This is a genomic window from Chitinophaga hostae (assembly GCF_018224885.1).
GTDB lineage: Bacteria > Bacteroidota > Bacteroidia > Chitinophagales > Chitinophagaceae > Chitinophaga > Chitinophaga hostae.
On record NZ_JAGTXB010000007.1, the window covers coordinates 57,672 to 288,357 of the forward strand.

The 230,686-nt window shown below is 46.7% G+C and carries 172 protein-coding genes and 1 tRNA gene (2 of these 173 only partly in view); 59 read left to right on the forward strand and 114 right to left on the reverse strand.

All coding sequences use genetic code 11. The features are described from left to right. Positions 1-428, reverse strand: the start of a protein-coding gene (locus KE626_RS15990; RefSeq protein WP_211973928.1) for a terpene synthase family protein. 547 nt of this gene lie to the left of the window's left edge; the window shows 428 of its 975 coding nt (coding positions 1-428); the start codon lies at positions 426-428; its stop codon lies off the left edge, out of view. Between the two features lie 190 nt (positions 429-618). Beyond that, positions 619-1,158 carry an isopentenyl-diphosphate Delta-isomerase gene (idi, locus tag KE626_RS15995; RefSeq protein WP_211973929.1) on the reverse strand — a complete coding sequence of 180 codons (540 nt, stop codon included), beginning with the start codon at positions 1,156-1,158 and terminating at the stop codon, positions 619-621. Positions 1,159-1,333: 175 nt separating this feature from the next. On the opposite strand from idi, the gene KE626_RS16000 reads away from it, so the two are divergent. Continuing rightward, a complete protein-coding gene (locus KE626_RS16000) occupies positions 1,334-1,807 on the forward strand; it encodes a GAF domain-containing protein (protein ID WP_211973930.1) in 474 nt (157 codons plus the stop codon). A 40-nt stretch (positions 1,808-1,847) separates the two neighbouring features. Further along, entirely contained in the window at positions 1,848-2,588 is a 741-nt protein-coding gene (locus KE626_RS16005) for a tyrosine-protein phosphatase (RefSeq protein WP_211973931.1), read from the forward strand. A 1-nt stretch (position 2,589) separates the two neighbouring features. Here the strand turns inward: KE626_RS16005 and KE626_RS16010 are convergent, their stop codons facing one another. The 27 genes from KE626_RS16010 to KE626_RS16140 form a co-directional block, all read right to left on the reverse strand. Then, on the reverse strand, positions 2,590-4,206 hold the full coding sequence (locus tag KE626_RS16010) for a T9SS type B sorting domain-containing protein (protein WP_211973932.1): 1,617 nt from the start codon (positions 4,204-4,206) through the stop codon (positions 2,590-2,592). Between the two features lie 413 nt (positions 4,207-4,619). Then, positions 4,620-5,168 (reverse strand): PglD-related sugar-binding protein, encoded by a 549-nt coding sequence (locus KE626_RS16015; protein WP_211973933.1) that lies wholly within the window; start codon positions 5,166-5,168, stop codon positions 4,620-4,622. Then, entirely contained in the window at positions 5,168-6,118 is a 951-nt protein-coding gene (locus KE626_RS16020) for an MraY family glycosyltransferase (protein WP_211973934.1), read from the reverse strand. The genes KE626_RS16015 and KE626_RS16020 overlap by 1 nt, the downstream gene beginning before the upstream one ends. Next, positions 6,115-7,035 (reverse strand): NAD-dependent epimerase/dehydratase family protein, encoded by a 921-nt coding sequence (locus KE626_RS16025; protein ID WP_211973935.1) that lies wholly within the window; start codon positions 7,033-7,035, stop codon positions 6,115-6,117. The genes KE626_RS16020 and KE626_RS16025 overlap by 4 nt, the downstream gene beginning before the upstream one ends. Then, entirely contained in the window at positions 7,025-8,248 is a 1,224-nt protein-coding gene (locus KE626_RS16030) for a glycosyltransferase family 4 protein (RefSeq protein WP_211973936.1), read from the reverse strand. Before KE626_RS16030 ends, KE626_RS16025 begins: the two co-directional genes overlap by 11 nt. A gap of 2 nt (positions 8,249-8,250) precedes the next feature. Beyond that, complete coding sequence (gene wecB / locus KE626_RS16035) at positions 8,251-9,399, reverse strand: non-hydrolyzing UDP-N-acetylglucosamine 2-epimerase (protein WP_211973937.1); 1,149 nt, start codon at positions 9,397-9,399, stop codon at positions 8,251-8,253. Positions 9,400-9,423: 24 nt separating this feature from the next. Further along, positions 9,424-10,542: a polysaccharide biosynthesis C-terminal domain-containing protein gene (locus KE626_RS16040; protein ID WP_211973938.1), complete on the reverse strand. Its 1,119-nt coding sequence runs from the start codon at positions 10,540-10,542 to the stop codon at positions 9,424-9,426. A gap of 1 nt (position 10,543) precedes the next feature. After that, the gene (locus KE626_RS16045) at positions 10,544-10,978 is read right to left on the reverse strand and encodes a cupin domain-containing protein (protein ID WP_211973939.1); all 435 of its coding nucleotides are present in this window, start codon (positions 10,976-10,978) and stop codon (positions 10,544-10,546) included. Next, positions 10,978-11,982 carry a polysaccharide biosynthesis protein gene (locus KE626_RS16050; RefSeq protein ID WP_211973940.1) on the reverse strand — a complete coding sequence of 335 codons (1,005 nt, stop codon included), beginning with the start codon at positions 11,980-11,982 and terminating at the stop codon, positions 10,978-10,980. Before KE626_RS16050 ends, KE626_RS16045 begins: the two co-directional genes overlap by 1 nt. Positions 11,983-11,984: 2 nt before the next feature. Then, positions 11,985-13,070 (reverse strand): non-hydrolyzing UDP-N-acetylglucosamine 2-epimerase, encoded by a 1,086-nt coding sequence (wecB, locus tag KE626_RS16055; protein ID WP_211973941.1) that lies wholly within the window; start codon positions 13,068-13,070, stop codon positions 11,985-11,987. 3 nt (positions 13,071-13,073) lie between these two features. Further along, positions 13,074-13,748 (reverse strand): CatB-related O-acetyltransferase, encoded by a 675-nt coding sequence (locus tag KE626_RS34710; RefSeq protein WP_249207500.1) that lies wholly within the window; start codon positions 13,746-13,748, stop codon positions 13,074-13,076. Further along, entirely contained in the window at positions 13,741-14,814 is a 1,074-nt protein-coding gene (locus KE626_RS16065) for a glycosyltransferase family 4 protein (protein WP_211973942.1), read from the reverse strand. The genes KE626_RS34710 and KE626_RS16065 overlap by 8 nt, the downstream gene beginning before the upstream one ends. A 20-nt stretch (positions 14,815-14,834) precedes the next feature. After that, positions 14,835-15,770: a hypothetical protein gene (locus KE626_RS16070; protein ID WP_211973943.1), complete on the reverse strand. Its 936-nt coding sequence runs from the start codon at positions 15,768-15,770 to the stop codon at positions 14,835-14,837. 7 nt (positions 15,771-15,777) lie between these two features. Continuing rightward, the gene (locus KE626_RS16075) at positions 15,778-17,076 is read right to left on the reverse strand and encodes an O-antigen ligase family protein (RefSeq protein ID WP_211973944.1); all 1,299 of its coding nucleotides are present in this window, start codon (positions 17,074-17,076) and stop codon (positions 15,778-15,780) included. Between the two features lie 26 nt (positions 17,077-17,102). Then, positions 17,103-18,248: a glycosyltransferase family 4 protein gene (locus KE626_RS16080; protein WP_211973945.1), complete on the reverse strand. Its 1,146-nt coding sequence runs from the start codon at positions 18,246-18,248 to the stop codon at positions 17,103-17,105. Positions 18,249-18,263: 15 nt separating this feature from the next. After that, the gene (locus KE626_RS16085; protein ID WP_211973946.1) at positions 18,264-19,403 is read right to left on the reverse strand and encodes a polysaccharide pyruvyl transferase family protein; all 1,140 of its coding nucleotides are present in this window, start codon (positions 19,401-19,403) and stop codon (positions 18,264-18,266) included. A 68-nt stretch (positions 19,404-19,471) separates the two neighbouring features. Beyond that, complete coding sequence (locus KE626_RS16090; RefSeq protein WP_249207502.1) at positions 19,472-20,023, reverse strand: acyltransferase; 552 nt, start codon at positions 20,021-20,023, stop codon at positions 19,472-19,474. Next, positions 20,004-21,494, reverse strand: coding sequence for an oligosaccharide flippase family protein (locus KE626_RS16095; RefSeq protein WP_211973947.1), 1,491 nt, complete (start codon positions 21,492-21,494; stop codon positions 20,004-20,006). Before KE626_RS16095 ends, KE626_RS16090 begins: the two co-directional genes overlap by 20 nt. Positions 21,495-21,574: 80 nt before the next feature. Further along, positions 21,575-22,741, reverse strand: a complete 1,167-nt coding sequence (gene wecB, locus KE626_RS16100) for a non-hydrolyzing UDP-N-acetylglucosamine 2-epimerase (protein WP_211973948.1) — start codon at positions 22,739-22,741, stop codon at positions 21,575-21,577. Between the two features lie 133 nt (positions 22,742-22,874). Continuing rightward, complete coding sequence (locus tag KE626_RS16105) at positions 22,875-24,164, reverse strand: nucleotide sugar dehydrogenase (protein ID WP_211973949.1); 1,290 nt, start codon at positions 24,162-24,164, stop codon at positions 22,875-22,877. A gap of 39 nt (positions 24,165-24,203) precedes the next feature. Then, positions 24,204-26,597 carry a GumC family protein gene (locus KE626_RS16110; RefSeq protein ID WP_211973950.1) on the reverse strand — a complete coding sequence of 798 codons (2,394 nt, stop codon included), beginning with the start codon at positions 26,595-26,597 and terminating at the stop codon, positions 24,204-24,206. A gap of 11 nt (positions 26,598-26,608) precedes the next feature. Further along, positions 26,609-27,448, reverse strand: coding sequence for a polysaccharide biosynthesis/export family protein (locus KE626_RS16115; protein WP_211973951.1), 840 nt, complete (start codon positions 27,446-27,448; stop codon positions 26,609-26,611). Positions 27,449-27,526: 78 nt separating this feature from the next. Next, positions 27,527-29,353 (reverse strand): polysaccharide biosynthesis protein, encoded by a 1,827-nt coding sequence (locus KE626_RS16120; RefSeq protein ID WP_346344425.1) that lies wholly within the window; start codon positions 29,351-29,353, stop codon positions 27,527-27,529. Between the two features lie 983 nt (positions 29,354-30,336). Continuing rightward, on the reverse strand, positions 30,337-30,915 hold the full coding sequence (locus KE626_RS16125) for a LutC/YkgG family protein (protein ID WP_211973952.1): 579 nt from the start codon (positions 30,913-30,915) through the stop codon (positions 30,337-30,339). Further along, positions 30,912-32,291 (reverse strand): lactate utilization protein B, encoded by a 1,380-nt coding sequence (locus tag KE626_RS16130; protein ID WP_211973953.1) that lies wholly within the window; start codon positions 32,289-32,291, stop codon positions 30,912-30,914. Before KE626_RS16130 ends, KE626_RS16125 begins: the two co-directional genes overlap by 4 nt. Continuing rightward, entirely contained in the window at positions 32,272-33,027 is a 756-nt protein-coding gene (locus tag KE626_RS16135; protein ID WP_211973954.1) for a (Fe-S)-binding protein, read from the reverse strand. Before KE626_RS16135 ends, KE626_RS16130 begins: the two co-directional genes overlap by 20 nt. Positions 33,028-33,437: 410 nt before the next feature. After that, the gene (locus KE626_RS16140) at positions 33,438-35,678 is read right to left on the reverse strand and encodes a helix-turn-helix domain-containing protein (RefSeq protein WP_211973955.1); all 2,241 of its coding nucleotides are present in this window, start codon (positions 35,676-35,678) and stop codon (positions 33,438-33,440) included. 117 nt (positions 35,679-35,795) lie between these two features. On the opposite strand from KE626_RS16140, the gene KE626_RS16145 reads away from it, so the two are divergent. Beyond that, the gene (locus tag KE626_RS16145) at positions 35,796-36,746 is read left to right on the forward strand and encodes a nitrilase family protein (protein ID WP_211973956.1); all 951 of its coding nucleotides are present in this window, start codon (positions 35,796-35,798) and stop codon (positions 36,744-36,746) included. 166 nt (positions 36,747-36,912) lie between these two features. Here KE626_RS16145 and KE626_RS16150 read toward each other — a convergent pair whose 3' ends face one another. Continuing rightward, positions 36,913-37,104, reverse strand: coding sequence for a cold-shock protein (locus KE626_RS16150; RefSeq protein WP_079472790.1), 192 nt, complete (start codon positions 37,102-37,104; stop codon positions 36,913-36,915). 258 nt (positions 37,105-37,362) lie between these two features. On the opposite strand from KE626_RS16150, the gene KE626_RS16155 reads away from it, so the two are divergent. Then, entirely contained in the window at positions 37,363-38,646 is a 1,284-nt protein-coding gene (locus KE626_RS16155) for an MFS transporter (protein ID WP_211973957.1), read from the forward strand. Here KE626_RS16155 and rpiA read toward each other — a convergent pair. From rpiA to KE626_RS16180, 5 genes are all read right to left on the reverse strand, one after another. Then, complete coding sequence (gene rpiA / locus KE626_RS16160; protein ID WP_211973958.1) at positions 38,612-39,313, reverse strand: ribose-5-phosphate isomerase RpiA; 702 nt, start codon at positions 39,311-39,313, stop codon at positions 38,612-38,614. The genes KE626_RS16155 and rpiA overlap by 35 nt on opposite strands. Before the next feature lie 217 nt (positions 39,314-39,530). Continuing rightward, positions 39,531-40,793, reverse strand: a complete 1,263-nt coding sequence (locus tag KE626_RS16165; protein WP_211973959.1) for an NAD(P)/FAD-dependent oxidoreductase — start codon at positions 40,791-40,793, stop codon at positions 39,531-39,533. Positions 40,794-40,804: 11 nt separating this feature from the next. Continuing rightward, a complete protein-coding gene (locus tag KE626_RS16170; protein ID WP_211973960.1) occupies positions 40,805-41,806 on the reverse strand; it encodes a 4-hydroxyproline epimerase in 1,002 nt (333 codons plus the stop codon). Between the two features lie 12 nt (positions 41,807-41,818). After that, positions 41,819-43,408 carry an aldehyde dehydrogenase (NADP(+)) gene (locus KE626_RS16175; protein ID WP_211973961.1) on the reverse strand — a complete coding sequence of 530 codons (1,590 nt, stop codon included), beginning with the start codon at positions 43,406-43,408 and terminating at the stop codon, positions 41,819-41,821. Then, positions 43,405-44,328, reverse strand: coding sequence for a dihydrodipicolinate synthase family protein (locus KE626_RS16180; protein WP_211973962.1), 924 nt, complete (start codon positions 44,326-44,328; stop codon positions 43,405-43,407). The genes KE626_RS16175 and KE626_RS16180 overlap by 4 nt, the downstream gene beginning before the upstream one ends. A gap of 198 nt (positions 44,329-44,526) precedes the next feature. On the opposite strand from KE626_RS16180, the gene KE626_RS16185 reads away from it, so the two are divergent. The 3 genes from KE626_RS16185 to KE626_RS16195 are packed head-to-tail and all read left to right on the forward strand — an operon-like array spanning position 44,527 to position 49,695. Next, positions 44,527-47,223, forward strand: coding sequence for a PKD domain-containing protein (locus KE626_RS16185; RefSeq protein ID WP_211973963.1), 2,697 nt, complete (start codon positions 44,527-44,529; stop codon positions 47,221-47,223). Positions 47,224-47,283: 60 nt separating this feature from the next. Further along, positions 47,284-48,903: a M28 family metallopeptidase gene (locus KE626_RS16190; RefSeq protein WP_249207504.1), complete on the forward strand. Its 1,620-nt coding sequence runs from the start codon at positions 47,284-47,286 to the stop codon at positions 48,901-48,903. Between the two features lie 27 nt (positions 48,904-48,930). Further along, entirely contained in the window at positions 48,931-49,695 is a 765-nt protein-coding gene (locus KE626_RS16195) for a M90 family metallopeptidase (protein WP_249207505.1), read from the forward strand. 38 nt (positions 49,696-49,733) lie between these two features. Here the strand turns inward: KE626_RS16195 and KE626_RS16200 are convergent, their stop codons facing one another. The 15 genes from KE626_RS16200 to KE626_RS16270 all read right to left on the reverse strand — a co-directional run bounded on the left by KE626_RS16200 (position 49,734) and on the right by KE626_RS16270 (position 75,960). Further along, the gene (locus tag KE626_RS16200) at positions 49,734-49,916 is read right to left on the reverse strand and encodes a hypothetical protein (protein WP_211973965.1); all 183 of its coding nucleotides are present in this window, start codon (positions 49,914-49,916) and stop codon (positions 49,734-49,736) included. A 621-nt stretch (positions 49,917-50,537) separates the two neighbouring features. After that, complete coding sequence (locus KE626_RS16205) at positions 50,538-51,047, reverse strand: DUF6843 domain-containing protein (protein WP_211973966.1); 510 nt, start codon at positions 51,045-51,047, stop codon at positions 50,538-50,540. Between the two features lie 62 nt (positions 51,048-51,109). Beyond that, positions 51,110-52,048, reverse strand: a complete 939-nt coding sequence (locus tag KE626_RS16210; RefSeq protein WP_211973967.1) for an RHS repeat domain-containing protein — start codon at positions 52,046-52,048, stop codon at positions 51,110-51,112. Between the two features lie 488 nt (positions 52,049-52,536). Then, positions 52,537-53,025 (reverse strand): hypothetical protein, encoded by a 489-nt coding sequence (locus KE626_RS16215; protein WP_211973968.1) that lies wholly within the window; start codon positions 53,023-53,025, stop codon positions 52,537-52,539. After that, entirely contained in the window at positions 52,973-53,464 is a 492-nt protein-coding gene (locus tag KE626_RS16220) for an RHS repeat domain-containing protein (protein WP_249207506.1), read from the reverse strand. Before KE626_RS16220 ends, KE626_RS16215 begins: the two co-directional genes overlap by 53 nt. Before the next feature lie 123 nt (positions 53,465-53,587). Further along, a complete protein-coding gene (locus KE626_RS16225) occupies positions 53,588-54,175 on the reverse strand; it encodes a hypothetical protein (RefSeq protein WP_211973970.1) in 588 nt (195 codons plus the stop codon). Beyond that, the gene (locus KE626_RS16230) at positions 54,175-55,239 is read right to left on the reverse strand and encodes an RHS repeat-associated core domain-containing protein (RefSeq protein ID WP_211973971.1); all 1,065 of its coding nucleotides are present in this window, start codon (positions 55,237-55,239) and stop codon (positions 54,175-54,177) included. Before KE626_RS16230 ends, KE626_RS16225 begins: the two co-directional genes overlap by 1 nt. A gap of 192 nt (positions 55,240-55,431) precedes the next feature. Continuing rightward, a complete protein-coding gene (locus tag KE626_RS16235; RefSeq protein ID WP_211973972.1) occupies positions 55,432-55,848 on the reverse strand; it encodes a hypothetical protein in 417 nt (138 codons plus the stop codon). 5 nt (positions 55,849-55,853) lie between these two features. Continuing rightward, complete coding sequence (locus tag KE626_RS16240) at positions 55,854-60,215, reverse strand: DUF6443 domain-containing protein (protein ID WP_211973973.1); 4,362 nt, start codon at positions 60,213-60,215, stop codon at positions 55,854-55,856. A 24-nt stretch (positions 60,216-60,239) separates the two neighbouring features. Beyond that, entirely contained in the window at positions 60,240-63,173 is a 2,934-nt protein-coding gene (locus KE626_RS16245; RefSeq protein ID WP_211973974.1) for a hypothetical protein, read from the reverse strand. A 331-nt stretch (positions 63,174-63,504) separates the two neighbouring features. After that, a complete protein-coding gene (locus KE626_RS16250; RefSeq protein ID WP_211973975.1) occupies positions 63,505-64,716 on the reverse strand; it encodes a hypothetical protein in 1,212 nt (403 codons plus the stop codon). A gap of 801 nt (positions 64,717-65,517) precedes the next feature. Further along, positions 65,518-70,005 (reverse strand): DUF6443 domain-containing protein, encoded by a 4,488-nt coding sequence (locus KE626_RS16255; protein ID WP_211973976.1) that lies wholly within the window; start codon positions 70,003-70,005, stop codon positions 65,518-65,520. Between the two features lie 24 nt (positions 70,006-70,029). Then, positions 70,030-73,494, reverse strand: coding sequence for an RHS repeat domain-containing protein (locus KE626_RS16260; protein ID WP_211973977.1), 3,465 nt, complete (start codon positions 73,492-73,494; stop codon positions 70,030-70,032). 107 nt (positions 73,495-73,601) lie between these two features. Beyond that, positions 73,602-75,023: a hypothetical protein gene (locus KE626_RS16265; protein WP_211973978.1), complete on the reverse strand. Its 1,422-nt coding sequence runs from the start codon at positions 75,021-75,023 to the stop codon at positions 73,602-73,604. A gap of 10 nt (positions 75,024-75,033) precedes the next feature. After that, complete coding sequence (locus KE626_RS16270; RefSeq protein ID WP_211973979.1) at positions 75,034-75,960, reverse strand: hypothetical protein; 927 nt, start codon at positions 75,958-75,960, stop codon at positions 75,034-75,036. A 701-nt stretch (positions 75,961-76,661) separates the two neighbouring features. Between KE626_RS16270 and KE626_RS16275 the strand changes: the two genes are divergently transcribed. Further along, on the forward strand, positions 76,662-77,006 hold the full coding sequence (locus KE626_RS16275; RefSeq protein WP_211973980.1) for a VOC family protein: 345 nt from the start codon (positions 76,662-76,664) through the stop codon (positions 77,004-77,006). 52 nt (positions 77,007-77,058) lie between these two features. Here KE626_RS16275 and KE626_RS16280 read toward each other — a convergent pair whose 3' ends face one another. The 7 genes from KE626_RS16280 to KE626_RS16310 form a co-directional block, all read right to left on the reverse strand. Then, the gene (locus KE626_RS16280; protein ID WP_211973981.1) at positions 77,059-80,421 is read right to left on the reverse strand and encodes a DUF1080 domain-containing protein; all 3,363 of its coding nucleotides are present in this window, start codon (positions 80,419-80,421) and stop codon (positions 77,059-77,061) included. A gap of 35 nt (positions 80,422-80,456) precedes the next feature. After that, positions 80,457-81,734: a Gfo/Idh/MocA family oxidoreductase gene (locus KE626_RS16285; protein WP_211973982.1), complete on the reverse strand. Its 1,278-nt coding sequence runs from the start codon at positions 81,732-81,734 to the stop codon at positions 80,457-80,459. A 187-nt stretch (positions 81,735-81,921) separates the two neighbouring features. Beyond that, positions 81,922-83,520 carry a RagB/SusD family nutrient uptake outer membrane protein gene (locus tag KE626_RS16290; protein ID WP_211973983.1) on the reverse strand — a complete coding sequence of 533 codons (1,599 nt, stop codon included), beginning with the start codon at positions 83,518-83,520 and terminating at the stop codon, positions 81,922-81,924. Between the two features lie 17 nt (positions 83,521-83,537). After that, positions 83,538-86,813: a TonB-dependent receptor gene (locus KE626_RS16295; protein ID WP_211973984.1), complete on the reverse strand. Its 3,276-nt coding sequence runs from the start codon at positions 86,811-86,813 to the stop codon at positions 83,538-83,540. A gap of 117 nt (positions 86,814-86,930) precedes the next feature. Further along, complete coding sequence (locus KE626_RS16300; protein ID WP_211973985.1) at positions 86,931-88,064, reverse strand: FecR family protein; 1,134 nt, start codon at positions 88,062-88,064, stop codon at positions 86,931-86,933. Between the two features lie 63 nt (positions 88,065-88,127). After that, positions 88,128-88,745 carry an RNA polymerase sigma factor gene (locus tag KE626_RS16305; RefSeq protein ID WP_211973986.1) on the reverse strand — a complete coding sequence of 206 codons (618 nt, stop codon included), beginning with the start codon at positions 88,743-88,745 and terminating at the stop codon, positions 88,128-88,130. 302 nt (positions 88,746-89,047) lie between these two features. After that, on the reverse strand, positions 89,048-89,926 hold the full coding sequence (locus tag KE626_RS16310; RefSeq protein ID WP_211973987.1) for an ROK family protein: 879 nt from the start codon (positions 89,924-89,926) through the stop codon (positions 89,048-89,050). Positions 89,927-90,340: 414 nt separating this feature from the next. Between KE626_RS16310 and KE626_RS16315 the strand changes: the two genes are divergently transcribed. Continuing rightward, positions 90,341-92,251, forward strand: a complete 1,911-nt coding sequence (locus tag KE626_RS16315; protein ID WP_211973988.1) for an SPFH domain-containing protein — start codon at positions 90,341-90,343, stop codon at positions 92,249-92,251. A gap of 316 nt (positions 92,252-92,567) precedes the next feature. On the opposite strand, the gene KE626_RS16320 is transcribed toward KE626_RS16315, so the two are convergent. Next, positions 92,568-92,957 carry a DoxX family protein gene (locus KE626_RS16320; protein WP_211973989.1) on the reverse strand — a complete coding sequence of 130 codons (390 nt, stop codon included), beginning with the start codon at positions 92,955-92,957 and terminating at the stop codon, positions 92,568-92,570. Positions 92,958-93,093: 136 nt separating this feature from the next. On the opposite strand from KE626_RS16320, the gene KE626_RS16325 reads away from it, so the two are divergent. Next, a complete protein-coding gene (locus KE626_RS16325; RefSeq protein ID WP_211973990.1) occupies positions 93,094-93,498 on the forward strand; it encodes a winged helix-turn-helix transcriptional regulator in 405 nt (134 codons plus the stop codon). A gap of 6 nt (positions 93,499-93,504) precedes the next feature. On the opposite strand, the gene KE626_RS16330 is transcribed toward KE626_RS16325, so the two are convergent. Further along, positions 93,505-94,425, reverse strand: coding sequence for an NAD(P)-dependent oxidoreductase (locus KE626_RS16330; protein ID WP_283093159.1), 921 nt, complete (start codon positions 94,423-94,425; stop codon positions 93,505-93,507). Between the two features lie 133 nt (positions 94,426-94,558). Between KE626_RS16330 and KE626_RS16335 the strand changes: the two genes are divergently transcribed. The 3 genes from KE626_RS16335 to KE626_RS16345 all read left to right on the forward strand — a co-directional run bounded on the left by KE626_RS16335 (position 94,559) and on the right by KE626_RS16345 (position 103,821). Beyond that, the gene (locus KE626_RS16335; RefSeq protein WP_211973992.1) at positions 94,559-100,312 is read left to right on the forward strand and encodes an alpha-2-macroglobulin family protein; all 5,754 of its coding nucleotides are present in this window, start codon (positions 94,559-94,561) and stop codon (positions 100,310-100,312) included. Positions 100,313-100,398: 86 nt separating this feature from the next. Then, positions 100,399-100,863 carry an Mpo1 family 2-hydroxy fatty acid dioxygenase gene (locus KE626_RS16340; protein ID WP_211973993.1) on the forward strand — a complete coding sequence of 155 codons (465 nt, stop codon included), beginning with the start codon at positions 100,399-100,401 and terminating at the stop codon, positions 100,861-100,863. Between the two features lie 93 nt (positions 100,864-100,956). Beyond that, complete coding sequence (locus tag KE626_RS16345) at positions 100,957-103,821, forward strand: TonB-dependent receptor (RefSeq protein WP_211973994.1); 2,865 nt, start codon at positions 100,957-100,959, stop codon at positions 103,819-103,821. 113 nt (positions 103,822-103,934) lie between these two features. Here the strand turns inward: KE626_RS16345 and KE626_RS16350 are convergent, their stop codons facing one another. From KE626_RS16350 to KE626_RS16365, 4 genes are all read right to left on the reverse strand, one after another. Continuing rightward, positions 103,935-105,512: a DHA2 family efflux MFS transporter permease subunit gene (locus KE626_RS16350; protein ID WP_211973995.1), complete on the reverse strand. Its 1,578-nt coding sequence runs from the start codon at positions 105,510-105,512 to the stop codon at positions 103,935-103,937. Between the two features lie 175 nt (positions 105,513-105,687). Continuing rightward, positions 105,688-106,818 (reverse strand): HlyD family secretion protein, encoded by a 1,131-nt coding sequence (locus KE626_RS16355; protein ID WP_346344426.1) that lies wholly within the window; start codon positions 106,816-106,818, stop codon positions 105,688-105,690. Between the two features lie 27 nt (positions 106,819-106,845). Next, positions 106,846-108,204: a TolC family protein gene (locus KE626_RS16360; RefSeq protein WP_211973996.1), complete on the reverse strand. Its 1,359-nt coding sequence runs from the start codon at positions 108,202-108,204 to the stop codon at positions 106,846-106,848. After that, entirely contained in the window at positions 108,194-108,826 is a 633-nt protein-coding gene (locus KE626_RS16365; protein ID WP_211973997.1) for a TetR/AcrR family transcriptional regulator, read from the reverse strand. The genes KE626_RS16360 and KE626_RS16365 overlap by 11 nt, the downstream gene beginning before the upstream one ends. Before the next feature lie 273 nt (positions 108,827-109,099). On the opposite strand from KE626_RS16365, the gene KE626_RS16370 reads away from it, so the two are divergent. From KE626_RS16370 to KE626_RS16390, 5 genes are all read left to right on the forward strand, one after another. Further along, positions 109,100-109,576: a hypothetical protein gene (locus KE626_RS16370; protein WP_211973998.1), complete on the forward strand. Its 477-nt coding sequence runs from the start codon at positions 109,100-109,102 to the stop codon at positions 109,574-109,576. 314 nt (positions 109,577-109,890) lie between these two features. Further along, positions 109,891-111,321: a sensor histidine kinase gene (locus KE626_RS16375; protein ID WP_211973999.1), complete on the forward strand. Its 1,431-nt coding sequence runs from the start codon at positions 109,891-109,893 to the stop codon at positions 111,319-111,321. Positions 111,322-111,325: 4 nt separating this feature from the next. Further along, on the forward strand, positions 111,326-112,024 hold the full coding sequence (locus KE626_RS16380) for a response regulator transcription factor (protein ID WP_211974000.1): 699 nt from the start codon (positions 111,326-111,328) through the stop codon (positions 112,022-112,024). Positions 112,025-112,273: 249 nt separating this feature from the next. Further along, positions 112,274-113,113: a helix-turn-helix domain-containing protein gene (locus tag KE626_RS16385; RefSeq protein WP_211974001.1), complete on the forward strand. Its 840-nt coding sequence runs from the start codon at positions 112,274-112,276 to the stop codon at positions 113,111-113,113. Positions 113,114-113,344: 231 nt separating this feature from the next. After that, entirely contained in the window at positions 113,345-114,613 is a 1,269-nt protein-coding gene (locus KE626_RS16390; protein ID WP_211974002.1) for an aminopeptidase P family protein, read from the forward strand. A gap of 262 nt (positions 114,614-114,875) precedes the next feature. Here the strand turns inward: KE626_RS16390 and KE626_RS16395 are convergent, their stop codons facing one another. From KE626_RS16395 to KE626_RS16405, 3 genes are all read right to left on the reverse strand, one after another. After that, entirely contained in the window at positions 114,876-116,819 is a 1,944-nt protein-coding gene (locus tag KE626_RS16395) for a c-type cytochrome (protein ID WP_211974003.1), read from the reverse strand. Between the two features lie 21 nt (positions 116,820-116,840). Further along, positions 116,841-118,700 carry a 3-keto-alpha-glucoside-1,2-lyase-like domain-containing protein gene (locus KE626_RS16400; RefSeq protein WP_211974004.1) on the reverse strand — a complete coding sequence of 620 codons (1,860 nt, stop codon included), beginning with the start codon at positions 118,698-118,700 and terminating at the stop codon, positions 116,841-116,843. Between the two features lie 527 nt (positions 118,701-119,227). After that, on the reverse strand, positions 119,228-119,848 hold the full coding sequence (locus KE626_RS16405) for an HAD family hydrolase (protein WP_211974005.1): 621 nt from the start codon (positions 119,846-119,848) through the stop codon (positions 119,228-119,230). Positions 119,849-119,906: 58 nt separating this feature from the next. Here KE626_RS16405 and KE626_RS16410 point away from each other — a divergent pair, with 58 nt between their 5' ends. Next, the gene (locus KE626_RS16410; RefSeq protein WP_211974006.1) at positions 119,907-120,371 is read left to right on the forward strand and encodes a GNAT family N-acetyltransferase; all 465 of its coding nucleotides are present in this window, start codon (positions 119,907-119,909) and stop codon (positions 120,369-120,371) included. A gap of 185 nt (positions 120,372-120,556) precedes the next feature. Here KE626_RS16410 and KE626_RS16415 read toward each other — a convergent pair whose 3' ends face one another. Further along, the gene (locus tag KE626_RS16415) at positions 120,557-121,075 is read right to left on the reverse strand and encodes a DUF4251 domain-containing protein (RefSeq protein WP_211974007.1); all 519 of its coding nucleotides are present in this window, start codon (positions 121,073-121,075) and stop codon (positions 120,557-120,559) included. Positions 121,076-121,207: 132 nt separating this feature from the next. Here KE626_RS16415 and KE626_RS16420 point away from each other — a divergent pair, with 132 nt between their 5' ends. Then, positions 121,208-122,968, forward strand: coding sequence for an ABC transporter ATP-binding protein (locus tag KE626_RS16420; RefSeq protein WP_211974008.1), 1,761 nt, complete (start codon positions 121,208-121,210; stop codon positions 122,966-122,968). Between the two features lie 54 nt (positions 122,969-123,022). Here the strand turns inward: KE626_RS16420 and KE626_RS16425 are convergent, their stop codons facing one another. After that, positions 123,023-125,263 (reverse strand): GDSL-type esterase/lipase family protein, encoded by a 2,241-nt coding sequence (locus KE626_RS16425; protein WP_211974009.1) that lies wholly within the window; start codon positions 125,261-125,263, stop codon positions 123,023-123,025. Between the two features lie 285 nt (positions 125,264-125,548). On the opposite strand from KE626_RS16425, the gene KE626_RS16430 reads away from it, so the two are divergent. Continuing rightward, entirely contained in the window at positions 125,549-126,391 is an 843-nt protein-coding gene (locus tag KE626_RS16430) for an ankyrin repeat domain-containing protein (RefSeq protein ID WP_211974010.1), read from the forward strand. Between the two features lie 90 nt (positions 126,392-126,481). Beyond that, on the forward strand, positions 126,482-126,793 hold the full coding sequence (locus KE626_RS16435) for a hypothetical protein (protein WP_211974011.1): 312 nt from the start codon (positions 126,482-126,484) through the stop codon (positions 126,791-126,793). 71 nt (positions 126,794-126,864) lie between these two features. Here the strand turns inward: KE626_RS16435 and KE626_RS16440 are convergent, their stop codons facing one another. After that, complete coding sequence (locus KE626_RS16440) at positions 126,865-127,938, reverse strand: alkaline phosphatase (protein ID WP_211974012.1); 1,074 nt, start codon at positions 127,936-127,938, stop codon at positions 126,865-126,867. 419 nt (positions 127,939-128,357) lie between these two features. Here KE626_RS16440 and KE626_RS16445 point away from each other — a divergent pair, with 419 nt between their 5' ends. After that, positions 128,358-128,762 carry a contact-dependent growth inhibition system immunity protein gene (locus KE626_RS16445; RefSeq protein ID WP_211974013.1) on the forward strand — a complete coding sequence of 135 codons (405 nt, stop codon included), beginning with the start codon at positions 128,358-128,360 and terminating at the stop codon, positions 128,760-128,762. 392 nt (positions 128,763-129,154) lie between these two features. Here KE626_RS16445 and dinB read toward each other — a convergent pair whose 3' ends face one another. Further along, complete coding sequence (gene dinB / locus KE626_RS16450) at positions 129,155-130,273, reverse strand: DNA polymerase IV (protein WP_211974014.1); 1,119 nt, start codon at positions 130,271-130,273, stop codon at positions 129,155-129,157. A gap of 137 nt (positions 130,274-130,410) precedes the next feature. Here dinB and KE626_RS35075 point away from each other — a divergent pair, with 137 nt between their 5' ends. Continuing rightward, positions 130,411-131,025 carry a pentapeptide repeat-containing protein gene (locus KE626_RS35075; RefSeq protein ID WP_211974015.1) on the forward strand — a complete coding sequence of 205 codons (615 nt, stop codon included), beginning with the start codon at positions 130,411-130,413 and terminating at the stop codon, positions 131,023-131,025. 97 nt (positions 131,026-131,122) lie between these two features. Here KE626_RS35075 and lacZ read toward each other — a convergent pair whose 3' ends face one another. Beyond that, a complete protein-coding gene (lacZ, locus tag KE626_RS16460) occupies positions 131,123-134,284 on the reverse strand; it encodes a beta-galactosidase, LacZ type (RefSeq protein WP_211974016.1) in 3,162 nt (1,053 codons plus the stop codon). Between the two features lie 143 nt (positions 134,285-134,427). Between lacZ and KE626_RS16465 the strand changes: the two genes are divergently transcribed. From KE626_RS16465 to KE626_RS16490, 6 genes are all read left to right on the forward strand, one after another. Continuing rightward, the gene (locus KE626_RS16465) at positions 134,428-135,876 is read left to right on the forward strand and encodes a serine hydrolase domain-containing protein (protein ID WP_211974017.1); all 1,449 of its coding nucleotides are present in this window, start codon (positions 134,428-134,430) and stop codon (positions 135,874-135,876) included. A gap of 38 nt (positions 135,877-135,914) precedes the next feature. Beyond that, entirely contained in the window at positions 135,915-136,796 is an 882-nt protein-coding gene (locus tag KE626_RS16470) for an AraC family transcriptional regulator (RefSeq protein WP_211974018.1), read from the forward strand. A gap of 88 nt (positions 136,797-136,884) precedes the next feature. Next, a complete protein-coding gene (locus KE626_RS16475) occupies positions 136,885-139,611 on the forward strand; it encodes a DUF1553 domain-containing protein (RefSeq protein ID WP_249207507.1) in 2,727 nt (908 codons plus the stop codon). A 5-nt stretch (positions 139,612-139,616) separates the two neighbouring features. After that, positions 139,617-141,107, forward strand: coding sequence for a DUF1501 domain-containing protein (locus KE626_RS16480; RefSeq protein WP_211974019.1), 1,491 nt, complete (start codon positions 139,617-139,619; stop codon positions 141,105-141,107). A 44-nt stretch (positions 141,108-141,151) separates the two neighbouring features. Continuing rightward, positions 141,152-142,042, forward strand: a complete 891-nt coding sequence (locus tag KE626_RS16485; RefSeq protein WP_249207508.1) for a sugar phosphate isomerase/epimerase family protein — start codon at positions 141,152-141,154, stop codon at positions 142,040-142,042. Continuing rightward, positions 142,039-143,478 carry a c-type cytochrome domain-containing protein gene (locus KE626_RS16490; RefSeq protein ID WP_211974021.1) on the forward strand — a complete coding sequence of 480 codons (1,440 nt, stop codon included), beginning with the start codon at positions 142,039-142,041 and terminating at the stop codon, positions 143,476-143,478. The genes KE626_RS16485 and KE626_RS16490 overlap by 4 nt, the downstream gene beginning before the upstream one ends. Positions 143,479-143,493: 15 nt before the next feature. On the opposite strand, the gene KE626_RS16495 is transcribed toward KE626_RS16490, so the two are convergent. Beyond that, a complete protein-coding gene (locus tag KE626_RS16495; RefSeq protein ID WP_211974022.1) occupies positions 143,494-144,504 on the reverse strand; it encodes a helix-turn-helix transcriptional regulator in 1,011 nt (336 codons plus the stop codon). Between the two features lie 244 nt (positions 144,505-144,748). Here KE626_RS16495 and KE626_RS16500 point away from each other — a divergent pair. The 4 genes from KE626_RS16500 to KE626_RS16515 all read left to right on the forward strand — a co-directional run bounded on the left by KE626_RS16500 (position 144,749) and on the right by KE626_RS16515 (position 149,385). Further along, a tRNA-OTHER gene (locus KE626_RS16500) sits at positions 144,749-144,870 on the forward strand. 84 nt (positions 144,871-144,954) lie between these two features. Further along, positions 144,955-147,180, forward strand: coding sequence for a hypothetical protein (locus KE626_RS16505; protein ID WP_211974023.1), 2,226 nt, complete (start codon positions 144,955-144,957; stop codon positions 147,178-147,180). Positions 147,181-147,305: 125 nt separating this feature from the next. After that, entirely contained in the window at positions 147,306-148,460 is a 1,155-nt protein-coding gene (locus KE626_RS16510; RefSeq protein ID WP_211974024.1) for a BamA/TamA family outer membrane protein, read from the forward strand. Between the two features lie 154 nt (positions 148,461-148,614). Further along, positions 148,615-149,385 carry a carboxypeptidase-like regulatory domain-containing protein gene (locus KE626_RS16515; RefSeq protein ID WP_211974025.1) on the forward strand — a complete coding sequence of 257 codons (771 nt, stop codon included), beginning with the start codon at positions 148,615-148,617 and terminating at the stop codon, positions 149,383-149,385. 3 nt (positions 149,386-149,388) lie between these two features. Here the strand turns inward: KE626_RS16515 and xseB are convergent, their stop codons facing one another. After that, complete coding sequence (gene xseB / locus KE626_RS16520; RefSeq protein ID WP_211974026.1) at positions 149,389-149,604, reverse strand: exodeoxyribonuclease VII small subunit; 216 nt, start codon at positions 149,602-149,604, stop codon at positions 149,389-149,391. Continuing rightward, entirely contained in the window at positions 149,582-151,021 is a 1,440-nt protein-coding gene (gene xseA, locus KE626_RS16525) for an exodeoxyribonuclease VII large subunit (RefSeq protein ID WP_211974027.1), read from the reverse strand. The genes xseB and xseA overlap by 23 nt, the downstream gene beginning before the upstream one ends. Positions 151,022-151,195: 174 nt before the next feature. Here xseA and KE626_RS16530 point away from each other — a divergent pair, with 174 nt between their 5' ends. From KE626_RS16530 to KE626_RS16550, 5 genes are all read left to right on the forward strand, one after another. Then, complete coding sequence (locus tag KE626_RS16530; RefSeq protein ID WP_211974028.1) at positions 151,196-151,789, forward strand: RNA polymerase sigma-70 factor; 594 nt, start codon at positions 151,196-151,198, stop codon at positions 151,787-151,789. 108 nt (positions 151,790-151,897) lie between these two features. Continuing rightward, the gene (locus tag KE626_RS16535; RefSeq protein ID WP_211974029.1) at positions 151,898-152,947 is read left to right on the forward strand and encodes a FecR family protein; all 1,050 of its coding nucleotides are present in this window, start codon (positions 151,898-151,900) and stop codon (positions 152,945-152,947) included. Between the two features lie 181 nt (positions 152,948-153,128). After that, the gene (locus tag KE626_RS16540) at positions 153,129-156,665 is read left to right on the forward strand and encodes a SusC/RagA family TonB-linked outer membrane protein (RefSeq protein ID WP_211974030.1); all 3,537 of its coding nucleotides are present in this window, start codon (positions 153,129-153,131) and stop codon (positions 156,663-156,665) included. A 25-nt stretch (positions 156,666-156,690) separates the two neighbouring features. Beyond that, positions 156,691-158,502 carry a RagB/SusD family nutrient uptake outer membrane protein gene (locus KE626_RS16545; protein WP_211974031.1) on the forward strand — a complete coding sequence of 604 codons (1,812 nt, stop codon included), beginning with the start codon at positions 156,691-156,693 and terminating at the stop codon, positions 158,500-158,502. Between the two features lie 8 nt (positions 158,503-158,510). Next, positions 158,511-159,404: a metallophosphoesterase family protein gene (locus tag KE626_RS16550; protein WP_211974032.1), complete on the forward strand. Its 894-nt coding sequence runs from the start codon at positions 158,511-158,513 to the stop codon at positions 159,402-159,404. A 108-nt stretch (positions 159,405-159,512) separates the two neighbouring features. Here KE626_RS16550 and KE626_RS16555 read toward each other — a convergent pair whose 3' ends face one another. Together KE626_RS16555 and KE626_RS16560 are read right to left on the reverse strand one after the other, a co-directional pair. Continuing rightward, positions 159,513-160,316: a DUF4846 domain-containing protein gene (locus tag KE626_RS16555; RefSeq protein ID WP_211974033.1), complete on the reverse strand. Its 804-nt coding sequence runs from the start codon at positions 160,314-160,316 to the stop codon at positions 159,513-159,515. 72 nt (positions 160,317-160,388) lie between these two features. Next, positions 160,389-161,141, reverse strand: a complete 753-nt coding sequence (locus KE626_RS16560) for an SDR family NAD(P)-dependent oxidoreductase (RefSeq protein WP_211974034.1) — start codon at positions 161,139-161,141, stop codon at positions 160,389-160,391. Between the two features lie 131 nt (positions 161,142-161,272). Between KE626_RS16560 and KE626_RS16565 the strand changes: the two genes are divergently transcribed. From KE626_RS16565 to KE626_RS16595, 7 genes are all read left to right on the forward strand, one after another. Next, positions 161,273-161,635: a winged helix-turn-helix transcriptional regulator gene (locus KE626_RS16565; RefSeq protein ID WP_211974035.1), complete on the forward strand. Its 363-nt coding sequence runs from the start codon at positions 161,273-161,275 to the stop codon at positions 161,633-161,635. Positions 161,636-161,750: 115 nt separating this feature from the next. After that, positions 161,751-162,536, forward strand: a complete 786-nt coding sequence (locus KE626_RS16570; RefSeq protein WP_211974036.1) for a carbonic anhydrase family protein — start codon at positions 161,751-161,753, stop codon at positions 162,534-162,536. A 175-nt stretch (positions 162,537-162,711) separates the two neighbouring features. Next, positions 162,712-163,266: an RNA polymerase sigma factor gene (locus tag KE626_RS16575; RefSeq protein ID WP_211974037.1), complete on the forward strand. Its 555-nt coding sequence runs from the start codon at positions 162,712-162,714 to the stop codon at positions 163,264-163,266. A gap of 67 nt (positions 163,267-163,333) precedes the next feature. Then, positions 163,334-164,413: a FecR family protein gene (locus KE626_RS16580; RefSeq protein ID WP_211974038.1), complete on the forward strand. Its 1,080-nt coding sequence runs from the start codon at positions 163,334-163,336 to the stop codon at positions 164,411-164,413. 144 nt (positions 164,414-164,557) lie between these two features. Next, complete coding sequence (locus KE626_RS16585) at positions 164,558-167,968, forward strand: SusC/RagA family TonB-linked outer membrane protein (protein ID WP_211974039.1); 3,411 nt, start codon at positions 164,558-164,560, stop codon at positions 167,966-167,968. Between the two features lie 10 nt (positions 167,969-167,978). Next, positions 167,979-169,928: a RagB/SusD family nutrient uptake outer membrane protein gene (locus KE626_RS16590; protein ID WP_211974040.1), complete on the forward strand. Its 1,950-nt coding sequence runs from the start codon at positions 167,979-167,981 to the stop codon at positions 169,926-169,928. 21 nt (positions 169,929-169,949) lie between these two features. After that, positions 169,950-171,110 (forward strand): DUF1735 domain-containing protein, encoded by a 1,161-nt coding sequence (locus tag KE626_RS16595; RefSeq protein ID WP_211974041.1) that lies wholly within the window; start codon positions 169,950-169,952, stop codon positions 171,108-171,110. 142 nt (positions 171,111-171,252) lie between these two features. Here KE626_RS16595 and KE626_RS16600 read toward each other — a convergent pair whose 3' ends face one another. The 9 genes from KE626_RS16600 to KE626_RS16640 form a co-directional block, all read right to left on the reverse strand. After that, positions 171,253-173,178 (reverse strand): beta-N-acetylhexosaminidase, encoded by a 1,926-nt coding sequence (locus KE626_RS16600; protein WP_211974042.1) that lies wholly within the window; start codon positions 173,176-173,178, stop codon positions 171,253-171,255. Beyond that, the gene (locus KE626_RS16605; RefSeq protein ID WP_211974043.1) at positions 173,178-174,230 is read right to left on the reverse strand and encodes a DUF6528 family protein; all 1,053 of its coding nucleotides are present in this window, start codon (positions 174,228-174,230) and stop codon (positions 173,178-173,180) included. The genes KE626_RS16600 and KE626_RS16605 overlap by 1 nt, the downstream gene beginning before the upstream one ends. Before the next feature lie 4 nt (positions 174,231-174,234). Further along, positions 174,235-175,353 carry a DUF6528 family protein gene (locus tag KE626_RS16610; RefSeq protein ID WP_211974044.1) on the reverse strand — a complete coding sequence of 373 codons (1,119 nt, stop codon included), beginning with the start codon at positions 175,351-175,353 and terminating at the stop codon, positions 174,235-174,237. 16 nt (positions 175,354-175,369) lie between these two features. Next, a complete protein-coding gene (locus KE626_RS16615) occupies positions 175,370-176,926 on the reverse strand; it encodes a RagB/SusD family nutrient uptake outer membrane protein (RefSeq protein ID WP_211974045.1) in 1,557 nt (518 codons plus the stop codon). Positions 176,927-176,938: 12 nt separating this feature from the next. Next, complete coding sequence (locus tag KE626_RS16620; protein WP_211974046.1) at positions 176,939-180,370, reverse strand: TonB-dependent receptor; 3,432 nt, start codon at positions 180,368-180,370, stop codon at positions 176,939-176,941. Positions 180,371-180,507: 137 nt separating this feature from the next. After that, positions 180,508-181,668: a FecR family protein gene (locus KE626_RS16625; RefSeq protein WP_211974047.1), complete on the reverse strand. Its 1,161-nt coding sequence runs from the start codon at positions 181,666-181,668 to the stop codon at positions 180,508-180,510. A gap of 82 nt (positions 181,669-181,750) precedes the next feature. Next, positions 181,751-182,332, reverse strand: coding sequence for an RNA polymerase sigma-70 factor (locus KE626_RS16630; RefSeq protein ID WP_211974048.1), 582 nt, complete (start codon positions 182,330-182,332; stop codon positions 181,751-181,753). 166 nt (positions 182,333-182,498) lie between these two features. Then, positions 182,499-183,086, reverse strand: a complete 588-nt coding sequence (locus tag KE626_RS16635) for an RNA polymerase sigma-70 factor (protein WP_211974049.1) — start codon at positions 183,084-183,086, stop codon at positions 182,499-182,501. 98 nt (positions 183,087-183,184) lie between these two features. Next, on the reverse strand, positions 183,185-183,631 hold the full coding sequence (locus KE626_RS16640) for a DinB family protein (protein ID WP_211974050.1): 447 nt from the start codon (positions 183,629-183,631) through the stop codon (positions 183,185-183,187). Positions 183,632-183,788: 157 nt separating this feature from the next. Here KE626_RS16640 and KE626_RS16645 point away from each other — a divergent pair, with 157 nt between their 5' ends. Together KE626_RS16645 and KE626_RS16650 are read left to right on the forward strand one after the other, a co-directional pair. After that, the gene (locus tag KE626_RS16645; RefSeq protein ID WP_249207509.1) at positions 183,789-184,064 is read left to right on the forward strand and encodes an ArsR/SmtB family transcription factor; all 276 of its coding nucleotides are present in this window, start codon (positions 183,789-183,791) and stop codon (positions 184,062-184,064) included. 75 nt (positions 184,065-184,139) lie between these two features. Beyond that, positions 184,140-185,327 carry an MFS transporter gene (locus KE626_RS16650; protein ID WP_211974052.1) on the forward strand — a complete coding sequence of 396 codons (1,188 nt, stop codon included), beginning with the start codon at positions 184,140-184,142 and terminating at the stop codon, positions 185,325-185,327. A gap of 24 nt (positions 185,328-185,351) precedes the next feature. On the opposite strand, the gene KE626_RS16655 is transcribed toward KE626_RS16650, so the two are convergent. The 6 genes from KE626_RS16655 to lgt all read right to left on the reverse strand — a co-directional run bounded on the left by KE626_RS16655 (position 185,352) and on the right by lgt (position 191,225). Further along, the gene (locus KE626_RS16655; protein ID WP_211974053.1) at positions 185,352-186,302 is read right to left on the reverse strand and encodes a 2-dehydro-3-deoxygalactonokinase; all 951 of its coding nucleotides are present in this window, start codon (positions 186,300-186,302) and stop codon (positions 185,352-185,354) included. After that, positions 186,295-187,584: an MFS transporter gene (locus KE626_RS16660; protein ID WP_211974054.1), complete on the reverse strand. Its 1,290-nt coding sequence runs from the start codon at positions 187,582-187,584 to the stop codon at positions 186,295-186,297. Before KE626_RS16660 ends, KE626_RS16655 begins: the two co-directional genes overlap by 8 nt. Positions 187,585-187,605: 21 nt before the next feature. Further along, on the reverse strand, positions 187,606-188,754 hold the full coding sequence (gene dgoD / locus KE626_RS16665; RefSeq protein WP_211974055.1) for a galactonate dehydratase: 1,149 nt from the start codon (positions 188,752-188,754) through the stop codon (positions 187,606-187,608). A gap of 10 nt (positions 188,755-188,764) precedes the next feature. Then, the gene (locus KE626_RS16670; protein WP_211974056.1) at positions 188,765-189,388 is read right to left on the reverse strand and encodes a bifunctional 4-hydroxy-2-oxoglutarate aldolase/2-dehydro-3-deoxy-phosphogluconate aldolase; all 624 of its coding nucleotides are present in this window, start codon (positions 189,386-189,388) and stop codon (positions 188,765-188,767) included. Positions 189,389-189,478: 90 nt separating this feature from the next. Next, entirely contained in the window at positions 189,479-190,420 is a 942-nt protein-coding gene (locus KE626_RS16675) for a CobW family GTP-binding protein (RefSeq protein WP_211974057.1), read from the reverse strand. Continuing rightward, entirely contained in the window at positions 190,404-191,225 is an 822-nt protein-coding gene (gene lgt, locus KE626_RS16680; protein WP_211974058.1) for a prolipoprotein diacylglyceryl transferase, read from the reverse strand. The genes KE626_RS16675 and lgt overlap by 17 nt, the downstream gene beginning before the upstream one ends. 131 nt (positions 191,226-191,356) lie before the next feature. Here lgt and KE626_RS16685 point away from each other — a divergent pair, with 131 nt between their 5' ends. Further along, positions 191,357-192,199 carry an MBL fold metallo-hydrolase gene (locus tag KE626_RS16685; protein ID WP_211974059.1) on the forward strand — a complete coding sequence of 281 codons (843 nt, stop codon included), beginning with the start codon at positions 191,357-191,359 and terminating at the stop codon, positions 192,197-192,199. Here KE626_RS16685 and KE626_RS16690 read toward each other — a convergent pair. Further along, positions 192,120-192,686 (reverse strand): hypothetical protein, encoded by a 567-nt coding sequence (locus tag KE626_RS16690; protein WP_211974060.1) that lies wholly within the window; start codon positions 192,684-192,686, stop codon positions 192,120-192,122. The two genes, KE626_RS16685 and KE626_RS16690, sit on opposite strands and share 80 nt — an antisense overlap. A gap of 91 nt (positions 192,687-192,777) precedes the next feature. On the opposite strand from KE626_RS16690, the gene KE626_RS16695 reads away from it, so the two are divergent. From KE626_RS16695 to KE626_RS16705, 3 genes are all read left to right on the forward strand, one after another. After that, a complete protein-coding gene (locus KE626_RS16695) occupies positions 192,778-193,239 on the forward strand; it encodes a PA2169 family four-helix-bundle protein (protein ID WP_211974061.1) in 462 nt (153 codons plus the stop codon). Between the two features lie 249 nt (positions 193,240-193,488). Beyond that, a complete protein-coding gene (locus KE626_RS16700) occupies positions 193,489-194,088 on the forward strand; it encodes a Crp/Fnr family transcriptional regulator (RefSeq protein ID WP_211974062.1) in 600 nt (199 codons plus the stop codon). Positions 194,089-194,138: 50 nt separating this feature from the next. Beyond that, the gene (locus KE626_RS16705; protein ID WP_211974063.1) at positions 194,139-194,840 is read left to right on the forward strand and encodes an alpha/beta fold hydrolase; all 702 of its coding nucleotides are present in this window, start codon (positions 194,139-194,141) and stop codon (positions 194,838-194,840) included. Here KE626_RS16705 and KE626_RS16710 read toward each other — a convergent pair. From KE626_RS16710 to KE626_RS16720, 3 genes are all read right to left on the reverse strand, one after another. After that, positions 194,837-195,718 carry a DUF4349 domain-containing protein gene (locus KE626_RS16710; protein WP_211974064.1) on the reverse strand — a complete coding sequence of 294 codons (882 nt, stop codon included), beginning with the start codon at positions 195,716-195,718 and terminating at the stop codon, positions 194,837-194,839. The two genes, KE626_RS16705 and KE626_RS16710, sit on opposite strands and share 4 nt — an antisense overlap. Positions 195,719-195,812: 94 nt before the next feature. After that, on the reverse strand, positions 195,813-196,307 hold the full coding sequence (locus tag KE626_RS16715; protein ID WP_211974065.1) for a hypothetical protein: 495 nt from the start codon (positions 196,305-196,307) through the stop codon (positions 195,813-195,815). Between the two features lie 302 nt (positions 196,308-196,609). Further along, positions 196,610-197,407 (reverse strand): hypothetical protein, encoded by a 798-nt coding sequence (locus KE626_RS16720; RefSeq protein WP_211974066.1) that lies wholly within the window; start codon positions 197,405-197,407, stop codon positions 196,610-196,612. A gap of 151 nt (positions 197,408-197,558) precedes the next feature. On the opposite strand from KE626_RS16720, the gene KE626_RS16725 reads away from it, so the two are divergent. From KE626_RS16725 to KE626_RS16740, 4 genes are all read left to right on the forward strand, one after another. Then, entirely contained in the window at positions 197,559-198,152 is a 594-nt protein-coding gene (locus KE626_RS16725; RefSeq protein ID WP_211974067.1) for a TetR/AcrR family transcriptional regulator, read from the forward strand. A 158-nt stretch (positions 198,153-198,310) separates the two neighbouring features. Continuing rightward, entirely contained in the window at positions 198,311-199,378 is a 1,068-nt protein-coding gene (locus tag KE626_RS16730; protein WP_211974068.1) for an HlyD family secretion protein, read from the forward strand. Positions 199,379-199,380: 2 nt separating this feature from the next. Continuing rightward, positions 199,381-200,961, forward strand: coding sequence for a DHA2 family efflux MFS transporter permease subunit (locus KE626_RS16735; protein ID WP_211974069.1), 1,581 nt, complete (start codon positions 199,381-199,383; stop codon positions 200,959-200,961). A 54-nt stretch (positions 200,962-201,015) separates the two neighbouring features. Then, complete coding sequence (locus tag KE626_RS16740; protein WP_211974070.1) at positions 201,016-202,329, forward strand: TolC family protein; 1,314 nt, start codon at positions 201,016-201,018, stop codon at positions 202,327-202,329. Positions 202,330-202,407: 78 nt separating this feature from the next. On the opposite strand, the gene KE626_RS16745 is transcribed toward KE626_RS16740, so the two are convergent. The 9 genes from KE626_RS16745 to KE626_RS16785 form a co-directional block, all read right to left on the reverse strand. Continuing rightward, a complete protein-coding gene (locus KE626_RS16745) occupies positions 202,408-203,442 on the reverse strand; it encodes a Gfo/Idh/MocA family protein (protein ID WP_249207510.1) in 1,035 nt (344 codons plus the stop codon). Positions 203,443-203,533: 91 nt separating this feature from the next. After that, positions 203,534-204,535: a c-type cytochrome gene (locus tag KE626_RS16750; protein ID WP_211974072.1), complete on the reverse strand. Its 1,002-nt coding sequence runs from the start codon at positions 204,533-204,535 to the stop codon at positions 203,534-203,536. A 28-nt stretch (positions 204,536-204,563) separates the two neighbouring features. Then, complete coding sequence (locus tag KE626_RS16755) at positions 204,564-205,697, reverse strand: aryl-sulfate sulfotransferase (RefSeq protein ID WP_211974073.1); 1,134 nt, start codon at positions 205,695-205,697, stop codon at positions 204,564-204,566. Between the two features lie 191 nt (positions 205,698-205,888). Next, entirely contained in the window at positions 205,889-207,529 is a 1,641-nt protein-coding gene (locus KE626_RS16760; protein ID WP_211974074.1) for a RagB/SusD family nutrient uptake outer membrane protein, read from the reverse strand. 20 nt (positions 207,530-207,549) lie between these two features. Beyond that, positions 207,550-210,810, reverse strand: coding sequence for a TonB-dependent receptor (locus tag KE626_RS16765; RefSeq protein ID WP_211974075.1), 3,261 nt, complete (start codon positions 210,808-210,810; stop codon positions 207,550-207,552). 228 nt (positions 210,811-211,038) lie between these two features. Beyond that, positions 211,039-212,238, reverse strand: coding sequence for a FecR family protein (locus KE626_RS16770; RefSeq protein ID WP_211974076.1), 1,200 nt, complete (start codon positions 212,236-212,238; stop codon positions 211,039-211,041). A gap of 80 nt (positions 212,239-212,318) precedes the next feature. After that, positions 212,319-212,948 (reverse strand): RNA polymerase sigma factor, encoded by a 630-nt coding sequence (locus KE626_RS16775; protein ID WP_211974077.1) that lies wholly within the window; start codon positions 212,946-212,948, stop codon positions 212,319-212,321. A gap of 93 nt (positions 212,949-213,041) precedes the next feature. Then, positions 213,042-213,497, reverse strand: a complete 456-nt coding sequence (locus KE626_RS16780) for a NanQ anomerase/TabA/YiaL family protein (protein ID WP_211974078.1) — start codon at positions 213,495-213,497, stop codon at positions 213,042-213,044. 173 nt (positions 213,498-213,670) lie between these two features. Further along, complete coding sequence (locus KE626_RS16785; protein ID WP_211974079.1) at positions 213,671-214,336, reverse strand: GDSL-type esterase/lipase family protein; 666 nt, start codon at positions 214,334-214,336, stop codon at positions 213,671-213,673. 67 nt (positions 214,337-214,403) lie between these two features. Here KE626_RS16785 and KE626_RS16790 point away from each other — a divergent pair, with 67 nt between their 5' ends. Next, complete coding sequence (locus KE626_RS16790; protein WP_211974080.1) at positions 214,404-214,790, forward strand: YrdB family protein; 387 nt, start codon at positions 214,404-214,406, stop codon at positions 214,788-214,790. Between the two features lie 18 nt (positions 214,791-214,808). Here the strand turns inward: KE626_RS16790 and KE626_RS16795 are convergent, their stop codons facing one another. From KE626_RS16795 to KE626_RS16830, 8 genes are all read right to left on the reverse strand, one after another. Continuing rightward, positions 214,809-215,792, reverse strand: a complete 984-nt coding sequence (locus tag KE626_RS16795) for an ABC transporter ATP-binding protein (protein ID WP_211974081.1) — start codon at positions 215,790-215,792, stop codon at positions 214,809-214,811. A gap of 227 nt (positions 215,793-216,019) precedes the next feature. Continuing rightward, positions 216,020-217,093: a dipeptidase gene (locus KE626_RS16800; RefSeq protein ID WP_211974082.1), complete on the reverse strand. Its 1,074-nt coding sequence runs from the start codon at positions 217,091-217,093 to the stop codon at positions 216,020-216,022. Between the two features lie 14 nt (positions 217,094-217,107). Next, positions 217,108-218,148, reverse strand: coding sequence for a sugar kinase (locus tag KE626_RS16805; RefSeq protein ID WP_249207511.1), 1,041 nt, complete (start codon positions 218,146-218,148; stop codon positions 217,108-217,110). 100 nt (positions 218,149-218,248) lie between these two features. Further along, positions 218,249-218,719: a RidA family protein gene (locus tag KE626_RS16810; RefSeq protein WP_211974083.1), complete on the reverse strand. Its 471-nt coding sequence runs from the start codon at positions 218,717-218,719 to the stop codon at positions 218,249-218,251. Between the two features lie 71 nt (positions 218,720-218,790). Continuing rightward, positions 218,791-220,107: a gluconate:H+ symporter gene (locus KE626_RS16815; protein ID WP_211974084.1), complete on the reverse strand. Its 1,317-nt coding sequence runs from the start codon at positions 220,105-220,107 to the stop codon at positions 218,791-218,793. Positions 220,108-220,372: 265 nt separating this feature from the next. After that, positions 220,373-222,676: a glycoside hydrolase family 20 protein gene (locus KE626_RS16820; RefSeq protein ID WP_211974085.1), complete on the reverse strand. Its 2,304-nt coding sequence runs from the start codon at positions 222,674-222,676 to the stop codon at positions 220,373-220,375. A gap of 2 nt (positions 222,677-222,678) precedes the next feature. Beyond that, the gene (locus KE626_RS16825) at positions 222,679-224,244 is read right to left on the reverse strand and encodes a SusD/RagB family nutrient-binding outer membrane lipoprotein (RefSeq protein WP_211974086.1); all 1,566 of its coding nucleotides are present in this window, start codon (positions 224,242-224,244) and stop codon (positions 222,679-222,681) included. A gap of 22 nt (positions 224,245-224,266) precedes the next feature. Continuing rightward, entirely contained in the window at positions 224,267-227,440 is a 3,174-nt protein-coding gene (locus KE626_RS16830; protein ID WP_211974087.1) for a SusC/RagA family TonB-linked outer membrane protein, read from the reverse strand. 315 nt (positions 227,441-227,755) lie between these two features. On the opposite strand from KE626_RS16830, the gene KE626_RS16835 reads away from it, so the two are divergent. Beyond that, positions 227,756-228,541, forward strand: a complete 786-nt coding sequence (locus tag KE626_RS16835; protein ID WP_211974088.1) for a DeoR/GlpR family DNA-binding transcription regulator — start codon at positions 227,756-227,758, stop codon at positions 228,539-228,541. A 116-nt stretch (positions 228,542-228,657) separates the two neighbouring features. After that, the gene (locus KE626_RS16840; RefSeq protein WP_211974089.1) at positions 228,658-229,641 is read left to right on the forward strand and encodes a YXWGXW repeat-containing protein; all 984 of its coding nucleotides are present in this window, start codon (positions 228,658-228,660) and stop codon (positions 229,639-229,641) included. A gap of 76 nt (positions 229,642-229,717) precedes the next feature. Here KE626_RS16840 and KE626_RS16845 read toward each other — a convergent pair whose 3' ends face one another. Together KE626_RS16845 and KE626_RS16850 are read right to left on the reverse strand one after the other, a co-directional pair. Beyond that, the gene (locus KE626_RS16845) at positions 229,718-230,515 is read right to left on the reverse strand and encodes an SDR family NAD(P)-dependent oxidoreductase (RefSeq protein ID WP_211974090.1); all 798 of its coding nucleotides are present in this window, start codon (positions 230,513-230,515) and stop codon (positions 229,718-229,720) included. A 6-nt stretch (positions 230,516-230,521) separates the two neighbouring features. Continuing rightward, on the reverse strand, positions 230,522-230,686 hold the final stretch of the coding sequence (locus KE626_RS16850) for a mandelate racemase/muconate lactonizing enzyme family protein (RefSeq protein ID WP_211974091.1). Its footprint extends 1,002 nt past the window's final position; 165 of the gene's 1,167 nt are visible here — the last part of the coding sequence; the start codon falls outside the window, past its right edge; it ends in the stop codon at positions 230,522-230,524.

Sequence of the window (230,686 nt, forward strand, 5' to 3'; positions counted from 1 at the left end):
AAACGCCAGGCCGGGCTGCCAATAGCGCGCATACGGTCCCAGATACTGCACAGGGCTGCGGCCAGCGGCCCGCCATTTTCCATCGTTACTTCGCGGTTGTGCTGGAGGATGTCCATCAAACCAGCCATGATGCTTTTCAGATAGTCTGCTTTACGACCAGCTGTTGCCTCATCGCATTGGTCGTCTAAAATAAACAGCCAGGTGTTAAAGTCGGCAATGATGCAGAGTTCATGCAGGGCCGCATCCGGGAAAGCGCGGGCTGCCAGCCATGCAAAACGCGCTTTGTCGAAACGCTGCCATGCTTTTTCAGTAGTCAGCAGGCGATAGGATTTTACCCAGGATCTGATATGGAGCTGGGCTTCATCTGCATGTTGATTAATTCCAGAAGGGAAGGGATACCTGATAACAGGCAATTGAATGGTTGTCATGTCCTTTGGGTTTAATAGTTAAATATTGAGGGCAGTAAATAGCATAGGTGTACCAGGCTTGTCCTGGCAGGAGACTAATTGGCACAAGAAATCAGGGCCGCACAAAGCGGTGAAAGCAAAAAGGTGCTGTAGATTTTATTTCATTAATACAACCAGGTTATCGGTCAACTGGCATAGCTAAACAAAAAAGTTACCGACCGGTGGCGCCGGCATTGACAGTTATATATTGCAATACCAATGGTAAGGCACGATGAAACCATATGGTATAGGCAGCTGGCTCCTCCTTCATTAATTCATTGATACGGGCGGCAGACAGGTAATGATAATCACATACTTCAGAAGGATTAGGGTGAATGTTACCATTATAGGTACCCAGCAACACGTGGTCAAACTCATGCTCGGTTAACCCATTGTCAAATTCTGCCCGGTAAGTGAACGTAAAAATTTCCTGTAGTTCGCAGTCAAATCCCATTTCCTCCTGCAACCTGCGATGTGCCGCGGCGGCAATGGTTTCACCGGGAAACGGATGACTGCAACAGGCGTTTGTCCATAAACCGGCGGAATGATATTTTTCCAGGGCCCGGCGCTGTAATAGCATTTCACCTGCATCATTAATGACAAACACGGAAAAAGCGCGATGGAGTAAGCCTTTATGATGAGCTTCCATCTTCTCCATGGTACCAATGGCTTCGTCTTGTTCGTTCACTAAAATTACGTCTGGTGATTTCATAGTGTGACAAAGATATTTTAATTAACCTTTCAGCGGAAAAAAATAGGATAAACCACCAAAAAAGAACGCTTTACACAGGCAAATATTGGTTGAATGGTTAACTACAATTACTTTAACGGTTATAACACTAAATATATATAAATTTCCGGACTTTTGCATTAGAACAACAACAATTATGGCAGAAGACTTACATATCATTGAGGGCGATAAAACCGCACAATACACTGCGCTGATCCCGCAGATAAAGGCATTGCTGGAAGGAGAACCGGACCTGGTAGCTAACCTGGCCAATGTAGCGGCTGCGCTTAAAGAGCAGTTCGGATGGTTTTGGGTTGGATTTTATCTTGTAAAGGGAGATGAACTGGTACTGGGACCATTCCAGGGACCTGTGGCGTGTACCCGTATCCGTAAGAACAGGGGGGTTTGCGGCAGTAGCTGGGCACAGGCAGCCACGCTGATTGTTCCTGACGTCGAAGCCTTTCCGGGGCATATTGCCTGCAGCAGTCTTTCCAGGTCGGAGATCGTAGTGCCGCTGATCCGGGACAATGAAGTAAAAGCAGTACTGGATGTAGACAGTGAACAGCTCTCCCATTTCGACGCCACAGATCAGCAGTACCTGGAAGAAATTGTGGCACTGATTATGTTGTAAGACAGCGATTTTTTGTGTCCTTGATTTATTGGAGAACCATATGCTATTTTTCAAAAGACGAAATACGGAAACATCGCCACCGGCAGACCTGCTGGCATTCATGGGAACAGATATACATTCGCATCTGCTTCCGGGTATCGATGATGGCGTACCCGATGTGGGTACTTCGGTACAGTTTATAGAACAACTGCAACAGATGGGGATCAGAAAGATCATCACCACGCCGCATGTAATGATGGACCGCTATCCCAATTCGGCAGATACGATGGCTGCACCATATAATAGTGTAGTTACCGCGGTGGTGCAGAAAAATATCCCGGTATCGTTTCATCATGCCGCAGAATATTACCTCGATGAACAATTTATTCCCCTGTTACAGCAGCCGTTGTTAACGCTGACGGGTAAAATGGTTTTGGTGGAGATTTCTTTTATGTCGCCGCCACCGCAGTTACCTCAGTGGTTGTTTGACATACAGGCAGCGGGTTACCTTCCCGTGCTGGCGCATCCTGAACGCTATTCCTATTATCATAAGGATATGCAGCAATATGAACGGTTAAAGCAACAGGGCTGTACCTTGCAGGTTAACCTGTTATCGCTTACGGGGTATTATGGCAAACATATTCAGCAGGCGGCCGAAAAACTGATGGCAGCCGGCCTGATAGAGCTGATCGGTACTGATCTGCATCACGAAAAGCACCTTAAAGCCATCGCTGGTATTGCGCAACATAAAAAGTTAAGACGGACCCTGGATACTTATGGGTTCAGGAATAATACCCTCTGATTTATCGCAGCAGCGTTACCACGCCCGTTTGTTTACGCGCCTGTTGTTGACTATCAGTGTAGGTGAGCACCCACACGTAAGTGGCAACAGCCTGCTGTTTCCCCTGTAATTCCCCGTTCCAGGCGCCTTCCGGATTGGTGGTACTGAATACCAGCTGTCCCCAGCGACTGAATACTTCGAACCGGAAATCATGGACATCGTCGTGTAATTTAACACGGAAAAGATCGTTTAGCCCATCGCCATTGGGCGAAAAGGCGGTAGGTACAAATACCGCGCATTCCCGGTCATTTTTGATGACTTCGGCCCTGCCATCTACCCGGCAGTTATTTTTGTCTTTTACCTGGTAGTAATAGAACCCGGCACTGAGGCGGCTCAGCACATTATCTGCCTGCCATTCGTTTGTTTCCAGGCGATAGGCGTATGGCTGCGTCCCCCCGGAAACATTCAGTGCAATCTTGCCATCGATGGTACTGCTGCAACTGGTGCCGGTGGTATTAACATCTGCAATCTGCAATCGCATGGGTTCCCTCAGTTGTATGTTATCTTTCCGATCTACGCAGCTATGTTCATCCTGTACTTTTACCCGGTAGTTGCCGGGTCTTAATTCTTTAAATACCGGGTTGTAACTGGCATGCTGGTCGTCGTTCAGGTAATAGCGGTAAGGAGGTATCCCTCCGGTTGCCTTGATCACTATCTGGTTTTTATTTTCCCCGTTACAATCAGATATAATGGTACTGACTTCGCTTTTCAGATCAGTATCGAGGATAGTGGCGCTGGCGGTGGCGGTTGTTCCATTGGCGGCCGTAACGGTTAACCAGTAGGTTCCTTTGGCAAGATTGGCAATACTGCTGCTGGTTTCGCCCCCTGGTTTCCACAGGTAGGTACATGATTGTGCAATACCGGTTATAGCGGCTGAAATACGGCCGTTACTAACGCCCACGCACGTATGTTCTATATTGAAACTGATTTGAGGCACCTCCCGGATCGTTGCCGATAAATTATCGATCAGCAGGGACGAGCTGTAAATACTTTTATCACATGTTCCGGAAACATATGCCATCAGTATAATGTACCTGAAGTTCCGGGATGTTTTGAATACTGCATCATATCTTTTCCAGTCGGTATGATAGAACTTGCCGGACTTCCACAACAGCTCGGCCATATCTGTTCCGGAGTCACTTCCATAAACAGCCAGCTCTCCATAGCATGCCCTGAAAATATATAACGGCGCATAGGCCAGGTCAAAAGAAAAGATGTAAGTGTGCTGTCCTTTTAAAAATACTTCCTGCGAAATACCCTCCGGTATGGTGTCTGCGCTGTGCAGGCCCGCATAGGTAGCACCCTGCGAAGCGGGCATATCAATACCCAGCACGCCGGGCTGTATGTCGGGGGTATTAAAAGCAATGTTCCATGAAGGAGGGGCTTTAGTTTGCCCTCTCACTCCTTCCAGCGAGGGATTCCTGACGACAATATCCTGCGCAGATAACTGCTGCAGTGACATCAGGAAAATAAAAAGAAGGACACATACCCACTCTTTTAACCGTAACAGATATAGTAAAAATGTAGGTACATAACTCCTCCTGCGCATAAAATACAATGCAGAAGATATGGTCATCATAGGATATTCACATTTCAAGAAAACAAGGTATTCTCTGGTTACCCTGCTATGCACGTTCCGAACGTTACAACGTTTACACGCCAAGCCAGGTCAGCAAAACATTCCACAAATATAAATTATTTATATGTATAGATGATATGGTTATTTTAGTAAATAATTTAAGTATCCAAAAAGCTGCTAAAGAAAAGAATTAAAAAATGTTCATTGAGTTTAATAATCGGTTACTAAAAGGTTCATTAGGTTCATTACATTCATTAGGTTCATAAGGTTCATCTCATATTCATATATTCGGGATAACGGCTGGTTGCCGTAAAATATTATTCCATTTTGTAAATGTAACAAGGAATTCAATATAACAATTGAAAAAAAATTTTGGCTGATAAAAGGTAAGGGTATTAATATGCGGCTGGCAGTTAGGCTACCAGCGTAAGCGGAGGCACAACGGTGCCTTGTTTTACAACAGCGTTTCTTTGGATAATGGCTCCCGGCCCTATCACCACACCTTTTTCAATAATAGCTCCGCCACCGATATAAGCATTGGGGGAGATATGAACAAAATCACCAATCACCGCATCATGATCAATCACGGCGCCTGCGTTAATGATCACATGATTCCCGATGCGGCTGTTAGCCTGCACCACGGCGTTTGCCAGCACTACGGTTCCATTTCCTATTATGGCGTCAGCAGCCACATAGGCTGTGGTATGCGACAATACGGTAAAGGAATGTGTTACCTTCCCGGCAATCATCTCCCGTACACTATTATTTCCAATACCCAATATCAACGGCAATTCCGGAAAAAGCAACGGATCGTAAGAACGGATCACCCTGTTATTTCGCTGGCCATGATGCAGCGTGTCATCGGAAAACATTACTGGAATATCTGCACCGGCCAATGCACCAAGATCTGCCAGCACATTGGCATGCCCTCCGGCGCCGTAAATAAGAAATGACATGGACATTATGCGGCTATTTTATGCATTAACTGCGGTTTAAAAATTACGTATATCAGTATCAGTGGTACACATACCAGCCCGATATTTAACGGCAAACTGTGCTGGTTACCCACCACAAATACATCGATAACTCCCTGTACAAAGGCATATAAAGAGGCTACCATCAAATGTGGCACCTTTCTCTCATTGGCCATTATCTGGTAAAAATGCAAACGATGCGCTTTAAAAATATTTTGTTTCAACGATAACCGATGGAGGATGGTCAGTACGGCATCCACCCCATACACCGACAATAACAGCAGGTACTTCCATTCACCTGTAAACAAAATAAGTTTCAGCAATAAAGTAACGATCCAGAAAGCGATGGTAACGCTTCCCACATCCCCGGCAAAACAGGCCGCCTTTTTACGGAAATTATAAAACAGGAAAACAACGCAGGCCAGCACCGGCAGCCAGATCATGTCTTCATTGATAAAAGGGACTCGTTCCATATTTACGTACTGCAGTGCACATAAGGTAACAAGGCTGTATAAACCGGTGATGCCATTGATCCCATCCATAAAGTTGTAGGCGTTAATAATACCTATCACCAATATGTAAAAGGCGGCAATGACATAAACAGGCAGGGTGGTAAAAACGGCCAGGTAATAAAACATCAGCGATACAGCGGCTATATGAAACAGCAACCTCACTTTATTGGGCAGCGAATAAATATCATCGAGGAAACTGATGGTACCGATAATAATAACGCCTATCGCAGGAATACCAAATGCCTGGAAATCCAGGCACAAAGCAACCAAAGCGGCTATTACAAATACGATACCGCCTCCCCTGATGGTAATACTGGTATGAGAGCTCCGCTCATTGGGTTTATCAATGATATTATAATGAGCGGCCAGTTTAAAATAAATGTTGATCAGCAAAAAAAATGCTGCTGTCAATGCCAGGTACATCATACTATAAATCGTATTTTCTCGGTAACAACCGATGGCTTCCAGTTAAGTGTTTCCTTTGCTTTAACGTCACTGAACGTTAATGTTGTCGTTATTTTTTTGAGTTTACTGCTGTTCACCGGGAATTTATCACCCAGCAAATCGCCTGTGAGGGCCAGCAGTTTAGCCACAGCAAAAGGGATCCGGAAGGGATCCTTTTTGCCCATTCCCCGGGCAATATAATGTTCCAGCTCCCGGAAACTGGGATGATTGCCATCCGTTAAATTATAGGTTCCCCCGGTTTCTGCGGCTGCGGGTATTATACCTGCAATATCCTTTGCCCACACGATACTTTTCTTCGCATTACCGTTGCCGATGCCTAAATATTTCCCGCTTTTAATACCTTTGATCATTGCCCGGAGATTTCCCGGCGGATTGTTACCGGCGATCAGCGGCAAACGCAGGATACTCAGTTTAACGTTATGTTTCCGGCACCAATCTTCCAGGTATTGTTCCGCCATGATCTTACTCCTGGCATATGGCGTGTCGCCCGCCAGCGGGTGATCTTCGGCGATCAGTACTCCCTCCTCTTTTCCATATACAGCTACCGTACTTATAAAAACGAATGCCTCCGGAAGTGCTGCCGCTTTTTCCAGCGACTGGCAAAGATTCACCGTACCCTGAAAATTTACTTTAAAGAACTCTTCTTTTTCTGCTGCATTGCCGGGAATGCTATGCGCTTTACCCGCGCAATGAATCACATACTTTACGGCCGGCAGGTTGATGATGATCCCGCTGCCCAGGTCCGCTGCTATATGCCGCCCTCCCAAAACAGGTGATTGCCTTCCCAGCGTCACAAAATGGTACCTGCCATCGAGGATGTCCATAATTTCTCCACCCAGGAAGCCAGAGGCGCCGGTTAACAAAATATCAATTTTCACTTGTTGTCATTTTTAAATACTTGTCGAGGATGATCTCCCTGGTATATTTTGTAACGGCCAATGATCTCGCCTTCTCTCCTTTATCCTTGAGATACAGCACATCTTCCGGAGACAGGTTATTAAAAAACTCCAGCAGGCTGCGGGTATCTTTCAGATCATAACACCAGCCAACATCATGCTCATCGATCATCCGGGCAATTTCACTTTCCCGGTCACCGATAAAGAGAATAGGTTTTCCTGCTGCCAGGATATTATAGGATTTTGAAGGCACGCCTAAACCTGCCATCCCTTCCTGCAGCGAAACAATACCTACATCTCCGGCATTTAAAAATTCCCGTTGCTGATTACGGGAAAAGGAATCCAGCATAGATACATTTCTCAGGTGATGCACGGCTACAAAATCCTTCATTTCCTGTTTCACAGCTCCTTCCCCGATAAACATAAAATGCACCAGCGGATTCCGGATCTGTTTTATAACATTGCACAGCTCCATCAGTCCCTGTACACGTCCCAGGTTACCGGCAAACTGGAAAACAATTTTATCCGTTACTCCCAGTTGTTGTACAATCCTGTTTTCATTTTTACCCATAGGGAAGATACCGGTGGTATCCGCCCAGTTTTCCACCACGTATATGGCAGGTTTCTTCCGGTAACTGCTTAACTTTTTCTCAAAAACCTCCTTCATATCCCTTCCCAGCACAAACAGCACCGACATTTTGCTATAAGCCTTGTTGAAAATCCATTTTAAAATTTTGTAGCCTAAGCTGCCGGAGCTCATGAGTCTTGCTGCTACCAGGTTCTCCGGGAACACATCATGTACGATCGTAAAACATTTCAGCCCCTTTAAGCGGCTGATCAGTGATACCAGCAACACAATGGGAGCAGGATTGGTTACAATCAGCACCCGGTCGCCCTTCCGGGATTTTGCCAGCAGTTTAAAAGACAGCTGAACGCTTAGCAACAGCATTCGGAGCGAGCGTTGCAGCAGCTTGTCCTTATTTAACGGCAATGCCTTCACCCGATGGATCGTTACGCTTTCATTGGCGAAAGCAGCATTGGATACTATGTTTGACTTCTGATAGGAAGAAGGTCCGCATATGACATGTACGTCAGCATTCTGTGCGATGTGCGCGCTGACTTCCGTCATGATGTAAGCGGTTGACGTTTCTTCCGGAAAGAATAATTCCGTTACAATCCACAATTTGTTCTCCATAATTATTCATAGTTTTTCCAAACTGTTCTTTTTACGTAATCAGTATAGGAAATAATAATCCTTACCACTTTATCTGCTACATTGGGCATACTGTAATCGGCTACCTCCCTGAAGTTGCGGGTATCTTTCTGCTGGTATTGCAACTGAGTTAATCCCTGTAATATTCTTTCCGGGTTCAGGCCCACCATCATTACCGATGCTTCCTCCATGGCTTCCGGGCGCTCATGCGCCTCCCTGATATTCAGTGCCGGGAAATTAAGTATGGATGACTCCTCTGAAATGGTACCGCTATCGGATAATACTGCTTTCGCCTGCATCTGCAATGCGATATAATCGCTCAACCCATAGGGCTTCATCAGCTTTACCAGCGGATCAAACGTCACACCTTTAGCCTCAATCATTTTACGCGTACGGGGATGTGCACTCACAATCACCGGGAGCCCGTATACCGCAGCGATCTGGTTCAGTGATTTTACCAGGTTATCGAAATTTCTTTCGGAGTTTATATTTTCTTCGCGGTGCGCTGATACCACGAAATATTGCTGCGGTTTCAGTTGCAGCTCTTCTAACACTGCCGATTGCTTCACTTTTGGCAGGTAGTGATGCAGCACCTCATACATAGGGCTGCCTGTTTTTATAATCCTGTCCGCCGGCAATCCTTCGCGTAACAGGTATTCCCTTGCGATATCTGAATAGGTCAGGTTAATATCAGCGGTATGGTCAACTATTTTCCGGTTGGTTTCTTCGGGCACCCGTTGGTCAAAACAACGGTTCCCTGCTTCCATATGGAAGATGGGGATCTTTCTTTTTTTGGCCGGTATCGCACACAAACAGCTATTGGTGTCGCCCAGTACCAGGAAAGCATCCGGTTGTATGGCTTCCAGCAGCGGATCAATCTTTATCAGGATCTGACCGATGGTTTCTGTGGCCGTTTTGCCGGCAGCCTCCAGGAAATGATCCGGTTTGCGTAAACCCAGGTCTTCAAAAAAGATCTGGTTCAGCTCATAATCGTAATTTTGCCCGGTATGCACCAGTACATGCTCTATCGCTTCCGACTCATCCAGTTTAGCCAGTACCCTTGATAATCTTATGATTTCCGGTCTTGTGCCCACTACTGTCAGCACCTTTAATTTCTTTACAGCTGTACTCATGATTAGTATTGTTAAAAAAGCTTCTTAAACAGTTTCAAAGTAGGTGTCGGGGTCCTGCGGATCGAAAAATTCATTAATCCAGAATACGGTGTATAATTCCTCTTCTCCTATATTTTTGATATTGTGGGTGTACCAAACCGGCATATCCACATAAGACGGTTCATTACCATCCAGTTCAAAATTTAATACCTCAGATGTATTATATTTTCTTAATTGGATCAGGGCTTTACCTTTAATTACCAGGAACCTTTCGATTTTTCTCGTATGAAAGTGATTTCCGCGGGTAATACCGGCATGGGTAGTAGAAAAAGATACCTGCCCGCCTACCTGCAATTTAACCATCTCTACAAATACGCCCCTGTTATCTGCATGTTGTTTCAGTTTAAAAGGGAAATAGCTTTTATGATCGATATAACTCCTGAAAGTATTAAACAGGTGAATGCTGAACTTATCCGGCAGTGCAGGAATGATCCCCTGCTCCAGGTAAAGTTCTTTGAAGGCAGTTAGTTTCGACAGGATCTCCGAAACATACAATTCCGCGGTAGGCGTAATGGGGAAGTCCTGCTGATTGTTACCGGTCCGGATAGCGTCGATCACCAGGGTGGCCAGTTCATCTACATGGATCAGCTTCAGAAAGCCATCCTGGTCAATTTTAGGCGTTTGACCATTACAGAGTTGATGGCAGAAAGTAGCCACTACCGAATTGTAGAATGGTTTACCGAAAGGTCCGAACACATTCGGGATGACCATACCGGTAAAATTCGCGCCGTGGTCTGCCGCCCATTTCAGCAGCAATTCGCGGCCACCTTTCTTGGATTTACCATAAAGATTATCCCGCTCCTCCTGTGTAGAAGAAGAGAAGATAACATGCGGATGATTCCCTGCTTTGGACAGCGCATTTACCAGTTGTTGTACCAGCCCAAGATTGGTATCATGGATGAGCTGCGGATCGGGATCACGGTTCATAGCCGCAAGATGTACAATTACATCGCATTGTTTCACCCAGTCCGTTAACTGCGCTTCCGAGTCAAAATAAGACCTGCTGAAAGGGATCAGGGTAAACTCCTCGCTCAGCAAACTTATGCTGTTAAACAGGTAAGATCCTACAAAGCCGTTCTGGCCGGTAATTCCAATTTTTTTCATTTTATATTTTGTTCCAGTCTAACCATAATCCAGCATCAAAAGACCAGCGGTCTTCTCCTGATTGCTGCAAATCCAGGTCTGAGTATACCATTAAAACAGACCCCGGCTCCAATGCTTTGATGCCATTGGCATATCCCGGAGGGATACTCAGCACAGCCGGCTCCTCTTCCTTCAATATAACATATTCCGCCTTCAGATCCGCCCTGGGCTGATCCCAGTTGTCGATGGCTACCCACGCGAGTGCAAACTTTCCTTTGGGCACATAGAAGTATTTCTGTTCTACTTTGTGTCCCTGCCAGGCGCGTACCACACTCACATCCGGATGCACGATCTGGTAGAAGCGTTTCACACCGGGGAATGTAAACTCGTTGACAAACCCCAGTGTTCCTCTTGTATCTGTAAAAGAGCCGCCTTTTATTAGTTTTACTGACTCCATTAATTCTTCAGTTGCTCTTGAACATAGTCCAGCTTGAGTAATAACGTTTCCAGTTCCTGGTCGCTCAGGCGGTAGGTATTATGAGAATGATAGTCCTGTGCTTCTGCTATTTTACTGTCTCCTTCGGAGAAATATTTCGCGTAGTTCAGATCCCTGTCGTCCGCCGCAATACGGTAGTAATCGCCCAGATCTTCTGCCTTACCAAACTCTTCGCGCGTGAGCAGTGTTTCATAGAGTTTCTCTCCGTGGCGGGTGCCTATTATTTTAATTTCGTTCTTCGCGTTGAAGATCTTGCAGAGCGTTTCGGCCACCTGCCTGATAGTAGCAGCGGGCGCCTTTTGTACAAAGATATCACCCGGATTGGCATTTTCATATGCAAATAACACCAGTTCTACCGCGTTATCAAGCGACATCATAAAGCGGGTCATTTCCGGATCGGTGATAGTGAGCGGTTTACCTGCCTTGATCTGGGAAATGAACAGCGGAATAACGGAGCCTCTGCTCGCCATTACGTTACCATAGCGGGTGCAGGTGATCAGCGGATCGGTGCGTAAACGGGCTTTCGAAATCGCCACTTTTTCCATCATTGCTTTTGAAATACCCATGGCATTGATCGGATATACGGCCTTATCGGTGCCGAGGCAAATGATTTTATTTACTTTGTTTTTGATGGCGGCTTCCAATACATTTTCTGTTCCCTGCACATTGGTTCTTACGGCCTCCATAGGATAAAATTCGCAGGAAGGCACCTGTTTCAGCGCAGCGGCATGAAATACATAGTCTACACCTTCCATAGCGCTGTCGATACTGCGGAAATCACGTACATCCCCCATATAGAACTTTACTTTTTCGCTGCGGAGCAGGTTGCGCATATCATCCTGCTTTTTTTCATCGCGGCTGAAGATGCGGATTTCCCTGATATCGGTATGTAAAAAACGATTCAGTACTGCGTTACCAAAAGATCCGGTACCACCGGTTATCAATAAAGATTTACCTTCAAACATAATTATTTCAATTTTAATAAAACGTCAACGATTCTTTCTGCAGTTTTTCCATCCCATAATGGCGGGATGCCTCCCTTTTTCCAGTTACCCGAAAACAGTTTTTCAAAAGCGGGAGGAATTGCTGCAGGACTTACACCCAGTAATTCATTTGTTCCGATCTCGCAGGTCTCCGGTCTTTCTGTATTGGCACGCAATGTCATACATGGTATATGCATTACCGTAGTTTCTTCAGTAATACCACCCGAGTCCGTAATAACCGCCCTGGCATGTTGCACGAGGTAGTTAAATTCCAGGTATCCGAGCGGCTCAATCATGTGCAGGTTGGGCGCTTCAATACCGATATTGGCCAGCATTTTTGCCGTGCGCGGGTGCACGGGAAATATCAGCGGAAGTCCTTTTGAGGAGGTGATGATACCATCCATCAGGAGCTTTAGATTCTGTTCCTGGTCCACGTTTCCGGGGCGGTGCAGCGTCATTACAATGTAGCCGCCCTTTTTCAGACCGAGTGTATCCCAGATCTCCGGTTGTTTGAAATTGGGCTGCTGCGTGAGCAGGGTATCGATCATGGTGTTCCCTACCAGGAAAAGCCTTTCTTCTGTTACACCGGATTTCCGGAGATTTTCATTGGCGGTTTCCGTGGTGGTGAAAAAATAATCAGTGATGGCGTCTGTGAGCAAACGGTTTATTTCTTCGGGCATGGTCCAGTCTCCGCTGCGGATACCGGCTTCCACGTGTGCCACCTTAATATTGTTCAGTTTTTTTGCTGCCAGGGCGCAGGCGATGGAAGAGGTAACGTCGCCTACCACCAGTACCAGGTCGGGGCGGTTATCCATCAGTACTTTTTCATATCGTACCATGATCGCCGCCGTTTGTTCGGCTTGTGTGCCCCCCCCGGCTTCCAGGTTGATATCCGGTTCAGGAATGCCCAGCTGTTCAAAAAAGTCGGCGCTCATTTTTTTATCGTAGTGCTGACCAGTGTGGATCAGCCGGTAGCGAATCCCTTCTTCCTTTCTTTTCTTTATAGCATCGATGATGGGCGCTATCTTCATAAAGTTTGGTCTGGCCCCGGCTATAATATCTATCAACATAACTTAACTTTTATATTGTTTAAAATCCTGCATGATATTTTCTATTTCCTCCGGACGGAGTGTGGACTGAAAATGACTGATATTCCTTTTAAGCGCATCCTCCGGCATATCCCACCATTTCAACGCTTCCATCCGGCTGATCACTTCTTCCGAAAATCTGTATTTAATAATCTTCGCAGGCACTCCCCCTACTATGGCATATGGCGGAACATCTTTGGTTACAACAGAATGAGCGGCGATGATCGCTCCATTCCCGATAGTTACCCCTCCCATCACAGAAGAATTCAATCCTATCCACACATCATTCCCGATGGTCACAGGCGCAGGTGTATCATCAAATTTATCTTCCGCAATCCAGGTATGCCCGGTACCGTTTTTCACTGCGAAAAACAAGGGGGAAGTAGACATAAAATCCGTTGGATGCGTACCTATTCCGATCACGATATTCTTTGAAAAGGAACAGTACTTACCGATCGCAGCGTTATTGATATTGGTGTTGTAGCCAATATATGAATACTTATCAATGGTGCTTTTTCTTATTACTACAGACCTTTGTATGCGGCATTTTTCAGAAATAACAGTTGCTTTATCATAAAATACAAAGAAGGACAGATGGCGGTTTTTCCACCATTCTTTCAGGTGCTTTATGCTAAAATGATGAATGAGCAGTTCAAGCATGCTTCTTCTTTTTCAGAGCATATTCTACTGCTCCCATGATCGAATCCGCCATTTGTTCCGGTGTTCTGTTATTCTTATAATGTTCCCTTGCACTTTTACCCATGCGGATCACCTCTTCCTTGTTGTCAATGATCCATGACATTTGTGCGGTAAGCTCCGCGGTGCCGCCTTCATAGATAATCCCATTTTCCATGTTGGTGATGTTCAGCACTTCTCCACCAGTGATCGCATTTTTCTCTGTTACGAAAATAGTGGCATACCCCATACTGGTCAGCACCGACAAGCCCGCCTGGTTAGGGGAGATACAAGCCAATGCTTTGGTGTAATATGTTTTGAGGATTTCGCTGTCGTAGATAGCGCCATGCAGGAAAACTTTGTCTTCCAGACCCTGCTCCTGCACCCATTTTTCAATGGCCGGGCGTTCCGGACCATCACCGATGATATTCAACACCGGCAGTTGCGCCCGGGGAATATCGATATTATTATAGGCTTCCAGCAGGATATTGATTCCTTTCTCTTTATACAACGTTCCTACAAACAGGAAGGTATTTCTTTCCGCCACCTGGCCATTGACCGGGCTTACATAAGTAGTGTTGTTGGCAACAAAAATTTTATCGGCGCTAAAGCCTGCCTGTACAAATTTTGTTTTGGGGTAGTCGCTGTAGAAGATCAAAGATTCAGCGCGTTTACCAAAGAAATTTCTTACAAAATCCCATTGCTTTTTATCATCGAATTTATTGCTGTAGGAAGCTGATACGCCTATTCCCCAGAAAGACATACTGTATTTCCTCCACGGATTCAGCATCAGGGCCATCAGCCGCAACCAGCGCAGTTCATACAAACCGATTACCGCATCGTACTGCGCGCACAATTTGTGCAACGAGTCCTTATGAAAGAAAAATGGTCCTACCTGCTTACCGGGGGTGAACACGGTTTTATACGGATATTTTTTGTTCAAAAATTTGGGGTCTGTATAGGCTACCGTTAAGTCATACTTCTCATTGATAATTTCAAATATTTTTTCCCGGTAAGGCCATACTTTGTTATACACAATCAACAGTTTCATCTCTTTTATTTTAATAAGGGTTATCTTTTTAATGTTTTAAGTATCTGATCGCTGTACATCATCACCAGGCTATCGTGCCGCTGTACAAAACTTTCCAGGCTGGAAGCTTCTCTCAACATCTGCGGCTGTTTCTGCTTATAGTAATAAACTTCTCCGTCCCAGAATACTACGCCTGCCGGCCTGTTGCCATTTACTTCCGCGCCCATGATCTTTTTAACATAGGCGGAAAAGGCTTCCATAGGCACCAGTGTCATAAACGAAGGACCTTTACCCTGCCAGCGCGGCCATACAAAAGGCAGTACAGGCTTATCCAGTTCTTTCCCCAGTTCCAGCGCTATCCGCAGGTTATTTTCTATGTACTTTTCGTTATAACTTCTGCTGACCACCCGCTCGGAATAAATCATATACAGCGATGGACAAATAATGTCCACATATTTTAACAGGTCTCTCAGCTGATAGCACTGTTGCTGCCATTTCTCATTGGCAGAAACCGTTCTGAACGGCAATCCGTAAATTCCCCATTGTACGTTGGGGCGTTCCTGTTTGGCAATGGTTACCGCTTTTCTAAATTCAGCAGCAATTTTCCGATAGTCGGCACTGCCGGAATGATCATTGGTTAAGATATCCAGCGCTTCTCCTTCCCAATCCAGTATACATACACCCGCAGCGTTTTTGTCGGGATATATTTTGCGGATCATGCTTACCAGCGAACTACTGTCTACATTCAAACTATTCTTCGCTACAATGCTGCTCTGGCCAATGATTTTAGCGATAGAAATATTTTGCTGCCCCTGTATGTAGGAATTCGCCTTGTTTCCCAAACCACTGATAGCGATGTATAACCTGGGATTGCTGCTGGCAGGTTTTCCTGTTTGCGCTTCCGCAGCAGGCAGCATACTGGCCAACCCGGCCAGCAGGATACCTGTAAAAATTCTATACATTTTCAACCAAGACATATTCACTTCAGTTTAAAGATTCATTGAATGATGTATGCTTTATCTCAAAAAACAATGCCAGCAGTATCCATAACCCGGGTGTGATAAACACGCCTCCTGACGTCATCGACAGCAGGAAATACCCCAGTAATATGAGCAGCAGGGCAATATGCCGGTGCAGGCGGTGCCTGCTTGCATACCCGGCTTTCACGGCCACCTCGAATAAAATCAGCAGGAACAATATGCCGCCTACCACGCCCAGCGACATCAGTAATTCAAGAAACACGTTATGCGGATAGATATGACTGTGATCCGTTACATATTTATCGCCTATAACGGGATGATTGCTGAATTGATCCCAGGCGCTGGCATATTCATAATCGCGGTCTTCCTTTTCTCCGTTGGCCACATTATCAAAAAAGTGGGTCAAACGGTAAAACAGGAATACATCGTCCGAAAATATTTTTGAGCCTACTCCACTGATCAGCATAGCACCCAGCAGCAGGAACACTACCAGACCGGATTTGAGTACCATGCTAACCGTGTTGCGGGACATCCTCAGTTTAAAATAAAAGAGAATAAATACTGATAATATTAAAGACAGGAACGGGCCTCTCGATGCACCGAGCAATACGTTGGCCACACCAATCATAACACAGATAAACATGCCGAGCTTTCCTTTCATGCTGGCCGGTGCGTCAAACAACAGTTTACTCAACGCCAGCACTGCCAGCAACATACCATAGAAGCTGATGGTGATCGGGTTGATCATGGCTTCGCTGGGATCGTCATCACCGAGTGCTCCCCTGGTAGACATCAGGGCCATGGTAATACCATTGGTAGTGAAGAAGGAAACAAAGATGATGATGTTACTGACAAACGCGAAAATAAACGCCCATTTCAGGAACTGCTTTATCTGGATATAAGGCGCCGCTGCCGCCACTGCGATCACCGGCAGAAAGCAGTTGGCAAATGCCATGGAGTACATAAAGAATGTACTGTAACGGCCGTTACCAAACTCTATTCCGCGCAGACTTACATCTACAAAAAGCCGGCAGGAATAGATGAACCACAACAACAGCAAAAGAAAAGTTCCTTTGGAAACTTTCTTTAGTGAAAACGGCAAACGCGCAATCACCACCAACGACGATAAGGCAATCAATACCCTAAAGGCTGCATTCACCGGGGTAGAGCTTACCTTAAGGAACAACGGCACTGCACACTGAATTGGATAACCCAGCGCAAGAAACAACACGATAGCGCTGCCAAAAGTATTGGCGATCTTACTATAACGGTTATATGTTGCGTCGAGCGTTATATAATTCATGTTTATATCTTTGAATACCACTTGTATCATGCCTGCTTATTCACTTTTCGTACTACTTCCTTCCAGGAATCAGCCCATCTTTCTGCGTTAAAACTGTATTTTATGGTGTCGATGGCATTCGTTGCCACCCTTTTTCTTTCTTCAGGATTGTTAATAAGGTATTCCACTGCACCCCTGATATTTTCAGCAAATGGCATGGTCAGCATACCGTTGTAGTTGTTCAGGAGAATATTAGTGATTCCCCCGATATTGCTGGCTACCACTGCACATCCCGCACCCATTGCTTCCAGCAGCGAGAGAGAAGTTCCTTCTGAAGCCAGGGTAGGTACTACTGCAATATGGAAATCGCCGTGAAACCGCAGCGAGTCATTGAAGTCATAACGGGTGATATGCACGTTAGGCATATCCTTGAAGCGGTTGGCCAACAAGGGTTCCAGCTCTCCTTCTCCCGCAAATGTGAAACTCAGATTTTTATATCGTTTGTTCAGGTCTTCAACGATGTCGGCCATTACCGCAATCCCCCTTATTTTTGTAAACCGGCGGGCTACAAGTATTTTAATGGTTTCGTCTGCAGTTTCCGAAAAGTTGACATTGGTGGTTTTGCTTACACTGGCAAAATTCGGGATCACAAAAATCCGCTCCTCTCCTTCCCTGTCGGAAAAAGTGCGGTACCAGGACAAGTAATTATAATCTACACAAACTTTGTATTCAGATCTGGTGAAGAAACTATAAGCTTTGAAAGATTGCATTAATTTGGCCACCACATTTAACTGGAGCTGTGCCATTAACTTTCTCATACCCGTATTTGGTTCGAGGTAATCGAAATACACGCCATGTTGTATACTGATAGCCTTATAAGAAGGAATCTTTTCTGACAGCGTATCTGCGCCCCAGATCACCAGGTCCTTCTGCCGGTCGATCTGCGAAGCATGACGCTCAAACAATGATTTCATCTGGCGTTTTGCAAGATTGTATCCAACCAGGTTTACGTTATTTTCAATTTTCCTGCTGAAATCCTTGTTGCCAAACTGTATAATAGATACGTCCAGTTGCTCGCCTGTCAGCACTGCTGCCAACGTTAACAGGTAGGTTTGTACGCCTCCCACCGTTACGGCAGCGCCATCGTAATCGTAGACCCTTGGATAAAATATATGTACTTTAAACTTGCTCATAATGTTGAAATTTGTCTACAGTTGCTGAATAGCTTGTCTGAATAACGCAAACATTTTATCTCCCCGGCTGATCTCCCTGTCCAGGTCCGCCTGGAAAAGGCTTACTCTCTTTGCATAATCCGTTCTGATTTGTTCTACATAATTCACCACCTGGTTCACGTCAAAAGGATATTTCCAGCAGTCGAAGGATTTGAAATTATCGCTGACAATTTTCAATTTCTGTTCTACTTCAATACATACCGCAGGTTTATTTAGCAGTGCCGCAAAAATGGCCCCATGAAAACGGGCGGTAACAAAAATGTCTATCTTGGCCAGTTGCTGTATAAATGCTTTGAAAGTATATTTCTTCGCGTCCCATATCATGGCTTCGATATTTTCCCGTTTAATGATATCGAGCCACTCCGGATCCCGTTCTTCTGAAAACAGGATATACTTTACCTCGTAGCCTTTGTTTTGCCAGATGCGGGTAGCTTCCAGGAGTTTCCCATAATAAGCATGACCTTCATCGGTATGTTTCCAGTCGCGCACAATGATACCGATCACCCGCGGGTTGATAGCAGGTATTGTTTTGGTAAAGTAGTTATTGACAAAAGAAGAGTTAAGACACAGGTCGCTGCCCAGGAACAGTCCTTTCGAATCCCAGGATTTGCAGGTATCATAACTCACCACATCCCGTACCAGTGCCTGGTCGAGCTGCTGGAAAGTTTGCATCGCTACTTTCTCTTCCACTGAATCTTTTACGAAAGGTCCAACGCCTATTCCGATGGCCACTGTTTTGGCGGCTTTTACGCCAGTTACTTTTTTGAACCCTCTTAAACGTGGCAGCACCACTGATTTAAGCGTTTTATAGTCAAAGAAGTACTTCAGTTTTGCCAGGTTCATTTTCGGGATATATTTGACCTTTGTGTTAGGGAAGGAAAAAAACTGGGTTCCTCCTCCATACACCAGCATATCTACTTCCAGCTTACTAAAAAGATCTTCGGAAGAAATAATCTTTGCTGCGGGGAGTAACTCCCTGAAATAATCTGCTTTGGTACAATAAAAGCCAAACTCATCTTCCTTCAATACCTCCTTGATATGATCATACATGGTGATCATCAGTGCATCATCGCCAAAATTATTCAGTCCGTATCCACCCCTTACCAATACTTTCATGTTATCTGCTTATTATATGGTTTTTCATATGGTTATCAAATAGTTTCCGGCTTAGCCTTCGCTGCTGTTTACAGCGTACCCAGCTGTTTGGCCCTGAAGTATATTTTATCTTCCTGTTTAAGCCTGGTATAATGCGCCGCATCACGGCTTCCAATTACTTTTGCGGGGTTCCCTGCCACAATAGAGAAAGGGGCGATGCTGCCTGTTACCACGCTGCCCGCGCCAACGATACAGCCTTCGCCGATATTGGTGCCGGGAACGATGATGACGTTACCGCCAATCCACACATTTTCGCTGATAGTTACCGGCTTTACTTCCACGCGCTGGTCGTAAGGAATATAGTTCGCCTCCCTGAATACATGGTTGGCGGAATATATTGTTACATCCGGGCCGATGATGGTTCCTTTGCCGATATGGATGCCTCCTACGCCGTATAATTTGGCGCCAGGACCAATGTATACATACTCACCAATGGAGATATTGCCTTCACCACTGCAGTGAAAGGGCCTGCCTATGGATACCCCGGTACCCAGCTGCCGGAACTTCAGCCGTTTGATGCCTGCTTTGTGGAAGCTGTTGGCGACCACATTGGCTATTTTATTAAGAAACAGACCTGACATGTTTATAAACTCTATAAAAGATCCATAAAATGATGGCACATGCCACGAGTAACAGCAATATCCGTACGTAGATACTCAGATGGAACATCAGCATCACTATAAATGATACAAAGATGATTCCCCAGATAGCCAGTGATTCCGGCGATATCAGGAAGTAGGCATCTGCGAGTTGCTTTTTAATATAGAAGGGTACAAATACCACGGTGCTGATAAAGTAGGCAAATGCATACGCTCCTGCCCGTCCTTCCGAACCGCCCTGTTTAAGTCCGATCATATAAAAAATTGCCAGCAACCCCCATATACCATTACTGAGCATGCTCCACCACATAAAATTACCTGCTGCAAAGTTTCTCGCGATCCCTTGCCGATGGGCAATTACAATGGTGCCTATCATTACAATCACTACCGTTCCGTTTAAGTTGCCGGAAGTAAAGTCCTTACCAAAGGCAACACCCGCTATTTCCGGCACCAGTATAAACGGCATGGATAAAAATATACCTATGCCCCAGGGCACGAAGTTGTTGATGGCTTCCAGCTTGGCATTCTTCTGTTTAAAATTGCGGATCACCTGTGGCAGCAAAGCCTGACCCAACGTGGTATTGATAACGCTGATGATAAGTGATATACTGAGTGCCGCATTATATACCCCGAGGTAAGCATAACCGGATGGTTCCTTAGCCAGGAGTACATTACAGTACCAGTTCACCGGTAATACCAGCAAACCGCTCAGCACCGCAGGCAGACTGAAAGTGTATAATACTTTCATCTCTTTCAGGTAATCCTTTTCATTTACATTAATACCAAACTTCTTTGTTTCCCTTCTAACCTCTATACCACCTAAAACGGCAATTAACAGGGCATTGATGGTTAAACCGATAATGGCGCCGTTTACGCCTAAAAACCAGGTGAGTCCGATAGCAATCGGCAAGTTGACGACGCCTGCCACCAAATTAACTTTTGCTATTTTCTTAAACGCCTCCAAACCGGCCAGGATCCCGGTTTGCACCCCGTTGATCGCATAAAAAAGAATGGCCCAGGAGCCATATCTCAACCCGGTTCCCAGGTCGGCATTATCGAGCGAATGTTTTGCCAGCGGCCCTGATGAAAAGAACAAGGATACACTGATCAACAGGCCCATGATAACAGACATATGCAATGCCATCCTCGCCACCCGTCCCGCTTTCTCCTTGTCGGTATCACGATACTCTGCCACAAATTTGGTGGTGGTAATGCCGAGTCCGAATATGGAAAAAACGATAAACATATCAATGGTAGAACGGATCATCCCCAACTCTCCAAAACCTTCCTTTTTCAGCAAACGGGCGATGACGATAGACGATAAAAAAATCAATCCTCTGAAGACTACCGTTCCCAGGAATGACCAGAAAACGCCGTGTACAATCTTCTTACCGACTTCCGATTTATTTATTTTTCGTTTAAGGGCAAATATCACATCTGCAACCTGCGGCATATACTTCTGGATAATTATCATCTTATTATCTTATTCGGAAAATGTTAATTCCTGTTCCCGGTAATAATTCCGTTTAACTTTTAATTGACTACCGCTGTTTTTTCCAGTATAGCATCGATGATCCTGGCACTTGCATTACCGTCTCCGTAAGGATTATGTAACATGCTCATAGCCGCATATCTTTCGCTATCCAGTATCAACCACTCTGTTTCATGAAAAATTTTCTCTGCGGAAGTACCTACCAAAATCACGGTACCGGCATCTACTGCCTCCGGACGTTCGGTGGTATCTCTCATTACCAGCACGGGTTTGCCCAAACTTGGTGCTTCTTCCTGTATACCGCCGCTGTCTGTCAATACCAGGTAACAGTGTTTCATCAGGTAAATAAATGGCAGATAATCGAGCGGCTTGGTCAGGTACACATTGTCAATTCCTCCGAGCCTGCTATATACCGGCTCCTGTACATTCGGATTCAGATGAACCGGGTAAACGATATCTACATCCGGAAAGCGGGTAGCGATGTTTTTTAATGCATCACAGATATTGAGGAACCCGTCTCCAAAACTTTCCCTTCTATGTCCTGTTACGAGGATAAACTGCCGGCCTTTTGAAATATCATATCCGCTCTCCGCCAGAATTTTCTCCAGGGATAATTTGAGCGAACTATCTTTTTCTATTTTATCCAATGCCAGCAGCAGCGTATCTATCACGGTATTACCTGTAATAAATATTTTAGACTTCGGCATTTTTTCTTCCAGCAAATTAGCCTTTGATTTTTCGGTAGGCACAAAGCAGAGGTCTGCGATTTTGTCTACCACCTGGCGGTTGAACTCTTCCGGCCAGGGTGAGTGAATGTTAAAAGTTCTCAGTCCTGCCTCCACATGCCCTATCTGGATCTTCTCATAAAAAGCCGCCAGTGAAACCACAAAAGCGGTGGTAGTATCGCCGTGCACCAGTATCAGATCGGGTCTGAATTCCTTTAGCACTACTTTCATTTTCGCCAGTATATTAATGGTGATATCATAAAGATCCTGGGATTGTTGCATGATATCCAGGTCAAAATCCGGCGTAATATTGAAAGTTTCCAATACGCTGTCCAACATATGTCTGTGCTGGCCTGTTACGCAGGTTCTTGCATCAATAAGGTCGCTATGCCTGGCCAGTTCCATGACAACAGGAACCATTTTTATAGCTTCCGGCCTGGTGCCAAAAACTACCATTACTTTTTTCTTTTTGATATGGTTCATCCTCGCTCTGTTTATGGGTCTTCAAAAGGTTTATTCAACTATGGCTTTTCCGTTATGGTTTATAAGCTATGGTTTCCGTTATGGTTTCTCAACAATACTATATGGTTCAACAGCGGGTACTCTACCTGCCTTATTATAATCTTCCGTCTACCAGTTCACGGTCTAAAATGGCTTTCGCGTCGAACACCACTGCATCATGACCATTTTTCAGCGCTTTAAAGTCGATAGCCTGGAATTCGTTGTGCGCTACCGCCACCAGGATAGCATCGTATTGTTTGGATACGCTGTCTACCAGTTCCAGTCCATATTCTTCTTTCACTTCTTCTTTGTCGGCATGCGGATCGTACATATCCACCTTCATACCGAATTCCGTTAATTCCCTGTAAATATCCACCACTTTGGAGTTGCGGATATCGGGGCAGTTTTCTTTGAAGGTAACTCCAAGGATCAGCGCTTTTCCACCTTCTACCCTGCGTCCTTTTTTCACCATCAGCTTAATGATTTTGTTAGCGATAAATACCGCCATCATATCATTTACGCGTCTTCCGCTCAGGATCACCTGCGGGTGATAGCCCAGCGCTTCAGCTTTATGTGCCAGGTAATAAGGGTCTACGCTGATGCAGTGACCACCCACTAATCCTGGCTTGAATTTCAGGAAGTTCCATTTTGTACCGGCGGCATCCAATACATCATTGGTGTCAATACCAATGCGATCAAAGATCAATGCCAGTTCGTTTACAAAGGAGATGTTTACATCGCGTTGCGCATTTTCAATGGCTTTGGCAGCTTCCGCTACTTTTATGCTCGGCGCTTTATGCGTGCCGGCTTTGATAATGCTTTTATACAGCTGGTCTACTTTTTCCGCCACCGCAGGGGTAGAGCCGGAAGTGATTTTTTTGATGGAAGTCAGTGTATTCACTTTATCTCCGGGCACAATACGCTCGGGCGAATATCCTGCGAAGAAGTCTGTATTAAATTTCAGACCCGATTTTTTCTCCAGTAATGGAATACAATCCTCTTCCGTACATCCGGGGAATACAGTAGATTCATAAATGATGGTATCTCCTTTTTTCAGGATGGTCCCCAGCATTTCCGTTGCCTTAAGCAGCGGTGTTAAATCAGGTGCGTTAAAGCGATCAATCGGCGTAGGTACGGTAACGATAAAAGTATTGTAATCTTTAAGCGCTTCTTTCTTATCAGAAAAGCTTAAGCCGGCTCCCTTTCCTTCTTTCTTTTTCTCTATTGCTGCCTTCATTCCTTCCAGATCTGCCTCCAGTGTGTGATCGTGGCCGCTTTTCAGCTCCTCCACCCTGTTGGTGTTGATATCAAATCCCAATGTATTATACAGCTTCCCAAACTCAATAGCCAGTGGTAAACCAACATACCCCAGTCCGATGATAGCAATTTTTGATTCCTGATTCATTTTATTGATGATTTAATTAATATGGTTTCGCTTATAGTATTATTTACCGAACATTACCTTAATTCTCTTCGACAGCCCTTTTTTGGTGTTGCTATTATAGCCGTAACCATATCCGTAGCTGTAGCTGTATCCATATCCCTGTCCTGCCTTTACATCATTTACAATGAGATTCATTTTTGGCATTTTATGGAAGATGAAAAGCTCTTTCGATATCTGAAGCTGTTGCTTGAAAGTATATCCCTGCCTTACCAGGTAGAGGGTCGCATCTGCAAAGGTGCCGAGCAACTGCGCGTCTGTTACCAGTCCTACCGGTGGCGCATCAATAACGATATAATCGAAATGAGCGCGGAGATGGGTAAACAGTTCTTTTGTTGATTCTGTCAACAGCAGCTCTGCCGGGTTTGGCGGAATAGGACCGGAACTGATAAGCCAGCAGTTGTCATTTATGCCGGATGGCCTTACAAGTTCATTCAACGGTGTTTTTCCTATGGCCCAGGTACTGAATCCTGTGCGATTATCCAGGCCCAGTTTTTCAGATACTTTCGGTTTGCGGAGATCCATTTCCATCAGCAGTACTTTTTTCCCGGATAAGGATAAAACTGCTGCCAGGTTAGTGGCGATAAAGGTTTTCCCTTCTCCACTCATGCTGGAAGTAAGCAGGATAACTTTTTCCTTCGGTTCTCTCAGCACAAACTGCAGATTGGTACGCAGGGCCCTGAATTGTTCTGCCACCGGCGTTACTGAATCTTTTGATATGATCACCGCTGCTTTGGCATCGGTATGCCCTACTTCAGCGAGTATAGGCGCCGGTGTATTTTCGGTGATATCCAGTTTGTTTACCACACGGCGACTTAATACATCACGCAGGTATAAACCAACAGAAGGCAGGATTACACCCAGTATCATTCCCAGCAGGTAAATCAATGCCCGCTTAGGCATGTAGGGGAAAGCCTCGCTTTTTGCCAGGTCAATAATTCTTGCACCTGCCAGGTTGGAAGATTTTGAAATAGCTGACTCCTCACGTTTTTTGAGTAAAAACAGGTACAGTTCCTGCTTCACCGCCTGTTGACGGGAGTAATCGAGGAATACTCTTTCCTTGGCGGGTACCTGCTGGATCTTTTTATCGATAGCGCCGGACCGCTGTTGTAATTGCGCGATGCTCGTCTGAATACCGGTTTTAAAAGAAGTGAGATTACTTTTCAGATCTCCCCGGAGACTAACCAGTTGCTCATCGATATTTCTCACCACAGGATTAGAGGCGGTATTTGACATCAGCAAACGCTCTCTTTCCAGTTCCAGGCCATTATATTTCCCGATAATAGATACGAAGTTGGGATCCTCCAGTACCAGTGAAGAAGGAACAATACGTTTATTGTTTGCTTCGTCATTGATATATTTCTCCAGCGATTCCACCACACTTAGCTTCACCTGTTGTTCTGTCAGCTGCCGGGAGAAATCGCCGGTGCTGGCAATTAACAGTTTAGCCTGTTCCCCAAGATCCGCTAATTGATTATTCTGTTTAAAAGTTTGTATGTCTTTTTCCACACCGGACAGTTCACGGCTTACCAGTGCCAAACGGTTGTCGACAAAGGCAATGGTACTGTCGGCGATCCGGTTTTTAGCGTCTACGCTTAACTGCATGTAGGCATTGATCAGCTCATTCAGAATGATCTCGCCTTTTTCAGGAATGGTGCTGGTCATGGTGAGATCGATGGTGCTCACCTGTTTATTGGGAATGTTGACAGCTAATTTATTGCGGTAAACGGTAACGGCTTTATCAACCGATACCACCCTCACGATATAGTTTTCTTTGATCAGCGGGTTGTTGGATTGTCTCACCACCTTCATAATACCTTCCGGCAGATGCAGGGTATCATTCCAGGAAATATCCTTATCCACCACACCTTCTGCGCTGATATGCACTTTGTTGTCGGACACTGGTCTGACTACGTATTCTGCATCCGGCAGGGAATCGATCAGGTTGCTCCATTGTACGGCGAACGGAAGTTTACGGAATTGTTCCGCTGTTTTCAGTCTTCCTTCCAGCCAGTAGGACACGTTCAGCTGTAAATCCTTTACTGTTCTTTCCATCAATGAACGGGACTTGATGATCTCCATTTCATTATCTACGTTGCTTTTACTGTTGAATATCTGCAACTGTTGTAATACATCCTTTTCCGGGCTGTCCCCACCTTTCTGATCATCCTGGATCAATATTTTGGCGTTCACTTTATAGTCGGGTGTCGCATATCTCAGGTAAAGCCATGACAACGCAATACCGGCTACTATGCACAGGAAAAACCAGTACCAGTGGCTGAGTACTTTATCAAGCAGCTTTCTGAGATCAAAAGCCTTATCAGGTTCGTTATGCTGTTGTAATACACCGTTTACGTTTACAGCAGTTTGTCCATTACCATTAAAATTTTCCAGCATGACAGCAACATTTAAAAATTAACCCTAGAAAAAATTACAACTAGCAGCGTAAGGACGGATGATATGATTGTAATATTCCTCAAACGTGCTGCATCCGTGGAAACCACTTTCGACTTACTTGGTTCAACATATACCACGTCTCCCTGTTGTAAATAGTAATAAGGAGAAGTAAATAAATTGCTGCTATTGAGATTAAACCTGACGAATTCCTTTTTCCCTTCTATTTCACGGATCAATAAAACATTTTCTCTTTTACCGTAGATGGTCAGATCACCGGCCATACCTAATGCGTCGAGTAAAGTAACTTTCTCGTTAGGCATTACGTAGGTGGCGGGTTTGGTGACTTCTCCCAAAACGGTTATTTTAAAATTTATAAAGCGCACATTTACGACCGGGTCTTTATAAAATTCCGCGGCTTTTACGCGGATCTGTTCCTGCACATCACCGGTTGTTTTGCCTTTCACCGATATTTTCCCTACCAATGGGAGGGTTACAGAACCCTGTTTATCTACCAGGTATCCCGGGCTGTTTGCACTGGCGGCGCCTGCGGCCCCTGAAGTTCCTGCTACCGGCCATGTTGGCGAGTTCTGCTGATTCAGCAGCGCGGTGGAAGCAGGGTCCAGTGTTTGGATCGTTACCTGCAGAATATCGTCTGCCTGTATTACCGGTGTGTTATATGTTGCCATCTCCACCATCATCTTCTGTTTAACCGTATCAGGTACATCTTTGAAGTAAGAGATATTTTTTGGTGAAGAGCAGGCTCCCAGTAATAAGGCGAGCATACCTCCCAGTAAAACAGGTAAACTTCTGAAACGTCTGAAACGGGTCATCCCCTGATTAATTATCTTCATTGCTGGCGACAGTTTAAATAAATCTTCCCCTGCTGCAAGCCAACAGGCTTGCAGAAAGGATATGTTCTCGATATAATTTTACATAGTTATTTTACCCTTATCCAGTTCTTCATAAGCAGAATTTTTGCTGATGAACTCCGGCACCAATTCCTTCATCCTGGCTACGGTTGGTGTGAGGTAATGCTTTTGAGCTGACTCTATCAACTGATTTACCCGTTCGTTAATTTCAGTGAAATCAGACTGCCTTACTTTGGCGATCATGATTTTTTCGTGATAAGTGGGTAATGTGTTTTCGGCATTATTTAGTAGCTCTTCGTAGAGTTTTTCTCCGGGGCGCAGTCCGGTGAAAACAACCTGGATATCTTTACCTGGTTCTTTACCCGTCATCCGGATCATTTTTCTCGCCAGGTCAGCGATCTTCATCGGTTTACCCATATCAAATACAAAAATCTCGCCGCCCTTACCCATTGCACCGGCCTCCAGCACCAGCTGGCAGGCTTCGGGGATGGTCATAAAGTAGCGTGTGATGTCCGGATGGGTAACTGTTAATGGTCCGCCTTTTTCCAGTTGTTGTTTGAAACGGGGGATCACAGAACCATTTGATCCGAGCACATTTCCAAAACGGGTCGTGATAAAACGTGTTGGAGGAGTACCGTATACCGGTCCCATTTTCTGGTACTTCTCGTTGAGATAATTATTGAAAGATTGAGAGAAAATTTCTGCGATGCGTTTGGAAGCGCCCATTACGTTGGTGGGGTTCACTGCTTTGTCGGTAGATACCATTACAAATTTTTCCGCGCCATGTTCAACGGCCAGTTCAGCCACTGTTTTGGTACCCAGCACATTATTCATCACTGCGATCGACGGATTTTTTTCCATCATGGGCACATGCTTATAGGCGGCCGCATGATATACGATAGCGGGTGCATAAATTTCAAACAACTGTTGCATGCGTACTTTATCGCATACATTTCCAATGAATGGAATGATGGGTATGTTCACCATTTTTTCCGCTATTTCCAGCTCCAGTTCATGGAGTGGCGATTCGGCTTTATCGCAAAGCACGATAACAGATGGCTCATAACCGACCAGTTGTCTTACAATTTCGCTGCCGATAGATCCGGCTGCACCGGTTACCAATACACTTTTACCTTTCAGCTCTTTGCTGAGCTCCTGGTTTTTAATACTGATAACGGATCTTTCCAGCAGATCTTCGATGTTGATGTCTTTTAACTGAACACCACTGTTACCAGAACCTTCTGTCCATTGACTCACGGGAATAATTTTTTGAACCCTAATATTCAGCGAAATGCATTCATCCACCAGTTCGTCCAGGTGGGCTGCATCCAGGTGATCATTAGGAATGAGCAACAAGGAAATCTTTCCTTCCTTCACCATTTTAAAGAGCTGTCCTTTGCGCGAAGCATATACGGGAAGGCCTTCAATTGATTTACCTGCGTGTGCGTTGGTGTCGGCCAGGAATGCGGTGATCTTCACTTCTGCGTTGGGGTCATCATGAATGGCTTTACGCAACATCAGGCTTGAATGGCCTGTGTAATAAATGGCTGCGCAGGGGCGGCTATGATTGCGGAAGTTATTATAGTAATGGAAAATCCATTTTACGGACAACCGGTAAGACAACATGCAGAAGGAACTGATAAAGAAATTGATCAGTATCACTGAAATGGGGAAAATATTCAATGTTGCATCCGGTAGGTGGCTATAGCCAAAGGTGAACAAGATCAGGCAGCTGATGAGGTTGAGTCCTGCGATACGGCCAATGTCGGTAAGACTGGTAAATCTTACGATGCCACGGTAGGTACGCAGTAACAGCATCAACAGGAGGTTAACGCCTAATACGGATACGCCGATCTTCTCCAGCGGAAAAGACATATATGCATCCACGTCAAAATTTAATCTGAGAAGAAATGCTAAATTGATTGCGATAACAGAACACCCCAGGTCTAACAACAAAATTAGCCATGACGGAGTAATCCACGATGAACTACGCACCATAGGTTCAATAATAAGATATGGTTATTAAATGTATTTATGTTCGTCTGTCAACTAAATCCACGCGTTTTTTTCAAGGTTCTCATAGAGGGGCTCAGTTAAAACAGACCGGATACTAAAATGATTACAAACTATCGGTTTTCAAAGTTAGCACAAAGTAAATACTAAAATTGATAAGTTCTGTTATGAAAAAGTAAACTGTTGAAATTTTTTTTCGATTTGTTTACTATTCAGTTTGAACGATAGTGAATAAGATTCCTGTACCGGCTTTAACAAGCGGCTATGAAACAGAAAACATCGGAGATTATTCGCGTTATCACTGATCTGTTGGCACATTACGGCGAATAACCCAATTGGATCTACGAAAACATACAGATCAGCAACAAGTGCTATCCATGTTAAATACTATTAATGAAAACGCTCCGGTGATGCGACATTGGCGGTGATGCAACAGCGTTTTTTGCTGTAACGATTTGCTGTTTCCGGGCCACTCTAAGGTGTTAAAAAGATGATACATGTCTTTCAATTTTCTTGGTTAACGCAGCTGCTAAAATATGGCTATAATAATATGGTTCTAAAAAAATACTGCGCCAAATGATTCTTGTAACGCACCCTCTCGAACAAACACCATACCAATTCCAATAAATCATCTAATTTCTGGTGGCGAAGTTAATGAAGTATTTACTATAATAATGCAGTTTTTAAAAAATAACTAAAAATTGGAAAGAGATAAGTTCCGTACCATCAGGATACCTTACCATAAAGCGGCCTCACTTTCAACAGGTGAGGCCGCTTATAACGCAGTTGGATATACGTAATTGATATGATGTTGTGCAGTTAATATAATACTACGTAGTTGATATGATGCTACACAATTAATATGATTTGCCCGTGATAAATACTACCAGGCTTTTGGCGCCATGGGCGCCCAGCACCAATGATTGTTCGATATCGGCGGTTTTGGAAGGACCGGCAATGAATACACCGAAACCGGTTTGCGGGGCGCCGATTTTATCGTAGGCCTCATGCATGGTAGGTAATATTCGTTCCCTTGGTAATACGATCGCCAGGTGCTGACAAATAAAAGGCAGTACCCTTGCCCCCACTTCCTGTTCCGTAAGCCAGATAGCGCCATTTTCAGCCACCCCCCATTGTCCGGGTACAACAGCCATATCCACGTCTTCCAGCAGATGGGGATCTTCGTTGATCCATGTACGTTCGGGTCCGGTAGCTGTAATGATACGTTGAAGATGCGGATAATGTTCCGCCAGTAAGGCAGGGATCGCTGTTTCGTTTTCAATTTCGAACAGGGTACCTCCCAGTGCTTCCAGCACTTTACGGTAAGCTTCCAGCGTACCTGGCATATTGCCTGATAATCCGGTCAGGGCCGGTAATGCCGATGCCTCCGGTTGATTTTGTTTTACGGCGGCTAATATCTTTTCCCTGCTGCTCATGAAGATTTTTTATTTTTTTCATACCATTGGGAAAATGACTGTGCCGGTGGCGCGGGCATTTCCCTTTGTTTATACCAGGGGTTCATGCGGTTGTTGACCATACCCGGGAAGGCCCGCATTACCCAGCGCCCCATTTTGCCCGCTGTTTTATATGTGCGTGGCGCCGATAATACGCCACTCATGATTTTCATGCTGGCTGTTTTGGCCGCGGTGGTATGTCCTTCTTTTACCAGTACCTGCCGCCATTTATATAATTGCTGATGAATATCTATTTTAACGGGGCATACATTGGAGCAGGAGCCGCACAAGGTAGAGGCAAAAGGCAGATCAGCATAATCCTTCATATCAAGATTAGGCGCCAGGATAGCCCCAATCGGACCGGCCACGGCAGTATGATAACTATGTCCGCCGCTGCGCCGGTAAACGGGGCAGGTATTCATACAGGCGCCACAGCGGATACACTTCAGCGAGTTGCGGAAGTCTTCCCGTCCCAGTTGCCTGGACCGGCCGTTATCCACTAATACAATATGCAATTCCTGTCCGGCGCGGGGTTGCCTGAAATGACTTGAGTAAGTGGTAATGGGCTGACCGGTAGCGCTTCTTGCCAGCAGGCGCAGAAACACGCCCAGGTGCTTCCGCTCCGGAATGATCTTCTCGATGCCCATACAGGCTATATGCACAGTGGCCAGATGGGCGCCCATATCGGCGTTTCCTTCGTTAGTGCATACTACCATCTCCCCGGTTTCCGCTACGGCAAAATTCACCCCTGTAATAGCGGCATCCGCCTGCAGGAATTCTTTACGGAGATGTTGCCTGGCCGCTGCCGTCAGAAATTTCGGATCTGCATTTCCCGCGGGCGTTCCCAGGTGTTCATGGAACAGCTCCCCGATTTCTTCTTTCTTTTTATGAATACAGGGTAACACAATATGACTGGGTGGCTCCTTAGCGAGCTGCACAATCCTTTCACCAAGATCGGTATCTATTACTTCAATACCATTGGCTGCGAGATAGGGATTCAGGTGGCATTCTTCCGTCAGCATCGATTTGCTTTTCACTATCCGTTGCACCCCATGTTTTTTTAATATATCGGTTACAATACGGTTATGTTCTTCCGCATCTGCTGCCCAGTGTACAACGGCGCCATTCCTGGTGGCCTGCTCTTCAAACTGCAGCAGGTAATCATGCAGGTTACCCAATGCATTGACCTTAATACGGGAAGCCGTATCTCTCAACGCCTCCCATTCGGGAATGCTCCAGGCTATGCGATCGCGTTTCGCGCGCACCCACCACAAAGTTTCATCATGCCAGTTTACCCGGGCCTCATCCTGGTTAAACTTGTCTGCCAGTGTTGCGTGATCAGCTGTTTGCCTGTTCATGGATATTTTGATTGAGAATTTCAGCAATATGCATCACCTTCACCCCGGCATGCTGCCGGCGTAAAATACCTTCTATGTGCATCAGGCAGCTCACATCCGTACCGGTGATCACCTCTGCGCCATGTTTAACGTGATCGGCTACACGATCCTTTCCCATTTTTACGGATACGGCTTCTTCCGTTACACAGAAGGTACCGCCAAAACCGCAACATTCATCCTGTCTGTCGAGCGGCACCAGCTCCACCCCTTCCACCATCCGCAGCAGCTGCTCCGGTTTGGAAAACGGCGGCGCCACCAGCTCGCTCATCTGTGCCAATGCCAATCCGCGTTGTCCGTGGCAGCTCTGGTGCAAACCCACTTTGCAGGGGAAACGCGCAGGAAGCGATGTTACTTTCAGTACATCCGTCAGAAATTCTGTCAGTTCGTATATCCGTTGGCGTATTCCGGTGGCTTTTTCTTCTGCTGCCGGATCATGTAAATGATCTTTAATATGCAACACACAGCTGCCGGAGGGGCCTACAATATAATCGTAGTCTGCAAAATTTTTGATGAACAGGGTATTACACTGATGGGTAAGATGCTCGTATCCTGAATTCGCCATTGGCTGGCCGCAGCAGGTTTGTCCCTGCGGATATTCCACTTCACAACCCAGTTTCTGCAACAGCTGCAGGGTGGCGATGCCTACCTGCGGGTAGAACTGGTCAATATAACATGGTATAAATAATCCTACTTTCACGGGTAAAGTAATTTAGTTGATCATTGCTACTTGCAAATTTAGCGGGCAATGCCATAGTAATCCTTCCTGTTTTTTACCGGTTACTGGCTTATTTTTCGCTGGTACAAAATAATGAACAGGATTGTGGTTGCCAACCCGGACTATCCTGCTTCTAGCTTTTAGCGGTTAGCTTTTAGCAAAATGCAGTGGGGTTTTTCTTGCCCGGGATTTTTTTTTGCCCAGGATTAGACTGATTTTGATGATTTATAGGATTTTTTTCTTTGATGATTTTAAAAAGATTAGCGAAGATAAAAGCGGGTATTTGCTTCTATCTTCGCTAATCTTTTTAAATCCTGTAAAATACAATCCTATAAATCATCAAAATCAGTCTAATCCTGGGCAAAAAAAAATCCCGGGCAAGAAAAAACCCGCTATCCGTTCATGATCTGTTCTTCCTGTTTCTTTTTCAGGTACCATTGCACCACGCGGATTTCCGCGAAGCTGGCGGAGTCTCCTACCCTTTCTTTGATAGGGCCGGCCGCCGTGGCGCCCAGTTCACCGATGTGTTTCAGGATCAGGCGCATGGTTCTTTCGGATACAAAGCGGTGAATATCCATTTCCCCGGCTTCCACACATTGGGCGAGGTGACTTTCTATGGTGCCGATGGCCAGTTGCCTGGCCGCAGCGATATCGGCAATGGATTTGCCACCCAGGTACAATTCCAGGGTACCACGCCGGCTGCTGCCTTTTTCTACCTTGCCTTTAGCGGCCTTTTCTTTAGCGGCGGCCGCTGGAATGGCGGCTGCTGCCGCATCTGCATCTCGTAGTTTCGTGTAATCTTTCAGGCCGGTGGTAAATTCCAGGTCAGCGTAGGATACTTCCCACACATGACGCAGTTTGTTCCAGCAATCAGATTCCAAAGCCATGAGTTGCAGCAGGTATTTTTTTGACTTTGCTTTCTTCACTTCGGTGATGTGCTTTTGCAAAGGCTGTATCAGATCTTCGTATATGCTTTGGGTAAAATAGCCGATGGCCTTGTTGACCCGTTGCTGTAATTGCTCCATTTCACCAGTTTGCACGGCTGTATCCAGTAGCTGGTGCAGCTGTACCACGAACTTTGCGGCTACTTCCTGTTGTTGTTCTACTTTGGCCGACATGCTTCGGCTTAAAGTGATGGCTGCGTCGAAATCCGGCACCTTTTTATCCTGTATCCAAACCGCGTGACTGCGGATGGTGGCCTGCATGCGGTACCAGTCGAACAGTTGCAACAGGGAGGTGGCCTGGAATTTTTTCCTTTCCATTTCCAGCAGCACGACCAGTTCATTGGCTTCATTTTCTTTTTCCGCAAACTCGATCACCTGCCGGTCTGTTTTGATACTGCCATGCCCGATGCGGGAATGGAGTACCATTCCTTCCAGGGAAGTACAGCGGCTGAGCGCCACATATACCTGTCCGGGGGCAAAGGCGTAACCGGCGTCTATGATGGCGCGTTCGAAGGTAAGCCCCTGGCTTTTATGAATGGTGATGGCCCAGGCCAGCCGTATAGGAAACTGCGTAAAACTGCCAATCTCTTCTTCTTCAATGCTGTTTTCTTCCTGGTTATAAGAATAGCGGATGTTGCGCCAGGTTTCCTTACCCAGTTTCAGTTCCTCGTGGGAACCTGCCAGCACCAGCATAATTTCATCATCGTGAATTTCCTTGACGGTGGCAATTTTCCCGTTGTAGTAACGGCGAGGCTGCGCGAGGTCATTTTTCAGGAACATTACCTGTGCGCCTATTTTCAACTGGAGCAATAGCTCGGTAGGCAGTGCCTTGTCACTAAAATCGCCTTCTATCTTTCCTTCAAAACGATGCACTTTCCCGGGCATGTCGGCCAGGCGCCGGGCATTGATTTCATCCGCCTTCCTGTTATGGGTGGTGAGTACGATGTACTCCTGGTCTTCTCCCTTAAAATTAGGCTGATAATGTTCATTCAGCAGCAGCAGGTCTTCATGGAGCACTTCATTATTACGTACCCGGTTGAGTATATCAATAAAAACCTGTTCGTTTTGCCGGTAAATTTTCTTCAGCTCGATATATAAGGGGGGCGCCTGTTCTATTACTTTGGCAGCAAAGAAAAAGGTACTGTTATAGTATTCGGAGAGCATGCGCCACTCTGCGTCGGGCACTACCGGCGGGAGCTGGTACAGATCGCCGATAAACAGCACCTGCACGCCGCCAAATGGCAGCAGTGGCTTGTTGCGGAAGTGACGGAGGATCACATCTATGGCGTCCAGCATATCACAGCGCACCATACTTACCTCGTCGATGATCAGCAACTCCATTTCCTGCAACAATACTTTCTTATCGTTTGTGAAACGGATATTGCGGAACAGGCTATGTTTATCTGTGCTGCTGATTTCATCCATGCCAAATCCTCTTTTAGTACCGGGAATAAAGGGTCCGAAGGGCAACTGAAAGAAAGAGTGCATGGTAACACCACCGGCGTTGATGGCGGCTACACCTGTAGGCGCTACTACTACCGTGTTTTTACGGGTATGTTCTTTTATGTATTTAAGAAACGTAGTTTTCCCTGTACCGGCCTTACCGGTAAGGAAGATATGGCGGTGTGTATGGTTTATGAAATCTGCCGCCAGGTGAAAGATGGTATTTGTATTATCCGGTTGGGGCATTTAGTTCTAAATTGAAAAGGCGAATATACAGAAAACCTGCGAAAATGCCGTGGATATTGCGCGTAACTAAATGCGCAGTATATTCGTTTTCACATCTGCCAACAAAATAAAAATAACATGGACCCGATAAAAATAGCAACCGCACAATTTGAGAACAGGAACAACGACAAGGCCTACAATCTGGGTATAATCCGCGAATTATCTGCCCGCGCAGCGGCAGAAGGCGCCCAGGCGGTGGCATTCCATGAGTGTTCCATAACAGGTTATACATTTGCCAGGCATTTATCAAAAGAACAGATGCTGGACCTGGCGGAATTTATTCCCGACGGCCCTTCCATAAAGGCATTGCAGGAAATTGCTGCTGCCAGTGATATTGCCGTGCTGGCAGGATTATTTGAGAAAGATGCAGATAATAATTTATTCAAAGCCTATGTGTGCGTAGACAAAAGCGGGCTGGTAGCAAAATACCGTAAGTTACATCCGTTTATTAATCCGCACCTGACGCCGGGAAATGAGTATGTTGTATTTGATCTGCTGGGATGGAAATGCGGCATCCTGATCTGTTATGATAATAATATTATTGAGAATGTTCGCGCTACAGCGTTGCTCGGCGCAGAGGTAATTTTCATGCCGCATGTTACCATGGGCACTCCTTCTACCCGGCCAGGGGCGGGCTTTGTAGACCCGGCCTTGTGGGAAAACCGGCATAACGACCCTACCTCGCTGCGACTCGAATTTGACGGCATGAAAGGGCGTTCCTGGCTGATGAAATGGCTGCCTGCACGGGCCTACGATAATGGGGTATATGTTGTGTTCTCTAATCCTATCGGTATGGATGACGACCAGCTGAAAAACGGCTGTTCCATGATCGTAGATCCTTTTGGCGATGTGATCGGCGAGTGCCGTAAACTGGATAACGATGTGATAACGGCAACGCTTACACGAAAGAAACTGACAGACGCCGGCGGCTACCGCTACCGTTTGGCACGCCGGCCCGACCTGTATGGATCTGTTATTGCTGCTCCGCACCAGGCGGTTCAGAAAGTAGTGTGGCTCCCGAAGGCATAAAGCACAAGGCATAAAGCAAAAAGCTATTGCAGCTAATGATGTAAGCGTTTATTACTTATATCATTAGCTGCAATAGCTTTTTGCTTTATGCCTTGTGCTTTATGCCGCAAAAAAAACCGCCCTGGCAGAGCCAGCGCGGTTTATAACAAAACTATTATAAAATAAATTATGCCAGTCTTACGTTAACAGCATTCGGACCTTTTCTACCTTCTTCCACGTCAAATACTACGCGGTCATTTTCGCCGATGCTTTCTTTGATACCAGATACGTGAACAAAAATTTCTTGTCCTGAACCTTCGATTTTAATGAATCCAAAACCTTTAGCTTCATTAAAAAATTTTACTACACCTGTTTGCATTATATTTAATATTTAATTGTGAACGTGTTCTCGCCATTTATTACAGCAGGCGGCTACCTGGGCGACTACAAGAAAAACTGTAAGAAAAAGCTGAATGTAAGAGGTGATCTACCAACAGAATTGCAATACATTATCTTAAGAAGCGGTACGAAGATAGGGGATTTATTGAATACAATCCTAATTTATTTTAAAGTTTTTCCCGGCTACAGTGGCCCATTGGCTCATAATTCCATATTAAAATATATTTTCGCGTTATATATGAAACATCCTGACGCATGGCGAATAAAAGCCATATTAACCGGTTCTGCCGGTAACCTGGTAGAATGGTACGATTGGTACATTTACGCGACCTTTTCTCTCTATTTTGCACCCGTGTTTTTTCCAAAGGGCAGTTATACTGCCCAGCTGCTCAATACGGCAGCCATTTTTGCGGTGGGCTTCCTGATGCGGCCTATTGGCGGCTGGATGTTTGGCCGTATAGCCGATAAACAGGGCCGTAAGGCCTCGATGACGTTATCCGTGCTCCTGATGTCGCTCGGTTCCCTGCTCATTGCATTCACCCCTTCGTACAACAGTATTGGTCTTGCCGCGCCAGCATTATTGTTGCTGGCCAGGCTGCTACAGGGACTCAGCGTAGGCGGCGAATATGGCACCTCTGCTACTTACCTGAGCGAAGTGGCCACCCCTGAATTACGTGGATTTTACTCCAGTTTCCAGTATGTAACCCTGATTGGCGGGCAACTCATCGCGCTGGGAGTCCAGATGCTGTTGCAGAAAGTATTCCTGACGGCCGACCAGATGCATGAGTGGGGCTGGCGCATACCCTTTATAATCGGCGCTGCACTGGCCTTTTTTGCGCTATACCTGCGGCAGCATATGCAGGAATCCACTTCTTTTGAAAAAATAAAGGATACCAGGGAGAAAGGTTCGCTTAAACTCTTGTTCCGCCGCCATCCCCGTGCGGTGATGACAGTAGTGGGGCTGACTATGGGAGGCACCCTGGCCTTTTATACCTATACTACGTACATGCAGAAATTCCTGGTAAACACGGTACATCTCACCATTGAACGTTCCACCACCATCACTTTTTTCCTGATGCTGATCTTTGCCTGTTTGCAGCCGCTTTTTGGCTGGATTTCAGACATTTACGGCCGTAAGCCTTTACTGATAGGGTTTGGCATACTGGGTACGCTTTTTACCGTGCCCATTCTTACAGCCACAAGTCAAACCAGCTCCGAATGGACTGCCTTCTGGCTTATTCTCCTGGCATTGATCATTGTGAGCGGATATACTTCGATTAATGCGGTTGTAAAAGCGGAATTGTTCCCGGCAGAAGTGCGTGCCCTGGGAGTAGGTTTTCCCTATGCCATTACGGTGGCCATTTTTGGCGGAACAGCGGAACCCATTGCCTTATATTTCAAAAAAATTGGCCACGAACCAATGTACTATTGGTACGTGACCATCTGCATTTTTATATCCCTGCTGGTATACATTACCGCAAGGGACACTAAAAAGACGTCTTTGTTGGATAGGGATGTGTAATTTCCCGGACAGAGCCATCTTCATGCCCGATAATCAGCCTGCTGGCATAGTCGAGAAATAACCCGTTTTCCACTACGCCCGGGACATTGTTTAGCTGCGTATGCAATGCAGGCGCATTGTGGATTTTCTGATAATGGCAATCCAGGATATAGTTTCCGTTGTCGGTTATAAAACGGTTGTTGTCTTTTAGTCGTAGTACCGGATGGGCACCCAGCGCCGACAATTGCCTGAAGGTAAGCTCCCAGCCAAAAGTGACTACTTCTACCGGCAGCGGAAATTTACCGAGGTGTTTCACCAGCTTGTGCTCGTCGATTACCACCAGCATTTCCTTTGATGCGGCAGCAATAATTTTTTCCCGCAGCAAGGCGCCTCCTCCCCCTTTGATCAGCTGCAGCTGGGCATCTGCTTCATCTGCCCCATCAATATCTATATCTATTTTCTCCACCTTATCAAAATCCACCAGCGGGATCCCCTGCTCTCTCGCCAGTTCCTCGGACTGCGCAGACGTTGCTACTGCTCTGATATCCAGTCCTCCCCTAACTAACTCGCCTATACGTAAAATTGTGTAGTAGGCGGTACTGCCGGTACCCAATCCAACCGTCATACCGGGCTTAATATATTCCGCCGCTTTTTCGCCGGCTGCTTTTTTGCCAATGTTTGTTTGCATAAAACAAATATAATTGTCTTTACCAGGATTAGTAAAGATTTTGTCTTGCCCAGGATTAAACTGATTTAGATGATTTAGATGATTTTTTATTTATAGATTAAAAAAGATTAGGGGAGACAGTAGCGGATACATATTTGCTGTTATCTCTCCGAATCTTTTTTAATCTATAAATAAAAAATCATCTAAATCATCTAAATCAGTCTAATCCTGGTAAAGACTAAAATCCAACACGAGCATTTTTTCTCGCCGGAGAAAAAGCGCCGACGTCTATACTGGTAGTAGCGCCATGATCCGCCAGTTCCGCCAGCAGCTTGCCCGTGGCAGGTCCCAGGCTGAGGCCCATCATGGCATGACCGGCTCCCAGCAGCAGGTTGTTGTAACCGGGCATAAAGCCGATGTAGGGCAGTCCATCCGGTGAACAGGGACGGCATCCGCTCCATACGGCTTTTTTATCGGGCATATTTATCGGGAGATTGGTAAAATAACGTTGTATAGAATCCACAATGCCCGCCACACGGTTCATATTTACCTGGTCGTTGATGGGGGCGAGTTCCATGGTGCCGCCGTAGCGAAGGCGGTTTCCCATGGGCGTAAGCGCTACTCTTGCTTCACAGAGGATGGCAGGAATATTTAAATTCACTGCGGGCGTTTCCAATGTTACAGAGTAACCCTTACCTGGCATCATGGGCACATGATTACCTGCCAAACGCGCCACTGCCGGGGTCCAGGAGCCGGCGGCCAATACAAAAACATCGGCGGTATGGTCCTCATTTCCGGTCGTAACGGAAATAACTTTACCACCTTTTGTTTTAATACCGGTAACTGCTTTGCCAGGTATGAATTGTACCTGTTGTTGCTGCAGATAGGCGATCAGTTGCTGCATCAGGTCGTTGGGATACAGGTGTCCGTCGCAGCGATAGTGTACGCCACCCAACACATCCATTTCTACCTGAGGCTCCAAAGCGCGCAGAGCGGCTTTATCCAGCACTACGGCATCCAATCCCATGTTGTTGGCTTGTTTTGCCAGATGTGTCTCCTCCTCCGCCACCGCAGCAGTTTTATAATACATGATAATGCCTTTGCGTTCAAGGCCAAAACTGAATCCTTCCTTTTGAGCCAGATCGGCATAAAGGGAACGGCTAAACAGGTTGAGATCACGCAGGGGCAGCGCCGATGCAGCAACATGTTGCGCATTGGCATTCTTCATAAATTTAAGTCCCCAGCTGATGAGCTGTTTATTGAGGGCGGGCTTTACATAAAACGGGCTTTTGCTGTTGAACATCCAGCGGATGCCCTGTGATACAATACCTGGGGCTGCCAGCGGCACAAAGTGACTGGGCACAATCATACCCATGTTGCCATAGGAGCAGTTGTTGGTAAAATCTCCCTGATCGATAATGGTTACATCCCAGCCGCCTTCCTGCAGGTAGTAAGCGCTGCAAAGACCAATAATACCACCGCCGATGACGATTGCTTTCATAAAAAAAATGATTAGATCACCTGGAATCCGTGTACATATGGATCATCATCATCCAGGATAATAGTGTTATAACCCGTTACCATTGCCCAGCCTTCTATGCCCGGTACAATGGCCGGTTTGCCGGCAATCGTTGTTTCGGCTTCGATAGTGCCGGTGAATTGTGAACCGATAATACTTTCGTGAATAAAGCGGTCGCCCTGCCGCAGCTTTCCTTTGGCATGCCATTGGGCCATCCTGGCGGAGGTACCGGTGCCGCAGGGAGAGCGGTCGATGGCTTTATCACCATAAAAAACCGCGTTGCGGGCGGTGGCTTCCGGGCTGATCGTGGCGCCTGTCCACAGCAAATGACTCAACCCTTTGATATGTTCATTCTCCGGATGCACGAACGTATATTTTTCGTTTAGTCTTTTACGTAGTTCGCGGCTCCAGGAGATCAGTTGATCGGCCGTGTGGTGTTCGAGTCCTTTAAAATTTTCCTGCGGATCAACGATCGCATAGAAATTACCGCCATAAGCTACATCTACATGCAGCGTACCCAGGTCGGGGCAGCTGATCTCCAGGTTTTCTGCAGCCAGGAAAGATTTTACATTGGTGAGCTTTACAGATTTCACTTTTTTGCCTTCCTGAACATAATTCACCAGCACCAGTCCTGCCGGGGTTTCCAGCCGCAGCTGCCCAGGCACTTTAGGTGTAATTAACCCCTGTTCAATTGCGATGGTTACTGTACCGATGGTACCGTGTCCGCACATCGGTAAACAGCCGCTGGTTTCTATATACAACACGCCGATATCGTTGGCTTCGTCGGAAGGCGGATAAAGTATACTGCCGCTCATCATATCATGTCCCCTGGGTTCAAACATCAGTCCTTTACGGATCCAGTCGAACTCCTGCAAAAAGTGCAGTCGTTTCTCCATCATGTTATTGCCCCGGAGTATGGGCCCTCCACCTGCCACCAGTCTTACCGGGTTACCGCAGGTGTGTGCATCTATACAAAAAAATGTTTTGGCTGACATACGTATTCAAAGTTATGATCTAACGGCATCTTTTGTCAACTGACCATCCAGGCGGCGCCAGATACCTAATGGATTATCATCTTTCAGCGCTTCCGGGAGCAGGTGTGGTGGCCAGTCCTGGTAGCATAATGGTCTTGCAAAACGTACTATCGCTGACGCACCTACGGAGGTGCTTCGTATATCCGTGGTAGCAGGAAATGGCCCGCCGTGATGCATGGCATAGCCGGGTTCCACGCCGGTAGGCACATTATTAAAAATAACACGTCCCACCTTTTCGGTCAACACCGTAATGGCATCGGAAAAACGTTGCAGATCTGCCGTTTCGGCCATTATTGTACCGGTTAGTTGTCCGTGTAACTGTGTAAGCACCGCCTGTAACTGCGCATCATCCTGGCATACCACCAGCAGGGCTGCGGGTCCGAATACTTCCTGCTGCAGCTCATCGCTGGCAATGAAATCTTTCGCATGCACCCGGTATAATGCGGGTGAGCCTTTGGTTTGCGCAGCTCCGGCGTCGCCTGCCAGCAGGGTTTCCACTCCCTTTCTGCGCGACAACTGCTCCCTGTTTTCATAATAATGATAACAGATCCCCGGATTGAGCATGGTGCCTGCAGCAATAGCCGACAATTCCTGTTGTAATGCAGCCGCAAACTGTGCAGTGGCCTCATCTGCCAGGGCTATCAGTAAACCGGGATTGGTGCAGAACTGCCCCGTTCCAAGGGTGATGGACTGTGCATATTGTTTCGCCACCGTCGCCCCGGAGGCGGCCAGTTTGGCGGGCAGCAGCAGTACCGGGTTGATACTGCCCATTTCCGCGTATACGGGAATAGGTTCTGGGCGTTGTGTCACCGCATCAAAGATAGCGGTACCCGCTTTAAAGGAGCCGGTAAATCCGATGGCCCGGATACCGGGGTGTTTTACCAGCTGCTGTCCGAGGGCAGGGCCGGCGCCGGTGAGGCTGGAGAAAACGCCATCGGGCATGCCGCATTGCTGCGCCGCCTTGAGGATCGCCGTTGCGATCAGTTCATTGGTACCCGGATGGGATTCGTGTGCTTTTACAATTACCGGGTTCCCTGCTGCTAATGCAGAGGCAGTATCGCCGCCGGCGGTTGAAAAAGCCAGCGGGAAATTGCTGGCAGGGAATACCAGCACGGGGCCTAACGGCACCAGCATTTTCCGTATATCCGCACGCGGTAGTGGAGTGCGATCCGGTTGTGCCGGGTCTATCACCGCTTCTACCCAGGAACCTTCCCGGAGTATGGAAGCAAAAAGCCGCAGTTGAGAAACGGTACGCATGCGTTCACCGGTGATGCGGCCCAATGGCAGCCCGGATTCCGCTACCGTTCTTTCCAGCAGCGGATCGCCCAGCGCCAGTATTTCTGTGGCAATGGTTTCCAGGAACACTGCCCGTTGTTCCGGTGTGGTTAAACGGTAAGTTTTGAAGGCGGTGGCGGCCTTGCTGACCGCCAGGTTTACTTCCGCGGTGGTGGCCACCGCGAAAGTTTCCGGCAATTGAACGTTACTAACGGGATCGTACGCACGAATTGCTTCCGTTCCTTCTGCAACAACAGCAAAGCCGATTATATTTTTTCCTGTAATCATGCAGGGAGGTTTAAATATTCAGGCAGTACAGGTCTTTTAGCCAGCGCATCTGCAATTACTTTTTGCGCGTATGCCAGTTCTCCACCTGTTGGCAACAGGCGTGGCGCGCGTACATGGGTAGTGCCGATACCGGTAGCGGTGGCTGCCAGTTTAATATATTGTACCAGTTTTGGATCAATATCCAGTTCCAGCAGTGGCATAAACCAGCGATAAATAGCGAGGGCTTCTGCGATGCGGCCTGCTTTGGCGAGACGGTAAATAGCCACGGTTTCACGGGGGAAAGCATCCACCAGACCGGCTACCCAGCCATTGGAGCCCAGGAGGATACATTCTAACGCTAACGTATCAACGCCGCAGAGGATACTGAAACGGTCGCCAAAACGATTGATCATACGGGTTACGTTGGTGGTATCGCGGGTGGATTCCTTTACTGCCTGGATGTTGGCGGCTGCAGACAGCTGTTCAAACATATCCAGTGTTACCAGGATCTTATAATCAACCGGGTTGTTATAGATCATGATAGGCAACGGGGTGCTGTTAGCTACTGCCAGAAAGTAAGCAACCGTTTCCGCATCATCGGCCTTGTAACGCATGGGCGGCAGCAGCATCAAACCAGCGGCTCCTGCATCTTCAGCAGCTTTTGCGCAGGCCACAGCCGCGGCAGTGGTTTGCTCCGCGATATTCATGATAACAGGTATTTTACCACCCAGGAAAGCCACTGCATGTTTCACCAATGCGTACTTTTCTTCATTGAGTAAGCTACTGGCTTCTCCCAAAGATCCGCCCAGAATAATACCATTAACGCCTGCATCTACCTGCGCCTGCAGGTTTTTGTCGAACATGTCATAATCAATATGATCATCGGCGGTGAAAGGGGTAAGCAACGCGGGAAATACGCCTTGCCAGTTAACTTGTGCCATTTTCCTATCTTTTTTTATGTGCAACAAAAATAGCCGGAGCACTGCGATAGCATGCTACTGTAATTAATCAATTATACGCAGATTTTAACCGAAAAAAACACATTAAACATCATATTGAAAAAATATCTGCATATATTTTTACGTCGAATATGGGAAATATTGCTTAATTTATTGGCGTTCTATATAATTGTTATCCCGATGCGTTATGTAAATGCCCTGGTTGTTTTATTCTTGTCGCTTTCCCTTGCTATAACAGTCAGGGCGCAGGATTGTAGCCAGATCGGTCAAACACCTTCCTCGGCTTTTCCCGTATGTGGCACCCAGGTATTCAAGCAGGAATCGGTACCTATTTGTGGCGTTAACTTTATCCCCGGCCCTGCCTGTAATAACCCGGGTAACGGTCCGCATTCCGACAAAAATCCGTTCTGGTATAAGTTTACCTGTTACCAAACCGGTACGCTGGGATTTACTATTACACCGCTTACGCTGGCAGAGGACTACGACTGGCAGATATTCGACATCACCGGCCGTAACCCCAACGATGTATTTACGGATGGGAGTCTTTATGTAACGATGAACTGGTCTGGTGAATTTGGAGTTACCGGGGCTTCTTCCGCCGGCAACTCCCTCGATGTTTGCGGCGGCTATAACCTGCCGCTGTTCAGTAAAATGGCCACCATACAGCAAGGACATGAGTACCTCCTGCTGATCAGTCACTTCTCGGATTCCCAGAGTGGTTATGAGTTATCTTTTGGCGGAGGCACGGCAGTGATCACGGATCCTACAATACCGAAACTGCAACAATCGCATTATAACTGTGGTCCTGTATCTGTAGGGATTAAACTTAGCAAAAAGATCAAATGTAACAGCATTTCCGCCGATGGCAGTGAGTTTTCACTGAGCACCGCCGGCATAAAAATCCTCAGTGTTACCGGTGTTGGCTGTAGTAACGGATTCGACACTGATTCCTTACTGGTGAAACTGGATAAGATCCTCCCGGTAGGCAGTCATACCCTGGTATCAAAAAACGGTACAGATAAAAATACGCTCCTGGATGCCTGTGGCAACCAGTTGCCGATCGGAGAAAGTACCACTTTTACCGTGGATCCTATGCTGCCGGTAGAGATGGGTCACATTAAAACATTGCCCTGCAGCCCGGATCAGCTGCAACTTGAATTTCCAGCCCCTGTGCGCTGTGCCTCTATTTCACCGGATGGAAAAGATTTTGTGCTCAGCGGCCCGTCCGCGGTTAAGATTACCGGCGCTACCGCCAATTGTACTACCGACGGACTTACTACTATCATCTTTCTAAAACTTGATAAACGGATACTGGTACCCGGCAACTATAAGGTAACGCTGGTAAAAGGTCCTGATGGCAATACCATTGAAAGTGAATGTCATATGCAAACGCCGGCCGGCGGCATAGCGGATTTTAATATACCGCCACAGCCATTTGTAGCATTGGGTCCTGTGACGCCGCCGCCTTGCGCACCTAATGAAATACAGCTGGTGTTTGCCCAGCCGATCCGTTGCAGCTCTGTAGCAACCGATGGCAGTGATTTTACTGTAGATGGCGCATCAGCACCGGTGATTACTAAAGCACTCCCCGACTGTGATGCCAACGGACTCACGAAAACGGTTACACTGCAACTGAAAGATCGCATACTAAAAGATGGTAATTACCTGGTGCATCTGAAAACAGGGAAAGATGGTAATACCCTGCAGAGCGAATGCTGGATTGAAACACCCGCAGGCGCCCAACAGCCCTTTACAATTGATCCGCAGCCCGCAGTGCTGTTGCGGGCTACCGCGCCCGCCATCTGCCAACCAGCTTCCATAAAAATAGGGATATCGATCCCCGTGCGTTGCAGCTCCATTGCACCCGATGGCAGCGATTTCTCTATTGCCGGTCCTACGGCCGTCAGTATAACCGGCGCAAAAGGCAGCTGCAATACCAATGATCTTACCGATACGGTAGAACTGTCGCTCTCCGCCCCCATTCAGCGCGCCGGTGACTATGTGATCACGCTCCGCAACGGGAAAGACGGCAACACCCTGCAAAGCGAATGCTGGCAACCCGCTGCCGTAAACCAACAAGCTACTTTTCGTGCAGCCGACACCGTTAACGCTACGTTTAATTATACCCTTGAGCAGGACTGCCGCATCACCACCATGCGTTTTCAGCATGACGGTAAAAACCAGGTGAATAAATGGACCTGGGTGTTTGACGACGGAGAAACCAGTAACCTCCAAAACCCGGTGAAAGTATACCATACACTGGGAGATAAACACCTGCAGCTCACGGTTTCCAACGGAGTTTGTTCAGATACAAAAAGTAAAGATACCCTGCTCAGAAGTGAAGTGACGGCTTTGTTTGACGTAGATCCCGGTCCTTATTGTCCACTGGACCTGGTATTACCGAAAGACAGGAGTCTTGGTAAAATAGTATCCTGGACCTGGGATTATGGCAATGGTGGCCGTGCTAACGGGCCTGTTCCTATACGCATGCAGTACTATCCCACACAGAAAGAGCAACAATATCTTATCCGGCTGATTGTAAAAAATGACGCCAACTGCTTTGATACCGCCAATCACTATATTACAGCCGTATCCAGTTGTTATATAGATGTGCCCACGGCCTTCTCTCCCAACAACGACGGGCAAAACGATTACCTCTATCCGCTGAACGCCTACAAGGCAGTGGATCTTCATTTCGCCGTATATAACCGGTTGGGCAACCTCTTGTTTGAGACCAACGACTGGACCCACAAATGGGATGGCACCGTAAACGGACAGCGTTCCGACGTAGGCACCTATGTGTGGATGCTGGAGTATACAGAGAAAGTAAGCGGCAAACGGGTGTTCCGGAAAGGCACGACGGTGCTGGTACGTTAAGGCATTTTTGGAATTCTAGCCGAACTCCGCTAATTTTTGCCCGGAATAAATAATCATACATTGAAAGTACCCATCATATTAGCCATATCTGCTGCTTTGCTGGGCGGCAACGCCGCAGCACAGGATTCAGCAGCCATCAAAGCCATTAATGCGCCCGGGCTGGCACAGCATATTCAAATACTGGCCTCCGATGCCTTTGAAGGCCGCAAGCCCTTTACACGGGGAGAAGACAGCACCATACAGTATCTCGCCGCCCAGTTTAAACAGCTGGGGCTAAAACCGGGTAATGGCGACAGCTATTTCCAGGAGGTGCCCATGGTATCGATCAGCTCCAAACCAGCCAGTGATCTGGTTATAAAAGGCAAAGCCGGAGCCGTGTCACTTCAATACCTGGAAGACTTTGTGGCGGCCACCCGCCAGGTGCAGGAACAGGTAAGTATCCGCAACAGTGAGCTTGTATTTGCCGGTTACGGCATTGTGGCGCCGGAATATCACTGGAACGATTATAAAGGACTAGATGTAAAAGGGAAAACGGTGATTGTGATGATCAACGACCCGGGCTTTGCAGACAGCACCCTGTTCAAAGGTCGTGTGATGAGCTACTACGGCCGCTGGACCTATAAATTTGAAGAAGCCTCCCGTCAGGGCGCCGCCGGCGTTATCATCATTCATGAAACCGCCGCCGCCAGCTATCCGTGGAAAGTAGTGCGCAGCGGATGGTCCAACTCAAAACTGCATCTGCAAACAGCCAACAACAACCAGCATCGCACCACCATGGAAGGATGGATCACACAGGACGCGGCCAAAAAAATATTCCAGCTGGCCGGCCTGTCGCCAGACATCATGGAAAAGGCCAGGGCAAAAGATTTCAAGCCGGTAGACCTCCATTTACAAACATCTCTCGAAATTAATAATACCATCAAAAAATCCACCTCGCATAATGTACTGGCGTTACTGCCGGGTGCAAAACATCCGCAGGAATGTGTTGTATATTCCGCCCACTGGGATCATTTTGGTATAGGCGAGCCCGTTAAAGGAGATTCTATTTATAACGGCGCAGTAGACAACGCCACCGGTACCGCCGGTTTGCTCGCACTGGCAACAGCGTTTACAAAATTACCGCATCCACCGGCCCGCTCAGTACTGTTCCTTTCCGTTACCGGCGAAGAACAGGGCCTGCTGGGATCAGAATATTACACCGCACACCCAACGTTTGCCCTGCATAAAATAGTGGCAGACATCAACCTGGATGTGCTCAATACTTTTGGTCGCACCAAAGATATTACCCTGATCGGCTTCGCACAATCGGAGCTGGACGAATACGCCCTGCGCGCCGCGCGCAAACAGGGTCGTACCACCGTTCCCGAAGCCAATCCCGAAGGTGGCTGGTTTTTCCGTTCCGACCACTTCAACTTCGCCAAGAAAGGAGTGCCGGGATTATATATTGGTCCGGGCACCAGCGCCGTTGGCCGCGACGTCGGCCGGGGGAAGGAAATGATAGCAACGTATAATCGTTTACGTTACCACTCCCCCGCCGATGAATATGACCCGGCCACCTGGGTAATGGATGGCATGGTGGAAGACGTTCGCCTGCTGTTTGATGTAGGATACCAGCTCAGCAATGAAAACAGTTTCCCTGCATGGAAGAAAGGATCAGAGTTTAAAGCATATAGAAAATAACGCAAGATGGTTTTATTCGGATTGATAATGATAGGATTGATCCTGTTCCTGTACTTTAAAAACATGTACAGTCGCAGGCAGCTGAAAAAAAGCGCCGTACCGGCCGACTACCAACCCTTATTACAAACAAATGTACGCTACTACCAGCAGCTCCCGCCCGCCGACAAAACGCGGTTTGAAGCCATGGTGCAGCGTTTTCTCAAAAGAACACATATCGAAGGCGTAGGCACCACCGTAGAACCGCTGGATCGTGTACTGGTAGCCGCCAGCGCCATCATCCCGATTTTCGGTTTTAAAGACTGGGAATATTTTAATCTCACTAACGTAATACTCTACCCCGATACCTTCGATGAAACCTACCAGTACGAAGGCAACCGCCGTAACATACTCGGCATGGTGGGCAGCGGCGCATTACACGGACAAATGATCCTGTCGCGCTCCGCGCTGCGGGAAGGGTTTTCCAACACCACAGATAAAAACAATACCGCCATTCATGAATTTGTACATCTCCTCGACAAAACAGACGGCTCTATCGACGGGTTTCCGAGTAAGCTGCTAGAGCACAGCTACAGTATCCCCTGGATGAAGCTGGTGCATCAAACGATACAGCAGATTTCTGACGGGCATACAGATATTAATCCTTATGGAGCGATTAATGAAGCAGAGTTTTTCGCAGTGATATCGGAATACTTTTTTGAGCGGCCGGATTTGCTGGCGGAGAAGCATCCGGAGTTGTATGAGATGCTGACGCGGATGTTCAGGCAGGATCCGGGGAAGATGGGGGGAAATTAAGTGGGAAAATCCGCTGGCGGGCCAGCGGATTTTCCCACTTAATTTCCCATTACCTTATTTAGTGGAAGCGTTTGCAAAATATCATTCTGCAAATAGTGTTCAATCTGCAGCACTTTTTTAGCATCTTCCTTCTTTAGTCTGGGCAACAATACATCATAGTAGTAACCGCCAAGCCTGTAACGGGTTTCTTCGAGATGCTTTGGATCAGGGGTGTCATTCATTAACAGCTTCTTAAACTCTATTAATAAATAATAGCAAGTTTCAATTTCTCTAAGTGACATCAAGTTTCGCTGTCTGAAAAATGAAAAAGAAATAGACAGCATTAAGTATTTAAATCCGCTCAGTCGATTGACTAGTTGATGATAGCGTGGTACAAGACATAGTTTCTCGGAGGTTTCAATAAAGGAATTTATCATAAACTCCTCATCTGCCCTTTCTTTATAAAAGGTACGGAGCTCCTCCCAGCTGGTCCACCTGCATCTATCGATGGAGAGATCTGCCTGACGAATAAGAGCGGAAAGGCCTGTTAGGTATCCGTACTCAACGAGGATCTTATTGTTTGATGTTAAAAAAATTCCATACAAATTTCCTTACGCTTCTGTTAGTTGTAAATTCATTCGATCATTAACTATGATGGCAAGATCCCTACTGAAGTAGTGATTGAAGATAAAACAGCTGTGGAGCAATTACGGCTTATTCAGCAACTTGATGAGGAAGACAGGCAAAACATTCTCAAACTCACTGCTAAAATGCTTACTATAAAAAATTCAAAGACTCTTTTAATAAAAAATATTTCTATGCTAAAAAAGCAAAAGCCGGGCTGATCCCGGCTTTTGCTTTTTTCACTTACTGTTCTTTAATAGCTTTATGGCATTAAGATTTTCATATGCTCTATTCAAACTGTCAGTATCCGTAGAAGTTCCAACTAAAAAAATTGACGTTTTTAATTCAGGTTGCTCATCGTAAAATGTCATGTTTCCGCTTCCAAAAGCAAATGTTTTAGATGTATCTTTTTTCATCTCTTCACAGGGTGAAGAACAATAATCAAGCAGTGCTCGGTTTCCATTTTCATCTTCAATAAAATACCAAAATTTAGAAAGTGTAGTAACTTCTTTACGTTTTAATTTTAATATGCCATTCTTGGGAATTTTATAAACCAACTTACCGTCTTCTTCTATATCGTTCATGCCGTCCTTTTGGTCATAAGCTATCAAAACAATGCCTTTAAAATTATGAGGCAAAACAAATACCTCTTCTTTTGTCGCAGTCTTTATATAACCCCACTCACACACTACAGCTATAAGGATTATTAGCAATAAAGAGCCTATTATTATAATTATCCATTTTTTCATATCTGCTTAATTTTATTTGCCCCAAGTAGCCTGTACTTGTTTATTCCAATCAGCGACATTAATTAATTTATCTCCTTGCTGTACACCCGTAAAGTTTCCTTTAGAATCAAACTTAATCTGCATATCAACTGTAAATAAAGGCTTTTTTTGGTATCGCCAAATAAATCTCCAACACCCCCTGTTTCTCTTCTTGCCCCTAAAAATAATTTAGCTCCCGACTGGTCACTGATAAAGGCCTCTGTACTGGGGAATACATCTCCTGTGAACGTGGCGTTGACAGACAATGTTCCTGTCTTTAAGTTTTCTGTCATAGAAAAATTAGAATGTACATCTAATGAAGGCTTAGCAAGCTCTGGAGTAACAGGGTCTTTTGCTGTATAACTAAATCCAAACGAACCGATATCATTGCCTAAAGAATTTTTTTCTGTACTCACTCCAGTAAATGTAACCTTGGGTTCTGGTGTCTTTGACTCCAGTGGATATTTATCCCCCATACCTACTTCTGGTGGGGCATACATTATTGTATTATCTGCACCCACACTCTTGTTAGTCAAGGCTTGCTTTTGAGGGTCATAAGTAAAGTTGACAAAGGTTCTTGAAGTAGTTGTAGTTCTATCTGTAGATACTGAAGGACCCCGTCCATCTCCTCTAAATAAACCTCCAGCCACACTGCTTGCTGAAATAAAACTTCTCACTGATATAGGCCAAGGATATTCTCCATTGGGGTCTACAAAGGCGAGAGGATTATTTAAACAGTATGTATAAGGTGACCATTGTACAAGTTTATCGGCTCTCTTGTCACCTCCCAAAAATCTCCCTATTTGTGGGTCGTAATTTCTCGCTTGGAAGTCGTATAATTCTAAGCCGCTGTTATCATTAAACTCATTTGATTGAAGCTCTTTACCTCCAAACTTATATTTATTTGTAAGAGTGCCTACAGCCTGCGAGGATATTCCTTTTTGTATCAACCCAAACGGATAATAATGCGTTTCCTCCAACAATGCTCCCTATTCTTTCTTATGAGGCAGATCCGGTGTAAAAATCAGTTTAGCTTTATTGGGCTTAATAGCAATTATAGTTATTAGCTGATGATCATATTCAAATCTTACCAATCCCGAGTCACTCAACTTCAATTCATAAAAATTTCTTTTACACAAAAAGGGCCAATAATCCTCTGATAATTTATAAGTGATAATAACGGGAATTAAATAACACTTCTGAAAGGGGTAACAATTACTTGTATCAGAACATTCAATTTCGGTTGCTATCTCTTTTAGCCTATTTCTTCCGGAGAAAGCCCTTACACGAAGCCCTTTTCTAAAAGTAATCAATGCTTTATCCCTTAACTGATAAGCTTTCAAACTCGCAGAATCAGGATAAAAGAAATCAAAAAAAACCAACCGATCTTATTTCTTCTCCAGAGTAATCATAATCACCATTATAAGAGGACAGAAATAGAACTCCCTGTTGCTGATGAACAACAGATGTATCAGGCATTGCCGTTACCCGCCCTCCCCAAATCAACAATATGATATATATATATTTCATAACTACTTTGTTTTAGCCTGTCTTGGAATCCTTGCGGTATAGTCTCGGGATCGGATGCAGATGAACGAAAACCATCGAAGATAGTTGTTACGTTAAGGGTATTGCTTCTATACTTCTGAAGTAAATTCTGCTGACCTTGACCTAATTTGAACACTGTATATTTGACAATGTCATCATAGTGACTTTGATTTAGTGATTTTGTGTTTGGTGTTGCCATCAGATCATTCTCATAACCATCGTGAGGCATTGATCTAAACTCTGTTGCTTTCTTTGGATTTTCGTAATCTGTATATCGATCATCTAACCCCAACATATGACCTATTTCATGCACATCAGTTGTGGTGCCAAGCCCACCCACTAAATATCCCAACTGCTTCTTACTCCCCCACACTGGATCTATAGGATCCCGATTCCTCTTTTGCCCGATCATTATCAGTCAGCATTATATTTTCACCAGCCTGCAAATCACTCTCCTTTATATCGGCATTGTATTCGGCCTTTAAATCGAAACTAATACTCCATTCTCCAGATTTCCCATCTTTAAAAACTTCTTTCAAATTATTATTTACTCTATCCATTAGTGATTTAATTCCTTCCGCATCCTTAGACATATTTTTTCCTTGATAATATATTTTTGCCGAAACAGTTATTCGCTTGTTTTCTTCATCAAATGTAAAAATAGCGTCTTCACCATTTGGATCTATGACATTTATAGGATTATTAGTTGCATAATTATAAGGAGAATAAGAGTTCCATTTGTCAGACATTTTGTCTAATACATGCCATCTTCCAATCTGCGCATCATACATCCTCGCCCCATAATCATACCACTCTAGCCCCAAACCATCCCCGAACTCTTTGTTCTGCAACTCCTTCCCATTATACTTCAATCTATTCTCCGCATAATTCGCTCCCTTCAACGCATTCGAACTAATCCCCCATCGTCAGTCCAAACGGGTAATAATGCGTCTCCTCCTGCAGCAGTCTCTCTCTTACGATTCTTTTCTCCACACGGGTTTTTGTGCCATGGATTTATATAGAAATCGACTCTTCAGTAGACTTAAATATCCCGACAATAACGAATCATCTATTGTATTTCTATTCACTCTGATTCTAGAATTAAAGGCCAGCAAATAGGTAGCTCCATCAAAAGCAATGTCCGTCTGGTTCTGAGGAACATTAGTGTTTAGAATTTCTCTTGCATCGTTTACCGTACTTTTCCAACTAACAGTATCAATACTGAAGCTAAATCCTTCAAAAAATTGGGGGCTTTTCCTATTTTCTTCAGGGCGTCCTCCATTCATGTAATAGGGTGGTGCTACTTGATAAACAATAGTCTTTATTCTATCTCCCTCCTTTTTTAAAGATATTAACAGCGAAGTATCAAATCTTTTTTCGTAATAAAAAATTAGTTGATTGCTATCGGCCAACATTCCATCATTTGTCAATGAGAATTTTTCTACCAGGGACCTTAACAGATAGTAGGTAGAGTCTTTATTAATTGGTTTGACGTAATGCTCCTGATGTTGGCAGGAAACCACCAGGCAAGTAAATATTATCAATGCTAATATTCTCATCATTATCTTTTGAGACTTTTATAAAGTAAAAAACTGTTGTTAGATGGATTTACCTGATTTTCAATGGTTAAAACATTGCCATACCCTGTTCGGCTGGAACTTGTTCCTGTGCCGTAGATTGTCACTCCATACGAAGTTGGTATCAGTGCAGGAGATCGTCCTTTTTCAGAGGCGTTTCCGCTCCTATATAATCCAGGTTGATAGTCATTTGGATCAGTAGGATCTCCTAAAAACTTTTGCATAGTCATTGGAGATCCATCACCATACAAAAAGCCATTCATCAACCCTTTATAATGGACATGTCCAAAAAGAAATAAGCCTGCCTGCTGTTCTTTTGAATAGTTTTTGTCGAGCTGGCTAAGCAGGTTAACAGAAGCTGTGCTATTATTCTCATCTACTTTCATAGCTGTTAGCCTTATTTCTTTATCATTGCCAATGCTACCAACAAAACCCAGTTCCTTATTGAGTTTATCAGATTGATTGGATATGGCTTGCATATCGGCTGCTGTCTTCTCCCCCATAGATGCTACAGATGCTCCCCGCATTGCTTGCGCAAGCTTTTTAGCCTCTTTATTTGTTAAGTTACTTGCATCGAATGGCTTTGTTTTAGCATCATCATTATTCATAAAATGTACTTGATTTGCGAGTCTGTCATTAATAGTTCCAAGATATTGGCCGGCGGTACCAAAAACCCAATTGGTATCACCTCCCGGATCAGAATACAATATCGGATTATTAGCCATGGCAGCATATGGAGAAAACATTTCATTAGGTTTCGGATCAACCTGAAACCATCTCCCGACCTGTGGATCAAGGCTTCTATAAAACGCATCATATTGATTAAGATCAAGGTCAGTTGTATGCTCTATCCCGTTAAACTCTTTCCTATTCTTTGAGTAATTCGCCCCCTTCAACGCATTGGAACTAATCGCCGCCATCGTTAACCCATACGGATAATAATGCGTTCCCTCCAGTAACGGTCTCAAAGAACTTCTACCACTAAAAATAACGGATTTTATTTTTTCATATGAAAGAAAAAAATCTAACCGGTCATAAAACCCAGTCACCGTCCGGGGATTCAGGATATTAACAAACTTTCTCCTAAAGACAAGGAACTCGTATATGAGTTCCTCGATTCTTTCATCGCTAACAGGAAAATAAAAAATGTATTGCAATAAAAACAGCCAGAAAAAATATTTTGGCTGTTTTTAAACCCTATAACTTATGGAAACTTAAGTTTCCGCAGTTTTTATTATATATTATGCTAGTAACTGTTTAATAGTCTGTTGTTCAGCATCACTCAAACTAGAGCAATCAATGACAATCAAAAGCTCTTCTCCATGCTTATTTTCATAAAAATCTATTGAAAAAAATTCTTGATCTGCTGACAGGTTGGCATTAACATCTACAAATGAATACCTTTTATCAAAAAATATGCTCCATGATGCATCTTTCTCTATAAAAACATAAGGCTTCCCTAACAGCATAGGCCCAATTATAACATTAGACTGAGTCATCCAAATCCTGACTCCCAATATATCACCTTTGTTGTTTCTTAACCAATCATAAAATCCACTAAACTCGTCTATATCTACCTCTTCAAAATTTAAAAACACTTCAGTAGAAGGTAAATAAATACGTAAATTATTGGATATGCTCAATACAATCTTTTCCATAAGTATTATTTCATAATTCCTAATGCTTTTTCAATAATTTGCAAGCGCAAAGTTTGTACTTCCTGAACTACACTATTAACCTTTTCAGCACTTAACGCTCTTTCTGCTACTTTCTGATACAACTCTAATGTTTCTACTTTCAGTCCTTCCGGGATTTTCAAGTTACTCAGACGCTCTGTTGCTCCAGCAACACTAGTTGATCCATTATCTCCCTTAAATAATTTATTCAATAGCGCCGTTTCCTCTTTAGTAAACTTTCTTAGTGGTTCCTCCTTTGCCGCCGCTCCAAGCCTAAACAATAGTTGACCATACTTTGCTCCTGGTATGACTGAAGCAATAGCTGTATATGTTGTTTTCTCTACTTTTGACCAAAACAATAAATTATCAAGCGTAACAGGCCCATTTATCCTCGCAGACCTGTAATTAAAGTTAGGTTGTTCATCTCCAAGAAGTCTGTTATAATTAGGGCTAATTATTGTTCCTGGACTATTTACAATCTGCAAAACAGGACGTTTACCGTAAACAACTACTTCTGGCAAGTTTATAGCCTTTCCACTGCTATCAGGAGATAACCCCAGAGGATCACTGAATAACAAAGGATTATCCATTCCATAATTATATGGGGTCCATCCTTGATAATCCTCTGCCAATTGATCAATTTGCCAAAATCTACCTAGTTGCGGATCAAGGCTCCGATAGGATGTTTCATACCAATTCAAATCCAATTCAGGGCTAAATTCAGTTCCTTTATTAAATCTCCTTCGATTCTCCGGATAATTCGCACCCTTCAACGCACTCGAACTTATCCCCGCCATCGTCAACCCAAACGGATAATAATGCGTTTCTTCCAGTAACGGCCCTGAATTTACCCCCAAAATAACATTATCAAAGAACACATCCTGAGTTCCCTCATTGCTCGTATACACATACAGGAAACCCGATTTCTCCATCACCATTTTATCCTGACCAAGTGTCTGCAACTGATCTGGTTCAGCTTTTACCTGTTTAACCCCACTGTTTCCGTCCACTAATTTAAACTGGTCATCGAACATTACAAAATTAAGATATGCCTTGGGCCTTTCAGGATTGGCCTGATCTGGCTCTTTCTCTTTCAACCGCTGGTAATCATTGTTATAGAAGTTACTGGTAAACGGCGTCTGCTGATTTGCGCCGTTTAAGCCGTGTACGCCTTCATCTGCTGCATTTCCACCATTAAACGTATGCACCAGGTCGGTGAGCATATTTTCAACGGAAGGGGTAACATCATTTTTTTCTTTAGGGCCTGCGGATTTATAGAAGGCTTTGGCGCTCAGGGAAATGGTATCTCCTGCCATGACCCGCAATACAATAGAAGGACCAATTTTCTTACCGGTACCGGTGGCAGTCAATTTTGCTACCGCCACATTTTGCCCGGCGCTTTCATCGGCCGGGTAGCCGGCAGGTTTTGCGGCACGCGTGTTATCGATGTTACTGAATAAGGCGGCTTCTGTAGCTGCCGCAGGCGCCTCCATGGTGGCCGCATACATCGTAAAGTCAGACTGCTCCGTGAGCACCACGCGGGTATTACCAAGATGGTCTTTTACAAAGTAATCATACATATAACGCACCGGTTGTCCTGCTGCAAATACCGCCCGCGCACGTCCTTCTTCATGACCAACAAATTCCAATGTATCATTTTCATATACAAAACTGTTGATGTAATCCGTAGTTGTTACTTTAGCCGTACTACCGGTATTGTCGGTAACAATTTTCTTTTGTTTATTGCCGGTTGCATCATACTGATAACGAATAGTTCCCTTTCCTGTAATAACAATACTGTCGGGCAGGTTCAGGTGATTATACCGGATAACGGAGATACCTTTATTGGCATCTGCTGTAAGGTTTCCGTTAGCATCATAGGTATAATCGGCTGTTTCATTATTATTAATCTCTTTAAAGTCGCCCAGCGTGCTTTGAGCGTTGTTTGTCCGGTCTGTTACAAAGGACAATTTATTACTGTTAGTGTTGTAGCCGTATTTCAGGTCATCCAGGGTTTGTATTGTCAGGCCATTCATTCCCTTTTGGTTCATAAACTGGATATTGCCTCCCGCATCGTAGGATATACCGGTAACCGAAAAATCTTTCAGATTCTTTGTCCAGCCGGTACTGCCCGCATTCACCTGGTTAAAGTCGGCCGACAACAACCGGTTAGCTTTGTCATAGCCAAATCCATAGGCCCGGGCAATAGTATCACTGCGGCTTTTCCACACAGCACCGGCAATATTACCATTGTACTGTACCGAAGTAAACCCATAGTCATAACTGAGCGTTTGTCCGAACCAGTTGGCCGATCCACTGGCGGTCGTCACAAAGTCCTTATTGATGGCTTTCAACCAACCACGGATATTATATTCATAATTCAGGGTTTCCAGTTGCGTGCTTGCCCCGGTAACGCCTAAACGTTTCTTCTTCAGCTGGCCTAATTCGTCATATTCATTTACTGCGAGCGTCTTTTCCTGGGCAGGATCATCGTTGAGCATCTTTTTAACACTCCCCAAACGCCCACCCGCATCGTAATTCATCATGGTGCGTACCGTTACCTGCGGGATGGAACCACTGCGCTGATTACGGTGTCGCTGGTAGGTACTCAGTAATTTCCCGTTAAAATCGTACAGGCTGTTCATCACATCGTATCCGCCACTGATATTATCCGACAACACCTGGATCAAACGGCCTTTATCATTGTAATAATTGGTCGTAGTAAGCCATTGATCTGTTCCCAATATCCTTACTTTTGTACCGGTGACAAGCCCTTTAACCATATTGCTACCCGCTCCTGGTAAGGCTTCTGCATATGGGTTACTGCCAGCCTGAGGTTTGGCAATATCACGGGTATCATATCCCTTGTTACCGGGAAATGAGTAGTCTCCGTAATAGGTATAGGTTAACGGGGTTAATTTATTAGCCGGGATATTAGGTAATGGATTGGTAGCGGCGATAGTATCCGCTCCCTGCGTGACAGCGGTATTGATTTCAGCAACTACCGCACCTGTGCCGGTATCAAATCCATCGGCAAGCGTAATACTGCTGGTAGCCTGAAATAACGGAGTAGTACCGTCATAAAAAGCCAGTACCAGGTCTGCCGTGCCGGGAAATGTATACGGTATAGACTGAGTGTTACCTGTAGCAGTATTCATCAGCGTTTGAAGTGCATCCCTGGTGCCCGCATCACTATACAGCGCTGTCATCGTAGGCCGGTTCAGGTTATCATAGAATGTTACCACCCAGCTTTTCCCTTTCATGTTACCATCCCTGGAAAATGCCAGCCTGTCCCTGACATCATACACCATCTCCGTGGAGTCGGCGCCGGGAACCTTTTTTACGATCATCCGGTTACGCCCATCATAGCGATAAATGAAACATAACTCTGCCGCAATAGCATTACTGACCACCCAATTACTGATGATCGCCTCTACTGCCTTTGGAGGAACCACAAAGCGAAGATTGCCCAAATCATCATAAGCATAATAAGTACACAGCCAGCCCATATGCGCAGTACCCGGTGTGGCAGATAACTGTACCTTTTTCAACACCACCCGCCCTTCTTTATCCTTATACTCAATCACCTGACTACCAGCTTCGTCAATAGTGATATTCTTATATAGCTGCCCGGCGCCATAAATTTTGCCGGCACCACTGACAGGGATAACAAGGCTACCTGAAAAATCCCATATCCGCACAGAATCCGCTACCGTATTAATCTGGTAGCGCGCCTCCACGGCCTTGTTTCCGCCCCGCTCAACAGTTGCCGGATCATTTTTCGCCCAGCTATTACCCGGTGCATAGGTCTTTAGTACCCGGTTCAAAGGGGAGGCCTCGTAATCAACCCGATTGTAATACACGCTCTCTCCTACTGCCCCTGGTGCAAGCCCTGCGTTCTGATAGAAAGCCTTCTGTCCGTTAAAAGGATCCGTTTTAAATTTACCATCGCTGGTGTTACCGCTTTGTTGTACATAAGGCAGATATTTAAACTGCTCCCGTCCGAAGGCATCATATACAACGGGGGCTACCAGGTCTTTACCCGAAACGCTCATACCTTTTGAAACAGTTTGCAGTGGATGTCCCAACCCATCAAAATATTGGGTTGCCTGACGCACCTCTGTTACAGGGCGACTGGGCGAAGCCACATAAGCAGTATCTGAGGTGGGAAGCGCGGGCTCCCAGGTACGGATATAGTTAATCGTAGTATTGGTATATGCACCAGGCGTACCGGAAGGCACTGCTGCTGGCCGGGGAGATCCGCTTGGTGTTTGGGCCACCGCGCTCCTTCCAACGAATAATATTAACGCCAGTATTGTTTTATTTATAAATACAAAGTTCCTATTCATACACTTGGTTTCAGGGATATATAACTATTGAGTAACTGGTTGTTGATACTGATAATTGAACTGTTTCAGTATTTTACCATTCTGATCTTTCACCACTTTTAGCCTTCCTGAGAGGTCATACTCATAATAGATAGTCCTTCCTGAGGCATCTGTTTCAGAGGTTACACCGACTATAGGTTTAAACGTATAGGTGGTAACCATTGCACCAGGCAGAGCGACGCGTAACTTGTTTAGCTCATTACGCAGCTGTTGATCATTCTGCGGATCGTTCAGTATTGATTGGTCAACGTAATTTTTAGCCGTCACATAATCTGCCCCTACAACCCTGGCAACAGGATATTGATTCTTGTACCCATAAAAGTAACACTCCGTGACATTATTGGATTGTTTCATTTGTAGAATGTTTCCCGATGAATCATACTTATCAAATTCGAGTCTATTTTCCAGTGGTGCAGACCATGTTGACAATTGCATACTAACTGGTTTAAAAACACCCTCTGGCCATGCTTTCCAGTTATTCTTCTCCGATTTCACCAACCTTGTTAAACCTGTAAAAGGTTTCAGATACTCTTTCTTCTCAATCACCGAGCTAATAATATTACGTGTCTTCATAGTATTATACGGAGCAATGGAAGAAAATTCGTCTACATAGGCAAGTGTAGTTAAAGAGGTATCCCCGTTACTCAAATACCTAGTTATACTGGTGGGGTAATAGTGCCTGGGGTTATTGTAACCATACACCGTTGTTGTAGTTAACGTATCATTACCAACATATTTATGGTTGATTTCAGATTGCAGATAGTTTACACCAGTAACCAAACTTTGATCATTGATGCTTGAACCCGGTATAAGATCCCCCATAGATCCAATAGTATGCTGTGTAGCGTAGTTACTTCTGGCATTATATGTTCCTAAAGGATCGTTAGTATATCCTGAATAAGAGGCTACCTGAAATATATATAATCCATTTAACGTTTTCAGATCGACAAATCCATAATTATATGAGACATCCTCCAGAACCTGATAAGAACCATTAAGAGAATGATTGAAGACTTCTTTCTTTTTCAACAACCCATTAGACCAATTTCGGCAAACCTTATTATAGTAGTTTGGGACATACTGCCCTTTAATTCCGCCTCCAATATTAGTTGGAGAAAGCATATTAGGGTTATCATATGAATAATAATAGATGTTCTTTCCAGTATTAACAGTCGTATCTCCAAAGTATTCGGTCACGCGCGTATAGTAAACATTATTAGGCCCTAGTGATTTATTCCAACCATTCGAAAGGGATCGGTTTCTATAAACATAATAATACTGGGTAAACAAATCGACTGCTAAACAGGTAAATTGAAAAACAAACCTGCAAGTACTAAAATTCATTTCATTATCCAAATCATAGTCTATATATCCCGGCTCATAGTCATAGGTCTTGGACATAATGCTTCCCGCATTATTATCAGAAATAATTTTCCTTATCCTCAAACCGCCACCTGGCTTTATATTCCCTGGCGATTCAACATATTTATTCGTCTCATAATCAAACTGAGTTGTACCTCCTGTGGGATAAGTTATTTTTTCAAGAATATACCTTTTCATATAGTCTTCATTGGGAGAAAAATCGGCATCACCAACTGTAATGATTTGACGACTAGGCTGCGTGTTAGTTCCCCGCCTCTGTATTACTTCTATACTCCTTCTTTCGCAAACAGCCGTATTATCAGATTCCCCTCTACAAAACCCCCATTGATCAATAAGGCAACGATTATCTGCCACCGGATGCTGTTCGTTATAGGAAAAACTATATTGTTCATTTACACTGCTTGCAGCACCACTTATGACTACTGACTTAAGTCTCAGGAGTGCATTACTTCCCGGAAAGTTATCCCTGTTGAATACAATCGATTTAATTATTTCGTTCTTGCTATCTTTAATAACTATACTTTCAATATATTTCTTTGATGTACTCAAATTAAAATCAATACTTCCGTCTTTTAGAAGTATTCTTTTTATATTCTTTGTTTGATAGGTGATCCCCTGTCCCTGTATATCACAATAACCAGAATATGTCTCTCCACCACCATCACAAGAGCCATTGACAGGTACCCCATTGTCCCCCGGAACATTATTACTCCTGATTTCCACAGAGCCTTCGGTATTAATAAACTGAAAGGTGGGGATATCCTCGTAAGCAAATAACACTTTGTTGGTTCCTGAGACATCAGAAATTTCTTCAAGATACCATCCGGTAGGTGCCTCATCAGCATTTACAATCGCCTTCTCTACATTTGAGTGACCAAACTTATAGCCTATTCCATTATCATCTGTAATATCTATTCCTGTTATGGACTTGTAGTATAAAGAGTTAACAGGTGGACCTGTCTGCACCTTGATGTCATACGGGACGAATGGATAAGAATAGGCTTTAAACTGGCCAGTCCCATCATCCTCTATTGAAAAATTCCCATGTTTGTTGTTAATTGTATAGCTAAATCTATCAAATTGTGCATCTTTTTTCCTATTGGAAACAATATCAGTCAAATATAAAATATGATCATAATTATCCTGATTGATTTCAAAAGCAGATAAAAACGGACTGGGCTTGGGAAAGAGTTCATCGGCCCTCCCCTCAACATTGCGAGAAACAAGCCCTCCAACATCCAAAATCCAGCCTGCCCCGATATTGCTTTGATTAAGTTCCCTTGGCTTTATTCCAGAAGCATAATATCTCAAAACAATCGGCACCTCAATATCACCAGACTTAGCTGTATGCAACGGAATCGATATGTCCGGTATACCATTGTTGTAACTGACCGGAATTTCGCCGTAAATCTGAATAGCTTTGCTTTGCGGAGATGGTGGAACAACGTTCGGCAATTTAGCCTGTGCTTGAAGGCCATTCGTTCCGGCCAGCACCAACACTAATGTAACAGACAATAGATAAAAAATGTATTTCATAGAAAACGTTGACTTCTAATGTTATTAAATTCAGATTAAGAATTATACCCCAGCCTCACCTGCGACGGGGCCGTTGAATACTTTTCTAATTTTCATTTCATACGGGCTTTAAGACTCTCCAAGGAATTAATAAAGTGTGTAAAAGATTATTGGCTTTCAGTGAATCAATGCATCCAAGGCGGTACTTCAGGACTACAAAGGGGCAGATCAATACACACAGGATTTGGGAAGCTATGAATTTCATACAGGGTATATTATATTCTTTGCCAATGATCTTTGCTTTAAGCTCATTCTTTTCATTTATCAATGACACCTGGCCATCATTTAATTGTTACAGCTCTTTTTCGTTTTTTGATGCTCCTATCCCTTCTATCTGTTGTTGAAGTGATTCATTCTGCTTCTTCAACTGAATAACTTCCTTCTTCATGTCAATTAAATACAACGTCAACTCCTCTATCTTTTGTAGCAATTTCCTATCCATCTCACCAAGATCCAGACCATTTTTCTCGACTTCTGTTGCGGTGGGAATATCAGGTAAATGCCGGTTAGCTTTTATGTAATTTTCTACTTCCGGGAGAGACAACAAATTATAGGTCGGCTGAAAAACAAAATCTGACCAGCCTGCTTGATTTACCTTTACTTTCCGTGCACCAATAGAGCCTTCTACCGCCAATCTGTGAATACCGGTTGTTGTAGTACCTATTCCTACAGCGCCTGTTTGAGTCAGTGTTAGTATTTCCGTAAAAGAGGTTAGATCATAAGGAGGCGTTCCGTTGTTGTACGTTTTTTGATAAAAATGTAAACCGCTACCTCCGGCTTCTCCTTTAATGATTAATCCCCCTCCTGCATTATAGATAGGTGTAAAAAGATTTTTGCCAGCAGGAATGTCTGATGTGGTCAAAAATGCATTAAAAGCGATATAGGGGAAATTGCCATAAGACGCATTTCCCATTGAAAGATAATTACCAGCCCGGTAGGCAATATTCGCTCCGGCACCAATATTAACCGAACCGTTCTGAACATCCAGCTTATAAGTCGGGTTGGCAGTACCAATTCCGACATTACCACCTGGCAAAACAATAGCATCAATACCTGTTCCATCTCCACCTAAAGCTAATCCGGTTGCAGTTGTACCATAAAGCTGCGCATTGCCCGTACGGGTAAAGCCGATTGAATAAGCCAGTCCCCCGGTATTTACACCAAGTCTGAAATCACCATTTACATCCAGTAATGTCGCCGGCGCACTCGTTCCGATACCTACTCTGCCGGTATTGAGTACGTTGATGGCTCCATTGCCGGAAGTCACTCCTCCTATTTTCAACAGCGCACCTCCTTGTTGAATATAGAAACGGCTGTTAGAGCCAGACTGCAAGGAAATAGCGGCTGAATCATCGACGGTCCCGTAAACACTTAGCCTTACAACCGGGCTGGTTGTCCCTATTCCCACATTTCCGGTGCTTTGGATTTGATTTTGAGCAGATGCGACAAATGAATACAATAATATTGTAATAAAAACGGGAAACGAACAATAAATTCTATACATATAGGTAAAGGTTATTACAATTAATTATTAAAAATGCTATGCAACAAAATTAAACTTACAGTATGCACACTATCCGCGTAGCATCTATTTAACTGAATGTTTTCGTATCTGCCTGACATTATAGCGACCTAAGACAGTCATGAGATTATTCAAAAAAGATGGATTACCGATAGAGAAACAGCGGACAAAGTTCTCTTTTATTGCTATCCATTATTTTTAAAAAACAGTGTACAAGCACCAAAATATTTCTTAAGATGGAATGTCGTCATTTAACATTTAGGATTTGGGTACCACAATGCAACCTGTCTTTTTCAATGCTCACTAAGCCCTCAAAATTACGCCCCTTCTTCTCAAAATAGTAGTACTTAAATTTAATTTTCCTTGGGGAAAATTTTGCTATTCGAGCTATTCGGTCAACATCAAAATCAACGAACATGCTATCATTTGGCAAAATCTCCGTAAAACTAAATTTCTTAACTCCACTGTATACAGCATCTGTCATAGAACCGCTATAGTAACTATCTACAACCAAACAGGATCGTTCTAATTTCAGATTTTTTCCTGAATAGAACATCTCATTATTATCTAAAACAGTGGAATATATATATATAGTATCTGCCTTAGTATTCACAATTGCAGTCCTGATAGTATTCGAATTATTCGGCCTATCTTGATGGGTACTAACCCTTGATTGTATATATTTTTCTCCGTTATAATTGACATAATCTGACTTTGAAGAAAAAATATCTTTTCCGCTCGAACACGAACAAAACACCGAAACAAAAATTAATAGATACCTCATTATTTCCGTTTTTTGGGATGATCAAGATTATATGCCTTTGTTGGAATCGGATTAGCTGTTGCAGACTTCAACTTCCCATTTTCATCATATATAACATCCTTACGAATAGCTCCTCCCATATTTTCCACCTCCATTGCCCGCCCCTCATCCTGACTGCCACCTGCCCTCAGATGTCCTATGCCATGCCAGAAATTTTCATATGGCGTAAAAGTCTTCAATGGTCCTTTCCCTCCATTTTGAAACATATCTTTCATATCAGCAGGGAGTTGATTTCCTTTCTCATCGTACTTGGTATCTATTACATTAGCCTGCGTTGCAGAAGGGTTGATCGCTAAAATACCTTCTCCGTTCTTCGTTCCAGATGGGTAAACAGCCGCATCCCCTTTCGAACCTTCATTACCAGTGTTGATTTCTGTTTTAGTGCCATCTTTCTTTTCAAATGTAACCTTTTCTTCAATGACAACATTGTACTTCGTTGTAGAAGACATTAAGCCCTCTAATTCTCCAAATGCCTTTGCTTCTTCGCTTGTAAATTTAGATTTATCACCACTAAAAGCAAGTTTTCCATCTTCTTTCCCATAAGAAAAATCTTTTGCATTATCACCAAATGCCTGATATAAAAAATCTGTAACCTTCTTTTGGTATTTTTCTCCAACAATTACATCCGCTGGCCCCATCCCATCAGGATCAATAAAACGTAGTGGGTTGTTAAAAGAGTAGTTATAGGGACTCCATCGTCTCATTTGTTCACTTAATGGGTCTAACACATGCCATCTCCCAATCTGTACATCATATATTCTGCTACCATAGTCATACCACTCCAATCCACTTCCATCTCCGAACTCCTTACTCTGTAGCTCCTTACCATTATATTTCAGCCGATTCTCCGGATAATTCGCCCCCTTCAACGCATTGGAACTAATCCCTGCCATCGTCAGCCCAAACGGATAGTAGTGTGTCTCCTCCAGCAACGGCCCTGAATTAACACCTAAAATGACATTATCAAAGAACACATCCTGAGTTCCTTCATTGCTGGTATATGCATACAGGAACCCCGATTTCTCCATCACCATTTTATCCTGACCCAGCGTCTGCAGCTGATCTGGCGCTGCTTTTACCTGCTTCACCCCACTGTTTCCATCTACTAATTTAAACTGGTCATCGAACATTACAAAATTAAGATACGCTTTGGGTCTGTCAGGGTTGGTCTGATCGGGCTCTTTCTCTTTCAATCGGCGGTAATCATTGTTATAGAAGTTGCTGGTAAACGGAGTCTGCTGATCTGCGCCAGCTAAGCCGTGTACACCTTCATCTGTTGCACCGTTACCATTAAAGGCATGCACGAGATCCGTGAGTATGTTTTCAACGGAAGGAGCAACATCATTTTTTTCCTTAGGCCCACCGGATTTATAGAAGGCTTTGGCACTCAGGGAAATGGTATCTCCAGCCATCACACGAAGTACAATGGAAGGACCAATTTTCTTACCGGTACCGGTGGCAGTCAATTTTGCTACTGCCGCATTTTGTCCCGCGCTTTCATCAGCCGGATAACCCGCAGGTTTAGCTGTCCTCGTATTATCAATATTACTGAACAAAGCTGTTTCCGTAGCTGCTGCCGGCGTCTCCATCGTAGCCGCGTACATCGTAAAGTCAGACTGTTCTGTTAATACCATGCGGGTATTGCCGAGATGGTCTTTTACAAAATAGTCATACATGTAACGCACCGGTTGTCCTGCCGCAAATACGGCCCGCGCACGTCCTTCTTCATGACCAACAAATTCCAGCGTATCGTTTTCATATACGAAACTGTTGATGTAATCAATTGTTGTTACTTTAGCTGTACTGCCGGTATTGTCGGTAACTATTTTCTTTTGTTTATTGCCGGCTGCATCATACAGATAGCGAATAGTTCCCTTTCCTGTAATAACAATACTATCGGGCAGGTTCAGGTGATTATACCGGATAACGGAGATACCTTTATTGGCATCTGCTGTAAGGTTTCCGTTAGCGTCGTAGATATAGTCGGCTGTTTCGTTATTATTAATTTCCTTAAAGTCGCCCAGCGTGCTTTGAGCGTTGTTTGTCCGGTCTGTTACAAAGGACAATTTATTACTGTTAGTGTTATAGCCGTATTTAAGGTCATCAAGGGTTTGTATCGCCAAGCCATTCATTCCCTTTTGGTTCATAAACTGGATATTACCTCTCGCATCGTAGGATATACCGGTAACCGAAAAATCTTTCAGACTCTTTGTCCACCCGGTACTGCCGGCATTCACCTGGTTAAAGTCGGCTGACAACAACCGGTTAGCTTTGTCATAAGCAAATCCATATGCCCGGGCAATGGTATCACTGTGGCTTTTCCACACAGCACCGGCAATATTGCCATTGTATTGTACCGAAGTAAACCCATAGTCATAACTAAGTGTTTGACCGAACCAGTTGGCAGAGCCACTGGCGGTTGTCACAAAGTCCTTATTGATGGCCTTTAGCCAGCCCCGGATATTATATTCATAATTCAGGGTCTCCAGTTGCGTGCTTGCCCCGGTAACGCCTAGACGCTTCTTCTTCAGCTGGCCTAATTCGTCATATTCATTTACTGCGAGCGTCTTCTCCTGGGCCGGATCATCGTTGAGCATCTTTTTAATATTGACCAAACGTCCGCCGGCATCATAATTCATCATGGTACGTACCGTTACCTGCGGAATGCTGCCACTGCGCTGATTACGGTGACGCTGATAGGTACTCAGTAATTTGCCGTTGAAATCGTACAGGCTGTTCATCACATCATACCCGCCGCTGATATTATCCGACAACACCTGGATCAAACGGCCTTTATCATTGTAAAAACTGGTAGTAGTAAGCCATTGATCAGTTCCCAGTACCCTTACTTTTGTACCGGTGACAAGCCCTTTAATCATGTTACTGCCAGCTCCTGGTAAGGCTTCAGCATATGGATTGCTACCTGCCTGTGGCTTCGCGATATCACGGGTATCATATCCCCTGTTACCGGCGAAAGAGTAGTCTTCATAGTAGGTATAAGTCAACGGCGTCAATTTATTGGCCGGAATATTTGGCAGGGGGTTCGTAGCCGCGATAGTAGTCGTTCCCTGTGTAACAGCAGTATTGATTTCAGCAGTTACAGCCGCACCCGTACCCGAATCAAATCCATCGGCAAGCGTAATGCTGCTGGTAGCCTGGTATAAAGGCGTAGTACCATCATAGGAGGCCAACACGAGGTCCGCAGTGCCGGGAAATGTATATGGTATAGACTGGGTATTACCTGTAGCTGTATTCATCAGCGTTTGAAGTGCATCCCTGGTACCTGCGTCATTATAAAGCGCCGTCATTGTAGGCCGGTTCAGGTTATCATAGAACGTTACCAGCCAGCTTTTCCCTTTCATATTACCATCCCTGGAAAATGCCAGCCTGTCTCTCACATCATACACCATCTCCGTAGAATCGGCGCCAGGCACTTTTTTTATAATCATCCGGTTACGGCCATCATAACGATAAACAAAGCATAACTCTGCCGCAATAGCGTTACTGATCACCCAATTGCTGACGATCGCCTCTACTGCCTTCGGAGGGATCACAAAACGAAGATTGCCCAGGTCATCATAGGCATAATAAGTACAGAGCCAGCCCATATGAGCGGTGCCCGGTGTGGCAGATAACTGCACCTTTTTCAGCACCACCCTGCCTTCTTTGTCTTTATACTCAACCACCTGACTACCTGCTTCATCAATACTGAGATTTTTATATAGCTGCCCGGCCGCGTAAATTTTACCAGCGCCGCTGACAGGGATAACAAGGCTACCGGAAAAATCCCATATCCGCACAGAATCCGCTACCGTATTGATCTGGTAACGAGCCTCCACGGCCTTGTTTCCTCCCCGCTCAACAGTTGCCGGATCATTCTTTGCCCAGCTGTTACCAGGTGCATATGTTTTTAACACCCGGTTTAAGGGCGAGGCTTCGTAATCAACACGGTTATAGTATATACTCTCTCCTACTGCGCCCGGTGCAAGACCGGCGTTTTGATAGAAAGCCTTCTGTCCATTAAAGGGATCTGTTTTAAATTTACCATCGCTGGTGTTACCGCTTTGTTGTACATAAGGCAGATATTTAAACTGTTCTCTTCCGAAGCCGTCATATACCACCGGGGCTACCAGATCTTTTCCGGACACGCTCATACCTTTTGAAACAGTTTGCAGCGGCCGCCCCAGCCCATCAAAATATTGGGTGGCCTGGCGCACTTCTGTTACAGGGCGACTGGGTGAAGCCACATAAGCAGTATCTGAGGTAGGAAGCGCAGGTTCCCAGGTACGGACATAGTTAATCGTGGTATTTGTATACGCACCGGGCGTACCTGAGGGCACTGCTGCTGGCCGGGGAGATCCTCCTGGCGTTTGCGCCACTGCCTCGGTTCCAATAAATAATATTAATGCTAGTATCGTTTTATTGATAAATACAAAGTTCCTATTCATACACTTCGTTTCAGGGATATATAACTATTGGGTAACTGGTTGTTGATACTGATAATTGAACTGTTTCACAATTTTTCCATCTTGATCCTTTATCAGCCTTAATCGACCCAGGTCATCATACTCATAAAATATTGTCTTGCCGGATGGATCTGTTTCGGAAGTCATTCCCAATAACAGTCCATAGGTATAGGTGGTAACCAAGGCCCCGGGAAGCTTAGTTCTCAGATTTGTAAGCTCTGTACGCAATTGCACATCATTAGTTGGGTTATCCAGGATGTTCTGATTTATATACTTTTTCGCAGTGTCATATTCTGCCCCTATAATTCTTGCAACAGGATATAATCCTCCATATCCCCATAGATAAGATTCTTTAACATCATTTGTCTTTTGCTGTTCTGTTAGATTCCCACTTGCATCGTAGCTGCTAAAAGAGATCCGCTCTGTATAACGACCATCCTTTGTAACCGCACCTGAAAGATTACGCGAAGCTGTAAAATTCGTGATGGGCACATCGCTTTGCAAGTTAAACACTTTATTCTTCCACGGCTGATCCTGTCTAAAGGAGAAAAAATAAGACGATAAGAACCGGCTATTTGAACCATCAGCATTTGCTTTAAAATTGCTTATTTCAATTTCCGGTGCATACACATGCCTTTGCTGCAATAACTTGATTCCGGCCGTAGTTGCATCTGTTGCCGACAAACTGCCATAATCGGGCGCCCGGAGGATATTGGTGATCATCAAATCACCTTTACTATCAGTTTTCTTACTCTGTTTTATCAGAGTGGTAGTGGTATCATATTCATACTGTTCCTTTACAATATTTACACCTCCATTATCATCATAGGTTGTAACCACTGTACTATCCAATGTACTATAAGCAGAGGAGTATTTAAACGTTGCATGCTTAAAATATTCCTGCAACACATACTCATGATGATCATTACTCCAGAAAGGGTAGTTACTGTTAATCCTAATGTAACGCGATGTAAAAAATGCCTCGCCCGATGCCGTTCCTTTATTCTTTAATGGTGAGTAGCTTTTCTTTTCGTCACTCACTATAGCTGCTCCTGTGCCCTGGCCCTTATACACTGATTTCCTTAGTAATCTGCCGTAAGTCCAACTGTTGCCTGTGAAGGGTGGGTAAGGTATAATCTTATAATTTTCTGCTCCTGGAGAATCATCAATATTATTATCAAAGTAAGAGATTGTATAACCATTACTGACACCCGTATTTAGATCACGCTGTGTTTCTTTTACCGACCCATACCCGATAAAGCCACCCATCATATCAAGAATGGGATACAAACTGCTAGAGGAAATGATCCGCTCATTTTCCACAGACTTATAGTTCCCTTGCCCGCCACTTCCAACTACATGATAGTTCATTTCTTTTTCAAAGTTATATACTCCAGTCCATGGTGGTCTTACACCATTACTATACTCATATTCCCTAAGAATTTTATTACCGGTTGCTGAGTCAATATCCATAACACTTTTAAGTCTAATACCGCCCACAGCAATACTGTCTCTTACTATAACATATTCAGTGTGGCAATTAAAAGGTAGGATTTTCATATTACAGAAAATATCACCAGCGCTTCCCGGGTAGGTTTGCCCTGTATTTTTGGCATAAATATAATAGGTCCCAATATTTAGTGTAAGATGTTTATTACAAGTTGGATAAGGAGTTGATGAATAGCTATCACAAAATAATGACCCGTTCTTATAGGTATAGATAAGATTATTGGTAGCACTGTCTCTTATCTCAATATAATAATACGAAGGGAAATTATTATACCGGGAGTCAAGGGAAGTGACAACATCGATGCCGGAATTGTTAACAGAGACCCTGAACTTTGGCGGTGGTGGTGCATCAGGGTCATTAGGAATAGTTGGTGCAAATTGAACACCAGTAAAATTGGTGTTAATATTCCCATCACATACCTGAATAGCTGTAGAATCAGCGGTAGGTTCCCTGAAATGAGGCTCATATACAAAAGTAGTACTACCTCCCGTAGGGTACTGAATTCCTGTAAGTGAACCCTGACTGGCGTACGTATAGTCAGGCCTTTTTAAACGAAGAAGATCTTTTGTATAATCGTAAAAACCATCATATCCTTTACCCACAAGACTATCTCCAATTTCTTTATACACCTTACCGTTTGCAAATCCCCAAACATCGCCACCGGACAATAGCCTTGACGGCAAAGCTTTTGAGTGTTCGTAGGTAAATAGATAAGGGGGTAAGGAGTTACCGTTAGTGCCGGTCTCCCGGATACTATTCAGCATCATCCGCAGCTCTTCCTTCTCTGCCGCTACCGGAACCTGCGCATCTGTGTATAAACTGGTGTTGTACAGATACTGGTAATTAAAACTATACGATTTAATCTTACCGTTTTTGGCATTATAAAGTACAATACTATCCAAACGCTTTCCCTGCTGCATGTCTCTCCTATCTGTATTTCCATAGAACTGCAGATAACCGCCATTAAATTTGATAAATTTTATTCTTTGTGTCTGTGGTTGGTTTTTCAAATTTGTTCTGATCTTCTGGTACGGTGGTAACATGGGCGCTATGTTCCCCTCAAACTGCTTAGCAGCATGAATTTCGCTGGAACCGCTCGTCCAATAGTAAGTATCCACTGGTTCATAAACAAAACTAATAGTATCCTTTTTACTGGCACTTATAATATTCGTCAATTGCCAGGTAAATATGTAGCTCGCAGACACGCGAATAAGGTCATCTCCAGGTTCGGGGGTCGAGCTGCCATCCAGATATGTATAAGGCGTTGTTATAGACAGCTCCGGTGTAGAAAACTCATATTGGGTACCATTTTCATCTGTGATGGTGAAACTAACGATAGCATTTCCTACTTCAGTACCTGTATAAGAGTTTGGGTAATTACGTATTACAGGCACAATCGAATTACTGGTATAAGGAATCTGATAAATATTCTTCAGATGATCGAAAACAAACTTTCCATTCATGCCAGCTACACTATAGCTAAAGAGATCAGGCTGAGCGTCCAATCTTCCTGAACTATACATATTCACTCTCTCATATTCTGAATATGGATCCGCTACAGGCATCGTTACCGGGTACTTTTCCCAGAATCCATTTACGATATTATCATCCACCTGGCCGCCCATCATGGTTCTGTTTATCACCCCACCGGCATTCAATGCCCATCCGATCCCTACTTCCGATCCTACATCATTAACTCTGACTCCACCAGAGTTATAAGAAAGGGCTACCGGAAGCGACAATTCTCCTGATTTAACTTCAAATAATGGAATGCTGACGGGAGCCGTTCCTGTAAAACCACCCAATGGCCAGGTCCCATATCGTTGAATAGCCGCCACATTAGGAGAAGGCAATATTACACTTTTAGAAGCGAGGTAGTTATTTTGTGCTTTCAGATATAGGGGAAATATTAAAAAGATGACTAACAGGTATTTTATTTGGGGATAAAAAAAATTACTCATACAATATTTTCTGATTAAAATATTTATTAAACTGGTAGTAAAGCTTCTATGAAGGAGTATAGGTATATTCTTACTTGAGAATAATATATCCGCGCCAATGCAAGGGTCTAAAAATTATACCCCAGCCTCACCTTCACCGGGTCCGTTCTCGGCACATGCTGGTTATACAAAAAATCAAACAGCACCATCATATTCCCTTTCAGCTTACTGTTGATCTTATATTTCTTACTGATCCCTATCAACCCGCTCTGTGTCCACTTCTGCCCTACTCCTTCAGGCACACCCTCATAACTTGGCTGGTAGTTTTGTTCATATCCGCCATTCAGGAAGAAGGTACCTTTGAGCTTCCAGTCGATAAACGACCGAATCCCCATGCCTTGCCCGGAAAAATGAATGTTATCAAAACCGGTGCCCATGCCTAGTTTATACGAAAGACCAATACCCGCACTACCGTTTTTATGAAACTTATACGCAGCCTGGCCGGCCAGGTCACCGGTGGTAGGGAAAAATTTGTTACTGCGCTGGAACTGTATATTGCTTCCAAACTCCAGCCGTTGCAGGAAACTTTTGGTCTTCATCTCTTTTGGTTTGAAGTCCGGCATTTCGGCGGCGTTGTCCAGATCCGGGAATTTGCTTTTCAGTTCATCAAATTTGCTGCGGGCTTCCGCCATCTGCTGACTAACAGCCGCGCCTGCATTGGGACCGTTGCCCAGGCGTTGCTGAATAAGTTGCTCCACCTGGGTGCGTGTTTGCAGTCCTTCCAGGTTTGGTGCAGAAGCGGTAGCACCTTGTATATTAAAAAGACTGGCCAGCTGCGAATGCTTCTGCATAAAGTCGTTAAAAGCGGGAATCTTTTTCATTACTTCCATCGCTTTCTGCTCTGCTTTTTTCCTGTCTTTAAATACTTCTTTATATTCTCTCAGCTGCTGGGCATAATAGTAGGCTTCCTTATTCATCTTCTGCAAATCTTTGGCGAAGCCGGTATACTGGCTCAACTGCTCTTTAAGCAATTGCTTACGCTCCCGGATATACGCTTTTATCTGTTCTGCCTGCGCCAGTTTATCCTTCAGGTTATCGACTGATTTCAGGGAACCGTTTAACTTATCCGTTATCCCTTTGGATTTCTCCATTAAGTCCTTTGATTGTTTCAGGAACGCCAGGGAATTACCCAAGCTATCAAGATAGGCGCCGCCGCCGGTTTGGCTTAAAGCGCCTGAATACTTACCGAGTTTTCCTTTCATGCGCGCCTTAAGACTGCCCAGGGAGTCGATGGAATGGGTAAACAGATTATTGGCCTTCAGCGAGTCAATTCGCGCCAGCCTGCGCTTGATACTTTCCTCCTGCTTCATAAAACGGCTCAATGCCTTTTGGCTGCGTTTGGAGATCTGCTGCTCCATCTTGTCGGACTTCCGTTTTACGTCCGACAAATACTTTCCGGGTACAAGGGTCACCTTCTTCACAAGACTATCCTGTGCCTGTGTAGCAACCAGGCAGAGACAACAAACGACCAGGGAGAGTATAAATTTCATGATATGGGTATTATTGTTTGGCAGCTACTTTTTCTTTGAGATCCTTCACTTCATTAGTCAATAACTCGACTTTCTTATTCATCTCGATAATATATAACATCTGCTCTTCTATTTTCTGCAGCAGCTTTTGGTTCATATCTCCAAGATCAACGCCAGCAGCTGCTACTTCGCCGGCAGATGGAATACCAGGCAAATGTTGATGTTCAGTAACATATTGTTCTACCTGTTGCAGAGTCGGTAACTCATAATCCTTATGGAATACAAAATCCGGCCAGTTGTTATAGGCTTTCACCACCACCCGGGTGAAAGCACCACTGCCGTTCACTGCCAACTTGTATCCTTTGGTGTCCGTAGCGCCTATACCTACGTTACCCTCGTTTGTAACAAAGAATACATCTGCAACCGTCGGTGCACTTATTGAAAACCCGCTAGCGCGTCTGGCATTCAGCTTCCAGATACCATTTAGAGTTGTCAACGCCAGGCCTGCAGTGGCAGTCATGTCTTCCCGGTTGTTCTGAACTTTCAGATAAAGGCTTCCTGGCCTATCGTTTCTTATATGAAACATTTCATCCGGGTTTGTTAATCCAACTCCTATTGACGCGTTGCTGGTAATTCGCATGGCTTCAAACAAAGCGCTGTTACTTCTAACAATAAATTTCATAGCAGAGGGTCTTCCATCGCCCGTCAACCGCTCCATTTCCAGTGATCCAACATCGGTTCCCGCTACATTAAATTTAAGCGCACCCACCGCTCCCAATGCATCACCATAGTTAGTGAGCTTTATATTAGACAAACCGTAGGAATATATTTCCAGCTTCTCCGTAGGAGATAATATACCAATACCAGCGTTCCCGGTAGAATCCAGTCTGTTGGTCCTCTGGGCATTCACATTCAGGTATGCAACAAAAAAAAGAGATAAAAAAAGAATTCGTTTCATGGTTAAGGATAATATTAAGGTTACTGTTTAAAAAGGTCCGATACTGTCGATACAATAAAAAAAGAGAGTCAGAATACAAATGGAGTAAACGCTACAGCTAATTTAACTATGAAAAACAATCCAAACCGGTTAACATTCGCTGCAAAGAAAATCATTTATCACGCACAAATCATTAACACATTAGTTGTACAAACATGATAAGATTGATAAAATATAGTTCATCTCCTCTCACAATGTCTTAAACACGATGACTACTAACTGCGGGTACATTACCGCGGTTTAACAAGTCATTTGAAAGCAGCAGCGTACCCGAACAACTATTGGAACCGCTACGGCTAAATATCGCATAGTCTTTTAGGTGAAAACTTGCCGATTGTGAGGGACCAGTACGATTAAGCACATAATCTGCAGCATCTGTCGTTTGTGCTGACAACCCGGTTAGAAATACCAGGAACAATAGGAAAGGGAACAAAAACAATTTCATAAGTAAAAAAGGTCTATAACGTTAAAATAAAACATTCACTTAAAAAGAGAAACAATACACTCCACTGTTCAGGGTTGTGCCGGAAAAGTCAGGGGTAATCTATTCTTGCTACAATGATTTAATGATAAAGGGTACGGTTAACATTTGCTGCTAAAATAAATAATTAATTTCAACAAAAAGAAATCTATTTTTATTTTTCTTAAAAGCCCTGCCAGCAATGCCAAGCCTCCACCTGCTCGTCATCAAAGCCAGCCAATCCGCCGAACAGGCTGCATTCTACACCCTTCTCGGCTTTCAGTTTCACCACCACCGCCATGGCAATGGCCCCTTACATTATGCCAGCACAAACAGCAATATGCTACTTGAAATTTATCCGTTGCCCAAAGCAATAACAACAGCAGATAATACTACCAGGTTGGGCTTTACAGTAGAAGATCTTGACATGACGATGAACAACCTGCCTACAGAGAGCATCATTACGGCCGCAACACAAACGGAATGGGGATACGCTGCGTTGATACAGGACCTGGACGGCAGAAAAATAGAACTCCGCCAGAAATAAAAAAGCCGCTCCTACTATGCGTAAGAGCGGCCTCAATTATCTCTTCACCAAACTACAGCGTCTTCACCCTGATATTTCTGAAACGCACTTTTGATCCATGGCCAAGGAAACCGATATGACCGGTTTCATTCTTCAAACCAGGATGCTCCTTGTGATCGAGCGTACCATTTTTACGGGCATCTGCAATATCACCATCCAGGATCACGGTACCATTCAGGATTACCTTGATATGCGTACCATCAACAATCGCTTCTTCCACATTCCACTCTCCTACTGGTTTCAGGAAACCGCGTTTGGCAGGAATTACGCCATATACAGAACCGTGATACTGGTATACGTGCAGGTCTTTATAGATATCTGCTTCGTTATCCAGGATCTGTAATTCCATACCCTGGTAAGCCGCATCGCCTTCCAGCGGAGCGCGTACACCCAGACCATTATTCGCGCCTGGTGTTAACTGGAACTCAAAACGGAAAGAGAAGTTCTTATACTCATCTTTCGTATAGAGGTTACCGTGTCCGCCATTGGAAGGATCTATGATCAGGTCGCCGTTGTCAATTACATAGTCTTTGGTATTACCTACCCATTCGTGCATGTTGGTACCATCGAACAACATTTTGTAACCAGCTTTCTTCTCTTCGTCGCTCAGCACATAAGGCTTAGGACGCGGAATTTCCCTGATATACAGATCGCGGTAAGCTACATAAGTGCCGTGTGCCTGCAGCTCAATCTGCTCTTCCGGGAAAATTGGCAGGCCACGATCCCAGTAGTTTTCCAGGATGGTGTTATCGGTTACCAGTTCGCCGTTGAGATACACGGTTACGCGGTCGCCCTTCATGAGGATACGGAAATGATTCCATTCGCCGATGGCGTTGTCTGCCAGTTTCAGCGGTTTGCTTTCATGGCGCTGGTTGTTGTATAAACCGCCGGAACCTACCTGCGCGCCAACGTCTGTGCGGGAAGTATCCCAGATCTGCACCTGCGGGGTACCACGAAGATAAATACCAGCGTCGCCCTGTGCGGTGATCTTCCAGTCTACCAGCATTTCAAAATCACCATATTTCTTTTCGGTGCAGAGGTTATCGCCGCTACCGCCAAATACAAGCAAACCGTCTTTTACAGACCATCCTTTACGCATGTTGTCATCGGCTTTCTGCTGTGCCTTGGCGAGCGCTTTTGCATCCATTTTTCCACGGGCAACGGGATTTTCCACCAGGCCCTTCCAGCCACTGAGGTCTTTGCCGTTGAAGATCGATACAAATCCGTCGCCTGCAGGCATTTCTGCGAGGTACTTACGGATAGACTGACGCTGATAATCTGCGTCGCCGCCTTTCAGCACCTGTGATGTTTTTTCCAGCAGCGCGCGTACGGTAGCGCCATTATAGCTTTTATCGGCCAGGGCAATATTCATTACTGCATTGGCAGCGGCCTGTTGAACAGACGCGTTATCGAGATAGTTACCGGCAAACAATAATGCAGGCAATGTTTTGCATTGTTCTGCACTTTCCAGTATTTTCTTCTGTAATGCCGGTGTGGAAGATAATTCCATCGCATTGCGCAGCATCAGCAGCTGTTGATCAGCCGGGAACGATGACCTGCGGGTAAGCGAAACGTAGCCCGACAGTGCATCCTCACGGTAAGTGCTGTTGGCATTGTCCCGGGCTATCTGTAATAAGGCGGGGGCAGCTGCCGGATTTTTCCAGGCAGACAAAGCTACTACGGCTGCTTTTTTCGTAGTAGCGTCACCGTTATTAAAGGCAGTGAGTACGGGCGACAATGCAGCTGTTTCGCCGATGCCTGCCAATACAGGAAGATAACGTGATTGTTTATCGGCAGATGCCTGTTTCATCTGTCCCAGCACATCACCGCTATTGGCGCCGGCGCTGATCAGTGCCGCCTGGATGTTGCTGATATCAGTGGTGTTGGTGGTATTATTCAGTAAGGTAAACAGTTCAGAAAGATTTGACCTGGTAGCCACATCTTTCAGCGCACTGATAGCAGCACTGCGGGTGGTGGCATCTGTGCTGGCAGTAAGCGGCAACACATCATTTACACGGCCGTCTGCTTTACGTGCAGCCAATACCGTTAGTAAAGCCGTTTGTGCTGCTGCCGGCATAGTAGCCAGCGCAGCGCCCGATTGTGCAGCTACTTCATCGCCTGGCATAATGAGCAGGGCGTCTTTCACTGCGTCTGTGGTGGCGGCATCACCAGTCTTCATGGTTTGCAGCAAAGCAGGTAAGGCTTGTACACCACCGGTTTGACCGGCAGCTTTGATAGCGGCGAGTTTTACGCCTGTATCCTTGCTGCCCAGCAGTTTCAGGATAGCTGGTAAAGCAGCGGCTACTTTATTATCTCCCAACATAGCTATTACAGCAGCTTTATTGGCATTATCAGCACCCACGAGTTTCTTTAACCACAGGGCATTGCCAGCCAGGCCTTGCTGACCTGCAAACTTCAATGCAGCATCACGATACTCGCGGTTTTTATCATCGGCAGCGGCGAGCAACAACGGCATACTCTTTTCGCCACGGATGGCGGTAAGCAGCTTCAGTGCAGCAGTGCGGGTATGTACCTGTCCGTCTGTTTTAGCCTGCTTCAGTATACCGTCCGCGATTTTTTCCGCGGCAGTTTTGTCGGCCAGTGTGGCCGCATAGTACAGGTAAGAAGAAGTAGCATCTGTTACATCATAGGAATAGCCACTTTTAGCAGCGGCGGCAGCCAGTACAGGTGCGGATGCCGGAGCGCCGATCTGTGCAAGGGCATACAGGGCCACTTTCGCCAGTTTCTTGTCGCCGTCATTGGCTAAAGGAGCAATAGCTGCGGCAGCGGCAGTATAACGGCTATCACCCAACGCTTCTGTAAGGGTAATGCGGTTAAAGCCTTTGGCAGATGGCAAAGCCTTCAATAATGCTTCCTGTGCTGCAGGCGTATTGATTTTCACCAGGGCACGCGCAGCGGGATCACAAAGACGGTCGTCGGTTAAACAAGCCTGCAGCGTACTTACGGCATCGTTATCGCCAACGGTTTGCAGCTGTGTGAGGAGGAATACTTTATTTTCCGGATCGCCGGTTTTGGGCAGGGCCTTGCAAAGCGCCGCCACCGCCTGTTTACGGGCGGCTTCCTTTCCCGGTTGCGTTACGTAGAAGGCATAACCTGCAATAGCGTACTGCAACTGCGTATTATCGCCTTTACCCGGTGCAGCCAGCATACCGGCAATAGTTGTCAGCCCTTGTTCTCCCAGGGCCGCAATGGCCTCCATATTGGTATTAAACTGCGTTTTATTCGGGGCCGGCATCAACGCCAGCACATCGGCTATTTTGGTATGAAAGGCACGCTGATCTGATGGTCCCTGCGCGGAAACCAGGCTACTCCAGCCAACCAGCAATGCAATGAGTAAGTGTAATATCTTTTTCATAATTCATTTACTTATTTGTTCTGATTCCGGCTGTTTTAGATAGTCCATGGTCCACGCATCGGCTGATAGATGAGGGCATTGGCGCCTGCATCATCAATAAACTCCTGCTTCACCGGGTCAAATTTTAAAGAGCGGTTAAGACGCAAAGCAATCTTACCCATATTTACCAGCGTAGCAGAGCGATGACCATTTTCTTCATTCAGCGCAAATTTGCGGCGGTTTTTAACGGCGTCCACAAAATCTGTTTGCTGTGGTGCAGGATCAGGGAAGGAAGCCAGCTTCTTTTCCAAATCCTGTATGTCCGAGCGGAAACCGGGATACAGCTTGCCTTTCGGTCCTTCTATATAAGCGGCCTTTTCATCAGCGCCTTCTCCATCGAGAATAATCTGGCAACCATCGGCATAAGTATAGGTAATCCTTCTCCAGGTACCTACGGCATCAGGATGTTGCTGCGGTGCATCTACTTCTACACTCACCGGGCTGGTATCATCTTTACCGAGGAAGTACTGGATGGGATCCAGGTAATGCTGTCCCATATCTCCCAAACCGCCACCATCATAATCCCAGTAACCACGGAAGGTTTGGTGCACACGGTGTGGGTTATACGGACGATAAGGTGCAGGGCCCAGCCACATGTCGTAATCCAGTTCTTTTGGCACCGACATAGCTTCGAGATTGGTTTTACCTACCCAGTAAAATTTCCAGTCAAAGCCGGTATGCTTGCTCACCGTTACTTTCAGCGGCCAGCCGAGCAAACCGCTGTCCACCAGTTTCTTAATGGGTTTCACGGTAGTGCCCATTCCATAAAATCTGTCTTCAAAGCGGAACCAGGTATTCAGGCGGAAAATTCTTCCATGCTGCTGCACGGCTTCCACCAGGCGCTTGCCTTCGCCGATAGTGGCTGTCATTGGTTTTTCACACCAGATGTCTTTACCGGCGCGGGCCGCATCTGCTGCAATAATACCATGCCAGTGAGGAGGAGTGGCTACGTGTACGATATCCACTTCCGGTAACGTGATCACTTCGCGGTAGTCGGCAAAAGTTTTTACGCCTTTGCTTTTGTCTCCCAGCTGGTCCATCGCCAGTTTCAGATGACTCTTATCTACATCGCAGAGCGCCACCACCCGGGTGCCTGCGTAGCCAAAGTGGCCTCGTCCCATGCCACCGGTGCCTATAACGGCTTTGGTCAGCTGGTCACTCGGTGCCAGGTAACCGCGGCCCAGCACATGCCTGGGCACAATTGTAAATGCAGCAAGCGCTCCCAGGGAATTCTTGAGAAATGCCCGCCTTGAATCGCTGTTTTGTTTCGCCATATTTCAGTTTAATTGTATGCCGGGTTGATTAATAACGTTTTTGGAATTGATAGTATTTGTTCACCCTATGATAATAAATTCACTGTTTTACCCGATTCTGGTCTACCGATTGGTAAGATATAATCTAACACCGTGATATGCAAATACGGGTAAGGAAATTTGATAAGCGGCAAAATAGGTTTTATAATCAGTACCCTGGATTCTGCACCATATCCGGATTGGAAAGCGTTTCCTTTTCAGGTATGGGCCACAGGTAATCCCTGTCGGTATAGGCACGGTCCTGCACCTTCACGGCCACGCCTGTTTGCGGATTGGTGGCGCCGAATACCTGCCCGTTCATCACCTGCTTTACAATTCCCCATCTACGGATATCAAAATAGCGCTGCCCTTCAAAGGCCAACTCTGATTGACGCTCACGGCGTATAAGCTGCCGCAGCGCATCGGCGGTATTATACCGTTGCATGTCAACAGCCGGCATTCCTGCGCGGGTACGGATATCATTTAAATGAACAGCGATGGCCGGATTTTTTGAATCACCCAGCTCTATCAGTGCTTCTACATAAGATAATAACACTTCACTGTAACGGATAATCATAAAGTCAAGCGACCCACCTCTGCCCTGCCGGTCACGCGCATCCAGGTATTTGCGGATCCAGTAGCCGGTGGCGGTAGACTTCTGCACGCCTATTTTATCGGTGTTTGCAGGAGAGTTATCAAAGGGCGATAAAATATAGTTGGCATCCAGGAACTGCTCGCCAGGATACAATACCGACGCCACCAAACGGGGATCACGATTGTTCTTATAGTTAGGATCCTTCCGGTATATCGCCAGGGAATCCGCTCCCAGCTCCGCCGGCGTCTTGCCCTGCTTTGTTTCAAAATTATCTACTACCTGGGAAGTAGGCGATACATAAGTTTCGCCGCCAATACCATAAGGCGCAAAGGTGGTCCAGGCATTGCCACAACCGCCTGCCTTAAAAAATATTCTTTCTTTATTTAACTCACCGGAATAGCTGAATAACTCCGCATAATTATTTACACCGGGCTTTTCACTACGGTATAATTTATATACACCCGACTGGATCACTTTGGCCGCAGCGTCCCTCGCCACATCATAATGATGAAAGTACAAGGCCAACCTCGCGATTAACGCATTGCAGGCGCCGGCAGAAATACGCCAGGTTTCATCACTGTCATATTCCTGTGGCAGATTTGCAGCACAAGTTTGTAATTCACCCAATATAAAAGCATATACCTTTTCGGCAGATTCGCGCTTCATGTGATTTTCCAACGGGGTCAGCGACTGGGTTACAATAGGAATATCGCCAAAGAAAAGCATGATCTCCATATGATAAAATGCACGGAGTGCGCGCGCCTCAAACTTCATCCGGGTACGTAACCCGTCATCCATAAAACATTTATCTACATTCTCCAGGAAACGACAGGCCCTGCGGACATCAATATAATCATCTCTCCATATCCATTCTGCTACATCCCAGGTAGGGTTTTGCAAACCGCGCGTATAAATATCATAATTTCCACGGAAATCGCCACGGCAAACGGCTTCATCACTAAGCCCCGACCAGAACATTACATTACGGCCATCAGAGCCCGCCGGTATGCCGGCATAAATAGAAGCCAGCGCATTATAGGCATGCCCTTCCGTTTTCCACCACTGTTCGTCCGTTACACCGGAAGGATTATCATGGGTGAGAAATTTTTTACAGGCGGGTAACGACAATAAAGTCAGCGCCAATGTTATGATAAGACTATATTTCATTTTCATCGTAAAAAATTTAATAATTATAATTGAATGCTCACCCCGGCGGTATACATCTTCATAATCCCGTAAGTCCACTGGTTTCCCTGGCTTTCCGGATCTACCAGTTTCATGGAAGTAAATACAAAAGGATTCTGCGCATTCACATATGCCCGGGCACTGTTAATGCCTATACGTTTTAACCTGGTGCTGCTGAAATTGTAACCCAGCTGAATATATTTCATACGCACATAGGCGCCGTTCTGCAACCAGAAATCGGACGATAATTTGCTGATGCTGGGAGAAGTGGTAAGGCGCGGAAAACGGGCATTGGTGCGTTCCGGAGTCCAGTAATTACCCGCATAGTATTGGGTAGGCACGCCGCCATCGAACGACATATCCAGCGGGTAAGCGAGCATCCCGCCAAGGGTAGCATCATTTTTATTCACACCCTGTAACAGCATTTCCAGCTCCCATTTTTTATAGGTAATCCGGAAGTTGGCAAAGAAATCTGCTTTGGGCGTAGGATTGCCGATAACTGTTTGGTCGTTCCCGTCAATAATACCATCTCCATTTATATCCAGGTAGCGGATATCACCAGGTTTTTCATTGGCAATAACAGGTACCAGCGCAGTGCCATCCGGCTTGAAGTCGGCTGCCTGCAACAATCCATTCGTTTTATACCCATAAATACTATTAAGGGCATATCCCTCTTTATTGATCGATTTCCCACTGTAAATGTAGGGCCCTCCCCGAAGAGAAAGCAGGGTATTGTTATTATAGGAAATGCCTGGTCTTACCGACAGGGTAATATCTTTTCCAATACGGCCATTGTAATTCAATGACAGCTCTATTCCCTTATTACGGAGCTTTCCTGCATTAATAGGAGGTGTGCCCATACCGCCAACATAAGACACCGGCGGATTAAGAATAATACCATTTGTTTTCTTGTCGTAGAAATCAAAGGTCATTTCCAGGGCACTGTTAAACAAGGCCAGATCCATTCCCAGATCCAGCATATCCACCGTTTCCCAGGTAATATCAGGGTTACCAAATACTGATTCCACACCATCTGTGGCGCTGATCATACTCTGGTACTGATACAGACCAATGTCTTCATTTCCCAGGCGGCCATAAGATGCACGCAGCTTCAGGTTGTTGATAGCGCGCATCGACTGCATAAAGTTTTCTTTATGCACATTCCAGCCCAATGCTACAGAAGGAAACGTACCAAACTTATGTCCGGGACCAAAATGCGAAGATCCGTCTGTACGCATGGCGCCTTCCAGCAGGAATTTATCTTTATAAGAGTAGTTGATTTTGGCGTAGAAGGACAACAGCGATTTTACGGCCCAGTAGTCACTATTATTTTCTTCCTGGGAATAACCTCCCATCACATAAAAATGATGATCTTTCAGGTCATAGGTATAATCTGCTGTGACGCCTGCATAGTAATAAGTAGTTCTGGCCATGCTGGCAGTGCGCTGTACTCCCCAGGTCTGTGCCAGCTTTCCGGTGTAGTAGTCGAAGAAATAATAGTTATCGCGGGTAGTCCTCGTAACATCGCTGTTCAGGCGAAAACTGAATTGTCCGCGGAGATTCAGTCCCGGCAATACTTCCCATTTTGGTTGCAGGTTAATGCTGGATTGTCCGTATTCATTGGCGCTGCGGCCTCCATGCTCAGCATAGGCCACAGGGTTTACAATGTCCACATAACGGCCATATATCACCGGCGAACCATCTTTCTGCGGATACTTTGGTAAAATAGTGGGCGGTACCCGGAAAATATCTTCCAGTATCCTGTTGCCATCATTACCATTGGGTCTGTTGGGATAAAAAGTATTACGCTTGATGGCCAGCATATCCATATACACCAGGAATTTTTTGTTCAGCGTAATAGAGGTATTGGCGCGGATATTATACTTATTGGAATGATTTAATGGTATCATCCCCTGTTGGTTCTGATAGTTGGCGGTAAGGGCAAAACGGGCGAGGCTGTTACCACCGCTCACACCTACCGAATGACTGGTAATAGGTGCCGCGCGGTTAATGATTTCTTTTTGCCAGTCGGTATTGGGATATTTTATCGGATCATCACCGGCTGCTGTGTGCTTAATATCTTCTTCGGAATAAAAGGGTTGATTACCTGCGTTGACCTGTGCTTCATTAAACATACGCATATACTCCGGGGCCTCTACCAGCTTGGGCATAGTAGATGGCGACTGTACGCCGTAGTAGCCATCATAGGTTACTGTTACTTTGCCGGCCACCCCTCTTTTGGTAGTTACCAGGATAACGCCGTTGGCAGCACGCGCACCGTAAACAGCGGCGGCGGCGGCATCTTTCAGGATGGTTACACTTTCCACGGTAACCGGATCAATGTAGTCCATGTCCATAGGTACGCCATCCACCAGTACCAGCGGGTCGGAACCATTTACAGTGCTGATACCCCGGATCTTGATCACGGCGGCATCGCCACCGGGCAAACCCGAGCTCTGGGTTACCTGTAAGCCGGTAACGCCCCCCTGTAATGCCTGCGATAATGCCGTAATGGGCTTACCATTGGTTTGCTGCGCCACATTTACCGAGCTGATGGAGCTGGCAATATGTTTTTTCTGTTGCTCTGAAAGTCCTACCACCACTACCTCATCGAGGGCGGCCACATTTTCTTTCAATGAAATATTCAGCGCATTCTGGCTGCGGATCACGGTGTGTTCTTCTGCCAGGTAACCCATCTGGCTAAATACCAGGACCGCATTCCTTCTCGTTCTGATGGTAAAATAGCCATCCGCATCCGTGGTAGTACCGATGCTGTTGTTGTCCTTCACACGAATCGTTACCCCTGGCAATGCCTGTGGTGGTTCATGCATATCGTATACCCGTCCCCGTATGAGATAGGCGCTGTCTTCCAGCATAATACCCGGCGATGCATCATTCCCGTTTTTTGATTTTTCCCTGGGGATGATGGCCACCTGGTTACGCACAATGCGGTAACTGAGGCTGGTATTGGCCAATGCTTTGTCGAGTACCTCGTTGATTTTTTTGTCCTGCAGTTCCAGGGTCAGGGGTTGTTCCCTGTTTACCAGTTCATCTTTATAAAAAATACGCCACGTGCTTTGCGACTGTATCTGGCTGAACAGCTGGGGCAGCGTACCCTGGTGCAGTTTTACAGAAAGATGATTGTCCTGTGATCTGCCGTTGGCAGAAATACCCAGGATGCCCGTGAATAAGAGAATTACAGTGAGTTTCATTGCTCTCCGGAATTTAGCGGCAATAACATTGCCTGGCGGGACACGCCATTGTGCATAGATTTTTTTCATAACTTCACTACGTTTTTTTCGTTAAACAAAAAGACAAGCCCGTCCCCGTTGTCAGCGGGGCAGTGCCACCGGAAGATGTCCCACCATCTTCCGGTTTTTTTTGGTGATATGTATGGTTTATTCTTTCTCTTTTAGTACGATGCGCTGACCAAAGCGTTCATAGCGCAGCGAGTTGGTGGCGCAGATGACTTCGAGTACGTTGTCAAGGTTTTCTTCCAGGTCAAGATCGCCGGAACAGGTTTTCAGCCCGGGCTGCGTTACCGCAAGCTCCAGCTGTATATTATAGTATCGCGTTAATTTTTTCAGGATCTCTTTCAGCGGCGTGCTGTAAAATAGCAGGCGACCGTCTTTCCAGGCGGTATAGGTAGCCACATTTACCTGGCTCACCTGCACCTCTCCGCCTTTCCTGTTCACTACGGCCATATCCCGCGGCTGCAGCTGCTGTGCATGTTTACCAAATAAGCCGTGGTCCTGTGAGCGAACCCTTACACTGCCTGTGGCCAATACCAGGCTTTGTTGCGCATCATCCGGATAAGCGGATATATTAAAACTGGTACCCAGTACTTCAGTTTCTATTCCCGAAGCATATACAAAAAACGGTGATTGTGCGTTCGGTGCAATATCAAAAAAGGCTTCTCCCTCCAGGTATACTTCCCGTTTATTTTCTTTGAAGGAAGCAGGATAGACCAGCCTTGAACCGGCATTCAGCAGTACCACCGTACCATCTTCCAGTTGTACGCGGGAACGGCGGCCATACGGCACCATCAACGTATTAAAAGCCGCCTCCGGTATTTCCGTATGCGCTTCGTTGATAGTAATACCATTGTTATTACCGGAATATATCAGTGAAGAATTCTTTCCTTTTACCACTACCGCATTACCCTGACCGGGGATCAAACGGGTATCGGCAGATGGGGCCATAGGCGCCTGCCGTTGTGCAAACTGTACCAGGGCGCTCTGCTGCCGTGGCCAGAACAGCCATCCTCCTACTGCCACTAAGAGCAATACCGCTGCTGCCACTTTCATATACAGGTAACGATAACTACGCTGACGTGGAACCAGGCTAACGGCAATATCCTGCCATAGGGCTTCCTTGTCTGCCGGATCCCATTCTTCCTTACCCGCGCCGATGATCATTTGCTGCACGGCTGCTGCCAGTTCCTGCTGTGAAGGGTCGTCGTTTTGCCCGGGTGGTACGTGATCATTTCCCAATAAATCTTCCAGTTTCAATTGTTTCTTGCCAAACTTCATGCAGCGTCTTTTCTATAAAGAGCGATAAATGGAGAAGATATAGACTCCGGAGCGCAACTTTTTTTAATTATTTTTCTGGGAGAGCCATGTCATCAGTAAAATAAGGAGCGGAAGCACCGGCATTCTCTCCATATTGGTGCGTAGTTGCCGGAAGGCCCTGTAAGCGAGTGTCCGGCAGGTAGGGATGCTGATTTTCATGATTCCGGCCACTTCATCATAAGAAAGGTCGCAGTTAAACTTGAGAAACAGCACCTCTTTTTGACGGGCCGGCAAAGCATTCAGCTCCTGCGCCAGCAGGCGGAGCATTTGCTGTTGTTGCTCGGCGGCGATGATCTGCGCCTCCATATCCGGTTCATAGGTGATAGAGAAGTAGTCTTCGATGGTGTCGACCTGTGCAACGGCTGCATTTTTCTTTACCGCCAGGTGTATCTTGCGGCGAAAAGACCGGAGCAGGTAATAGCGGATATTTACCTGTTGGGAGAGATTTTTCCGGTAATGGTAGAGATCTGTGAAAAGGTCCTGTATTGAATCTTTGATGGTAGCAGGGTCCTGCACATAACGCAGTCCATACCGGTAAAGCATTTCTGCATACTGTTCATATAATTCCCTGTAGGCCTGCTGATCGCCCTGGATGATGTTTTCCCACAAAATATTATTGGCTGCGGCTGAACGGTCTTTCAAACAGTAAATATTTAGAAGTGGTTGATGCAGCCAAGATAAATCAAAAAGTGTAAATGCGGATCTTTTCTTGCTCGGGATTTTTTCTTGCCGGGGATTTTTTTCTTGCCCAGGATTAGCCTGATTTTGATGATTCAAAGGATTTCTTTGTGATGCTAGTGATTTAAAAAAGATTAGAGAAGATGACAGCAAATACATCCGCTGTTATCTTCTCTAATCTTTTTTTAATCATTAAAGGAAAAAATCCTTTAAATCATCAAAATCAGGCTAATCCTGGGCAAGAAAAAAATCCCCGGCAAGAAAAATTACGCCTCCTGGAACACATGCCATAAACTGGCCGCACCAATAAGCGCCGCTGCTTCTCCCAGGCTGGCAGTAACGATTGGAAGCACTATCTGTTGTTGTTTTAATTCCTCTTTTAACAACGGGAAGAAGAGATTTGCTGCATTGGCGATATTACCGCCGATGACAATGGCTTCCGGCTGTTCAGCCTGGATAAAGCTGCCGAGGAAAGCGGCGAGGTTTACCGCAAATTCGTTGAATAATTGTTGTATGCTATCGTCAACGGCTATACGCGCCACCAATGCTTTTACATCTGGTACTGCTTCTCCGCTTACTTCCTGGTAACGTTTTACAAACCAGCGGGTCGACAGGTAGTCTTCCGCCATGCCATCTTTAAAGGGAGCGCACCAGCGGTTGGCATCGTTGGCCACCCCGTCGTGATAGGAAGCGGAACCCAGTCCTGTTCCCAGTGTGAGACCAATTACCCGTTGGTAATTTCTGCCTGCGCCGCTAAACACCTCTCCCTGGAGGAAGCAGCCGGCATCATTGATAAAACGGATCTGTTCCGGTCCTATATTTAATTTAGCTGCCAGCAATTCCTTTACATTTAACCCGTATAAGGCGTCATATTTATGCTGCCCCTTCATTAAACTGATCCCTTGTTCGTAATCAAAAGGGCCTGGCATGCCAATACCGATATGTTTTACACCCGCCGGCGCTTTCGCAAATACCTCGCTGATCACTGCTGCCCACGCTTCAATAATTTCAGCTGCCCCGCCCTGTGAATTAATGCGGGTGCGGTTCCAGGTCCCTTCTATGATAGACCTTGTACCCAGGTCCACCAAAGCTGCGGTGATATGAGAGCCGCCAATATCTATTCCTAACGCCGTGGAATTATTCATAAAAATTCAAGATAGAATGTTTGCTAAATCGTTTAACCTAAACAAATATAAAAAATTATTTGGTTGATTCGCTCAGAAAAATCGTTTTAGCAACGTGAAAAATGGTTAAACTGCTCCCAATATAGGGCGTTTTTTGAAAAATCAAAAAAATGGGAAAGCTTTCTGTCTGAAAATATTTTGACGGATGAAAAATAATCATCACTTTTACATCGTAATTCATTTTTACAATGGAATCTGATAATTGCTCCGGCAACAACATCCTGATCGCATACATAGCCACTAACTTCAATACTTCTCCCCCAACTTTCTGAAATAAGACTGCCCGGCCAAACCCCGATCTGACAAGTCCGTCAGCCGCCTTGCGCTGCACAGTCTCCAAACTTTACCTAAACATTCACTAACAACCCAACAACCATGGACAACACTGTTCTCAGATGGGCAATGCTCATCGGCGTGCCCCTGCTATGCCTTCTTCTGTACAAGGTAATTCTTCGTATATGCTTCGGCGTAGTAATTGTACCGGAAGACCGTATCGGTCTGGTTACCAAAAAATTTGTGCTTCTCGGTAAACAGGAACTGCCCGAAGGCCGCATCCTGGCCACCAACGGCGAAGCGGGCTTCCAGGCACAAACCCTCGCCCCCGGCGTATACTTCTGGAAATGGATCTGGCAGTACAGCGTCGCCTTCCAGCCCTTTACCATTATCCCTACCGGTAAAATAGGACTGGTACTGGCCAAAGACGGTTCCGAACTGGAAACAGGCGCCATCCTCGCCCGTAAAGTGCCCTGCGACTCCTTCCAGGACGCCGTTGCCTTCCTGCACAATGGTGGCCGCAAAGGCCGGCAAACGGCGATCATTACGCCCGGATCCTATCGTATCAATACCTTCCTCTTTGAAGTGGAAATGACAGATATGCTGTCTATCCCCGATAACGCGGTAGGCATCGTGACCACCCTCGAAGGACAAGCCATCGAAACAGGCTCCATCGCGGGTAAAACCATCGACAACCACAACAATTTCCAGGACGTGGATGCCTTCCTCGACAAAGGCGGCTATAAAGGCCTGCAGGAACAGGTAATCCTCGCGGGTTCCTACTTCATTAACCCCTGGTTTGCCAAATTGGAAATGGTAAAAATGACCGAAATCGCCATCGGCCATGTGGGAGTAGTCATCTCCTTCGTGGGCAACGACGGCGTAGACATCAGCGGCGCCGAATTCAAACACGGCAATATCGTGGCCAAAGGCACCAAAGGAGTATGGGCAGAGCCTTTAGGCCCCGGTAAATATCCTGTTAATCCCTATATCATGAAAGTAGAACTGGTGCCTACCACCAACCTGGTACTCAACTGGGCCTCCGCCAGAAGCGAAGCCCACCAGCTGGATAAAAACCTTTCTACCATCACCGTGAGAAGCCGCGACGGCTTTACCTTTAACCTCGACGTGGCACAAATCATCCACATCCCTACCAACGAAGCACCCAAGGTAATCGCCCGCTTCGGTAATATGAGTAACCTCGTCACACAGGTACTGGAACCTACCATCGGTAACTATTTCCGTAACTCAGCCCAGGGCGCTGATGTGATCAGCTTCCTCACCAGCCGTAAGGAACGGCAAACATCCGCTAAAGAACATATCGGACAGGTGCTGGATCAGTATAACGTGTTTGGAGTAGACACACTTATCGGCGACATTGTTCCGCCGGAAACACTGATGAAAACCCTCACCGACCGTAAAATTGCGGAAGAACAAAAAATCACTTACGACACGGAAAGACTGGCGCAGGAAACCCGCCAATCACTCGAAAAAGAAACCGCCATCGCGGAAATGCAGAAGGAAATCGTAAAAGCCGACCAGGGCGTATGGATCGCCGAACGACATGCCGACGCCTCCGTAAAGAAAGCCACCGGTGACGCCAACAGCGTACGTTTACAGGCAAATGCGGAAAGCGACCGTATGAAATTACTGGCTGCCGGTGAAGCGGAAAAAGTAAGGTTACTCGCCAAAGCAGAAGCGGAACGTACCGAATGGATCGCTAAAGCCGACGCCGAAAAAATTGCCCTCACCGGTAAAGCAGAAGCAGAAAAAGTATTAGCCATCGGTCAGTCCAGCGCAGCTTCCTACAAACTAGCCGTAGAAGCCATGGGTGGCAACAACTTCACCCAACTGAAAGTAATGGAAGCCATCGGTGCCCAAAACATCCGCATCATGCCGGATGTACTGATTGGTGGCGGTGATGGCGCCAACGGCCCCATCAGCGGATTACTGGGACTGAAACTGCTGGAAGATGTAGCAAAGAAGCAGGAAGCCAATAAAAAAGCGGAATAATGCCGGGGATTTTTTTTGCCCAGGATTAACTGTGATTATGATGATTTACAGGATTTTATTTTATTGATTAAAATTGATTTAAAAAGATTAGCGGAGACTAAAGCGAGTATCCACCCTTGTCTTCGCTAATCTTCTTTTAATCATCAATAAAATCTATAAAAATAAAATCCTGTAAATCATCATAATCACAGTTAATCCTGGGCAAAAGTACCAAAGGAACACGGGTAACTGGTCTCCCGTAACGAATTTGCGCGATCTGCGTTTATATCCGTTACCGGAAACCGGTTATCCGTTACTGCTATCCCTGCGTGGAAAGTCAGGCTTTCCTGTTATCTATGCTGTAGGGGCCCGGGCCAAAATAAGCCAGCAACAGGGCGCCACCCAGAATAGCGATGTTTTTCATGAACATAGCCATCTGCATTTGTGCCTGCATCGGATCTTTTACGGTCCAGAAATTGTGCAGGGCTAGTGTTACCGGGATCAGGAAAATAACGATCAGCCAGGCGCCATATTTCACTTTATATCCCAGCAGTATACTGAGAGCACCCAACACCGCAATAACGCCCGCTAACGGCACCAAAACGCCGGCCATAGGCACACCGGCGGCAGCCGCATAATCAGTACCGGCGCCCATAGCATGATTAAGGCCGGACATCAGGAAAATCAGGGCAAATAAAATCCTGCCCAGCAGCGGAAGAGCTTTCATAATTAATAGATTTAAGTAATACAACAAACCTAGCGCTATTTGGTTTGCGATAAAACAGGGTTACTAAAAGGATAGTGGTATCCTTCACTATAGCAGGGCATTACGTATCTTTATACCTGAAAGAAAAAATGATCGTATGCGAAAAGAGAACTCGTCCAATGCCATCAACGAACGGCAGCTGCGCGGCGACTGCGGAACAGCCTATACCCTGCAGTTGATCGGCGGCCGCTGGAAGCCCAGCATATTGTGGCGGTTACTGGATGGTAAATTACGTTACAACGAGCTGAAGAAGTCGATCAGCGGTATTTCAGAAAGGGTGCTTGTACTGCAGTTAAGGGAACTGGAAAATGACAACCTGGTAAAACGCATCGTATACCCGGAAGTTCCACCGCGGGTGGAATATGAGCTCACTCCCCTCGGATGGAGTATGGAAAGCATGCTGCAGCATATTTCCGACTGGGGTGTGATGCACCGGAAAGAAACCATGGCCCGCCAGTCCGGAAAGAAAAAAACTGCCGTAGCCATGGCTGATAAAGGTTAATATGAACTACTCAGGAACTGAATTGAGTCCCGCATCTTCCAGGGCGCCCATAGCCAGGGCCGTCCAGTCGGCGTCATGTATATCTTTTGCCAGGATGCTTGTTAACCGCGCCTGCACCAGGTTAGCCATTGGCATCGGCGTATAGGTACTACGCGCTGTTTGTAATACCAGGTCCATATCTTTTAAACCCAAAGCTGCACTAAAAGAAGGGCTTCCTGTAAACTTCCGGTCCAGTATCATAGCGCCGTAATTGCGGAACACCGGCCCCGGAAACAAGGTAGTAGTCAGCATTTCATAAGCCACACGGGGATCCATATGGCTTTTTTCCGCCAATGCAAAAGCTTCGGCCATCAGTTCAATGGCTGCGCCAATCATAAAGTTACCCATCAGCTTCAGTACATTCGCACTGCCTGCATCGACGCCCAGGTCAAAAATATTTTTCGCAAACCCGGCTTCCAGCAAAGGCTTTATTCTATCTTTGGCCGCCGCTTCTCCTGAAATAACGGCGTTGCCTACACGTGCCGCCGCCGCTTCCGGACGGGCAAACACCGGCGCCGTTACAAACTCCACCCCCTGCCGACGGTGACGCGCCGCCAACGCTCTCGACGTATCCGGCGACACCGTACTCATAGACACATGTATCCCCCCGCTACCCAATGCCTGTAACAACGCATCCGTGGAAATGGCTTCCACTGCCTTGTCATCTGCCACGAGGCTCAGCACCACACCACCTTTTACGGCAGCCGCTTCGGGGCTGTCGACCAGTTCAGCGCCCAGCAATTCCAGCGGCAACGCCTTCTCACGGGTACGGTTATATATTTTTACGGTATATCCTGCTTTTACCAGGTTTTCTGCTATGGGGTATCCAAGATGCCCGGTTCCTATAAATCCAATGGTTTCCATCTTTATATCTGTTATATTATTCAAAGCTATTGCATTGGATGGATATTTGAAAACAGAATTGTATGCCGGCGGCTATGTATAAAATCAGGCGCTACTTATCATGACCAACACTGATTCTCCCTTCTTTTACTTAATTTCCGGTCACAATACCTATATCTTGAAAAAAATTATTTTATGCGCGCTGTTAGTGTGCAGCATAGTAACCCGGGCCCAACAACCACTCTCACAAAGCACAACCCACAGTGCGCTGCATCATGTGTATAAAGTCACCGACAAGGAAGCACTGAAAATTTTCAGGCAAAATAAAAATAAGGAAGACGACTACTGGCCGGATGAAGATTATCTGCATACCCCTGCAACGACTTACCCGGTAGGCCAGCGATTCCCCGCTTCGCTGCCCCCCGGCAACTATGTAGATGTTTATGCGTATAACAATGATCTCCGTTACGCGTTTTATGCCGTGAAGAATGTGCAGATGAAACTGGTGTCTAACAATTATGACCTGGCAATACTGTTACACGACCGGAACGGCCGCCCGGTTTCAGACGCCCGGGTGATCATTAATAAGCGCAGCGTGCCATGGAACGGACATACGCAAACCTACCGTATTCCCCGTTATAAAAGAACTGGTATCGTACAGGTGTATTATCACAACGTACTGAATATTTTCGACCTCAGCCAGCCACGCCCGTATAAAACCCGCTGGTGGAAAAAAATATTCTCCCGCCACCACCAGCGCCCCTATCGCCCCGAACCGGATTTCTGGTACAGCACCGAAACCGAAAAACATTATAAAGGCTTCCTGACCTTCAGCAAGCCTATGTATAAACCCAATGATACCCTGCGACTCAAAGCCTTTATCGTAAATAATAGCGGTAAGCCGGTAAATGAACCATTGCTCCTGCGTTTGTCCAACAAGTGGGACAAGGATACCATTATCTCTACCATAAACCCCTATCGTCCCGGTGGCTACGACTTTGAAATGGTGCTCAACGATAGTCTCGACCTGGACCTGGACCAGGATTACCTCTTCACCCTGGAATCCGCCTCCGGGAACAGGTACATGCTGGCCGACAACGACAGCGACCTCGATGACCGGGAATATGCTGCCAAAAGAAAAGTGAAGATGCGCGGTACCTTTCGCTATGAAGAGTACGAGTTGAAAACAATCCGGTTTACCGCCCGCACCGACCATAAGGAACACACCCGCGGCACACCCGTTTCCCTGTACCTGAAGGCAACAGATGAAAACAACCTGCCTGTCATGGACGGGCGTGTAGTCGTTACCGTTACCCCGAACAATATCCGGCAATATCATGCACCAATGGTATTTATACCGGATGTGCTCTGGACCCGTGATATAGCATTGGAGCCAGCCGGGGAAACAAAGGTAGTACTCCCCGACAGCATTTTCCCGGCAGCATCTTTCTCCTACACGATCAATTGCCAGTTGCTGAATAGTAACAATGAAAGTCAGGAAAACAAGTGCATCCAGCAATACAGCTATAATACCGATGATATCAGTTTCCTGATGACCAGCGACAGCCTGGCAATTACGTATAACCGTTCCGGTACTTCCATTGACCAACCAGCCACGCTGTTATTGCTGAACGACAATAACGATACGGTTGCCACGAACCCCATCAGGCTACCGGCGCTCCTGCCGGTGCATCCTTTTGTAGCCACTTACCAGGTTACAGCAGCCGGCATCAGCAATACTTTCAGGATACTGAACAACAGCAGCAACATACAATGCAACGCAGTGCATACCCGCGATTCCGTATTTGCTGAAATTACCAACCCCCGGAAATTATTTTTCTGGTACAGCATTTTTGCCGGCAAAAAACTCGTAGCCCAAGGCTATGATCAGCAGCTATCCTGGAAAGCCGCCGCCATTACCCCCGCTTATTATTTTGTATCGCTGCAATATGTATGGAATGATTACGTGATACACGATCAGTTTGTGGCGCCCTATATGGAAAAACAACTGCAGGTAGGCATTAATAATCCGTTGACGGTATATCCCGGCCAAACTGCGCGTATAGGCATTACAGTGAATGACATAAACGGCCGGCCGGTACCGGATGCCGATGTAACAGCATGGGCCGCTACCACAAAATTTAGTCAGGAAACAATGCCTTCCGTTCCCTACCTGGGCAAGAAATACGCCGTGTGGAAAGCTTATGCCAGGCAACAGCTTTCCTCACCAACATTCCCTGCCATGAGCCTCGCTATGACCTGGGAAAGATGGAGAAAGGAAATGAACCTTGACAGCATTGCATATTATCATTTCCTCCATCCCGACGGCATTTACTATAACAGGGAACCGGCGAAAGATCAAATTACCCAGGTGGCGCCCTATGTTGTATCCAATGGCATTTTACAGCGGATCGCCTATTTAAAAATTGATGGCCAGCCCGTTTACTTTCATCACACAAATATGCAACCCGCCTATAGCTTCGCAGCCTTCTCCGGCTGGCACAGGCTGGAATGCAGGATCTACGGCAAAAAAATTATCGTGGACAGCGTGTACCTGGAAAAGGGAATGAAAAATTATATCAGTATTGCCGCCAACGTATCCGGTAAAAATATACAGGTCATAAAAACTTTACCAGGACTGGAAAAACAAGAGATAACTGACTGGAACAGGTACCTGATCTACTTTTATGTGAAGAACCCTGATAACTTCACCTACCTCCGGCAGGATGCCAACATACTGCGCTTTGAGAACACTTCCTATGTAGTAGCCGGCCCGCTGAAAAGCACGCTGACGGATTACATCGTAAAAGGAGGCTTTACACAACGGTTCATGGCTGAACCTGGCTATAGCTTTGATATACAGCCAGGCCTCATCAAGGAAAAAGAAGATAAAACAGGTGCCGTTTATGCTAGCTACTTTCAACCGGAATGGAATAATCCGCGCCTGTACGACCATGTGATAACGGACAGGGAAATGGACAGTTTGTGGCAGGATTACCGGGATAACCTGTTTATTAACCAGGAATTTTTTACAGAAACAGAAACACTGCCCAACGCCTCCCCGAATGGCCTTGTGATTGAACCTGATACCGCACAAAATGTAAGGGATATCCGGCAGCTGCTGTTGTACCGTTACGACGATCCTTCGTTTATCCGCATCTATCCTCCCGGTACCACCCGCTTCAGATCCCTGGAACCCGGCTATTACCGCCTGCTGGTATTGCTGAAAAAGAACAGGTATTATGTGAACGACAGTCTGAAAGTCAATGAAGGCGGCCATACTTTTTTCAGGCTGAATGCCCGTCGCATTATCTCCGGTGATTCCACCAGCATTGCATTGGAAAAAGCGATCCTGGAATGGAGAGATTATCGTTCGGCAGCTATACCGCAGCTGGTAGCGGTAGATTTCACCATGCCGTTTAACCGGCAATACCTTGACACCAGTACCTTCCGGCGCCGCATCTATGGCGTTGTGAGTGACGAAAAGGGAAAGGCACTGCCTGGAGTATCTGTTCTGTTAAAAGGCACCCGGTATGGCGCCCTTACCGATGCACAGGGCCGGTTTTCCCTGGCCACCAGCAAAAAAGGGACTATCAGCATCAGCTGTATTGGCTATGAGAGCAGGGAGCTGCCGCTGAAAGAGGAAGACTTTTTTGACATTCATCTGCCGGCGATATCTCAACATCTTGAGGAAATAGTGGTAACCGGATATGGCATACAGCATAAAAAAGCACTTGTTGGCAGCACTGCCTATAATTTTACCACCGGGCTGGCTGGCCAGGTGGCCGGGGTTAACATCCGGGGAAGAAACAATGGCTCCACTCAGCCACCACTCATCATTATCGATGGCATTCCTTATGAAGGAAACCTTAACAGTCTTGATTCAAAGCTGCTCAAGGAAATTACCGTACTGAAAGACGACGCCGCCACCGCCTTATACGGCGCAAGAGCCAGCAACGGCGTAATGCTGATCACCAGCGGGAAATCAGTGGCCCTGGCTGCTGCCACCGGCGACGAGCGGCCCGGGTCTATGAACAGTTTACGGAGCAATTTCCGGGATGATGCGTTCTGGCAACCACGGTTACGCACCAACGAAAAAGGGGAAGCTGTATTTAACGTTACCTTCCCGGATGATATCACCAACTGGAAAACCAATGTCATCGCCTTCACCGGTCAAGGGCAAACAGGTACTGCGAGCGTGCAGATCAAATCGTATAAGCCACTGAGCGCCAACCTGGCATTACCCGCATTTGCAGTGGCAGGAGATAGTATCAATATTATCGGGAAAGTGCTGAACTATGGGAAAGACAGTACCACGGTAAGCCGCAGTTTTTACAAAGACAACCAGCTGTTGCAAAACAACAGTTTCGGTGTACAAAACAGCCGTATCGATACTTTCCCTATCAACGTAACACCTGGCGACAGCGTCTCTTTCAAATATACCATCAGCGGCCGTAATAATTATTTTGATGGGGAATACCGCGCCATACCTGTGTTTGAGCAGGGTGTAAAAGAAACCAAAGGCGTATTTGCCGCATTGGGACCAGATACCAGTTTCACCTTCACGCCTGCTGCCGATACCGGTACGGTTCACCTCTATGCCAGCACCGGTATGTTACCCGTACTGCTCGACGAAATAGCCTACCTGCAACGCTACGAATACCTGTGTAATGAACAGCTGGCGTCTAAACTCACCGGCCTGTTGCTGGAGCAACAAGCCATGCAATACCTGGGGCAGCCATTTAAAAACAGTAAAAAGATAAAGGAGCTGATCCGGGAACTCGAACAAAACAAAAATAAAGATGGTGGCTGGGGCTGGTGGAATAAAACCGCATCAACTTATTGGATATCCCTGCATGTAACAAAGGCGCTGCTGATGGCAGAAAAAGCAGGTTTCACCACCAGGTTTGATAAAGCGGCGCTTACCAACTACTATGTATTCCTGTTAAATACAGCTGCTGTTACAGATAAAATTACCGTCATCGAAACCCTGCAGCTGCTGGAGGCAAAGCTGAATTACGCCGCTTATCTCGATACACTTCATGTGCCAAAGGATAACCGCTACGACCAGTTCCGGTTGTTATACCTAAAACAACGTACGGGCATGCACGTTAGCACCGATTCATTAATGGCATGGCGTCATACCACCATGATGGGCAACAGTTACTGGGGTGAGGAAAGCTATCATCTTTTCAACAACAGCGTACAACTCACGCTGCTGGCATATAAGATACTGCGGGGCCAGGGCGGTCAGGAAGCGCTGCTACGCAATATCCGCGGTTGGTTTATGGAAAACAGGCATAGTGGTAACTGGCGCAATACCTACGAATCTGCCGCTATCCTCGCCACGATTATGCCGGATGTATTAACAGCAGCAGAGCAGTTGCCGGCCACTTTAACGGTAAACGGTCAACACATCAGCAGCTTTCCCTATAGCAGTACCGTAGCTGCCGGCCAACCAGTGCGGATCAGCAAACAAGGCGGCGCCAGCGTATATTTCACAGCCTGGCAGCAGTACTGGAACACGGCCCCTCAAAAAGCCGGCAACCAGTTCAGCGTGAGCAGCCGCTTCCTGCAAAAAGATACGGCGGTTAGCCGGCTTACTGCAGGCCGCGCCGTTACCATGGAAGTAGTGGTGGATGTAAAAGCCAATGCGGAATATGTGATGGTGGAAATCCCCGTTCCCGCAGGCTGCTCCTACGACAATAAAAACACTTCCCGGGAGCACAACGAAATACACCGGGAATACTTCAAAAACAAGGTAAACATCTTCAGTAATTATCTCTCAAAAGGTAAACATACATTTACGGTATCGCTGATGCCGCGTTATACCGGCTACTATCACGTCAATCCGGCTAAAGCCGAAATAATGTATTTCCCAGTATTTTTTGGCAGAGAAGCCATAAAACAGTTAATCATCTCCGGAAAGTAAAAAATAGCTTCCCGGATCGCATCCTAAATTTTTAGTAATGCGTTATTTAACGTAATTTAATAGAGTACCCAACTACTGTATCCACGATGAGAACAATCCATCAATGGCTGGACGATTACGGCAGCAGCCACCGTAACCATACCAACAAACTGATTCACTGGATTTGTGTACCGGCGATCTTTTTCAGCATCGTTGGCTTCTTATATGCGGTGCCGCTTCCCATACCGGGATGGCATACTTACCTCATTACGCTGGCGCATGTAGCGTTGCTGTTGCTGATTATTTATTATGCGCGCCTCTCTCCTTCCCTGGCGGCGGGCATGCTGGTGATTGGTACCTTATGTCTCTGGTTATGGCGCCTGATTGCCCTGACCGGCGTTGCGATCTGGCAGGTGGCGCTGGCCATTTTTGTGCTGGCCTGGATAGGACAGTTTATAGGACATAAAATAGAGGGGGCCAAACCTTCTTTCTTTAAAGACCTGCAATTTTTGCTCATCGGGCCGGCCTGGCTATTGAGCTTCATCTATAAGAAAGCTGGTATAAAGCTATAATATACAATCACATCGTTATCAGCTGGAAATAATTAACTGGAGATTTGATCTATTCTCCGGTTTTTTTGTTTAAATTCAGTAAAGACCCTGTATATGAGACTCCAACTTCTACTTTGCTTCACCGGCATGCTGCTGTGTGCCTCTTTTTCTTTTGCACAAACAAAAAAAATCAGCGGTAAAGTAACTGATGCCAGCACACGCACTCCCCTTGAAGGTGTGACCGTACATGTTAAATCCGCTGCCAAAGGCACACAAACCAATGCCGCCGGCCTGTTTACACTGGATGCGGCAGCCACCGATGTCCTGGAATTCAGCTCTATCGGCTACGCCCCTCAGCAACAAAACATTAATGGCCGGACCCAGATCGACGTGCAGCTGGTATCGCTGATCGCCGAACTCGGCCCCATTGTATCCGTAGGTACCCGTGGCGGAGGACGGGCCAAAACAGAAACACCTGTTCCGGTAGATGTGATCAGCGTTAACCAGGCAGGACTCCCCAGCGCCAATATGGAACTAACCTCGTTGCTCAATGCCGCCGCCCCGTCTTTTAACTACAACAAACAAAGCGGCAGCGATGGCGCCGATCAGATCGACCTGGCCACCTTAAGAGGACTTGGACCCGATCAAACACTGGTATTGGTAAATGGTAAACGACGCCACCAAACAGCCTTTGTAGCCGTGTTCGGCACCAGGGGTCGGGGTAACTCGGGAACGGACCTAAATGCCATCCCCGAATCGGCTATCGACCGTGTGGAAATACTCCGTGATGGCGCATCCGCACAATATGGTTCTGATGCCATCGCCGGGGTTATTAATATCATCCTCAAAAAAGATATTAACCGCCTGAACGTCACCGCCGGCTACGCCGGTTACTACGACCGTAAATACAATAACTATTTCAGCCGTGACTTAAAACAATATGAATATGCCAATCCTATCGATGGTAACACGGCTACGGTTGGCGTTAACTACGGCCTTCCACTGGGCAAACATGGCGGCTTTATTAACTTCTCAGGCAACTTCCTCAAGCAGGGTAAAACATTCCGGCAGGTATCAGATACTGATCTCACCCATACAAACGGACTGCCCATTAATACCGGCCGGCGGGCCCATGGCGATGGCTCCGTGACCACCGGTGGCGGAATGATCAACCTGGAAGTGCCGGTAGGTAGTAGTCCTACCACCGTTTATGCTTTTGGCGGCTATAATTATAAGTCGTCTGACGCCTTCGCCTATACGAGAACATTTCATGGCTACAATCCACTCTCCAGTGGTCACCCCGATCGTTTTCCTACGAATGCTGCAGGAGATCTGATCTTTTATCCGGATATCATGGAAAGCATTCCTACTCCCGGCGGCGCTCCCGACACCATCTTCAACCCGCATATACAAACGCATATCCAGGATGTATCGCTGGCAGCCGGTGTAAAAGGCAGCACCAACAACAACTGGAAATGGGATATCAGCAATACATCGGGCAGGAATGATTTTCACTTCTATGGCGACAAAACATTTAACGCGTCGCTGGGAAGCGCTACACCCACTCACTTTAATGACGGGGGTTATTCCTTTTTCCAGAATACCACCAACCTTACTTTCTCCAAAGACATACCGCATATAGGCGCCGGCTTTAATCTCGCATTGGGTGCAGAATACCGCTATGAGCAGTACAAAATATATGCGGGCGATGAAAACTCCTGGAAAAATTATGATCCCGCATTTATCAAAGCCACCGGTGCACAGGGCTTTCCCGGCTACCGCCCTACCGATGCCGTGAAAGCTAACCGCTCCAACATCGCCGGGTTTGTAGATGCAGAATGGGACATCACCGAAAAATTCCTGCTGGGCGCAGCTATCAGGGCGGAGAATTACAACGACTTCGGGTTTACCAGCAACTACAAGCTGGCAGCCCGTTACAAAGCGGCGCCACATTTTAATATACGCGGCTCCGTTAGTACAGGTTATCGTGCCCCTTCTCTTCAGCAAATCAACTACAGCTCCCAGTTTACCAACGTACAGGGCGGCCGTATCACCGAAGTGAAAATTGCACCCAACAGCGACATCATCACAAAGGCTGCCGGTATCCCTGCATTGAAACAGGAAAAATCCGTGAATGCCAGCCTTGGATTCTCCTGGAAGCCAATATCCGATCTGACCATCACCCTGGATGGATACCTGGTGAAGGTGAAAGACAGGATTGTATTATCCGGGCAGTTTAATAAATCAGATGCCACCCTGGACCCGGTATTTCTCAAAGCCCTCAACGATCTGAAAATTGATAATGCCCAATTTTTTGCCAATGCGGTGAACACTACCAATACCGGTCTTGACCTCGTAATCGATTACCAGAAAAAATGGAACGATCAGCGTTTCCGTGCCTTGTTTACCGGTAATATCCAGCATATGAATATCGATAAAATCAATGTGCCGGATAAACTCAATGACAGCTACCTGCACCGCAATGAGTTTTTCAGTGAAAGAGAACAACATTTTGTACTGGCCTCAGCGCCTCCTACCAAACTGGGACTGAATCTTGAATACGGCATCAAAAAATTCACAGTAGGTACGCGGCTGGCTTACTATGGTAAAATTGTGTTACTGGGTTATGGCTTTGCCGGCGATCCGGCCAAAGAAGGTACCGGCTTACCCGGCGATCCCAACCTGGCTGGTACCGGTATCAGTCCGCTCGTAGCACTGGACAAAGACGGCACACTGGTGCCGGAGCAGTTTAACTATAATGGTAAAATGACAACAGACCTCTACGTCAGCTTCCGTTTCTCTTCCCATGTGAGCTGGTTCCTGGGCGCGGACAATATCTTTAATGTACATCCTGATCTGGGTTATGTGCCGGGCGCCAAACTATCGGCTTATGACGGTGAAACCGGCGGTCCCTGGGATGCAGTACAGATGGGCTTTAACGGCGTACGCCTGTTTACGAAAGTAGCGTTGAACTTCTGAAAATTATAAGGTCTGAAAAAACAAAGCCCCGATTAAGATCGGGGCTTATTTACCTAAACCTACAACTGTTACACTGTTATTGCAACAATATTTTTATGTTGAAAGCTGTTCCGTTAGTGCATAGCAGACGGATCGAGCTTCGCAGCTTTTTTAGCTTTTACCAATAGTACAAATGGTACGCAGATCAGGAACAGGATACCGAGGTACAGGAACACATCCATATAGGACAATGTAGCTGCCTGCCTGGTGATGGTGAAATCCATCAGCTTATATCCTGTGTTTAACGCCTGTTGAGGATCCATTCCCTTAGCCATGAAACTATGTTGTAAACCACTTATCCGGTTCATAACGTCGGGGTTGTTGGTATCCAGTTTGGCTACCAGGTCACTGCGATGCATCATATTACGGCGGGCCATAAAGGTGGTAATCAATGCCACCCCAAAGGAACCTCCAAGCTGACGCATCATACCTGTAAAGGCTGCGCCCTGGCCGATCTGCTGTCCTTTCAGACTGGAGAGCGATAACGTAGTGATAGGAATGAACAGTAAACCCATACCTATACCGCGTACAATCAGCATCCAGAAGAAAGCATCAGATCCTGTGTCGGCAGGTGTTATGATCTTATATCCCCAGAAACAGAAGACAAAGAACAGGAACATACCGCTGGCCACCATGTATTGCTGTGGTACGCCTTTTTCCAGCATTTTACCGATCAGCGGCATCATTACCGCTGTGGTCAGCGCCGCCGGGATCATCAGCATACCGGATTGTGTGGCGGTCCATCCCAGTGAGCCCTGTGTATAAAGCGGGATAATGAAAGTAGATCCGTATAACCCGAAGCCCATGATGAACGACAGGATGGTACCTACCCGCAGGTTCCCGTTTTTGAGTACCCGTAATTCCACTATAGGGTTCTTGTAAGTAAGCTCACGCCATACAAAAAAGAACAGGGCGAGCACACTTGTTACCGTTAAAGCAGTAATGGTACTATCATTAAACCAATCGTCTTCCTGTCCACGCTCCAGTACAAACTGCAGGCAGCCTACCATCACTGCCAGGAGCCCTATCCCGAGGAAATCAATTTCGCTGATGGAACGTTTTTCTCCATACTTCGGGCTGCGTACAAACTGCAGGGTAAGCAGGGTAGCAATTACGCCGATAGGGATGTTGATGTAAAAGATGTATGGCCAGGAGTAATTATCTGTAATAAAACCACCTAAAGGAGGTCCTAAAGTTGGACCGATGATCACCCCTAAACCATAGATGGCCTGGGCAATCCCGCGTTTTTCAGGCGGATAACTTTCTGTGATAATAGTTTGTGAGGTTACCAGCAATGCACCGCCTCCCAAACCCTGTATAAAGCGGAATATGATCAGCTCAAACATGGTAGTTGCGTTACCGCAAAGGAAGGAGGAAACGGTGAAGATAATGATAGACGCCGCAAAGTAGTTACGACGGCCGAACTGCTGGGATAACCAGCTTGTCATCGGTACAATGATTACGTTACCGATAGCATATGCCGTGATCACCCATCCTATTTCACTGAGCGTAGCACCCATGTTACCACGCATGTCATTCAACGCCACATTTACGATAGTGGTATCCACTATCTCCAGCAAGGCGCAGAATATAGCGGTGATCGTAATGATCACCCTGCGCGAGCCGTATTCTATCAATGATTCTTGTTGCATGCAGCACTTTGTATTTTGGATGAAAACAGTCTTACCCGGAGTTAATAATTAATGACGAACATGACCTTGCTGTCGTTATTAAAATCTGTTGTTGCTAATGGTTTATGCCTGTCGTTGATGATTGCATGGTTCCATTAATTATTAACTCCGGATAAGTTGTTATTCATTTGTATGATTAGTTGAGATGCACATCTACCAGTACGTTCATTCCCGGGCGTAACTGTTTTACCAACTCATCACCTGGATTATCGAACTCAATTTTTACAGGTAAACGTTGTACCACTTTGACGAAGTTACCAGAAGCGTTATCGGCAGGCAACAGGGCCATTTTGGAGCCTGTAGCTGGTGCGAAGGACGTTACTTTTCCTTCCAGGGCTTTCTCAGGGTATGCATCGATATGTACCGTTACTTTCTGACCCAGTTTCATTTTGTCGAGCTGTGTTTCCTTGAAGTTGGCTACTACCCATGGTGTATTATTCAGTACTACGCTGAATAAAGACTGACCGGCGGTAACGAACTGACCGGGTTGTACGAAGATCTTTGACAGCACACCGTCTTCCGGTGCGGTGATCACTGCGTAAGACTGGTTCAGTTTTGCATCTTCCACATCTGTCTGACGTTGTTTGATACCGGCGTTAGCCACGTTGATCTGTTTGGAGGTAGCACCACTCTGGGAAGTTACCACGCTGGTTTGGCGACCGGCAGCAGCTTTCTGTTTGGCCAGTACATCCAGCTGACGTTCAGCGGTTTGTTTGGCAGCAGAAGCCTGTTCAAATTCCTGTTGGGTGATAGAATGATCTTTGATCAGGTTAGCATAGCGATCGTAATCCTGGCTGGCTCTCCAGAGGTTTACTTTGGCAGCTTCGATCTGCGCATCGATGGTACCTACCTGTGCCTGTGCAGTGCTGATACCTGCCTGTGCAGCGGCGGTGGTGGCTTCAGCGGCGCCGAGGTTAGCCTGTGCAGCATACAGCGCATTTTCCGCCTGTTGTACCTTGATGGCCAGGTCGCGGTCATCCAGTACTACCAGGGTATCGCCTTTCTTTACAAATTGGTTATCTTTTACCCGTACTTCTTTCACATAACCGGATACACGTGGTATTACCGGGCTTACGTTTGCATCAATCTGCGCATTATCTGTTTCTTCGTGGTGCTGACCATGAATATACTTGGTGATACCAAATGCGCCACCACCCAGCACCAGCACAGCGAGTACTATAACGAAGCCTTTGCTTTTCTTTTTAGGGGCAGTTGTTTCCTGCATGTTTATATTGTTAGTAGGTTTTGTTTGAGTTTGCGTTTCCACAGCTTTGATGTTTTTGGTTTGTTGGTATTATTTGTTGTTAGATTCCAGTATACCGGCGGCCTGTAAAAGTTTGTTATAAGCAACCAGCGCATCCGCTTTTGCATACGCATAATTGAGATGCGATTGCAGGTTGGCTACATCTGCATCCAGCAGATCTGTAGTAGTAGCCAGGTTGTTATCATGCTTGTTCTTCGTAATCCGGTAGTTTTCTTCTGACTGTTCTATCGCCTTTATATAAGTATCCATTTTTTTATGGCTCAGGAGGTAGTTTTCGTAAGATTGATACACGTCCAGGTGGATGTTATCTACGATCTTTTCCTCATTGGCCTGTACTTCCGCCAGTTTCGCTTTGGCGCCGGCTACTTTCGATCCTGTTTTCCAGAGGGAAGAAAGACTGTATTTTACGCCCACACCTGCTGTTACCGCGTTGGTAATGGTGATCAGGTTTGGAATATATGCCGCAACATAACCACCGGTTACAGCGAGGGAAGGATAATAATCGGCTTTAGCGCCTTTTATACCTGCGTTAGCTGCTTTTTCGCGGAAGCTGAGGGAGGCTGCATCTTTGCGGTTCTGGTAAGCCAGCTGCTCAAATTCTGCCACGCCGCGTCCGTCTACTTTATTATCTACTTTAAAGGTGGAGCTGTCTACCTGCAGTGTGGTATTATCCGGTAAGCCCAGCATAATATCCATATTGAGATTGGCGATCTTCAGGTTGTTTTCGGCATCCATCAGGGCCAGTTGGTAGTTAGACTGCTGCAGTTCGGCTTTTAACAGGTCGTTGCGGGCAAGGAGGCCATTCTTTTCTTTATTGGAAAATTCCTTCACTCTTTCATCTGATTGCCTGATGTTTTCCTGTACCAGTGCTACTGCCGCTTTCGCCTTATAGAGGTTGCTGTAGGCAGCAATAGTGTTCTGGATTACATCTTCCCTGTCTTTATCTACATCCAGTTTTGCTGCTTCTGCCAGGTAGCGGGCAGATTCCTTGCCGCTCTGGATCAATCCGCCTGCGAAGATGGGAATAGATACATTGGCCATTCCATAAGCCGCCTGGTTTACTTTCGGGCTTTCTGATTTTCCGCTGCCGCTGTTGTCTCCCAGTTTAAGTTTCAGATCAATATTTGGTTGCGTAAGCCGGAGGTAGGAACCGGAAACGGAAACATCCGGTAACTGGCGCTCATTGGCTTCCTTCAGTGAGGCGGTAGCCTGATCTACTTTAGCATGACTCACTTTTAGTTGTTTGCTGTTTTGTATACTCAGCGATATGGCTTCATTTAACGAAAGCGGTTTTACGCCTTGTTGTGCGGATGCTGTCTGAAAGAAAAAAGTCAGCAGGGTTCCCGATGCAAGCGCATATAATCGTGTGTATATGCTTTTAGAATTCATGTGTTAGGATTGCTTTGAACAATTTTTTTAAATGTGTACTTACTCTGTTCCTGATATACGCGCCGTAATCTTCATCACTGATCACCTCCGGCGGTGCGCTTTTCTTTAGTATATGCTGAGCAGGTATTACCTGATGGATAGTCCCGAATAAAGTAGTCATCAACATTTCAACATCTACATCCTTGTGGAAAATGCCGGCTTCCTGTGCGTTGGTAACGATGGGTTGCATTAACCCCAGCATCTCTCCTTTCAGTTGCCAGATCAGGTCCCTTACCGGGCTTTGCTGACTGTTGAGCTGTTCGCGGCTCATAATGCACTGGAAATATTGTTCTCCCAGCATTTTATTGATGAACCGGTCAATCAGACTGTATATTTTATCCAGCGGCTCCAAAGTATCGTTCTCCAATAATTCATTGATGAACTTCCTTGACGCCTCCATTCTAAACCTGAAAATTGTCTCCAGTAATTTGTCCTTTGAACCAAAATAATAGGAGATCATGGCAATATTCACATCCGCCTCCTGTGCTATGTCCCTCACCGAAGTGCCATGAAAGCCCTGATCGGCAAATAGCCGCTCTGCAACCTTTAAAATTGAGAGCTGTTTTTCACTATACTCTTCCATGTTCCTTTTTTAAATTTGACAAAACAAAATTAAACAAACGTTTAATTTAAACAAGCGTTTATTTAATCGTTTGTTTAAATTTATTTTTTTATACTTTATATAAAATTGATAAATAATAATATAGACAAAATTTTTAAGCAGATTTTAATATTTCTTAATAATTACTTCATAAAAGGAGGGAAAATCTTACTGCTGCAGGTGGTTTTTATAAGGGAATTTTATAATTTAAAGGAAGCAAGCATCATCCCCGGTTATCATATAAACATCAACCACATGCGTCTTCCATCCTCGTTTCCCGGCGTCGTTTTATTTGCAGGACTGATCGTTGGCACCCTGGATATATTATCAGCCATGGTGTATTTCACGATTGTCACCCACGGACAGCCCATTAGTAAACTCCTGGCCTATGTTGGCAGCGGGGTATTTGGTAAAGCGGCCTTTAGCGGAGACCCTGCAATGCCCTGGTGGGGATTGCTGTTTCATTACTGTATCGCTATGATATGGACCTTTATCTTCTTCCTGCTATATCCCAAAATAACAGTGCTGCGCCGTACCCCTGCGGTTGTTACCGGCATCGCTTACGGCGCCATCGTATGGTGTATCATGAACCTCATGGTAGTACCATTGAGTCACGTACCGCATGGCCCTATGCGCTTAACCAGCGCGCTCATTAATATGGCGATACTGATGGTAATGATCGGGATACCACTGTCGTTGATAGCGAAGAGGTGGAAGAGATATAGCTATTAGCTATTAGCTATTAGCTATTAGCTATTAGCTGTTAGGCAAATGCAGCGGAGATTGGATTAGACAAATGCAGCGGAGATTGAAATTAGACGGACGTAGCATAGACTGAAAGTCGTCCTGATTTGGTACGATACCGACCGACGCAGCCCGCAGACAACCCCTGCCCCAGTTGTAACCGGGAAAGGGAAACCGCCGCTTATGGGGGTCTTTTAATTATTTTTTGCTAAATCGATTTTATGAGATAAAAAAAGTAGTATCTTTCCGATGACACTGGCCAACAGCATACGGGTATCAACCAAATAGTAATTAAACAGGGAATGAGGCACTCTATCAAGCTGTATATCCTGACAGCAGTTATCTGTATTGTGGCACTGGCCATCGTACAATTCTTCCTGATATACAATACCTACCAGCTGCTCGACAGCCGCTTCAACTATGTGGAAAAAGGCCGCATCGGCGAAGCCTATAACCTGGCCATCGCCAACGATAAACTGTTTCCGGGCGGTCAACCACTGCTCGACAGCATCATAGTGCCGCAGTATGCTTACCTGGAAAACCTCTACCAAACCAATCCAGAAGACTTCGACACCGCCGCACAACACCTGGTGAACCGCATCATCGGGGAGCTCGTGCGCCATGAGAATGCCGACAGCATGCTGAAAGCTATTAAAACCAACGACGGTATCCAGGACTCTTTGTTGTTTGCCCTGTGTATTCATCGCCTTGATATTAAATTCAAAGACAGCCAATACGTCAACATTTATAACCGCTTCAAAAAATACCCGCTCATACCCGCTGCCCGGCAACAGGAAATGGGATTATACATCTGCGGCAACCTGCGGCAGCCCGGCGAAAACAGTGCTGCGTCGTCGCTGGTAGCCAACTCGCCGCTCCCCTACTCCTATTCACTTTCGTTCTCCTTTTACGCCGATCCTTATAACCGGCGCACACTGGTACTGCAACAAATGAGATATACCATTCTCCCGGGTATACTCACGCTGCTGGCCGTGGTAACGCTCTTTGGCATCACCCTGCACAAATGGATCCGGCAAAAACATCTGTCGGACATGAAGTCGGATTTCATCAATAACATTACACACGAATTCAATACACCCATCACCGCCATTATTGTTGCCAATAAAAACATACAAAACGAAAAAACACTGGATAACAAACAAAGCGTTACCGCCCTGTCGATGATCATCCACCGGCAGGCAGAACGCCTGAAACTATTGGTGGAAAAGGTGATCAACGTGGCGGCCACAGAAAAACTGGAACTAAAAACAGTGACCTATGACCTCAACGAACTCATCTCCGAAATACTGGCGGTATATAGTCTGAATGCCGCCAACAAAAACATCGTGTTCACCTTTAACAGCAGTTCTTCCCCTGCGATGATCAACACCGACACTTTTCATTTTACCACGCTGCTGCAGAATATCCTGGATAATGCCGTGAAATACAACGATCACGCACAGAAAGAAATCACTATTTCCATTGTCCGTCAAAAAGAAGAACTGGAACTGGTAATACGGGATAATGGTATTGGTATGGATGCCCATACCCAACGCCACATCTTCGAAAAATTTTACCGGCATCAGCCCCGGCTTTCAAAGCCCACAAAGGGACTGGGGCTCGGTCTTTACTATGTAAAACAATGTATAGATGCACATGGCTGGCAAATCAGCGTAGAAAGCGAACCAGGGGCAGGCAGCACATTTATAATCATCATACCTTCAAAAATATAATATCATGAAACATCACATTCTGCTGGTAGAAGATGAAACAGACCTGGGTAATGTAGTGAAGCAATACCTGGAACTGATGGATTTTACTGTTGACTGGCAACAAAACGGCCGGGCAGCACTGGAAGCTTTTGCCGCCACACCACAGGCCTGGCACATTATCCTGATAGATATTAATCTCCCTGAAATGGATGGTTTTGAGCTGGCACAACAGGTGGTAAAAATACAACCCAATGTCCCCTTCCTGTTTCTCACGGCGCGTGGCGAAAAGAAAGACCGCCTGTATGGGCTGAAAATAGGCGCAGACGACTATATCGTGAAACCGTTCGATGTGGATGAACTGGTGCTGCGCATCAAAAATATCCTGAAACGGCACCAGCTGGCGAACGGTAACACGCGTCCCAACAATGCCATTGACCTGGGAGGCATGCGTTTCCATAAAGATTCGCTGAAACTGGTAGCTCCCAACGGTAAGGAAACTATCCTCACACCGCTGGAAAGCGACCTGTTATTACACTTCTACCATAACAGCAATAAGGTGATCCGCCGGGAAGATATACTCCACCAGGTATGGGGCGCCAATGATTATTTTGTGGGGAGAAGTCTTGATGTTTTTGTATCCCGCTTCCGCAAATATTTCCAGGGAAATGAAAACATCAGTATCCGGAATGTGTATGGTATCGGTTTTATGTTTAATCTTTCATAAAAAAAGGGCGGGCGCTACATCGCTCAAGGGCCCGCCCCTGCACATCTTGAACCATTACAAGATGCTGTGCCTGTTTATCAACCGTATCTTTATTTATGACTTAATTGCATTACCAGGGGAAAAACAACTACCGGAGATTGGGAGCTGCCGCAATAGTGTTTTTCATAGTGATAACTTAGTTAACAGGTGTTCGCCTAAAAAGTTCACCATGGAAAAATATAAACAAATCAGGCCCTTATTCGTAATTTGTTGAAACAACTACCGTCACTGTTAATGCAAGCCATCGAACTGATAAACCAGCAATATTTCTCCAGTCAGTACCGGTTTATGACACCGGCGCCTGACCTGGCGGAGCATGTGGTTTATTACTGGCTGCTGGATCTGCGGCAGCCTGCTATGCAGCAACAGGAGTTCCGGGAACTGTTGCTGGCCAATATGTGCTCCTCGCTGGTACTCAATCTGGGCGCCCCCTTTGAAATATATGACGCACAAAACCGGTTCCTGCATACCAGCGCCCACAGTGAATTGATTGGATACCGGCCCACCGCCGTAGCCTACCGCCATCTCTTTAATAACTTCCTGGTAGGCGTCAAATTCAAACCGGCATCACTCAATTACCTACTCCGTATCAGGGGAACAGAGATCAACGGCAAAACACTGCCCGCCGGAGACGCCCTGCATCATATCAGCCGGCTCGAATCGGCCGTATATGAGGCCCCCAGTCCGGAGGCCATCAAAACATTACTGGACCAGTTTCTCCGGAACCAGGCTCCCCTGCCCGGTTCCATCAGGCATTTCCACTATGTGCTGCAATCCCTGAACGGCCCGGCCCCATTGCAATCCGGCTACCAGCTCAAACAACTCGCTGCTTTACTTTACCTCTCTCCCCGCACCCTGGAAAGATATTTTACCGCATCGCTCGATATCAGCCCCAAACAGTGCCTGGCTATACTCAGGTTTCGCCAGGCCGTAACACAATACGTGGAGCACGGCTACAAGGCCGACTGGGAAGCATTGGGATATCATGATTTCTCTCACTTCCGTAAGGACTGGCGCAAGCGGGTTTTGTTTTGCCCAGGATTAGACTGATTTTGATGATTTAAAGGATTTTTTTTGTGATTATAATTTGATTTTAAAAGATTCAGGAAGATATCAGCGAAAATATTGATTGGTATCTTCCAAAATCTTTTAAAATCACAATAAAAAAATCCTTTAAATCATCAAAATCAGTCTAATCCTGGGCAAGACAATTGTCGCGTTTTTACACCAACTCCCCCATCGCCACAGCTTATGTTTGCGCTGCAACAAAAGCATTCCACTATGTTTTCAACCCAACGTAAACGGCTCGTCAGCCAGCTGCCGGCAGATGCCGTGGCGATACTTACCGCCAATGATATTATGCCTACCAACGGCGACGGCACCATGCCGTACTTTCCTAATGTAAATCTTTATTATCTCACCGGGGTCAAAGAAGAAGATGCCATGCTGGTGCTGTGTCCTGGTCATCCGGAAGCCGCCATGCGGGAAATCCTTTTCATCAAACGTGCCGACCAGCTTTTCGTAAAGTGGCTGGGGCATCGTCTCGACAAAGAATCGGCCGCTTCCCTGTCCGGTATCGCCACCGTTTATTATACAGATGAATACTGGGCGGTGATGAAAAACGTCATTCCACTTTGTAGACGGATACTGTTACATACAAATGAACATGCCCGTTCGGAAAATGAAACGCAAACGCGGGAAGACCGGCTGCTGCTGACCTGTAAGCATCATTATCCCCTGCACGAATACGACCGGCTGTATCCTCTGCTGGCCCGGCAGCGGATGGCCAAAACACCGGAAGAAGTAGCCATCATCCGCAAAGCCTGTGATATTACGGAAATGGGCTTCCGCCGGTTGCTGAAATTTGTAAAGCCCGGTAAAACGGGCTTCCAGGTTGCAGCAGAACTGATCCACGAATATATGCAGCACAACGCCACCTGGGCGAATTATGAACCCATAGTAGCCTTTGGAGCAGATACCTGCATACTGCACTACCGGGCTAATAAAAAAACAGGGAAAGACGGGGACCTGGTACTGATAGACGCTGCTGCCAGCCTGGAATTTTATAATGCTGACCTTACCCGCACCATTCCGGTGAACGGGCGTTACACGCCACGGCAAAAAGAATATTACAACGCCGTATTACAGGTGCATCGCCAACTGCGGCAGCATGTCCGCGCCGGTGTATCATTGCACGAATTATGGCAGGCATCCAATGAGCTGATCCTGGAAGCGCTGGTCCGGTTGGGCATCTGTTCAACCACGGACATCCGCCGCAACGGCGCTGCACATTACCTGCAGCAATACAGCTATCATAACGTATCACACTTCCTGGGACTCGAGGTACATGACCCGGGCTACATCCATGAGCCCATACCCGCAGGCGCCTTTCTTACCAACGAACCCGGCATCTATAACGCCGCTGAGGGCATCGGGATAAGAATAGAAAACAACCTGCTTGTAACAGATAACGGATATGAAGATCTGATGGAAAATATTCCTGTGGAAGCCGAGGAGATTGAGGAGATAATGAACCGAACCAGCAATTAGCTATTAGCCATTAGCTTTTAGCAGAAATGCAGCGGATTTTTTCTTGCCCAGGATTTCAATGATTTTGATGATTTACAGGATTTTATTTTAGTAGATTTTATTTTTGATTTAAAAAGATTAGCGGAGACAAAAGCGAGTATCCACTTTTATCTCCGCTAATCTTTTTAAAATCATTAAGGAAAAAATCCTGTAAATCATCAAAATCATTGAAATCCTGGGCAAGAAAAAATCCGCTGCCAGAAGCCTTCTTACACCTTGGGAACTACTTCAAAGAATTGATCCAGGTGGCAATCTTCGTTGCGTCGGCTTGCGGCACCTGCGGGAATGGAGGCATTGGTGTGGCATAGCCAGGCCAGTTCTCCGGCTTTGGATTTTTGATCAGCGCTAATATTTTAGCTACGGAATAATTTCTTTTGGCGACATCTTTAAAACCGGGACCTACCTGTTTCTTGTCGGGATTATGACAGGAAGAGCAGGTGTATTTATTCAGCAACGGTTTTACCTGCTCGTAGGTGAGCGCCTTTGCGGTTGCCGGTTGAGCAGCCGTGGAAGCATCTTTTGCAGCAGCTACCTTAGTGGCGGTAGTAGCTGGTTTGGCAGCAGAGTTTTTAGTACTCAGGGCAGATGCAGGTAATTTTGCTCCATCAGGAATGTTATTCAGTGTGTAGTATACATCCGGGTGTACCAGCGAGTAGGAATTTTCCTGGGTACGGATACCATTCAGCGTGAGCTTGTGGATGTAGTACTGACGCAGTCCATCGATTACGAGGCGAACTTTCATACCATCTGAGGAAACCTGTACACCTTTGATGGTCAGCTTTTCCGTGTTAACGGTAGGACTTCCATACACCGGGTGGTATTTATAGATAAAGCTTTCCACGTTATAGGAGGCAATATCTTCTGCATATTTTTTGTCGACCGGCTGGGTGAACGTTATTTCAAAACCATCTGGCATTGCGCTCACGGTTCTCATTTCAAAAGGTACACGGTTATTCCACACCAGGCGTTGAAGGCCCTGGTTGGCATCACCGGCAGAACCCCATCCACGGTTGGTTTCACCTACAAAGAGGGAACCGTCCTTACCCCAGGCGAGGCGCAAAACGCCTGACTGAAATCCGCTTCTGAAATCCCAGGCAGCGCCCTGGTATTCACCATTTACTTTTTCCAGGTACACGCGCATAATTTTGCTTTGTCCCTGATCACCGATCAGCACCTGTTTGGCGAAGGGGCCAAACGTACCTTCCGGAATGGTGGTGAGCTGTGAGTTGGAGATCCCTAAAACACCGTGTGGCAGCCATACTGCGGGTGTTTGTAATTCCGGGAAATATTTCTTCATATCAAACAGCGTCACAAACTTTTCGTTTTCTACGTTCTCTGGTTTGATGGCATTTCCCTGCGCATCTTTACGAAAGCGGGGATCCACTTTGCTGTACAATTCTTCTGTAGTCAGCTTTACGGGAGAGTTGGGCATGCCTGTCCAGCGTAAACCGGCAGGGTGCCCCACAAAGCTGCCTTTCTTTACATGGGTCAGTCCACCGGAACCCATCCAGTCGCCCTGGTTATCTGTGTAAAACAGTTCACCATCGATGGTGCCTAAACCACAAGGAGAACGGAAACCTGTTGCCCATGGTTCCATTTTACCATCGGGGGTGATGTGCATCATCCAACCTCTCCAGGGAACACGGCTTTCACCGCGCCACCATTCTTCATCCCCAAAGGCTACGTTACCGGAAACAAAGAAAGAGCCATCTGGGCCCAGTACGGGTCCGAAGCTGTACTCATGATAATGCCCGGATAAAGGCCATGCAAACACAGTTTCGAACAGGTCCATTTTACCATCCATATTGGTATCGGTCATTTTGGTCAGTTCGCCGCGTTGTGCGCAATAGAGGGAACCATTTTTGTAAGCCAGGCCCAGCACTTCGTGCAGCCCGGAAGCTACTTTCCTGAAGTAAGGTTTGCTGCTGGTGGGATTTTCCACGATAAAGATATCGCCGCGACGGGTAGCCACGCCAAGGTCGCCGTTGGGAAGGGTGCATAAACCACCTACTTCCAGCAGGGTACCTTCGGGAGAGCTGATACGTGCAATACGGAAAAAGTCCTCTTCCTTGGGTGATTCCTGTGCTTTAACAGGCGTGATGGCTGTGGTCATCAGGAACATACCTGCGGCTATTCCTGCTGTAATTCTTTTATAATTCAGTTTCATAATAGTCATTAGTATTGCTGCTTAGAAGATAACCGCATAACCTGTTTTAGCCTGTACCGGCACGATCAGCTCCGCGCGGCCGTTCTGGTTGCGGATGATGGGGTTCGCTTTGGCATCGTCCATCTTCACATAATAAGATTTATCGCCGATCACATACAAACCCGGGGATACCTGTTCTATGCTATCCCCAACGGCTATACGCAGATAGAGGTCGGATGCAGGTTGTGCCACCGTAACGGTGCGATGTATACCCTGGTTTTCCGGCAGTACGCTGATATCGTCTGTTACAGCGGTACCATAAATATTGTAACGGAAAGTTGGTTTACCTGTTTCATCGAGGGCGTAACCTGTTGGACGGTAGGCGGTGCCGGTAGTATCGGCGCTCCAGGCAGCATCTTTGCCGGACAGTTTTTCAATAGCCAGTGCAGGCTGATTGGTCAGTACCTGGATGGTACCCATAGGACGGGAAGAGCCGTCGCCACGGTCGTGCCACATAGGTGTGGTGTTCAGGAATTCGCCGCGCCATACCTGTATGGGTAAGCCGTTATCCATGTCGTAGGTGTAATGCACTTTGGCAGGACCGCCTACAGAAATGGCGTGTACTACGCGTTTACCACCTCGAACGTCCATAAAGCTGCGCAATACGGTATTTTCGTTGGCCGTAACCAGGATAGGATCTGTAGGATCATCAGCTGGTACGTTGGCATCGCTGATAACGAATTCGCGGATACCTGCTTCTTTTACCGACAGCGTCAGAGACGCTTTCGCCCAGTCGGTATTTTTAGCATACAATACTTCCACAGGGTAGTTACCTGGCTGTAATTCGATGTTACCGTTACCATCCCATCCACGCGGGGTGATGATGGTTTGGTTGTTTATTTTCAACTGGCCGGGTCCTCCGGAGGTGTGGAGATTGAAACCATAGTTACCTGCGCTTTTCACAGACAGGGTACCTGTGTATCGCACCAGGAACTCGTTGTCCGGTAAGCCGGTAATGTTGGGGCTTAGCTGAGCAGCGGTACCTGATGCTACCGGTTTCAGTGCAGCAAAATCGGGTTGCTTATCGAAGCGGCCTTTATATATGCTGTACTTTATATCCTGCAGCGTTGGTTTGGGAGCGCTGTAATTATTGATAACGATATTTCTGAAGGCAACAGTACCATGATCTCCCTGGATACGGAGTGGGCCGGAAGCTACTTCATTATTTTGTACGGCGCCACGGGTGGGGCCTGAAAGCACTACATTTTCCTGGATGGTTACACCATTCAGTTCCAGTTTTAAGATAACGGCATCCGCAATTTTGTTACCGGCGGCGTCAAAGCGGGGCGCCTGGAAAGCTATTTTCATATGCTGCCATAAGCCCGGTGCACGGCTAACATTCTGACGGGGTGCATGACCATCATAGCCCTGCTGTCCTTCCGGCTTGCTGTCGTCCCAGCGTTGGTAAATACCTCCGTTATCCGATGCACTTGGCGCCGTAATACCCCAGCTGTCGAGCAGCTGGATCTCGTATCTTCCCTGTAAATAAATACCGGAGTTAGATCCTTTGGCCATCAGGTAGTCCAGTTCCAGGTCGAGGTCACCATGTTGTATGGTGCTGAAAAGATCCTTTCCATGGGCATTTTTCTCTGGCAGGTTCACGAGGATCCCTGTGCCTGCGGTTGTTTGCAGCAGGTTGTTCTGCTGCAGGTCGGCCTTAACGCCGCCGGCTATACGCCAGTTGGCTGCAGGTTCCTGGAATGCAGATAAATCTGTTAACGGCAATTTGTTTTGAGCCATCATCTGCTGACAACTGCCAATACTTAAAATCAATACCAAAGTTCTCCGGTCGTACACACCTAACTGTTTCAACTTTGGACGGAACTTGTTCCATCTAAGCATAGATCTGGATTTTTTTAAAAAGTTTATATTGATTGCTAAATGCTTTTAGCTTTACAGTCCATACATCATTTTTCTTACTATATCGGTTATAGGTCACCTCAATTGTTAATGAAATTTAAATTATCAACTTCTGCTAAACGTAGAACTGTGCTAATTTTGAACGCGGCGACAAAATAGAAATTAATTATAACAAAGTTGGTAGCAAGGGTGGAAAAATTACACCAGCGGTAAAAAAATGGGGGCAAAATCGTTTGCAGTACTTTATTAAAGTTGGGGAGGTGGGCATTTTAAAATAAATTAAAAAGTTTCATTAGCGAGTTTTTTTCTTGCCCAGGATTTCAATGATTTTTAGGATTTTCAGGATTTTATTTTTTTTGATTTTATTAGATTTAAAATGATTAGCGAAGATAAAAGCGGATACTATACTCGCTTCTGTCTTCGCTAATCATTTTAAATCTAATAAAATCAAAAAAAATAAAATCCTGAAAATCCTAAAAATCATTGAAATCCTGAGCAAGAAAAACCCACTACAACGTAAGCCCGAAGTCCTCCAGTTTTTTTAGTGTGCTGGCGTAGTCGGTATGACAAATACCATTAATCCCCAGACCATTCGCCACATCTACAAACATCGACCGGTCTTCCAGGTATACTACCTCCGCCGGTTTTACCTGCGCAATATCCAGCGCTATCTTATAGATATCTGCATCTGGTTTGCGGAAGTGCACAAAACAGGAAGAAATATAGAAATCAACAAAGCTGCTGATATTAAAATGCTGAATGCGATGTTCGTTCAGTTCACGGCCTTCATTATTTACGATGGCAATCTTCAGTTTATATTTTGCTTTCAGCGCTGCTACCATCTCCAGCATTTCCGGATACGGAGAAGACTGTGCAAACATAAAATCACGGAATTGCTTGCGGGTAAAACTGCGGTCCTCATAAAAAACCACGCGGTTCAGGTATTCATCGAGCGTTAGCTTTCCTTCTTCGTAAGTATCAAAGGTAAGGTGATGCCGTTCCTCCATTTCAATGGCATCCAGTCCGTATGTTTGCATGGCCAGCTTACGGGCCGCCCGGTCCCAGCCATTGGTCAGTAATACCCCACCTATATCGAGGAACAGGGTAGTGATATGTGCATGCTTATCCATCTCCAAAAAAATTTATTGCGTTACTAAAATAACGCTATCCTTGCATTAAAAGATCAACATGCAAATCCGACCAGCCACGCTCCAGGACATACCGCAGCTCAAAAGCCTTTACCAGGGCACGATTACTCATATAAACCGGGCACATTACAATCCTGAACAAATCCGTGCATGGGCGGCTACTGGAGAAAGAATTACTTCTCTCGAAAACAAAATAAAATCACAGCATTTTTATGCCGCTGTTACAACCGACGAACAGATAACCGGTTTTGCCTCCCTGGAAGATGACGGAGAACTGGATATGATGTATGTTCATAAAGACTATCAGCGCCAGGGAATTGCCGCTATGCTGATCAAGCAGCTTTATAAGAAGGCTGCAGAACTGGGCTTAAAAACGCTGGTCGCTTATGTAAGTATTACCGCCAGGCCTTTCTTCGAAAAACAGGGATTTAAAGCAGTGGAAACGCAGCAGGTACAGTTGGGAGAAGTAATGTTGGAGAATTACAAAATGGTAAAGGATATATGATTTTTTGTTTTGCCCAGGATTAATGGTGATTATGATGATTTTCAGGATTTTTTTTGAGATTTTATGTGATGTAAAAAGATTAGCGAAGATTATCAGCATGTAAATCTTCGCTAATCTTTTTAAAATCATCAAAGGAAAAAATCCTGAAAATCATCATAATCACCGTTAATCCTGGGCAAGACAAACTATTTCTTCTTTTGAACTTTCCGTTCTGTTACATAACCGTTAAAGCTGATCGCGGACCGGTCGGTGCTGGTTACCTGCAGCGAGGCATAGCCTTCGCTGGAAACCGTTAAGTTCATGGACTGCACGGACCTTTTGTCTTTCGGTTTAATGGTGATATCCCATCCATCTTTTTTGCCGGGATTAGCGGAGTAGTCGAAAGACTTGGTTTTGAAGTCCAGTGGTGACCTTGTAGCGCCATAATCGGCGGTGTAAGCGCGTCCGAAGAAGGGAAGATAGCTGACAACAGAATCTGCGGAAACCGTCAGGTTATAGTCCGGTGTAATGTTTCGCATGCGGCCGCCCATAGGGAAAGCGTTTTGCGCTACAAAAACATAATTCTTAGATTCGATCAGTGACTTGATCTGTGCTGCTTTTTCCGCCTTTTTCTGCGCTTTTGTGTCTTGTGCAAAAAGGCCGGCAGATGGGATCGCGGCCACGATAAAGAGCATCATTATTTTTAAAACAAAGAACCTTTTCATATGGTAAGATTTTACAGATGAGGATATGCGAATATCGTACCATAACAGCTGGCGGCTATTTTTGTTTAGTTCTTCCCTGTACATTCCTGTTAAATGGTTATTTTTAACCGCAGATGATTTAAACCCGGAACTATGCCCAACCCTTATATTTCGTTACTGAAAACAGCCTGGAAGTATGCCCGGCAGCAACGTAAAAAGTACCTGCTTTTATATGTACTGTTTTTCCTGGCCAACATCACCTTTTCCTTACACCCGGTAGTATTTGGCTGGTTTATCGGCAAAATCCAGGAAGATGCCGCCCACCTGCCCCGTTACGCCCTCATATATGTAGGTGCATATTTTACCATCAAGCTGGTGGAATGGCTCTTCCATGGCCCCGCCAGGATCATGGAGCGGCAGCTGGCCTTTAACCTGAGCCGCAACTTCCTGCAGGAACGGTATCACCAGGCCCTGCATCTGCCGGTGAAATGGCACCAGGATAACCATAGCGGGGCAGTGATTAACCGTATCCGGAAAGCATATGAGTCACTGAAAGAATTTTTTGAACGGGGGTTTATGTACCTGCATGCTCTCTGCAAACTGCTTTTTTCCATGGTGGCCATGTTGTACTTCTCCCCTTTGTATGGCGCCATCGGTATTGCGATGGGGGTAGGTTGTATGTGGATAGTGCTGCGGTTCGACCGTCCTTTTATAAAAACGCTGAACGAGATGAATGAACGGGAACATGTGGTGTCTGCCACGTTGTTTGATAGTCTTTCCAATATCATGACCGTTATTACCCTTCGCCTCGAAAAAAGCATGGAAAACGGTTTGATGGCCAAAGTACAGCGTATATGGCCTCCTTTCCGGAAAAACACCCTTATCAACGAATGGAAATGGTTTGCGGCGGAAATGGTGATCGCACTGATCTACTGCGTGATCACCATCGGCTATATTTTCCAGCATTGGGTACCGGGCGAAGTATTTTATGTAGCCGGACTGGTGGCCCTGCTGGGCTATGTAAACCAGTTTACCAGCGTATTCCAGGATGCGGCCTGGCAATATACCGATGTGGTACAATTCAATACGGCAGTGGAAACAGCCGCCAATATCCGTGACGCCTATACGGAGCATCACCGGGCAGATGCCGCGTCAGAGCTTCCCGCCAGCTGGGAAAAAATAGAGATCCGGGACCTGAGCTTTTCCCACCTCACCTCGTATGACGACAGCTATGTACCGCAAAGTTTGCACGAACTGCATTTGCAGATAGAAAAAGGTAAGAAGATAGCCCTGATCGGTGAAAGCGGCAGCGGAAAAAGCACGCTCCTGGCCATCTTACGTGGATTGTACGAACCGGAAGCCAAAACCCGGCTGCAGGTCAACGGAGGCCCGTTACCGTTAGCTACGCTCAATGAGAGCGTTACCCTGTTTCCGCAGGAACCCGAAATTTTTGAAAATACCATTGAGTACAATGTAACCCTGGGCCTGCCATTTACTACCGAAGAAGTGCTGGCTGTTTGCGAAAGCGCTCATTTTTCGGAAGTGATAGACATGCTGCCGCAGGGACTGGCTTCAGATATCCGGGAAAAAGGAGTGAATCTTTCCGGCGGACAAAAACAACGGTTGGCACTGGCACGCGGTATATTGGCGGCACGCGACAGCCAGGTGATATTGCTGGATGAACCAACCAGCAGTGTTGATCCTAAAACAGAGGCCATGATCTATGAAAAAATGTTCCAGGCTTTTGCGGATAAAGCCATTATTTCGTCGATGCACCGGTTGCACCTGCTTCCGCAGTTCGATTATATTTATGTACTAGGCCAGGGCCGCATTGTAGCAGAAGGTACCTTTCATTACCTGCGCCACAACAGCACTCACTTCCAGGAACTCTGGAAGCACCAGGAAAATAAGTAACCCATTATAAAAAGGTTCCGGCAACGTAATATCGCCGGAACCTTTTTATAATGATCACAATTTTACCAACTTATAACGCCGGTTGTTATTGATGACAATAAAATAAATCCCCGGCCGCCACTGGCTCACATCCAGGCGGTTACCCGTAGCTTTCTGACGGATCTGTATCAATGCTCCCTGTACATTGTATACCTCCACCTTATACACTTCATTGGTGATACCCTGCAGCAACACATAATCCTTCGCCGGATTGGGATATAACCCGGCGGAGACAGCACGAACTTCGGCTTTTATCATGCCGGGGGCGGCTGCCACTGCACGACGACCCGTCATCGTATGAAGCGCACAAAGCGAGTCCGGAATGGCGGCTGCCACCACCCGTTGAAACAGGATACTTTGTCCCAGCGCATTGAAATGTACATCATCTCCGCTATTGTAGGCAGGCTCAATGAGTCCTGTGCTGGTTGCTAAACCATCATAGAAATTGATGGATTTACTGCCAAAATACGCAACAATGGTATCCTTCATTTGCCGCAGCCGGGCGGCGGCAGCAAATCCGAGGTTGCCACGTGGTTGTGTGGTAGTCACCCATAGCGGGATGTTTGACTGTGCCGCCAGTTGTTTCAGCGCAAGGTAGTTAGCGGTTTGTTTTGCCAGCGGGAAACCGCGTGCTTCATCATTGGTAGGCATATTAATGATGATCGCATCGGGATTCAGCGACAGCGCCTTTGTAATATTATGCTGCATATCTACATAAAAAGTATTACCCAGCGAAGTATAAGGTGGTGTGCCATCGGGCATAATATGTTGCGTGGTATAGCCTCCGATCGCCAGGTTGATCACAGTATCTGCCGCGTTGTGACTGGATTTGAGGTAACGGGCAAAACGAAACGTCCATGCACTGTCGCGGCTGGGCAGCCCGTTGCCCCAGGCAGTGGAAGAACCCAGCACAACAATGCGTAAGGGGTTGTTACAATTTGCCGGCGTGCCGGCCGGCTGGCCTTTTACCACGTTGCTATAGAAATGCCGGCTACCGGCAGCTTCCATATGAAGCCGGTAAAAGTAAAACTGGTTAGCCGTTACCGTTATATCGCTATAGGTATAGTTACGCGGGGTGGCGCTGCTGCCTGCCGCAGCCAGGTTGCCGATGGCGGCCCAGGTAAGAGAGTCGGTGCTTCGTTCTACCGTAAACGTGAGGGTATTACTTTCTTTTGCCGTAGTCCAGTCCAGCTTTATTTTTCCCGGCAAACTGTTTACGGTGAAGTCCGACAGCCGGAAAGGCGTGTAATACAATGTATCCGGTATTCCTTTTACTACGGCACTGAAGGTATGCTGATCGGAAGAGTCCATCATATTGAGGCGATAGTATTTGGGTTGCCGCGGGAAAGTCGTATCCGTGAGCGTATAGGCTTTGGCGATAGCGCTGTTGCCGGCAGCAGCCACCTGGCTAAGCTGGCTCCAGTTCAGCGAATCGCCGCTTTGCTCCACAACAAAAAGTTTGCTTTTTGTTTCGGTGGTTGTTGTCCATTTCAGTTGCAGCGAGTCTTTATACTGGCTTACCGTAAAGGACAACAGCTGGAAGGCAGGTGTGGTCACCGGTGTGCAAAGCACCTGTGGAATTTGTTTGGCTACTACCCTGTCGAATAATACCTGCTGACCGGCAGCGTTAAAATGAAAGCCGTCACCGGCGCTGTACACAGCTGCAATCTGGTTGCTGGCGGCGGCCAGACCGGTCCAGAAGTCAATGGCTTTATCGCCGAAGTAGTGCATGATGCTGTCTTTCATTTGCAGTAGCCGTCCTGCTCCGGCGGTACCGAGGTTGTCGCGGGGTTGGGTAGTAGCTACCCACAACGGGATATTATTTTGCGCGGCCACCTGCTTCAAAGCCAGGAAGTTGGCTGTTTGCACCGACAGTGGAAATCCGCGTCCTTCATCATCGTTGGAGATGTTGATGATAATGGCATCGGGCGAGAGCGAAACAGCGCGGGTAATATTTCTATTTACATCTACCGTAAAAGTGTTACCCAATACAGTATAAGGTGGTGTTCCTGTGGCCTGAATATTTTGCGTGGTATAGCCTCCCACGGCAAGGTTAATCAGCGTATCTGCCGGGTGGTGATTTGCTTTCAGATAACGGGCAAAACGGAAGGTCCATGCGCTATCGCGGCTGGGTACTCCATTGCCCCAGGCGGTGGAAGAGCCTAACACCACAATGCGTAAAGGGTTATTGCAATGCTGCGGGAAACAATACTTTGCGGCAACAAGCAATAAAGCAAACAGTACAATTTTTTTCATGGTAAAAGGGATTAGGTTGACATTACATTGGAGCAGGGTATCCGGTGGTATAGGTTACTGAAGTGGGTTTGATTCAGTGTTCCGGGCAAAGTAACGGTAAGCTGCCGCATAGCTTTTGCAGTGCGGTAATTGTTAGCTATTATCTTTTACATGATAATTAAGCCCCCGGAATAAGATCGCTCTTAAATATTAATAATTATCATTATCTTTGATCTTCAGGCCTACCGTGCTTTCATCCTATGGAAAGTTGTATCCCAGCAGCTATTATTTCACTATGAAAACCGTATGCAAAAAATTTCGCTGTATGATCTGAAGCGCAAAGTGAGAATCAGCCAGGAGCCGGACGAAATTATTACCGGGCTTGGCTACAACCTTTCTTCGCTTACACGGAACGAGCGCTCTGAGTTACTTTGCGATTTACTTGAAAACCAGGAAATATTTTTTGAAGCGGCTGAATTGCTGATAGAGGAAGGAGGGGCTGATATACATTACAGGAAAGAAGGAATTATCCCGATTATTTTTTGTGCGATTGGCGCCAACAAGCCGCAGGCTGTACTTTATGCGATGAAGAAAGGCGCCAGTCTGATCGTTGACAATCCCGATTACCTTTTTGCTATTGCCTATATCTTCAAACATCACCGGCTGGCGGCTATCACCGATATGCTGCTGATCCTGATCGAACATAATATCCATTTTAATTTTGTGCTCGCCAGCCAGGATACGCCTCTTTTACTGGCTACCCGGCATAATAACAACCGGGAGGTAGTGCAGTATTTGCTTTCAGAAGAAGTGGACAAATATGTATATGATGAAGATGGATTTATGGCGATCCACTATGTTCCTTTTGCCAAGGCGCCCAACCTGTATAAAGATATGATTACCACCATAGCGGACATACAGGTGAAGCCAAAGTTTGCTACCAGTATGGAGCCGGTGTTTGAATGTGTGATCAAAGTAAGTGAGCATCATACCTTTGAAGAGTTCATTCATGAAGCCCTCAACGCCTTCCTGGAAAACAGGCACCGCATGTATGATGATATTTTTGAGAAGTATTATTACCGTCTTCACCTGATCGCCGAGCATATTTCGCATATCCGGGCCGGCGAGGGCGATATCCGCCAGGTATGATTAAATTGGCTCAGCCTATTGTATATATGAAAAGGTTTTGATATTTTAGGGATAACAGACTATTTTACCAACACCTAAAAAATAACCAGCATGCTGACAACCCTTACTATTTTAGCCGTTGCATTTTTCGTAGCACATGTTTACCTGTTGTTTACCTCTTTCGGGAAAACGGGTTTCCAAAAACAAAAATACCTATGGTCGCATATTACTTTATGGATCACCGGGGGAATTGCCTGTTTAATTGCCCTGCTGTTTGCCGGCAAGTCGGTATCCGGCGTGATTGATGTGTTCGATACACCGGGGAAAGCCGCTATCCTGCTGTTGATCGCATTTGTATTATCTGGGGCGGCACACAGTATTGTAAAACTGCTGGTACTTCCAAAATACCAAAAAACGGCGTAGCGAACGCTAAAGAATATACGAAAAGGGGGCGCGTCATTAGTGACACGCCCCCTTTTTTATAGCCAATATGGTTACTTGTTCGTAAAATGTAAAGCCTCCATAAACTTTGCAAAAATGGTATTGTTCTGGTAAATGCCCATAAATGCGGCGGCGCCGGGTCCGAAAGCAAATACCGGTACCATCACACCCGTATGGTCATCTGTTGAAAATTTACCACTGATCTTTCCTGTTGCCAGATCGCCTTCTGAAATGGTAAGACCACCCGTTTCATGATCCGCTGTTACAACCACGAGTGTTTCCCCGTCTTTTATGGCAAAGTCGAGCACAGCGCCGATAGCGCGGTCAAAGTCGATCATTTCTTCCGTTACATACGACAAATCATTCGCATGGCCGCCGTCATCAATTTTCGAGCCTTCCACTACCAGGAAAAAACCTTTATTGTTTTGTTTCAGCAAATCGATCGCTGTTTTTGTGGTTTGCGCCAGCTGGTCCCCTCTTTCCGCTACCCTCTTCTCTTTTACAAGGCCCACCAGCTTACCATGCTTCACCGCTGTAATATCAGTTGTGGTATATTTTACCTGGTAACCTTTTTTTCCGAATTCATCCAGCAGGTTACGGCCATCTTTGCGTTGGTCAAAATGTTCTCTGCCCGCGCCTATCAATACATCCACATCAGATTTCAGATAATCCGCTGCAATTTCAGCGGCCATTTCCCTGGATGGTTCATGGGTGGCAAAAGTAGCCGGCGTAGCGTCTGTAATATCGGTAGTAACAACAATACCGGTAGCCAGTCCGTGCCGGTGGGCGATTTCAACGATCGTGGGTTTAGGCTTCCGGGCCGTGTCTACCCCGATGGCGCCGTTATATGTTTTCCCCCCGATAGCGAAAGCAGTGGCGCCGGCGGCCGACTCGGTGATATAGTCGCTGGCCGAATTGGTACGTGAAAAACCGATATACTTAAATCTTTCCAGGTTCAGCCAGCCTTTGTTGGCGGTTAACCCGGCATAGATCTGGGTGGTACCCATCCCATCTCCTATCATGAAAATTACATTTTTGATTTTGGGGGAAGAGGTGCCGGCAGTTTGTGCATGCAGTGGCTGGTACAGTGCTGCGGCACAGCAGGCCAACAAAATATATTTCCGCATTTGCTTTTATTTTGGAGAGATAAGATAATTGTTTCTGCCGGCAAAATCCGGTGTTTTGTTTGAACAACTGATAAGCTCAGAAAAGATAGGGCGTAATAAATTAACCGGATTTTCGTAACTTGCGTCCTCAAACTCCGGTAAGGAAGGCTTACAGGCAGCTGTATATGATAAGTTAAGGCCGGAGTGCTGTAACAGGAAATGTTAAAGGTGGAAAATTTTCTTTCTCCATCGACAATATTCATTATATTTATAGCTGTTGATCCTGGTTTCTTATAACCGCCGGCGCTGACCGGCTACCGCAACACCTGCAAAACTCCGCAGGAATCTGGCAGATGATCACCATCAAAAGAAAGATTGCGCGTTGAAATCATCTTCATAAATTATTATTTTATTAGTACGAAAAGAGAGACACATTTTTTATGAATAAGAAAGATATCTGGAGATATAAATCTTTGGAGCAGTTAGAGAATAAGAGTTGGGGAACGGCCACGGAACAGGATTCAGGACTAATTCAAAAATGTCTTGCCTTAGTTAAAGTACCAGTAGTAAAGTTATCTGCGAGCGAATTGCGTACGTTAATCGGACAATCATTTAACCCTACCTATTTGGTACCTTTAGCATTAGAGATATTAAAAAACGATGTACTGGTAACTGCTGGTATGTATCCCGGCGATTTGCTGAAGAACGTACTGGATGTACCTGCCACGTTTTGGGAAGAACACCCTGATCTTCACAAAAACCTGATCGACATGATGCAGGAAAGAAGTGAGGAAATTGAAACTGAAATTGACTTACCTGAATTCTGGCGTAAAGCAGAAGCCTAATCACGTTGGGACTGATAAAAGTACACGAACGGCAGCGCTGTTTGCCTTCATTGTCACTTATCTTTCTAATCAGCACCACAGGCCTGTAGTATTTCTTTCAGCTTATTCAACAATGCGATGCCATACAGATTTTTGGCAATGATCTTCCCTCAAGATCCTGCAAAAAATTTCGTGGTGTGCCGCTAACGCCATATAGGCGAACTGCTTCATTGCCCATGTTTTAAGGTCAAACACCTGCAGCCAGTTGAGCTGACAGGTAGCAATGTTATGAGCTATAACGCCCGGCCAGTGCCAATTTGCTGCCTTACCGAAAAAGGCAAACAGTTGGCTGACCCGGTATTGTTATACCTGGTCACGTAACAGCATTGCCTATTAAAATACGGGAGCAATTGTTATTCCTCAAAATTAAAAAGGGATAACTGCGGGGATGGGCCGGTCTTCCCCTCTGATGCCGGGGCTTCGTTAAAATTCGACAACGTAATACCTAACAGCCGTATGGGTTTATCTTCCGGCGAGGTAGCCGCCAGTAATTGTTTAGCCGTTTCAATGATAGTTTCAAAATCCCCCACCGGGAAAGGAAAGGATTGATTACGGGTGATCTGTTTAAAGTCGGCGTATTTTATTTTGAGGGTAATAGTACGCCCTTTCAGCTGGTAACGTTCCAGCCGGTCGTATACGGTTTTACCGATTTTTATCAGTTCGGCCTCCATATCAGCCACGGTGGTCAGATCGTAGGGGAACGTATCTTCGGCACCGAGCGACTTGGTTTCGCGGTGTGGCTGCACTTCCCGTTCATCTTGCCCCCGTACAATACGATAATAGAAACTGCCTACTTTCCCAAAATGCGTTTTCAGATCCTGCTCGGATAACTTTTTAAGATCAGCGCCGGTAAAGAGGCCCATCCTTTTCATTTTATCGGCAGTTACCTTACCAACGCCATGGAATTTTTCTACGGGCAGTTGCTCCATAAACGATTCAATGGAAGAAGGCCCTATAAAAGTCAGTCCATCCGGCTTATTCAGATCAGACGCAATTTTGGCGACAAACTTATTGATCGACACACCGGCTGAAGCAGTCAACTGCAGTTCGTCTCGGATAGCCTGTTTGATGAGTTTGGCGATTTCGATGGCAGAACCGATATGCTGTTTATCGGTTGTTACATCAAGATAAGCCTCATCAAGCGACAACGGTTCGATGAGGTCAGTATGCCGTGAAAATATTTCGCGGATACGCCGGGATACTTCTTTATATGCATCAAAACGGGGACGCACAAATATCAGTTCCGGGCATAACTGCTGCGCTCTTTTAGAGGGCATAGCAGAGCGCACGCCAAATTTACGGGCTTCATAACTGGCGGTAGCCACCACACCGCCACGGCCTTCGGGAGAGCCACCAACAGCAATGGCCTTGCCCCTGTAAAGCGGGTTATCACGTTGCTCTACAGACGCATAAAAAGCGTCCATATCAATATGAATAATTTTACGTTGTATGCTGTTTGAATTGTTCTCCATTTCTACACCAGGAAGCGATGTAAAGATACGATGAAATATATTCAGGGACCACGGGGTTTATGCTGCTGATCAGTAGTCTGCCACCCGGTTCATAATGTTAAATTTATGCCAAAACGCTCCGGGGAGCGTTTTTATAAGTGTTATCTTTAGCCACTAAATTTTATACCGTAGCGGACTACGATCAGGAACTTTCGCATGCACACAAAAAATTCGAAAACATCGTCTGGGAAGGCAAAACGATTGCCGGCCGTGAATTTTTTGATTGCCAGTTTTACAAATGCAGCCTGAAGGAATCTGTTTTTGTAGACTGCACTTTCGACAAATGTACTTTTGAGCACTGTGATTTGTCGCTTATACAGTTCAAACAAACGGGATTTAGCCGCATCGTGTTGCTGAACTCCAAAGCTATCGGTGTAGCATGGCATACCACCCGTAATCCGTTTTCGATGGAATTCCATCATAGCCGTATCAGCTTTAGTAGTTTTTCCGGCAAAAATCTCAGGAAAGGTATTTTTATTCACTGCCAGGCAGACGAAGTGGATTTTTCGTCGTGCAATTTATCGATGGCTACTTTTACAGGAACTGATCTGGCCGGAGCCCGGTTTTCGGAAACGGATCTTACGCAGGCTGATTTTGTAGATGCGCGGCGGTATGCGATCAATGTACAGGGCAATAAGGTGCGGAAAGCGAAGTTCAGTTTGCCGGATGCACTGGTATTGCTGGCGGGATTGGGTGTGGAGATTGTAGAATAGAAAGACGTCCGCATTATCCTGGCATCCTGGTTCTAAAATACGATAAAAAACCCCGGCCATACTCTACCGGGGCTTTTTCTCCACTTTTGCTTTCCTCTTATTTCAAAGGCTTTATCCAATAACTATACGACTGATCCGCATAAGGGATCCTGTATTCTTTCAACGGCATAGAACCCCAGCTGTCAATACCCTGCACACCCGATTGCTGCATATCTACATGCATATAAACGGTATCACGGGCAACCAGTTCGCCGGAATGATATTGCTTTTTATCCGCTTCCGGATCCAGGTCATCCAAGCTGTAAGGCAATGCAGAGAAATTAATCAGCTCTCCGGCATATTCAAAACGTAAACCCTTTCCTTTCCTGTTGGTGATATTCACCCAGCGCACATCAGATTTATTGCCGCTTTCCTGTGGACGGGCATAAGGAAAGTACTGGCTGTCGACCGACTGCTGATAGATACCGACAAAGGAAGCCGTCTTCCTGTCCCAATAGTTTTCCCAGGGACCACGGCCATAGTAGCTGATCTTATTTAACGCTTTATTCAGCCGCAGGTCATTACCTACCCGCAATAACAAAGGATATTTCCCTTTAATAACGTGCAGCTGGTTATCCACTTTTACGGCGCCATCGCCATACACGTGGAAAGTTTGTGTGATGGTTGCTTCACCTTCCAGTAACTCTTTCTGAATGGTTACCACGTAGCCTGCATCCGTTTTTTGGCTGGTAGCGCTCAACACTTTTCCTGCTTCGGCAGCATTACGCCATTTCCGGAGCGAATGGTTAAAGCCGGCTCCCAGGTCGTTGTCGGTGGGCGCACGCCAGAATGCCGGCTGAACAGCCCCTTGCAGCAACGGCGTACCTTGCAGCTCGTAGCCGTTAAGGGTTCCCTTGTTCAGGTCAAAAGACAATGAAAAGCCGCTGCCTTTGAATTGCAGCGATCCCGGAGTTGCTGTTGCTGTAAGTGCGGATTGTTTTGCGGTAATATTGGCGTCGCTTTTCGCCGCCTGCTGCCATACAAACTGTTCTGCCGCTATTTCGTAGCCGGCGGGCAGAAAGGGTTCTTTTTCTTTCAGTGCGTAGCGCACATTCAGAAAATATTCTTTACCTGGCTTCGCGACAGATTTCACCGGCAGCGGGATGTTGATCTTTTGTTGAGGCCCTGCCTTCAGCTCCCTGATTACGCCATGTTCTACCGGTTTTCCATCTTCCAGTATTTCCCAGTTCAGCTGGTAGTTAGCCAGGTCACGGAAGAAATAGCCGTTGCGGATGGTAATAGCATCACGACCATTAAAAGCGGTGCTGATATGCTGGTATACTTTCTTCACCTCCACGGCCATAGGTGTTAAGCCCCGATGGGCGGTTACCACCCCTTTTACGCAGAAATCGTTATCGCTGAAGTCTTCATTTACGGGTCCGCTCAGCGGGAAGTCGCCGCCATAGGCCAGTATGCGCTTACCGTTTTTCACCGTATCAATTCCCTGGTCTATCCACTCCCAGATAAATCCGCCCTGGAGATAAGGATTATTCTCGATCGCCGTCCAGTACTCCTGGAAATTGCCCAGGCTATTTCCCATGATATGTGCGTATTCACTCATGATCATCGGGCGATCCGGATTGCGTTGTGAATAACGCAGTAGCGAACCGGGAGAAGGATACTGAGGTACGATCATATCGGTATTATAGTCGTGCTCCGCACGCTCGTATTGCACCGGACGGGTATGATCAGTTGCTTTCAGCCAATCGTAGGCTTCATAAAAATTAGCGCCGTTGCCTGCTTCATTACCCAGCGACCAGGTAACTACTGCTGCATGATTTTTATCGCGCTCGTACATACGCTTTACTCTTTCAAGATGAGGCACGCGCCATTCTTTATCATTCGCAAACGTATAGGCGAGATCGTAGTAGCGGCCATGGGATTCAATATTGGCTTCATCTACCACGTACAGTCCGTATTCATCGCACAGCTGCATCCAGTAAGGATCGGGGGGATAGTGGGAATGACGCACCGCATTTACATTCAGTTGTTTCATCATCTCCATGTCCTTTCGCATGTCGTCGTGCGTAAGCGTATGCCCCTGCGTAGCGTTGTGTTCATGCCTGTTCACGCCTTTCAGGAAAATACGTTTTCCATTTACGAGGAAATTACGGTCGATGATTTCTATGGAGCGGAAGCCAACCCGCTGTGGAATTACTTCCAATACCTCCCCCGTTTTATCTTTCAAGGTAATGTAAAGGGTATACAGGTAGGGTATTTCGGCCGACCAGGTTTTTACAGCGGGTATTTCATGACTGAAACTAACGGTAGATTTATAATTACCCAGTACTTTCTGTATACCAGCCGTTTCTTCGCTGTACACGCTTTTACCGGCAGCATCACGGAGGTCTACAGCTACGGAGAATGTGTCCGGTTTACTATGGTTGGTATTTTTATCGATGCGGTAATTATCTACCTCCATATCAATTTTAAAAATACCATTGGTGTATGATTTATCGAGGGCAGATGTAATTTTAAAATCACGCACATCCATCTTTGGCGTGGAATAGAGGTATACTTCCCTTTCTATACCCGAAATACGCCACATATCCTGGCATTCCAGGTAGGAGCCATCGCTCCAGCGATATACCTGTAATGCGATGAGGTTCTCCCCTGGTTTTACATACCTGGTGATATCAAATTCCGCTGCCAGTTTACTGTCTTCACTATATCCTACTTTTTCGCCGTTTACCCAGATAAAGAAAGCCGATTTTACGGCGCCAAGATGAATGAATACCTGTCTGCCATCCCATTGCTGCGGGATGTTGATTTTTTTGCGGTAAGATCCAACCGGGTTATTATCTTCCGGAATATCAAAAGGTGCATTCAGGTCTTCGCCTGTTTTGGTACGACCGGCAAATTCATACGGCTGATTCACGTAAATGGGCAGGCCGTAGCCGTTCACTTCCCAATTGGCCGGCACTTTGAAATTATCCCAGGCCGCATCGTTAAAGTTTACTTTATAGAAGTCCATGGGCCGTTTGCGGGGATCCTGCACCCAATTAAATTTCCATTGACCATTGAGAGATATAAAATAAGCGGACTGCTCTTTTTCCCGCTGCTGCGCCAGGCTGGCGTTCTCGTAAGCAAAGGCGGTGGCGCGCATCGGCATCCGGTTTATCGACACCACTTCAGGTGTTTGTAATGCTGAGGGTAACTGTTGCGCCCACCCCTGCATACACAAAACGGCGAGGGCTACCAGTAGTAGTCTTTCTTTCATTGTTCAGTTAAAAAAGTTCAGTAACACATAAAGAAAAGCATATTTTTTCTAAACTAACGGATAAATATGATGAGCAGTATTGGGTAATATTATTATATTTCCTGTAAAACAAACAAGTTAACTTCATCATCCTCCTGTTTCGTATGAACAAAAAACGTTTGCAAATTTTACTGTTCCTTATCGGTTCCGGCATTATTTTTTACTTTCCCGGCAAAGCTCAGGACCGGGTTACCCAATTAAACACGTTATTTGACAGTCTTGCTGCCCGGCAGGATTTCAATGGCTGTATCCTTGTTGCTGAAAACGGCAAACCCATTTTCGAAAAAGCGGTAGGATACGCGGATCTTGACAAGAAAGTCCCCAATCGTATCAGCACCCGTTTTGAACTGGCGTCCGTATCCAAACAATTTACCGCGATGGCCATTATGCAATTAAAGGAGCAGGGAAAATTGCAGTACGATGATTCACTCCGGCAATATTTCCCGGCGCTGAAATTCACGGGTGTGACTATACGTCATTTACTCAACCAAACCTCCGGTATACCGGAGGTGCTGGCCTGGAACCAGCAACAACTCGACACTTCCAGGATCAATGGCAATATGGATATCATACAGCGGTTACCCAATGTGTACGACAGCACTTATTTTAAACCAGGTACCGCTTACCGCTACTCCAATACGAACTATTTGTTGCTGGCACAGATCGTTGAAAAAGTTTCCGGAGAAAAATTTGCAGACTATATGAGGCGGCACGTTTTTCTTCCGGCAGGTATGAAAAATACATTGGTATATTCCAGGCGCAGTGCGGTGCAACCTATCCCGGATTATGCATTGGGCTATATATGGGATGCCAGCGCCAATAAATTCCTGGACCCCGACAGCACTATGTCCAATAGTTACACTTATTACCTGGACCGCATTGCCGGACCATTTGGCATTTGCAGCAATGTAACCGACCTGCTTTCCTGGGATCAGGCGTTGTATACAGAAAAGCTGGTGAAAAAAGCTACCCTGCTGGAAGCATATACGCCGTTCCCTTTGAAAGAAGGGAATGCAGGCCTGGCGCCCGGACTCGATTATGGTTTTGGCTGGGTACTTTCCGCCGAACCTTCCAAGGGACAGAACGTTTGGCATAATGGTAGCTGGGGAGGTTATAATACCCTCATTACACGATATATTGATCATAATAAGACCATTATTATATTATCCAACATCGATCGGCTGGTGAATGTAATGACCCTCATTCCTTCCGTTGACGACATCGTATGGGGTAATCCTTATAGCATTCCGCAAAAAAAACCGCTCCCTTACAGTATCAAACTACCACAGGAAGCGCTGGATGCCTTAGCAGGCGTGTATCCGTTAACAGATAACCCGGCGTTAAAAATGCGTATTAATGTAAAGGGCAATAAAGTATATGCCACATTTGGTGATCAGTCGGCGGCGGAGATCTATCCTGAGTCGGCCGATACATTCTTTTACACCGTGGTGGACGCCAAACTCAAATTTGAAAAAGACCCTGCCGGTACACCCATTAAACTGACCTTATATCAAAACGGAAGGGAAATTATCATGACCCGCGGTACGAAATAAAATGGATTTTCTTACTTTGGGATAAAACCGCCAGCGTTATGATCAGGAAGAAAGAAGGCTTTCAGGGACAACGGATGATAGTAATACCACGCGATGTCCTGACCAGGAACTGTGAGAAGGAGCCTGTGCTTACTCCCCTATACATCACCGATATCGGTTATTATCCCAAAGCCCTTTTTCATCACCGGAAAAGAGCCCAGGGCGCGGATCAGCATATACTTATCTATTGCCTGGAAGGCAAGGGCAGTGTTACACTGAAAAAGGAAACCCTGCTAATCCAGGCCGGCGATTGCTTCCTGTTGCCCCGCAAATGGGCCCATGAATACAGTGCCGACGAAAATGATCCATGGACTATTTACTGGGCGCATTTCCTTGGCAGCAGTGCTGATGCCATTGTAGATGTGGCGATTAAAGAATGGAACGGCCACAAAACATTCCTGCCTCATTCACTGGAAAGACTGCAACAGTTTGAACAGATATACCAGCAACTGCAGCGTGGTTACCGCCAGGAAAACCTCGTCTACTCAAATATGAATTTCTGGTCTTTCCTCTCTTCCTGTATGTATCCCGGCATTACCCACCCCGGAAAAGCAAGCCAGCAGCACGATGCGGTGGACGTGGCCATCGATTATATGAATAGCCACCTGGACACCATGCTTACGCTGCGGCAAATGGCCAAAGCCGCTAACCTGTCGCAGTCGCATTTTTCCTTTCTTTTCAAAACAAATACCGGCTTTTCGCCCATCGAATACTTTAACCACCTGAAAGTACAGAAGGCTTGCCAGTACCTGCTTTTTACACCTTTGCGCATTAAAGAAGTGGCTGCTCAGCTGGGCATGGAAGATCCCTATTATTTCTCGCGCATGTTTACCCGGGTCATGGGTATTTCTCCCAACCAATACCGGGAAAAGAAAGTTTAATCGTAAGATAATCCATCATATTCAGCAGATCATCTAGCAGCATTCTCTGCTGTCCGGGCTATTTTTACAGGGTGTCAATCAATTGCTAATGCATTATTTCTCCACGTTGAGGGTAACAGTGGCCCTCACCCTTACTGCCGGCGCAGGCATTATGTTTGCGGCCTGTCATTCTAACCAAAAAGTAGACTTCAGTACAGAAGTAAAACCAGTGCTCAACAAGCATTGTATCAGCTGCCATGGCGGCGTAAAACAAAGCGGTGGATTTAGTGTGCTGTTTAAGGAAGAAGCCCTTGGCGTCACCAAATCCGGTAAACCGGCTATTGTTCCAGGCCATCCTGAAAAAAGTGAATTCATCCGCCGTCTTACCTGTAAAGATCCTAAAGAGCGGATGCCACAAAAAGGCGAACCGCTCACCGAAGCAGAAATAGACCTGCTCACCCGTTGGGTAAAGCAAGGTGCTGAATGGGGCGAGCACTGGGCGTATATTGCGCCAAAAGAAGTAGCCGTACCGGATATCGAGGTAGCCAATGGCAATAATATTGACCACTTCATACAGGCGAAACTGAAAAAAGAAGGACTGGAATCCGCACCGGAAGCAGATAAGATGACGCTGCTGCGCCGCGTAAGCCTGGACCTCACCGGTTTGCCTCCCACTCCTGAAATGGCCCGTCAGTTTGCCGATAGCAAAGATCCTGCAGCATATGAAAAAATAGTGGACAGTCTTCTCCGGTCGCCTCACTATGGTGAACGGTGGACCGCTATGTGGCTGGACCTCGCCCGCTATTCCGATACCAAAGGTTATGAAAGAGATGAAGGCAGAAGAATATGGCGCTACCGCGACTGGCTCATCGATGCATTCAACAGCGACCTGCCCTATGATAGTTTTACGATAGACCAACTCGCGGGCGACCTGTTGCCCAACGCCAGCAACCAGCAGCTCATTGCAACGGCCTTTAACCGTAACACCATGACCAACGACGAAGGAGGTACACAGGATGAAGAATTCCGTACCGCCGCCGTAATGGACCGCGTAGCCACCACCATGGATGTGTTCCAGGGCGTTACCATCGCCTGCGTGCAATGCCACAGCCACCCGTACGATCCTTTTCATTTTGAAGACTATTATAAACTGCTCGCCTTCCTCAATAATACGCGGGATGAAGACACGCACATGGAGCATCCTAAACTGCGTTTATACGACAGCGTTAGTACGGCACAGGTGCAGCAGATCAGCAGCTGGGTATCACAATACGGTACTTCCTCCCAACAGCAGGATGTACAGGAATTCCTGAAAGTGCTGGAACCTAAAGTACATGCGCATAACGCCGACCAATATATCAATGGCGCCCTGCTCGATACCAAATACATGGGGGTGCGGAACAATGGCAGCTGCCGCCTTCCGAAACAAAAGCTGGATGGTAAAACCCAACTGCTCATGAACTACTGGACCGGCAGCCAGGGCGGCACCATCGAGTTCAGACTGGATAGCCTGAAAGGAAAAACAATGCTCACACATCACCTGATGCCCACCAACGGACGGCAGGCTATCAGCATGCCTATCCCTTCTGTTTCCGGTACGCATGATCTCTACCTTGTATTCCGCAACCCTGCCCTCAACCCCGCAGATGCAGTATGTATGATAGAATGGTTCGCCTTCCGGGAAGACATACCCGGCAAAGGAAAACCCGGATATGATAAGATCAGTGCGGAAATGCTGGCAGTGATCAATCAAAACCCGGACGATATCCCGGTGATGATAGAAAACCCCGCTTCCATGGCCCGCACTACCAATATATTTGAGCGTGGCAACTGGCTGGTAAAGGGTCCTGCGGTTACGCCGGATGTACCACATTCGCTGAATCCATTTCCAAAGGATGCACCCCGCAACCGTCTCGGCCTCGCACAGTGGATGACTTCCACCCAAAACCCACTCACTGCCCGCGTGATGGTAAACCGCTGCTGGGAACAGCTATTTGGTACCGGCATCGTGGAAACGCTGGAGGATTTTGGTACACAGGGCTTCATTCCTTCCCATCCCGAATTGCTGGACTATCTCGCTTATAAATTTATGCATCAGTACAAGTGGCATATGAAACCACTGCTGCGCGAAATCGTTACCTCTGCGGCTTATAAGCAAACCTCCAATGCATCGCCGGCGCTGCTGGAAAAAGATCCTTCCAACCGCCTGCTGGCAAGAGGACCCCGCTTCCGGTTAACAGCAGAAGAAGTAAGGGACCAGGCGCTTACCGTAAGCGGTTTGCTGAACAGGAACCTGCATGGCCCCAGTGTGATGCCTTTCCAGCCCGATAATATATGGCAAACCGTGTACAATGGGGGTACCTGGAACAAGGCGACAGACGGCAACCAGTACCGCAGGGCCGTATATGTTTACCAGAAACGTACCAGCCCTTATCCTTCCATGATATCGTTCGACGGCAGCAGCCGTGAAGTTTGCCTGCAACGTCGTATACGCACCAACACGCCGCTTCAGGCGCTGGTAACGCTGAACGATCCTGTATATGTGGAAACAGCTATTGCGCTGGCACGCCACATGCAGCAAAACGGTGGTAAAGATGTAGCGGCGTGTATCCGTTCGGGTTATCAAACCGCTATGTACAAACCATTGGCTGATAATAAGCTGAAAGTATTACAGACACTCTATACGCAGGCGCTCACGGAATTCCGCAAGGATCCAAAGGCCGCCGCAAAAATGCTGCAAAGCACTAACAGTGACACGCAACAGGCCGAACTGGCTGCCCTGGCAGTAGTGGCCAATGCTATTATGAACCTGGATGAATTCCTTACAAAATCCTAAGCAGTATGACCAAACATGCAAGACTGATAAAGGAAGCGAATGATACCACACTGCGTTATATTACCAGGCGCCATTTCCTGATGGATTGTGTTGCCGGTTTGGGCGCCGCTGCATTCGGCTCCTTCCTCGCCAGCTGCGGCAGCAGCAACAGCAAAACACTGGTAGATGCCAGTGGCAACCCGATGGCGCCCAAAGCGCCACTGTTCCCTGCCCGTGCCAAAAGTGTTATTTATCTCCATATGGCGGGTGCGCCTTCCCAGCTGGAGTTATTTGATTATAAACCTGCGCTGCAGAAACTGCATAACCAGTTATGCCCGCAGTCATTACTCGAAGGAAAGAAATTCGCGTTTATACGCGGCGTACCTAAAATGCTGGGGCCGCAAGCGGTATTCAATCAACACGGCGAATCCAGGGCCTGGATTTCCGACCACCTGCCACACTTCACCAGCATGGCCGATGAAGTGAGTTTCCTGAAAGCGGTGCAAACCGACCAGTTCAACCACGGCCCTGCACAGTTGCTGATGCATACCGGCAGCGCGCGGCTTGGCCGCCCCAGCATCGGTTCCTGGGTAACCTATGGCCTGGGCTCGGAAAACAGTAACCTGCCCGGATTTGTGGTGCTCACCTCCGGCGGTAAAACGCCTGATGCCGGTAAAAGTGTATGGGGCAGCGGGTTTCTGCCGTCAGTATACCAGGGCGTACAATGCAGAACCAAAGGAGAACCGGTGCTGTTTCTCACCGATCCGGAAGGCATGAGCAGGGATCTGCGCAAAGAGTCGATTAATGCCATCAATGAAATCAACAAACAGGAATACGCCACTTTCGGCGATCCGGAAACACTGGCGCGCATCTCCCAGTATGAACTGGCCTATAAAATGCAGATCTCCGTACCGGAGGTAATGAACATCAACAAAGAGCCGGATTATATCCATGAAATGTATGGCACAGAGCCGGGCAAAGAATCATTTGCCAACAACTGCCTGCTGGCCCGCAAGCTGGTAGAAAAAGGCGTTCGCTTTGTGCAGCTGTACGACTGGGGCTGGGATACGCATGGTACCGATGAAGGCGGTTCTATTGATTATGGATTGCGTAACAAATGCAGGGAGATAGACCGTCCGATTACCGCCCTGCTGCAGGATCTGAAGCAACGCGGATTACTCGACGAAACCCTGGTGGTATGGGGCGGCGAATTTGGCCGTACCCCCATGCAGGAAAACAGGGATGGTAAAGACATGCCTTTCCTGGGCCGCGACCACCACGTAGAAGCCTTTACCATGTGGATGGCGGGCGCCGGCATCAAAAGAGGATGCTCTTACGGGGAAACTGACGAAATAGGCTATTCTGCCGTAAAAGGTAAAGTTGCCATCAACGATATTCATGCCACCATCCTGCAACAACTGGGCTTTGATCATGAAAAACTGACTTACCAGTTCCAGGGCCGTCCGTTCCGGCTCACCGATACAGGAGGCAAAGTTATTACACCGATATTAAGCTAAACATGGATCAACAAAAACGAAACTTCTTAAAACAATCCGCCATTATGGCTTCTGCGTTATGTTTACCATCCCTGCCTTCCTTTGCAGCTGCTTCCGGCAAACCGGTAAAAGATGGGTTCAGGTTAATTGTACTGGCCACCAACTGGGGCTACAATGGCAGTATCGATGCTTTTTGCAACGAGGCCAAAAAAGCCGGCTATGATGGCCTCGAAATATGGTGGCCTGCAGAAACAGCCGCGCAACAGGAATTATTTGCCGCATTGGCCAAATATGATCTGCAGGTGGGATACCTGTGTGCCGGCTACGACAGCGACTATACGAAACACGCGCAGCAATTTGAAACTGCACTGAAAGCTGCTACCAGCAATAGTAAGGTAAAGCCGTTATATATTAACTGTCATTCAGGAAGAGACTATTTTACCTTCGAGCAAAACAGCGCCCTGATAGATATGACCATCCGTATTTCCAAACAATCAGGGGTACCGGTGTACCATGAAACACACCGTTCCCGTATGATGTTTGCAGCGCATGTTGCGAGAAAATTTATCGAGGCAAAGCCGGATCTGCGGTTGACACTGGATATTTCCCACTGGTGTAATGTACATGAATCATTACTGCAGGATCAGCAGGCAACAGTAGCCAAAGCGCTGGAGCGGGCTTCGCATATACATGCCCGTATCGGGCATCCGGAAGGGCCACAGGTCAATGATCCCCGGGCGCCGGAATGGGAACACGCCGTAAAAGCACATTTTGCATGGTGGGACCAGGTGGTGCAATATCACCAGGCGGCGGGCAAACCACTCACTTTCCTGACGGAATTTGGTCCGGCAGATTATCTGCCTACCCTCCCCTATACCCGTCAGCCGGTGGCCGACCAGTGGGACATTAACGTATACATGATGAAGCAGCTTAAACAACGTTATAGCAAACAATGAAATTACTGATTAGCACGGGCAGCTGGAGTATGTTTATAGGGAGGTCGCATCCTTTGCTGGTGCATCTCCCGATAGGCATATTACTGATTGCTTTTATCCTGACACTACTGGCCCGCCGTGAAAAGTGGCGGCATCTTCAATCTGCTTTACCTACCGTACTGCTGGCAGCCGCATTATCTGCCATTTTCAGCTGTATTACAGGTTACCTGCTGTCGCTGGATGGTGGTTATGAAGAGAAGCTATTACAAACACATAAATATCTTGGTATAGGCGTGGCCGTTATCAGCACCGTTTTGTACGGGATGGAAAGATATAAAAACCGTTTCCGTAAGTGGCAGGTGCCTGCCGTATTGGTAATGGTGTTGCTGCTGAGCGCTGCAGGGCATTATGGCGGTAGTTTGACCCATGGCGACGACTACCTTACCCAGGCCATGCCCGCCGGTTTGCGGCAGCTCACCGGCATGAACAAAACCATCGCTAACGCCGCTGCCTATACGAACATAGGGGATGCCCGGTTGTATGAGGACCTGGTAAGGCCGGTACTAGCTAACCGCTGCTACAGCTGTCATAATGAGCAGAAGCTGAAAGGCGGGCTGCGGCTGGAGTCGGTGGCCCTGATCCGCAAGGGCGGAGAACATGGTCCTGTGTTAAAAGACAGTATGCCGGAAGAAAGTGAATTGTTCAAACGCCTGATATTGCCGGAAGAAAATGACCATCGTATGCCACCCAAAGGCAAACCACCGGTAACACCACAGGAACTGGAACTGCTGCATTGGTGGATAGCACAGGGTGCGCCTACCGGCAAAACAGTAAAAGAACTTAATAAAACGCCGCTGATGATGGCAGTATTGGAAGGCATGCAGCCTCCTACGCCGATCGATAAACAGGAATTTATGCCGGAAGACAAGGTAGCCGCGGTAAGCAGCAGCAGCATTGCAGCGCTGGAAGCCAAGGGCGTAAAAGTATTGCCGGTAGGCGCCGGCAGCAATTATGTGTCGGTAGATTGTATCAACGCAGCAGGGTTTAACGATGCTGATATGCAATTGTTACTGCCGTTGAAAGATCAGCTGGCCTGGCTGAGTTTAGCCGGCACACAGGTAACCGACAATGCCCTTCCCGTGTTGGCCAAATGCCATCATCTTATCCGGCTGGACCTGAGAAATGTAAACATGAAAGGTAAAGGCATGAGTGCCCTGAATGCCTGCGGTGAATTGCGTTATCTTAACCTGGCAGGTACCGGGGTAACGGATGAAGGGGTATTATCTCTCCGGAAAAACAAAAAACTGCAACAGGTTTATTTATACCAGGCCAGTGTGCAACCGGTAGCGGTGCAACAACTAAAAAAGGAACTGCCCAAACTGCTGATCGACACCGGCGGTTATCGCTTACCTCAACTGGCATCGGATACGATTGTGTATCACAAAATCAGCGGATAGGCAACAACGTTAGCACTATTCGTAGGCTTTAACCGCCTGGGCCAGTCTGCGCCCGATGCGTGTGGCCAGGGATTTGGGGGACAATACCTTCATGTGTTCTCCAAATCCCATAATTTCCCGCTCCAGTTCAAAGTTCAGGACTACCTGTATGCTTATAATTGTACTGTTATCTCCTTCTTTCAATACCTCCTGGGAATGATGCAGCGGCTTGGTCAATACATAGGGAGCATGTTTGTTATCGATTTCCAGTATTATTTTATGGGCCACATCTTTCTCTGATTTAGTGACCCCGATGAGGTTACCGAAATACTCCTCGAAAGGAATGCCTTCGTAGGGAACAAACCTTTCCTTTGGCAGTTCCTGTAAACTAACAATCCTGTCCAGCGCCATGGTGGTGAGTTGTGGCGAGTGCTTGGTGCGGGTAATGATAAACCAGCGGTTCCGGTATTCTTTTAACAGGTAGGGGTAACAGATATGTTCCTGTGCTTTGCTGGCTTTAAAAGATTTGTATTCTATCAGCAGTGCCTTTTTATGCAGAGTAGCCTGGTACAGCGGGTTGATATGCACCAGGCCCAGCAACTGATGATTATTTTCAAACTGGATACAGTTGCGGTGTTCGGCTGTTGACTTATACAGGTTATTCTCTAGTCGTGCAATCATTTCGCTCATGTCATCAAAATAACTGAAGCCGTTAAACTGTTTCAGCACCGCTACGATCTCTTTCATCTTATCTACATCGCCGTCATTGATGGGTGCGTTGGTAATACTATAGGCCGGATCGCTGTAGGCGTAATACTTGCGGTCTTTCACTACAATAGGCGCGTTGTACCCCAGCTTGTCACTACGCATCAGCTGAATATCTGCCTGGATAGTCCGCCTGCTCACACCGGACCCGATACCTTCCACGTCGTACAACACATCCGCTACTTTCTCTATCAGGTCTTCCAGGGTCCACTTACGATAGCGGTTGCGCAAACATTCATCGATGGCTTTATACCTGATCAGGGCCAGTTTATTGATGGACATACTATCTTTTTAACAAAGAAAATAAAATACTACGCATTATACCTGCGCAGATAATTGCTCTCAAAAAATAATTACAACACAAATTAATGATTATTAATTACTTAAAATATTTTTTAAAATAAATTTTAAGTACGCAAGTATACTGCGCACATACACTTGCATCTTTGTGTCATCGGAAGCGGTCAAGTAAATGTTACTTCACTCACTGTTAATGAACACATTGACAATTATCGCGGAAGATGGAAAAGCAGTAGCGTAATGGTAGCGCACCGTATTGATCGTTTTAACATTACCAACAGGTCAATTAAAACATACTTCTTTCATCCAGGGATGCGGGGGTTGCTGGTTCGAGTCCAGCCTGCTTTACAAAAAATCGAGGTCAATTGTTGCTTACTTCTTCTTTTTTAGGTAAAGAGCAGCAAAATTATCTGATTATTAATAACAACTATTATGAACACTTTATTACAGGTAGGTTTACGGCAGCAGGCCATTTTTATTGCAGATACAGCGATTCAGCGTAACCAATCATACCTGACACCCACTACCGGTTTACTGGTAGCTAACCTGGCCAAACTCGGATACACCGTGTCTGAGTCCCTGCTGCAGGCATTAAATCATACTTCACCTGCCTGCCAGGCGACCATCCTGGAAACATTCCGGGAAGTAATGGGCGTTAATAAAAACTGGACCCCGCTGGTAAAAAACTGGATCATTCCCACCAATGAAACCGTGGCAGATCATATACTGACCTATTTCACCACTGAATTCAAAGGAAAGGGTACAGCCCTGCGCTGCGGTCATATTATTCCGCCAAATACTTTTGCGCTGGAAAGATATAATGGATGCCCATTCTGTGGTACGCCATTCCAGGCCGGTGAAATAGAAAACTTCGGACAAAACAGCAAGGTCCGTGTGCTCGAACTGTGGACAAATGCTTCCGCAGCTGATTACCTGGCTGACTTATTGTCTTCCAAAACAGCACTGGATGCTACCCAGATGGATAGCCTGAAAGCACTATTAACGGTACTGCCTTTGACAGCGGGTGTGAAAATCGGGATGAAAGAAACCCAGGCAGCAGTGGCAGACCTGATGATTGCCATGAACAAGGCCGACGAAGCATCCATGTTGTTTACAACGCCTACGGATATACTCCGTTACCTGTGGTATAAACATACCGGGTTCCTGCAGTTGATAGCCCCAAAAACTATTATACAGCGGAAGAAAAAAAATAACACCCGTATTCGTGTGGCTCCTACCACAGATCAACAGGTTATTGGTACCTCCCTGAAGCTGAAATACAGCCGTCAGCAGGGATTAATGGCAGCCAAATGGCTGAACGCACTGGATATGGATGCTACGGCCATGTGTGAAGCGATGCATCCGAAACGCGGAATGTGGGTACGCTTTATCCGTGCCCTGCGCCTGGCAGAATTCAGCCAGCGTAAAGGATTTGAAAAACTGCGCGTGGTAATGGATAAATTTTACCGCCAGGACTACGCCGTTTGGCAGGGACAGGTAAATCATTTCCGTTTACGTTATGATGTCAACAGTACCATGTACCTGTTGAAACAGCGGCCAGGACTGTTTGCCCGTTCCCTGTTTGCCAACATGCTGTGGTTTGGACCAGCGCCTGTAACAGCTGCTTTTGCCGACATCCTCGACAAAGTACCTGCACGCCTGTTGTTTACCCTGCAGATGTACGCAGACTACTATTTCGATAAAGGCGCCACCCGTGCCGTGAAGCCGCTGGGAGGAACAGCGAAGAACATTCCTGCCAACCAGCTCCTGTCCATGTACGACGAAGCACAGCTGGAAGCCATGCAGTTGGCCGTGACGGACCTTTGCCTGCTGGCGATGACGAAACGTTTTGCAGCAGAAAAAACGACTGCCAAAAACATCTTCATTGCGCCTGAATTGTTTAAAATACCGCTCGCCATCGGCGACCGTACCGAACAAATCCAGGACCTACCAGCTGCGTTGATGGGTACCCGTTACCAGGTAGACGGCGATAAAATCATCCTGTTTATGCAATGGGGTAAAGGATTACCTGCCCAGCACCTGGATATGGACCTGAGCTGCCGTGTGGCGTACAAGGACCACGTGGATCACTGTTCCTTTTCAAATCTGCATACCACCGGATGTAAGCATAGCGGCGATATCCGTTCCATTCCGCATAAAATTGGTACCGCGGAATATATTGAAATAAATATACCAGTCCTGCAACAGGCAGGCGCACGATACGTCACTTTCACCTGTAATGCTTACTCACAGGGGGCGATAACGCCTAACCTGGTAGTAGGATGGATGGATAGCCAACACCCGATCAAGGTATCCGCTAAAACCGGTGTTGCCTACGATCCGTCCTGTGTACAACAGATGGTACGTATCACCAGCGGGTTAACAAAAGGGCTGGTATTCGGGGTACTGGATGTGGTTGCAAAAGAAATCATCTGGCTGGAAATGGCCTTCGACGGACAACTGGTGCAACAATTGGATATCCGAAACGTAAAAGCCATCCTGAAAAAACTGGATAGCAAAATGACGATCGGCCAGTTACTGCAGGTGAAAGCGGCAGCACAACAGCTGCAGATCACCGATCAGCTGCCCGCAGATGAGGAGTACACCCTGCAGTGGGCCATGAACACGGCCGCCGTGACCCGGTTATTTATCGATTAATTTGTTGCCCCTATACACAATAGCAGCCGGACATTTGTCTGTGCTGCTATTTGCATGATATTACTTTTTAACCCTTCACTCATCAATTTTCTGAAAATGTTGCTATATTCATTGTGTTGTCATACATGAACAGATACCTGCTACTGCTACTCCTTGTGGCGCCTCCAGCTGTACTTCAGGCCCAGCGTAAAAACGTGGCCGATACCACGGCCACTGTTTCCGTGCCCAGGGGTTTCTTTGATAATATCATGTACTACCTCAAACATACCAACGTAGAAAAGAAAAAAAAGAAGGTAGATCTCAGCTTTATCGGCGGACCGGTATATACGCCTGAAACCAGTTTCGGCCTGGCGGTGATGATGGCCGCACAATATAAAACCGATAAAAAAGATTCCCTGCTCCCGGTTTCCAACGCCGCTATTTATGCATCCGGTGCACTAACAGGATTCTATGGTATCGGGATCAGCAATACCACCATTTTTCCGCACGACCGCTTCCGGCTCGCCCTGAAAGCCTCTTTCAGCTCCAGGCCAAATAAATATTGGGGCATTGGATATGAAGCGGGTAATAATAAAGATAACTACACCGAATTTGTGCAGCTCACCGAAAAAATGCAGGCGGATTTTTCCGTGAACCTCAATGGCAAATTATTCGCGGGACTCTGTGCACAGATACAAAACGTACAATCCAAAAAAATTGATACTGCCGGCGGCAAACCGCTGATGGCCCCGGAAAAGATCCTGGGTATTGGTGCAGGACCGTTTATTGTGTATGATACCCGCGACTTTATACCCAATGCCTACAAAGGCATGTACGTAAGATTAGGCTATCGCTTCTTCCCTTCTTTTTTTGGGAACAAGGCTGTTTTTTCTCAGTTTGACCTGCAGTTCGACTGGTACAAACAGCTCTGGCAGGGCGCTGTACTAGCCACCGATCTGTATGCCGAAGAGCGCAGCGGCGATGTGCCCTGGAGCTTACTGGCAGAAGCCGGCGGCTCTAACAGGCTGCGTGGCTATTACGAAGGGCGGTTCCGCGACAAAAATTACCTGGCCGCACAAATTGAACTGCGGCAGCGGATCTACAACCGCAGCGGCCTGGTAGCCTGGGTAGGCGGTGGCAATGTTTTTCCCCGCCTCAATGAACTGGAACTGCATCAGTCGCTCATCAGCTACGGTATCGGCTATCGCTGGGAATTTAAAAAACGCGTAAATATCCGGCTGGATTATGGTAGAGGCAGGGACCAGTCAGGATTCTATTTCGGTATTAACGAGGTATTTTAGGGAGATGAATAACGCCCTGTTATCGCTTACCTGTTCGTTTTTTATTTCCTTTGCCTGTATGAAGATAATTTCCCTGCTTTTATAACAAAACTTTAGAACCCTTCTCTATAAACCCCTCACCCGATTCCGGTAACTTGGCATAAATGCGCTGCCCATGAAGCTGACCTTTACCGGCCTCTTATTCTTTCTTTTTCCCACCACCCTGGTTGCCCAGCAATCGCTGCGGGGCACCGTAGCAGACAATACAACATTTGACCCGCTGGCAGGCGTTAGCCTGGTCAATATTACCACGGGCAAAATCATTATTACCGATAACAGCGGCGCTTTTGCTATTACTGCAAAACCCGGCGATACACTGCGTTTTTCCATGGTGGGCTATCTTCCGCAACTGGTGGTGATTACAAAGGAACTATTCAGTTTACCTTCTCTCCATATACAAATGAAACAAGGGGTGATTACCCTGCAACAGCAGCTGGTTCGCGGAAGGAATTACTATGCCGACTCGTTGCGCCTGCGCAGGGAGTATGGTGCTTATTTCAAAAAGCAACAGGACTGGAACTTCAACCTGTTGTTGCCTCCCCTGTCGAAGCAGGAATTAAGGGACCAGTTTCATACCGTACAACAAGGTGTTAGCATTCACCAGTTATACAAAAACCTTTCCTTCCATAAAAACCGGCGCAGGGAAGCCCTGAGAAAGCAGCTGCTGGCAAAAGAAATGGAAGATTATGTAAGCCGCGCCTACGATCCGGCGATGGTGCAGGAGGTTACCGGGTTGAGTGGCGACAGCCTGGATTATTTTATGACGCATTACCGGCCGGGGCCAGCCATACTGGGAGGAAGTACGGCCTATGAGCTGAGGGTATATATCAGGCAATTATATCGGCAATACCAGGATAGTATTGCGTTACAGGGAGCATCGCGTTAGTGCTTACTTCTCCCCTCCCTTATTGCCTTCCATCTGTTTAATAATGTTATTTACTTCTGCTTCTGTGGCGCGCAATTTCTGTTGGCAAAATTCTATGAGAACGGCCGCGCGCTTTACCTTTTCTGCTAAAAGATCTACTGAAACAGCTTCATTCTCTATTTCCTCCGAGATCAGTTGCAATTCATTATAGGCTGCTTCATATGTCAGTTCCTGGCTCATGGGTGATATTTTTTTCGGTAATAGTAGCTTCCAGCGACGCGTCGGGTAACACCACCTTAATGTGGCTTCCCGGCTGGAGTGATTTGGCATTGGTGATGATATGCCCGTCCCGGTAAATAATGGCAAAGCCTCTTTTCAGGATAGCGGCAGGACTCATCAGTTTAATCAGGGCATCATAATGTGTTAGCTGTCCACGCTTCGTTTGCATATACATCCGGCTAAACGAACGGAAATTGGCGACTATGTTACTGAGGTCATTAAGCCGGTTGGATACGGTGATCCTGGGCCGCTGTAATACCCCGTTCGACACCGCGATCAGTTCCCGGTGGCGGTTCAGCAAAATAGACGAGGCCGTGTGCAGCACCACATTTTTGCAGGCATGCAAATCTTCCTTATGGTTCGCCAGCAGGGTTCTGCTCTGGTTAATGACAGTGTTGTTGAGCAACGACAATTGCTGAAAATGATTGGAAAGCAGCTGTTGCGATCGGATCAGGATATTTTGTTGCATGCTGATCACTGCCTCCTCAAAATTCCGGTTATGCGCAATGATCCATTCGGCGGCCTTGGTAGGCGTTTTGGTAGCGGTGTGCGCCATCATGTCCGTTATGGTTTCATTTTTCTGGTGCCCTATCCCTGTAATGACCGGGATGGGAAATTTGGCTACTGCCCTGCCCAGTATAAAAGTATCAAAAATCAGGAAGTCTGTTTGTGCGCCGCCGCCACGGATGATTACCACCGCATCGTACGGCACCTGGCTGTTATAAACATCGATCAGCCGTTGTTGCACCAGTTCCGCTTTGGTTTCCCCCTGTACAACGGTGAAATAATTGTCGATAATAAACGTATAGCCGAAATGGTTATGTTCCAGCGTGTGCCTGAAATCCTGGTACCCTGCGGAGTTACCGGAGGTAATGATGGCCAGCCGTTGTATCACGGCATGCAGTGGCAGCTGGTTGTTGCGTGTAATATACCGGTCGCCCGCTTTGCGGATAAAATCAGCGCATTCCGTGGTAAGGCGCAGTAATGTTTGCTGTTTCTGTTGCTCCAGCAGCCCCACCGTAAAGGCGGTATCAATATCGAGCAGGGTGATCTGCAGGCCATGTACCTGGTGATAGCTCACTGATACACGGATCAGCACATGAATATCATTCTTAAAGGGCTGTCCGGTTACTATTTCGAACTCCTTAATCCTGACGGCGCCGTTTCCCCACGCTACTGCCGATACTTTGGCTACGATGCCGCCGGCATGTTCTTCTTTTTCCACCAGGTCGAAATAATGATACCCTTTTTGCTGGTAGAAAGAGTGATTGGTAACATCAGCCACCACCCAATAGGTTTGTTCAGCAAACACGCTGTGAAGCGCCTGCTGAATTTTTCCTGTGAGTGCGGATAATTTTATGAAAGAAGTATCGGTCATTGCTATGGGTAAAGATAAGTAAATCGTTTATTACCTGACTTTTACCAGAATATCCGGGGAATCCAAAAAATGTATATATTGCCGTCAGTTGAATAATGAAAGGATTAATGAGCAACCAAAATCCATAACAAACAGTTAATAAAAGAGTTATTCCGTTTTTTATATTTTTGCGCCATGGGAGAAAATGAGCAGATAAAATCGCTTTTTCAAAGGGTCTGCTATGATGATAGTATACAGGCGTACAACGAACTATACATAGCCTTATGCACCCGGCTTATTCATTTTTCTGCATCCATTGTATCCTCGTTTCACCTGGCAGAAGAAATTGTGTCAGATGTATTTATTTCGTTGTGGCAAAAGCGGCGCGATATGTCGCACGTGGAAAACCCGGTGGTATACCTGTATGTAAGCACCAAAAATCTCTCTCTTAATACGTTACAACAGCAAAAAAGGCATCAGCACCATTCCCTGGACGCCTTAAATGCCGATATGCTGGTAATTGCACCGGAGGCTGAAAGCGGCATGGTATCGGCGGAAGTATCCCAGAAAATAGAGCGGGCAATCCGCAGCCTGCCTACCCGCTGCCAGCTGATATTCCGTTTGATTAAACAGGACCGGCTCAGTTACCGGGAGGTGGCCACCCTTTTAAATATTTCCACCAAAACGGTGGATGCCCAGCTGACGATTGCGGTGAAGAAAATATCCCAGGCCATCCGCTTTGACCTGTCGGATGAAACAGCGCAGACCTACCTCCGGCAGGATTCTTAAATTTTTTTTCAATTCCTTTAGGGAACTTTTACGGGTTTATTTGTCCTTCTTATAGTTGCAGGGAGTAAAAGGATTTTTCCTGGCTTCCGGCAGCCCGCCACTTCTATTATGAACCAAGAAAAACTTTATGCGCTGCTGGCCCGCGAAATGGCCGGTACACTTACCGCAGAAGAAGCCACTGACCTGCAACAGTTGTTGCAGCAATACCCCGACGCCGGCTACATCCGGGAGGTATTTGCGCAAAACTGGGCGCCGGCAGGCAAACAATATACCGGGCTGCAGGTGCAGCTGCTGCTGGAGAAACACCGGCAGCGTATGCAGGAGATGCCTGATACCGTTAGGGAAACAATCGTTCCGGTGAGGCGCAGTATGTGGAAACTATACAGCGGCATTGCCGCCAGCATATTATTACTCACGGTTGGCGGGTATTGGTTTTACAGCGGCAGGCAGCAGGCCCCCGCTCCGCAGGCGCAGCTGGTCACAGAAAAGAGAATGCGTACGCAGGTATTGCTGCCCGATGGTTCCCGTGTTTGGCTGAATGCCGGCAGTAAGCTGGATTATCCTAAACAGTTTGCCGCACATGCGGCCCGGGAAGTAACGCTGGAAGGAGAAGCCTTTTTCGTGATAAAAGCCGATGCAGAAAGGCCTTTCCGCGTACATACGCAGGCCTTTCATGTCCGGGTGCTGGGAACCTCCTTTAATGTGAGGGCCTATCCGCAGGAAGACAGTGCCGAAACCTCCCTGGTGCAGGGTGCTGTGGAAGTAGTGCTGAACAATGCGGAGAACCAGGTCATCTCCTTAAAGCCAAACGAGAAAATTACCATCCCTGTACATCCGGTAGTGGCTGAAAGCCATGCCACCACCGCACCCGTGGTCATCTATAAAAGTAAATTAATTCCTGTGCAGGATAGCATTATTCCTGAAACCGCCTGGGTACAGAATAAACTGGCATTTAAACACCTGGAACTGGAAAAAGTAGTGGTGATGCTCGAACAGTGGTATGGAGTGGAAATTGGGTTTAAAGATGACAGCAAAAGAGATCTCTACTTCAGTGGAGTATTTGAAACAGAAAGCATAGAGCAGGTGCTGGATGCGCTGGAAACAACCATGTCATTTACCTGGCATAAAGATGCCGCCGGGAAAATATGGATTAAATAAAACATTCACTTGTAAAACACGTCTGACAAAGTAAACAAACAGTAAAAGAACTATTCGCAAGTAAGCTCTAACCGAAAAAAAAACGGGAAATGTTCGCACCATTCCCCGTGTAAATATCGGTTAACAGCATTGTATTGGGTAAACTTTCCATCAACAATTAATTAACCAACAAAACAAATGTATGAAAAAAAGTACAGTGGGCAAGTGGCTTCCGCCTAAGCGGGAGTTGTATAAACTGTTGATTTTTATGAAGCTTTCAATGCTCCTCGTCACCGTTGCCTGTTTACATGTAAGTGCATCGGTGCATTCTCAATCCACCATCACCGTGAAGCTCAACCAGGTACAGCTGGAAAAGGCGCTCACGATGCTGGAAAAAAACAGCCATTACCGGTTTGTTTACAACGATGACAACCTCCCGTCGAATCACAAAATTTCGTTGGATGTGAAAGACTGGAGCATAGATATGGTATTGAATAAAATACTGGATAATACCTCCCTTCATTTCCGGAAAATGTCCGACAACCTGATTGTAATTGCGCCCGCCGCCGTGGTGAGCAAGGACAATACGGTAAAAGGCCATGTGGTAAGTCCTACCGGGGAAGTATTACCGGGTGTGAGCGTAAGGTTGAAGAACACCAGTATTGGTACCGTTACCAACGATAAAGGTGATTTCGAGTTAAAAGTGCCGGAAAACGGTATCCTGGTGGTGACCTATATCGGTTATGACCAGCAGGAAGTGTCGCTCAACGGCCGGGAAACGCTCACTATTACCATGGAGCCATCCAAAAATTCTATGGAAGAGGTAATTGTGGTGGGTTATGGTACACAGCGGAAAATAAACGTGACCGGCGCGATCGATCAGATTGCCGGAAAACAGCTGGCAGCAAGACCTATCGCCAACGTGATGCAGGGGTTACAAGGTCTCAGTCCCGGACTGAACATCAGTTACTCCGGTGGTCGCCCCGGACAAACGCCGAAAATCAATATCCGTGGTTTTGCCACTATCGCCAGTGGTGATGGTATGGTAGCTCCACTCATCATTATCGATGGTATTACAGCTGCCACAGATGATATGATGCGGCTGAACCCTGCCGATATTGCATCCATCTCTGTTTTACGTGATGCTGCTTCTGCCGCCATCTATGGCGCCAGGGCTTCTTTCGGGGTAATCCTAATCACCACTAAACAGGGTACGCCGGGCGGCAAACAATCGCTCAGTTACAGCAATTATTTTGCAATGTCGCGCCGTACCGTGATGCCGGATGCGGTAACAGATCCATATATCTACTCCCGCGTACTTGAAACGGCCACCAATAACACCCCCTGGGATTATGTCAATTATTCCGATGAGTATTATAAATGGGCAAGAGAAAGATCCAATGACCCTTCTCTCCCCGATACCCGTATTGATCCCAGCGACCCTACCAAGTGGGCTTACATGGGCAGCAACAACTGGAATGATTACTTCTTCAGTAAAAGTAATTTCTCCCAATATCATAGTATTTCCCTGAGTGGTAGTGCAGAAACAGCTAAAAAGGCCCCTATATCTTACCTCATTTCAGCTGATTACACAAAGGAAAATGGTTTGAATAAGCTGGCTAAAGACGATTGGGGAAGGTATGGCATGCGTGCCAAGCTCAATGTAAGACCGATCAAATGGCTGCAGATCGACAATAACCTGAGCATTTACCAGACCAAGGCTGATGCACCCGCATATAACATCACCGATGTGTACTACCTGCAACCTACACAGGTAGCGGTAAACCCCGATGGTACCTGGGCTAATACCGGCGCAGGCCGACTTGCTGCGCAACTGGTAGACGGCGGCCGTAATCTCCAGACCCGCTTTGGTTTCCAGGATGTGATCCGTGGAGTGGCTTCTTTCCTCAATAATGATTTACAGATCACCGGCGATGCCAGTTTCAAAAGAGAACTGTGGAAATATCATGTGGATCAGAAACAATATAACATTGGTTACGGTCCAAAAGATATACGCATGGAAGGACCGGGTAATGGCGTAACAGAGAACAATGGTACCATTAATCACGATGTTTTCGACCTCTTCGCCAACTATCATAAAACCATTGCAAAAAACCACAGCTTTACCATACTGGCCGGATATAACCAGGAAAGCTATGAATGGCAACGGATAGATGCCAGCAAGCAAAAGATCATCTCTTCCTCGCTGCCCTACATCACCCTCACCAGCGGTGATCCTACGGTAGGAACAGAATACTACGCCTATGCTATCCGGAGTTTTTTCGGAAGGATTAATTATACCTTTAAAGACCGTTACATCGTAGAGGCTAATGGCCGGTATGATGGGTCATCCAGGTTTCCGAGCAGTAACCGCTGGGGTATGTTCCCATCCGTATCTGCCGCATGGATAGCCAGCGAAGAAGGCTTTATGCGCGGAATGTCTCCCGTACTGTCTACCCTCAAATTCAGAGGCTCTTACGGTAGTCTGGGTAATCAGAGTGTTCCCTACTTCGGATATATACAAACATTACCCACCACCAAATCCGGGTACCTGATAGACGGTAATATTAATCAGACCGTTATAGACGGCTCGCCATTACTGCAGGTGGATCCATCCAGCTATACCTGGGAAAAAGTAACGACCACTAACGTAGGCGTGGATATGGGCTTTTTGCAGAATAAATTACAGGCATCATTTGACTACTTTGTACGTAACACAAGGGGCATGCTCACCAAGGTGCAGGAACTGCCCGGCGTATTGGGCACCGATCCTCCCAAACAAAATGCTGCCGATTTATCTACCCGCGGATGGGAGCTGACGCTGGGTTATCGTACCGACTTCAATGTGGCCGCAAAACCACTCAACGTGGGCGTGAGATTTACTTTGTCTGATGACAAAACAAAAATCACCCGTTTCCAGAATGACCAGAAATTATTTGGATCGAAGTACTGGGTGGGACAAACCATTGGTGAAATATGGGGCCTGACCAACGACGGTTATTTCCAGAATAAAGATGAGATCAATAAACTGGATGAATCTGCCATTATTCCATGGGGTTCACTGGATATCGTGCAGGGATGGCCAAAGTACAAGGATCTTAACGGCGACGGAAAAATTGAACAGGGTATTTCCGCGAAAGATCCTAAAGATTTAAAAGTGATTGGTAATACAAGTCCGCACTACCGCTTTGGCTTTAATGTGGATATGAATTGGAATGGTTTTGATCTTTCCGTATTCCTGCAGGGAATTGCAAAGATGGATTATTACCCTCATCACTACCTGTTCTGGGGGCCTTACCAGCAGCCATATGCCAATATCTATCCCTGGAATCTTGATTTTTACCGTGCCGCAGCAGATAATGAAGCTACCCGCGCACAACACAGCGATTCTTATATCAAGGCAGGACTGGCAGATGCCAACACCAATTCTTATTATCCTGTACTGCAATCCTGGTTGGCGGATGCTAACAACGGAAAGGGACTGGATATCCCTCAAACGAAGTATATGCTGAATGCTGCCTATTTACGTATCAAGAACGTTACAATAGGTTACACTTTACCAGCATCGCTTACAAAACGTTACCATATAAATCGTTTACGCGTTTACGTTACTGGCGAGAATGTATTTGAGTTCTCTTCCATCAAAAAGTATGTGGATCCGGAATCTATTATAGACGGTTACGGATGGGCCTACCCTTATCAGCGCAAATATGCAGTAGGATTGAATCTTGACCTGTAAAACCGGACCTTTTAAACATCGTAACATGAAAAAAATTACCAGCTATATTATTGTCGGGATCCTGGTCATCAGTGCATCCTGTAAAAAAAGCTTCCTCGATCGCTATCCGCAGGATGCCATCGCACCGGATTTATTCTTTAAATCAGAGAGTGACCTTTCCCTTTACGTCAATGGGTTGCTTAGTCTGCCCGGCACAGGTGAATACCTGGGCGACCAGAGCAGCGACAACATGGCTACCACCGGCAACGTTGAAATAAAAAGCATCATGACCGGCAAGCCCAGTTCACAAACTATTACAGGCGGCTGGAATTGGGATCGCTTACGCGACATCAACTATTTCCTGGATAATTATGATAAAGCCAGCGTAACCCAGGAAGTAAAGGATCACTATGCGGGTCTGGCCAGGTATTACAGGGCTGCCTTTTATTATGATAAAGTAAGCCGCTTCTCTGATATACCCTGGTATAGCAACACGCTGAAGCCGGGCGACTCCAGCCTGTATAAGCCGCGCGATTCCCGCGCTCTCGTGGTAGACAATATCATCGCAGATCTCACATTTGCCACCCAACATATCAGGGAAAAAGTACCAACCGGTACCCCTAACCTATGGGCAGCAAAAATGCTGTATGCGAGGATCGCGCTTTATGAAGGCACCTTCCGCAAATATCACCCCGAACTCGGTCTGCAAAATACTGCTACCCGTTTCCTGGATAGCGCCAAAGCACAATCGCTTGACATCATTAATTCCGGCAAATTCAGCGTTTACAAAGGGTTACAACCTGATGCCAGCCAGGATTATGCGGCACTGTTCTCCAGCCAGGATCTCCTCAGAAATCCAGAGGTGATACTCGCCTGTCCATATGATTACACCAAAGATCCGAACAAGAGCAACAGCAATATTAACGGCTACCTCTTTGGTGACTATGAGCAATCTCCATCAAGAGACCTGGTGCAAACCTACCTGATGAAGGATGGCAAGCGTTTTACCGATATTCCGGGTTATGATAAATTCCTGTTTACCCAGGAATTCCAAAACAGGGATCCCCGTTTAAAACAAACATTGGTATTCCCAGGATTTAAAAGGGCGGTTGATGCAACACCTTACATACAACGCTTAAATAAAAACTTTACCGGCTATCACCAGGTGAAAGGCTATGCCAATAGCACAGACAACATCATTGCAGGCAGCATCGATTTCCCGGTATACCGCTATGCAGAAGCGTTGCTTACCTATGCAGAAGCAATGGCAGAAGAAGAAAAGCTGTCACAGGCCGATCTTGACAAAACCGTTAACCTGCTGCGCAAACGTGTTGGTATGCCAGATCTGAACATGGCTGATGCCAACGCCAACCCTGACCCGGTGGAAGCCGCCAGATTTAAGGATGTAACAGGGGCCATGAAAGGTGTGATCCTCGAAATACGTCGTGAAAGACGCGTGGAATTTGCACTGGAAGGATACCGCTATAATGACCTTATGAGATGGCATGCAGGCAAAGTGCTGGAAAAAATACCGGAAGGCATGTACTTTCCCGGCCTTGGAAAATACGATATGACCGGTGACGGGGTAGATGATATTATCCTGATAGATAAAAGTGCAGACATTCCGGTTGAAAACGCCAAAGAAAAAAATTCCCTTGGCATTCCGCTGATCTACTACAAAGCCGGATCTATCGGGGAAGATGTAACAGTGTATCTAAAGAATGGTACCGCAGGCGGCCCCATTGTAACGGAAACGCGCCTACGCACTTTCCAGGAACCTAAATTCTACTATCGCCCGATACCATACACACAGGTGGCCCTGAATCCAAACCTGAAACAAATTTTCGATTGGCAATAAACCATTTTATGAATAGAAGAGATATCCTAAAACACACAGGACTAATAGCAGCCGGCACCCTCCTGGGGCCGGCTGCCGTTAAGGCGGCAACAGCCGACAAACGTAAGCCGGCCCTGACCATTGCACATATAACGGATGTGCATATACGTGAAGACCTCAACGCCCCCGCAAGGTTCAAAAAATGCCTGGAAGAGGTAAAGCGCAAAAACGTAGACTTCTTTCTTAACGGCGGCGACTCCATTTTTGACGCTTCCTACGACGACGTAAAAAGAGAAAGGGTGACGCAGCTCTGGCAGATATGGGATGATTGCATCAGCACCTTGAAATCGCATGATGTTTACAGCTGTCTTGGTAATCATGATATGTGGTGGAAAGCCCCGGCCAAAGACGATCCTATGTATGGTAAAGACTATGTGGTACAGCGTTTGAAAATACCGCACCGCTACTACAGCTTCACCCGCAAAGGCTGGCATTTTATTATCCTGGACAGCAATAACGACAAAGTATCACTCGATGAAGAACAGTACCTGTGGTTGGAAAAGGACCTGCAACAATTACCTGCCGGCACCCCTACCCTGGTAATGTCCCATTACCCGATCCTGGGTATTACACCTATCCTCGTAGGTGGCGGCCACTCCGATCATCAACGCCTGAAATCTTTATTTTATACGCATCGCGATAAAGTAAAAATATGCCTGAGCGGTCATAACCACCTCTCCGATAATACCGTGTACAATGGCGTACGGTATTGCTGCAATGGCGCGATGAGCGGTTTCTGGTGGGGTACGGGAGATAAAGAATCCGCCGGAGAAGGTTACTATCTTGAAACACCTCCCGGGTATGCTATCCTTAAATTATACGCAGATGGCGAAGTAGAGAATGAGTATATCGCTCATTCGTGAGGAAAGAATTACGGAGAAAGAATTACGAATTACGGAGTTGTGTGTAGATAATAGCGGATGATTACCTTCGCTGATATCTACACACAACTACGTAATTCGTAATTCTCTTCACGGCCACCTCCTCAACTCCCCGGCATCAAACACCCATTCCGGTGTTAGCAGTTTACCGTTGAAACCTCCGTGGTACCAGGGCGATGATACAGCCGGGTTTTTTAATACATGCATATTCTGCGCCGGCATATAGCTTTGTACCAGCAGGAAAATCCGCTCTCCTGCTGCATTCTCTGCCACATCCATTACAATTACTGCATGGCCTGGCGCCCCTCCCCTGATAAATACATCACCTGGCAGTAATTTTCGTGTATCCTTTACCGGTACCAGCTCCTTACTGAGCGACAATGTTCCCGCCCAGGAAAATACCGTTTCAAGATATTGTGTAAAACAAGTCTGGCCACTGCCAGGAGCCGCCTGCCGCACTTTACGGAGACGATTATTTTTAAGCAGGAAACGATCCCCTTTCATCCAGTCGCTGTAATTCATCCTGGTACCGTCTGTGGCATTAAAGCCTATTTTCCCGAATGATTTCTCCGCGTATAAATATTCGGCGTATAAACGCATCACGGCATCTGCGCATTGCTGCAGGTCCTTGCTGCCAACGGAAATATCCAGCACCGCGTATTGCGCCTGCTGATTTCCCTTTAATTGTCCGTTATAGAGATATACTTTGTTGTCGGCTTTCAATGGCATCGAACGTAGCCAGGCGCCGAAAGAACCGGCTGGTTGTGCCACCCGTTTATACCCTGCGGGAAGCGGTATACCGGCAACGGTATGTGGAGGGAGATGAGCCTTTGCTGACGGTGCAGCAAACAGGCAGATAAGCATAGCAAGAACATGAATCCGGGCTGATAGCATAACAATGAATTTCATGGAAGATGCAGCAGCGGAGAATTTCCATAAAGATCATTCAGAATATCCATGACATCCCTAAAACGCATACCGCCGCATCCCCCCGTCTACCACCACCACAGCACCGGTTACATACTGCGCACGGGGCGACACGAGAAAGGCGACCATATTGGCGATATCCTGGGGCGCGCCAAAATCTCCCAAAGGTATTTCCTGCTCCGCAAACTTTTTCCGTTCCTCACCGGGAAAATAAGGGCGGATGTTTTCCGTGTCAATAAGACCGGGTTGCAAACAATTGACCCTGATACCATACTGCCCCAGCTGCCCGGCAAGGCCTTTTGACCATGCGGCCACCGCTGCTTTGGCAACGGCTGAAGCGTTAAGCATACGCAACTCGTAGGTACTGGTGATGTTCAGGATCACCCCGCTCCTGCGTTCCATAAATTGGGGTAACAGCTGTTGCGTAAGCTGCCGGTGACGGTTAAAGTCCAGCGTCATAGAGGCTGTCCAGCCCTCTTCATCGCCAATTACATCCATCGGACGACTGCGTCCTGCATTGTTGACCAGGATATCTACATGCCCCAGGGCCGATAACGCCGCGGCTGCGATCTTTTGCGGCGCATCGGGTGCTACAAAATCATACCCGAATAATACCGGTTCCACCCCGCCCGCTGCTGCAATTTCAGTTTTAAGGCTATTGAGCAACTCCTCATTCCTGGCAGTGGCAAATACCTTCACACCTTCTATGGCTAATTCCTTTGTAATGGCCCTACCAAAACCCTGGCTGGCGCCACTTACTATTGCGGTCTTTCCTTTTAAATACAGATCCATAATGCTGTGCTTTATTTGGACAAATGAAATGATCACCGTCCGGTTAAAAAATTTCTTTGTAAAAGTAGCAGGTAGCCACTAATTTTATGTAGTATACAGCCAATTGTGTGGTACGAACAAATATGTAACTAATGGCAACCAGAAAGAAAAACTCTACCTACTCCCGCAATGAGACTATTATCATTGAATGTGATCTTACCTATGCCGTTAATAAAATAGGAGGCAGATGGAAAATACTGATACTAAGTAAACTGGAAACCCAAAAATACCGCTTCAGCGAGTTGAAAAAGGAGCTGCCCTATATCACAGAACGCATGCTGACCCTGCAGCTGCGGACATTGGAAGAAGACGGCCTGGTAAAGCGAACCGTATATGCGGAAGTGCCGCCAAGGGTAGAATATGAACTCACTGAAATGGCAAAAGAGTTCGGCCCCATTTTTAAACAACTCAGCGAATGGGGTGGCAAACACAGGAACGCAATAATAAAAGTATAACGCACAGGACAATAGAAATTATTGTAATTTTGACAATCAATATCAGTATACCTGATTGGGATCAGACCATTAGCAACAACCGCCTTATTCATTCGTCATCTTAAATCTACTATCCATGCAAAAAAACAACCTGTTGTATTTGTATACTTTGGGATGCTCACTTCTCCTGGGTGCCTGTAACGGATCTTCGTCTCACAAAAACCTGCCCGGTGGAGACAGTGTCAGCATAGTAAAAGAGGATAAAGTAGCGATAGATACCAGCGACGTGCTGGAAAACTCGGTTCTTACCCAGGCGCAGCAGCAGGCGCTAAAACCGGAAGACGTATTGAACATCCTGATGCAGGGAAACAATGATTTTGTAAATGACCGGTTAACCGTCAGAAATACTTCGGCCCGGGTACGGGCAGCCGCTTTAAGTCAATATCCCAAAGCGGTTATTCTTTCCTGCCTGGACTCACGTGTACCGGTGGAAGATGTTTTTCACAGGGGAATCGGCGATGTGTTCGTGGCCAGGGTGGCAGGCAATGTGGTAAACGAAGATATACTTGGAAGCCTGGAATACGGTTGCAAGGTATCCGGCGCCAGGGTAATTATTGTACTCGGACATGAGCATTGCGGAGCTATTAAATCGGCTATCGATAATGTCAAATTGGGCAATATAACAGCCCTGCTGTCAAAAATACAACCCGCCGTCACCAGCGCTAAATATGATGGGGAAAGAACGGCTAAAAATGAAGCCTATGTGCATGCCGTATGCGAACAGAATGTGCGGCTCACCCTGCAGGAGATACGAAAAAGAAGTCCCATACTCGCTGAAATGGAAAAAAATAAAGCATTGATCATCACCGGCGCGGTATACGACATGAACACAGGGAAAGTAATCACCGTTTCAAACAATTGATGTTATTTTGACTTTTGCTCCCGGAATTTTGACCTAATCTTGGTAAATCCGCAACGTGACCTTAATTTAATTTCCGATTAAACTAGTCCGACTATACTGTGGGTACCGGAATATGCCCGCGCTGTAATCCTTAGTATTGCTTACTCTTTATTATTAAGGCACTGACCTACCCGTTATGAAAGGAGGAACCGAGGCGAGGCTTCTATTCCAGCAACTACAGGCCGCCAATGGCGAAGCTGTTCTTGTGAAGCTGCACAACTTATATTTCAGCCGTATATTCAAACTTATTTTCTCGCTGGTGAAGCAGCGTGAATCCGCCGAAGAATTGGCCAGCGACGTGTTTGTACAGTTATGGCAACGCCGGGAAAAGATGTTGGATGTGGCCAACCCGGAAGTATATCTGTATGTAATTGCCCGTAATAAAGCCTTCACTTTTCTGAAACAACAACTAAACGTCACCGAACCGCTGGAAAACATTGAAGACTTCCGCCTGGAAGTAGCCCGCTCACCCGAAGAACTGCTGATTTCTTCCGAAATGCTGCTCCGTATCAATGCGGCCATCAACCAGCTTCCTCCCAAATGCAAGCTCATATTCATGCTGGTTAAAGAGCAATCGTTTAAATACCGCGATGTCGCCGTAATATTAAATATCTCCCAAAAAACCGTGGAAACGCAGATGGGTATTGCATTGAAGAAATTAAGCAAAGCCTTCACCTTTTCCACCACATAATTTTTTTCCTGCCTTTAAGGGTAAACAATCGTTTTACCACTCCTTCTAATAAACGACCATCGTCTAAATGGACAGAATCTGGGAACTACTCGCTAAAAAATTGAATCACGAGATCTCTGATCAGGAGATTAAAGAGCTGGAGGAACTGCTAATGAAACATCAGCAGGAATTTCAGCAAAGCGAAGTACTGGATGCTGTTTACAACCTGGAAATTATTACGGAGGAAGAATCTTCTATGATCTCGCGAAGCGAGCATCGTCTTCGTCATGCCCTCGGACAGCCAGCTGTAAACGATGAACCGGTTGATCCTACAGCGGAACCTGCGTTGTCCGGTGTTAAACATCATTTCAGACGTTTCTCTAAGATCTATGCAGCAGCCGCACTGAACCTGGCAGTGATCACTGTGCTTTACCTGGTAGCAGGTCGCAACGATGCCGGTACCTTCGGCAACAAGATCAACACGGAACGCGGCGCCAAAACAACCGTTCATTTACCGGATGGTTCTGTTGTTATCTTAAACTCCGGCAGCCGGCTGAGCTACGATAAGGATTTCGGTATAAAAAACAGGCTAATCAGCCTGGAAGGCGAAGCTTATTTCGATGTGAAGAAAAATCCGGCGATGCCCATGATCGTTTCCACTTCCACAGTGGCGGTGAAAGTACTGGGAACCACTTTTAATGTAAAAGCGTATGCAGAAGATTCCCTGGTGGAAGCTTCGCTGTTTACCGGCACCATTCAGCTGACCACGGAAAAAGATCCGGAAAGAGTGATCCTCTTAAGGCCACGGGAAAAAGTGATCATCAACCAGAAACAAAACCAGTACATCGCACCAACAGCAGCGAAAGAAACACACAACGAAACCGTATCGTTACAACATATGATGTTTAACCGGGTAGACAGCAGCTTCGACGAAATGGCCTGGCTGAAAAACAAACTGGTGTTCCGGTCTGCCAGGTTCCAGGATGTAGCCAATGAGCTTCAGCGAAGATTTAATGTAGTTATTCATTTTAATGATACGGTATTCCAGGATATCCGTATTACAGGAACATTTTCGGATGAATCAATTTATGAGATCATCCCGGCATTACAACAAACTATTCCATTTCATTATACGAGTTCGGGAAATAAAATTTATATCAACCAATAAATATCCGCCATGCTGATGATATCCTTCATGGCAATACTATTTTTTTAACAGCAACCGATGTATATACTAAGATATTGCGGACGTCATGAAGTCCGCCTGTATCTGCTTTGCCTTTAATCTTCATTTTTATAAACCAAAATTCACATGAACGTGAACAAATGCTGCAAGCTACTGCTGTATCTTACCGTCATTCTATGCTTAGGCCCGTGCCTGGGGGCCTTCTCACAGCAGATCAGCGTTCCCGCCGGTAAAAAATCTATCAGGGAAGTACTCGAGTATATCGAGAAAACCACCTCGTACCGGTTTCTTTATACGGAAGACCCGATGTTTGACCAGACTGCAGGTACCTATGATGGAAAAAGTACAGACATTACCACCGTACTAACTGCTCTGCTGAAAGGAACAGACATCGCTTTCCGGCTTAACAACAACAAGCTTGTAACGCTACACACACCACGTTCTGCGCTGCTGGCAGGCAGGGATACGGCCGGAACAAACATTACCATTTCCGGTAACATCGGCAATCTACAGCAGCAACCTTTAACTTCCGTTAGCATTTACCTGAAAGCAAACCCGCTGGTGGGAACCGTGTCCGACAAAAACGGATACTTTATCCTGAGTAATATTCCACGATATTCCACCCTGGTATTTTCATCTGTAGGTTACAAAACCCAGGAGGTTGATATTAAAACCATCCCAAATGCGAGTCTCCGGAAATTCCCGGTATTGATGGAGTCCGAGAGTCTTACGAAAGATGAAGTAGTGGTAACAGCAATGGGGGTGCAAAAAAAAGTAAGCGTAGTAGGCGCCATCACCACCGTAAACCCCACCGAATTAAGAGCACCCACCCGCTCCCTCACCACGCAACTTGCCGGCAGGGTGGCCGGTGTTACCTTTGTACAGCAATCCGGGCAGCCCGGGCAAGACGGCGCATCCTTTATCATCAGGGGCATTAACTCTGTTACCGGTAATACTGCCCCACTGGTGCTGATTGATGGTCTCAGAAGAAATATTGACGACGTAGACCCCAATGACATCGCCACATTTTCGATATTAAAAGATGCATCAGCAACAGCCGTATACGGACTGGAAGGCTCCAACGGTATCATCGTGATCACAACAAAAACAGGCAAGATCGCGTCAAGACCTACCATTCGCGTTTCAGCCTCCACCTCTCTCAACAACGCATCCTACAAACCCCAATGGGTGGATGCTCCCACCTACGCACGCATGAAGAACGAAGCGCTGGTGGTAAGAGGCAAGCGCCCGTTTTATACCAACGAAGAAATTGCAAAGTTTGCCGACACTGATATGGACTTCTACCCAAATGTAGACTGGTATAAAACGATGGTAAAACAAAACAACCCTTCCAATAAAGCCAATTTCAATATCAGCGGTGGTGGCAATGCAGTGAGCTATTATATGTCCGGCGGTTTTTACAACGAGAAAGGTATGTTCAACAGCAACAATGCCGCTAACGCAAACGCCAATTATAACCAGTTTAATTTCCGCTCCAACCTGAAGGCTGATCTATCGCCCTCAACAACACTAGGGATTGGGTTCGACGGGCGGTATAACACCACCACCGAACCCGGACAGGGAGTAGACAAGCTGCTCGATATTATGAATACGATCAACCCCACCTTATTCCCTGCAGAATATTCGAATGGCACTGCTCCGGAAGAACCCATTGGGATATCGAATCCCTATTCCCTGTTGAATAAAACAGGCTTTGTGAAAAGATATGCCAACTATATGTCCACGAACCTGAACGTAACACAGAAACTGGACTTTATCACCAAGGGGTTATTCCTGAATGGTATCGCTTCTTTTACCAAAAGTAATTTTTACTCCCACAACTATATAAAGAACTACCAGCGTCACGCTCCGGACTTCGCCAACAGCTACATGGGCTCGGGCAGAGACGAAAAGGGCAACCTGGTGACCATCAATAAAACACCGGACCTGGACGACAAAATGAGTTTCAGTTATGTAGCACCAACCGGTAACAGGGTAATAGAACTCCAGGGCAGCATGAACTACGTGCAAACATTTTTTAAAAAGCTGGCTGTAACAGGATTACTGTTATACAAACAACGCGAATTCCTGACCGACGCACCTGACGGCAGCGGCGCCACCTTACTTATCAATGCATTGCCGGCACGCGAACAATCTGTAGCAGGAAGATTAACGTTTGGCTGGAGCGACAGATATTTTACAGATATCAACTTTGGCGCCTCCGGATCACAGATGTTTACGCCAGACAAACGCTGGTCTACCTTCCCTTCCATTGGCTTTGGCTGGGTACCTTCTTCTGAAAAATTCTGGGGCGATATCTCCAACGTAGTCGACTTCCTGAAATTCAGGGTATCGTATGGTACCGTAGGCGCACCCGGAAATGCCACCCGCTTCGGGTATATGGCCACTACCGGTCCGGTAAACGGTTATACCTTCGGATTCGGACAGGCAGCGGGCAGCGGCAGCTATATTCCCGGCGTAGGCGAATCCAGGCTGGAGCAGCTGAACCTCACCTGGGAACGCAACCAGAAGTTAAACCTGGGTGCTGAAATAGGCTTTTTCAGAGAAGTAAAACTGGTGATCGATGCCTACCAGTATGTCAACAACGATCAGCTGATTGACCTGAACCGGTTACCTGCCACCCTGGGGCTTCCAGCCATTCCGAAGGCCAACCTGGGTAAAACAAAATCAAGAGGTATTGATTTTGACCTCACCTATACCAAAACATGGAACAATTTCAGGATCAATTACATCAAAGGAATTATCAGCTACAATACCAACACCATCCTGGAAAACGGACAACTGGACCCTAAAGTAGCCTACCAGAGCGGCATAGGACTCGACTGGGGCCGCAGCCTCAATTACATCGCACTGGGATTATTTAAAGACCAGAAAGATATTGATAACAGCCCGGTGCAAACCTGGAATAAAGTAATGCCCGGCGACATCAAGTACAAGGATATTGATGGCGATGGCGTGATCACACCTAACGACCGGATATGGACCGGGAATGCGTATCCTAAATGGAGTTACTCCCTTGCCATAGACCTGCGGTATAAAAAATGGACATTTGCCACCCGCGCCATTGGTAAATTCAATATGTACAGGAGCATCTCCGGCGGCAGGATACCTTTCAATCCGTATAATGCGGGCGGCAACGACAATGGCGCCGTTTATACCGCCGCAGTCAACCACCACTGGACACCCGCCTCCTACTCCGGCAACGCTGCCACTGAAAATGCCGGCGCAACTTATCCACGGCTGGGTTTTGGCACCGACAACCAGAACAATGCGCAGCAATCCACCTTCTGGTTAAGAGAAGCTTCTTACGTGAGGATAGCTGATGCAGAATTAGGCTACAACTGGACACCGAGGACCAAAAAATCCCCGTTCCGGAGTATTTATTACTATGGCAGATGCGATAATGTTGTCACCTTCTCAAAGTTCAAAGACTGGAATCCTGAGCAGTTTTCGTCGTTTGCCTATCCTTTGAAAAGAACAATATCCGTGGGACTGGAAATTGGATTTGACCTTTAAAACCGTGTACATGAAAAACAATATATCAAAATTATTCTTAGCCCTGTTGCTCGTGTTTCAATCTGCCGGCTGTCACTATCTTGAAGCAGACGAATACCTGCACGAGGTTAATAATCTCAATAACATCTGGACGCAACGGGTTGATATCCGTAAAGCCTGGGCCGCCTGCTATGGCAACATTCCCAACTATACCGATATGGTATATTCATGGCCGTTTAACACCAACTACGACGAAGGCCATGGCGGATTGGATAATTATCCCAATCTTATTTTTGCACAGGGTAAGTTCAACGCTGACGATCCGCTTTTCAGTTTCTGGGCCAACTATTACAAAGCAATACGCACCTGCAACCTTTTCCTGGAAAACTATCATAAAGCGAACGACAAACTGCTTGCGCCCGGCGAAGTGGAAGGATATGCCGCCGATGCCAGGTTCTTGCGGGCTTTTTATTACGCCCAGATGTTAGAACTATACGGCCCTTTTCCTATTGTGAACAAAACAATAGATTATTCCAACACAGAACAGCTGCCTACCAACAGGAATACAGAAGATGAATGCGTGAACTTCCTTGTATCGGAACTGGATTCCTGTATCAACCTGTTGCCCGCAAAGGAGAAGGTATTGACCTCGGAATTGGGCCGTCCTTCCCGTGAAGCCGCCATGGCCATCAAAGCCAGGGTATTGTTATGGGATGCCAGTCCGCTGGTAAACGGCAACCCCGACTACAGCAACTTCAAAGATCCTAAAGGGAAATCTTATTTTTCCGTAGCGGCTGATCAACAAAAGTGGAAGAAAGCCGCTGATGCCGCCAAAGCTGTTATTGACCAGGGCAAGTTCGAACTGTTCACCGTACCCGCCAACAGCGGTTATACAACTGTTCCCCTGGGCAACTTTCCCGGGAACAATGTAGCATGGCCCAACGGACCCGCTGGCATAGATCCATACCGTTCTTTCAAAGGACTGTTCAGCGGCGGAAAGGCTTACTGGAATAAGGAAGCCATCTGGATCGTTAATTTACCCGGCCAAACCTATAACCTCTCCATTCTCGGATTCCCGAGAAACTACAACAACGGTGAAGGTGCTGTCAATACAGCCCGCGTATGCGCCACGCAGAAACTGGTAGATGCCTTTTTTATGAATAACGGGGCTGTTATTGAAGCGGAAGACAGGAAACTATATAACGATGCAGGCATAGCCGAAGGCGGCGATGCATTTTACATAAAAGGAACAGGCAAAGATCCTGTTACGCCCATTATTACGGGCTTCAACCTGTCAAATACCAATGCAAAAGTTCCTAACCGTTGTTTGAACCGCGAGGCGCGGTTTTATGCAACGATCGGATTTATCGGGCGGGGCTACGAACAAAACAATGGCACGTACTATTATGCCGACTACAAGGCCAATGCACTGGATGGTTTCCTTCAGTCAGACAGACCTTCCACACGGTCGGGTTATCCTATCGTAAAATGGGTGGCCGACGATGATCAGAAAGCCGGTGGCAGTTACGACAAACCGTATCATGTAGTGCGTTTGGCCGAGATCTATCTTTCCTATGCCGAAGCGCTGAACGAATTTACACCCGGTGATGCCGATGTATTAAAATACCTTAACCTGGTGCGGTTTCGCGCCGGCTTACCCGGCTATGAACCCGCCAGCAAAGAAATCACCCGGGAAAGAATAAAACGCGAAAGATATGTGGAACTGGCTTTTGAAGGGAAAAGATATTTCGATTCCCGTCGCTGGAAAGACGCCGGCAAAACCACGCGTGATACCTGGGGGAACAGCCTGGGAATGGGCGGCCTCGTTTATGGTTGTAATTATATGGCCGCTGATGGCAGCTTCTACGACAGGGCTGTTATAGACGGATATGTATTCAGACCCAAAAACTATTTCCTGCCTATCCCTTTCCAGGAAGTGGCCAACTATTGGGGCACACTTTCACAAAATCCCGGATGGTAGATCATTCTTAAAACAGATATCATGAAACGCATTCATACTATATTTTTCTCGTTATCCGCTATGGCAGCATTCAGCAGCTGCGGTAAACCGGATTACGAAGACAAAGAGTTCTACAAACAGGAAGCCTATATTATTTCTGCCGAATCTACCTCCGCTACAGAGCGAGAAATATCGGAGCTACCGGCGCATACTTTTGTGGACACCATCAAGTACCTCAATGCCCAATACGACTCAGATACAATTATTGACACAAAAACTTTTGTGGCGCAGGTAAAGTTTAAAGTCGGTATTGGCGGATCATTGCCCGCCTCCCAGGATATCAGGATAGTAGTAGGTTTCGACGAAGAAACAATAGAGGATTATAATATCCTGAAGAACACGTCGAAGAAAACCCCGGATCCATCCGCCTATACTTCCAATGTTCCATACAACGAAAAAGAAAAGGGATTTGTAGTAGAGATAAAAAAAGGAACATCGTCTGCATCACTGATTTTTGATGTACCCATTGAAAGAACAAAGATGAGTGCATACGACGACTTCGCATTTTCCCTGAAGATCCTGCGTGCCGACAATGTGCCGCTAAGCAGGCAATATACACAGTTCCTGATTGCCGGTCTGTTGGTTACAAAAGACAAAACCGTTAACTGGTCAGGGTTTCCCATTCCCAAAATCCCTGCAGGAAAGTATTACTCCGTACAGCTGGCAGGCAACGCCGGCGAGAATAGTCCTGACGGAAGAACCAGGAAATATAAATACATTACCCCGATGAGCACCGGTGATGATCCGCAGCTCAATAATAAATACATCATCTGGGGCACGAGCGCCTGGAGCTTTGAAGTATTTGGTTTTCATGGTGCAGGCTGGATGTACAACGTGTTGAGCCTGGTAGACAAAGACTTCGGTACCTATCGTGTAGAACCGGTATTGGCGGGTAATACAAATTTCCCCGCACCCACCTTTGCCTATTCCACCGTACAGCAGTCGAGCGATGACAATTTTTATGATCCCAGGCTCAAAACCCTGACGATACACTACAAAAACGTTATCGGCAAAGACTACACCGATGTACTGACCTTTGAAAGCGCTGATTTTACACTGGATGTGGTACGAAGCGGAGGACCTGCTCCCCAGAGCTGGGCGGAAGTAAGAAGTAAAGGATTTAACTACTGGTTGCCGCTGTAAGGCTGATGATACTGGTCCTATCTGTCCTTTGAGATATTATACCCCAAAACAAAAAGCCTTGCAACGTGATGTTGCAGGGCTTTTAAATGATCGCAAAAGGAAAGAAGTTGCCATGCCGGATGAAAGCCATTATCCGATCATGCTAATTTCCAGTTTTGCGACTGTTATCCAGTACCGTACGCGTGATAATACTTCTGCGCCCTGCAGGAGTGATCACAATGGTTTTAAGTGTGATTGTTTTCCCTCGGGGAACAGTAATCATTACAGGTTTCCGATACTCATGATCATAGTCTCCCGGTGGCCGGTTGTTCAACGTATAAAATATCCTGGCTCCCGGCACAGGTGGTTGCGCCACTTCAAACCGGAAAGTATCGGTGAGTATTGTTGTATCCGTGTAGTTAAAAACTGTTGGCACCCGGTAGTTGAGGCCTGTATTGTCAAAGCGCGACAGGTGTAATGGTAATGCTGTGCCGGCGAAACGCGGATAGTCTTTGGCCGTTTCATCTGACCATCCTGTTTCTGCCAGCGCCAGCATACGTGGCAGGAGCATATATTGCAGTTTAGAAACATCGGAGATGTTTTCCGTCCATACGCAGCCTTCCACGCCCATAATATGTTTACGTTCTTCTGCGGATAATGCCCGGTATTCCGGGTTATACTGATAAGCTTTCCACACCGGTGCATCGCCGCCATGGCTCGATGGTTCCTGGTCTGAAGTACTTTGCGCATAATCAAAATAAAGCCCGTTGCCGCCGGGAGCCAGCACAATGTTCATCCCTTTTTTTATTTGCGCTATGGCCTCTTTTTCACCAAACCGGTTCATCACGGTAATGGTATCTTTTATGTTACCTGCTGCTACTTCATCCCAGGCGATCAACTTTTTGTGTTTGGACAAAATGATCTTGTTGACCCTTGAAACAAAATAGCGCTGCAGCTCATGGGTGTCATGGATGTGATGCTCCTTCATAAAACGCTGTACGCCGGTATTCTTCTCCCAATAGCCTTTGTAACATTCATCTCCGCCAATATGAATATAAGGGTAGGGAAACAATGCAGCAACTTCTCCCAATACCTTATCGAGCCATTGATACACCCGTTCATCGGTGGGGTCAAGGGAATTATCTGTATACATTTCAAAGCCGCCGTTAGAAAACCATTTGGCGAAACTGCTGCCGGGGTTTACCTTGGTATCAGCATTCTTTGTAACGCATAACCAGGGATATGCTGCAATAGCGGCCATCGAATGTCCCGGCACATCAATTTCGGGCAGTATGTCGATATGTCTTTCCGCCGCATAGCGGATCACTTCCTTCACCTGTTCTTGTGTATAAAAGCCTCCATCAGTGGCCTGTTCACCGGGTTGCGGCGGCAGTGTATTGCCGCCAAACTCAATCCGGGGCACACGCCAGGCGCCCACTTTTGTTAACTCCGGGCAACTTTTGATTTCCAGCCGCCAGCCCTGGTCATCGGTAAGGTGCCAGTGAAAACGATTCAGCTTATAGTCAGCCATCAGGTCGAGCAGATCTTTGATTTGTTCCACTGTAAAGAAATGCCGGGAAACATCCAGCATCAGCCCGCGGTAACCAAAACGGGGCGCATCTTCTATGGTTACACAGGGAATCACCGTTGCTCCGTTGACGGGTGCAGTGAACAACTGCAACAAGGTTTGCATGCCATAAAACAGGCCCGCACCTTTGCCGCTAAGGGTAATTCCGGCAGGTGTTACCGACAGCCGGTATCCTTCACCGGGGAGCTGTTCTGCCCCACTGTTGGTGATGAACAGTTCCGGCTGCCGGCCCGATGCTTTTGCGGCACCGGGTATCACCTTGTTTTTGAATTGCCAGGTGCTGAACAAACGACCAGTGAAATATTCAACGGTACGTGTTTCCTGAACATCAGCACGTATCAGTGTACTGGAGCCGAAGACAAATTTACCGGTATCCGTTTTTACGGAACGCGGCATAGGGATAAACGCAGGTACGGCCTGTTGAGCTGTACTGTTACCAATACTCAAGCCCAGTATAGCCAGGCAGCAGGTATATCTCTTTAAATATTTCTTTAAATACATCACTGGTAATTGTCGTAAACTATTTTTACTTTATAAAAACAGGCGCCGTTTACTATCCTCGATCCCTGCCATTGGCCGCCGGATGTATAGAAATCGACTGTGCCGGAAGACCAGTTATTAAGCGAGCAACTAATGGCCGGACGCGGATTTTTATTAGCGTCAGGACGCACGAGCACAATCTGTCCGCCGGGTTGGTTCCCTATGCCTTTTACAAAAGTCAGGTTGTTGGTCGGAGAAACGGAAAATGTTTTAGCCGTTTTATTAAACACATACTCTCCCCCGTTGGTGGTTACCCATAGCAGGTTGGTATTGCCATAATACGCACTTATTTCGTGGCCCCACGCTGTAGGCAACGTCACCCGGTATTGCTTTAATTCCGTTAACTCCGGATCGGCATCCGTTCCTCCAACCGCCAGCGCCGTGAGGATGTGCGCATTGTTGGTTAAGTCCTGGCCGGTAACCCATAACCCGTTTATTACAGGGTCCCATAGCACGGCGTGAGCCGCGCCTAAAGAATACTCCGTATAGGTATTATTATCAGCTCCCTGCGAAGAAGCATATACCCTGATCCAGTTACCATCAGCAGCTGCCAGCGCAATGTTACCATTGGGCAGCAGTTCTGCCGAATGGAGGTTGCCGCTGATCACTTTTGACCATACACGCTGTCCGGATGGATAGGCAATCAAAGCAGCCATGCCGTTATCGCTGATCACTGCGTAGCTGGCGTCCTGCCAGATTTTCATTTTCCGCACTTTAAAATCGGTACCTCCGCCAAAGCTCTTGACTTCGTTTGTGCTGAAGCCCAGCGAAGTAGTAGGCGACCACCTCCACTTTTTCGCCTCCGTGGCATTCCAGTCTGTCGCCATTGGATCATAGAGCTCTACCTGTTTGGACGCATCATTGGTTAACGCCAGCTGAAACCCCGGGTACGCCTGCACTACCGGCGGGTTGACAGTGGGACCGGGAGCTGGGTTAGCTCCCGGTTTTTTGCTGCAGGCTGCCTGGGAAATAACCCAGGCGATAGCAACACCCATCAGTATTATTCTTCTCATCGTATCAATAATAATTTGGATCAAACGCTTTCGCTTTATAGATAGCCGAGCCACTTACTGTACGGGAGCCGGTAGCAGCGCCGCTGGCAGCATTATAAAAATTGACCACCGAAGTGCACCAGTCGCTGGCAGGATACAGCGGGCAACCGCTGCTGGGCCGGGTTTCTATAAGGGTATTCTGACCGGGCTGACTGCTGATAGATTTTGTAAAAGATCCGTATGCGGCACCGGGGATGGAGTCGAAAGTGCCGGTAGATATATGGAAAGTATAAACGCCTCCATTGGTGGTAAGCAATAGCTGGTCCGGGTTATTCACATCGGCAGCAAGGTCGTGACCCCAGGGACTTGGCAGGCTGTCATAACTGGTATCCAGCTCCAGCTTAGGGTTGGTAATCGTACCTCCCGATATCACAGTATTATACTTGTATTTTCTCAGCTGGTTTCCCAGCGCCCAAAGCACCTGGTGTGTGGCATCCCACAGTACGGCATGGGCAGAAGCAAAATAATACTGCGTATTTACCCCATGATTGGGCGAAGGCTGCGAGGAAGAATATATACGGATCCATCCCTGTGGCCATTTCTTACCGGCGCTGGCTACCACGCAATTACCATCAGGCAATATTTCCATTGCATGCAAACTCGTAGTATCATTAAAACCCATCACCCATAGTTTTTGCCCTTTGGTGCCTGTACCGGTATAACGCGCAATAGTGGCCAGTCTGTAGGAGGTGGCGGTAATTACCTGTGCGGTATTGGCAAACACCGTGTTATTCCGCACCTTAATATCTGTGGGCGCAGTCCAGAGAGGTATTTCACTGGTGGCATTGTACGACAGTGCCGTGGTAGGCATCCAGCTCCATTTCATGGTAGACGAATTCCAGGAAGCATCTGCCGGATCGTATACCTCAATTCTGTTTAGCACCTCGTTGGTGGTGGCTACCCAGCAACAAGTGGCCAGTTCTGTTTTGGGCCCGGTGTTTTTCGGTTGAGGATCTTTCAACGGCGGTTGCTCTGCCTGCCGGGCGCAGGAAGCCATCGATAACACCAACCCCGCAAAAACTGTCAAATTAAGACAAACAGATCCTAAGCAGGAATTACCTGCCTTCATCATAATGTTTTTCATGAAGATGAGTTTTTAGTTAGTAACCTGGATTTTGAGTTAGTTTATCATTCAGTAAAATTTCCGCATTGGGTATCGGAAACAGCAGCCGGTCCTGGGTAACATTATAGCTCCCTGGCTGAAGATAGCTGTATTGCGCCTTTTGTTTTACGCCAAAGTCGTTCATCACTTTAATGGCATTACCTGTACGCACCAGGTCAAGCCAGCGCTTATTTTCAAAAGCCAGTTCCACCCTTCTTTCTTTCAAAATAATTGTCTGCAGGCCCTCCTGGGTGGCGGTGGAAATGTTATGTGACGCATCGCCAAAGGCACGCTCTCTCACCGCATTCAGATAAGGCAATGCGGCCCCTGATTTGCCCTGTTGATTGAGGCTTTCGGCCAACAGCAGCAACACTTCAGCATAGCGGTAAACCGGCCAGTCGTCGTTTGTTTGATTACCGATCGCATGTGCATGCAGGTATTTCCTGGGAAATGGCCGGCCCACTTTACCTGCAGGCGGAATATAATCAACGGATGATTTAACTGCCGTAGCGGTGAAATCATCTGTGGCGTTAAAGCTGCCCTCCGCGATGGCGATAGAGGCATCGAGGCGCTGATCACCCGCTTCGTAGGCGCTGATCAGGTCCTGCGTAGGAGTGTTAAAGCCACCTACGGTGGTAACGTTGTTAAAGTTTACGCCGGTTACCACGGTAGTATTGACCATACGTGGTAAAAAGTTATAAACAGACGCCTCAGTGTTTGCCTGTGGCACTGCCAGGCCGGTGTTAAACTGGATCTCAAATACGGATTCGCGGCCGTTTTTGTTAGCCAGCTGGAATGCATCACCATAGCTTGGGAACAGGGAGTAGCCCATAGTGGTAACCTGTTTTAAAGCATTTTCGGCAAGGTCATATTTTTTTAGGGTAACATACACATCGCCCAGCAGTGTCAGTGCTGCGCCCTTGGTGGCGCGCCCGGTTTGCGGGAAAGCGGGTGCGTCCAGTTTGGCGGCGGCATCGGTAGCATCGGCGATGACCAGGTCGTACACCTCCTGTGCAGAAGCGCGCGGAATATAGGTTTCTTCGCGGGTAAGCGGTGCATGCTTGTAAATGGGTACCCCTCCGTAAAAACGCACCAGGTCGAAGTACACGAGGGCACGGATAAACTTCACCTGGCCCAGTATGGCATTACGGCTGGCATCAGTTAATTTGATGTCATCAATATGATCTATGATCACATTGACTGCTGATATCGCGTTAAAACCGGCATTCCATTTTGCGGGGGTCTGGTTGTTATACTTATCATCGAGGAAATCAGCGACTGCATAACGGTTTAGGGTGGCTACTGCCTGGTCTGACGATTTGTAGTCGTAGTGCGCATTATCCGAACGCATCTCCCCCATTACCCAGGCGCCTCTGTTATTATAAAGTCCGCGCAGCTGGACATAAGCGCCGTTCACTGCCAGGTCGAAATCATTCTGCGTTTTGAAGTAGCTACCTAATGTTACGTTGTTAGGATTGGTTTCGCTCAGGAATTTTTTGCATGATACCTCCGCCAGACTCAGTATCACCAATATTAAACAGGAAATCTTTTTCATTTTTACTGATTTTTAAAGGCCAAGGTTCAAGCCAAACGTAAATGTTCTTTGCAGGGGATATGCGCCCAGGTCCTGCCCCTGCTGTGTTACAAATGCCAGCCCGCCGGCGCTCGCCTCCGGGTTGCCCGGGTAGCTGGTGAAGATGTATGGATTTTGTGCAGACGCATACACTCTTAAACTTTTGATATATGGCGTCCGGAATTTCCTCAGCATGTACCCCAGTGTAATGTTGTTGATGGTGAGATGGGAGGCGTTATAAATAAACAGCGTATTGTCGGTACGATATGCGGCAGTAGTATTTGCTAAAGTACGCGCCACCTTTCCATTACCCGGATCTGTTTCAGAACGCCAGCGGCCGAGTAATTCCGGCGGACCGTTAAATACACCGTCCAGGTTGTAAGTACTTTCCTGCATACCATTTTTCAGCTTGTTGCCATAGGTTCCTGAGATAGCAATGCTCAGGTCGAAGTTGCCGTACTGAAAAGTATTGGAGAGACCGAAGATAAAGGTAGGGTTGGGATCCCCGATCACCGTTTGATCATCCGGGAACGTAATTTTACCATCGCCGTTTAAATCCTTAAACCGCACGGTGCCTGCCTGGGAGAGCGTGGTGGTACCTGTTCCATAGTATTTGGGGCCGGCATCGGCTTCTGCCTGATTCTTAAATATCCCGTCAAATACATAACCATAAAACTGCCCGATTGGCTTGCCAACAAGTGTGCGGTAGTCAGTGAATTCAGACAGCGTGGTGGTAGGCTTGTCGGCAAAGGAAATATTATTTAACCCGATACGTTTTACAAGATTCCTGTTAAAGGAAATATTAAAATCGGTGTTCCATTTGAGTTTTCCGACAAGATTCTTAGTGCTTATTATAAACTCATGGCCCCATTGGCTGATATCTCCCAGGTTATCCTGCACCGTAGTGAAACCGGACGATTGCGGAACAGGCAGCACAAATAATAATCCTGTTGTCAGTTTATTATAATAGTCGTAAGAGAAATTGACCCTGTTATCAAACAATCCCAAATCAAAGCCGGCATCAAATTGCCGGTTGCGCTCCCAGCCCAGCTTTTGGTTGCCCAAACTGCTTTGCGCTTTTCCGGGAGCGAGGTTACCTGAAAAACTGTAATTGGCATTGCTGATAGCAGCTGTTGTAGCATAGTTATCTATTTCTGCCATACCGGTTAAACCGTAGGTGGCTCTCAGTTTCAGTAAACTCAGCGCCGACATGCCTTTGACGAAGGACTCATCGCTGACAATCCAGCTGGCACCAATGGAAGGGAAAGTACCCCATTTATTCTGGTCGCCGAAACGGGAGGATCCGTCTCTTCTCAAGGTTGCCTGCAAAAAGTAACGATCCTTAAAGCTATAGTTTACACGACCCAGGAATGACGCTACTGTCCAGGCGTTAAAGCTGGAGGTGTTGGTAGTAAATCGTGTAGCCGCACTCAAATAGGTAACGCTGTTGTCCGGGAAATCGCGGCCCACCAAATCGCTGGCAAAGCCCGTGGAACGCTGTACCGTGAAACCGGCTAATACATTCAATGAATGGTCTTTACCAAATTGCTGCTGGTAATTAAGTGTGTTTTCATTCAGCCACGAATAATCATTATTAACGACCGATTCACCCATAGCTGTATTATTCCCTGGTGGCGGATTTTCTATCGGCAACGCGTTAAAGCCGCCTATGGAAGTGGAAGGAATAAACCTGTTGCGGGTCATGTTCCCCACGTCCGTATTACCCGATGTGCGGAAGGTCAGATGATCAGTCAGTTTTATTTCTGCAAACACGTTCGCCAATACACGTAACCGGTTAGCGTCATCTTTCACTTCGAGCAGCTGACGCAGCGGGTTGGCCCATACAAACTGGTTGGTAAACCCTGAAATGCCAAGGGCCAGTGAGCCATCCGGATTGTAGGGAGAGCCCATGGTAGGCATCATGGATGCGGAGGCAAAAATGGCACGTTGCCCGTCCACATTGAAGCCAACGCCTTGCCTGTTGTTATGCTCCAGTTGCAGAGATGGCGCCACGCCAACACCTACCTTTACGCGTTTGCCAATGTTGAAATCGCCATTTACACGTAAAGAAAAACGTTTGTAACCGGTATTTTTCAGGATACCCTGCTGATTAAAATAGCCGCCCACGATACTATAAGCAGCCTTATCGTTTCCTGCATTGATAGACAGGCTATAATTCTGTACGGGCGCATTCCGGGTCAACACGCTGAACCAGTCTGTTCCTTCGCCATATTGTTCGGGATTTTGATACACAGCAGGTATGCCGCCGGTATAGCCTTCGTATTTGATCTTATCTTCATAGAACCCTTTCATGTAAGTAGCTAACTGGGTGGCGTTCATCACCGGTGGTATCAGTTCACGCATCAGTGAAGCAGTTCCGTAATAGGAATTGAAATTTATTTGTGTAGCGCCGGATTTCCCTCTTTTGGTAGTGATAATGATCACTCCATTAGCTGCGCGTGAACCATATAAAGCGGTAGAGGAAGCATCTTTCAAAACGGTAAACGACTCAATTTCGTCCGGGTTAATGTTGTTGATATTATCGGGGTTTCCCAGTATAGGCTGTCCATCCACTACCACCAGCGGTCGCACGTTGGAGGTAAAGGAAGCCGCGCCACGTATACGCACATCCATTCCCTGTCCGGGCCTGCCTGTTGTTTGCGCCACCTGGACTCCCGGCAGCTTACCCTGTAGCCTTTCTGCAAAAGTTCCGGTAGGCTGATCTTTAATATCAATAGCAGACAGCTTTGCCACCGAGCCCACAATTTCACGGGAGCTTTGTTTACCATAAGCTACCACCACTTCGGTGAGCTGCGAGGAGGTTTGTTCGAGCTGCACGTTGAAAGTGGTTTGACCATTGATAGCCACTTCTTTCGGCGTATAACCCAGGTATCTGAATATCAGCACCCCGCCGGCATCGGGCACGTTCAGCGTAAAGCTGCCATCCGTTTGTGTGGCCGTTCCGATCTGGGAATCTTTAAGCCGCACCGCCACCCCGGGCAATGGGTTCCCATCGGTATCGGTAACACGTCCTTTAATGGGTATGGTCGCCACTGTTGGCGCGGGCATACGGGTTATCACAATGGTATGCTGGCGGATCGTATAAGTAAAAGGCTGATTGGAAAAGCTTTTCTTCAGTACTTCTTCTACCGTTGCATCAGTTACCTGTATTGCTACGGGCTGGGCATTCTTTAAAATATCCACGTCCCACAACACGTTGTAACCTGTTTGTTTACGGATCTGGCGGAATACTTCCTGGAGCGTGATTTGTTTAGCTGATAACGTCACCTTCTGGGCATAGCCGGCGGCGCTGACTTCCATTAACGCTGCGATCATTAAAACAAAGGTCAGTTTCATCCTCAACAGGAGTTTTTTGTACGTACTGCCGGCTCTTACAGGGCACACGTCAGGTATGTAAAATTTCATTACATTTGGATGTTTGAGTTTAATAAGATAACTGTGACTACAAAGGCTTAAGAAATTTGTCTTTTGCAGGATAAGCTCAAACGCTCCGGGGGCGCTGGAACGCTCCCGGTTTTTTATTGCTTACTGCTTTGCAGATTTTATGGCATAACTGTGATCCTCCTTCCGTTTATTTTAAAGTGAACAGTACCGGTTAATTCCAGCATATTTAGTACATCAGCAACATCTTTTGAGCGCGACAAACTACCGCCAATGGCTTTTCCTGAAACATTGCCCTGGTAAGTGATTTCCACATCATACCAGCGACTGATCTGTTTCATGATGCTTTCAATTTTTTCATTATCAAATAAGAAGTAGCCGTTTTTCCATGCAGTAGCTGCTTCCGTGTCCCCGTTTTTTATATTGATCCGGCCTTTGTTTAATATGGCTTCGTTGCCGGGAACCAGCAATGCATTTGCCTGGCCATAGCCTACTTTTACGGCGCCTTCCAGGAGTGTAACAACCTGTTGTTGTTCGTCGGGATAAGCGTTGATATTAAAATGTGTTCCCAATACCTTTACCGACAAAGGGGTCCCGGCTGCTGAATTTACTGTTACATAAAATGGCTTTGCTTCGTTTTTTGCCACTTCGAAATATGCTTCGCCGGTAAGGGTTACCCTCCTTTCATTTTCCGGGAAAGAGGTGGGATAACGCAATGATGAACCTGCGTTGAGCCATACATTGGTGCCGTCCTGCAAAGTAACCCGATATTGGCCGCCATAAGGCGTATGCAAGGTATTATATACTACGTTGGTGGTTGGGTTGGCGTTTTCATTATTATACAACAGGCTTCCGCTGTCTGTTTTATTTACCAGCGCATTCCCCTGCCGGGATATGATCCCGTTTTGGGCATCTTCCAACACCACCTCATCACCGTTATCTAATTTCAATATCGCTTTGTTGCTACCAGGCACAATGGCTTTGGGTGCCTGGGCAATACTGTGCGGCTGCGTTTGCCGATGTAATAGCGGATAGTAAAAATAGGCAGCAAGCCCCAGTATCAACAGTACAGATGCTGCGGCCGGCAGGTAGTACCAGCGGCGTTTCACAGCAACGCGCCCGGTGGCCGGCAACTTCATCTGCTGCTGCAGTTGCATGAGCATGCGCAACCGGACCTGTTCTTCTTCCTCCTCATTTTCCGACAACCATTCAACATCGGTCTGGTTGTAATCCCGGTACCAGGCCATCAACTGTTCCTCTTCCTGTTGCGTAATGGTACCATCCAGGTATTTTTCAATCAGGTGATATTTATTGTCTTTCAACGTACAGATTTTATGGTTACAGACACAGGCACCCTAAGTATATCCTTATCCCTTAGTCAGCGAATAATTTTTTTCAGAAATTTTATTGCATCAGTATTTTAATCAGGATGATAACCCACAAGCAGGGGCGATTCAATTTTAGCTTTAATGTTTTCAATGCTTTGGTAAGATGCGCTTCTGCAGTTTTCTCCGCGATACCTATTTTTCGTGCCACCTCCGGTATGGTTAAACCCTCTACCCTGCTCAATTTGAACACCAGGCGGCATTGTCCCGGCAGGGTTTCCACGATGCCATTAATTTGTTGCTGGAGAAACCGGGTATAAATCTTTTCTTCATCCCAGGCCGATATCGCCGGACCGGCTGTTTGTTCAATGATCTGCGTTCTTCGTTTCTGCCGCAGGTACTGTTTAAAAACGGATAGCCTTACGGCCGCAGCGAGGTAAGCATTCACGTTGTCGATGTAAAGCGCCTTCCGCCTGTTCCACAAACCAATAAATACCTCCTGCACAATTTCTTCGGCGATTGTTTTGTCCTTACAATGATGATAAGCAACGGCCAGTAATTTTTTCCAGTAACGGTCATAGATTTCGGCAAAAGCGTGGCTATTGTCCCCGCGCAGGGACATCATTAAATCAGCATCCGATTGTTGCTGATACCATTTCATACTACAGGTAAGTTGTTATTATCTGCGTTGTTTGCAGACGTACACAGACCTTTTCCTACAAGGTCAAATACATTACTCCTCATAACTGGATATTATGGCCACGTACATATGTACCATAAGGGCTGCTCTCACCCTTAGTGGGCCGGGCATTTTTTTTGAAGAAATATCAGGGAATCAGTAGCCGGAGGAATAGCCACATCCACAACCAGAAATAGGGGCGATTCAATTTCAGTTTCAATACTTTCAATGCTTTGGTAAGATGGGCTTCCGCTGTTTTTTCCGCGATACCCATTTTTTGGGCTACTTCGGGTATGCTGAGTCCTTCCATGCGGCTTAGTTTAAACACGAGGCGACATTTCTCCGGTAAAACTTCCACGATACCGTTTATATGTTGCTGCATAAACCGGGCATAGATCTTCTCTTCATCCCAGGTATTTATTGCCGGACCGGCTGCCTGATCTTTTATCTGATCTCTCCGTTTTTGCCGCGCATATTGTTTAAAAACCGAGAGTCGCACGGCGGTAGCCAGGTAAGCGCTTACATTATCTATATAAAGCTCGCTACGCCGGTTCCAGAGACCGATAAATACTTCCTGCACCATTTCTTCGGCAATCACTTTATCCCGGCAATGGTGATAGGCAATGGCCAGCAATTTTTTCCAGTAGCGGTTATAGATTTCAGCAAAAGCAAGGGCATCGTCCTCACGCAGGAACGCAATTAAGTATGCATCAGATTCTTGCTGGTACCGATTCATGTGATTGAGAGTGGTGCACAAGAATAAAAAATTAAATCGAGCTTTTGTGTGAATAAATGAAAAGATAATACTGGGGAAACATGGCGATTGTCGCCACACTACTCCCTTTCGTAAAAAATATAATCTGTTGCCAAAGGCTCCAGACCATTTTGTTTGAATTCAGTGGCAATTTGCGCCCGGTGGTAAGTGGAATGATTGATGATATGAAATAATATCTCCCCGATCTTTTTGCTAAAGGGCTTCCCTTTAATTTTTGGATGGTTTATCATCTTCTCCAGGTCAAGTGTATCGATTATAAGTAATGTGTCTTCATAGTTTGCTTTATCAATATGCTTAAAATCCTGCATAGCATGAAGGTCCCAAATCCCGACGGCAGGCGCTCCTGGCTCAATCCGTTTATTCCAGATCTGGTGTGCGTTCAGGATATGGCTATAAAGCTTCAGCGCTTTTTCGGATGTTTTGTCCGGGTTGGCATTCATGGCCTCTGCCAGTTTTTGATTACAATGGTAGTTGTATTCAAATAACGCTTTAAAGAATGTTTTCATGGGTCGTTTTTATGCCTTCGGCAGTAATTGTTCTCAAAATAACAAAATCCCTGCCCGGATGGCATTTCATCGGTGTTCATTATTTTTTTATAGAAACATTTATATGTTTCTATGTTTTTCCCCTTACCTTTACATCCGATTAAATCAGTTTCCGGATATGGACAACAAAAAATTCGAGAAAATATCCCGTGCATTGAGCGATGCCAGCAGGATTACCATCCTGCAGCATTTTAAGAAAAAGCAGGGATGTTTGTATTGTGCAGAGATAACCGACCTCCTGGAGCTTACCCAACCCTCTGTTTCCCACCACCTGAAACAGTTGGTAGATGCTGATTTGCTGATACCTGAAAAAGAAGGAAGAAACCTGAAGTACATTTTAAACCAGAAAGTACTGGGCGATTACATCGACCGCCTTATTGCCTTAAAAGCATAATTTTTTGAACGTTGATAATTTGTGCCCGTCTTCCTTAATATATAGAAACATTCAAATATTCAAATCCGTAAATTAATGAAAAAGTCGATCTACGCAATGGCTCTGGGGGCCTTCGGAATTATTACCACCGAATTCGGCGTAATAGGTGTACTGCCTAATCTTGCCAAGGTATTTGATGTTTCCCTGGAAACGGCGGGGTGGCTGTTAAGTGCATTTGCGCTAACGGTCGCCGTATCTTCCCCATTTATAACCGCCCTGACCACCAATATCAACCGTAAGCTGCTGATGTCTTCCGTACTGGCGGTATTTGTGGTATCCAACCTCCTTTCTGCCTTCTCTCCCAACTTTACAGTATTGATGATTGCCCGTATACTGCCGGCATTTTTACACCCGCTGTTCTGGAATATTTCATTGGCGGCGGCGTTCAAGGAATCGGGCAGTAAGGCTGTATCTATCGTAATGTCGGGGGTTAGCATCGCCACGGTGATGGGTGTACCGATCACTACCTATGCGGCTGAATTTTTCAACAACTGGCAGGCCTCTTTTTTCCTCGCAAGTTTTGTTAGTTTGATCGCCTTTATAGGTTTGGTGCTTTTTGTACCGTCCATGCCCTCGCCCAGGAAAGCAGCAGGTGAAAGCAAATTGTACGTGTTAAAAAATCCGCAGCTATGGCTGAATCTCGTTTCTACTATCCTGATGCTGGCGGGTATGTTTTCAAGTTACGGTTACCTGGCCGCCTACCTGGAGAAGATCACGCATATGAACGGCACCCAGGTAAGCCTGATGCTGCTGTTGTTTGGCGGCGCGGGCGTATTGGGTAACTGGATTACCGGTATTGCTTTAAGCAGGAACGTAATGCTTACTACAAGAGTATTTTTCAGTCTGCTTATTGCAGTTCAGGTACTCGCCTATTTCTTTGGCGGTATTTTTATTCCAATGGTCATCATTCTTACCTTCTGGGGCGCCATTCATACCGGCGGGTTCATCATAGGCAATATCCGCTCCACACGCTCCGTACCGCATAGTGCCCTGGAGTTTGTGAACAGCCTGCTTACCTCCTGCTATAACATCGGCATATCGTTGGGCACCATGCTGGGTGGCTTTATTATAGCCCGTTACGGTGTTCATCATGTTATCTGGATGAGTGCTGCATTGCTGGCGGTAAACCTGGGTCTGAGCTTTGTTAATTTTGGAAAACAACACGCGGTAGCGGTTCCTGAAGCAGCAGAAGAAGAGCTGGCAGTTCCCCTCATGCACGCATAAAGCAGCCGGGAGAATGCTCTTCCGTTAATACAACGCCGGATTTGACATAACAGCCAGCTGTCCGCGTATCAGTGCATCATCGGCATCGATCACCGCCGCTACCGGAATGTTCAACACCTGGCAGGCAATCGTGTAAAGCGGGGTATGCAGCGGTCCCGACACCAGGTACACCCGTACATTGACCGGTATGGCCTTCAGCTCCGTTCCTATGAGCAAACCACTTAAATAAAAACGGTTATGAGCAGGATCTATTTTTCTAAGTAACTGGTTAGTACGTACCATAAAGGCTGTATGCAGCAGGTTTCCCGATTGTGCTGCATACAGTCCTTTTGTAAAGCAGGCAAGGGAAGCCGGATCGTGCAATGCACCCTCATTGTTTATGGACGCAGCCAGGACGCTGTTGGAAGATAACAGGTCAAAAAATTCACCCGTCAGGAAAGTCTGGAAACGAACTACCTGGTGGTTGCTTACGATGATATGTTTGGGATGAGTACCCGGCATCAGCAAACATTGTTCGCCGGGCATGTCCGGCAGCCACGCTGCGCAGCCCACTGCCTTCGTTTCCTCGCCGCGCATCACATCGTCGTCACTGCAGGCGCCGGAGATAATAGTAAAACGGGAAAAGGTATGTATGGCCAGGTCTGTTCCACTCAATCGGAATGGTAATTCCCTGTAAGGCAGTTCTATCATACCTATGCTGGAAGATGCCATACCTGACAGCACTACAGGAACTTCCTGCAAAGGCATGCCTGTTTTTTCTTCCAATGCAGCTATCTGCCGGTTAATGAAGTCAGCAAAAAATCCTTCCCGGGGTGCCGGTGTTTGTTGCCATTGCCGATAGGTGCGGGCAATACCGGTGTCTGATCTTTCATCCGCTATGATTGTTCCGCTTCCGGCTTCCACCAGCCGCAGCCGGAAGGAGCTGGTGCCCCAGTCGCAGCTTAGGAAATGCGTCCTCTTTAATTTGTTATTCATCATCTTCATTTTTTATCCGCTCTACATTTCCCACCAGGAAAATATATGAGCAGGCGCCCAACAATCCCAATACTGCCACAAACACCAGTGCAGGAGCAAAACTGCCCCCACTGGCCAGGAAACCTATTGCAACCGGTACTACAATACCCGCCAGCTGACCAATAAAATTAAACACCCCACCGGTAAGATTAATGAGATGTTTAGGCGGCAGCGTTGACACAAATATCCAGGTGATGGAAGCAAAGCCAACCCCGAAAAAAGAAAGCGACATAAAAAAAATAATGAGCGCCGGCGTATGCACATAGTTAGCACCCAATATAAAAGCGGATACCAGCAAGCCAATAATGATAGGCTGCTTGCGCGCTTTTGCAGGAGATACGCCTTTTTTTACCAGGTAATCAGATAAAAAACCGGAACACAAAATGCCTGTAAACGCCGCGAGATAAGGCACGGAAGCCCAATACCCTGATTTTATGAAATCGAGGTGGCGATAGTCGACCAGGTATTTTGGAAACCAGGTAAGAAAAAACCAGAGCGTAGCATTTACCGCAAACTGTCCGATATAAATGCCCCAGAGCTTGCGATAAGAAAGCACTGCTTTCAGGTCGGCCCAGCGAAAGGCGGCTTTCTTTTCCACCTGTTGCTTGTCCAGCAAGCCGCCACCGTTTTCTATATGCAGCAGCTCCGCTGTATTGACCGCTTTATGCTCCAGTGGATCCCTGTAAAACAGGTACCATACAATGCCCCATATAATGCCAATCAGACCGGTTACCACAAACAGTCCTTTCCATCCTGCTTCCAGCTGGATCTTTGACAGCACCGGCATCAGGAAAGCCAGCCCCAGGAACTGGCCGGAGGTATATACCGCGATAGCGGAAGCCCGCTCATTGTCCGGGAACCAATTGCCCACTACCCGGTTGTTGATAGGAAAGGCGGGCGCTTCAAACACACCGGTTGCCATACGCAAACCAAAAAGAGAAGTAAAGCCTTTTGCAAATCCCTGCATCACGGTGATAAACGACCAGGCAATAAGACTGAAGGTATACATGATGCGCGGACTGAAACGGTTCACCAATATTCCACCCGGTACCTGGAAGGCCAGGTAGGTCCAGCTGAAGGCAGAAAAGATCAATCCAAGTTGCACCGGGCTGAATTTAAATTCTTTATCTATTTCAGACGCGGCTACTGCCAGGTTGCTCCTGTCCATGTAGTTGATCACTACATTCACAAATACCAGGAACAATATCCGGTAACGTATTTTTGTTGGTTGTACTACGCGCATGTTTCAGTTGCAAAGTTGTGTTTACCATTCTGCCACACTGCCATCTGTATGCCGCCATACCGGGTTATGCCAGTTATGTCCTTCCCCGGCCATTTTTCTTACATGCGCTTCGTTGATTTCTATGCCCAGCCCCGGTTTGGAAGGAATATCAACATAACCATCCTTGTACTGGAACACAGTTTTGTCCGTGAGATAGTCCAACAGATCACTGCCCTGGTTATAGTGGATGCCCAAACTTTGCTCCTGTATAAACGCGTTGTGGCAGGTAGCATCCACCTGCAAACAGGCCGCGAGCGCAATGGGCCCCAGCGGGCAATGCAGTGCTGCCGCCACATCGAACGCCTCGGCCATAGAAAGAATCTTTTTGCATTCGGTGATACCACCCGCATGGGACACATCGGGCTGAATGATATCAGCGTAGCCATCTTTCAACAATGTTTTAAACTGCCATTTGGAAAACATACGTTCGCCGGTGGCAATAGGAATAGCTACATGCTGTGCTATTTCGCGCAGGTCTTCATTATTTTCCGGCAGTACCGGTTCCTCAATAAACATTGGACGGAAGGGTTCCAGCTCTTTGGCCAGTATTTTAGCCATGGGCTTGTGTACCCGGCCATGAAAATCTATACCGATACCTATTCCCGGGCCAACCGCTTCCCTTACGGCGGCAATACGTTGAATGGCGGCATCTATTTTTTCATAGCTGTCTACATATTGCAGTTCTTCCGTAGCGTTCATCTTTACTGCCAGAAACCCCTGCTCCTTCATTTTACGGGCGGCGGTGCCTACTTCAGAAGGGCGATCGCCGCCAATCCAGGAATAGACTTTAATATTATCCCTTGCTTTGCCTCCCATTAACTGGTAAACAGGCGCGTTGTGATATTTTCCTTTGATATCCCACAGCGCCTGGTCGATACCGGCAATCGCGCTCATGAGAATGGGGCCGCCGCGATAGAAGCCGGCCCTGTACATCATGTTCCAGTGATCTTCGATATGCATGGGATCTTTTCCCAACAGGAATTCCATGAGCTCGTCCACCGCAGCTTTTACAGTAGCCGCTTTACCTTCAATGACAGGCTCTCCCCAGCCAATAATACCTTCGTCCGTTTCTATTTTCAGGAACAGCCAACGGGGCGGAACCTGGAACAGTTCGTAGCTTTTTATTTTCATAACATGATTTTTAGGATTGAATAGCGCGGATAAATTGCTGCGATTTTTGGGTGAGCTGTTGCAGGTATTCCGGCGTAAGCGCGGCTTTGGCATTTACCAGCGCACTGCCAATACCAAAGCCGGCAGCTCCGGCCTTCTGGAAATCGCTGATATTTTCCGGCGTAATACCACCGGTGGGCAGCAGGTGTATTTTGGGCAGCGGCGCTAAAATATCCTTGATATAGGCGGCAGAAGTAGCCGGGAATACCTTTATCATATCGGCTCCCTGCTTATAGGCAGCAAAAATTTCTGTAGCAGTGTATGCGCCCGGTATACTCACCATACCCAGGTCCCGGGCTGTTTTGATCACTTCCGGTTCCAGTATGGGGGAAAGTATGAAACGCGCTCCCGCTGCGGCCGCGGCCCTGGCCGTATTGGCATCCAGCACGGTGCCGGCACCTATTATCATTTTATCGCCCATCCTGGCAGCCACCTCTTTGATAACTGCCAATGGCTCTTCCGAGTTCATAGTTACCTCCAACAACCGGATACCGCCTGCGTACATGGCTTCTGCAATCGGTAATACATCCGCCGGTGGTACGCCCCGGACAATGGCAATGATTTTATGTGTTAATATCTGAGAAAGTGTAGACATGGAATTTCTATCTGTGATTGATGGAAAGAAAGATAGAAATAAATAAGTGTATTTTCAACATTTCTCATTCGCAACGCCGCTGTTAATTAATCACGCCTTCAGTGCCGGCGCCAGTATCCGCTGTATAGTAGCCGTTTTCAGCTCTTTGCCAATAAACACCAGCGTCGACTTTGGCACTTCTTCCCCCCAGTCACCCGCGGGCAATATACTCAGGTACTTCCCGGTAGATTGCACCAGCAACCTGTCGTTGCTGCCCGTTACCCTGATATATCCTTTAATACGGTATAACTGATCTGGATAGGCATTACAGTGAAAATCCAGCACAAACATCAGCATATTCAGATCAAAGGCGGCCGGTGATTCAAACAAAACTGTATTCACTTTATGGGGCGATTTTACAGGCGGAATAGTAATACCCGGTACCAGCGGCTTTTCCGGGAACTGCCATGTATTAAAGGCTACCGTTCCGTTTTCTGAAGTAGTGAGGTAAGCCAATGGATTCATTTGTTCCAGCTGCTGCGACAAAAAGATCAGCTGCGGCACTGCCAGGTGTTTTATTTTGTTGATAATAATCACATCAGCACAGGCAATCTGTTTGCCCGTTTCCGGTACCTGCTGCAGGCGCTCAAATACATTTTCCGCATCAGCTATACAGATGGTGCTCGCCAGGCTATAGTGCCGTTTCACATCCGGAATATGAAACATACCGATAATATTGCCCACATCGGCAATGCCGGTGGTTTCAATAAAAACGTGATCCGGGCGTGTTTCCAGTCGAAGTATACTCCCCAGTACTTCCATCAGGTCATTGTCGAGCGAACAACAGATACAGCCACTGGTTAACTCGTAGAGATGATCTATTTTTTCCGCGATCAAACCGGCATCGATATTCACTTTTCCAAACTCATTCTCGATAACAATGTTCCGGTAATTTTTCAGCTGCGACAACAAACTATTAAGGATGGTTGTTTTTCCCGCTCCCAGGAAGCCGGTTAGAATATATACTTTTATCGGTTTAATTTCTTTCATCATATCTCTTATAAAAATTTAAAAAATAAATGCCCAGCGCTATCAGCGGTATGCTCAGCAGCTGCCCCATATTCAGCAGGTATCCTCTCTCAAACGCTACCTGGTTCTCTTTTATAAATTCTATGATAAACCGCGCACTGAATACGGCGATTAACAGGCAGCCAAACAGGCGGCCCGGCTTCACAAAGGGCGTTCGCTTTTTATAGTGGTAAAACAGCCAGCAGAAGATGAGCGCGTAAGATAGCGCTTCGTACAGCTGCGCCGGATGGCGGGGTTGTGCATCTACCCGCGTAAACACCACGGCCCAGGGCAGCATAGCCGGTATGCCGATGATCTCTGAGTTAAAAAAATTGCCCACGCGGATAAAACATCCTGCCAGCGGCACTACAATGGCCAGCCGGTCCAGCAGCGAGATAAAAGGCGTCCGGTAACGGAAACTGAACAACAGGGCCGCGAGTAAAATGCCGATAGCGGCGCCATGACTGGCCAGTCCCTGGTAACCCGTAAATTCAACATGTCCTTCCGTAAAAGTAAAAGGCAGGAATATCTCCCAAAGATGATATTTGTAGTATGCAAAATCATAAAAGAAACAATGCCCCAGCCTGGCTCCCAGCAGCGTGCCCGTAATGATATATATCAACAGCCGGTCCAGCGTTTCACGGGAGCGGTGCTCTTCGCGGAACACATACCGCAATAGCAGGTAGGCACCGGTAAAGGCCAGCATGAAACCAATGCTGTAATACCTTAACGCAAAACCGCCGATATGGAAAATTTCCGGGGCAATACCCCATTTTATAAATAATATCATTTTGTTGGCAGGCTTAAAAATGCAACAATGTTGCACAAATGCAAACATACCTAAAAAAATAATGCGCTCCGTACTGCATTTATAAATAACTGTTTCATCAAATTCCAACATGAAATTCTACCTTTGCCGACATGTCGTTGTTTATTACATCATTGAATTCGGGAAGTAACGGGAACTGTTATTACATTGGTAACGACAGTGAGGCAGTATTAGTGGATGCGGGTATCTCCTGCAGGGAAACGGAAAAAAGAATGGCCCGCCTGGGTCTTACAATGACGAAAGTAAAAGCAATATTTATTTCGCACGAACATATTGATCATATACGGGGGGTAACGGTGCTGGCAAAAAAATACCGGCTGCCGGTATATATTACCCGGGCAACCCTTACACATGGAGGGCTTACCCTGGAAGAGCAACTGGTCATGTCATTCAATCCCTACGAACCGGTACAGGTAGGCGACCTTTCCATTACGGCATTCCCCAAGCATCACGATGCTTCGGAGCCTCACAGCTTTATTGTAACCGGTAACACTGTTACGATCGGCATATTTACCGACATCGGAGCGCCCTGCGAACATGTGATCCATCATTTTAAACAATGCCATGCCGCTTTCCTGGAGGCCAACTACGATGAACAAATGCTCGACAAAGGCAGGTACCCTTACTACCTGAAGAATCGTATCCGCGGCGGAAAAGGTCACTTATCCAATACGCAGGCGCTGGAAATATTCAATACCTGGCGTCCACCGTTTATGAGCCTGTTGCTGCTGGCCCACCTGTCAAGGGATAACAACAACCCAACCCTGGTGCAGGAACTTTTCGACCAGCATGCCAACGGGGTTCAAATCGTGGTAGCCTCCCGTTTCGGGGAAACACCCGTATATCGTATCATTCCTACAAACTCTGCGGATACCACTGCAACAATGCCGTTATCAAGAGCCATAGCGGAAGTCCCACCAGGAAAACTATTTTGATGACGCTGCGCCTTTTTCCAAAGAACAGTCCGCCTAACAGGTACAGGTAAAAAATCAGCAACGGCACAACCACCGGGCTGAGCATAAACGCGCCAAACAACAGCGTGTCCAGCTGTTCCCAATTATGAATAGGATCCCAGCGCCGCATCCATATGGAAGGCCACAGGTGATGTTCCGCCACATAATGATTAAACGCTTCTACACTATAAAATTTTTCTACAGTACACGTGGTTTCATTGGCCACTAAGTATACGCCACTATCCTGCTCCCCGATAATATAATCATGATAGAAATACCAGCTGTGAAAGTAGATACTGTCTGTTGGCAGATCCGGGCATTTTGGCCACTTCACATAGGCCCGGTAATAGCTGGTGCCGTCATATTCCATCACATTCCCGCCCGGCGTGGGTTTCTCCCAGGCGGAAAGCCCGCTCGCATAAGCAGCCTGTAACAGGAAACAACTGGCGGCCAGCAATAAAAAACGCATATTTGTACTGGTTTAAATAACAAAGCGGGAAAATAAACAAATCCATTGGCATGTTTTATGGCACGTACCTGATACACAAAAAAACTTCACCATGGAAACTATAACAACAGCAGCTACCAACGAGGTCCTCAACGACCTGATCTCCATCAACAACGATCGTATTGAAGGCTATGAAAAAGCCCTGAAAGAAACAACAGCCGGCGATGCCGACCTGAAAGCACTTTTCACCGACATGATCGCAGAAAGCCATCAGCTCCGGAATATCCTGGGCAACGAAGTACAGGCTACCGGCGGTACTATGGCAACCAGCACTACCACCGGCGGCAAAATTTACCGGGCATGGATGAACGTTAAAGCCGTATTTACAGGCCATGACCGCCATACCGTTCTCTCCAACTGTGAAGCCGGTGAAGACGCCGCGCAACGCGCCTATAAAGATGCACTCGATCATGAAAACCTCCCCGCCTACATCCGCGAACTCTTAACCCAGCAAAAAGCAGAACTAAAACGCTCACATGATAAAGTGAAGAAGTTGCGGGATGCAACGAAATGAGCGAGTGGGAGCGCCTTCGGCGCTTGTCTTTGAACAGGATTAGTGTGATTATGATGATTGTCCTGATTTTATTTCTTTTTTTGACAGATGATTACTTTCTCGTGTACCATCAGGCAACAAGATAAAGGCATAAATTAGAAAAAGCTAAAATCAGGACAATCATCATAATCACACTAATCCTGTTCAAAGACAAGCGCCGAAGGCGCTCCCCTCCGCTTTTTCTGCTTATATTAGCTCCAAATCACCAGCATGAACCATGAAATATACCAGCGCCTCATGAAAAAGTACCCGGTAGTTACGGAGGCGGAATGGCAGTTACTGGACGCTATTGCCACCGTAAAGCATATCAAAAAAGGCGACTCATTTTTACGCTATGGTAAAGTAGCGCGTTATGCTGCTTTTGTGATTTCCGGCATGTTCAAATTTTCTATCCTCGATGAAGAAGGCAATGAAAAGATCGTAAAGTTCAGCTTCACCGATGATTTCCTGGCCAACTGCGAAAGCTATAATAAAAAAGCGCCTTCCGCTGTGAGCATTACCGCGGTAGAAGATGCCGTTGTATTGAGAATAAATATCAAAAAACTGCAACCACTATACGACCTGCACATGAACCTGTTGCACGTAAACCTGCAGTTATACCAGGAATTGCTGGAACAACAATCTGAACACCAATATATCCTTTCTTTAAAAAGCCCTTTGCAACGTTATAAATTCCTGCTGGAACGCCGGCCTGCCATCATCCAGAAAATATCACTGACCAATATTGCCCGCTACCTGTATACCAGCCGCGAAGCTTTGAGCAGAGCGCGTTTGTACCTGCTCGATCAAACCCGTAACTTTTGTGACTGAGATCACGGTTTCACTATTTACCGCGTTATAGCTTTGTATCAAAAAATACTATGAAACAAAGCATGATCCTATTGCACGGTCTCTTCGGCGGGTTAAGTAACTGGGAAGGGGTAACTACACATTTTGCATCAAGCTTCGACATACACATTCCGCCGCTGCCTATTTATGATCAGCATAGCGACGATAACCTGGAATACCTCGTAAAATTTCTTGAAAATTATATCACCTCAGCGCAACTGGAAAATGTGATCCTCGTAGGTAATTCACTGGGCGGCCATATCGCCATTCTCTATACGCACCGGCACCCGGAAAAGGTATCCCGACTTATTCTCACCGGCAGTTCAGGTTTATATGAAAACACCGGTATGGGCAGTTATCCCAAACGCGGCAACTACGCCTATATCCGGGAACGGGTAGCCTATACTTTTTATGATCCGGCTGTTGCTACCGATACATTGGTAGATGAAGTATTTTCCACGACAACCAATGCCCGCAAATGCTTTAGCATTGTGAAGATGGCTAAATCCGCCCAGCGTAATTATGTGGCTGACATCCTCCCGCATATTCCCACACCGGTATTATTAGTTTGGGGAGAAGAGGATAAAATTACTCCGCCGGACGTGGCCCTGGAATTCAAACACCATCTGCCGCAGGCAGTACTGATCATGCTTTCCAGGTGCGGTCATGCTCCTATGATGGAACGGCCGGCGGAGTTCAATGCTGCAGTAGCCTCATTTCTCACAGCTGTTTAACGGCTGCGTAAGATCAGCTTGCGATAACCTATCCAGCCCAGTACAAACGCCAGCAGGAAAGGCCAGATCTGCACAAAAAAGAGGAAGATATTACGGAGCACTTCCGCACCACTGCGTAAAGCCGTTACCAGCTCTGTTCCAAACCCTGCGCGGCTTAACCGTGCGGGGTTCAGGATTATTTTTATATCTGCCACCTGCGGCTGAAATAATTGCACGGTAACCGTTGAGTAAGCCACATCATCGAGAAGCGCCAGGTTGTTGAGCCGCCGGTCTATCACCGTTTCTTCCTTATCATCTTTATACTGTACTACATCCAGTGTGGTGCCATTTTTCGCGGGAACTACTTTTTCTGCTGCCGCCTTTTCGGCTTTGACAGCCTTCTGTTCATCGTGTTCATTCTTCAGCGCATTGGCCAGGTATTTCAGGGTCATGTCCTGGTCTTTGATTACGCGATGTTCTATGAGCTCCGACATACCGGTAAGCGACTGGTCTACCGAATCGAGATACGCCACAGGTACTCTCAGCGTAAGATTGGCCGTAGGCGTATATAACTGGATTGTTTTAACAGAGTCTGATGTGTAAGGCAGATCAAATTGCCGTACCGACTCATTTTGCAGGGTGCTTTCCACTACAATACCACCTACGCCGGTAACCAGGTGTTCCAGTTTGGAAGTGGCTGTAAATACACTGGGGACACGGCATCGCATATCTGCCGACTTCACCCTTTTCCGCGATGCGGAATTGAGGTCGCCGCTGATATCATTTGCGAAGCTGGTGGAGTCAGCAGTGGCTGCATATTCTTTCATACTGGCATTGTTGCTGCTACAGGCACAGATGCCTAAAATGGGGACCATTAAATAATAAAGTGAAGGGCGCATAACAGGAGAATTTAAGCTTTATACGCCGGGGTCGCAAAAGGTAACCTTTACAATTTGTTAAAATCGATCCTTCCTTATCACAAGATAAAAGGGGCTATTGTCCAAAATAGCGTTGCAGGTAAATAGGCTTCAGAAAGTAGTAATTATTCAGGGGTTTGTTATCAAACAGATCACCGTCGTCAAAATAAAATCCATTGGTAAATTCAGTTTTTGAATTGAGCTGAATTTTCCCGGTATTATGTTCCACTATAAAATACACCGGGATGATCACATAATACTTACCGCTTTTCCCGGTAAATTTATTCCAGCGGATATCCAGTTCCTGCAACCTGAAAAAGCGGGGTTTGAGGTTTCCGGCCATGTTGGTGGAACAATCCATTTTTGTTATTTCACCGTGATCTATTTCTACTTTCAGGGAAAACGCAAGACTTGTACTGCTTCCTTTCATGGGAACCAGCGCAGTATCCATAAACCGGCTTAACAGCTGATAGGTATTGTTGAAGGATGTGGGTTGCTGAGCCTGTGCATGTACACCGGAAAAAATAATGCCCAAGCTGACGACAATGATATTGAAACAGTGAATTCTCATGGTACCTGTTTTCATATACATGAAATAACGTTAACGCCTATCCTGTTTGCTCCTCCTTAAGTTACGATTTCTTATGGCTAAAAAGATTGCAGCCGCGCAAAAAAAGACCTTAAAAATAAATAGGATTGAATCGCACGCTTTTTCACATAGCAGGTAAATATTATTTAATCGTCCGGGCTGCCATTTGCGATGCGTGCCGATAACGTTCCTGTAATAGAACGAAAAACCCGTTTGATAAATTGTCAAACGGGTTTTGTTGTTATGTGGCTGTTGGCAGCCATATGAAGACAGTTACCGGGCCATCAGGCCGGCACCGGCGCCAATTGCGCCTTTAAACGCTTACGGTGCAGGTAATGGGCCACGCCTATCTCAATACAGGGAACGGCCAGTATCAGCAAAAAGGTGATCAGTACGCCTTTTTGCATGCCTTTGAGAAAATGATCTACCTGGATCATGGCAATATTTACAAACAGGCCGCCTTTTATAAGTGCGGCAATTTCTGTTTGCATCAATTCCGAGCTCACTTCTTCCTGGAGACCGATTTTTTCGGTCAGCAGTTTTCGTATGTATTTTTTGATGACAAAGGCAATACCGGCTCCTCTGGTGGCACGGAGCATAAAGGCAGCCATCCTTCCCTGCGCTCCGTCGACGGAAGCGCGTTCTTCCAGCGTTTTGCCGTACACGTTATACACCACTGTGCCCACGGTGTCGATCAGCTGGTTGGTGGTAAGTCCTTTAGCAGCGGTGTTGTTGGGACCAAAGAGCGATTGTATGGCATTGGTCGCCTGTTCGTCAAATGTGGCGGGTACATGTTTCGCATATACCGGTGTATGCTCCCTGATGTCTTTCCGCAAGCTGTTAAAAAAGCCCCATTTAAACGCAAAGAAGCCTGCCAGCAAAGGAAGGAGAAAAAAATACGTATACGCCACAAAGCGGAGAATTTTACCGGAGCGGTTTACCAGGATGTATTTACGCAACAATACTACCAATACAATGGCAATGATAAAAACAATGAGGCCGGTAAGAAAGGCCCCCCACATCAACCTGGCGGGGTTAGTAAACTCTCCGGCCAGGCGGAAGTATTCAACAACGGATTTCATGGGCGGTTAATTTTTAAGGCGGCAATATAGGGGAAATAGCCCTCACTTCCCGCCTATGCCTTGCTGTATTTCAACCCAACTATTCTTGTTTACTTAAATTTGCCCGTTTCAAAAAAACACTTACCTTTACATACCAAATGGTCGGTTTATCATGAATGACTCAAGAGAACTTATTCTGAACACCTCTCTGAGACTCTTTCTGCAAAAGAGTTTTAAGGAAGTAACAATGAAAGAAATCGTAACGGAAACAGGAATGTCTAAGGGCGCCTTCTATCACTACTTCAGCAGTAAGGAACAGGTATTTGAGGAGGTTATTAATTTTTTTTACGGAGATGTGATGGCGGTGAAGTATGGTTCATTTCCCAAAGACTCCCTGAGAGCTTTCTATAATGAATATATCGCGCATATAGAACGGCAGATGAAAACAGCGAAATATGCGATGGGGGCTGACTTTACCACTAATCACTATATGCTGATTTTTGACGGACTGAGAATGTTGCCACACTTTAGGGAAGAACACACCGAACGGCAAAAGGAAGAGATGAAGGCCTGGACAGACATCGTAAGAATAGCCAGGAAAAAAGGAGAAATCAAATCTGATATGACAGACAGCCAGATCGCCAAAATGTTTATTTACAGCGGCGATGGTGTTGGTATCAACTTTATTATGTCTGATTCCCTGCATAAGGCTGCCAGGGAAATACACCCGCTCTGGGACGGATTGTATAATATGTTGAAAGGCTGATTGACAGCGCGTTTAACGGAATTGGAAACAATTCCATTTCTTATATTCAAAAACATACCGACTGGTCGGAATATACCGCTATGCCCGTATACCGCCATTTTTTTAACACAAAAACAAACCGAGCGTTCGGTTTTATATTCAATTATTAAACAGATCATATGAAAAAGAAGCCATTAAGACTGCTGATCATATCCCTGATAGCAGTGGCTGCAGCAGGTACTGGAATATACTTCCTGGTAAAATCCAGGTCCTTTACTTCCACCGATAATGCGCAGCTGGACGGCGATATTGTGACCATCCGTTCCAGCGTGACCGCTTACATCGATACCATCCGCTTCAGCGATAACGAACCCGTAAAAAAGGGGGACACCCTCGTACTGCTGAACACCACAGCCCTCCAGGCCAAAGTGCAGCAGGCCATTGCCCTGCTGGAAAATGCAGAGCAAAACCTCAGCACCTCTGATCTAAAAGCCCTGGCCAGCAGCCAGAACGCCAGCGCCTCCCTGCAAAACGCTGCATCAGACAAACAAAGCATCGCAGCAGCAGCCGCCAACCTCGAAAAAGCCGGCACAGACCTCAACAGAACCACCGAACTGCTGAAGATCAAAGCCACCACCCAGGAACAATATGAAGCCGCTAAAACCACCCTCCTGCTGGCAAAAGCAGATTACGAAAAAGCGGTAAACAGGGAACAAAGTACCCTTACCACTTCTATTGGTCTCCAAACACAAGCCAGGGCAGAACACCGGCAGATATCCGCCACACAGGCGCTCGTGAAACAACGGCAGGCAGAACTCAACCTCGCCCGGGAAGAACTGAGCCACGCCTACGTAACAGCCCCGTTCGACGGATTCGTTACCAAAAGAACCATCAAGGAAGGACAATATATCAGCGCAGGACAAACCCTTTGCGCCATGATAGATAACCAACACCTGTGGGTAACCGCCAACTTCAAGGAAACGGAACTGCGCAAAATTAAAACGGGCCAGCCAGTGGAAATAACACTCGATGCCTACCCCGACGCCCCGTTCACCGGCCACGTTGCCTCCTTTAACGGCGCCACAGGAGCCAAATTTTCATTATTGCCTCCGGACAACGCCACCGGCAACTTCATTAAAATCACCCAACGTTTTCCCATCCGCATCAGCATCGATCATTTGACGCCCGGTAAAACCTCCAGCCTCTTTCCCGGCTTGAGCGCCTTTGTGAAGATTAACATCCAATAACAATGACAACCACTACCCAACCCACAGACATCACCTATCCTACCGGCTCCGCCAGGTGGATATTGCTGATCACCGCAGTGTCCTGTGCCATACTTGAACTGATCGATACTACCGTGGTAAACGTATCCCTGCGGGAAATCAGTGGTAACATCGGGGCTACCACCACAGAAATAGCCTGGGTGATCACCGCCTACAGCATCGCCAACGTGATTGTAATCCCGCTCTCCGGGATGCTCTCCAATTTATTTGGCAGGAAGCTCTACTTCACCGCCTCCGTAGCCCTGTTTACCTTCGCCTCCTTTATGTGCGGATGCTCCGGAAATCTCTGGGTACTCGTTGCCTGGCGCTTTATCCAGGGCATCGGAGGCGGCGGACTGCTGTCGACCTCCCAAAGCATTATCATGGATGCCTTTCCGCCGGAAGAAAGGACTACCGGCCTGGTGATTTTCGGACTGGGCGTAATACTCGGTCCTTCCTTCGGACCTATCCTCGGCGGCTATATCACGGATAACTTCTCCTGGCACTGGATATTTTTTCTGAACGTACCCATCGGCGTTATCGCCGCTTTCCTTTCCTGGAAATATGTACAGAACCTGCCCGGCATTACCAAACCCAGGATAGATGTTTGGGGCATCCTCTTCCTGGCCATCGGTATAGGTTCCCTGCAATATATCCTCGAAGAAGGCACCACCGCCGACTGGTTTTCCAGCAACGAAATCACGCTCTTCTTTATACTGGCTGTTATTGGGCTGACTGCCTTTGTGATTCGTGAGCTGAGCATCGACTATCCCGCCGTAAACCTCCGTTTGTACCGCAACTTCAACCTGGCGATGGGCAGCACTATGAACCTGATTGTAGGCATTATCATGACCGGCACCCTGTTTATTTTCCCGCTTTTTGTACAGGTATCGCTCGGATGGACAGCCACGCAAACCGGCGCATTTATGATCCCCGGTATGCTTATTACCGTGGTGGGAATGGTCATCGTAAAGAAAGCTATGGAGAAGGGAGCCAATCCAAAAATCATCATCCTCACCGGGCTTGCACTAACGGTAATATACCTGGTGATGCTCTCCTTTTCTTCTCCTGATTCTAACAGCAGTAATTTCTTCTGGCCTTTTATCATCCGGGGTATTGGTGCCATCCTCATGGTAATGCCTGTTCTGGGCCTGGCTACTGCCGGTCTTACCGGGAAGGACCTGGCGCAGGCGGTTGGGCTTTCCAATATGCTACGGCAACTGGGCGGCGCGTTGGGCGTAGCGCTGATGAACATATACCTCAGCCATGAAAATGCCTTTGTTCGCAATAATATGATTCCGGCCATCAATCCCTATAACCCGGTCAGTACAGATTATGTAAACAGCATTACACAAAGCATGGCTGCCAACGGCTACGGGCCGGATGAATCGGCCCGGCTGGCCTACCAGCTCACCGACAGCGCCTTAACCAAACAGGGATTGCTGGTTAGCTATAACCATGGCTTTATGGTGGTGGGGTTGATCATGCTCCTTGCCGTTCCGCTGATACTGCTGATCCGGTACAAAAAATCAGATGCACCTGCCGCAGTGATAGATGCACATTAACCGGCGCCCCGTTATCCGGTAACGATAATGGAGCTCCTTCTAAACACAATATCAATGAAACATTTTTTTCTTCTCCTGCTCTCGGGCATCACCATAAACGCGGGTGCGCAAACACATGCACCGGCAAAAATCAGTCTCCGGCAGGCGATCGACCTGGGCTTAGCCAACCGCTACGATATGCAGGCCAATCAATACAACATCACCCTGGCCGATAACGCCCTTCAGAAAAGCAAAAAGGAATGGCTTCCCGATATCGGCGCCGATGGAAATATCCGCTACAACATGCAATTGCAGGCCACCTTTATACCCCCCGGCTTCGCCGGTTCTGATAAGGCCCAACTGCTGGCCCTGGGCGCTAAAAACGCCACTGTACTGGGTATAACGCTAACGCAACCGTTACTGCAACCCATCCTTAATACAGATATAAAGATGGCGCGTAACAGCCTGGCCCTGCAAAAAGAAAAGAACCGGTCAGATGAAATCAATATCAAAATGCAGATTGCCACTGCGTATTATAATGTGTTACTGAAGGCCCTGCAACAGGAAATAGCAGCCCGCGACGAACAACGTTTCAATGAATATTATACCCTGGCTGCCGGAAAATACAAACAGGGCGCGCTCATTGAAACCGATTATCTCCGCGCGCAGCTCGATTATGAAAACGCCAGGATCACCCGTGTCAGCGCGCAACAAAACTATGCACTGGCCATGAACGGATTAAAATACCAGGTAAACATCCCCGTTTCGGATTCACTAACGCTAACGGATACACTTGGCGTAAATGAAATGCCGGTTTTACCCGAAAGCAATAGTTATCTTAACAGAACAGAAATAAAACAAGTACAACTGCAACAACAGGATATACAGCTACAGTTGCGTAAAGCACGCCAGTACGCCATTCCATCGGTATCGGTAACAGCCGGCTATTCACAGCAGTACCTGTACAACGATTTTAACTACACCCAACATGAGTGGTGGAGCCCCTTTAGTTATGCCGGTATGAAAATCAGCATTCCCATTTCCGGCAATATTAAGAACCAGCATAACATCCGTAACTACCAGCTGCAAACACAACAGGCCAGCGCCGACCTGCAGCAAAAAACGGCGGATGTGCTATACGATATACAGCAGGCATCCACAGAGCTGAACAATGCCCTGCTGAATATGCAAACAACCCGGAAAAATTATGATCTTTCTGAAAAAATTTACCGGCAGCAACAAAAGGAATTTGCGTTGGGAAGTTTTGCGTATAACAACTTACTGGAAACCGAACGATCTATCAGTAACGTGGAGCAGCAATATATCAAAGCAGAGTACGACTACCTGATGGCGCAGATTAAATATAACAAGGCAATTGGCGCGTATTAAGAAGGCTTAAAATAAACCGGGGAATAACAGGATATCCGGGAACCAGTTTCCCGGATACCCCTGGTTGTAAGTGTAAAATCAGAATCTAACGGTTTTGCCTGTACGCACCGACTCCCTGGCAGCGGCCAGGATGCGCACCACGATAACGTTATTGGCGGGCGCATACAAACCGTGCGGCGGCATGTTAACTTTACCACTGAGTACATCGACCAGGTAGCTGAAAGGATCTTCATATACCGGTATATCCGTAGCCGTTATACGGCGGGTCACAGCAGGCGTACGCTCACTATTACGCTGGATCAATGTATTTTTATCTGCTGCAATAAGATACCCTTTGTCACCATACACCTCCATATCCTTGCGGCTGAAAGTCCAGTTCCAAGAGGCCTGTATGGTACATTGTTCATCGCCGTAATCTACCAGGATGGTAGCATCATCCTCTACTTTCGGATATACCAGCGGTTTATAGTGCCTCGCAATGGCAGTAACGGAAACGGGCAAACGATTTTTCATGAGATGGGTCATCAGGTTGGCGCCATAACAACCAAAGTCCATCAGGGCGCCACCGCCGTTTAACACAGGATCAGTGAGCCATTGCAGGAATTCCGGGCCACAGCCAATTTCTTTGGGTCCCTGGTGACCGTCGTTGATGGTCACTTTTCTCACCTGTCCGGCGAAGCTGCTGTCTTCCAGCAACTGAAATACTTTGGCTACCGACGGGTACCAGCTGGTTTCATAATCCGTGAGCAGCTGTACTTTATAGCGGCGGGCCAGTGAGTCCATAAAAACGGCATCTTCCACGGTGGTTGCCAGCGGCTTTTCCACCATCACATGGATATGGCGGGGAGCAGCGGCCTCCACCACTTCACGATGTGCTTTTATGGAACCGAATGCCAGCACTGCAGCGGGTTTTACCGCATCCAGCATCTGGTCCAGCCGGGTATAAAATATGTTTTCGGGAAGATGATATTGTTTTGCCCGGAGTTTGGCCACGGCCACATCCGGTTCATAGATGCCTGCTATCCGGATATCGCCTTTATCAGGGCGACCAAGAATAAAAGCGGCATGGCCGTGTGATACACCGGCTACGGCTACACGCAATGGTTGAGCCATGATGCAGCCAAAGACATGCATCAGTAAAAAGGTAAATAAAACAGAACGCATCCCTAAATCTAGGAAATATGTTCTGTTTTTAATAGCATTATCAGTAAGATGCTTTCAGCCCTTTTTTCTTCCAATAGTCGATCACCGGCAGATACGGGCCGTACTTATGTTGCGCCGTGGAAAAAGTATCTGCAAAGGGGCCTTTATCGTAATCAATGGCTTTTTCTATTATGTGCGGGTAGTCGAAATTCTTCACATCCGGCCGGTGATGGCGGCTGTCGTCGTTTACAAAGGCGGCGATGTCCATGGCTTCTGCGTCCGACAGGAAGGGCTTGTCGTAAGTGGCTTTGTCGTAAGGCATATTGGCCTTTAGCCACTGCGCCTGTTTAATCACCCGGTGCATGCTGGATCCAGGCTGATAACCATAAGGCCCCCACAATGGCGGATAGGTATAGGTAACCTTATCGGCGCGCCATTGCCCCTCTCCTTCGGCGCCATGGCAACGGGCACAATGCTGTACATATAGCTTTTCGCCGCGTTCCGGGCTGGCTGCCACATCCGGCAGGGCAACGCTGAGGTTTTTAATGCCTTTAACGGGCTTATCTTTTGGCACAAAACTATTGATCCAACGGAAGTAAGACAGGAAAGCCACCATTTCCCTGCTATCCAGCGGCAACGGGCGACCGTTATGCGGGCGGGTAACACAGTTGTTTACCCGTTCGGCCAGCGTTAATACATGCCCTTCCCTGGCCCGGTATTGAGGATAATCTTCATGCGACAGCATCAGGTTAAAAGAAAATGGTTTGGTTCCTCCCTGCTGATGACAGTTGGTACAATTCATTTTATTACCCAGGTATTTACCATTGATGCCTTCCGGGCCAATATAATAAGCGGTATTGTACATCAGCTCCTGTCCGTATCGTACGGCTTCCCCGTACTTGTCGTTAGGAATAGCCGCGGTATCCACCTGGAGCAGCGCCACGGCAAGCACGGAAGTCTCTTTTTCTTTTGTTTCTTTTACTGCAGACTGGCAGGAATAAACAATAGTTGCAACGGTGGCCACCAGGAAACCGCCTGTAATCATACTCCGTAAATTTTTCATAACCGTGCAGGTATTTATCTTCCGAAAACTAATTAACAAAATCGGCGGGCAACTGTTCTTTGGGAATAAATTCTGCCCGGTAAGGAATAAAGTTACAGCGGAGCCGCCACAGTGGTGTTCCCTGTGTGTTGGTCAGCAGCACCGTATTCCTTTTGGAGCAGCATTGTAAAATGGTATGATGATCTACCAGGTAGGCGCTACCCATCCGGTCGTTGAACAGGTAAGCTGGAATTGGGGAACGAATGGAGACAGCAGCCGTTTTGGCGGCTTCGTCCAAATGAAAGGCCAGCGTTTGCGATTGTTGGCGGGATACGCCGTTATCAAATAACATCAGGTCATTTTCGCTATTGATATGTACCGCATGTCCCATATCAAAGGCGGCCGAATCCGGGAAGCTGAAATCCCCGTTCCTGCCAAACTTCCATATCACCTTGCCGGTACGGGCATCGAGTTTCCATACTTGTCCGTTGTTATAAAAAGAGATCAGGTAATTGCCATCTTTGTCGTAACTCAGGCTATTGGCGTGCATCCAATCCGTGCGGCCGGTCGTAATATCCTTGTCTGCAAGCGGATCCAATGCATCGAATACAGTCCACTCCCATAGCTTATGTCCTTTGCGGTCCAGTACAAGAATGCCATCGCTTCTAACGGTGTCTTTAGTGCCGCCACCACGGGAGCTGAGATCAAAGGTCCGCTCCACTGTACTTAACAGCACAAGGTTGTTATCGTGATTCAACAATACTTCATGGTGTGCGTTGGCTGTAAAATCGCCCTCTCCTTTCAGCAGGTGCAACAACGTATCTCCGCTAAGGGATATCTCCAGGATCTGGTTACCATAGCTGGTGGGATATGCTTTGCTGCCCAATATACACAGCAGGGTTTGACGATCCGTAAAGTGTGCAGTTTTAAAACCGGTTCCCCTTATCTGGTGATACCAGACTACTTTCCCATTGCCATTCAACAGGTACAGCACACCCGGTTCATCGCGCTGACTCAGGAGTATATATCCTTCCTTAAAACGGGCAGGTATTTTTCCCGGTTGCATGCTATCTATGCTGAACGCTTCCTGTAACCAGTAAGGCAGCGGTGCCTTCGGCTGCTGCAGGTGACAGGCGCTGACCACTATTAGCAGTGCTATTAAAACGAAATGACGTGTTCTCATTCAGGTGTTTTAGCGGAGGGGATCGCCTCCGGCGATTGTCTTCACCAGGATTAAACTGATTTAGTGATTGTACTGATGCTATTTCTTTTTTATTAAGATGGAATAGTAAACAGGGTTTAAAGTAGGATAGTAAAAAATCAGTACAATCAACTAAATCAGTTTAATCCTGGTAAAGACAAACTCCGCAGGAGTTATTTCCAAAGATCGTTTTGTGTTGCTTTCGGATTTGATTTCAATTCACCGTCGGGAATCGGGAACACGTAGTGTTTTGCCTGGAACACGTTGGCGCCCTGTTTTTCATGCGCTTTCAGCATGGCAGACATTTGGGTGGCATTTTTATTCCATCTCCGGATATCGTATACGCGGTTTTGTTCAAAAAACAGTTCCAGCAATTTCTGGTGATCAATTTCTGCCATCAGTTCTGTTTTACCCGGAAGATCGGCTGCTGTTTTTACTTTCAGCCCGGCTCTCTGCCTGATGCGGCCAATGTCAGTGATGGCTTTACCATTGTTACCATTTTGTGCAGCAGCTTCTGCGCGCAGCAACACTATTTCCGCAAAGCGCATTACACGATAGTTGGCAGTAGAAGGTGTAGGCCCCCAGTAGTTATCCGCGTTAGCCACACTACGCCATGCACTGGTGCCTTTTTTTATCAGGAAGCGACCGTTGGTGGTAGTATCCAGCGCTACATCAGGATACAGGCGCACTGTTTTCGACAACGCAGAATTCCAGAGCTGATCAAAGGTTTTACCATCATACCAGGTTACGTCCGTTTCGCCCAGTTTGGAGTATTTCCACATCAGGGAAGCATACATCCTTTTATCAAACTTAGTGTCGGAACCATCAGGACGTTTTTCTTTTACAAATTCCTTCACCAGGTAATTGGATGGTACATACTTAAACCAGCCACCGCCAGCTGGGGGGCCAATAAACTGGGGCAGGTAGTTGTACATAGGTGAATTAGGCGTTTCCGTATTCCAGGCGCCGTACTGATCGCCTATCGGCGCGAAGGTCCATTCAAAAACGGATTCAATATTAAATTCATTTTTGTCGGTGAAATTATCTTCATAATTATCTACCAGGTCGTATGCATAAGGACTTTTAAACAGCAGGTCAAAAGTAGCTTCTGCTTTCTGGTAATCTTCCATAAACATATACGCCTTGCCCAGGTAAGCGATGGCAGCACCGCTGGTTACCCTGCCCTGTTCTTTGGCATCACGTTTTACGGGAAGCCCGGTCTGCGCATCGGTCAGATCGGCCACTACCTGTTGCCATACCTGTTCTTTGGTGCTGCAGGGGGTAGCATAACCTTCCGTAGTTTCGAGCGGGGTGGTTCTTAACGGAACGCCGCCCCAGTTGGAGGCCAGGAGATAGTAGGACAATCCACGCAGGAACTTCGCCTCTGCCATGTAGAGTTTTTTCTTATCGTCCGGCATATTCACGTCACCAATCTTCGACAGCAACAGGTTAGCCCGGTGGATACACTTGTAAATATTACTGAAGATGCTGCTGAGATCACCATTATTTTCATCATTGGAAAAGGTGCCTACTGCCCAGGTGCCCGGTTCTTCTCCCGGCAGGGTAAATACATCATCGCCCAGGGCGTTGATATCCTGTATACCCTGGAATGAACCCCAGTAGCCATAAAGCGATGAACGCAGCGGGCTGTAGGTAGCGCCGAGGGCAGCGCTTACACTCGATTCATCTTTCCAGAAAGTAGCATCGGTTATCTGGTTGGGATTGTCCTGTTTCAGAAAATTCTTTTCGTTACAACCAGTTGCTGCAGCCAGTACCAGCGTTAACGCCCCTATATATTTGAATGATTTTTTCATGTTGCAATGCGGTTAAACGATTAAAATGTAAGATTCAGACCAAACAACAAGGTGCGGGACAGCGGATATACATCCCAGGAGTTGTCCATACCTCTTGACAGCGGCGCGCCACCGATATCCGGGTTGTAGCCCTTGTATTTTGTGATGGTGAACAGGTTTTCGCCGGAAGCAAATACCCTTACCTTATCAACGCCCCATTTGCCGGTCAGGCCTTTAGGCATAGTATAACCAATTTCCAGGCGTTTGAAACGCAGGTAGGAACCATCTTCCAGCCACCTGTCGCTGTTATCGCGGTTGTTATTGTTAGGATCTGTTAAAGTAAAACGGGGGAAGTTAGAATGATTTTCCGGTGTCCATGCATTCAGTACATCGGTAGAGAAGTTGGTTACTTCGTTCATTTTGTCCATCCATTTTCTTCTCGCATTGTATATTTTATTACCTGTTACAGCTTCCAGGAACAGGCTCATATCGAAACCTCTCCACGACAGGTTAGCCGATAAGCCCAGGTTTACCGTAGGGAAAGGGCTTCCCAGGTTTTGTTCGTCCTGGTTATCGATGATACCGTCGTTGTTAAAATCCACATAGCGGATATCGCCTGGTTGCGCATTAGGCTGAACGGGTTTACCATTTTTGTTGTATGCAGCTACTTCTTCTTTGGAATTGAAGATGCCATCGGTTTTAATCAGGAAGAAGGAACCAATAGGGCTACCAACTTTAGCTCTTGAAATACCGCCAAATTCCTGTCTGCCGGAGCCTACATTGATCGCAGTCATTTCGTTCGCTGTATGTGACAGGTTGAATCCGAGACGGTAATTTAAGTCGCCTTTTCTATCGTTGTATTCCAGGGAAATTTCGTATCCTTTGTTCTGGATCACACCTGCGTTGAGGGTTGGTGAGCCGGTTTTACCCACAGAAAGCGGGAAAGGCACGTTTAACAATACGCCGGTTGTTTTCTTGTTAAACACGTCGAAGATCACGAACAGTTTGTTGTCAAGGAAACCTGCATCCACACCTACGTTGGTGATCTTTGTTTCTTCCCATGACAGGTCTAATGGCGATGCATAGGCGCTGGCGGTGGCTCCTGGCCATAAAACACCACCCTGTACATAGTTTAGACCGCTGGTAATACTGTTTTGTGTGAGGTAATTACCGATTTCCTGGTTACCCAGTACACCCCAGCTGCCACGGAATTTTAATGTATTTACAATATTGGTGATTCCTGAGAAGAAATGTTCGTTATGTACATTCCAGCCGGCAGAAAAAGAGGGAAAAGAACCATATTGGTAATCCTGTGCAAAACGGGAAGAACCATCCCTTCTTACAGAGGCAGAGAACAGGTACCTTGAATCGTAGGAGTACATGATACGGCCAAAGCGGGATACGATGCTGCTGGTGCTGGCAGAACCATCGTTCTTTTGAGAGGTGGCCAAACCTGCGCCCAGTACAGAAGTACCAATCGGCAGATCATCGCGGGAAGCGCTGAAGCCACTGTTCATATTTTTCTGGGCGGTATAGCCGATCAATGCGTCGATACTGTGTTTACCTAATTTCTTGTTATAGTTAAGGGTATTTTCCACTAACCAGGAATTGCTGGTAGAAGTAGATTGTGACAGGTCCGGTAAAGGGTTAGCGGAGTTACCGTCATCAAAGGAACCGGAAAAAACGCGGCTGTTGCTTTGACCTTCTGTTAAACCCACATTGAATTTATATTTCAGTCCTTCTATCAGCTTTACTTCTACAAAAGCATTTGCCAGCAGGGACAGATCTTTTACCGTATTGTCTACGTTTTCCAGGCGGGCAACGGGGTTCGACAGGTTCTTCATGAACGTTGGTCTTCTTCCATAGCCACCGAGCGGCTGGGTAGGATCGTATACAGGCACGGTAGATGGCATCATCAGTGCGCTGCCTACGATGCTGTGTACAGCGTCGCCGCCACCGGGGTTGTTGCGGGTATTGCCTCTCTTGATGATAACGGTTTCCCCTACACGCAGTCTGCCTTTACTATATTCTGACTTCACGCGGAAGTTGGCGGCGGAATAATTGGTATTGATGATGGTACCATTTTCTTTCAGGTAGCCACCAGATAAGTTATAGGTAAAGTTCTGGGATCCGCCGCTGAAGTTAACGTTGGTACGGGTGATGGTAGCCTGTCTGAAAATGGCATCCTGCCAGTTGGTGTTAGGGGTTTGGCTGGTGTATGCAGGGATACCGGTGATATTGGCGCTCATCAGTTTGGTCCATTGTTCGCTGTTGAGCAGGCTCATTCTCTTTGGTACGGACTGCACGCCAAACCAGCTGTCTATTTCCAGTTTGGGAGCGGTTTCCTTGCGGCCGCCTTTGGTGGTAACGATTACCACGCCATTAGCAGCACGGGAACCGTAGATGCTGGCGGTGGCAGCGTCTTTCAGTACTTCGATCGACTCCACATCGTTAGGACTGACGCCGTCGATGTTGCTTACAAAAACACCGTCTACAATATATAGGGGAGCGTTGTTGCCGAGGGTGCTCATACCACGGATGGTGATGATCATACCGGCTCCGGGGGCGCCGCTGGAAGATTCAACAGCTACGCCGGGTACGCGGCCCTGAATAGCGGAGCTGATATTCCTGGATACGTTGGCGCTGATGCTGCTTACTTTTACGGACGATACTGCACCGGTTACATCTTTTCTTTTCTGGGTACCATAGCCTACTACCACCAGCTCCTCTGTTTGAACAGCTTTAGGTTTCATGGCAATATCGAGGGCGCCGGCCTGGGAAACGGTTTTCTCCACGGTTTCATAACCGATAAAGGAAACCACCAGTACGCCGCCGTTTTCGGGGAGCTCCAGGGTATAGTTACCTTTTGCATCTGAGCTGGCGCCTTTAGTAGTGCCTTTCAGTTTTACCGAGGCGCCGGTGAGTGGCTCATGGGTGACCGCATCGGTAATTTTACCGAAAACGGAGATGTTGGCTACCGGTTGAGCAGTTTCCTCTGTTTGCTCCTTTGTTTTTACAGAAAGGATAATAGTGTTGTCAACAATACTGTAATTGAGCTTTTTATTCGACAAACATTTGCCCAATACGTATTCCAGGTCGGCCTGCACTACTGCCACAGATACCTTATCGGCCTGTTCCAGCATTTCAGTGTTGTAAAAAAAGGTATACCCGGTTTGTTTCCGGATTTCCTTGAACACCTTTGACAATGACACGTTGTGCATGTTAAGGGTGAGTTTTTGCGAGTACCCGGTTGCACTTACCTGCATAGCCAGTACCAACAGCAAAAAAGCAGCTAGTTTCATAACTTTCAGCATTTGCGCCAATACCCTACTATTGGGGTATTTGCCAGCATGTCTAAATAGCATAGATTTGTTAAGTTTTTAGGTGAGCGTTAAGCTGTTTACGTCAAATTAAGCGCATAACATGCACACCAGACATTTCAGCCGGGGACGTTGCCGCGTTCCCGGTTTCTTTTGCCTGAAGCTTTGTTACACGAAGATCCTGGTTGTTACATTCTTATATTGGTGTTGTTATTTTGCCTCAACGATGATTTGTTTGCCTTCTATAGTATACTGTATCCCGGCAGTTTTCAAAATGCGTAATGCCTGGGATAACGTGGATTGCTTGCGGATGGAGCCCGAGTAGTGCTTATCCGGTACAGGGCCGGAGAATTTCACGTTTACATCGTACCAGCGCGCCAGCTGCCTCATAACTGTGGTAATATCATCGTCATCAAATTCGAACATGCCCATTTTCCATGCAATCGTTTTGTCTATATCAGCTTCGCTGACCAGGAACTGCTGACTGCCTTTTGGCAATATCGCCTGTTGGGAAGGCGCCAGCAGCACACTGTTGCCGTTTTGCTGTGCTACTTTTACTTTTCCTGTGATCAGTGTGGTGTTCACTGCTTTTTCATCGTCGTAGGCCATTACATTAAAAGCGGTGCCTAATACGGCCACTTTTACGCCATTGTTCAATTGTACCTGGAATGGTTGCGTGGCCTGTTGTGCCACTTCAAAGTAAGCTTCTCCCGTGAGATAAACTGTTCTGTCGGGGCCTGCAAACTTGGTAGGGAAGCGCAGGGAAGAAGCGGCATTCAGCCATACTTTAGAGCCGTCGGGCAATACCAGCTGGAACTCTCCCCCTCTCGGGGTAGACAGGGTATTATACGTTACCGCCGTCGCTGAGTTACCGGCTACATTGTATACCAGTTTTCCATTGTCTTTATTAATACGGGTACCATCTTTTTCTTTCAGGCCGTTGCCGGAGATGGAGTCCAGCTGTACTTCCGTGCCGTCGCCCAGCAGTAACCTTGCTTTGGGTGCGCCTGGCAGCACATCATGTTGTGCCAGCGGCGCCGGCTGCGGGTGACGGTGACTGTTACCAAACTGGTACCAGGCTGCTCCCCCGGCCGCCAGTACCAGCACTGCTGCCGCTGCACGCCAGTAGCGGAAATACCGTACTTTTTTATTTGTTCGCACGTCAGCGTCCTGGCTGATATGATCCTGCAACAGGGATCTGAATTTGTTCACCTCCACATCTAACCGTCCCTGCTGCCCGTTTACCACATCAAACGTCTTCCTGGCCCGGTCAAAAGCGGCAAGCTTTTCCGGGTTTTCCGCGATCCACTGCTCCCAGTATTGTATGTCGGACTGACTGAGTCCCATACAATAGCGCAGGAAAGAATCGTTTAACAGGAAGTCTTCGGCGACGTTAAAATCTTGGTTCATCGTTACTGTTGATACTAAGTAGTGTAAGAAACCGGGATTTATTCCCAAAAAAATCCAAACTTTTTTCAAAAAAAGTTTTTTTACTGGAGCCACCTGATGATCAAGGCTACCATCAGCTCGGCCGACAGGCTCTTAAGGGCCGCGCCCAGGGTATTGTAGGCTGTTTTAGTGGTGATGCCCACCCTTTTGCCCACTTCTTCCATGCTGAGCCCATCAAAATAGCGGAGTTGTACCAGTTCTTTCTGACGGGGAGTGAGCGTGGCCATGGCACGTTTTATCTTTTGTTTTATTTCTTCAGAAGTCTGCACCGCTACGATACTTTCTTCATAAGAAAGTTCATGGTCGGCAGTATCAGCAAAAGCTCCGTCAACTTCACTGGATTTCTTTGTTTGCCGGATGGCGGCATAAATTTTACGACGCAGGAAAGTAAACAGATAGGCTTTTACATTGCCTACCGGCGGGAGTTTATGCCGTTGGTCCCATATTTCGAGGAACATGTCGTTGATGGCATCTTTGGTGATTTCCACATCTCCGCAGATGCGGATACCATAACCTACCAGGCTGAAATACAGGCGTTCATACAGATCTACCAGCGCGTCCTGCCCATTTTCACGGACGCGGTTCCATAAAAGCATATTTGCGTTGGTCTCGTCTGCCGGCGTTCCGGCAAACAAGTCATCGCGGGATGGTGTTGGTTGCTCATTGTTCATCGGGCATTAGCTATTACATAAAGTGGAATCGGGATAATGAGGCTGGCTGGCGGCGTTGGTCCTGTTCCCGGGCAACGCTGCCGCCAAAAACTATCAGCTAACGGCTATTTTAATAACAACTTTCTTTACAGGCATTGGTGTACTCACCTGTATGTTAGGCATGTGCAGGTCGCCCGGAAAGAAGATGGCGAACATCCCCTTTTCCAGCCTGGAGAAAAACACGGGATGCCCGGCAAACAGCTGGTAGTCGGCCGTTTCATCGTATGCCTTCGAAGGCGTTTGATCCTGCAGGAAATCGTGCCCGATCAATTCAGACCCCGACACGATATATTGTACATCAATATACTTTTTGTGTGATTCCATCTGTTCCGTGGCAGCATCCACGGTATCATATTCATTGACAATAGCGAAAATATTAGTTCCGTCTATCTCATACTTCCCCTTTTCGAGGCCGGCCAGGTCTGTCTGTGCCAGGTATTCAAATGCCTTGATAAATTTAACTCCCAGGCGGTAATAAAGATGGGCATTCTGCAGTGTGTCCAGTATCATGCGTAATAAAAGGTGTATTAATCCGGTGGCAAGATACTTTTTTTTCCTTTTACCCGACCTTTTGTTGCCAGGCCCCCGTTTACTTTATTAAAACGCCTGTTCAGTTACCGCTGATGGGCCGGTATAAACTGCTGCTCCGTTGTAAGCAGGACAAAACGGCTAAACGCAATATTTTATCTGCGTAACAAATGAGGTTGAATTGCTTTTTCCCAGATCGCATATCCCTGTTTGTTCATATGCAGCATATCTTCGAGGAACAACTCCCTGCGGGGCTGACCATCTTTACCCAGCATTTTCTGGTAGATGTCGACATACACGGTATTTTTTTCTGTTGCCAGGAAACCTTTGATCAATGCATTGGTTTGTTTTGCTTTTTCAAAAAACGCAGCCCTGGATGGACTCGGCTTAATGGAAACATAGATCAATGGAACAGTGGGCAGTTTGTTCCTGATTTTTGTATACAGCATGCGGAAACGTTGCAACAGCGTATCTGCATTTACGTTAGCAGCCGGCAAATCATTTTCGCCTACATAGATAACGATCTGCCTGGGCTGATAAGGAAAAACGATCTGGTCTGCATAGTAAGTAATATCATTGGTAACAGCGCCGCCAACGCCCCGGTTGAGCACCACATAGCGGCTGAAATTCCGCTCCAGGTCATCCCATTTCCTGATGGAGGAACTGCCTGTAAACAGGATAGGATGTACCGGCGGTGCATACATTTTGTCGAACTCTTTAATGGTATGAATATCTTTTTCAAACCGTTGCGGCGATTGAGCGCGGAGGGTGAACGTCACAGACAATAACGCCAGGCATAACAACACCAGAATTTTTTTCATAACAATTTTTATTAGCAGGAAGTCGTTAAGATAGCAGAAAAATATTTATTTTGAAACAAACTATACGATGAATACCCATCCCGTGAACCTGGCCATACGCTTTCTCCTTGAAATAATTATGCTGATTGTATTGAGTTGCTGGGGCTGGCAGCTGGGCAGTCATTGGCTGGCATATGTGCTGGCAGTGGGTTTTCCCTTGGCGGCGGCAACGCTGTGGGGTGTTTTTCGCATCCCGAACGACCCCAAACCTGCGCCGGTGGCTATTCCGGGCACAGCAAGACTGTTACTGGAATGGATATTATTTGGACTCGCGGTATACGGATTACGGGAAATTGGCCGCCCAGAGGCAGGTCTCTGGATGGCGATTGTTGTGATCGTGCATTATGCCGTATCTTATGACAGAACCTTTGTCATGCTGCGTAACAAGCCTTATACCGGCTTTACCGGGAAATAAATCATGAGGGATCAGGCTCTAGAGGTACCACACCATTTCCGGTGTCAGCCCTACATTTACGGCGGCGCCTTTTTTCAGGCGGGTATCAGTGGTTTTAATAGTTACCTGCGTTTTACCCAGGGCTACCTCCGCTTCAAGATAGCCGCCATAGAAGCTGAGATCTACGATCTTACCGCTTACTGCATCTTTCTTTGTGCGCACTATTTTAAAATCCTCAGGCCGGATAAAAATGCTTTTACCGTTCAGCGTAACGCCTGGCAAACCCTCCAGTATGGCGGCGTTGCCGGGGGTAATGAGGTTATATTTACCAAATAAACCGGCCACATATTCACTCTGCGGCTGGTTATAAATTTGCTGCGGAGATCCCTGCTGCACTATTTCTCCTTCTTTCATGACCAATATTTCATCTGCCCAGGGCAGGATATCCTGCGGATCGTGGGAAATCAGCATACAGGTAATCCCCAGCCGTTCACCTATATCGCTGATCACGCCTTTCAGGATACTTTTGTGGATCATATCGAGGTTGGAATAGGGCTCATCCAGTAAAAACAACCTGGGAGAGGATATCAGGAGCCTGGCCATCGCGATGCGTTGCTTTTCACCACCGGATAGCTGGTCTGTTTTTCTTTTCAGGAGATGGGAAATTTTGCAGATATCATATATTTCTGCGGCCTCTTCATCGGTGAGTTTATTGGCATACGAGAGAATCTCTTCTACGCGGTAGTTATTTCTCAGTTCAAAATGCTGCGACAGGTAGGCTGTTCCCGGGTGTCCTGGTATCAGTACTTCCAGGGCGCCTTTTACTCTTTTCCCTTCAAACATCACGGTTCCTGAGTCGGCCTGTGCCATGCCACCGGCTATTTTCATCAGTGTGCTTTTACCGGAACCGGTTTCACCGGCAATCACAATTTTCTGGAACTGCTGTTGAGTAAAGCTGACATCTTTTAGAATATAAGCGCCGTGCTGTTGTTTGCTGATGTTGGATACCTCGAGAAAATTCATCCGCGCAAATTACAAAATGTTGAGCGGATTTTTGTCTTGCCCAGGATTAGATTGATTTTAATGATTTATAGGATTATTATTTTTTTGATTTAAAAAGATTGTAGGAGATATAAGGAAACATTCGCTTATATCTCCTACAATCTTTTTTTAATCTTTAACTATCAAAAAAATAATAATCCTATAAATCATTAAAATCAATCTAATCCTGGGCAAGACAAGAATCCGCATCAGTCGCGCCACGCATTGCGTAAGAAACGCAACCAGTTGCCGTGCATAACATTTTCTATATCGGCAGCGCTGTAGCCTCTTTTCGACAGCAGGGCGGGTAATTGCTGCATATCGGCAATGGTTTCGAGATCATAAGGGCATTGCTCTTTGCCGAAGGCGCCATCGAGGTCGGTGCCAATTCCTACATGGAGGGAGTTGCCGGCAATCTGGCAGATATGATCCATATGATCGATCATTTTTTCCAGGTTACAGCCCATTTCCTGCGGGGAGGACTGGCCCCGAACCCAGCCCGGCACCATCATCCAGGCGTCGAGGGCGCCCCCAATCACGGCGCCTTTCTCAATCAATACCCTGATCATATCGTCGCTGAACTGCCGGTTATGATTAACCAGCGCCCGGCAATTGTTATGGCTGGCCCAAACGGAGCCATTAAATATTTCCATGGCATCCCAGAAGGCATCATCACAGAGATGTGTGGCGTCCAGGATCATGTGGAGCTGTTCCATTTCTTTGATTAGCTGCCTGCCCTGTTCATTCAGGTGTCCGGTAGCATCGGTACCATTGGCATAACGTCCCGGGCCATAGTGGGCAGGCCCGATGGCGCGCAGCCCTTTATTATAGGCACGTTCCAGGTATTTCAGGTTAACGATAGAATCGGCTCCCTCCAGGCTCAGGATATAGCCAATTGGCTTCTGATCGTTGGGGGTACCATCGTTCCAGAGAAGCAGGTGTTTGTCCAGTCCTTTACGGTCTTTGATCATCACCATTTCCCCCGCGTCTTCCATGGCTTTATACCAGGCCAGTTGTCCCTGTGTCTGTGCCCAGGCTTGTTCGGGTGAATGCCAGCCGGGCAAAGGGTTGTCCGGCGCTACATAACGGCCTATCTGGGTGGCTACCACCAGGCCGATGTTGCCTTTTCTCAATTCAGGAAAGGCTACCACGCCTTTGCCGCGGTCCGGTTTATCTGTTTGTCCGGCCTCCCTGGCGCGGATAGCTGTTACCGGCTGCTGCAGGTCTCTGTTCCATTCCAGCGCATTCATGCTCAGATCCAGGTGTGCATCTATTGTAAACATAACTATATCATTATTTAGCGTGCAATTCTTCCGGACATCCCGTTGTTCATTAGTTCTTCCACTTCTCCGCGGCTCACAATGGCCCAGTCGCCCGGAATACTTTGTTTAATTACCCCGCAGGCGGTAGCAAAATCAATGACCTGCTGCGGTCGATAACCATTCATTAAACCATACAACATCCCGGCGGTGAAGGCATCGCCGGTGCCGATCTGGTCGGTGATGTCCGTGAGTGCAAATCCGGACGCATAGTAAAAACGTCCTTCCTGTGCCAGCGCGCCGGTATACCACAGCTGCTGATCCTTTACCTGCCGGAAGCTCATACCCAGTGTTTTAAGACGGGGCATATGCGGTTGCAGTGCAGCATAGCATTGTTCAAACCGTTGTTCCAGCGTCAGTGCAGGATCTGTATTAATATCAAAATATATTTTCACGGCATCCAGATCTGCTACTGTTACTTCGCTGTACTGCAATAACCCCGGCATGATCTCAGATGGATGTTTACCATACTTCCATAGTTTGGAGCGATAATTAAAATCTGAAGAGATCTTGATTCCTGCTTCCATAGCGGCTTCCAGCGCTTCCCGGCAAACATCGGCGGCGCCTGCAGATACTGCTGCTGCCACACCGGACCAATGAAAGCAATGGCTGCCTTCAAAAATCTCTTTCCAGTTGAGTTGTCCCGGCTGTAATTCAGCGTAGGCTGTTCCCGCCCTGTCGTAGATCACTCTTGTAGGACGGATGCTGTTACCGGCTTCTGTAAAGTAAAGTCCCAGTTTATCACCACCATATAGTATCCTGTCTGTATTCACACCGTGGCTTCTCAACTGTTGTATTCCTGCGGCTGCCAGATCATTGTCGGGCACGCGGGTAATATAATCCGCCTGCATACCCAACCTTGCCAGCAGCACACATACATTCGCTTCGGCGCCGGCATAGTAAGCGGTATACCCGTCTGTTTGCTGAAACCGTTTGCCTGCGTTACTGTGCAGTCGCAGCAAAAACTCCCCGAAGGCCGTTATGCGAAGATCCTTGTTACCACCCGGTGTTTGCATCATTTATCTATTTTGATATCTGGATATTCTGTGAATTATTTCAAAAAGTAATCCTTTTCCGAAACTTCGCGCTAAATATCCAAATATACAAATCAACAGCTGTCTAGTATAGTTCAAACAAAGCTTCTATTTCCACCGGGATATTATCCGGCAGGGAACCAAATCCTACGGCACTTCTCACACCTACGCCGTTTTCTTCTCCCCAGATAGCTGCAAACAGTTCGCTGCAACCGTTGATAATATAGGGGTGACGCTCAAAATCCGGTGTACAGTTTACCATACCCAATACTTTGATCACACGTTTTACCTTATCCAGGCTGCCGATATGGGTTTTAATTGTAGAAAGCATTGTCAAACCTACCTGCCGGGCTGCGAGCTTGCCCTGTTCCATATCCAGCGCGGCTCCAATACGTCCTATGATCAGTGATTTATCATTCTGCACAGGGCCATGACCGGAGAGATACAGGTATTTACCATCTACCAGGCAAGGCTTGTAAACACCCAATGGCGACGGCGCCGGTGGCAGTACCAATCCAAGGGCCGCTAATTTCTCTTCTGCATGATTGTTTTCCATAGTTGCTGTTTTAGTTTTCTTTTTTTATTTGATTTGATTATGCCGCTTTTATTTTTCCGGAGAAGAATACCTTATACGAACCTTTCTAAAATAAGCACGCCGAGAAGTCCTGCCGTACCTACTATTGTTTCCATGACCGACCAGGACAACAAGGTATTTTTTATACTTAAATTGAAATATTCCTTAAACATCCAGAAGCCTGCATCATTCACGTGCGAAAACATCAGGCTGCCTGCTCCTACCGACAATACCATCAGGTTTGGATTTACGTGCGCCTGTACCATGAGCGGCGCTATCATACCTGCCGCCGTAATACCGGCAATCGTAGCTGATCCCACACATGCCCTGATAATGGCCGCTGTTAACCAGCCCAATACCAGCACCGGTATATGCCACGACTGCATCGCTTCCGCGATCTGCAGGCTTACCCCGCTATCTGCCAGTACCTGTTTCAGCGCGCCCGCGCCGGCAATGATCATCAGGATCATCGCAATATCTTTGATCGCGTCTGCATATATACCCATGATCTTTTTTACAGGTATCTGCTGAAAAACACCCAATGTAAAAGTGGCGATCAGCAAAGCAAACAACATCACGATCTGGGCATCTCCCGCAAATAATATCCAACGTTTGACCTCCGCGCTCCCTTCGCTGAAAAAATGAGTCAGTAAGGTAGTTATTATGAGTAAAAATACCGGCAACAATGCCGTCATAAAACTATTACTTTTTCCCGGCAAAGATGTTTCATTTACCTCCTGCTGCTGAAACAGCGGTGATGGCGCCGCCGGAATATGCTTGAGATACCGTGCAAAAAACGGTCCCGCCAGTAACAAAGCAGGTATTGCTACCAGCAAACCATACAGCAGCGTGAGCCCCATATTGGCATTGAATTGCGTTACCAGCGCTGTGGGAGAAGGATGCGGCGGCAGAAAACCATGCGTGACAGACAACGCCGCCAACGTTGGCAAACCGATATATACCGCCGGCAACTTATACTGGTATACCACCGAAAAGATCAGCGGCACCATCAGCACAAAACCAACGCCGTAAAATAACGGGATCCCTATAATAAATCCTGCTGTCAACAAAGCCCACTGCATATAACGCGCGCCAAACACCTGCATCAGCGAATTCGCGATTTGACGCGCAGCCCCGCTCTCGGCCACCAGCTTACCTAACATGGCTCCCAGCACGATAATGCTCAGCAATCCCCCAACGGTATCGCCTATACCCTTTTGCAGGGATGCGGGGATCTTGTCGGCCGGAATACCCAGCAACAAAGCCGCCAGTACAGATACCACCAGGAAGGCAATAAACGCATTCAGTTTTCCCCAGGTCAACAAAACAATGAGCACCAGCATGCATAGCAAGACAATCAAAAAGGGCATAAGTGTGAATAGCTTTTAGCTTTTAGCAGTTAGCTTTTAGCAAATGCAGCGAATTGGAAGTTTTGTTCGGTACATTTTGCCAAATGTTGACAACTAAAAGGTTAATAATGAAAAGTTTTTTGCTGTAATTGGTAAAGCGAACTGCTGATAGTTAAAAGCTGGTTCGCTGCATTTGCTAAAAGCTAATGACTATAGCTAAACAGCTGGTTCGCTCCATTCACTAAAAGCTAACAGCTGGTTCGCTGCATTAACTAAAAGCTAACAGCTAATGGCTAACAGCTATTATTACTACTTCCCCCACCAACAACTGACTGTTGCCTCCGGCGCCATATTCACCGGGAGGAATCACTCCTTTGTTGCGCGCCAATACCTTTACAAACCGGGCTTTCACTGGCTTCAGGGGTAGCCGTATCTTGTTGATACCGTTTACCGGGAACGAAGTAGTTGCTGCCAACGGGGCATAGTGTATGCCATCGGCAGATCCTTCAAATTCCAGGGAAACAGGCGCCCACATACGCTGCCAATGATAGTTCAGGCAATTTGCGCCTACTTCCCGGATGGTTTGTTCAGTTCCCAGGTCAATTACTGCTTCCAGGTCTCTGCCGCTGAAACCCAGCCATTGCGCATCGTTATAGCGATCCGATCCTGAAATACCATTTACCAGCAAGCTGGCATCACCGCTGAATTTAGTATTGGGCGGCTGTTTTAGTGTAATACCAGCTCCCGTTGCTTTATTTATCCCGAATGACTGATGAAATAACCGGTGAGTTGGTTGCCCCTGCTGGTACAGCATCGCTTTAACAGTACTGCTTTTTGTAAGTTGTATAGGCTGCCGGTATAACTTGCTGCGCTGACCGGGTGTACTGCCATCAGTCGTATAACGGATCACCGCGGCAGGATCTGTTGTATGAAGAGAAATATACAACTGCCCCGGAGCGAGACTATCGGCCGTAAAATTAATTTCTTCGAAATTATCTGCGGCGGCGATATGCAGCTGTTGCAGCAGCGGATACTGCGCTTTCAAACGGCGGCTGAAATCATTGAAGTCCTTCACCGTTTGCGGCGACCAGGCCCTTTCCGCCATCGCCATCATCCGCGGAAAGATCATGTATTGCGCCTTCGGAATAGTGTTCAGATACTCACTCCATACCTGTCCCTGCATCCCTGCAATATACGGCAGCAGCGCCGTATCTCCGGCAGCCCGTAAGGGGTCATAATTGTACACTTCTTCCAGCGGCGTATAACCTCCTGCCGCTGTTTGCTCTTCGGCGTACAACGACTGGTAATGATCAAAATACAATTCGTCTTCCGGTGTCATAATCACATGGTGTTGCTGTTTAGCCGCCGTTACAGCACCCTCCACACCTCTCCAGCTCATCACGGTAGCACCCGGCGCCAGTCCACCCTCCAGGATTTCATCCCAGCCGATTATCTTTCTTCCTTTGCTTTGTACATAATTGCTGATCCTGCGGATAAAATAACTTTGCAGCTCATGTTCATCCGCCAGGTGTTCCTGCCGCATACGCTGCTGACAGGCAGGGCAATGCGCCCATCTTACCTTCGGACATTCATCCCCACCTATATGGATATACGCGGATGGAAACAATTCCATCACTTCCTCCAGCACATCCTGCAGGAAAATAAACGTACTGTCGTTTCCGGCACAAAACACATCATCAAATATTCCCCAGAACTGCGCGGTTTTATAAGGACCTTTGGTGCAACCCAGCGAAGGATAAGCCGTGAGCGCTGCCAGCGCGTGGCCGGGCATCTCTATTTCAGGGATCACGTTGATATGTCGTTCCGTGGCATAAGCCACTACTGCTTTGATTTCTTCCCGGGTATAATAGCCGCCGTATTTTTTACCATCAAAGCGATGGGGCAGCTCCTTCTTATGACCAATCATTGTCTGATCTCTCCATGCAGCCACGGACTGTAATGCAGGATACTTTTTTATTTCTATGCGCCAGCCCTGATCATCTGTCAGATGCCAGTGGAAATTATTGATCTTATACAACGCCAGCTGATCGATAAATGCTTTGATAAAGCTCACCGGGAAAAAATGCCGGCTTACATCAAGATGCATTCCGCGGTAGCCAAAACGGGGGTAATCACGTATCACCGCTCCCGGCAATGCCAGTTGTGCCGCGCCTTTCAGATGCCATAGCTGCCGCAGGCTTTCAATACCATGTACGATGCCGGCAGCATCGTACGCGGTGATGAGCACCTGTTTGCCGGTAATATGCAGCAGGTATTCCTCGGGCTGTTGTACCAGCAGCGTATCCGTATGTAATACTATTGCGGGCGTTGTCTGCGCAGCACCCGCTTCCGTTTGTGCAAGCGCTCCGCTTGTCGCCTCCGAGATATAATTCCGTAATAAAGCCAGCGCGCCTTCATTGCCGGGATCCGCCACCAAACGGGTATGTGGTGTTATAAAAAAGCTGTCGGTATTATAAACAGCTGTTACAGGCAAAGGAATCAAGGCTGCCTTCGCGGCAGCCTTGATTCCCTGTGACATGGCGGTGTTGCAAACACCTATCAATAATGATATCAGCAATACTCTTTTCATGGTTATTTATCCCACCAAATTCTGGTTGTTAATAAATCTGCGCCCTGTCGTGCTACTGCTTCACGGTAATGTGCACCGTTTATGCCCTGTTCCGCCACAGCATATGGTAAGCGACGTGGTATAGTACCACCGGTGGCATTACCTATATAATTTACCGGCGTCAGTACCGGGAAGCCTGTGCGTCTCCAGTTGGCATAAGCTTCCTGCTCGTCGAGCAATAATGCTGCCCAGAACTGTGTATGGATCTGGTTCATCTGCGCATCGAAAGAGCCTCCGGCATTCAGCGGATGATCTGCTACATATTTATCTATCTTCGCGCCTGCTATTACACCGGCAGGACCAAACAGCCCCCAGTTCTTTAACGCGGCAGTTACGCCGTTGTTATAATACTGTGTTTTATCGCCGGTAATCCAGCCGCGCAGCGACGCTTCACTCAGTAATAAATTGGTCTCCGCATTCGTTAACACCAGCAAAGGAGCAGCGTTGTTTAAAACGGTAGCAGGATTAGGCTCGGAATAGGTAACAAAATCTGCGGTCTTTTTATCGCTGCCATTAGGCATTCCTTTCTGGATAGCGGCGGCTGTATCCGGCACGTTATTATTCCACACTACAGATACTACTCCCAAACGCGGGTCACTGTTCGTTTTCAGGAAATCGATCAATGTTTTGCTGTACTTACCCCATTCTATGTTATCGGCGCCGTGGGAGTTCAGGCTGTAGTCCTGTCCTACGAGTTCGAAAGCCACGGGGTTGTTGTTATATTGCTGCGGACCATTGCTGTAACGCAGCACTGCATTTTCAGCAGCATTCAGGATTACACCGCCTGCCACTGCTTTCTGCACCCAGTCTTTCGCTACCACCTTACCGTCCGTAACTTTGGTGGTACGCATGGCCACTCTCAGCATCAGCGAATAACCAAATTTTTTCCAGGAGGCTACATCACCACCGTATAGCAGATCAGCAGCGCCATAAGTGACGGCGCCAGGTTTGGTATCAAAAGCTTTGATAGCTTCATCCAGTTCCTTCAGCATATCCACATAAATATCCGCCTGGGCATCATATTTTGGCAGGAATACGCTGTTTCTTCCCTGGGTGGCTTCTGAATAAGGCACATCTCCGTAAAGATCGGTGATACGCTGCATCAGCAATACTCTCCAGATACGGGTAGCAGAAAGTTTATTTATGTTATCGGCCGCTTTCTCCGGTGCTTTCAGCGCTGTGATAATTTCCTGCAGCGTGAGAATCGCGTTGGTATAAATATAGCGATAGTAAAAGCTCTGGTAAAAGTCGTTCACCGCATATTTATCACCGGCGCCTGAACCACCGATCTCCTTAGCGATAGAAAAGTGCTGGATATAGTTTCCGCAATGGAGATAAGAAGTATAGAAATACGTTCTGTCATACACCAGGTTTCCTTTCAGTAAACTTTGTGTAAAGAGAAAGTTCACGTTAGGTGTGGTAGATGCATTCGGATTTGTATTGAGTTCCTCAAACCCTTTATCACAGGCTGACAGTCCCAATACTGCCCCCAGGAGTAAAATAAATTTATATCTGGCCAATCGTTGCATGAATAATATTTTTAAGAGTGAACTACAGTTTTACCATCAGGTTTACACCATAACTCCGGGTACGGGGTACACCGAACATCTCAAAGCCTTGTGCATTGGCATTACTGAAGGCCGATTCGGGATCGATGTTAGGTGCGTTCTTGTACAGGATGAGCAGGTTCCTTGCTACGAATGAAACGGTGGCTGACTGCACCTTTGCAAAAGCCAGAGCATTCGTTGGAATGTTGTAGGTCAGGATGACCTGTCTTAATTTAATGAAGCTCGCATCATACACAAATTTTTCGGAGATATTTTTGAAGTTGTCATAATACTGCTGCAACCCGGTGGTATAAGTAAATGTTTTGGTAAACGGCTTATCATCTGTATCCACACCGGTTACGGTTAATCCGTCTTCCCTTCCCGGCAATGTCAGCTTGTTCAGCCCAAAGCGTGTGGCGTATAGGTTTGTACCAGAGTAAACATAACCACCAAACTTGCCATCTATCAGGAAGCTCAGGTTAAACTGTTTATAGCGGAAGCTATTGGTAATACCGCCGGTCCACGGAGCAATACCTGTTCCGAGATCTTTCTGTTCTGTTACTTCGTAGCCGTTGTTTTTATTGTAGATGGTTTGGCCCTGTGCATTTTTCTTTGCACCAAATCCTTTGATCATACTGTAGGGTTTACCTACTTCTGCAAAGAGGAAAGCGTAGCTGTTCACTGCTGCATCCAGCTGCAGTTTATCCAGGCCGTCGTTAAGTTTCAGTACTTCGTTTTTGTTATAGGCAGCGTTAAAGCTTACTTCCCAGGAGAAATCTTTTTTTCTTACGGGTGTACCGGATATCATCAGCTCAATTCCTTTGTTACTCATTTCGCCTACGTTCAGATAAGCGTAGTTATAACCGGAACCTGGAGAGATAGCCGCCTGCATAATATCGTCTGTTGTTTTGCGGTTGTATACCGTCAGATCGGCAGATAACCTGTTATGCAGGAAACGGCCTTCGATGCCTGCTTCCACGGTAGTAGAGGTAAATGGTTTCAGGTCCTGGTTGGGAGCGATCAGCAACCCGGAGCCTACCCCATTTGTTTGCGTTGGTGTTTGCAACGGCTGACCGAGATGTCCGCCACCGGGTACCATGCTGTAAGTCTGGTTCAGCGCGTAGGCCAGGGGCGCGCCGCCACCTACCTGTGCCCAGGATGATCTTACTTTGGCGTAATCGATCCAGGAAGGCATTTTTACCGCCTCGGATAACAGGAAGCTGGCACCTATGGAAGGGTAAAAAATATTATTCTTTTTTGCAGACAACGTAGAGAACCAATCGTTACGGCCGGTCGCGGATATAAAGAGCAGGTCCCTGAAAGACAGATCCACAGAGCCAAACAGGGAATTGGTTCCCTGGTGCTGGTTAACGTTTTTCACGCTCAGGTTTTTTACATTGGACTGATCATAAAAACCCGGTTCGAAGAAACCTTTACCATCAAAAATCACCGCATCCGATTTTGATCTGCGTTGGTTGCCGCCAGCCATAGCTGTTAATCCGAAGTCGCGGCTCAGTTTAGCCTGGTAGTTCAGCGTTAGTTCCCCGTTGGTTTCTGTGATGGCAGTAGTGGATTGCGCATAGAACCCGTCAGACGCATAGGCGGTACCGGTAGGTACCACGCCTACATAACCGGCGTTGGTATAGTCGTGGTTTACACGGCCACGGATGAACAGGTTGTCGAGGATATTATATTTGATACTCAGGTTCCCGATAAAGCGGTTGCGGTTATCATTGTTCTGAAATTTATTAAGAATGAAGTAAGGATTCCCTGCGAAGTCCGAAGGATTCCATTTCACTTCATTTCCATCTTTATCATAGCCGGGATTCATATTGCGTATATCCACAGTGTTGGCCAGCATATAGGTACTCCAGTTCAGGTTACCGGGAGCATCAGACACCCCGCTCCTGTTTTCCGCCTTTTCGATATTATACTGCGCATAGGCTTCTACGCTGAGTTTTTTACTCAGGTTGGAGTTTACGCTGGCAGAGAATATTTTCTTATTCAGGTGCTGATTGGGTACCAGGCCATGATTGTTCATATCAGAGAGAGAAGCGCGGAACGTAGTGTTGTCATCTCCTCCTGACAGCGATACGGTATTGGTAAACGTATTACCCGTGCGGTAAAAGTTTTTGATATTATTCTTTTGCGGAGAATAAGGACGGCTTACACCGTCGAACTGTACCACATCGCTGCCATCCATTTTTGGTCCCCAGGACAGGCGGCCTGCGCTGATTGCAGATGCTTTGTCTGTTGGCTTGGCGCCGTTCTGGCCGGAACCATATTCGTATTGCCAGTCGGGAATGATGGCAGGGGTTTCTGCAGTAAAGGTGGAGTTGTAATCTACACCGATACCTTTCCGCTGAACCCCTTTTTTTGTAGTGATCAGGATAACGCCGTTGGCTGCACGGGCGCCGTAAAGCGCGGCAGCAGGGCCTCCTTTCAACACGGTGATACTTTCAATATCGTCGGCATTGATGCCCCCGATACCATCGCCGCGGTCACTGTTCAGCCCGATGGCCCCGTTACCGCTGGCCGGCACGCTTTGCGTGGTGTTATCGATGGGCATCCCGTTGATCACATACAGCGGCTGACTCTCTCCGTTCAGCGAACCCGTACCGCGTATGATGACACGGCTGGAGCTGCCGGGACCGGAAGCGAGACTGGCAGCATTCACACCGGCGATTTTTCCGGTCAATGCATCTGCCACATTGATTTCACGGGCCTGGGTGAATTCGCTTCCCTTTACTTCTGTAACGGCATAGGCCAGCGCTTTCTTATCTTTCTTGATACCCAAAGCCGTTACCACCAGCTCTCCCAACGCTTTTGAGGCTACGTCGAGCTGAATGGCGATCCGGGTTTGTCCCGGCGCAACCTTTACTTCCTTCCTTTCATATCCTATATAGGTAACCGCCAGGGTAATATCTCCGGTATGTGCAGCCGGGATATTCAAAGTGAATTTACCCGTGGCATCGGTAACAGCGCCCACACCTTTTGCAGATAAGAGGGAAATGGTGGCGCCAATAATTTGCTGTCCATCCGGACCTTTTACCGTACCGGAAATGGGTGATGGTTTGTTGGCAGGTACCTGTGCAAAACTTCCAAAACAAAACAGCAGGCCGACTACAGGCAGTATTAGTTTTGTGAAAGTTGCCAGTTTTATGACATTTTTCATCATTGTGGTTTGGTTGATAGTTCTTTCAAATAATGCGGAAATACTGCTCTAAAATAGACAATTCAATCATTTTTGCAAATTTTTTGCAATAAATAATTGCAAATTATGCATCCACAAGAAATCATTATCAACTTAATACATTGATAATTAAATATTTAATAATTTACATTATTTGCAGAAAAATTATTTTTTGTAATAAAAGTGCAAAATCAGGACTGATCCTATATTTTTGCGCTAGTATTATTTTACCCGGCAGTCCGAATCTTTGTAAATGCTGGGATTTTTAAGTATCATCACCTTTTGAATCGTCGCAACGCTATGGATAGTACTAACACCCAGGATCAGCTTCCTCCTGTTTCGCTTACCAAAAAGGCAAGGAAACAGTTAATTATACAGCAGGTAAACATCCACACCCGTATTACTTATACGGAGCTGGTAAGCCTGATCAATGTATCAGAGGATACCATCCGTCGTGATGTGAATGAACTCGCAGACGACGGGGAAGTAGTGAAGATCAAGGGGGGAGCGATGTCTATTGCCTATCATTACGGACATGAGTCGCAGACATATGCCCAGAACAACAAGCTGGTGATTGCGGAAAAAACGCTGCAGCTGCTCCGCGACGATATGATTGTACTGATTGGAGGAGGCACCACCATCCGGGAATTTATCAAAAAAATTCCGGCTACACTCCGCGCCACTTTTATCACGGTAAACGTGTTATCGGCAGTAGAGCTCCTGGATAAGCCTATGATAAAGACGATTGTAATAGGCGGGCAAATTTCTGCCTATAGCCAGATGACGGTGAGTGGTGAAGTGTTTGAATACCTCTCAAATATAAAAGCCGATCTCTGTATTATCGGTACCAACGCTATAGACCCGGTAAACGGTTTAACAGACTCAGACTGGGAAACCATACAGGTTAAAAAAGCCATGATCAAGGCCACAGAAAAAGTTGCCATCCTTGCTATTTCCGAGAAATTAAATTCTTCTATGAAAATGAAAATAGCAGACCTGCAGGACATCCATTATCTTATTACCGAACTGCCGGCAGAAAGCCCGGAACTACAGGCTTATAAGGCGAAGAACCTGACAATTTTGTAACAAGGTTCGTAAAGCTCATCCCTTCTTATACACTTCCTGTTGCGCGCATTATTGGTTTGTTTTTTAAACTTCCGTTCCGCTATCCCGTCCAATACCTGGAATAAGCACAACAAACCATGAAAAAGATAATCATCGCTTTGCTGCTGTTTACAGCAGTTGCAGGAAGCGGATCAACAGCATACGCGCAGGTAAGTGTTGGCGTATCCATCCGGGTAGCTCCTCCTGCGTTACCCGTGTATACACAACCTCCTTGTCCATACGATGGATATATCTGGACTCCCGGCTACTGGGCTTACGGCCCGGCAGGCTACTACTGGATACCGGGCGTATGGGTGCGGCCGCCACGCTTTGGCGTATTGTGGACACCAGGCTACTGGGGATTTATAGGCGGTATCTACAGCTGGCATGCCGGTTACTGGGGACCTCATGTTGGATTCTATGGTGGTGTTAACTACGGTTACGGCTATACGGGATCAGGATTCTACGGTGGTATGTGGAGGGGAAATGTATATCATTACAACACTGCCTATGCGAATATCAACACACGGGTAGTACATAACACCTACGTTAATAATACCATCATCAATAACAGAACGGTTATCAATAACCGCAGCAGTTTCAATGGAGCCGGCGGTATCAATGCCAGACCAGGCCGGGAAGAACAGGTAGCCATGCGGGAACAGCATACACAAGCCACTTCCGACCAGGTATCGCATGAACAGGCAGCACGAAACGACAGGCGCCAGCTGGCATCCGTGAATCACGGTAACCCGGCGAATTCATTTCATCGTGCAAACGACGGAGCCGCGCATTCAAACAACAACGCACAAAATCATTTTGCCAGCGTGAATAAACCGGCTAACAGCAACGGTGAGCGAAATCATTTTGCCGCCGTGAACAGACCAGGTAACAACAACAGCGCACAAAATCATTTTAATGCGCCAAGGGGAGAAAATCACTTCAACGCAGCGCCGCGGGGAGAAAATCATTTTAACAATAATGGCGGCAACCGGCAGATGGCCATTCGCCAGCAGCATTTTTCGCAATCGCGTATGTCGGGCGGCCATATGCAACATGGCAGCGGTCATGGACGACATTAATCATCCATTCCCTTTCATCCGGACACATAAAAAAAACAGCAGGATATACACCCTGCTGTTTTTTTATGAATAGTTTTCAGGGATGTTCATCCTGCAGTAATGCCGACCTTCCTCCGTCCAGCAAGTAAGTGGTACCGGAGGCAAATCCGCCATATTCTCCGGCGAGAAATACACACCAGGCTCCTGCTTCTTCCGCAGTGCCAATCCGTTTTACCGGGTGCAATGCTTCCGTACGCGCCCGTTCTTCAGCAGGATCATTGAAAGAAGCGAACCATTGCTGGTTACCCGGCGTATCAATAAATCCCGGCGCCAGGCCCACTACCCTCACCGCAGGCGCCCATTCAATGGCCAGGGCCCGTACCAGGCCGGTAAGCGCGGTTTTGGTAACGTTGTAGGGAAAGCATCCGGGCATCGTGGCATAGGCCTGGTTAGAGCTGATAATGATAATTACGCCGGCACCATTTGCTGCAAGATAAGGCCGGCATAACCTGCAAAGGCGCCAGTGAGCGGAAAGATTCAGTTCCATATTCTGCTGCCATACCGGCTCCGTGCAATTAGTGGCGCCTTCAAAAAAATTAGCACCGGCATTGGATACCAGGATATCTATTCTGCTCCAGGCAGCCAATGCGGCATCAACCCATAACTCCTGTTGAGCAGCGTCGGTCACATCTGTTTGCGTATACATCGCTGCAGCGCCTGCCGCCTGCATTGCGCTCAGAAAAGCCAGGGCAGCGGGGCTGTCGGCCGGCTCCAGTCCGCAGCCTGCTACTTTCGCTTCAGCCCTTCCCATCATCACCGCAATACCTTTTCCGATACCGGAGGTAACACCGGATACAAGAACTACTTTTCCGCTTAATGATATTTGTAATGCCATAATCTACTAAACATAAAATCCGGGCCGGGGTTGTAATATCCCCGGATGTTTTTCCATTTCTGCAGCTACCAGGTCCACCCCTAGACCCGGTCTGTCCGATAAATGCAGGTGCCCGTTGCTGATCATCGGCTTGATAGGATGATCAATCACAGTATCTCTCCAGGGAACATC

Coding starts and splice junctions, on each gene's coding strand:
- idi (WP_211973929.1), bottom strand. CDS start 1,158: ATGAAATCACCAGACGTAATTTTAGTGAACGAACAAGACGAAGCCATT.
- KE626_RS16000 (WP_211973930.1), top strand. CDS start 1,334: ATGGCAGAAGACTTACATATCATTGAGGGCGATAAAACCGCACAATAC.
- KE626_RS16005 (WP_211973931.1), top strand. CDS start 1,848: ATGCTATTTTTCAAAAGACGAAATACGGAAACATCGCCACCGGCAGAC.
- KE626_RS16010 (WP_211973932.1), bottom strand. CDS start 4,206: ATGATGACCATATCTTCTGCATTGTATTTTATGCGCAGGAGGAGTTAT.
- KE626_RS16015 (WP_211973933.1), bottom strand. CDS start 5,168: ATGTCCATGTCATTTCTTATTTACGGCGCCGGAGGGCATGCCAATGTG.
- KE626_RS16020 (WP_211973934.1), bottom strand. CDS start 6,118: ATGATGTACCTGGCATTGACAGCAGCATTTTTTTTGCTGATCAACATT.
- KE626_RS16030 (WP_211973936.1), bottom strand. CDS start 8,248: ATGGAGAACAAATTGTGGATTGTAACGGAATTATTCTTTCCGGAAGAA.
- wecB (WP_211973937.1), bottom strand. CDS start 9,399: ATGAGTACAGCTGTAAAGAAATTAAAGGTGCTGACAGTAGTGGGCACA.
- KE626_RS16040 (WP_211973938.1), bottom strand. CDS start 10,542: ATGAAAAAAATTGGAATTACCGGCCAGAACGGCTTTGTAGGATCTTAC.
- KE626_RS16045 (WP_211973939.1), bottom strand. CDS start 10,978: ATGGAGTCAGTAAAACTAATAAAAGGCGGCTCTTTTACAGATACAAGA.
- KE626_RS16050 (WP_211973940.1), bottom strand. CDS start 11,982: ATGTTTGAAGGTAAATCTTTATTGATAACCGGTGGTACCGGATCTTTT.
- wecB (WP_211973941.1), bottom strand. CDS start 13,070: ATGTTGATAGATATTATAGCCGGGGCCAGACCAAACTTTATGAAGATA.
- KE626_RS34710 (WP_249207500.1), bottom strand. CDS start 13,748: ATGCTTGAACTGCTCATTCATCATTTTAGCATAAAGCACCTGAAAGAA.
- KE626_RS16065 (WP_211973942.1), bottom strand. CDS start 14,814: ATGAAACTGTTGATTGTGTATAACAAAGTATGGCCTTACCGGGAAAAA.
- KE626_RS16070 (WP_211973943.1), bottom strand. CDS start 15,770: ATGTCTTGGTTGAAAATGTATAGAATTTTTACAGGTATCCTGCTGGCC.
- KE626_RS16075 (WP_211973944.1), bottom strand. CDS start 17,076: ATGAATTATATAACGCTCGACGCAACATATAACCGTTATAGTAAGATC.
- KE626_RS16080 (WP_211973945.1), bottom strand. CDS start 18,248: ATGAGCAAGTTTAAAGTACATATATTTTATCCAAGGGTCTACGATTAC.
- KE626_RS16085 (WP_211973946.1), bottom strand. CDS start 19,403: ATGAAAGTATTGGTAAGGGGTGGATACGGACTGAATAATTTTGGCGAT.
- KE626_RS16090 (WP_249207502.1), bottom strand. CDS start 20,023: ATGTCAGGTCTGTTTCTTAATAAAATAGCCAATGTGGTCGCCAACAGC.
- KE626_RS16095 (WP_211973947.1), bottom strand. CDS start 21,494: ATGCCGCAGGTTGCAGATGTGATATTTGCCCTTAAACGAAAAATAAAT.
- wecB (WP_211973948.1), bottom strand. CDS start 22,741: ATGAACCATATCAAAAAGAAAAAAGTAATGGTAGTTTTTGGCACCAGG.
- KE626_RS16105 (WP_211973949.1), bottom strand. CDS start 24,164: ATGAATCAGGAATCAAAAATTGCTATCATCGGACTGGGGTATGTTGGT.
- KE626_RS16110 (WP_211973950.1), bottom strand. CDS start 26,597: ATGCTGGAAAATTTTAATGGTAATGGACAAACTGCTGTAAACGTAAAC.
- KE626_RS16115 (WP_211973951.1), bottom strand. CDS start 27,448: ATGAAGATAATTAATCAGGGGATGACCCGTTTCAGACGTTTCAGAAGT.
- KE626_RS16125 (WP_211973952.1), bottom strand. CDS start 30,915: ATGAGCAGCAGGGAAAAGATATTAGCCGCCGTAAAACAAAATCAACCG.
- KE626_RS16130 (WP_211973953.1), bottom strand. CDS start 32,291: ATGAACAGGCAAACAGCTGATCACGCAACACTGGCAGACAAGTTTAAC.
- KE626_RS16140 (WP_211973955.1), bottom strand. CDS start 35,678: ATGCCCCAACCGGATAATACAAATACCATCTTTCACCTGGCGGCAGAT.
- KE626_RS16145 (WP_211973956.1), top strand. CDS start 35,796: ATGGACCCGATAAAAATAGCAACCGCACAATTTGAGAACAGGAACAAC.
- KE626_RS16150 (WP_079472790.1), bottom strand. CDS start 37,104: ATGCAAACAGGTGTAGTAAAATTTTTTAATGAAGCTAAAGGTTTTGGA.
- KE626_RS16155 (WP_211973957.1), top strand. CDS start 37,363: ATGAAACATCCTGACGCATGGCGAATAAAAGCCATATTAACCGGTTCT.
- rpiA (WP_211973958.1), bottom strand. CDS start 39,313: ATGCAAACAAACATTGGCAAAAAAGCAGCCGGCGAAAAAGCGGCGGAA.
- KE626_RS16165 (WP_211973959.1), bottom strand. CDS start 40,793: ATGAAAGCAATCGTCATCGGCGGTGGTATTATTGGTCTTTGCAGCGCT.
- KE626_RS16170 (WP_211973960.1), bottom strand. CDS start 41,806: ATGTCAGCCAAAACATTTTTTTGTATAGATGCACACACCTGCGGTAAC.
- KE626_RS16175 (WP_211973961.1), bottom strand. CDS start 43,408: ATGATTACAGGAAAAAATATAATCGGCTTTGCTGTTGTTGCAGAAGGA.
- KE626_RS16180 (WP_211973962.1), bottom strand. CDS start 44,328: ATGGCACAAGTTAACTGGCAAGGCGTATTTCCCGCGTTGCTTACCCCT.
- KE626_RS16185 (WP_211973963.1), top strand. CDS start 44,527: ATGCGTTATGTAAATGCCCTGGTTGTTTTATTCTTGTCGCTTTCCCTT.
- KE626_RS16195 (WP_249207505.1), top strand. CDS start 48,931: ATGATAGGATTGATCCTGTTCCTGTACTTTAAAAACATGTACAGTCGC.
- KE626_RS16200 (WP_211973965.1), bottom strand. CDS start 49,916: ATGAATGACACCCCTGATCCAAAGCATCTCGAAGAAACCCGTTACAGG.
- KE626_RS16205 (WP_211973966.1), bottom strand. CDS start 51,047: ATGAAAAAATGGATAATTATAATAATAGGCTCTTTATTGCTAATAATC.
- KE626_RS16215 (WP_211973968.1), bottom strand. CDS start 53,025: ATGATCGGGCAAAAGAGGAATCGGGATCCTATAGATCCAGTGTGGGGG.
- KE626_RS16225 (WP_211973970.1), bottom strand. CDS start 54,175: ATGATGAGAATATTAGCATTGATAATATTTACTTGCCTGGTGGTTTCC.
- KE626_RS16235 (WP_211973972.1), bottom strand. CDS start 55,848: ATGGAAAAGATTGTATTGAGCATATCCAATAATTTACGTATTTATTTA.
- KE626_RS16240 (WP_211973973.1), bottom strand. CDS start 60,215: ATGAATAGGAACTTTGTATTTATAAATAAAACAATACTGGCGTTAATA.
- KE626_RS16245 (WP_211973974.1), bottom strand. CDS start 63,173: ATGAAATACATTTTTTATCTATTGTCTGTTACATTAGTGTTGGTGCTG.
- KE626_RS16250 (WP_211973975.1), bottom strand. CDS start 64,716: ATGTATAGAATTTATTGTTCGTTTCCCGTTTTTATTACAATATTATTG.
- KE626_RS16255 (WP_211973976.1), bottom strand. CDS start 70,005: ATGAATAGGAACTTTGTATTTATCAATAAAACGATACTAGCATTAATA.
- KE626_RS16260 (WP_211973977.1), bottom strand. CDS start 73,494: ATGAGTAATTTTTTTTATCCCCAAATAAAATACCTGTTAGTCATCTTT.
- KE626_RS16265 (WP_211973978.1), bottom strand. CDS start 75,023: ATGAAATTTATACTCTCCCTGGTCGTTTGTTGTCTCTGCCTGGTTGCT.
- KE626_RS16270 (WP_211973979.1), bottom strand. CDS start 75,960: ATGAAACGAATTCTTTTTTTATCTCTTTTTTTTGTTGCATACCTGAAT.
- KE626_RS16275 (WP_211973980.1), top strand. CDS start 76,662: ATGCCAAGCCTCCACCTGCTCGTCATCAAAGCCAGCCAATCCGCCGAA.
- KE626_RS16280 (WP_211973981.1), bottom strand. CDS start 80,421: ATGAAAAAGATATTACACTTACTCATTGCATTGCTGGTTGGCTGGAGT.
- KE626_RS16285 (WP_211973982.1), bottom strand. CDS start 81,734: ATGGCGAAACAAAACAGCGATTCAAGGCGGGCATTTCTCAAGAATTCC.
- KE626_RS16290 (WP_211973983.1), bottom strand. CDS start 83,520: ATGAAAATGAAATATAGTCTTATCATAACATTGGCGCTGACTTTATTG.
- KE626_RS16295 (WP_211973984.1), bottom strand. CDS start 86,813: ATGAAAAAAATCTATGCACAATGGCGTGTCCCGCCAGGCAATGTTATT.
- KE626_RS16300 (WP_211973985.1), bottom strand. CDS start 88,064: ATGAAGTTTGGCAAGAAACAATTGAAACTGGAAGATTTATTGGGAAAT.
- KE626_RS16310 (WP_211973987.1), bottom strand. CDS start 89,926: ATGAATAATTCCACGGCGTTAGGAATAGATATTGGCGGCTCTCATATC.
- KE626_RS16315 (WP_211973988.1), top strand. CDS start 90,341: ATGGACAACACTGTTCTCAGATGGGCAATGCTCATCGGCGTGCCCCTG.
- KE626_RS16320 (WP_211973989.1), bottom strand. CDS start 92,957: ATGAAAGCTCTTCCGCTGCTGGGCAGGATTTTATTTGCCCTGATTTTC.
- KE626_RS16325 (WP_211973990.1), top strand. CDS start 93,094: ATGCGAAAAGAGAACTCGTCCAATGCCATCAACGAACGGCAGCTGCGC.
- KE626_RS16340 (WP_211973993.1), top strand. CDS start 100,399: ATGAGAACAATCCATCAATGGCTGGACGATTACGGCAGCAGCCACCGT.
- KE626_RS16345 (WP_211973994.1), top strand. CDS start 100,957: ATGAGACTCCAACTTCTACTTTGCTTCACCGGCATGCTGCTGTGTGCC.
- KE626_RS16350 (WP_211973995.1), bottom strand. CDS start 105,512: ATGCAACAAGAATCATTGATAGAATACGGCTCGCGCAGGGTGATCATT.
- KE626_RS16360 (WP_211973996.1), bottom strand. CDS start 108,204: ATGAATTCTAAAAGCATATACACACGATTATATGCGCTTGCATCGGGA.
- KE626_RS16365 (WP_211973997.1), bottom strand. CDS start 108,826: ATGGAAGAGTATAGTGAAAAACAGCTCTCAATTTTAAAGGTTGCAGAG.
- KE626_RS16370 (WP_211973998.1), top strand. CDS start 109,100: ATGCGTCTTCCATCCTCGTTTCCCGGCGTCGTTTTATTTGCAGGACTG.
- KE626_RS16375 (WP_211973999.1), top strand. CDS start 109,891: ATGAGGCACTCTATCAAGCTGTATATCCTGACAGCAGTTATCTGTATT.
- KE626_RS16380 (WP_211974000.1), top strand. CDS start 111,326: ATGAAACATCACATTCTGCTGGTAGAAGATGAAACAGACCTGGGTAAT.
- KE626_RS16390 (WP_211974002.1), top strand. CDS start 113,345: ATGTTTTCAACCCAACGTAAACGGCTCGTCAGCCAGCTGCCGGCAGAT.
- KE626_RS16395 (WP_211974003.1), bottom strand. CDS start 116,819: ATGAAACTGAATTATAAAAGAATTACAGCAGGAATAGCCGCAGGTATG.
- KE626_RS16400 (WP_211974004.1), bottom strand. CDS start 118,700: ATGCTTAGATGGAACAAGTTCCGTCCAAAGTTGAAACAGTTAGGTGTG.
- KE626_RS16405 (WP_211974005.1), bottom strand. CDS start 119,848: ATGGATAAGCATGCACATATCACTACCCTGTTCCTCGATATAGGTGGG.
- KE626_RS16410 (WP_211974006.1), top strand. CDS start 119,907: ATGCAAATCCGACCAGCCACGCTCCAGGACATACCGCAGCTCAAAAGC.
- KE626_RS16415 (WP_211974007.1), bottom strand. CDS start 121,075: ATGAAAAGGTTCTTTGTTTTAAAAATAATGATGCTCTTTATCGTGGCC.
- KE626_RS16420 (WP_211974008.1), top strand. CDS start 121,208: ATGCCCAACCCTTATATTTCGTTACTGAAAACAGCCTGGAAGTATGCC.
- KE626_RS16425 (WP_211974009.1), bottom strand. CDS start 125,263: ATGAAAAAAATTGTACTGTTTGCTTTATTGCTTGTTGCCGCAAAGTAT.
- KE626_RS16430 (WP_211974010.1), top strand. CDS start 125,549: ATGCAAAAAATTTCGCTGTATGATCTGAAGCGCAAAGTGAGAATCAGC.
- KE626_RS16435 (WP_211974011.1), top strand. CDS start 126,482: ATGCTGACAACCCTTACTATTTTAGCCGTTGCATTTTTCGTAGCACAT.
- KE626_RS16440 (WP_211974012.1), bottom strand. CDS start 127,938: ATGCGGAAATATATTTTGTTGGCCTGCTGTGCCGCAGCACTGTACCAG.
- KE626_RS16445 (WP_211974013.1), top strand. CDS start 128,358: ATGAATAAGAAAGATATCTGGAGATATAAATCTTTGGAGCAGTTAGAG.
- dinB (WP_211974014.1), bottom strand. CDS start 130,273: ATGGAGAACAATTCAAACAGCATACAACGTAAAATTATTCATATTGAT.
- lacZ (WP_211974016.1), bottom strand. CDS start 134,284: ATGAAAGAAAGACTACTACTGGTAGCCCTCGCCGTTTTGTGTATGCAG.
- KE626_RS16465 (WP_211974017.1), top strand. CDS start 134,428: ATGAACAAAAAACGTTTGCAAATTTTACTGTTCCTTATCGGTTCCGGC.
- KE626_RS16470 (WP_211974018.1), top strand. CDS start 135,915: ATGATCAGGAAGAAAGAAGGCTTTCAGGGACAACGGATGATAGTAATA.
- KE626_RS16475 (WP_249207507.1), top strand. CDS start 136,885: ATGCATTATTTCTCCACGTTGAGGGTAACAGTGGCCCTCACCCTTACT.
- KE626_RS16480 (WP_211974019.1), top strand. CDS start 139,617: ATGACCAAACATGCAAGACTGATAAAGGAAGCGAATGATACCACACTG.
- KE626_RS16485 (WP_249207508.1), top strand. CDS start 141,152: ATGGCTTCTGCGTTATGTTTACCATCCCTGCCTTCCTTTGCAGCTGCT.
- KE626_RS16490 (WP_211974021.1), top strand. CDS start 142,039: ATGAAATTACTGATTAGCACGGGCAGCTGGAGTATGTTTATAGGGAGG.
- KE626_RS16495 (WP_211974022.1), bottom strand. CDS start 144,504: ATGTCCATCAATAAACTGGCCCTGATCAGGTATAAAGCCATCGATGAA.
- KE626_RS16505 (WP_211974023.1), top strand. CDS start 144,955: ATGAACACTTTATTACAGGTAGGTTTACGGCAGCAGGCCATTTTTATT.
- KE626_RS16510 (WP_211974024.1), top strand. CDS start 147,306: ATGAACAGATACCTGCTACTGCTACTCCTTGTGGCGCCTCCAGCTGTA.
- KE626_RS16515 (WP_211974025.1), top strand. CDS start 148,615: ATGAAGCTGACCTTTACCGGCCTCTTATTCTTTCTTTTTCCCACCACC.
- xseB (WP_211974026.1), bottom strand. CDS start 149,604: ATGAGCCAGGAACTGACATATGAAGCAGCCTATAATGAATTGCAACTG.
- xseA (WP_211974027.1), bottom strand. CDS start 151,021: ATGACCGATACTTCTTTCATAAAATTATCCGCACTCACAGGAAAAATT.
- KE626_RS16530 (WP_211974028.1), top strand. CDS start 151,196: ATGGGAGAAAATGAGCAGATAAAATCGCTTTTTCAAAGGGTCTGCTAT.
- KE626_RS16535 (WP_211974029.1), top strand. CDS start 151,898: ATGAACCAAGAAAAACTTTATGCGCTGCTGGCCCGCGAAATGGCCGGT.
- KE626_RS16540 (WP_211974030.1), top strand. CDS start 153,129: ATGAAAAAAAGTACAGTGGGCAAGTGGCTTCCGCCTAAGCGGGAGTTG.
- KE626_RS16545 (WP_211974031.1), top strand. CDS start 156,691: ATGAAAAAAATTACCAGCTATATTATTGTCGGGATCCTGGTCATCAGT.
- KE626_RS16550 (WP_211974032.1), top strand. CDS start 158,511: ATGAATAGAAGAGATATCCTAAAACACACAGGACTAATAGCAGCCGGC.
- KE626_RS16555 (WP_211974033.1), bottom strand. CDS start 160,316: ATGCTATCAGCCCGGATTCATGTTCTTGCTATGCTTATCTGCCTGTTT.
- KE626_RS16560 (WP_211974034.1), bottom strand. CDS start 161,141: ATGGATCTGTATTTAAAAGGAAAGACCGCAATAGTAAGTGGCGCCAGC.
- KE626_RS16565 (WP_211974035.1), top strand. CDS start 161,273: ATGGCAACCAGAAAGAAAAACTCTACCTACTCCCGCAATGAGACTATT.
- KE626_RS16570 (WP_211974036.1), top strand. CDS start 161,751: ATGCAAAAAAACAACCTGTTGTATTTGTATACTTTGGGATGCTCACTT.
- KE626_RS16575 (WP_211974037.1), top strand. CDS start 162,712: ATGAAAGGAGGAACCGAGGCGAGGCTTCTATTCCAGCAACTACAGGCC.
- KE626_RS16580 (WP_211974038.1), top strand. CDS start 163,334: ATGGACAGAATCTGGGAACTACTCGCTAAAAAATTGAATCACGAGATC.
- KE626_RS16585 (WP_211974039.1), top strand. CDS start 164,558: ATGAACGTGAACAAATGCTGCAAGCTACTGCTGTATCTTACCGTCATT.
- KE626_RS16590 (WP_211974040.1), top strand. CDS start 167,979: ATGAAAAACAATATATCAAAATTATTCTTAGCCCTGTTGCTCGTGTTT.
- KE626_RS16595 (WP_211974041.1), top strand. CDS start 169,950: ATGAAACGCATTCATACTATATTTTTCTCGTTATCCGCTATGGCAGCA.
- KE626_RS16600 (WP_211974042.1), bottom strand. CDS start 173,178: ATGTATTTAAAGAAATATTTAAAGAGATATACCTGCTGCCTGGCTATA.
- KE626_RS16605 (WP_211974043.1), bottom strand. CDS start 174,230: ATGAGAAGAATAATACTGATGGGTGTTGCTATCGCCTGGGTTATTTCC.
- KE626_RS16610 (WP_211974044.1), bottom strand. CDS start 175,353: ATGAAAAACATTATGATGAAGGCAGGTAATTCCTGCTTAGGATCTGTT.
- KE626_RS16615 (WP_211974045.1), bottom strand. CDS start 176,926: ATGAAAAAGATTTCCTGTTTAATATTGGTGATACTGAGTCTGGCGGAG.
- KE626_RS16620 (WP_211974046.1), bottom strand. CDS start 180,370: ATGAAATTTTACATACCTGACGTGTGCCCTGTAAGAGCCGGCAGTACG.
- KE626_RS16630 (WP_211974048.1), bottom strand. CDS start 182,332: ATGAAATGGTATCAGCAACAATCGGATGCTGATTTAATGATGTCCCTG.
- KE626_RS16635 (WP_211974049.1), bottom strand. CDS start 183,086: ATGAATCGGTACCAGCAAGAATCTGATGCATACTTAATTGCGTTCCTG.
- KE626_RS16640 (WP_211974050.1), bottom strand. CDS start 183,631: ATGAAAACATTCTTTAAAGCGTTATTTGAATACAACTACCATTGTAAT.
- KE626_RS16645 (WP_249207509.1), top strand. CDS start 183,789: ATGGACAACAAAAAATTCGAGAAAATATCCCGTGCATTGAGCGATGCC.
- KE626_RS16650 (WP_211974052.1), top strand. CDS start 184,140: ATGAAAAAGTCGATCTACGCAATGGCTCTGGGGGCCTTCGGAATTATT.
- KE626_RS16655 (WP_211974053.1), bottom strand. CDS start 186,302: ATGAATAACAAATTAAAGAGGACGCATTTCCTAAGCTGCGACTGGGGC.
- KE626_RS16660 (WP_211974054.1), bottom strand. CDS start 187,584: ATGCGCGTAGTACAACCAACAAAAATACGTTACCGGATATTGTTCCTG.
- dgoD (WP_211974055.1), bottom strand. CDS start 188,754: ATGAAAATAAAAAGCTACGAACTGTTCCAGGTTCCGCCCCGTTGGCTG.
- KE626_RS16670 (WP_211974056.1), bottom strand. CDS start 189,388: ATGTCTACACTTTCTCAGATATTAACACATAAAATCATTGCCATTGTC.
- KE626_RS16675 (WP_211974057.1), bottom strand. CDS start 190,420: ATGATGAAAGAAATTAAACCGATAAAAGTATATATTCTAACCGGCTTC.
- lgt (WP_211974058.1), bottom strand. CDS start 191,225: ATGATATTATTTATAAAATGGGGTATTGCCCCGGAAATTTTCCATATC.
- KE626_RS16685 (WP_211974059.1), top strand. CDS start 191,357: ATGTCGTTGTTTATTACATCATTGAATTCGGGAAGTAACGGGAACTGT.
- KE626_RS16690 (WP_211974060.1), bottom strand. CDS start 192,686: ATGCGTTTTTTATTGCTGGCCGCCAGTTGTTTCCTGTTACAGGCTGCT.
- KE626_RS16695 (WP_211974061.1), top strand. CDS start 192,778: ATGGAAACTATAACAACAGCAGCTACCAACGAGGTCCTCAACGACCTG.
- KE626_RS16700 (WP_211974062.1), top strand. CDS start 193,489: ATGAACCATGAAATATACCAGCGCCTCATGAAAAAGTACCCGGTAGTT.
- KE626_RS16705 (WP_211974063.1), top strand. CDS start 194,139: ATGAAACAAAGCATGATCCTATTGCACGGTCTCTTCGGCGGGTTAAGT.
- KE626_RS16710 (WP_211974064.1), bottom strand. CDS start 195,718: ATGCGCCCTTCACTTTATTATTTAATGGTCCCCATTTTAGGCATCTGT.
- KE626_RS16715 (WP_211974065.1), bottom strand. CDS start 196,307: ATGAGAATTCACTGTTTCAATATCATTGTCGTCAGCTTGGGCATTATT.
- KE626_RS16720 (WP_211974066.1), bottom strand. CDS start 197,407: ATGAAATCCGTTGTTGAATACTTCCGCCTGGCCGGAGAGTTTACTAAC.
- KE626_RS16725 (WP_211974067.1), top strand. CDS start 197,559: ATGAATGACTCAAGAGAACTTATTCTGAACACCTCTCTGAGACTCTTT.
- KE626_RS16730 (WP_211974068.1), top strand. CDS start 198,311: ATGAAAAAGAAGCCATTAAGACTGCTGATCATATCCCTGATAGCAGTG.
- KE626_RS16735 (WP_211974069.1), top strand. CDS start 199,381: ATGACAACCACTACCCAACCCACAGACATCACCTATCCTACCGGCTCC.
- KE626_RS16740 (WP_211974070.1), top strand. CDS start 201,016: ATGAAACATTTTTTTCTTCTCCTGCTCTCGGGCATCACCATAAACGCG.
- KE626_RS16745 (WP_249207510.1), bottom strand. CDS start 203,442: ATGGCTCAACCATTGCGTGTAGCCGTAGCCGGTGTATCACACGGCCAT.
- KE626_RS16750 (WP_211974072.1), bottom strand. CDS start 204,535: ATGAAAAATTTACGGAGTATGATTACAGGCGGTTTCCTGGTGGCCACC.
- KE626_RS16755 (WP_211974073.1), bottom strand. CDS start 205,697: ATGAGAACACGTCATTTCGTTTTAATAGCACTGCTAATAGTGGTCAGC.
- KE626_RS16760 (WP_211974074.1), bottom strand. CDS start 207,529: ATGAAAAAATCATTCAAATATATAGGGGCGTTAACGCTGGTACTGGCT.
- KE626_RS16765 (WP_211974075.1), bottom strand. CDS start 210,810: ATGAAACTAGCTGCTTTTTTGCTGTTGGTACTGGCTATGCAGGTAAGT.
- KE626_RS16770 (WP_211974076.1), bottom strand. CDS start 212,238: ATGAACCAAGATTTTAACGTCGCCGAAGACTTCCTGTTAAACGATTCT.
- KE626_RS16775 (WP_211974077.1), bottom strand. CDS start 212,948: ATGAACAATGAGCAACCAACACCATCCCGCGATGACTTGTTTGCCGGA.
- KE626_RS16780 (WP_211974078.1), bottom strand. CDS start 213,497: ATGATACTGGACACACTGCAGAATGCCCATCTTTATTACCGCCTGGGA.
- KE626_RS16785 (WP_211974079.1), bottom strand. CDS start 214,336: ATGAAAAAAATTCTGGTGTTGTTATGCCTGGCGTTATTGTCTGTGACG.
- KE626_RS16790 (WP_211974080.1), top strand. CDS start 214,404: ATGAATACCCATCCCGTGAACCTGGCCATACGCTTTCTCCTTGAAATA.
- KE626_RS16795 (WP_211974081.1), bottom strand. CDS start 215,792: ATGAATTTTCTCGAGGTATCCAACATCAGCAAACAACAGCACGGCGCT.
- KE626_RS16800 (WP_211974082.1), bottom strand. CDS start 217,093: ATGTTTACAATAGATGCACACCTGGATCTGAGCATGAATGCGCTGGAA.
- KE626_RS16805 (WP_249207511.1), bottom strand. CDS start 218,148: ATGATGCAAACACCGGGTGGTAACAAGGATCTTCGCATAACGGCCTTC.
- KE626_RS16810 (WP_211974083.1), bottom strand. CDS start 218,719: ATGGAAAACAATCATGCAGAAGAGAAATTAGCGGCCCTTGGATTGGTA.
- KE626_RS16815 (WP_211974084.1), bottom strand. CDS start 220,107: ATGCCCTTTTTGATTGTCTTGCTATGCATGCTGGTGCTCATTGTTTTG.
- KE626_RS16820 (WP_211974085.1), bottom strand. CDS start 222,676: ATGAAAAGAGTATTGCTGATATCATTATTGATAGGTGTTTGCAACACC.
- KE626_RS16825 (WP_211974086.1), bottom strand. CDS start 224,244: ATGCAACGATTGGCCAGATATAAATTTATTTTACTCCTGGGGGCAGTA.
- KE626_RS16830 (WP_211974087.1), bottom strand. CDS start 227,440: ATGATGAAAAATGTCATAAAACTGGCAACTTTCACAAAACTAATACTG.
- KE626_RS16835 (WP_211974088.1), top strand. CDS start 227,756: ATGGATAGTACTAACACCCAGGATCAGCTTCCTCCTGTTTCGCTTACC.
- KE626_RS16840 (WP_211974089.1), top strand. CDS start 228,658: ATGAAAAAGATAATCATCGCTTTGCTGCTGTTTACAGCAGTTGCAGGA.
- KE626_RS16845 (WP_211974090.1), bottom strand. CDS start 230,515: ATGGCATTACAAATATCATTAAGCGGAAAAGTAGTTCTTGTATCCGGT.